At 51.6% G+C, this 230686-nt stretch carries 221 protein-coding genes, 1 tRNA gene, 1 pseudogene and 1 riboswitch (2 of these 224 only partly in view); of the genes and pseudogenes, 100 read left to right on the top strand and 123 right to left on the bottom strand.

The window, feature by feature from the left end; translation table 11 throughout:
* Nucleotides 1-2625: the 3' portion of a pyruvate, phosphate dikinase gene (gene ppdK / locus Ga0123462_RS04405; RefSeq protein WP_100265186.1), read on the top strand. It extends 135 nt beyond the left edge of the window; only the last 2625 of its 2760 coding nucleotides appear in the window; its start codon lies beyond the left edge, outside the window; its stop codon occupies nt 2623-2625.
* A 70-nt stretch (nt 2626-2695) separates the two neighbouring features.
* On the opposite strand, the gene Ga0123462_RS04400 is transcribed toward ppdK, so the two are convergent.
* A complete protein-coding gene (locus Ga0123462_RS04400; RefSeq protein WP_100265185.1) occupies nt 2696-3133 on the bottom strand; it encodes a host attachment protein in 438 nt (145 codons plus the stop codon).
* 175 nt (nt 3134-3308) lie between these two features.
* On the opposite strand from Ga0123462_RS04400, the gene Ga0123462_RS04395 reads away from it, so the two are divergent.
* Entirely contained in the window at nt 3309-4523 is a 1215-nt protein-coding gene (locus Ga0123462_RS04395; protein WP_157821268.1) for an APC family permease, read from the top strand.
* Nucleotides 4524-4580: 57 nt separating this feature from the next.
* Here the strand turns inward: Ga0123462_RS04395 and Ga0123462_RS04390 are convergent, their stop codons facing one another.
* Nucleotides 4581-5993: a ribulose-bisphosphate carboxylase gene (locus Ga0123462_RS04390; RefSeq protein ID WP_100265183.1), complete on the bottom strand. Its 1413-nt coding sequence runs from the start codon at nt 5991-5993 to the stop codon at nt 4581-4583.
* A 169-nt stretch (nt 5994-6162) separates the two neighbouring features.
* Here Ga0123462_RS04390 and Ga0123462_RS04385 point away from each other — a divergent pair, with 169 nt between their 5' ends.
* Nucleotides 6163-7077, top strand: a complete 915-nt coding sequence (locus Ga0123462_RS04385; RefSeq protein ID WP_100265182.1) for a LysR family transcriptional regulator — start codon at nt 6163-6165, stop codon at nt 7075-7077.
* A gap of 22 nt (nt 7078-7099) precedes the next feature.
* Nucleotides 7100-7534 carry a hypothetical protein gene (locus tag Ga0123462_RS04380; RefSeq protein ID WP_100265181.1) on the top strand — a complete coding sequence of 145 codons (435 nt, stop codon included), beginning with the start codon at nt 7100-7102 and terminating at the stop codon, nt 7532-7534.
* Here Ga0123462_RS04380 and Ga0123462_RS04375 read toward each other — a convergent pair.
* A complete protein-coding gene (locus tag Ga0123462_RS04375; protein WP_232726622.1) occupies nt 7529-9283 on the bottom strand; it encodes a Na/Pi cotransporter family protein in 1755 nt (584 codons plus the stop codon). The genes Ga0123462_RS04380 and Ga0123462_RS04375 overlap by 6 nt on opposite strands.
* A gap of 110 nt (nt 9284-9393) precedes the next feature.
* Entirely contained in the window at nt 9394-9870 is a 477-nt protein-coding gene (rraA, locus tag Ga0123462_RS04370) for a ribonuclease E activity regulator RraA (protein ID WP_100265180.1), read from the bottom strand.
* A 219-nt stretch (nt 9871-10089) separates the two neighbouring features.
* Between rraA and Ga0123462_RS04365 the strand changes: the two genes are divergently transcribed.
* Genes Ga0123462_RS04365 through Ga0123462_RS04350 form a run of 4 tightly spaced genes read left to right on the top strand, consistent with a single transcriptional unit; the run spans nt 10090 to nt 13766 of the window.
* Nucleotides 10090-10317 carry an OadG family protein gene (locus Ga0123462_RS04365; RefSeq protein ID WP_100265179.1) on the top strand — a complete coding sequence of 76 codons (228 nt, stop codon included), beginning with the start codon at nt 10090-10092 and terminating at the stop codon, nt 10315-10317.
* 30 nt (nt 10318-10347) lie between these two features.
* Nucleotides 10348-12138: a sodium-extruding oxaloacetate decarboxylase subunit alpha gene (oadA, locus tag Ga0123462_RS04360; RefSeq protein ID WP_100265178.1), complete on the top strand. Its 1791-nt coding sequence runs from the start codon at nt 10348-10350 to the stop codon at nt 12136-12138.
* Between the two features lie 32 nt (nt 12139-12170).
* A complete protein-coding gene (locus tag Ga0123462_RS04355; protein ID WP_100265177.1) occupies nt 12171-13310 on the top strand; it encodes a sodium ion-translocating decarboxylase subunit beta in 1140 nt (379 codons plus the stop codon).
* A gap of 18 nt (nt 13311-13328) precedes the next feature.
* Nucleotides 13329-13766 carry an FKBP-type peptidyl-prolyl cis-trans isomerase gene (locus tag Ga0123462_RS04350; protein WP_100265176.1) on the top strand — a complete coding sequence of 146 codons (438 nt, stop codon included), beginning with the start codon at nt 13329-13331 and terminating at the stop codon, nt 13764-13766.
* Here the strand turns inward: Ga0123462_RS04350 and Ga0123462_RS04345 are convergent.
* From Ga0123462_RS04345 to Ga0123462_RS04295, 11 genes are all read right to left on the bottom strand, one after another.
* The gene (locus Ga0123462_RS04345) at nt 13763-15202 is read right to left on the bottom strand and encodes a DNA recombination protein RmuC (RefSeq protein ID WP_232726621.1); all 1440 of its coding nucleotides are present in this window, start codon (nt 15200-15202) and stop codon (nt 13763-13765) included. The genes Ga0123462_RS04350 and Ga0123462_RS04345 overlap by 4 nt on opposite strands.
* 3 nt (nt 15203-15205) lie before the next feature.
* Nucleotides 15206-17821 carry an alanine--tRNA ligase gene (gene alaS / locus Ga0123462_RS04340; protein ID WP_100265175.1) on the bottom strand — a complete coding sequence of 872 codons (2616 nt, stop codon included), beginning with the start codon at nt 17819-17821 and terminating at the stop codon, nt 15206-15208.
* A gap of 41 nt (nt 17822-17862) precedes the next feature.
* Nucleotides 17863-18303 carry a regulatory protein RecX gene (locus tag Ga0123462_RS04335; RefSeq protein ID WP_418287835.1) on the bottom strand — a complete coding sequence of 147 codons (441 nt, stop codon included), beginning with the start codon at nt 18301-18303 and terminating at the stop codon, nt 17863-17865.
* A gap of 7 nt (nt 18304-18310) precedes the next feature.
* Nucleotides 18311-19318 carry a recombinase RecA gene (gene recA, locus Ga0123462_RS04330; RefSeq protein WP_100265173.1) on the bottom strand — a complete coding sequence of 336 codons (1008 nt, stop codon included), beginning with the start codon at nt 19316-19318 and terminating at the stop codon, nt 18311-18313.
* Nucleotides 19311-19916 (bottom strand): RNA 2',3'-cyclic phosphodiesterase, encoded by a 606-nt coding sequence (gene thpR / locus Ga0123462_RS04325; RefSeq protein WP_100265172.1) that lies wholly within the window; start codon nt 19914-19916, stop codon nt 19311-19313. The genes recA and thpR overlap by 8 nt, the downstream gene beginning before the upstream one ends.
* A gap of 90 nt (nt 19917-20006) precedes the next feature.
* Nucleotides 20007-21497 (bottom strand): alanine/glycine:cation symporter family protein, encoded by a 1491-nt coding sequence (locus Ga0123462_RS04320; protein WP_418287834.1) that lies wholly within the window; start codon nt 21495-21497, stop codon nt 20007-20009.
* Between the two features lie 103 nt (nt 21498-21600).
* Nucleotides 21601-23460 carry an ATP-dependent DNA helicase gene (locus tag Ga0123462_RS04315; protein WP_100265170.1) on the bottom strand — a complete coding sequence of 620 codons (1860 nt, stop codon included), beginning with the start codon at nt 23458-23460 and terminating at the stop codon, nt 21601-21603.
* A complete protein-coding gene (locus Ga0123462_RS04310) occupies nt 23453-24418 on the bottom strand; it encodes an ABC transporter ATP-binding protein (protein WP_100265169.1) in 966 nt (321 codons plus the stop codon). The genes Ga0123462_RS04315 and Ga0123462_RS04310 overlap by 8 nt, the downstream gene beginning before the upstream one ends.
* A complete protein-coding gene (locus Ga0123462_RS04305; protein ID WP_100265168.1) occupies nt 24415-25383 on the bottom strand; it encodes an ABC transporter ATP-binding protein in 969 nt (322 codons plus the stop codon). Before Ga0123462_RS04305 ends, Ga0123462_RS04310 begins: the two co-directional genes overlap by 4 nt.
* A gap of 14 nt (nt 25384-25397) precedes the next feature.
* Complete coding sequence (locus Ga0123462_RS04300; RefSeq protein WP_100265167.1) at nt 25398-26777, bottom strand: class II fumarate hydratase; 1380 nt, start codon at nt 26775-26777, stop codon at nt 25398-25400.
* Nucleotides 26778-26779: 2 nt separating this feature from the next.
* The gene (locus Ga0123462_RS04295; RefSeq protein WP_232726615.1) at nt 26780-28396 is read right to left on the bottom strand and encodes a PP2C family protein-serine/threonine phosphatase; all 1617 of its coding nucleotides are present in this window, start codon (nt 28394-28396) and stop codon (nt 26780-26782) included.
* Nucleotides 28397-28640: 244 nt separating this feature from the next.
* Here Ga0123462_RS04295 and fusA point away from each other — a divergent pair, with 244 nt between their 5' ends.
* The gene (gene fusA / locus Ga0123462_RS04290) at nt 28641-30647 is read left to right on the top strand and encodes an elongation factor G (protein ID WP_100265166.1); all 2007 of its coding nucleotides are present in this window, start codon (nt 28641-28643) and stop codon (nt 30645-30647) included.
* Nucleotides 30648-30718: 71 nt separating this feature from the next.
* Here fusA and Ga0123462_RS04285 read toward each other — a convergent pair whose 3' ends face one another.
* From Ga0123462_RS04285 to Ga0123462_RS04240, 10 genes are all read right to left on the bottom strand, one after another.
* Entirely contained in the window at nt 30719-31102 is a 384-nt protein-coding gene (locus Ga0123462_RS04285; protein ID WP_100265165.1) for a DUF2127 domain-containing protein, read from the bottom strand.
* 329 nt (nt 31103-31431) lie between these two features.
* Entirely contained in the window at nt 31432-32583 is a 1152-nt protein-coding gene (locus Ga0123462_RS04280) for a Kae1-like domain-containing protein (protein ID WP_100265164.1), read from the bottom strand.
* 3 nt (nt 32584-32586) lie between these two features.
* The gene (gene hypE, locus Ga0123462_RS04275) at nt 32587-33612 is read right to left on the bottom strand and encodes a hydrogenase expression/formation protein HypE (RefSeq protein ID WP_100265163.1); all 1026 of its coding nucleotides are present in this window, start codon (nt 33610-33612) and stop codon (nt 32587-32589) included.
* Nucleotides 33609-34730, bottom strand: coding sequence for a hydrogenase formation protein HypD (gene hypD, locus Ga0123462_RS04270; RefSeq protein WP_100265162.1), 1122 nt, complete (start codon nt 34728-34730; stop codon nt 33609-33611). The genes hypE and hypD overlap by 4 nt, the downstream gene beginning before the upstream one ends.
* Nucleotides 34727-34954 carry a HypC/HybG/HupF family hydrogenase formation chaperone gene (locus Ga0123462_RS04265; RefSeq protein ID WP_100265161.1) on the bottom strand — a complete coding sequence of 76 codons (228 nt, stop codon included), beginning with the start codon at nt 34952-34954 and terminating at the stop codon, nt 34727-34729. The genes hypD and Ga0123462_RS04265 overlap by 4 nt, the downstream gene beginning before the upstream one ends.
* On the bottom strand, nt 34954-35751 hold the full coding sequence (gene hypB / locus Ga0123462_RS04260; RefSeq protein WP_100265160.1) for a hydrogenase nickel incorporation protein HypB: 798 nt from the start codon (nt 35749-35751) through the stop codon (nt 34954-34956). The genes Ga0123462_RS04265 and hypB overlap by 1 nt, the downstream gene beginning before the upstream one ends.
* A complete protein-coding gene (hypA, locus tag Ga0123462_RS04255; RefSeq protein ID WP_100265159.1) occupies nt 35751-36092 on the bottom strand; it encodes a hydrogenase maturation nickel metallochaperone HypA in 342 nt (113 codons plus the stop codon). The genes hypB and hypA overlap by 1 nt, the downstream gene beginning before the upstream one ends.
* A 661-nt stretch (nt 36093-36753) precedes the next feature.
* Nucleotides 36754-37716, bottom strand: a complete 963-nt coding sequence (locus tag Ga0123462_RS04250) for a phospholipase D family protein (RefSeq protein ID WP_100265158.1) — start codon at nt 37714-37716, stop codon at nt 36754-36756.
* A 16-nt stretch (nt 37717-37732) separates the two neighbouring features.
* Nucleotides 37733-39493, bottom strand: a complete 1761-nt coding sequence (locus tag Ga0123462_RS04245) for an ATP-binding protein (protein WP_100265157.1) — start codon at nt 39491-39493, stop codon at nt 37733-37735.
* Between the two features lie 17 nt (nt 39494-39510).
* Nucleotides 39511-41151, bottom strand: coding sequence for a DEAD/DEAH box helicase (locus tag Ga0123462_RS04240; RefSeq protein ID WP_100265156.1), 1641 nt, complete (start codon nt 41149-41151; stop codon nt 39511-39513).
* A gap of 174 nt (nt 41152-41325) precedes the next feature.
* Between Ga0123462_RS04240 and Ga0123462_RS04235 the strand changes: the two genes are divergently transcribed.
* Nucleotides 41326-41754: a hypothetical protein gene (locus Ga0123462_RS04235; protein WP_100265155.1), complete on the top strand. Its 429-nt coding sequence runs from the start codon at nt 41326-41328 to the stop codon at nt 41752-41754.
* Nucleotides 41755-41778: 24 nt separating this feature from the next.
* Here the strand turns inward: Ga0123462_RS04235 and Ga0123462_RS11345 are convergent, their stop codons facing one another.
* From Ga0123462_RS11345 to Ga0123462_RS04205, 7 genes are read right to left on the bottom strand one after another with little or no spacing between them, the layout of a single operon-like run.
* Complete coding sequence (locus Ga0123462_RS11345; RefSeq protein WP_157821267.1) at nt 41779-42627, bottom strand: type III PLP-dependent enzyme domain-containing protein; 849 nt, start codon at nt 42625-42627, stop codon at nt 41779-41781.
* A 2-nt stretch (nt 42628-42629) separates the two neighbouring features.
* Nucleotides 42630-43766, bottom strand: coding sequence for a cysteine desulfurase family protein (locus tag Ga0123462_RS04230; RefSeq protein ID WP_100265154.1), 1137 nt, complete (start codon nt 43764-43766; stop codon nt 42630-42632).
* A gap of 21 nt (nt 43767-43787) precedes the next feature.
* Complete coding sequence (locus Ga0123462_RS04225) at nt 43788-46106, bottom strand: DUF262 domain-containing protein (protein WP_100265153.1); 2319 nt, start codon at nt 46104-46106, stop codon at nt 43788-43790.
* Between the two features lie 16 nt (nt 46107-46122).
* The gene (locus tag Ga0123462_RS04220; protein WP_100265152.1) at nt 46123-46902 is read right to left on the bottom strand and encodes a phosphoadenosine phosphosulfate reductase family protein; all 780 of its coding nucleotides are present in this window, start codon (nt 46900-46902) and stop codon (nt 46123-46125) included.
* Nucleotides 46895-50395 (bottom strand): hypothetical protein, encoded by a 3501-nt coding sequence (locus tag Ga0123462_RS04215; RefSeq protein WP_100265151.1) that lies wholly within the window; start codon nt 50393-50395, stop codon nt 46895-46897. The genes Ga0123462_RS04220 and Ga0123462_RS04215 overlap by 8 nt, the downstream gene beginning before the upstream one ends.
* The gene (locus Ga0123462_RS04210; RefSeq protein WP_157821266.1) at nt 50392-51336 is read right to left on the bottom strand and encodes a DUF4007 family protein; all 945 of its coding nucleotides are present in this window, start codon (nt 51334-51336) and stop codon (nt 50392-50394) included. Before Ga0123462_RS04210 ends, Ga0123462_RS04215 begins: the two co-directional genes overlap by 4 nt.
* Before the next feature lie 4 nt (nt 51337-51340).
* Nucleotides 51341-51532: a hypothetical protein gene (locus Ga0123462_RS04205; protein WP_100265149.1), complete on the bottom strand. Its 192-nt coding sequence runs from the start codon at nt 51530-51532 to the stop codon at nt 51341-51343.
* 156 nt (nt 51533-51688) lie between these two features.
* Here Ga0123462_RS04205 and Ga0123462_RS04200 point away from each other — a divergent pair, with 156 nt between their 5' ends.
* Nucleotides 51689-53158, top strand: a complete 1470-nt coding sequence (locus tag Ga0123462_RS04200; protein WP_100265148.1) for a DUF2779 domain-containing protein — start codon at nt 51689-51691, stop codon at nt 53156-53158.
* 264 nt (nt 53159-53422) lie between these two features.
* On the opposite strand, the pseudogene Ga0123462_RS04195 reads toward Ga0123462_RS04200, so the two are convergent.
* The 6 genes and pseudogenes from Ga0123462_RS04195 to Ga0123462_RS11635 all read right to left on the bottom strand — a co-directional run.
* Nucleotides 53423-53884: pseudogene (locus Ga0123462_RS04195) on the bottom strand (5' nucleotidase, NT5C type); the annotation flags it as partial.
* Between the two features lie 34 nt (nt 53885-53918).
* A riboswitch (SAM-I-IV-variant riboswitch) is annotated at nt 53919-54023 on the bottom strand.
* Nucleotides 54024-54102: 79 nt separating this feature from the next.
* Nucleotides 54103-54864: a TerB family tellurite resistance protein gene (locus tag Ga0123462_RS04190; protein ID WP_100265146.1), complete on the bottom strand. Its 762-nt coding sequence runs from the start codon at nt 54862-54864 to the stop codon at nt 54103-54105.
* A gap of 91 nt (nt 54865-54955) precedes the next feature.
* The gene (locus tag Ga0123462_RS11340) at nt 54956-55855 is read right to left on the bottom strand and encodes a hypothetical protein (RefSeq protein ID WP_157821264.1); all 900 of its coding nucleotides are present in this window, start codon (nt 55853-55855) and stop codon (nt 54956-54958) included.
* A 35-nt stretch (nt 55856-55890) separates the two neighbouring features.
* Nucleotides 55891-56385: a hypothetical protein gene (locus Ga0123462_RS04175; protein WP_100265143.1), complete on the bottom strand. Its 495-nt coding sequence runs from the start codon at nt 56383-56385 to the stop codon at nt 55891-55893.
* A 221-nt stretch (nt 56386-56606) separates the two neighbouring features.
* The gene (locus Ga0123462_RS04170; RefSeq protein WP_100265142.1) at nt 56607-57521 is read right to left on the bottom strand and encodes a phage integrase N-terminal domain-containing protein; all 915 of its coding nucleotides are present in this window, start codon (nt 57519-57521) and stop codon (nt 56607-56609) included.
* A gap of 514 nt (nt 57522-58035) precedes the next feature.
* Nucleotides 58036-58242, bottom strand: coding sequence for a helix-turn-helix transcriptional regulator (locus tag Ga0123462_RS11635; protein WP_100265141.1), 207 nt, complete (start codon nt 58240-58242; stop codon nt 58036-58038).
* A 302-nt stretch (nt 58243-58544) separates the two neighbouring features.
* Here Ga0123462_RS11635 and Ga0123462_RS04160 point away from each other — a divergent pair, with 302 nt between their 5' ends.
* The 4 genes from Ga0123462_RS04160 (at nt 58545) to Ga0123462_RS04145 (ending at nt 62650) form a co-directional block, all read left to right on the top strand.
* A complete protein-coding gene (locus Ga0123462_RS04160) occupies nt 58545-59024 on the top strand; it encodes a hypothetical protein (RefSeq protein WP_100265140.1) in 480 nt (159 codons plus the stop codon).
* A gap of 262 nt (nt 59025-59286) precedes the next feature.
* Nucleotides 59287-60084 (top strand): hypothetical protein, encoded by a 798-nt coding sequence (locus Ga0123462_RS04155; RefSeq protein WP_100265139.1) that lies wholly within the window; start codon nt 59287-59289, stop codon nt 60082-60084.
* A complete protein-coding gene (locus Ga0123462_RS04150) occupies nt 60081-61550 on the top strand; it encodes a hypothetical protein (RefSeq protein WP_100265138.1) in 1470 nt (489 codons plus the stop codon). The genes Ga0123462_RS04155 and Ga0123462_RS04150 overlap by 4 nt, the downstream gene beginning before the upstream one ends.
* A 212-nt stretch (nt 61551-61762) precedes the next feature.
* Nucleotides 61763-62650, top strand: a complete 888-nt coding sequence (locus Ga0123462_RS04145) for a hypothetical protein (RefSeq protein ID WP_100265137.1) — start codon at nt 61763-61765, stop codon at nt 62648-62650.
* A gap of 149 nt (nt 62651-62799) precedes the next feature.
* Here Ga0123462_RS04145 and Ga0123462_RS04140 read toward each other — a convergent pair whose 3' ends face one another.
* Together Ga0123462_RS04140 and Ga0123462_RS04135 are read right to left on the bottom strand one after the other, a co-directional pair.
* Complete coding sequence (locus Ga0123462_RS04140) at nt 62800-63015, bottom strand: hypothetical protein (protein ID WP_100265136.1); 216 nt, start codon at nt 63013-63015, stop codon at nt 62800-62802.
* Nucleotides 63016-63489: 474 nt separating this feature from the next.
* On the bottom strand, nt 63490-64524 hold the full coding sequence (locus Ga0123462_RS04135) for an IS110 family RNA-guided transposase (RefSeq protein ID WP_100265135.1): 1035 nt from the start codon (nt 64522-64524) through the stop codon (nt 63490-63492).
* A 144-nt stretch (nt 64525-64668) separates the two neighbouring features.
* Here Ga0123462_RS04135 and Ga0123462_RS04130 point away from each other — a divergent pair, with 144 nt between their 5' ends.
* The 5 genes from Ga0123462_RS04130 (at nt 64669) to Ga0123462_RS04110 (ending at nt 68976) form a co-directional block, all read left to right on the top strand.
* Nucleotides 64669-66099: an IS1182 family transposase gene (locus Ga0123462_RS04130; RefSeq protein WP_100265134.1), complete on the top strand. Its 1431-nt coding sequence runs from the start codon at nt 64669-64671 to the stop codon at nt 66097-66099.
* 246 nt (nt 66100-66345) lie between these two features.
* Entirely contained in the window at nt 66346-66744 is a 399-nt protein-coding gene (locus Ga0123462_RS04125; protein WP_100265133.1) for a response regulator, read from the top strand.
* 96 nt (nt 66745-66840) lie between these two features.
* Complete coding sequence (locus Ga0123462_RS04120) at nt 66841-67314, top strand: hypothetical protein (protein ID WP_157821263.1); 474 nt, start codon at nt 66841-66843, stop codon at nt 67312-67314.
* Between the two features lie 61 nt (nt 67315-67375).
* The gene (locus Ga0123462_RS04115; protein ID WP_100265131.1) at nt 67376-68653 is read left to right on the top strand and encodes a hypothetical protein; all 1278 of its coding nucleotides are present in this window, start codon (nt 67376-67378) and stop codon (nt 68651-68653) included.
* A gap of 140 nt (nt 68654-68793) precedes the next feature.
* Nucleotides 68794-68976: a hypothetical protein gene (locus tag Ga0123462_RS04110; protein WP_100265130.1), complete on the top strand. Its 183-nt coding sequence runs from the start codon at nt 68794-68796 to the stop codon at nt 68974-68976.
* 355 nt (nt 68977-69331) lie between these two features.
* On the opposite strand, the gene Ga0123462_RS04105 is transcribed toward Ga0123462_RS04110, so the two are convergent.
* The 3 genes from Ga0123462_RS04105 to Ga0123462_RS04095 form a co-directional block, all read right to left on the bottom strand.
* Nucleotides 69332-70513 carry a tyrosine-type recombinase/integrase gene (locus tag Ga0123462_RS04105; protein ID WP_100265129.1) on the bottom strand — a complete coding sequence of 394 codons (1182 nt, stop codon included), beginning with the start codon at nt 70511-70513 and terminating at the stop codon, nt 69332-69334.
* A 193-nt stretch (nt 70514-70706) separates the two neighbouring features.
* A tRNA-Met gene (locus Ga0123462_RS04100) sits at nt 70707-70783 on the bottom strand.
* Nucleotides 70784-70893: 110 nt separating this feature from the next.
* Nucleotides 70894-71085: a hypothetical protein gene (locus tag Ga0123462_RS04095; RefSeq protein WP_100265128.1), complete on the bottom strand. Its 192-nt coding sequence runs from the start codon at nt 71083-71085 to the stop codon at nt 70894-70896.
* Between the two features lie 197 nt (nt 71086-71282).
* On the opposite strand from Ga0123462_RS04095, the gene trpS reads away from it, so the two are divergent.
* From trpS to Ga0123462_RS04055, 8 genes are all read left to right on the top strand, one after another.
* Complete coding sequence (gene trpS / locus Ga0123462_RS04090; RefSeq protein ID WP_100265127.1) at nt 71283-72314, top strand: tryptophan--tRNA ligase; 1032 nt, start codon at nt 71283-71285, stop codon at nt 72312-72314.
* On the top strand, nt 72311-73075 hold the full coding sequence (locus Ga0123462_RS04085; protein ID WP_100265126.1) for a segregation and condensation protein A: 765 nt from the start codon (nt 72311-72313) through the stop codon (nt 73073-73075). Before trpS ends, Ga0123462_RS04085 begins: the two co-directional genes overlap by 4 nt.
* Nucleotides 73072-73719, top strand: a complete 648-nt coding sequence (gene scpB / locus Ga0123462_RS04080; protein ID WP_232726612.1) for an SMC-Scp complex subunit ScpB — start codon at nt 73072-73074, stop codon at nt 73717-73719. The genes Ga0123462_RS04085 and scpB overlap by 4 nt, the downstream gene beginning before the upstream one ends.
* Nucleotides 73649-74476, top strand: a complete 828-nt coding sequence (locus Ga0123462_RS04075) for a pseudouridine synthase (protein WP_232726610.1) — start codon at nt 73649-73651, stop codon at nt 74474-74476. The genes scpB and Ga0123462_RS04075 overlap by 71 nt, the downstream gene beginning before the upstream one ends.
* Nucleotides 74473-75153: an endonuclease III domain-containing protein gene (locus Ga0123462_RS04070; protein ID WP_100265124.1), complete on the top strand. Its 681-nt coding sequence runs from the start codon at nt 74473-74475 to the stop codon at nt 75151-75153. Before Ga0123462_RS04075 ends, Ga0123462_RS04070 begins: the two co-directional genes overlap by 4 nt.
* 47 nt (nt 75154-75200) lie before the next feature.
* Nucleotides 75201-77042, top strand: a complete 1842-nt coding sequence (uvrC, locus tag Ga0123462_RS04065) for an excinuclease ABC subunit UvrC (RefSeq protein WP_100265123.1) — start codon at nt 75201-75203, stop codon at nt 77040-77042.
* A gap of 71 nt (nt 77043-77113) precedes the next feature.
* The gene (locus Ga0123462_RS04060; RefSeq protein ID WP_100265122.1) at nt 77114-78616 is read left to right on the top strand and encodes a phosphomannomutase; all 1503 of its coding nucleotides are present in this window, start codon (nt 77114-77116) and stop codon (nt 78614-78616) included.
* Nucleotides 78617-78663: 47 nt separating this feature from the next.
* Nucleotides 78664-80172, top strand: coding sequence for a B12-binding domain-containing radical SAM protein (locus tag Ga0123462_RS04055; protein ID WP_100266481.1), 1509 nt, complete (start codon nt 78664-78666; stop codon nt 80170-80172).
* Nucleotides 80173-80178: 6 nt separating this feature from the next.
* On the opposite strand, the gene Ga0123462_RS04050 is transcribed toward Ga0123462_RS04055, so the two are convergent.
* Nucleotides 80179-80472: a cation transporting ATPase C-terminal domain-containing protein gene (locus Ga0123462_RS04050; RefSeq protein ID WP_100265121.1), complete on the bottom strand. Its 294-nt coding sequence runs from the start codon at nt 80470-80472 to the stop codon at nt 80179-80181.
* A gap of 270 nt (nt 80473-80742) precedes the next feature.
* On the opposite strand from Ga0123462_RS04050, the gene Ga0123462_RS04045 reads away from it, so the two are divergent.
* Nucleotides 80743-81351 (top strand): LuxR C-terminal-related transcriptional regulator, encoded by a 609-nt coding sequence (locus tag Ga0123462_RS04045; protein ID WP_100265120.1) that lies wholly within the window; start codon nt 80743-80745, stop codon nt 81349-81351.
* 76 nt (nt 81352-81427) lie between these two features.
* Here Ga0123462_RS04045 and Ga0123462_RS04040 read toward each other — a convergent pair whose 3' ends face one another.
* Nucleotides 81428-82441 carry a dihydroorotate dehydrogenase-like protein gene (locus Ga0123462_RS04040; RefSeq protein ID WP_198507393.1) on the bottom strand — a complete coding sequence of 338 codons (1014 nt, stop codon included), beginning with the start codon at nt 82439-82441 and terminating at the stop codon, nt 81428-81430.
* Nucleotides 82438-86025 carry a pyruvate:ferredoxin (flavodoxin) oxidoreductase gene (gene nifJ, locus Ga0123462_RS04035; protein WP_100265119.1) on the bottom strand — a complete coding sequence of 1196 codons (3588 nt, stop codon included), beginning with the start codon at nt 86023-86025 and terminating at the stop codon, nt 82438-82440. The genes Ga0123462_RS04040 and nifJ overlap by 4 nt, the downstream gene beginning before the upstream one ends.
* Nucleotides 86026-86201: 176 nt before the next feature.
* Between nifJ and msrB the strand changes: the two genes are divergently transcribed.
* Genes msrB through Ga0123462_RS04015 form a run of 4 tightly spaced genes read left to right on the top strand, consistent with a single transcriptional unit; the run spans nt 86202 to nt 87847 of the window.
* Entirely contained in the window at nt 86202-86648 is a 447-nt protein-coding gene (gene msrB, locus Ga0123462_RS04030) for a peptide-methionine (R)-S-oxide reductase MsrB (RefSeq protein WP_100266479.1), read from the top strand.
* Nucleotides 86645-87154 carry a peptide-methionine (S)-S-oxide reductase MsrA gene (gene msrA / locus Ga0123462_RS04025; RefSeq protein ID WP_100265118.1) on the top strand — a complete coding sequence of 170 codons (510 nt, stop codon included), beginning with the start codon at nt 86645-86647 and terminating at the stop codon, nt 87152-87154. The genes msrB and msrA overlap by 4 nt, the downstream gene beginning before the upstream one ends.
* A gap of 51 nt (nt 87155-87205) precedes the next feature.
* Nucleotides 87206-87487, top strand: coding sequence for a type II toxin-antitoxin system RelE/ParE family toxin (locus tag Ga0123462_RS04020; protein WP_100265117.1), 282 nt, complete (start codon nt 87206-87208; stop codon nt 87485-87487).
* Between the two features lie 9 nt (nt 87488-87496).
* The gene (locus Ga0123462_RS04015) at nt 87497-87847 is read left to right on the top strand and encodes a HigA family addiction module antitoxin (protein WP_100265116.1); all 351 of its coding nucleotides are present in this window, start codon (nt 87497-87499) and stop codon (nt 87845-87847) included.
* 274 nt (nt 87848-88121) lie between these two features.
* Here the strand turns inward: Ga0123462_RS04015 and Ga0123462_RS04010 are convergent, their stop codons facing one another.
* Entirely contained in the window at nt 88122-90080 is a 1959-nt protein-coding gene (locus tag Ga0123462_RS04010) for an ATP-dependent helicase (RefSeq protein WP_100265115.1), read from the bottom strand.
* 89 nt (nt 90081-90169) lie between these two features.
* Between Ga0123462_RS04010 and Ga0123462_RS04005 the strand changes: the two genes are divergently transcribed.
* Entirely contained in the window at nt 90170-91531 is a 1362-nt protein-coding gene (locus Ga0123462_RS04005) for a phosphomannomutase/phosphoglucomutase (protein ID WP_100265114.1), read from the top strand.
* A 7-nt stretch (nt 91532-91538) separates the two neighbouring features.
* Here Ga0123462_RS04005 and mnmA read toward each other — a convergent pair whose 3' ends face one another.
* The 8 genes from mnmA to Ga0123462_RS03965 all read right to left on the bottom strand — a co-directional run bounded on the left by mnmA (nt 91539) and on the right by Ga0123462_RS03965 (nt 100480).
* Complete coding sequence (gene mnmA / locus Ga0123462_RS04000) at nt 91539-92687, bottom strand: tRNA 2-thiouridine(34) synthase MnmA (RefSeq protein ID WP_100265113.1); 1149 nt, start codon at nt 92685-92687, stop codon at nt 91539-91541.
* Nucleotides 92688-92722: 35 nt separating this feature from the next.
* Entirely contained in the window at nt 92723-93571 is an 849-nt protein-coding gene (locus Ga0123462_RS03995; protein WP_100265112.1) for a DUF4743 domain-containing protein, read from the bottom strand.
* Between the two features lie 15 nt (nt 93572-93586).
* Complete coding sequence (locus Ga0123462_RS03990; protein ID WP_100265111.1) at nt 93587-94471, bottom strand: ribose-phosphate diphosphokinase; 885 nt, start codon at nt 94469-94471, stop codon at nt 93587-93589.
* Nucleotides 94468-96015 (bottom strand): thymidine phosphorylase family protein, encoded by a 1548-nt coding sequence (locus tag Ga0123462_RS03985; protein ID WP_100265110.1) that lies wholly within the window; start codon nt 96013-96015, stop codon nt 94468-94470. Before Ga0123462_RS03985 ends, Ga0123462_RS03990 begins: the two co-directional genes overlap by 4 nt.
* Before the next feature lie 85 nt (nt 96016-96100).
* Complete coding sequence (locus tag Ga0123462_RS03980; protein ID WP_100265109.1) at nt 96101-96508, bottom strand: VOC family protein; 408 nt, start codon at nt 96506-96508, stop codon at nt 96101-96103.
* A gap of 1 nt (nt 96509) precedes the next feature.
* Nucleotides 96510-98003 (bottom strand): ABC transporter substrate-binding protein, encoded by a 1494-nt coding sequence (locus tag Ga0123462_RS03975; protein WP_232726606.1) that lies wholly within the window; start codon nt 98001-98003, stop codon nt 96510-96512.
* 72 nt (nt 98004-98075) lie between these two features.
* Nucleotides 98076-99338, bottom strand: coding sequence for a class I SAM-dependent RNA methyltransferase (locus tag Ga0123462_RS03970; RefSeq protein ID WP_232726604.1), 1263 nt, complete (start codon nt 99336-99338; stop codon nt 98076-98078).
* Nucleotides 99335-100480, bottom strand: coding sequence for a class I SAM-dependent methyltransferase (locus Ga0123462_RS03965; protein WP_100265108.1), 1146 nt, complete (start codon nt 100478-100480; stop codon nt 99335-99337). The genes Ga0123462_RS03970 and Ga0123462_RS03965 overlap by 4 nt, the downstream gene beginning before the upstream one ends.
* A gap of 63 nt (nt 100481-100543) precedes the next feature.
* On the opposite strand from Ga0123462_RS03965, the gene trxA reads away from it, so the two are divergent.
* On the top strand, nt 100544-100876 hold the full coding sequence (gene trxA / locus Ga0123462_RS03960; RefSeq protein ID WP_100265107.1) for a thioredoxin TrxA: 333 nt from the start codon (nt 100544-100546) through the stop codon (nt 100874-100876).
* A 111-nt stretch (nt 100877-100987) separates the two neighbouring features.
* Here the strand turns inward: trxA and Ga0123462_RS11465 are convergent, their stop codons facing one another.
* On the bottom strand, nt 100988-101146 hold the full coding sequence (locus Ga0123462_RS11465) for a hypothetical protein (RefSeq protein WP_198507392.1): 159 nt from the start codon (nt 101144-101146) through the stop codon (nt 100988-100990).
* 186 nt (nt 101147-101332) lie between these two features.
* Between Ga0123462_RS11465 and Ga0123462_RS03955 the strand changes: the two genes are divergently transcribed.
* Both Ga0123462_RS03955 and Ga0123462_RS03950 read left to right on the top strand, forming a co-directional pair.
* Entirely contained in the window at nt 101333-101620 is a 288-nt protein-coding gene (locus tag Ga0123462_RS03955) for a Flp family type IVb pilin (protein ID WP_100265106.1), read from the top strand.
* Between the two features lie 60 nt (nt 101621-101680).
* Nucleotides 101681-102148: a tRNA (cytidine(34)-2'-O)-methyltransferase gene (locus Ga0123462_RS03950; RefSeq protein WP_100265105.1), complete on the top strand. Its 468-nt coding sequence runs from the start codon at nt 101681-101683 to the stop codon at nt 102146-102148.
* 314 nt (nt 102149-102462) lie between these two features.
* Here the strand turns inward: Ga0123462_RS03950 and Ga0123462_RS03945 are convergent, their stop codons facing one another.
* The 3 genes from Ga0123462_RS03945 to aat are packed head-to-tail and all read right to left on the bottom strand — an operon-like array spanning nt 102463 to nt 104847.
* Entirely contained in the window at nt 102463-103260 is a 798-nt protein-coding gene (locus Ga0123462_RS03945; RefSeq protein WP_100265104.1) for a carbon-nitrogen hydrolase family protein, read from the bottom strand.
* Nucleotides 103261-103277: 17 nt separating this feature from the next.
* Nucleotides 103278-104165 (bottom strand): DUF4438 domain-containing protein, encoded by an 888-nt coding sequence (locus tag Ga0123462_RS03940; RefSeq protein WP_100265103.1) that lies wholly within the window; start codon nt 104163-104165, stop codon nt 103278-103280.
* 55 nt (nt 104166-104220) lie between these two features.
* Entirely contained in the window at nt 104221-104847 is a 627-nt protein-coding gene (gene aat / locus Ga0123462_RS03935; RefSeq protein ID WP_100265102.1) for a leucyl/phenylalanyl-tRNA--protein transferase, read from the bottom strand.
* Between the two features lie 152 nt (nt 104848-104999).
* Here aat and Ga0123462_RS03930 point away from each other — a divergent pair, with 152 nt between their 5' ends.
* Genes Ga0123462_RS03930 through queD form a run of 7 tightly spaced genes read left to right on the top strand, consistent with a single transcriptional unit; the run spans nt 105000 to nt 110623 of the window.
* Nucleotides 105000-105692, top strand: a complete 693-nt coding sequence (locus tag Ga0123462_RS03930) for a hypothetical protein (RefSeq protein ID WP_100265101.1) — start codon at nt 105000-105002, stop codon at nt 105690-105692.
* A 45-nt stretch (nt 105693-105737) separates the two neighbouring features.
* On the top strand, nt 105738-106862 hold the full coding sequence (gene tgt / locus Ga0123462_RS03925) for a tRNA guanosine(34) transglycosylase Tgt (protein WP_100265100.1): 1125 nt from the start codon (nt 105738-105740) through the stop codon (nt 106860-106862).
* A 34-nt stretch (nt 106863-106896) separates the two neighbouring features.
* The gene (yajC, locus tag Ga0123462_RS03920) at nt 106897-107274 is read left to right on the top strand and encodes a preprotein translocase subunit YajC (protein WP_100265099.1); all 378 of its coding nucleotides are present in this window, start codon (nt 106897-106899) and stop codon (nt 107272-107274) included.
* Nucleotides 107275-107285: 11 nt separating this feature from the next.
* On the top strand, nt 107286-108866 hold the full coding sequence (gene secD / locus Ga0123462_RS03915) for a protein translocase subunit SecD (protein WP_100265098.1): 1581 nt from the start codon (nt 107286-107288) through the stop codon (nt 108864-108866).
* A 10-nt stretch (nt 108867-108876) separates the two neighbouring features.
* Nucleotides 108877-109821 carry a protein translocase subunit SecF gene (secF, locus tag Ga0123462_RS03910; RefSeq protein WP_100265097.1) on the top strand — a complete coding sequence of 315 codons (945 nt, stop codon included), beginning with the start codon at nt 108877-108879 and terminating at the stop codon, nt 109819-109821.
* A gap of 37 nt (nt 109822-109858) precedes the next feature.
* Entirely contained in the window at nt 109859-110248 is a 390-nt protein-coding gene (locus tag Ga0123462_RS03905) for an Mth938-like domain-containing protein (RefSeq protein WP_100265096.1), read from the top strand.
* A 6-nt stretch (nt 110249-110254) separates the two neighbouring features.
* On the top strand, nt 110255-110623 hold the full coding sequence (gene queD / locus Ga0123462_RS03900) for a 6-carboxytetrahydropterin synthase QueD (RefSeq protein ID WP_100265095.1): 369 nt from the start codon (nt 110255-110257) through the stop codon (nt 110621-110623).
* A 55-nt stretch (nt 110624-110678) separates the two neighbouring features.
* Here queD and Ga0123462_RS03895 read toward each other — a convergent pair whose 3' ends face one another.
* Both Ga0123462_RS03895 and murI read right to left on the bottom strand, forming a co-directional pair.
* Entirely contained in the window at nt 110679-110876 is a 198-nt protein-coding gene (locus Ga0123462_RS03895; RefSeq protein WP_100265094.1) for a Rho termination factor N-terminal domain-containing protein, read from the bottom strand.
* Between the two features lie 129 nt (nt 110877-111005).
* Nucleotides 111006-111788 (bottom strand): glutamate racemase, encoded by a 783-nt coding sequence (gene murI, locus Ga0123462_RS03890; RefSeq protein ID WP_100265093.1) that lies wholly within the window; start codon nt 111786-111788, stop codon nt 111006-111008.
* A gap of 135 nt (nt 111789-111923) precedes the next feature.
* On the opposite strand from murI, the gene Ga0123462_RS03885 reads away from it, so the two are divergent.
* Entirely contained in the window at nt 111924-112487 is a 564-nt protein-coding gene (locus tag Ga0123462_RS03885) for a sigma-70 family RNA polymerase sigma factor (RefSeq protein WP_100265092.1), read from the top strand.
* Nucleotides 112484-112735 (top strand): zf-HC2 domain-containing protein, encoded by a 252-nt coding sequence (locus Ga0123462_RS11585; RefSeq protein WP_100265091.1) that lies wholly within the window; start codon nt 112484-112486, stop codon nt 112733-112735. The genes Ga0123462_RS03885 and Ga0123462_RS11585 overlap by 4 nt, the downstream gene beginning before the upstream one ends.
* 46 nt (nt 112736-112781) lie before the next feature.
* On the opposite strand, the gene Ga0123462_RS03875 is transcribed toward Ga0123462_RS11585, so the two are convergent.
* The 3 genes from Ga0123462_RS03875 to pgi all read right to left on the bottom strand — a co-directional run bounded on the left by Ga0123462_RS03875 (nt 112782) and on the right by pgi (nt 116834).
* Nucleotides 112782-113843, bottom strand: a complete 1062-nt coding sequence (locus Ga0123462_RS03875) for a TolB family protein (RefSeq protein ID WP_198507391.1) — start codon at nt 113841-113843, stop codon at nt 112782-112784.
* Between the two features lie 23 nt (nt 113844-113866).
* The gene (locus tag Ga0123462_RS03870) at nt 113867-114955 is read right to left on the bottom strand and encodes a TolB family protein (protein WP_100265089.1); all 1089 of its coding nucleotides are present in this window, start codon (nt 114953-114955) and stop codon (nt 113867-113869) included.
* A gap of 232 nt (nt 114956-115187) precedes the next feature.
* On the bottom strand, nt 115188-116834 hold the full coding sequence (pgi, locus tag Ga0123462_RS03865; protein WP_100265088.1) for a glucose-6-phosphate isomerase: 1647 nt from the start codon (nt 116832-116834) through the stop codon (nt 115188-115190).
* A 170-nt stretch (nt 116835-117004) separates the two neighbouring features.
* Here pgi and glgA point away from each other — a divergent pair, with 170 nt between their 5' ends.
* From glgA to Ga0123462_RS03850, 3 genes are read left to right on the top strand one after another with little or no spacing between them, the layout of a single operon-like run.
* Complete coding sequence (gene glgA, locus Ga0123462_RS03860; protein WP_100265087.1) at nt 117005-118462, top strand: glycogen synthase GlgA; 1458 nt, start codon at nt 117005-117007, stop codon at nt 118460-118462.
* Nucleotides 118459-119382, top strand: coding sequence for an ROK family protein (locus tag Ga0123462_RS03855; RefSeq protein ID WP_100265086.1), 924 nt, complete (start codon nt 118459-118461; stop codon nt 119380-119382). Before glgA ends, Ga0123462_RS03855 begins: the two co-directional genes overlap by 4 nt.
* A gap of 7 nt (nt 119383-119389) precedes the next feature.
* Nucleotides 119390-120007 carry a YigZ family protein gene (locus Ga0123462_RS03850; RefSeq protein ID WP_100265085.1) on the top strand — a complete coding sequence of 206 codons (618 nt, stop codon included), beginning with the start codon at nt 119390-119392 and terminating at the stop codon, nt 120005-120007.
* Nucleotides 120008-120059: 52 nt separating this feature from the next.
* Here the strand turns inward: Ga0123462_RS03850 and Ga0123462_RS03845 are convergent, their stop codons facing one another.
* The 4 genes from Ga0123462_RS03845 to Ga0123462_RS03830 form a co-directional block, all read right to left on the bottom strand.
* On the bottom strand, nt 120060-122552 hold the full coding sequence (locus Ga0123462_RS03845; protein ID WP_100265084.1) for a glycogen/starch/alpha-glucan phosphorylase: 2493 nt from the start codon (nt 122550-122552) through the stop codon (nt 120060-120062).
* A 167-nt stretch (nt 122553-122719) separates the two neighbouring features.
* Nucleotides 122720-123529, bottom strand: coding sequence for a formylglycine-generating enzyme family protein (locus Ga0123462_RS03840; protein ID WP_100265083.1), 810 nt, complete (start codon nt 123527-123529; stop codon nt 122720-122722).
* A 10-nt stretch (nt 123530-123539) separates the two neighbouring features.
* Nucleotides 123540-124136, bottom strand: coding sequence for a cytochrome b/b6 domain-containing protein (locus Ga0123462_RS03835; RefSeq protein ID WP_100265082.1), 597 nt, complete (start codon nt 124134-124136; stop codon nt 123540-123542).
* Between the two features lie 142 nt (nt 124137-124278).
* Nucleotides 124279-124917 (bottom strand): DUF6629 family protein, encoded by a 639-nt coding sequence (locus Ga0123462_RS03830; RefSeq protein WP_100265081.1) that lies wholly within the window; start codon nt 124915-124917, stop codon nt 124279-124281.
* A gap of 52 nt (nt 124918-124969) precedes the next feature.
* On the opposite strand from Ga0123462_RS03830, the gene Ga0123462_RS03825 reads away from it, so the two are divergent.
* Nucleotides 124970-125488, top strand: coding sequence for a methyltransferase family protein (locus Ga0123462_RS03825; RefSeq protein ID WP_232726601.1), 519 nt, complete (start codon nt 124970-124972; stop codon nt 125486-125488).
* A gap of 345 nt (nt 125489-125833) precedes the next feature.
* Nucleotides 125834-127429 carry an HD family phosphohydrolase gene (locus tag Ga0123462_RS03820; protein WP_198507390.1) on the top strand — a complete coding sequence of 532 codons (1596 nt, stop codon included), beginning with the start codon at nt 125834-125836 and terminating at the stop codon, nt 127427-127429.
* Between the two features lie 51 nt (nt 127430-127480).
* Here the strand turns inward: Ga0123462_RS03820 and Ga0123462_RS03815 are convergent, their stop codons facing one another.
* Nucleotides 127481-128665 carry a 6-phosphofructokinase gene (locus tag Ga0123462_RS03815; protein WP_100265079.1) on the bottom strand — a complete coding sequence of 395 codons (1185 nt, stop codon included), beginning with the start codon at nt 128663-128665 and terminating at the stop codon, nt 127481-127483.
* 112 nt (nt 128666-128777) lie between these two features.
* Between Ga0123462_RS03815 and Ga0123462_RS03810 the strand changes: the two genes are divergently transcribed.
* From Ga0123462_RS03810 to Ga0123462_RS03775, 8 genes are all read left to right on the top strand, one after another.
* Nucleotides 128778-129569 carry an inositol monophosphatase family protein gene (locus Ga0123462_RS03810; protein WP_232726599.1) on the top strand — a complete coding sequence of 264 codons (792 nt, stop codon included), beginning with the start codon at nt 128778-128780 and terminating at the stop codon, nt 129567-129569.
* Nucleotides 129570-129695: 126 nt separating this feature from the next.
* Nucleotides 129696-130649 (top strand): class II fructose-bisphosphatase, encoded by a 954-nt coding sequence (glpX, locus tag Ga0123462_RS03805; protein WP_100265078.1) that lies wholly within the window; start codon nt 129696-129698, stop codon nt 130647-130649.
* A 143-nt stretch (nt 130650-130792) separates the two neighbouring features.
* Nucleotides 130793-132781: a transketolase gene (tkt, locus tag Ga0123462_RS03800; protein WP_100265077.1), complete on the top strand. Its 1989-nt coding sequence runs from the start codon at nt 130793-130795 to the stop codon at nt 132779-132781.
* A 29-nt stretch (nt 132782-132810) separates the two neighbouring features.
* Nucleotides 132811-133815: a type I glyceraldehyde-3-phosphate dehydrogenase gene (gene gap, locus Ga0123462_RS03795; RefSeq protein ID WP_100265076.1), complete on the top strand. Its 1005-nt coding sequence runs from the start codon at nt 132811-132813 to the stop codon at nt 133813-133815.
* Nucleotides 133816-133988: 173 nt separating this feature from the next.
* Complete coding sequence (locus Ga0123462_RS03790; protein WP_100265075.1) at nt 133989-135167, top strand: phosphoglycerate kinase; 1179 nt, start codon at nt 133989-133991, stop codon at nt 135165-135167.
* On the top strand, nt 135168-136622 hold the full coding sequence (gene pyk / locus Ga0123462_RS03785) for a pyruvate kinase (protein WP_100265074.1): 1455 nt from the start codon (nt 135168-135170) through the stop codon (nt 136620-136622).
* 98 nt (nt 136623-136720) lie between these two features.
* The gene (fba, locus tag Ga0123462_RS03780) at nt 136721-137758 is read left to right on the top strand and encodes a class II fructose-bisphosphate aldolase (protein ID WP_100265073.1); all 1038 of its coding nucleotides are present in this window, start codon (nt 136721-136723) and stop codon (nt 137756-137758) included.
* A gap of 214 nt (nt 137759-137972) precedes the next feature.
* Nucleotides 137973-138881, top strand: a complete 909-nt coding sequence (locus Ga0123462_RS03775; RefSeq protein ID WP_100265072.1) for a PDC sensor domain-containing protein — start codon at nt 137973-137975, stop codon at nt 138879-138881.
* 100 nt (nt 138882-138981) lie between these two features.
* On the opposite strand, the gene Ga0123462_RS03770 is transcribed toward Ga0123462_RS03775, so the two are convergent.
* The 5 genes from Ga0123462_RS03770 to Ga0123462_RS03750 form a co-directional block, all read right to left on the bottom strand.
* Nucleotides 138982-139434, bottom strand: coding sequence for a cyclic nucleotide-binding domain-containing protein (locus Ga0123462_RS03770; protein ID WP_100265071.1), 453 nt, complete (start codon nt 139432-139434; stop codon nt 138982-138984).
* A 138-nt stretch (nt 139435-139572) separates the two neighbouring features.
* Complete coding sequence (locus Ga0123462_RS03765; protein ID WP_100265070.1) at nt 139573-141504, bottom strand: M48 family metallopeptidase; 1932 nt, start codon at nt 141502-141504, stop codon at nt 139573-139575.
* A gap of 151 nt (nt 141505-141655) precedes the next feature.
* On the bottom strand, nt 141656-142249 hold the full coding sequence (locus tag Ga0123462_RS03760) for a LemA family protein (protein ID WP_100265069.1): 594 nt from the start codon (nt 142247-142249) through the stop codon (nt 141656-141658).
* The gene (locus Ga0123462_RS03755; RefSeq protein ID WP_100265068.1) at nt 142246-143508 is read right to left on the bottom strand and encodes an MFS transporter; all 1263 of its coding nucleotides are present in this window, start codon (nt 143506-143508) and stop codon (nt 142246-142248) included. Before Ga0123462_RS03755 ends, Ga0123462_RS03760 begins: the two co-directional genes overlap by 4 nt.
* Before the next feature lie 54 nt (nt 143509-143562).
* Complete coding sequence (locus Ga0123462_RS03750; protein WP_157821262.1) at nt 143563-144708, bottom strand: polysaccharide deacetylase family protein; 1146 nt, start codon at nt 144706-144708, stop codon at nt 143563-143565.
* On the opposite strand from Ga0123462_RS03750, the gene dtd reads away from it, so the two are divergent.
* The 4 genes from dtd (at nt 144707) to Ga0123462_RS11330 (ending at nt 147162) form a co-directional block, all read left to right on the top strand.
* Nucleotides 144707-145144, top strand: coding sequence for a D-aminoacyl-tRNA deacylase (dtd, locus tag Ga0123462_RS03745; protein ID WP_100265066.1), 438 nt, complete (start codon nt 144707-144709; stop codon nt 145142-145144). The genes Ga0123462_RS03750 and dtd overlap by 2 nt on opposite strands.
* Nucleotides 145145-145257: 113 nt before the next feature.
* Nucleotides 145258-146715, top strand: coding sequence for an SLC13 family permease (locus Ga0123462_RS03740; protein WP_100265065.1), 1458 nt, complete (start codon nt 145258-145260; stop codon nt 146713-146715).
* A 34-nt stretch (nt 146716-146749) separates the two neighbouring features.
* Entirely contained in the window at nt 146750-146824 is a 75-nt protein-coding gene (locus tag Ga0123462_RS11630; RefSeq protein WP_157821350.1) for an Hsp20/alpha crystallin family protein, read from the top strand.
* Nucleotides 146825-147012: 188 nt separating this feature from the next.
* Nucleotides 147013-147162: a hypothetical protein gene (locus tag Ga0123462_RS11330; protein ID WP_157821261.1), complete on the top strand. Its 150-nt coding sequence runs from the start codon at nt 147013-147015 to the stop codon at nt 147160-147162.
* A gap of 142 nt (nt 147163-147304) precedes the next feature.
* Here the strand turns inward: Ga0123462_RS11330 and Ga0123462_RS03735 are convergent, their stop codons facing one another.
* Nucleotides 147305-148186, bottom strand: coding sequence for an MBL fold metallo-hydrolase (locus Ga0123462_RS03735; RefSeq protein WP_100265064.1), 882 nt, complete (start codon nt 148184-148186; stop codon nt 147305-147307).
* A complete protein-coding gene (locus Ga0123462_RS03730; RefSeq protein ID WP_100265063.1) occupies nt 148183-149040 on the bottom strand; it encodes an HDOD domain-containing protein in 858 nt (285 codons plus the stop codon). Before Ga0123462_RS03730 ends, Ga0123462_RS03735 begins: the two co-directional genes overlap by 4 nt.
* 223 nt (nt 149041-149263) lie before the next feature.
* Between Ga0123462_RS03730 and hemL the strand changes: the two genes are divergently transcribed.
* From hemL to Ga0123462_RS03700, 6 genes are all read left to right on the top strand, one after another.
* Nucleotides 149264-150559: a glutamate-1-semialdehyde 2,1-aminomutase gene (gene hemL / locus Ga0123462_RS03725; protein WP_418287833.1), complete on the top strand. Its 1296-nt coding sequence runs from the start codon at nt 149264-149266 to the stop codon at nt 150557-150559.
* A complete protein-coding gene (hisI, locus tag Ga0123462_RS03720) occupies nt 150556-150912 on the top strand; it encodes a phosphoribosyl-AMP cyclohydrolase (protein WP_100265061.1) in 357 nt (118 codons plus the stop codon). The genes hemL and hisI overlap by 4 nt, the downstream gene beginning before the upstream one ends.
* Nucleotides 150909-151223 (top strand): phosphoribosyl-ATP diphosphatase, encoded by a 315-nt coding sequence (locus Ga0123462_RS03715; RefSeq protein WP_100265060.1) that lies wholly within the window; start codon nt 150909-150911, stop codon nt 151221-151223. The genes hisI and Ga0123462_RS03715 overlap by 4 nt, the downstream gene beginning before the upstream one ends.
* Before the next feature lie 17 nt (nt 151224-151240).
* Nucleotides 151241-152110: a glycerol kinase gene (locus Ga0123462_RS03710; protein WP_100265059.1), complete on the top strand. Its 870-nt coding sequence runs from the start codon at nt 151241-151243 to the stop codon at nt 152108-152110.
* A gap of 90 nt (nt 152111-152200) precedes the next feature.
* Nucleotides 152201-152545: a 5-carboxymethyl-2-hydroxymuconate Delta-isomerase gene (locus Ga0123462_RS03705; protein WP_100265058.1), complete on the top strand. Its 345-nt coding sequence runs from the start codon at nt 152201-152203 to the stop codon at nt 152543-152545.
* A 36-nt stretch (nt 152546-152581) separates the two neighbouring features.
* The gene (locus Ga0123462_RS03700) at nt 152582-154186 is read left to right on the top strand and encodes a cation:proton antiporter family protein (RefSeq protein ID WP_100265057.1); all 1605 of its coding nucleotides are present in this window, start codon (nt 152582-152584) and stop codon (nt 154184-154186) included.
* A 10-nt stretch (nt 154187-154196) separates the two neighbouring features.
* Here Ga0123462_RS03700 and Ga0123462_RS03695 read toward each other — a convergent pair whose 3' ends face one another.
* From Ga0123462_RS03695 to Ga0123462_RS11325, 6 genes are all read right to left on the bottom strand, one after another.
* Nucleotides 154197-154547 carry a RidA family protein gene (locus Ga0123462_RS03695; RefSeq protein WP_100265056.1) on the bottom strand — a complete coding sequence of 117 codons (351 nt, stop codon included), beginning with the start codon at nt 154545-154547 and terminating at the stop codon, nt 154197-154199.
* Between the two features lie 173 nt (nt 154548-154720).
* The gene (locus tag Ga0123462_RS03690) at nt 154721-155833 is read right to left on the bottom strand and encodes an NAD(P)/FAD-dependent oxidoreductase (protein WP_100265055.1); all 1113 of its coding nucleotides are present in this window, start codon (nt 155831-155833) and stop codon (nt 154721-154723) included.
* Complete coding sequence (locus Ga0123462_RS03685; protein ID WP_100265054.1) at nt 155830-157224, bottom strand: FAD/NAD(P)-dependent oxidoreductase; 1395 nt, start codon at nt 157222-157224, stop codon at nt 155830-155832. The genes Ga0123462_RS03690 and Ga0123462_RS03685 overlap by 4 nt, the downstream gene beginning before the upstream one ends.
* Nucleotides 157224-157529 (bottom strand): (2Fe-2S)-binding protein, encoded by a 306-nt coding sequence (locus Ga0123462_RS03680; RefSeq protein WP_100265053.1) that lies wholly within the window; start codon nt 157527-157529, stop codon nt 157224-157226. The genes Ga0123462_RS03685 and Ga0123462_RS03680 overlap by 1 nt, the downstream gene beginning before the upstream one ends.
* A gap of 15 nt (nt 157530-157544) precedes the next feature.
* Nucleotides 157545-158603 (bottom strand): ornithine cyclodeaminase family protein, encoded by a 1059-nt coding sequence (locus Ga0123462_RS03675; RefSeq protein ID WP_100265052.1) that lies wholly within the window; start codon nt 158601-158603, stop codon nt 157545-157547.
* Between the two features lie 221 nt (nt 158604-158824).
* The gene (locus Ga0123462_RS11325) at nt 158825-158998 is read right to left on the bottom strand and encodes a hypothetical protein (protein ID WP_157821260.1); all 174 of its coding nucleotides are present in this window, start codon (nt 158996-158998) and stop codon (nt 158825-158827) included.
* A 77-nt stretch (nt 158999-159075) separates the two neighbouring features.
* On the opposite strand from Ga0123462_RS11325, the gene Ga0123462_RS03670 reads away from it, so the two are divergent.
* The 11 genes from Ga0123462_RS03670 to Ga0123462_RS03620 all read left to right on the top strand — a co-directional run bounded on the left by Ga0123462_RS03670 (nt 159076) and on the right by Ga0123462_RS03620 (nt 170057).
* Complete coding sequence (locus tag Ga0123462_RS03670) at nt 159076-159945, top strand: GNAT family N-acetyltransferase (RefSeq protein ID WP_100266474.1); 870 nt, start codon at nt 159076-159078, stop codon at nt 159943-159945.
* Nucleotides 159945-160844: an allantoinase PuuE gene (gene puuE, locus Ga0123462_RS03665; RefSeq protein WP_100265051.1), complete on the top strand. Its 900-nt coding sequence runs from the start codon at nt 159945-159947 to the stop codon at nt 160842-160844. The genes Ga0123462_RS03670 and puuE overlap by 1 nt, the downstream gene beginning before the upstream one ends.
* A gap of 44 nt (nt 160845-160888) precedes the next feature.
* Nucleotides 160889-161173, top strand: a complete 285-nt coding sequence (locus Ga0123462_RS03660) for a DUF3817 domain-containing protein (RefSeq protein WP_100265050.1) — start codon at nt 160889-160891, stop codon at nt 161171-161173.
* A gap of 187 nt (nt 161174-161360) precedes the next feature.
* The gene (locus Ga0123462_RS03655) at nt 161361-162017 is read left to right on the top strand and encodes a class I SAM-dependent methyltransferase (RefSeq protein WP_100265049.1); all 657 of its coding nucleotides are present in this window, start codon (nt 161361-161363) and stop codon (nt 162015-162017) included.
* A 100-nt stretch (nt 162018-162117) separates the two neighbouring features.
* Complete coding sequence (locus Ga0123462_RS03650; RefSeq protein ID WP_100265048.1) at nt 162118-162684, top strand: PhnA domain-containing protein; 567 nt, start codon at nt 162118-162120, stop codon at nt 162682-162684.
* Between the two features lie 80 nt (nt 162685-162764).
* Nucleotides 162765-163100 (top strand): histidine triad nucleotide-binding protein, encoded by a 336-nt coding sequence (locus Ga0123462_RS03645; RefSeq protein WP_100265047.1) that lies wholly within the window; start codon nt 162765-162767, stop codon nt 163098-163100.
* Nucleotides 163101-163131: 31 nt separating this feature from the next.
* A complete protein-coding gene (locus Ga0123462_RS03640; RefSeq protein WP_100265046.1) occupies nt 163132-163635 on the top strand; it encodes a DciA family protein in 504 nt (167 codons plus the stop codon).
* Nucleotides 163632-164537, top strand: coding sequence for a Tim44 domain-containing protein (locus Ga0123462_RS03635; RefSeq protein WP_100265045.1), 906 nt, complete (start codon nt 163632-163634; stop codon nt 164535-164537). Before Ga0123462_RS03640 ends, Ga0123462_RS03635 begins: the two co-directional genes overlap by 4 nt.
* Before the next feature lie 214 nt (nt 164538-164751).
* Nucleotides 164752-166464, top strand: a complete 1713-nt coding sequence (locus Ga0123462_RS03630) for a FecR family protein (protein ID WP_100265044.1) — start codon at nt 164752-164754, stop codon at nt 166462-166464.
* 69 nt (nt 166465-166533) lie between these two features.
* A complete protein-coding gene (locus Ga0123462_RS03625; RefSeq protein WP_157821258.1) occupies nt 166534-167880 on the top strand; it encodes a surface lipoprotein assembly modifier in 1347 nt (448 codons plus the stop codon).
* A gap of 110 nt (nt 167881-167990) precedes the next feature.
* The gene (locus tag Ga0123462_RS03620; protein ID WP_100265042.1) at nt 167991-170057 is read left to right on the top strand and encodes a CHASE2 domain-containing protein; all 2067 of its coding nucleotides are present in this window, start codon (nt 167991-167993) and stop codon (nt 170055-170057) included.
* 33 nt (nt 170058-170090) lie between these two features.
* Here Ga0123462_RS03620 and Ga0123462_RS03615 read toward each other — a convergent pair whose 3' ends face one another.
* Together Ga0123462_RS03615 and Ga0123462_RS03610 are read right to left on the bottom strand one after the other, a co-directional pair.
* Nucleotides 170091-170525 (bottom strand): hypothetical protein, encoded by a 435-nt coding sequence (locus tag Ga0123462_RS03615; protein ID WP_100265041.1) that lies wholly within the window; start codon nt 170523-170525, stop codon nt 170091-170093.
* A gap of 93 nt (nt 170526-170618) precedes the next feature.
* On the bottom strand, nt 170619-171569 hold the full coding sequence (locus Ga0123462_RS03610) for an RluA family pseudouridine synthase (RefSeq protein ID WP_100265040.1): 951 nt from the start codon (nt 171567-171569) through the stop codon (nt 170619-170621).
* Between the two features lie 432 nt (nt 171570-172001).
* Between Ga0123462_RS03610 and Ga0123462_RS03605 the strand changes: the two genes are divergently transcribed.
* Genes Ga0123462_RS03605 through Ga0123462_RS03585 form a run of 5 tightly spaced genes read left to right on the top strand, consistent with a single transcriptional unit; the run spans nt 172002 to nt 177181 of the window.
* A complete protein-coding gene (locus Ga0123462_RS03605) occupies nt 172002-174278 on the top strand; it encodes an Rne/Rng family ribonuclease (RefSeq protein WP_232726596.1) in 2277 nt (758 codons plus the stop codon).
* Complete coding sequence (locus Ga0123462_RS03600) at nt 174275-175249, top strand: RluA family pseudouridine synthase (protein WP_100265038.1); 975 nt, start codon at nt 174275-174277, stop codon at nt 175247-175249. Before Ga0123462_RS03605 ends, Ga0123462_RS03600 begins: the two co-directional genes overlap by 4 nt.
* Complete coding sequence (gene pgeF, locus Ga0123462_RS03595) at nt 175242-176006, top strand: peptidoglycan editing factor PgeF (RefSeq protein ID WP_100265037.1); 765 nt, start codon at nt 175242-175244, stop codon at nt 176004-176006. The genes Ga0123462_RS03600 and pgeF overlap by 8 nt, the downstream gene beginning before the upstream one ends.
* An 11-nt stretch (nt 176007-176017) precedes the next feature.
* Nucleotides 176018-176752: an outer membrane protein assembly factor BamD gene (locus tag Ga0123462_RS03590; protein WP_100265036.1), complete on the top strand. Its 735-nt coding sequence runs from the start codon at nt 176018-176020 to the stop codon at nt 176750-176752.
* Between the two features lie 51 nt (nt 176753-176803).
* Nucleotides 176804-177181 carry a hypothetical protein gene (locus Ga0123462_RS03585; RefSeq protein WP_100265035.1) on the top strand — a complete coding sequence of 126 codons (378 nt, stop codon included), beginning with the start codon at nt 176804-176806 and terminating at the stop codon, nt 177179-177181.
* On the opposite strand, the gene Ga0123462_RS03580 is transcribed toward Ga0123462_RS03585, so the two are convergent.
* From Ga0123462_RS03580 to Ga0123462_RS03565, 4 genes are all read right to left on the bottom strand, one after another.
* Nucleotides 177178-179634 carry an acyl-CoA dehydrogenase gene (locus Ga0123462_RS03580; protein ID WP_100265034.1) on the bottom strand — a complete coding sequence of 819 codons (2457 nt, stop codon included), beginning with the start codon at nt 179632-179634 and terminating at the stop codon, nt 177178-177180. The two genes, Ga0123462_RS03585 and Ga0123462_RS03580, sit on opposite strands and share 4 nt — an antisense overlap.
* Before the next feature lie 121 nt (nt 179635-179755).
* The gene (locus tag Ga0123462_RS03575; RefSeq protein WP_100265033.1) at nt 179756-181006 is read right to left on the bottom strand and encodes an OmpP1/FadL family transporter; all 1251 of its coding nucleotides are present in this window, start codon (nt 181004-181006) and stop codon (nt 179756-179758) included.
* A gap of 85 nt (nt 181007-181091) precedes the next feature.
* Nucleotides 181092-182516, bottom strand: coding sequence for a dihydrolipoyl dehydrogenase family protein (locus tag Ga0123462_RS03570; protein WP_100265032.1), 1425 nt, complete (start codon nt 182514-182516; stop codon nt 181092-181094).
* Nucleotides 182513-183217, bottom strand: coding sequence for a TVP38/TMEM64 family protein (locus Ga0123462_RS03565; RefSeq protein ID WP_100265031.1), 705 nt, complete (start codon nt 183215-183217; stop codon nt 182513-182515). The genes Ga0123462_RS03570 and Ga0123462_RS03565 overlap by 4 nt, the downstream gene beginning before the upstream one ends.
* Nucleotides 183218-183360: 143 nt before the next feature.
* Between Ga0123462_RS03565 and Ga0123462_RS03560 the strand changes: the two genes are divergently transcribed.
* Both Ga0123462_RS03560 and yjgA read left to right on the top strand, forming a co-directional pair.
* A complete protein-coding gene (locus Ga0123462_RS03560; protein ID WP_100265030.1) occupies nt 183361-184953 on the top strand; it encodes a peptide chain release factor 3 in 1593 nt (530 codons plus the stop codon).
* A 330-nt stretch (nt 184954-185283) separates the two neighbouring features.
* Entirely contained in the window at nt 185284-185793 is a 510-nt protein-coding gene (yjgA, locus tag Ga0123462_RS03555) for a ribosome biogenesis factor YjgA (RefSeq protein WP_100265029.1), read from the top strand.
* A 106-nt stretch (nt 185794-185899) separates the two neighbouring features.
* On the opposite strand, the gene Ga0123462_RS03550 is transcribed toward yjgA, so the two are convergent.
* Nucleotides 185900-186550 carry an N-acetylmuramoyl-L-alanine amidase gene (locus Ga0123462_RS03550; protein ID WP_157821257.1) on the bottom strand — a complete coding sequence of 217 codons (651 nt, stop codon included), beginning with the start codon at nt 186548-186550 and terminating at the stop codon, nt 185900-185902.
* Nucleotides 186551-186783: 233 nt separating this feature from the next.
* Between Ga0123462_RS03550 and Ga0123462_RS03545 the strand changes: the two genes are divergently transcribed.
* Nucleotides 186784-187167, top strand: coding sequence for a c-type cytochrome (locus tag Ga0123462_RS03545; protein ID WP_100265027.1), 384 nt, complete (start codon nt 186784-186786; stop codon nt 187165-187167).
* Between the two features lie 3 nt (nt 187168-187170).
* On the opposite strand, the gene Ga0123462_RS03540 is transcribed toward Ga0123462_RS03545, so the two are convergent.
* Nucleotides 187171-187578: a hypothetical protein gene (locus Ga0123462_RS03540; protein ID WP_100265026.1), complete on the bottom strand. Its 408-nt coding sequence runs from the start codon at nt 187576-187578 to the stop codon at nt 187171-187173.
* A gap of 100 nt (nt 187579-187678) precedes the next feature.
* Between Ga0123462_RS03540 and Ga0123462_RS03535 the strand changes: the two genes are divergently transcribed.
* A complete protein-coding gene (locus Ga0123462_RS03535; protein WP_100265025.1) occupies nt 187679-188284 on the top strand; it encodes an SCO family protein in 606 nt (201 codons plus the stop codon).
* A 406-nt stretch (nt 188285-188690) separates the two neighbouring features.
* Here Ga0123462_RS03535 and Ga0123462_RS03530 read toward each other — a convergent pair whose 3' ends face one another.
* The 3 genes from Ga0123462_RS03530 to Ga0123462_RS03520 are packed head-to-tail and all read right to left on the bottom strand — an operon-like array spanning nt 188691 to nt 192467.
* Nucleotides 188691-190049 carry an MFS transporter gene (locus Ga0123462_RS03530; protein WP_100265024.1) on the bottom strand — a complete coding sequence of 453 codons (1359 nt, stop codon included), beginning with the start codon at nt 190047-190049 and terminating at the stop codon, nt 188691-188693.
* A gap of 10 nt (nt 190050-190059) precedes the next feature.
* Complete coding sequence (locus tag Ga0123462_RS03525; RefSeq protein ID WP_198507388.1) at nt 190060-191100, bottom strand: COX15/CtaA family protein; 1041 nt, start codon at nt 191098-191100, stop codon at nt 190060-190062.
* On the bottom strand, nt 191097-192467 hold the full coding sequence (locus Ga0123462_RS03520; RefSeq protein WP_100265023.1) for a cbb3-type cytochrome c oxidase subunit I: 1371 nt from the start codon (nt 192465-192467) through the stop codon (nt 191097-191099). The genes Ga0123462_RS03525 and Ga0123462_RS03520 overlap by 4 nt, the downstream gene beginning before the upstream one ends.
* A 156-nt stretch (nt 192468-192623) precedes the next feature.
* On the opposite strand from Ga0123462_RS03520, the gene Ga0123462_RS03515 reads away from it, so the two are divergent.
* On the top strand, nt 192624-193211 hold the full coding sequence (locus tag Ga0123462_RS03515) for a cytochrome b/b6 domain-containing protein (protein WP_157821256.1): 588 nt from the start codon (nt 192624-192626) through the stop codon (nt 193209-193211).
* Between the two features lie 17 nt (nt 193212-193228).
* On the opposite strand, the gene Ga0123462_RS03510 is transcribed toward Ga0123462_RS03515, so the two are convergent.
* The 3 genes from Ga0123462_RS03510 to Ga0123462_RS03500 form a co-directional block, all read right to left on the bottom strand.
* On the bottom strand, nt 193229-194278 hold the full coding sequence (locus Ga0123462_RS03510) for a PAS domain S-box protein (protein WP_100265021.1): 1050 nt from the start codon (nt 194276-194278) through the stop codon (nt 193229-193231).
* Between the two features lie 13 nt (nt 194279-194291).
* Complete coding sequence (locus Ga0123462_RS03505) at nt 194292-195191, bottom strand: cyclic nucleotide-binding domain-containing protein (RefSeq protein ID WP_100265020.1); 900 nt, start codon at nt 195189-195191, stop codon at nt 194292-194294.
* Nucleotides 195192-195252: 61 nt separating this feature from the next.
* On the bottom strand, nt 195253-195813 hold the full coding sequence (locus tag Ga0123462_RS03500) for a cupredoxin domain-containing protein (RefSeq protein WP_100265019.1): 561 nt from the start codon (nt 195811-195813) through the stop codon (nt 195253-195255).
* A 162-nt stretch (nt 195814-195975) separates the two neighbouring features.
* Here Ga0123462_RS03500 and Ga0123462_RS03495 point away from each other — a divergent pair, with 162 nt between their 5' ends.
* Nucleotides 195976-196539 carry a GyrI-like domain-containing protein gene (locus Ga0123462_RS03495; protein WP_100265018.1) on the top strand — a complete coding sequence of 188 codons (564 nt, stop codon included), beginning with the start codon at nt 195976-195978 and terminating at the stop codon, nt 196537-196539.
* Between the two features lie 158 nt (nt 196540-196697).
* Here Ga0123462_RS03495 and Ga0123462_RS11580 read toward each other — a convergent pair whose 3' ends face one another.
* The 12 genes from Ga0123462_RS11580 to Ga0123462_RS03440 all read right to left on the bottom strand — a co-directional run bounded on the left by Ga0123462_RS11580 (nt 196698) and on the right by Ga0123462_RS03440 (nt 207085).
* On the bottom strand, nt 196698-196820 hold the full coding sequence (locus tag Ga0123462_RS11580; protein WP_257790531.1) for a hypothetical protein: 123 nt from the start codon (nt 196818-196820) through the stop codon (nt 196698-196700).
* 39 nt (nt 196821-196859) lie between these two features.
* Nucleotides 196860-197417 carry a tetratricopeptide repeat protein gene (locus tag Ga0123462_RS03490; protein WP_100265017.1) on the bottom strand — a complete coding sequence of 186 codons (558 nt, stop codon included), beginning with the start codon at nt 197415-197417 and terminating at the stop codon, nt 196860-196862.
* 42 nt (nt 197418-197459) lie between these two features.
* The gene (locus Ga0123462_RS03485; protein WP_157821255.1) at nt 197460-197987 is read right to left on the bottom strand and encodes an SCO family protein; all 528 of its coding nucleotides are present in this window, start codon (nt 197985-197987) and stop codon (nt 197460-197462) included.
* Between the two features lie 101 nt (nt 197988-198088).
* Nucleotides 198089-198979: a heme o synthase gene (cyoE, locus tag Ga0123462_RS03480; RefSeq protein ID WP_100265015.1), complete on the bottom strand. Its 891-nt coding sequence runs from the start codon at nt 198977-198979 to the stop codon at nt 198089-198091.
* A gap of 120 nt (nt 198980-199099) precedes the next feature.
* On the bottom strand, nt 199100-200782 hold the full coding sequence (locus tag Ga0123462_RS03475; RefSeq protein ID WP_100265014.1) for a cytochrome c oxidase subunit I: 1683 nt from the start codon (nt 200780-200782) through the stop codon (nt 199100-199102).
* A 25-nt stretch (nt 200783-200807) separates the two neighbouring features.
* Complete coding sequence (locus Ga0123462_RS03470) at nt 200808-201590, bottom strand: cytochrome c oxidase subunit II (RefSeq protein WP_100265013.1); 783 nt, start codon at nt 201588-201590, stop codon at nt 200808-200810.
* Nucleotides 201580-202419, bottom strand: a complete 840-nt coding sequence (locus tag Ga0123462_RS03465; protein WP_198507387.1) for an SCO family protein — start codon at nt 202417-202419, stop codon at nt 201580-201582. Before Ga0123462_RS03465 ends, Ga0123462_RS03470 begins: the two co-directional genes overlap by 11 nt.
* Nucleotides 202420-202486: 67 nt before the next feature.
* On the bottom strand, nt 202487-203245 hold the full coding sequence (locus Ga0123462_RS03460) for a cytochrome c oxidase subunit 3 (RefSeq protein WP_100265011.1): 759 nt from the start codon (nt 203243-203245) through the stop codon (nt 202487-202489).
* Nucleotides 203246-203597: 352 nt separating this feature from the next.
* Complete coding sequence (locus Ga0123462_RS03455; protein WP_100265010.1) at nt 203598-203960, bottom strand: response regulator; 363 nt, start codon at nt 203958-203960, stop codon at nt 203598-203600.
* A 61-nt stretch (nt 203961-204021) separates the two neighbouring features.
* Entirely contained in the window at nt 204022-204543 is a 522-nt protein-coding gene (locus Ga0123462_RS03450) for an N-acetyltransferase (protein WP_100265009.1), read from the bottom strand.
* On the bottom strand, nt 204540-206210 hold the full coding sequence (gene recN, locus Ga0123462_RS03445) for a DNA repair protein RecN (RefSeq protein WP_100265008.1): 1671 nt from the start codon (nt 206208-206210) through the stop codon (nt 204540-204542). The genes Ga0123462_RS03450 and recN overlap by 4 nt, the downstream gene beginning before the upstream one ends.
* Nucleotides 206210-207085 carry an NAD(+)/NADH kinase gene (locus Ga0123462_RS03440; protein ID WP_100265007.1) on the bottom strand — a complete coding sequence of 292 codons (876 nt, stop codon included), beginning with the start codon at nt 207083-207085 and terminating at the stop codon, nt 206210-206212. The genes recN and Ga0123462_RS03440 overlap by 1 nt, the downstream gene beginning before the upstream one ends.
* Nucleotides 207086-207117: 32 nt before the next feature.
* Between Ga0123462_RS03440 and Ga0123462_RS11320 the strand changes: the two genes are divergently transcribed.
* From Ga0123462_RS11320 to Ga0123462_RS03410, 6 genes are all read left to right on the top strand, one after another.
* A complete protein-coding gene (locus Ga0123462_RS11320) occupies nt 207118-207795 on the top strand; it encodes a hypothetical protein (protein WP_157821253.1) in 678 nt (225 codons plus the stop codon).
* A 230-nt stretch (nt 207796-208025) separates the two neighbouring features.
* Nucleotides 208026-209774 (top strand): putative bifunctional diguanylate cyclase/phosphodiesterase, encoded by a 1749-nt coding sequence (locus Ga0123462_RS03430; protein ID WP_335645284.1) that lies wholly within the window; start codon nt 208026-208028, stop codon nt 209772-209774.
* Nucleotides 209775-210026: 252 nt separating this feature from the next.
* The gene (locus tag Ga0123462_RS03425; RefSeq protein WP_232726593.1) at nt 210027-211406 is read left to right on the top strand and encodes a YihY family inner membrane protein; all 1380 of its coding nucleotides are present in this window, start codon (nt 210027-210029) and stop codon (nt 211404-211406) included.
* On the top strand, nt 211399-212526 hold the full coding sequence (locus tag Ga0123462_RS03420) for a M24 family metallopeptidase (RefSeq protein ID WP_100265004.1): 1128 nt from the start codon (nt 211399-211401) through the stop codon (nt 212524-212526). Before Ga0123462_RS03425 ends, Ga0123462_RS03420 begins: the two co-directional genes overlap by 8 nt.
* A gap of 30 nt (nt 212527-212556) precedes the next feature.
* Entirely contained in the window at nt 212557-213144 is a 588-nt protein-coding gene (locus Ga0123462_RS03415; protein ID WP_100265003.1) for a membrane-associated protein, read from the top strand.
* Nucleotides 213145-213256: 112 nt separating this feature from the next.
* Nucleotides 213257-214210 (top strand): AlbA family DNA-binding domain-containing protein, encoded by a 954-nt coding sequence (locus Ga0123462_RS03410; protein ID WP_100265002.1) that lies wholly within the window; start codon nt 213257-213259, stop codon nt 214208-214210.
* A gap of 65 nt (nt 214211-214275) precedes the next feature.
* On the opposite strand, the gene Ga0123462_RS03405 is transcribed toward Ga0123462_RS03410, so the two are convergent.
* Genes Ga0123462_RS03405 through dnaX form a run of 9 tightly spaced genes read right to left on the bottom strand, consistent with a single transcriptional unit; the run spans nt 214276 to nt 222297 of the window.
* The gene (locus tag Ga0123462_RS03405; protein ID WP_100265001.1) at nt 214276-215190 is read right to left on the bottom strand and encodes a lysylphosphatidylglycerol synthase transmembrane domain-containing protein; all 915 of its coding nucleotides are present in this window, start codon (nt 215188-215190) and stop codon (nt 214276-214278) included.
* A gap of 33 nt (nt 215191-215223) precedes the next feature.
* Nucleotides 215224-216168, bottom strand: coding sequence for a glycosyltransferase family 2 protein (locus Ga0123462_RS03400; RefSeq protein ID WP_100265000.1), 945 nt, complete (start codon nt 216166-216168; stop codon nt 215224-215226).
* A complete protein-coding gene (locus Ga0123462_RS03395; RefSeq protein WP_100264999.1) occupies nt 216153-217826 on the bottom strand; it encodes an ArnT family glycosyltransferase in 1674 nt (557 codons plus the stop codon). The genes Ga0123462_RS03400 and Ga0123462_RS03395 overlap by 16 nt, the downstream gene beginning before the upstream one ends.
* Before the next feature lie 6 nt (nt 217827-217832).
* Nucleotides 217833-218138 (bottom strand): YggT family protein, encoded by a 306-nt coding sequence (locus tag Ga0123462_RS03390; protein ID WP_100264998.1) that lies wholly within the window; start codon nt 218136-218138, stop codon nt 217833-217835.
* Nucleotides 218138-218941: a pyrroline-5-carboxylate reductase gene (gene proC / locus Ga0123462_RS03385; RefSeq protein WP_100266471.1), complete on the bottom strand. Its 804-nt coding sequence runs from the start codon at nt 218939-218941 to the stop codon at nt 218138-218140. The genes Ga0123462_RS03390 and proC overlap by 1 nt, the downstream gene beginning before the upstream one ends.
* 25 nt (nt 218942-218966) lie before the next feature.
* Nucleotides 218967-219596 carry a YggS family pyridoxal phosphate-dependent enzyme gene (locus tag Ga0123462_RS03380; protein WP_232726592.1) on the bottom strand — a complete coding sequence of 210 codons (630 nt, stop codon included), beginning with the start codon at nt 219594-219596 and terminating at the stop codon, nt 218967-218969.
* A gap of 7 nt (nt 219597-219603) precedes the next feature.
* Nucleotides 219604-220206: a recombination mediator RecR gene (gene recR / locus Ga0123462_RS03375; protein ID WP_198507386.1), complete on the bottom strand. Its 603-nt coding sequence runs from the start codon at nt 220204-220206 to the stop codon at nt 219604-219606.
* A gap of 39 nt (nt 220207-220245) precedes the next feature.
* Nucleotides 220246-220560, bottom strand: a complete 315-nt coding sequence (locus Ga0123462_RS03370; RefSeq protein ID WP_100264996.1) for a YbaB/EbfC family nucleoid-associated protein — start codon at nt 220558-220560, stop codon at nt 220246-220248.
* Between the two features lie 48 nt (nt 220561-220608).
* A complete protein-coding gene (gene dnaX / locus Ga0123462_RS03365) occupies nt 220609-222297 on the bottom strand; it encodes a DNA polymerase III subunit gamma/tau (RefSeq protein ID WP_100264995.1) in 1689 nt (562 codons plus the stop codon).
* A 155-nt stretch (nt 222298-222452) separates the two neighbouring features.
* Between dnaX and Ga0123462_RS03360 the strand changes: the two genes are divergently transcribed.
* On the top strand, nt 222453-222962 hold the full coding sequence (locus Ga0123462_RS03360; protein WP_100264994.1) for an FKBP-type peptidyl-prolyl cis-trans isomerase: 510 nt from the start codon (nt 222453-222455) through the stop codon (nt 222960-222962).
* Between the two features lie 68 nt (nt 222963-223030).
* Here Ga0123462_RS03360 and dksA read toward each other — a convergent pair whose 3' ends face one another.
* Entirely contained in the window at nt 223031-223402 is a 372-nt protein-coding gene (gene dksA / locus Ga0123462_RS03355; protein ID WP_100264993.1) for an RNA polymerase-binding protein DksA, read from the bottom strand.
* Nucleotides 223403-223608: 206 nt separating this feature from the next.
* Here dksA and Ga0123462_RS03350 point away from each other — a divergent pair, with 206 nt between their 5' ends.
* Entirely contained in the window at nt 223609-224673 is a 1065-nt protein-coding gene (locus Ga0123462_RS03350; protein ID WP_157821252.1) for an NAD(P)/FAD-dependent oxidoreductase, read from the top strand.
* Nucleotides 224666-225238, top strand: a complete 573-nt coding sequence (gene mnmM / locus Ga0123462_RS03345; RefSeq protein WP_157821251.1) for a tRNA 5-(aminomethyl)-2-thiouridylate-methyltransferase MnmM — start codon at nt 224666-224668, stop codon at nt 225236-225238. The genes Ga0123462_RS03350 and mnmM overlap by 8 nt, the downstream gene beginning before the upstream one ends.
* A gap of 19 nt (nt 225239-225257) precedes the next feature.
* On the opposite strand, the gene Ga0123462_RS03340 is transcribed toward mnmM, so the two are convergent.
* From Ga0123462_RS03340 to Ga0123462_RS03320, 5 genes are all read right to left on the bottom strand, one after another.
* Nucleotides 225258-225464 carry a lipopolysaccharide assembly protein LapA domain-containing protein gene (locus tag Ga0123462_RS03340; protein WP_100264990.1) on the bottom strand — a complete coding sequence of 69 codons (207 nt, stop codon included), beginning with the start codon at nt 225462-225464 and terminating at the stop codon, nt 225258-225260.
* Nucleotides 225465-225554: 90 nt separating this feature from the next.
* The gene (gene lipB / locus Ga0123462_RS03335; RefSeq protein ID WP_232726590.1) at nt 225555-226199 is read right to left on the bottom strand and encodes a lipoyl(octanoyl) transferase LipB; all 645 of its coding nucleotides are present in this window, start codon (nt 226197-226199) and stop codon (nt 225555-225557) included.
* Nucleotides 226200-226256: 57 nt separating this feature from the next.
* Complete coding sequence (locus Ga0123462_RS03330) at nt 226257-228050, bottom strand: AMP-dependent synthetase/ligase (protein ID WP_100264988.1); 1794 nt, start codon at nt 228048-228050, stop codon at nt 226257-226259.
* Entirely contained in the window at nt 228037-230142 is a 2106-nt protein-coding gene (locus Ga0123462_RS03325) for a 3-hydroxyacyl-CoA dehydrogenase NAD-binding domain-containing protein (protein ID WP_100264987.1), read from the bottom strand. The genes Ga0123462_RS03330 and Ga0123462_RS03325 overlap by 14 nt, the downstream gene beginning before the upstream one ends.
* A protein-coding gene (locus tag Ga0123462_RS03320; protein WP_100264986.1) for a thiolase family protein crosses the window boundary here: on the bottom strand, nt 230130-230686 show its 3' end. The gene runs 772 nt beyond the window's last position; 557 of the gene's 1329 nt are visible here — the last part of the coding sequence; its start codon lies beyond the right edge, outside the window — the gene reads right to left on this strand; the stop codon is at nt 230130-230132. Before Ga0123462_RS03320 ends, Ga0123462_RS03325 begins: the two co-directional genes overlap by 13 nt.

Here is a 230686-nt window from a genome sequence, read left to right as displayed (position 1 = left end):
ATTACAACCAAGGCATGTCTTACCTATCTGGATCAGAACAATACGCTACCGGATGGTCTGATACAGGAAGTAAAGGATCAGATGAGCGCGCTTGAAAAAGCGACAGGAAAAGGATTTGGTGACGCCCATAACCCGCTGCTTGTCTCTGTACGTTCCGGCTCTGCCATGTCGATGCCAGGAATGATGGACACCATTCTCAATCTAGGCATGAACAGAGAGACACTTCAGGGTGAAATCGAACAGACCGGAGACGAGCGCTTTGCTTACGATGCCTACCGACGCTTTATCCAACTCTTCGGGAAGATTGCCCTTGGCATTGATGATATGCACTTCGATGAACCGTTCGAAGCGATCAAGAAGCGCGAGGGTGTCAAAGAGGATGTCGGACTCTCTGCCGAAAACCTGAAAGAAATCGCCGCCTTGTTCCTTGATGTTGTCCATGCTCAAACTGGGCGTGCGTTCCCTGAAGATCCTTATGAGCAGCTGGAACTCGCTATCAAAGCGGTGTTCGGATCCTGGTCCGGCAAACGTGCAGTTGACTACCGTCGTGAATTTCACATCACACCTGACATGGCCAATGGTACTGCCGTGAATGTCTGCACCATGGTATTCGGCAACCGCGGCAACGACTGTGCTACAGGTGTAGCATTCACTCGCAACCCTGGCACTGGAGAAAACGTCTTCTACGGCGAGTATCTGGTCAATGCGCAGGGTGAAGATGTGGTAGCCGGTATCCGCACTCCAAAACCAATCGCTCAGATGGAAACAGAGATGCCGGAAATGTATCGACAGCTTGAAGAGCTACGCAGCAAACTGGAAACACATTACTCTGAAATCCAGGACTTCGAGTTCACCATCGAAAAGGGTATTCTTTACTGTCTGCAGACCCGCAATGGCAAGATGAATACGCAGGCGATGGTTCGTACTTCCGTAGAACTTGTTGAAGAGGGATTGATCAATAAAGAGCAGGCCCTTCTGCGCATTGCCCCAGAATCACTGGAGCAGATGCTTTTCCCTCGCCTTGACCCGAACATCAAGGTCAAACCTCTGGCAACAGGCCTTCCGGCAAGCCCGGGCGCAGCCTGCGGCCATGTTGTGTTCGATGCTGACCGAGCTGTGGCTCAGAAAAAAACCAGCGGAAAACCTTTGATCCTGCTGCGTGAAGAAACCAAGCCTGAAGATATCCACGGATTCTTCGTCTCCGAGGCGATCCTTACCTCTCGCGGCGGCAAGACCAGTCATGCAGCGGTTGTGGCTCGTGGCATGGGCAAACCCTGTGTTGCCGGTGCTGAAGGCATTGAAGTGGATGTAATGGCACGACGTGCCCATATCGGCGACGTTGTCATTAAAGAAGGTGACATGATCACCATCGACGGCACTAGCGGCAACGTCTATCTGGGCGAAGTTGCTACTGTTGAGGCGGAGTTCTCGGAAGAACTGAAAACCCTGCTTTCATGGGCAGATGAGCGCGCCCATCTGAAAGTCATGGCCAATGCTGACATTCCTGAAGATGCAGAGCGCGCCCTCAAATACGGCGCCATGGGAATAGGCCTGTGCCGTACCGAGCGCATGTTCAATGCTGCAGAACGGCTGCCAATCGTGCTTGAGATGATTGTCTCAGACACGCTAGAACAGCGTCAGGATGCCCTCGACAGATTGCTTCCTATCCAGCGTCAGGACTTTATCGAGCTATTTAAGACCATGTCGCCACGTCCGGTCACAGTTCGACTGCTTGATCCGCCTATCCATGAGTTCCTGCCTTCTGAGAACCAGTTGATTGATGATCTGATTCAGCTGCGTCATCTGAAGGATACCATGCGGGGATCCGAGGTTCTGACTGCGACCCTTAGCCTTCTATCCACCAAGAACGGTGCCCTCCAGCCGATCCAGCAGTTGGCTGACTCATCCCTGGTCGATGAGGCGATCGAGAAGAAGGAGGCGATTCTAAAGAAAGTTCGTGCTCTCTTTGAAGTCAACCCGATGCTTGGCCATCGCGGAGTTCGTCTCGGCATTACTTTCCCTGAAATCTATGCCATGCAGATTCGTGCTGTTCTTGAGGCAGCATGTGCATGCCAGAAAAAGGGAATTGAAGTCCACCCTGAGATCATGATCCCGCAGGTGTGTACCTCTGAAGAACTGAGAAATATCAAGGTACATGTTGAAGCCATTCGCCAGCAGGTGGAAGAAAGTGAAGGCATTGCTCCGATCTTCAAGTTCGGATCGATGATGGAGGTTGTCCGTGCATGCATGCGTGCTGAACAACTTGCCGAAGAAGCTGAGTTCTTCAGCTTTGGCACCAATGACCTGACTCAGGCCACCTTCTCGTTCTCCCGCGAGGATGCAGAAAACAAATTCCTGCCGATGTACAACGAAGCAGGGATTCTGCAGGACAATCCATTCGAAGTACTTGATGCGAATGGCGTCGGAAAACTGATGGAACTGGCTGTAAAATGGGGCCGTGGCGTTAAGCCAGGCATGAAGATCGGTATCTGCGGTGAACATGGAGGTCATCCAGCCTCCATCCGCTTCTGCCACAGCATTGGACTGACCTACGTTTCATGTTCAGGTCCTCGCGTGCCGATTGCACGACTTGCAGCGGCTCAGGCAGCTTTGCTCGACTCCTGATTTAGCTGAGAGGAAACCCAGAAGGGGCAGCGGTTTCGCTGCCCCTTTTTATGGCCTGCGCAAACTGTGCCTATAAGTGTTCCGGCAAATGTTCCCGAATATTCTTTACATTGTGTGCAACAAGATTCTTGTCAACACTTCCCTTCACAAGGCGCTCCAGAGGAGCTGGAAGCTGCTCCCTCAGCAGCCCGAGAAACGCCGGGGGAGCTACCAGATAGAGTTTTTCAAAACTGCCTGAGTTGCGTCCTGTTTCAAGGTAATCAACAACCTGCTTGGCAAACTTGATAGCTTCATGTTTCTTAGGGTCAACTGAAGAACCCATGGAATGCCTGCCTTCACCAATGCTGTCGAAAGCCTTTCCCGGCAAATCAGTTGTCAGTTCCTGCTCGTGCAACCTTCCTTCCGGATGCTCCAGCAACCCGACTTCTGAAAGCGCCATTCCAGGCTTTTCAGCCATCATGACTCTTGCTCTGGAACTATCGGCAACGACCACCCAAGTTTTAGCCATATCAGCCTCCTGAACCACCCTCCTGTTTCTTAACCCTATATCCTTTTATAGTCTAAAAACCCTTATTTTACAAGCTATCCCACCTGAATTCTTGAACAGAAATTCGCTATCACACCCTCTATTGAACTATAATAGTTATGCAACTCGCTCGGTTTTCAAAGGTATGTTAAAGCGCATGAATGAAGCGATTAAATTGAAACGTATTGTTTCCCTTCCGATGGTTACCCTATATGGGCTCGGCACTATTATCGGGGCTGGCATATTTGTTCTTATTGGAAAAGTCACAGGAATTACCGGTATCTATGCGCCTGTTGCATTTCTTACTGCTTCAATAGTTGCAGGCTTCACAGCTCTCTCCTATGCGGAACTCTCATCCCGCTTTCCCAGAAGCGCCGGTGAGGCCATCTATCTGGAGGAGATATTTCATCACCGCTGGCTCTCCAATGGCACCGGCATTGCAGTGATCATAATCGGCGTTATTTCAGCAGCAACAATCACCAACGGCGCAGTTGGCTACATTCAGGTTTTTGTCGACCTTCCTGAATGGCTGATCATTCTCCTGCTGGTCACTACACTTACGCTGCTCGCAAGCTGGGGAATTCTCGAATCGGTCGCAGCCGCAGGATTTACAACCGCCATAACTATTATCGGCTTGCTTGTGGTTGTGGGGCTCAATGCCAGAAACCTGACTTCACTGCCAGAACGTCTGCCTGAGCTAATCCCTCAGAGTCCTGAAATATGGAGCATGATCATATTCGGTGCCTTTGTCGCTTTTTACGCCTTTATCGGCTTTGAGGATATGATCAACATAGCAGAAGAGGTTAAGCAACCGCAGCGCAACATGCCCCGGGCAATCATCCTTGCCCTTGTCATCACTACAATTCTCTACCTTCTGGTATCGCTTACTGCTGTGCTTTCACTTCCAGCTCAGGTACTGGCAGAGAGCAAAGCGCCACTGACTGCACTGATTGGAGATGATCGGCAAGCTGTAAAAACAACGATCACCCTAGTCAGTATCCTTGCTATTGCCGATGGCATACTGATCCAGATTATTAAAACGGCGCGCATACTCTACGGCATGAGTTCCCAGAAACTGATTCCACCACTCTTTGCTAGTATTCATCCCACGACAAGAACACCTTTAATCGCAACTTGCACTGTCGCAGCCGCAATCCTTCTGTTCGCTCTCATTTTCCCGCTACTGACACTGGCCCAGTTTACCAGTCTGATAACACTGATCGTATTCGCCGTAATAAATTTTTCCCTCTGGTGCCTGAAACTCCGGGAAGAGACAGTGAAAAATGAAACCATCAATCTTTCAGCGTGGTTACCACTGATTGGATTTCTACTCTGCCTGAGTTTCGTTCTAGCCCAGCTGTTACAGTTATAAAAAAAGGCCCCCACTTGCGTGGGGGCCTTTTTATTTTGTTGACTCGAAAGTCTGGACTTACTTGTGTGAGCCCAGTTTTTCGCGCCAGTCCGGGAAGATCTTGTCCGCATCTTTCGGGAAAGAGTCGAATGCGCGTGCGAACTCGTTATGAGTCTTAGCGTACTCGATCGGATCCTGACCGCTCTTCCAGCACTCGTATGCCTGGCTCAGGGAGGTAGCACCAGCAGCCGGGCTGTCGATGTGACCGAATGAACCACCACCACAGGTATTGATCACGTTGCCGTGGCCCAGGTTCTCGAAGAAGCCTGGCAGACGCAGTGCGTTCATGCCGCCGGAGATGATCGGCGTAGTAGCCTTCATGCCGTACCACTTCTGATAGAAGTAATTGCCCTGGCACTCATCGCGCTCAAGCATGTATGCCAGAACAGTCTCGTTACCGTGACCTTCCATCTTGCCGTAACCCATGGTGCCGGTGTGGATACCTGAAGCGCCCATCAGACGTGCAAACTTCATGTGGCACAGTGGGTCCATGCCCATTGGCGACTTGTAAGAAGTGAAGGCGCCGTGGCCGGCACGATGATAGTGCAGGAAGGTGTCAGGGAATTCACGACGGCAAGTGGTTACGCCATGAACACCAGTTACAACACCGTCAACCAGGAATGCAACATGCTTCTCATTACCATACTTACCGAAGGTTTCGAGGATGTAATCACCACGAGCGATCAACTCTTTGTAGCAGTCAGCTGTAACGTTAGCAGAGAAGATCTTGACTTCGCCAGTCTCCTGCTGAACACGGTCCATAGTCTCAGCAACGAGAGGCAGAACGGTCTTCATTGGGCAGAAAGTCTGGTTGCCCTGAGGCTCATCGTTCTTGATGAAGTCGCCACCGAGCCAGAATTCATAGCATGCACGCGCAAACGGTTCAGGACGCAGGCCCAGCTTAGGCTTGATGATGGTACCGGCAATATAGCCGCCATCCACTTCAGGACGGCCCAGCAGTTTCCACAAATCGGAAATGTTAGTCGCAGGGCCATCGAACTTCTTGATCATGCATTCTGGAACCATGAAGTCGAGCATACGCAGACCAGCGTGGTCGCCCATACCCTGGTTGTTACCCAGAATCAGTGAGTACATCTGAGAGATCATGTACTGACCATCAGTAATGTTGATGTCGAACAGCTCTACAGGGTAAGCGATCTTCATCAAACCGCCGCCGGTAACGCGATCATCACCGAATGCAGTTTCGTCTACTTCATATACCAGTGCGTCAACACCACGGGTGAAGTCGTCAGTCGTGGAAACTTCAACGTTGGTACCGGTTGAAGACTCAGCCGCAACGTGTGCCGCCACTTCCAGGAAGCCATAACCAGGTGCTGGTTTTAATTTATATGCAACAAGCAGATGCTTGCCGCCTGCGATCAGGTCTGCTTCATTCAGACTCAGATTGGCGTAACGATTCGATTGATCCATTAGTGAATCCCTCCAAATTTATTTTGAACAGAAAGCTTGCGCCCCCTCTCCTTCGCGGTTGAGCATCATAAACCTCTTCGGCGATAATGGGAAGTCTAAACCTGGCTTTCATAATGTAAAATCAAAGGTTATGATACGAGCCATAAATATTACTTATAGGTGTGAGTTTATGAACATAACCCTGAAGCAACTGAAAATACTTGAAGCAGTCGTTGAACAGAATAGTTATACCGAGGCGGCCAAAGCCCTGTTCATGACGCAGCCTGCGGTTTCGATGCAGATAAAACAGATGGAGGAGCAGATCGGATTACCTCTGTTTGAAAGGGAAGGTAAGCAGATCCGCCTGGCAGAGGCAGGCAGCGAACTGCTCCACTACGCTCGCAACATCCGCCAGCAGCTTGAGGAAGCTGCATTGATGCTGGATGAACTGAAAGGGCTCAAACGAGGAAAACTGCATCTAACCATGGCATCAACAGCCAACTACTTTGCACCCCAGCTTATCGCTGCCTTCCACCATCAGTACCCGGGTGCTCAGGTGACACTTGATGTGACCAACCGGGCCGGCCTTCTCAATGCACTGGACAATAACAGCACCGACATGGCAATTATGGGAAGGCCCCCCGGCGGCCACAGGCTTGTCGGTATCCCATTTACAGACAATCCGCTTGTAGTCATTGCCGCACCCACTCACCCGCTTGCCAAACGAAAACATATCCCGCTGAAGGAGCTGGCAGATGAACCGTTTATTGTACGTGAAAGAGACTCAGGCACACGCATGGCTGCGGAAAAGTTTTTCGCGGCACATGATCTGCAGCTGACTACCGGCATGGAGATGAATCGTTCGGAGGCAATCAAACAGGCGGTGATGGCTGAACTGGGACTGGGAATCGTATCCCTGCACACCATTGAAATGGAGTTGGCCCTGAAACGACTTGTTATCCTCAACGTGGAGGATTTCCCCATCATGCGCCACTGGCATATTGTATACCGAAAAGGAAAACGTTTTGCCGCCATCCCCAAGGCATTTAAAAACTATGTGTTAGATCATGCCGAGAAATTGATTAACATTGCACCGATCAAATGAAAGTCTGTCATAAAGGATAAACATGAAGAGCACTGTCATAGCCACCATCGAATTCAGCTTTAAGGGTGAGACAGTTACCCCATCAACCAGAGTCGATCTCGATCCGGTCATGAGAAACCACAACCATCTGGAAGTAATCTACGACAAGATTGCCGCATCTATCGGGCTTGACTCCTACTCCTACCAATATGATGTCCTGACCATGGAGGAAATTGTATTCAGTGACCCTGAAGGGCCCGTTTCAGCATTCGTTCACAACGGCAAGCTGGACATCGATGGTTTCAGAGATGTATGGCTTGAAGAGAACATCACGGACGCCGTGCGGCCTATTGCAAAGAAGTATCTGAAAATAGATAACCTGAATGAACATATCGAACTGAAACATGCATTGATCGAGAGTTACCGTGCTGGACAGCTCAATCCGGAATCCAAGGTGGAAGATGATCGCTTTCTATGAGTTGGACTTATTTGTCTCCTCATATTCACTTTCACTACCCGCCAGATCACCATCCTCTTTCTCTTTGGCCACTTCTGGCGCTTCTTCTTGCAGTGAAAGTTCCTTCTCATCCGTATTGGGCTTCTCTGCAGTAAGTTGATGGGAAAACACCTGCAGGCTTGATTGTCCTTTCACACAGTTGGTTACCAGCCGCTCGATGCTTTTCATTAGCTCTATCAGCGCCACCATATGTCTGGCAGAGAGCTTACCGGTTGTCCCGGCCCTGAGAAGCTGGGATTTGATGGCATTGTAATTTTTTGTCAGAGAATCGATCGCCCCGGATTCCCTTTCAAGCACCTCATCGCTCCCGGGCTTCTGCAGCTTCACATCTTCAAGGATGGCAACCGCCTGACGCCGCATATCACTCAGTGACAGCTCCAGAGCCTCATCAATCCCAATAACTTCCTTACTCTGCAGCTTATCAATCTCCTCAGCCATCTCAGCCACATCGATAAAGTAGCGGGTTGAAGCCAGCGCCATGGGCAGAGCATTGGCCACACTCTCTGGCAGGTTGCTCTTTCTCAGTTTGGCACTGAAATCACCTACCGCATCGTTAAGCCTGTAGAGGATATCAAGATCAACTTTCAGCCTTGGACTAACACTCGCCTCGGTACTGATGGCATCTTCCGCCATACGTATAGAAATCGACTGGATGCGCTCTATCTCCATCACCAAAGCCTTGTGAGCAAGCTCCGGTGTACCGATTACTGTATCATCAAGATATTTCGGCAGTGCCTCATTCTCTTCAGCAGCAACAAACCAGGTCTTGAGATACCGCACAAGTCGATCTGTAAAGGGCCACAACAAGGCGATACCGAGCACATTAAATACGGTATGGAACAGGGCCAGAAATGTAGCAGGCCCGCCCTCCATGCCACTGATATGCTGGAATGTCTCAATGGCAAACAACAGTAGAGGTAGCAAAATAATTGCTGCCACACCTGTGACGACATTAAACACAACGTGAGCAGCAGCCATTCTGCGGGCATTAGGTGTTGCTCCGATAGCAGCAAGCACTGCTGTAGAGGTGGTTCCGATATTAGCACCTATTACCATACAGGCGGCTGAAGGAAGAGCAATAATTCCGCCAGCTGCTGCTGTCAGGGTCATTGCTATTGCAGCACTTGAGGATTGCATGAGAACCGTCATCACAAACCCTACCCCTGAAAATACTACTAGGCTTATCCAGCCCCCCTCCTCGATTGCATCCAGAGAAAAGGATCCTTGAAGGCCTTCAAAACCGGTCTTCATCATGTCGATACCGAGGAAAAAGAGGCCGAAACCGGCAATCACCTTGCCGACAGCAGGATAGCGCCCATGTTTAATCAGTAGTGCCATCAGCATGCCGATCCCTATTGCAGGCAGGGCAAAAGCCTTCAGGTTGATATTAAACCCGACAATGGCAACCAGCCAACCGGTCATTGTTGTGCCAAGGTTACTCCCATAAACCACACGAATTGCACCTTTAAGCTTCATCAATCCTGCGTTGACAAAACCAATGGTGGCTACGGTAACAGCACCCGAAGCTTGAACCAGCGAAGTAATCAGAGCTCCTGAGAGGACACCGCGCAAAGGGGTTTTGGTCGAGCTTTTAAGTATCCGCTGCAGAGACTTTCCGGCAGAGAGCTTCAGGCCTTCGGTCATCAACTCCATGCCGAGAAGGAAAAGTCCGACACCACCAGCCAATCCTGTAATCACCTGCCAGCCCAATAGAGACTCCCAATATAACAGAAACGAAACTTCTACCCTTAGTTTAGCACCGGAAGATTAAATATTCACTGCTAAAGCCAAAACACAGGCTCTCCGCCTTGACGAGAAGATTAAGCGATCTTTTCCTTGGAAAGTACGATTCCATCCTCATCAGCATAGAGATATTCACCCGGCTTAAACACCACATCAGCAAAGCGTAGCGGAATATCCATCACACCCTGATCGCGCTTTACGGTCTTTCGGGGAATCGTTCCCAGCGCTTTTACGCCGATATTCACCTTAGCCACATCAGCCGAATCCCTGATGCAGCCATTGATAACCACGCCCTCCCAGCCATTGGATGCACCGAGCGCTGCCATCACATCACCCATCATCGCACAGCGCATCGAGGCAGCGCCATCTACAACCAGAACCTTGCCAGCACCGTTAGTTTCAAACGATGCTTTCAGGTAAGTGTTATCTTCAAGCGCCTTCAGCGTTACAATCTGTCCGGAAAAGCACACTTTGCCGCCAAAGTCTCTGAACAGCGGTGCAGCAACCTGCAACCCCTCAAGGTATTTATCGTACAGATCTGTGGTTTTAAACATACTCCCCCCTTATACTGCTGATTACTGAACCTTAATTATTTCCATGTTTATTGCACAGACTATTAGTATTAGGATGCGCTTGGCAGGCAGGGTCTCTAACACCCCTCGCATTCCAGCCTACCCATATCAAAAGTGGAGTTTTGGCCTCTCTTCACATAGAGTCGCCTGTTTTTATTTTAAGAGATGTTTTGCCCTGAAAAGTGAGGAGTATTGTTTGCAATGAACGAACTATTGGCAGAAGGCTTACAGTTGATGGGAGTAGGAATGGGTGTTGTATTCCTGTTCCTCGGACTTCTCGTTGCCGTTATCTCTCTTGTTTCCCGTGTTATTCAATCTCTTGAAACCAAAGCAGCCGGTTCTGCCGGTTCAGTCACAGGAAATGATGAAGATCTGATCGAAGTGGTTACGGAAGCCGTAAAACGCTATCGCGCAGACCATCACGGATAGGCATAAAAGGGCAATAGGAGAAGCTTTCAGATGAATCAACCGCTGGGAATTACAGAACTGGTCCTGCGTGACGGCCATCAGTCGCTGCTGGCAACACGCATGCGCATAGAAGATATGCTGCCGATTGCCGAAAAGCTGGACAAGGTTGGCTTCTGGTCACTGGAAATGTGGGGGGGCGCCACTTTCGATGCCTGCATCCGCTTTCTTGGAGAGGATCCCTGGGATCGCCTTCGACTGCTCTCTGAAGCCATGCCCAACACACGCAAACAGATGCTGCTACGGGGCCAGAACATCCTCGGTTACCGACACTATGCTGATGATGTAGTAACCGCATTTATCGAACGCGCTGCCAAAAATGGCATGGACGTGTTCCGTATCTTTGATGCCATGAATGACATGCGTAATCTGGAAACTGCCGTCAAAGCCACCCTGAACGTGGGCAAACATGCACAGGGAACGATCTCCTATACCGTCAGTCCGGTTCACACGCTCGACATGTGGGTAGACATGGGTAAAGAGCTCGAGGATATGGGCTGCCACTCCATCTGCATTAAGGACATGGCCGGGCTTCTTAAACCTTACGTAGCCAAAGAACTGGTCACACGTCTCAAGCAGTCGGTCTCCATTCCGATTGCTATGCAGTGTCACGCCACCACCGGCATGAGTACTGCAGCAATTGTTAAAGCTGCCGAGTCCGGGCTTGATATTGCAGACACAAGTATCTCATCGATGAGCCATACCTATGGTCACTCTGCTACGGAATCCGTAGTCGCAATTCTTGAAGATGAGAAACGCGCCACAGGACTCGACCTTAAGCTGCTGGAAGAGATTGCCGCATACTTCAGAGATGTACGCAAAAAATACGAGAAGTTCGAAGGCTCACTGCGCGGCATCGACTCCCGCATTCTGGTCGCCCAGGTGCCGGGAGGAATGCTCACCAACCTAGAGAGCCAGTTGCAGCAGCAGAATGCATCTGACCGCTTTGATGAAGTGCTTAAAGAGATTCCGAAAGTACGTGAAGATTTGGGCTATTTGCCACTGGTCACACCTACCTCGCAGATTGTCGGCACGCAGGCGGTATTCAATGTACTGACCGGTGCGCGCTATCAGACCATTACCAAGGAGACTGCCGGCGTACTGAAAGGCGAATATGGCAAGACGCCAGCTGAGGTAAACAAAGAGTTGCAGATCAAGGTGCTCGACGGCGGCAAACCGATCACCTGCCGCCCTGCGGATCTGATTGAAGATGAGATGGATCAGCTGACTGTTGAGCTGTGCGGCATTGCCAATGAGAAAGATTTCGAACTCTCCGACAAGCTGATTGAAGATGTACTGATCTACGCCCTCTTCCCGCAGGTCGGACTGAAGTTCCTGCGCAACCGAGATAATCCTGATGCCTTTGAACCGGCACCTTGGCTGGAAAAAGATGAGCCCAAGGCGGCCGCGAAGCCAGCAGTATCCGAACGCTATTATATTACTGTCAACGATAAGGAGTACGATGTAGTGGTATCACCTGAGGGTGTAGTAACCTCTCTGGAACCTGCTACAGCTTCTGCTGCCCCGGCTGCGCATCTTGCCCCGGCCGCCACACCGGCGGTTAACACGCCAGCCGTTTCAGTCGGCGCCCCTATGGCAGGCAATATTTATAAGATCAATGTCACACCGAATCAGCATGTCAAAGATGGCGATGTCATCCTGATCATGGAAGCAATGAAGATGGAAACTGAAGTTCGCTCAACACATAGCGGCACGATTGTCAGTGTTGAAGTCAGAGAAGGTGACAGTGTGGATGTGGGCCAGGCTCTGGTCACCATTGCCTGATACGTTCCCGAAAAGCGAGATAAGAAACCACTATGCAGAATGAACTGATAGACAAACTCTGGATCACCACAGGTATTGCCAATTTTGAATGGGGACAGGTGCTGATGATCGGCGTCGGCCTGCTGCTGCTCTATCTGGCCATCGTAAAGAAGTTCGAGCCGCTGCTTCTCGTTCCAATCGGCTTTGGCGCCATCCTGAGCAATATTCCAGTCGCCGAAATTTCCGGTCCCGAAGGCATGTTAGGGCTGATCTACCACGTCGGCATTGAAACCGGCATCTTCCCGCTGCTGATCTTTATGGGCGTTGGTGCACTCACCGATTTCGGTGCCCTGATCGCCATGCCGAGAACCCTGATGCTAGGTGCCGCTGCTCAGTTCGGAATATTTACTACACTGCTTGGCGCACTGGCACTGAATATAATTCCGGGCTTTGAGTTCAGCCTCGCAGATGCTGCCGCTATCGGCATTATCGGCGGCGCAGACGGCCCCACAGCCATCTTCCTGGCCTCACGCCTGGCTCCTGACCTGCTGGGCGCCATTGCGGTTGCCGCCTACTCCTACATGGCGCTGGTGCCGCTTATTCAGCCACCGATCATGAAACTGCTGACCACTGAAAAAGAGCGCAAGATCAAAATGCAGCAGCTTCGTCCTGTAAGCCGTGCTGAAAAGATTGTCTTTCCGCTCACCGTCCTGTTGCTCTGCGTTATATTCCTGCCGACTGCAGCGCCCCTGATAGGCATGCTCACCTTCGGAAACCTGCTACGCGAATGCGGCGTCGTAGAGCGTCTCTCCAACGCGTCGCAGAATGAGATCATCAATACGGTAACCATTTTCCTCGGTCTTGCTGTCGGCTCCAAACTTTCTGCCGAGAAGTTCCTCAATGTTGAAACGTTAGGCATCCTAGTGCTTGGTATGCTGGCGTTTGCAGTCGGAACGGCTGCAGGCGTCCTGATGGGTAAACTGATGTGTCGCCTGAGCGACGGAAAAATCAATCCACTGATCGGCGCCGCAGGTGTTTCGGCCGTACCGATGGCTGCACGTGTCGTGAATAAAGTCGGGCTTGAGTCAGACCACCACAACTTTCTGCTCATGCACGCCATGGGCCCGAATGTGGCAGGTGTAATCGGTTCTGCTGTTGCAGCTGGTATTCTGCTCGCCATTGTCGGCGCTTAAACCGCCCCCGACAGATTCATGCAGATCTCAGCAAACAGCCCGGTCACCATTCACTATACGCTGACACTTCCGAACGGCGACATCGTCGAATCTTCTTGTGGCGGTGATCCGCTCTCCTATATCCACGGAACCGATGCGCTTGTTGCAGGCCTTGAGAGAGCGCTGGAAGGCAAGTCGGCAGGCGATCGCATTGCAATTAGCGTGAATCCAGAAGATGGGTATGGCGAACGCAGGGATGACCTGATCCAGACTATTCCACGCAATATTTTCCAGTTTGATGGTAAAATCGAGAACGGTATGCGTTTTCAGGCTGATACTGGAAGCGGCATTGAACTGGTAACTGTCATAAGCGTGGATGAAGAGAATATCACGGTAGATGGCAACCACCCTATGGCCGGTGAAACCCTTAACTTCGTTGTTGATATCGTAGAGGTCGGGAAACCTTCAGAAAGCTAATCCGCTTCACGGACTCCGTCTGAATCATCAGATAGTGCAGCGGATTCAACCAGATGGTGCGGCAACTCTTTCTTGGTTTTACCAGCCAGTTTACCCAGAACATCTATCTGGCTGATCACATTGCCCGGTCCGGTACTGATGCGGTTCAACGAAATATCATATGCTTTCTGCGCCTGCCCCAATCGAACCCCGATCTCCTCAAATGATTCAACGAAACTGGCCATTTTATCATGCAGTTTTCCGGCCCTGTCGATCAGCTTTAGAACATCGTCACTCTGCCTCTCATAGCGCCACAACTGTTCGATTAATTTCAGGGTAGCATAGAGTGTCGAAGGTGTTACCACGGCCACCCCTTTTTCAAACGCCGTTTCAAAGATACCCTGATCCTCTTCGATCGCCATCATGTAGGCAGCCTCGATCGGCATAAACATCAACACATAATCGGGAGAGTTCACGCCTGGTAAGTGCGCGTAATGTTTATCGGCAAGTCCACGTACATGATTGCGAAGACTGTTAGCGTGCGCTTTGATGAACTTTTTCCGCGCATCACCTTCAGTAGCTGCAACGGCACGCTCATAATCGGTCAGGGAGACCTTGGAGTCGATAATGATATGTTTATCGCCAGGCATACGTACGATCACGTCCGGTCTCAGACGTTTTCCGCCCCCGATATCGGTTGAATCCTCGCGCAGATACTCGTGATCTTTACGCAACCCCGAGGTCTCGAGAATCCGTTCCAGAATCATCTCGCCCCAGTTTCCCTGTGCCTTGCTGTCCCCCTTCAATGCATGCGTCAACGACAATGCATCCTCGCTCATCTGGCGATTAAGTTTTTCAAGCTGGGAGAGGTGCTCACGAAGGCCGGCACGATCCTTGGAATCATTCAGATGCACTTCATCGACACGTTTGCGGAAGTCACCCAGTTGCTCTCGCATCGGCTTAAGCACCTCATCGAGGCTGGCACGGTTTTGTTCAGAGAAGCTTTTCCCCTTTTCCTCGAAGATCTCATTGGCTAGCAGCTTGAATTCACCTGCAAGCTTCTGCTTAGCATCCTCAAGCAGCGCCAGCTTCTCCTGCGCCCCCTGTCGTTCTTTATCAAGCGTGGTTTCAAGCTCAGAGATCAGCGAAAGATGCTTCAGCTTATCATTGTTAGATTGTGAAACTTCATGTTCCCTTTCTGCCAACTGGCCCTGACAATCGGTCAATTTCCGGCTTACCTGCTCAATTCGTTCGGAGAGTGTTGCCACCTCGATTTTTCGCTCGGTGAGCTCGACTTCCAACTCATGAAATGCGGCTTTCAATTCACGGTTTTCGGAATCCAGCGTTTCAATCTTTTCGCTCTGATTGCGAAAAGTGACCAGCCAGATGATCAGCAGAACTGCTGCAAGCGCCATCATGATGATGGCTGCAGGTTGGGTCAGCTGGGCTACATCCACCACTCAGCCTTGTATCAGAGAAGCGACAGACTCCAGTGCCTGTTTCAGCTTGTCAGGCTCAGTTCCGCCTGCCATCGCCATGTCGGGCTTACCACCGCCCTTGCCACCACATATCGTAGCAACTTCACGGACAATATTTCCGGCATGGAACTGGCCGACGAGGTCAGCAGTAACGCCAGCGACCAACTGCACTTTGGGGCCGTTTTTCATACCGAATACGAGTACGCCCGATTTCAGCTTGCCCTTGGCCTTATCCATGAAGTCGCGCATGTCCTTCACACCAGAAACTTCAGCAGCGAGCAGTTTGACGCCATTCACTTCGACTGCGGTTTTCACCAGATCATCAAGCAGCCCCGTGGCCTGTTTGGCGCGCAGGCTATTCAGTTCTTTTTCCGCCTCTTTCAACTTCGCCTGCAGTGCTGTGACTGCATCATTCGCCTCGAATGGCCTCACCTTCAAAGCACCGGCTGTTTCATTGAGTGTATCGATATCAGTGACAAAGCTCTGGTAGGCAGAAGGGCCAGTAACCGCCTCGATGCGACGCACACCAGCTGCAATACCTGTTTCAGACACTATGCGGAAAGGGCCGATATCCCCGGTTCGTTTGACATGCGTGCCGCCACACAACTCGGTCGAGAAACCGGCAGAGACCACACGCACCTCATCACCGTACTTCTCGCCAAATAGTGCCATAGCACCGGATGCAATGGCCTCATCCTGCGTCATCAGGTTGGTCTCAACCGGATCATTGGCCCATATCGCCGCGTTTACCTTCGCCTCAATATCTTTCAGTTCCTCTCTGGCAATCGGCTGAAAATGGCTGAAATCGAAACGCAGACGTTCAGGGTTCACCAGTGAGCCAGCCTGTTTGACATGCTCGCCCAGAACATCCCGTAACACAGCGTGCATGAGATGTGTGGCCGTGTGATTACGACGAATGGCATCACGGCGTTCACCCCCCACCGATAACTGCGCAATGCCCTGAGCCTTGATGCTACCGCGGCGCACCTTGCCGACATGCACGAAAAGATCGGAGAGCAGCTTCTTGGTATCGGAAACAACAAACTCACCATCACCGGTGGTAATCAGGCCGGTATCACCAACCTGACCACCCGACTCGCCATAGAATGGGGTCTGGTTGGTAACCAGCCACGCCTCGTCTCCTTCATTAAGCCCAGCGGTCGCTTCACCATCTTTGATCAAGCCGGTAATAACGCCCTCAGCCGCCAGCGTCGTATAACCCAGAAACTCGGTTGGACCATGCTTTTCGCGCAGCTCAAACAGTGCCTTCGGCAGGCTCGCTTCACCAGAACCACCCCATGCGGCGCGTGCACGCTGGCGCTGCTCTTCCATGCAGCTCTCGAATCCATCCATATCCAGCCCGACATTGCTGCCTTTGAGAATATCTGCGGTCAGATCGGTCGGAAAACCATAAGTATCGTAGAGGGTAAACAGGGTACTGCCGGGAATTACACCGCCCTCACCCGCTTCGTTCACGGCCTGCTCGACAAGCTTAAGCCCCTTATCAAGCGTCTTGATAAAGCGCTCTTCCTCGATTCGGATCACCTGCTCGATATTGGCCTGCCCTTCACGCAACTCTGCAAAATGGTTACCCATCTCCTTCACCAGGGTATCCACCAGTTTGTAGATGAATGCCTCCTGCTTGCCCAGCAAGCGACCATGGCGACAGGCACGGCGCAGAATACGGCGCAGTACGAAACCTCGTCCCTCATTACTAGGTAATACGCCATCAGCCATCAGAAACGCAACGGAACGCAGGTGATCGGCCAGCACGCGCAGGGAGACATCCTGCTCGGCACTGTCACCAAACTGAATACCGGTTTCCCGGCATGCTGCAGCTATCAGGTTTTTAAACAGGTCGATATCGTAATTGTTATGTACACCCTGCATCACCGCAGCAATACGCTCCAGTCCCATGCCGGTATCAACGGAAGGCTTCGGAAGCGGTGTCAGATTACCATCCTCGTCGCGATCGTACTGCATAAACACGAGGTTCCATATTTCGATAAAGCGGTCGCCATCCTCTTCTGGAGTTCCCGGAGGGCCTCCCCAAACATCCTCGCCGTGATCGAAAAAGATCTCCGAGCAGGGACCGCACGGTCCGGTATCACCCATCGACCAGAAATTATCCTTGGCGCCGATGCGGGCGATTTTATCTGTCGGGATACCGATCTCTTTGGTCCAGATATCGTACGCCTCGTCATCCTCTTCAAACACGGTGACAAACAGGCGGTTGGCATCAAGCTTCAGATCATTTGTAAGGAACTCCCAAGCATATCGGATCGCCTCATGCTTGAAGTAATCGCCAAATGAGAAGTTGCCGAGCATCTCGAAAAAGGTGTGGTGTCGGGCGGTATGCCCCACATTCTCCAGATCGTTATGTTTACCACCTGCGCGCACACACTTCTGACTTGATACTGCAGTTACGTAGGGGCGCTGTTCGTTGCCGAGGAAAACATGTTTGAACTGCACCATGCCAGCATTGGTAAACATCAGCGTCGGATCGCCATGCGGTACCAGCGAGCTTGAAGCCACCACCTCATGGCCGTGACCTGCAAAGTAATCGAGAAATTTCTGTCGAATCTCGGATGTTTTCACCGGGAATCCTCCACCTTCATCAAATGATAACCCTTCATGAGTTACCGCTGTTTTAATACGCGCAGAATCGTAGCACTGTTGTAACCCTTATTCCGCAAAAAACGGGCCTGACGCTGCCACACCCGTTCATCTTCAAACCTCAGTCCGCCTGGATCGCGATGCTCAAGCAGGGTTCTGCATGCCTCCTGGGCATCGAAATCCTCGTTCATATCCGCCAGCACCGCTTCCAGTACAGTGTGATCCACACCCTTCTGCTTCGCCTTCTGCGCCGCCAGCCATGGTGCCTCGCCCCTGTTTAAACGCGAACGCAGATAGCTCTCGGCATAGCGCTTTTCACTCAGGTAGCCCTCCTGTTTGAGCTGCTCAAGTACAAATGCAACCAGCTCCTGCTCAAAGCCGCGCTGCGAAAGCCTGCTGCGCATCTCTGCCGTACAGTACTCCCTGCGTGCCAATAGCCTTGCAGCGTAACTGAAGGCTGCCAGTTCCTCTTTATTCAGCGACTACTGCCTCTTTGCTCAGGCCCAGCTCAACCCGGACACCGGCTTCAATCTCATTGAGAATCTCAGGATTCTCCTTGAGGAAGTTGATGGCATTGTCCCGTCCCTGGCCGATGCGGTCATTACCTTTGGCGTACCAGGCTCCGCTCTTGTTCACCAATCCGTACTTCACACCCATATCAAGCACTTCGCCTGCATGCGAGACACCCTCTCCATACATGATCGAGAATTCAGCCTGACGGAATGGCGGAGCCACCTTGTTCTTGACCACCTTCACGCGGGTATCGTTACCAAGCACCTCATCACCTTTCTTGATCGCGCCGGTACGTCGCACATCAAGACGAACCGAGGTGTAAAACTTCAGGGCATTACCGCCAGTGGTAGTTTCGGGATTGCCGAACATCACACCGATCTTCATACGGATCTGGTTAATGAAGATAATCGTGGTTTTGGTGCGCGAGATGGAGCCGGTCAGCTTGCGCAGCGCCTGGCTCATCAGGCGGGCATGCAGACCCATATGAGAGTCTCCCATATCACCTTCCAGCTCGGACTTCGGCGTTAGCGCCGCAACCGAATCGACAACGATGATATCCACGCCGCCAGAACGGGTCAGCATATCCACCACCTCAAGCGCCTGCTCACCGGAATCCGGCTGCGATACCAGCAGGTTATCAACATCGACACCGAGCTTTTCGGCATATGACGGATCAAGCGCATGCTCGGCATCTACAAATGCGGCCTGCCCTCCGAGTTTCTGTGCTTCAGCCACCGCATGCAGTGCCATAGTTGTCTTACCGGAGGATTCCGGACCGTAAATTTCGATCACGCGACCGCGCGGATAACCACCCACGCCAAGTGCTGCGTCCAGAGCCAGTGAGCCGCTCGGGATCACATCCACAACCACCTTTGCCTGGTCGCCGAGACGCATGACCGTTCCCTTGCCGAACTGGCGTTCGATCTGGCTAAGTGCGGTTTCCAGAGCTTTGGATTTCTCAGACATATTTTCCCCTCGTTCGATTGCTCGAACCGTTCAATTCAAATGTTTCCAGCCGCCTGTATTGCGGCCCTTCCGGCCTTAAAATGGACTGGTAAAGGTTTATCCTCTGCACTCCCCAGTCAAGCACGGGCACATCTGCCATCATCTGCAACTGTTCCATATCCGGTAAAGCAGCATGGCCCCTGACTCTGGCTACGGTGATGTGGCCCCGAAACGGCGCCTCCGTGGCGGTGCGTTTGCGAACGGTAGCATGCCCGGCCCGCCTGCAACAACGGGCAAGATGTTTCAGACCATCACCATCGCCTGCTTCATCAACCCCAACCCAGAAAACGCGTGGTTTTGATGCCCTTGGGAAAAAACCGAAATTACCTGTTTTTAATGTCAAAGCCTTAGCATTTCGGGAGCATTCAGCCAGCTCTTCTGCAAGATCGTCGACATCACCGCCGGAAACCTCGCCGTAGAAAGCGAGTGTTAAATGCCACAGGTGCGGCGCCACCGGGCGCCAGTGATCAGGATCAAGGTATCCCCGCTCCGATTCCCACCAGAGCGTTAACTGATCTGTAATATTTGATGGCAACTCAATGCCGGCAAACAGTCGCATGCTGCGATCATATGATGGCCGCAGATAAAATCTCCTGTTTATTTACCTAAACTGCCTGATGACTCAAAAAACATGGAACATCAGAACGGATTAATGTCTGCCAACCTCTTTGTCGAGTTCTCCGTTGCGCAGGCGTATCATGTAATCCTTCAAGGCATCGGCCACCTTGCCCTGCAGCAGGTAGAGGGCGAGGAAGTTCGGGAAGGCCATGGCGAGCAACAGCAGGTCAGAGAAGTCGAGAATATTGCCGGCACTGACCAGCGAGGCCAGCACGATAAACATCAGGAAGATCAAACGATACACCATTGAAAACTGCTCGCCGAACACATAGGTCCAGCAACGTTCGCCATAATATGACCATGAGATCATCGTCGAGTAGGCAAAGAGCACCACCGAGATGGAGAGGATCACAGGAAACCATGAGATCACTGAACCGAACGCCACGGCGGTAAGTGCAGCCCCTTTGCTCGCTTCAACCAGTGCGGCATGTTCTGGCGCGTTGTAAACGCCGGTCAGTATGATCACCAGCGCGGTCATGGTGCAGATTACCACCGTATCAATAAACGGTTCATAGAGTGCAACAAAACCCTGGCGAACCGGGTATTTCACTGAAGCAGCCGAGTGAGCAATAGCAGCCGATCCGATACCCGCCTCACTCGAAAATGCAGCGCGTTTAAAGCCCTGCACAATCACACCGATCATGCCGCCGGCAACGGCAGTCGGGGAAAATGCCTCGGTAACAATCAGGCTGATCGCTGCGGGAACATCGGTTAAGTGGCTAAGAATAATCCAGAGGCATGCGGTGAGGTAGATAAAGACCATGGTCGGGACCAGTGCCTCGGCTGCATGAGCGATCCGCTTGATGCCCCCGATAATCACGATACCCACTGCGGTCGCCATGAACACACCGAACACCCACGGATAATCCTTGAAGAAGGAGAGTTCATTCTGCACAGCACCCATCGCTTGCGACACCTGGAACGCATTTCCGCCGCCGAACGATGCGCCGACACACAGGATCGCAAAAAGAACCGCCAGCTTGCGGCCCATACCCGCCATCCCCTTCTCTGCAAAGCCCTTGGAAAGATACTCCATCGCACCACCCATGACATGGCCGTCAGGGCGAAACTCGCGATACATCTGTGCCAGTGTCACCTCGGTGAATTTAGAGGTCATGCCGAAAAAGCCGGCAATAATCATCCAGAGGGTGGCCCCCGGACCACCAATACTGACAGCTATGGCGACACCTGCGATATTGCCAAGACCCACGGTTGCAGAAAGCGCCGTGGTCAGAGCCTGAAACGGGGAGACTTCACCCTGATCATCGGATGAACGGTATTTGCCACGCAGAATCTGCATGGCATGGCCCATCATGCGCAGGTTGATAAACCCGAACCGGAACGTGAGGTAGACCGCACCGACAATCAGCCAGGCTACGATAAATGGCATCGACCCCTCACCGGGCATGACGTCAAAGAAGAGCACCGATGCAAGATAACCGTTGAGGGTGCCGAAAAAGGCATCCACACCAGCCGATTCAGCCTCGGCATGCGCCACACCCGCAGGCAGCAGCAGCGACATAAACAGTATGATTTTCAGATAAAACTGTCCCATGACTCCCCCAGAACCAGAAACTCTGCCGAAACAGCATGGTAATGAAAACCCGGCAGCCACCCGGCCAGACCTATTCAGCCGCCTCGAAGAACCAGCGCACTTCGGAGAGATCGTCCCTGATCGGTGCAGGAGGCAGGTTTCTCGCCACCTCTCTGCCATACCCCTTCACGTAGAGGCGGGAGTCGAGCAGTGCCATCACGCCACGATCATGAACCGAGCGGATCAGCCTTCCTGCTCCCTGCCTGAGGGTGGCAATAGCCTCAGGCAACTGGATATCGCGAAACCCGCTTCCACCCAGCTCTTCGCACCGCTTAATGCGCGCCTTAAGCAGTGGATCATTGGGCGGGGCAAATGGCATTTTATCAATTATCACCAGACTCAATGCTTCGCCCGGAACATCCACCCCCTCCCAGAAGCTGCGCGTGCCGCATAGCACGGAGTGGGTATCGGAGCGAAAGGTCTCAAGGATCGCATCGCGGCTACCCGACTCCCCTTGAATCAGAACATTCCACGGTAGCCTTCTGGCAAGCTCAGGACCAATCTGGGTCAGTGCCTGCCATGAAGTAAAGAGTACAAAAGCACGCCCGTGTGATGCACGGATCAGTGTCTCCATCTCATCGGTCATTGCACTGATTCCCTGTTCGGAACGGGGATCGGGAAGCGTTCTCGGCAGATAGATCATCGCCTGCCTGCCATAATCGAACGGAGATGGATGAAAGCTCTCAACCGCATCCTCAAAACCAAGCCTCTGTTTGCTGTAGTCAAAACTTCCGGATACGCGCAGCGTGGCTGACAGCAGAACAAATGCAGCAGGCCGGTCCCATAAGTGCTGCTTCAGTACCGGTCCGGTTTCGACAGGTGCCACGACATAGCGCCTGTTATCCGGCTCGCCATCGCTCCAGCCGACATAGCCCTCTCCGGGTTCACGTACCATGGCGATATCGGCGGCGATCTGCTCGGCCCGGTCAGCCACTCTGGCCAACTCCTCGCTGCGTTCACGGCGGGCATCAACTCGCTTCAGCATATCTCCCCAGTGGTTTTCAACCTCCTCCATCGCCCCTTTCTGCCACGCATCAAGCAGTTCCCGGCCAATTTCCACCAGCTCCTTTTTCAGAACCGGCTCATCTCCCATCTCATCAAGCAGTGACTGAACATCATTGAGCCACGTAATAAGCGTGAGGCGGGTCAACTGCACCCCGAAATGCTGACAGGCAAGTTCAGGCAGCGCATGCGCCTCATCGAGCACATAGGCATCAAAGCCAGGCAGGATTTCACCGTACTCTCCGGATTTCAGCGCCGCATCCGCCAGCAACAGGCTGTGGTTGGTTACCACAATGTCGGCTGACTGCGCCTTTTGACGTGCTTTCATCAGCGGGCAGTTTTCAAAATCTCCGCAACGGGAACCCAGACACTGGTCCGCCGTGGCCGTCACCATCGCACCGATCCCCTTGGCAAAGACGTCGAAATCCAGTCCCGAAAGATCACCATCTCGACTGCTATCGGACCACTTCTGCACCTTGAGCAGAGATTTCTGCTGCCAGATCTCAGGCTGCGCGGAGGTCAGGGATCGCTTCAATCGCTGTGGGCAGAGGTAGTTGCTGCGCCCCTTTAACAGCGCCACCCTGCGGCTGGCGCCAAGCGCTTTCTGGACGGCGGGCAGGTCTCGGTGAACCAGCTGATCCTGCAGAGACCGCGTATGGGTAGAGATCAGGACTTTATCCGAAGATCGAAGCGCAGGGATCAGGTAGGCCAGGGTTTTACCGGTTCCCGTTTCCGCTTCAGCCAGCAGCAGGCCGCGCTTCTCGAACGCTTCGGCAATCTCATCGGCCAGAAGTATCTGCTCATCGCGCCGTGCATAACCGGGCAGCCCGCTGACAAGTACCGACTCATCCTCAAAATCGCGCCGGACCAGGCCGGCCAGCTTATTCATGGTGAGAACTATTCAGGGGATAGAGACAGGCAAAACCATCACTGTTCAGCCTGCAGTTGAATGTTGAGCAAGCCTCCTGCGCATAGAGACAGCGATGCCTGAACGGGCAACCGTTCAGTGCCACCCCTTCGTCGCTTGCGGCCACAACCTCACCACCACTCCTCTCATCGGGATGGGCAATCGGACGCGCCTTAAGCAGCGCTTCGGTATAGGGGTGCCTGCACGCCTCAAACACATCAGCAACACCCCCCTCCTCCACCACATGGCCGGCAAACATCACCGCCACCCGATCGGCGATATGGCGCACCACCGAGAGATCATGGGAGATAAAGAGATAGGCAAGACCGCGATCCTTCTGGATATCGTTTAGCAGATTAAGAATCTGCGCCTGCACCGACACATCGAGTGCTGATACCGGCTCATCAAGCACCAGCACCTTCGGCTCAACAATCAGTGCCCTGGCTATGCCGATTCGCTGGCGCTGTCCTCCCGAAAACTGGTGCGGATAGCGATCCATACCGCTCTCATCGAGGCCGCACTGGCTGAGCACATCCGCAACCCGCTCACGCCGCTGGCTGCGATTTAACTCCGGCTGATGCACCCGCAATCCCTCGGCAACACTCTCCCAAATCCGCATGCGCGGATTAAGGCTGGCAAATGGATCCTGAAAAACCATCTGGATATGGCGTCGAAGCCCTCTTATCGCCCTGCCGGAGAGGTGCGTCACCTCGTTCTCACCCCAGAATATCTGTCCTGAATCAGCAGGCAACAGCTGCATCGCCATCCGCGCCGCAGTCGATTTACCACTACCTGACTCGCCCACAATCGCAAGTGTCTCTCCCGCCTTCAGATCGAATGAGAGATCAACCACCGCTTTCTTGGCATCACCTGTGGCACGGAACATGCCACCGGAAGCAAATGTCTTACTGAGCCCGGAAACCCTCAGTACGCAACTCATGCCGGATTCTCCACATGAATGCAGCGCGCCACGTGGCTGTTGCCGCTCCATGCATCAGCGTTGACGGGTGTGGCTTTGCACGCCGCATCGGCTAGCGCACAGCGAGGAGCAAAATGACACCCCACCGGCCACCGGCCCGGTTGCGGCACCTGCCCGGGAATAACAGCCAGCGCACCACCCGAGCCTGAAACCTCCGGCCTGCACCCCATCAGTGCTCTCGTATAGGGGTGAGCCGGACGGTCAAATATCTCCTTCACCGGCCCAGCCTCGACAATCTGACCGGCATACATGACGGCGACATCGTCACACATCTCAGCCACCAGGCCGAAATCATGGGTTACCAGCAGCAGCCCAAGGCCGCGCTTCTTCTGCAGATTGAGCAGTAGCGCGATAATACGCTTTTGCACTGACACATCGAGCGCAGTAGTCGGTTCATCGGCAATGATGTAGTCGGGATCGGCGGCCATCGCCATGGCGATCAACACGCGCTGGCGCATACCGCCGGAGAGGGCATCGGGATACTGCTTGAGAATGGTTTCAGCATCCTGCATTCCGACATCCCGAAGCAGATCGACTGCCCTTTGCCGCGCCTGATCTTTACTCATATCCAGATGCAGACGAATCACCTCTGTTATCTGGCTTTCGATCGAAAAAACAGGGTTGAGAGCAGTCATCGGCTCCTGAAATACCATCGCGATGCGACCACCGCGTATACGCCTGAGCCGTTCATCGCTCATGGAGAACAGGCTCTCGCCATTGATCAGAATATCACCGCTGCTCTTGTTCACACCCTGATATTCGCCAAGCCTGAGAATGGCCTGCGCAGTCAGCGACTTGCCACAACCGGACTCGCCGACCAGACCCAGTACGCGCCCCGCCTCAAGCTGCAGCGACACTCCCGATACAGCATCCACCCGTTTGCCCTGAACGGATACGGAGAGGGAGAGGTTACGGATATCAAGCATGGTGCTTTGGGGCTTCAGGCCTGCGGTGCCAGCATGGAAGCTGGATCGAGCAGTCTGTCCAGCTCATCCTCGGGCAGCACCCCCTCTTCCAGACATATCTGGCGAACCGTTTTACCCTCACTGACTGCCTGTTTGGCAATCTGTGAGGCTCGATCATATCCGATCACGGGAGCCAGCGAGGTGACCATGCTCATGCTCCACTCGATCTGGTCGGCACAACGATCACGATTGGCAACCAGCCCAGAGATACACTTGTCGGCAAACATCCGTGATGCACTTGCCATCAGGCGCTCGGATTCGAGCAGGTTATGCGCCATCACAGGCAGCATCACATTCAGATCCAGTAGTCCGGAAGCACCACCAAAAGCGATTGCTGCGTCATTGCCAATCACCTGCGCAGAGACCTGAGCCAGCGACTCGGCAATCACCGGATTCACCTTGCCCGGCATGATTGAAGAGCCCGGCTGTACGGCGGGCACAGTGATCTCGCCGATGCCACAACGCGGCCCCGCATTAAGCAGTCGCACATCGTTGGCAATTTTCACCAGCGATACCGCAACCGTTCTCAGCTGACCAGAGAGCTCGACAGCAGCGTCCTGGGCTGCCTGAGCCTCGAAGTGATTGCGTGATTCACTGAATGTTATGCCGTAACTGTTTGAGAGCTCAGCGGCAATCATGCGACCGAAATCGGGGTGGGTATTGAGGCCGGTGCCAACCGCGGTTCCACCCTGAGCCAGCTCTGTGATTCTCGGAAGTGTCGATTCCAGTCGCCTGATGCCGAGATCGATCTGTCGCGCCCAGCCGGAGATCTCCTGTCCAAGGGTGATCGGCGTGGCATCCATAAGGTGCGTGCGGCCGATCTTCACTGCATCCATCGTCTCACCCGCTTTCGCCTCGATGGCCTGCAACAGATGTCGCAGAGCGGGCAGCAATTCATACACAAGCAGGTCGGTGGCCGCCAGATGAATGGCGGTCGGAATCACGTCATTGGAGGATTGCCCCATGTTGACATGATCATTGGGGTGAACAGAAACCTTCTCGTCAATCTGATTACAACGGCAGGCTATAACCTCATTGGCATTCATGTTGGTCGAGGTACCCGACCCGGTCTGAAAAATATCGACAACGAATTCGCTGTCCCACTTGCCCTCAGACACCTCTTTGGCTGCCTGCACAATCAGTTCAGCCTGATCCGCCCCCAGCTTTCCCAGTGAACAGTTGACTGTCGCCGCCGCCTGTTTGATGCGTCCCAGCGCACGGATAAACTCACGTGAAAAACGTAGTTCTGATACCGGAAAGTTCTCAACTGCACGGGCGGTTGATGCGCCGTACATCGCATCCGCAGGCACCTGCATCTCCCCCATCGAATCCTTTTCAGTTCTCATGTTCGACATGTTTACTCCCGTCTTACGCACAACAGCGTCAAATCATCATCCTGCTCGTCGCGGCCATACCTGTTCAGCTCATCCAGTAGCAGAGCTGGATAGCGATCGATCGGATCGCCTCGATGCGCTTCCAGCCACTTCCGCAACCGCTTCTCACCAAACCGCTCGTTGCCGAAACGGCCGGATGTTTCGGTCACCCCGTCTGTATAGGCGAGCAGGGTGTCACCGGGATTGAGTTCAGTGCGAACCACCTCGTATTTCATCCCCTTCATCAATCCGAGCGGGGGCCCGGATGCCTCAAGCGGTCTGATTTCATCTCCACTGGCAAGCAGTGGCGGTACGTGTCCGGCATTCATCCACACCAGCGAGTGGGTTTCAGGCTGCAGCTTACCCATAAACAGGGTCACAAACCGGCCGGCAGAGAGCGATTCACAGAGTGCGTCATTGAGGTAATTACCCGCCACTTCGATCGGCCAGTCAACCGTAGCCAGACCCCGCAACATGGCCTGCAGATTGGCCATCGTCAATGCAGCCGGATAACCCTTGCCGGAGACATCGGCAACCATCAGCCAGATGCGCCCGTCCTCAAGCTCAATATAATCGAAATAGTCACCACCCACCGAGAAGCAGGTCTGCTGAAACCCCTCCAGCTTATACCGGGGAATCACCGGTGCCTGCTTGGGCAATAATCCCTGCTGGATCTCGGCAGCAATAGCCAGCGAATCCTTCAGATCCTCCCGCTCCTGCAATCCGTGCATGGCGGTATTCAGGCCTCTCGCCAACTCCCCGAACTCATCATCAAGCAGTACCGGCACCCGGCCCGTAAAATGACCCTCGGCAAGATGGTGCAGACCGGCCTGCAGCGACAGCGTAACATGTTTGAGGGTATGACTGAGAAACCAGACCAGAATACTGCCTGCAGAGATACTCATCGAGAGCAGCACCATCGCCTGTGCGAGGATAAAATGCTCCTCAGCCACCTCACCGGCCTGTGAGAGGAATACAAACAGGCCCAGAATCATCGTAGGCAGGAATCCCGTCACCATAAACACCAGCCACGGCCGGTACTGCGATGAGATCAGGTAACGCTCCATTTTCATGGTTCCGAGTTCTGAGACAAAGAGCCCCTGCAGCGCCAGCTTCGCCCTTAATCTTGTCGTGAAAACAATGGAGCTGGAGACTGCCAGTGCCGGTGCCAGCACAGCCGCTCCGAAGCTGAAGTTCAGAGTCAAAGCAACAAACATGCGCCAGGTAAACAGATAGTCACCCATCAGTGCCACCGAACTGATCACGACGATCAGATAGAGGGCGTATAGCCAGCCGGCTATGGAGTAGGCTTTGAGTGTTCGCCACGGAAAATTGGCCACGACTGATTCGATGACACGGCGATGTTTTTCGGGATGCTCGCGGGAGACCAGGTAGGTCATGATCGGGCGGAAGGCCCACCAGGCCGCACCTGCAAAGAGCAAGACAAACACGACCATATCAAGCAGCGAAACCGAGACCGAAATACCCAGGTTAGCGGCATTGCCGTTGGCCCACATCACGATCTGCCCCACCATAAAGACGGTCGGCAGCGGCCACAGGTAGAGCAGGTATTTATGGAACTGTCTGTTCAATATCCCCATCCCGTGACCCTATCCCGTTTTATCGGCGAGTTCACCTTTCGTTTTCACGCTTTGCCATCTCGAATCAGAGCAAATCAGAAACCTGGTAGCGATGAAAATGGATAGACGAATGTTCGCTGTTTTTGTATGCTTTAGAGAAATCGAAACCAGCCACTTTCGGGTCAAAACCACTCAGATGGATTACCTCACAATTCGTGCAGGATTCGGTTATTCATTTTGTTAATTCATCAGGCAGGAGGGTGTCTTGAGTAAGCTCAACAGCTCACAAATCAGAAACATTGCAATGCTCGACCATGAAGGAGCGGGTGAAACCACGCTTCTTGAGTCGATGCTTCATGTTGCAGGAACCACAAACCGCATGGGCCATATCGATACCCATAATACCATCAGTGATTTCGACCCCGATGAGAAGCAGTATGAGAAGTCACTCTACTGCTCCACTATATCATTCAATTACAATGATCTTCATTTTAACTGTCTCGATGTACCCGGTTCTCCCGATTCCATCGCAGATGTTATGACTGCCCTGCATGCAGCTGAGTGTGCACTGATTTGTGTCGATGCAACTGACGGCGTCAAGGTTAATACCCGTAAAGTGTGGCGTCTGGCCGGCAAACGTGGCCTGCCTCGCATTATCGCCATGACAAAGCTTGATGCGGATAATACCAACTTCTCTGAAGCTCTTGCCGCACTCAAGGCGGATTTCGGCGATCGCTGCATTCCGCTCTATATGCCTAACGGCTCATCCGCCTCCTTTACCGAGGTTCACTCCGTACTGCACAACAGGGATGCCAGCATAGAGACGGCCGCTGTCTATGAAGAGATCGTTGAGGCGATTGTCGAAACCGATGACGCTCTGATGGAGCGCTATCTTGAAGGCGATACGATTAGCGAAAAAGAGTTTGTAGCAGCCCTTAAAGGCGCTGTGATCGACGGCAGCCTCTATCCGGTCATCCCAACAGCCGGAGAGAAGGAAGTAGGCACTGCGCAACTCCTGGAGCTGTTAAGCGAACTGGCCCCGGCACCGCATGAGATCGAACATATCGTCTACCAGAACGATGAACCGGTTTCGATTAACGATGTCAAAGGCTTCTCAGCTTACGTTTACCACACAGAGTCGGACGAGTTTGTCGGCCGCATCTCCTATCTTCGCGTTCTCTCCGGCTCCCTCGCCGCCCATGGCAGTTTTATCAACCGCCGTTCCGGCAAGGAGGAGAAAGCGGGCCACATCTTCCGTGTGGTCGGAAAGGAACAACAGGACATCAAAACCGCAGTCGCCGGCGATCTGGTCGCCATCCCGCGCGTTGCAGACATGCATGCCAACGACATTATCACCGATGCAAACACCGTCATCACAATGGATGATTTAAAACTCCCTACCCCGATGGTTTCTCTGGCTGTGCGTCCGAAAACCAACAAAGATGACCAGAAACTCGGAACCGCCCTGCACGAGTTCGAGAATGATGACCGTACTTTCCACGTCCATTCCGATCCGCAGACACACGACCTGATCATCAGCGGCATGTCTGATCTGCATTTGCGTCTGATCCTTGGCAAGCTCAAGCGCCGCTATAAGGTCAACGTGAGCACCTCAACGCCGCGGGTTGCCTATATGGAAACCATTACCAGCAGCGTCAAAGATGTCGAATATACCCACAAGAAGCAGTCAGGCGGCGCCGGCCAGTTCGGTCGCGTGGTGATCAATGTCGAACCCCTGCCTCGCGGTGCAGGTTACGAGTTTGTCGACAAGATTCATGGCGGCGTCATTGATGCCGTATTCCGCACCTCAGTCGACAAAGGCGTTCAAGCCGCAATGGAAGAAGGTGTAATGGCCGGCTATCCTGTTACCGATGTACGGGTCACGCTGGTCGATGGAAAAACCCACACGGTTGATTCCAAGGATATCGCCTTCCAGATCGCCGGGCAGAAGGCATTCAACAAAGCATTCAAGGAGTGCAAGCCAGTGCTTCTTGAGCCGATCGTAACGATGGAGATATCGGTGCCACAGGATCACATTGGCGACATCATGGGCGATCTTAATTCACGGCGCGCCCAGATTCTCGCGACCGATATGAAGGGTAACTCGACGATCATACAGGCGCGTGCCCCGATGGCTGAAATTCAGTCCTATCAGGCACAGTTGAAAGCGATGACCGGTGGCGAGGGAAGTTACACGATCGAATTCGATCATTACGATGTAGTTCCTGCTGCTATCCAGAAACGCATTCTGGAAGAGTCCGCAAGCAGTTGAATGGAAACTTGTCCCGGCCGGTAGCGATACCGGTCGGGTTTTCCATGCGCTAATGGAATAAATGCCCTGAATTAGTGGAAAAGTTTTCGGGTTTCTTTCCCGAACAGATAAAACAGAAAAAATACCGCAATACCAATCCCCACCAGTTGCAACGTTATATTGGCAGGCGAGTCATCCAGACTAATTGCCACTACACTCAGCTGAATGGAGACAACGTAAATTGCGATTGCCAGATAGTACCCCCATCTCTTCAACCGCCACAAACCGTACGACCCGAGCAGCGTAGAAACTCCAATGGCTACTACAATCAGATTAATCAAGGCCAAATCCAGTGCAAACAGGTCAAAAATAATCGATGGCACGCCATAAACGAGGCAGAGCAGGCCACCAAAACCAGTGTATACTGCCAGGATGACCAGACATCTCGGTTTCCCATCAATTCCCAAATCAAACATGCGTACTCCTGTATGACTTTTATAGACAATAACTGGGGAACTGCAACCTACACCAAAATAATACTTGACTTATTTACTAGGTTTCTATATGGTGTACCTACCAATATGACTCAAAAGGTCTTCAGGAGGTCTGATATGAGCAATAGCAACGAAACACATGACGGCGTAGAAGGACTTGGATTGGCAACCATGTGCGGCGGTACAGCACTGGCATTCTGGGCAGCAGTGGTACTGCTGTAAGAAAAACAAGTATCGGTTCAAATTGACAAAGCCCCGGCATGCCGGGGCTTTTTACTACCCCATCTGAGCATCTCGATTGAGACCCACTCCTATCGGGCAGCGGCTATGATGGCCTGACCCAGTGAAAGACCGCCATCGTGTACCGGAACCTGACGGTGCTGCAGCACCTCAAAGCCACAGGATTCAAGCGATCGTGGAAGATATGTGGAAAGCAAACGATTCTGAAACACACCCCCTGAAAGTGCGATACGGTTAAAATCATGATTCTCATTTATTGCCTGGGCCACTTTAGTCAGGGCATCAATAAGCGTGTGATGAAAACGTGATGCAATAGCCTCCGGTTCAACACCGCTCCTGATATCAGCCAGCAGCTCCAGCCACATCGGCTGCCAGTTGATATGCATACAATCGTCACGATCAATGCGGTATGCATAGGGCTCACACACTTGTTCAAAGCAGGTTGCAGCAAGCCTCTCAAGGTTGATGGCCGCCTCTGCCTCAAACGCCACCCCTTCTCGGTTTATGCCGAGACCTCCTGCCACGGCATCAAACAGGCGTCCGCAGGAGGAGGCAGGCGGCGCATTCATCCCCTTATTCACCATGGTTTGAAACGTCTCGACAGGTTTACTTTTCAGAAACTGAACAATATCGACATCTGCAAATTGAGTATGCACCTGCTCCCAGATGGGCAGGAGATGCGCCAGGGTATTCCGCCAGGGTACTACAGCTGCTGCTGCCCCACCGATCATGGCAACAGGTTGAAAGCAGGCCAGCCTCTGAAAGCGGCGATAATCCGCCAGCAATATTTCACCGCCCCAGATGGTTCCATCATCGCCGAAACCCAGTCCATCCAACGCAAAACCGAGCAGCGGTTTCGTATCAACCGGCAGCGCATTGTCAGCCATTACTGCTGCGATATGGGCATAGTGGTGCTGCACAGAGTGAAGTGTTAATCCGTACTTAACCGCCAGCCGCTCCCCCCATTGCGAGGAGAGGTAGTCAGGATGTTTATCGATAACCAGATGTGCAGGTGGCGTTGTCTCAAACAGTTCATCAATCTGGTCGATAAAATTCCGGTACACAAACTCCTGTTCAAGATCACCCATCGTCTCGGTGATCCAGGCCCTGCCGGCGTCGATCAGGCAAATGCTGCTTTTTAACTCGCCCCCCAGCGCTAAAATTGCGGGCGCCTTGTCAAATCCCGGTGGCAGATCGATCTGGATGGGAAACTGCTCAGGCATTGTTCAGCAGATACGCGGCAACTGCTCACCGGCCAGCCAGTCAACGACACGCAGACCTCCGAACACCGTTTTCATGGTGACAAGCTGCCGTTCGTCCTCCACAACTTTACCGATGATCGCTGCATCCCTGCCCAATGGATGTGCCTGCATAACTGAGAGCACCTTTTCAGCCACGCCGGCAGGACAGATGCATATCAGTTTGCCTTCATTGGCAATATAGAGCGGATCAAGCCCCAGCAGTTCGCAGGCCCCCCTGACCTCGGCGCGAACCGGAATGGCACCCTCCTCGATCTGCATGCCGACCCCGGATTGGCGTACCAGCTCATTAAGCGTGGTGGCCAGGCCTCCGCGGGTAGGATCTCTCAGGCAATGAATCTCGGGAGCCACGTTCACCATCTCTGCCACCAGTTCATGCAGTGCCGCCGAATCGGATCTGATAGCGGTAGCAAACTCCAACCCCTCCCGGCTGGAGAGAATTGCAGTGCCATGATCACCGATATGACCACTGATCAGAATCATATCGCCCGCTTCCGCCCGGTCGCCGGAAATATGGACGCCTTCCGGAACCACGCCGATACCAGTCGTAGTGATGAACACACCATCGCCTTTTCCACGCTCGACCACCTTGGTGTCGCCGGCTATGACAGGTACATCGGCCTCTCTGCTGGCCCTGGCCATACTGGCCACAATGCGATCCAGACCTGCCAGCGGAAACCCCTCTTCCAGAACAAAACCGGCGGAAAGATAGAGCGGCCTGGCGCCACTCATGGCAACGTCATTAATCGTGCCATGAACCGATAGCGAACCGATATCACCGCCGGGGAAAAACAGCGGCGATACCACATGTGCATCAGTACTCATCACCATGCGTCCTGCACCGACATCAAAGAGGCTGGCATCATCGCCCTGCCTCAACCATGCATTATCCAGATGGCGGATAAACAGCGATTCGATCAGCTGTGCCGATGCCCTGCCGCCGCTTCCATGCGCCATTTCAACCACGCCGCGCTCAATATCAAGCCTGCTCATATTTCGGACTTCCCGCCAAGACGATATCTTCCATAACTGTACTGGGCTGCACACGCCCCTTCGGATGAAACCATACAGGCCCCTTTCGGCTGTTCAGGGGTACAAATCGAGCCAAACAACTTGCAGTCAACGGGATCGCTTACCCCCCTTAACACAGCCGGACAGATGCAGCCCCTGATATCCGCCACATCAATCGCCTGCATGCCAAAGCGCTTCTCGGCATCAAATGCATGAAACGCTGCCTTTATCTGAACCGCACTGTCAGGCAGCCCGCCCAGGCCGCGCCACTCAAACATGGCTCGGGGCTCAAAAATAGCCTGCATCAGAGCCTGTGCTTTCCTGTTGCCTGTCTGACTGACGGCTCTGCTGTACTGGTTCTCAACCTCGAATCGCCCCTCATTGATCTGGCGAACCAACATCAGCGTCGACTGGATCACATCCAGCGGTTCAAAGCCGGCAATTACCAGCGGCACCTGATAGTCGTTGCAGCACCCGGCATAGGCCTGGCTGCCGATAATGGTGCTGACATGTGAAGGGCCGAGAATGCCATGAATATGGGCCTCGCCGCTGGAGAGCAGGTGCCTCATGGCCGGTGGCGTCAGCACATGATTGCAGTAAACAGAGAAATTGCTTAGCCCCTCCTTCTCTGCAATCTGAATAGCCGCAGCCGTCGGCGGCGTAGTCGTTTCAAAACCGATGGCAAAAAAGACCACCTGCCGTTCAGGATTGGCACGAGCAATTGCCAGCGCATCCGTGCTTGAATAGATCATGCGGATATCCGAACCGCGCGCCCTGGCCCTGTTCAGGCTGTCGCCTCTGCCTGCCGGAACACGCATCAAATCGGCGTATGTACAGAGAATGATATCCTCAGCCTCGGCCAGTTCGATCGCCGCCTCAATGCGCCCGGCCGGCAATACGCAGACCGGGCAGCCGGGGCCGTGCACATATTTAAGGTTCTCCGGCATCAGATCATGAATACCGAAACGGAAGATGGCATGGGTATGGCCGCCACAGAACTCCATCAACCGGTACTCCCGCTCCGGGTTCACCTCTGTGCGGATCAGTTCAGCAAGCCTGCGCGCCTTATCGCCGTCGCGAAACTCATCGACGTATTTCATGGCTCCACACCCTTGAGTTCATCGAACATGGTCAGGGTCTTTTCCGCCTCTTCAGGGTCGATACGCTCAAGCGCGTAACCGACATGAATAAGTACATAATCTCCGACTGCCACATCATCGAGCAGCAGCGTAGAGACCTCTTTGGAGATGCCATCAAGATTCACAACGGCCGTGGAGGCAGCGCGATCCAGTGATTCAACCCTGGCCGGAACAGCAAGGCACATTAGCTGCTTTGTTCCTGGCTGTATCCACCGGTTCGTGCGATTTCGCAATTTGCCTTGATCCAGTTCAGCCAGCCATCCATACCTTCACCCGTGGTGGCGGAGAGCTTGAGGATTTTTATGCCGGGATTAATGCGGCGGGCAAAATCGCAACAGGCATCCAGATCAAAATCGACATACGGCAGAAGATCGGTTTTGTTGATGATCATCAGGTTTGCAGCGTGGAACATGTCAGGATACTTCAACGGCTTATCGCTGCCCTCAGTGACTGACAGAATCACAACCTTGGCGGCTTCTCCGAGATCAAAAGCGGCAGGGCATACCAGATTGCCTACATTTTCGATAAACAGGGCACTTCCGCTGGCAGGTTTCAGATCGTCGATGGCGTGACCGATCATGTGTGCATCCAGATGACACCCCTTGCCTGTGTTAATCTGAACCGCCTTGCTGCCCGCCTCGCGAATACGCGCAGCATCCAGATCTGTCTGCTGATCACCCTCAATCACGGAAACAGGAACTTCATTCTTAATGGCCGCGATGGTTTTACTGAGAAGAGTCGTTTTTCCTGCCCCGGGGCTTGAGACAAGGTTCAGGCATAACACGCCGTTATGATTGAAATAGCGGCGGTTGGCATCTGCATAGCGGTTGTTTTTGCTGAGGATATCCTGTTCGATGCTGACAAGCCGGGACTGCTCCATCCCGGCCACATGTGCACCGGCCTCTCCATGGCCATAGTGGTGACCATGGCTGTGCTCATGTTTATGCTCATTCGGTTCTCCACAACCGCACACCGTACACATCAGACTACCTCCACATATTTAATTCGCATTTCGTCCCCCTGCCTTATCTCCAGAGGGTAGGATTCGCAATTCGGACAGGCATCATACCTGTGATCGATCCGGACTTCCGAGGCACATCGACTGCACCAGCCAAGCCCCGGAACCTCGTCGATTTCAAGCTTGGCACCCTGGGCCACAGTGCCAGCAGCCACCGCATCAAAGGCGAAGCGCATCGCTTCTGCTTCCACACAGGAGAGCAAGCCTATCTCAAGCCGGATGCTTTGGATGCAACTGAAGGATTCCACCTCCGCCTTCTCCTGCAACAGCTCCACGATACCCTGGCAAAGCGACACTTCATGCATCGCAGTGACCCGTTAAATTGTCCATGCATAAAAGGCTAACAACACTGACTATCGATTCCAACACTGCAGCCAGATAATAATGTCAGAACATGACCTGAAGATGAACAAAGCCCCCTGCTTTCGCAGAGGTCTTTGGATTTGGTGGCGTTTCAAGGACTCCCATTACTCTGCAATTTTATTCGTATTGCTTGGTTTTACACTCTCGCATGTCAAAACATACCGACGAAAGTACTGGTATATTTATGGCCCGCCTCTCCTCGGCAGAAATACTAACTACACTCTGGCACTATTTAAGGGGGAGCAGATCACATCACCATAATTCGAATGTGACCTCGAAGACTGGATCCTAATACCTTTTCTATCATACTGTTTATAAATGGCATTCATTATTCGGAACATCTTTGTGCCAACATAAATACCAACAGATTTAATTCTACCACCTAAATTTTCTTCAATATGCATGGCCTTGCTGCACCTTCATACCTTACAATGATTAGTAATCAGAAGGCCTAGGTGGACTGCCCGCATTTCAGTAGACGTTTGTTATCTTACAAAAAACCTTTCTCATAGCCAACTAATGATTCAGCAAGCAGCAATTGCCCTATGGTCGTAACAATTGCATGACCATAGTCATGAATTAGTACTTCCTTTTAGCTGTTTTCTATTCAGAAAGAACCCTAAGCCTTTGCGAATGCCGCCCCGGAATATCTACTGCCAAACCAGGAACCTTTAAAAATTCAACCCATGATAGCAAGTTAGAAACTAAGCATTTTATATCTTTCCTATACGGTAATGGATCATCCAGGAGCGCATCGTGCAGCCTTACAGTTAACTCCCCATAATGTAATTGACCACCATTCTTCTTTAATTGGCATATTAGCCAATGATATGCTCGACTAGATATGAATGCTGGCAACAGGCTGCTTGCTTCAATGTGATGGTACAACACGGGCAATCCTAACAGTTTAGTATCATGCTCAATCTCACGAGCAAAATCCGGAGAAATCTCCATTACTAAACTCTCTGATGAGGGAGAAGACCATAATAAATCCGCAACCCATAGCTTTTGTGGAGGTTGAAGAAACTTCTCTTTCAACTCATTTGGCCATTCCCCATCTGATGCCTTTGTTTTTTCATCTGGAGGCAATTCATCAAGATATTTTCTTATTTCTAAATACAATTCAGGAGTAATGTATACGCTTTCATCCTGCACTGTTTTTATCACATCCAAGTCCCTTTGGGAGGCCAAAAAAGAGACTCCAAATTCTCTGTTTCCTCCGGGTGCAAGAGCAAGACCCTTATTTGTAACATTTGCACTACCGAGATAAATTTGGTGATCATCTACCAGTGCTACTTTGGCATGCAGGTCCGGCTGCACATAAAAGTCCCAACCAAGAGACCTAGCATATTCATAAGAATCTAGATCAGATGCTCCAGATATTAAATCCTGGAGTTTCCAACGAACTATAAATTGAACCGCAACACTTGGGTGACTTATGTGATGATTTATCCACTCACAGCCACCTTTTGTAACAAATGCTGAAACAACAACAATAGACTGTTTTGCATTAGTAATCGCTGCAGCTAGAGAGTTCCGATAAGCCTCTGTTCCGAGCAGGTTCATATAGGTTTATATGAACTCATGCTTCATCCTTTAATTTCAACAAAAATGTCTTCAGGTGGCGCCCCCATATATCCCTAATTTCGTCCAACTCATCATTTCGACTATATAATTCATCTTCCATTCTCGCATAGGCCATTAAAACAAGATCAAGTGCCTCGATATATTTATCATCATCGGCATCCATAATTGGTTCATACAAATCACTAAAGAATGGGTGTTTCCTATTGATCACCAGCACACATGTTCCACCGATAATTTCGATGCTAAAGAACTGGGAGCCGGGCCAAGCGCTAAAGTCTTTCTCTATAATTAAGTCAACCTTCTCTTTCGCGACTGCAGCAGCCTCATCAGTAAGAAGAGATGAGTCAGATTCAAGTAGGCGATCTCTCCACTCAACAACCTTCTCATCTCCTGATTTTTTCTGACCAATTTCTGCAGACCGTGTAGGCGTCTTTAATCCCTCAAGTTCCTGGTTTGCAATTCGGGTACTTTTGTCTGATGCCGCCCTTTCTTTTGCGCTGTCTCCCCGCTTACCTGCACCTCGCCCCTTAATTATATTCCACATCTCTTTATGGTTCTGGTAGAAATATTTACTTAGCTGCATTCTAAGAAGCAACTTAAGATCATCTTTTAACATGTCTTCCCAGTCATCAGCGTGCTCTTTTTTGAACTCTTTTTCGTCTATATAATGAACCCCTCTCACGGCCTGTTTGTTATTCGTCACTCCAAACAGCTCATCCAATTTTGGCTCAAAGCGAATCTCACACCCCCACCATCTCTCTCGTTCATCCTGACTGTTAAAGTAGCCGAAGGTACCAAAATCGATCTCTCTGGCTGCCCTCATAAAAGATATCCCTGTGTTCCGTCTATAATGTTGCCCTAACAGTGATCCGCCGCCTAGGGTCTGGGTTTCTGGCAAAGCAATAGAAAACCTAATCTCAACATTCGCTGTATCACCATCTTCATTATATCTTACAGGGAAAGAAACTATATTCCCATGCAGCATGTTAGTTTTTTTGGTTTCAAATTCAGGGATATTATTTGGGGTCATCAGATACAAGGGGTCATTCGCCTGCAGGGGAGTGATTTTCTTCTCCATATTCCCAAGAAGCATTTCTTTGCTTGCCTCTACAAGCCTTATCTTCACTTTCTTTCCATAAGAATTATCATCATCCAAGAAATGCCTATAAATTCTGCATAAATCTTTACTCAAGGTTGTAAAGAGAGTTCGTGACCTCGCCATATCAAGCCGATCACACTTTGACCACACAATTAGCGTTCCTGACTCCTGAACACCCCCCTCAATAGTCTGCTTCCACTCTTGGGGCAACTCTTTCCTCGTTACTGGATTCACCTCATCAAGATCACCATTACTAACCTCATCAACATCGAGGTAGGTGTGATAGCACTCATTGTTTTGCCACGAATAGACATCAATTCTCTTGGCCTGACTTACTGAGGCATTCGGCAAACCAATACCAAAACGACCAATACCACTCCTAGATGATAAACGAGTACCATTGCCAAATTGCAAACATATCTCCAAAACAGAAGGAGGCATCCCACCACCGTCATCATATACAGCTAACTCATTGATTCTGTATGTAGTTCTAGCCCCCTGAAAGACAGCTTCCTCAAAAGTAATAATCTGGATGTCTTTAGCTTTGGCCTCAATCGAGTTGTCAATTAACTCAGCCACGGCCGATGCTGTATTTTTATAGCCAGCATCTCTGAAAGTTTGAATCGCTGTTTTTGCTGGTATCAGTGCATTTGCCATTATCTGTACTCCCTCATTTATTCACCCCATGCTTCATCAAAATATGAAAAAGCCATGCTTTCATTTGGAAACCCGATCAGGTTGTCTTTAAGGTCAACCAATTTACAGTCAAGATTCCCCCCCATTCGTTTACCTCTAATTCCACGTCCTATCATCTGGGAATAAAGAACAAGTGACCCTGTTGGTCTAGCTATAAGTACCGCATTAGTATTTGGTGCATCAAAGCCAGTTGTTAAAACACCATAATTAACCAGCACTCGAACAGCACCATGTTTATAGTCATTAATATGTTTATTCCTATCATATGAGCTAGTTGAACCATCAACACACCTAGCTTCAATACCACGCAACATCAGAAGTTCAGCTACCAAATGAGCATGTTCAACGGACAGTGCGAACACGATAGAATCTCTCCCCTCCATTACTAATGCCGCAATCTCAGCAACAATCAAAGCATTACGCTCAGCATCATCTGCCAATCTATTAAGCACGCTTTGAGGGAGATCAAGAAGGTTTGCAACATAGTTCTTTTCTTGTTCAGTGAGGTCTACAGTCACTTGCGTTGCTACAGCCCTGCGGATTATTTTTGCCAAATACTGTTCTTCTTGGAGGTAACCAATCGGATCTTCTACATCACATCCATTTTGATCTGTAATGGTGATTTTATTTCCATGAAAGAATTCAACTAACTCTTTCGTTTCATCTTCTTCAAAGCCTCGCCCCGGAGTAGCGGTTAACCCCAAAATTTTAGTAGAATCAAGATTTGATATGAATTCAATACTTGCTAGATATGTAGGGGCAATAGCTTTGTGAGCCTCATCAATAACAACCATTCTACACTTTGATTTTAATTGCCCGGCTTGGATGAATGTCTGATCTTTCCTGCTTAGACGCATTGCATGAATTCGTTGAAGACTCGCAACGACAAAACCTGAGCCATTTGAGAAATCAGGTGAAGGGTGCTTACCCCAGAGGCGGATTACATCAATGCTTTCATCGCCTCTTACACTCCAAATCTTTTTAAAGGTTTCCACAGCTTGCTCGCATAGCTCTTCTGAATGAGCAAGCCATACAACATATCCAGATCGATCTGAAAAGGCCCTCAAGCAATCTACGAGGCCTTCTATGCATGTTCTTGTTTTGCCTGCGCCCGTGGGCATATGGAGCATCAAACGATCTGCACCGCCAAGCAGGGTTCTTACATACCTATCTTTAACCCTTCTTTGATATGGAAAAAGGATAGTATCAGGTTGTATGTTTTCTACAGAGGGTGGTATCTCTTCTTTTGGTGGAAAACATTCATCACCTAAATCAAACAGATTCAATAGCCTTTTAGTTGACGACCTACTTCGCCCCCAGCTTTGTGAGTCCAGATTTTTACGCTCATTTTGGCTCAAAACCCTTCCATCAAGGAAGTTTCCATCATAAATGTAACCTTGATATTCAGGCTCGAGGGCAAGAAATATTGCGTTTCTTATTTCTTTTTGGGCTAACACTTGTGAGCCGTAGCGAAGTACTAGTAAGTCTACTAGTTTACTCTCAGTGACACTGGCATTCAGAACGTCATAGATCATTTCCAATCTTTGGTGCCCTACTAGGTTTGCTAACCTAGCTGTACCAAGCTTTCTCAATGTTGGCTTAAGCTCTAGATTCTTCACATATCCCCCCGCCCAGTCCCATTATAGACTGCTTTTGAGAACTTGCACTGTCCCCTCTCCACGAATGCCACCAGCTCATCTCCTTACTAAACAAAAAGTGTGCGGCCTTTAATATAAGTAGTATATTTAAGTACATTATAGAGATGTCGGAAAAGTAGTAACCAAGGGGCCGATATGAGAAAACACAATATTATAGCTGGGCAAGGCCTACAACTCGCCAACAGAACTGAAGCGATAATGGTACTCGAAAAATGTTTAGACGCTGAGATAACAGACAAAGACACTGTGATCATGCCTGGCCTTGGAAAGCGTCATGTATCATGTTACACCAGCACCGTAGGGGCGATGGTACTTGACTCTGATGGCGACATAAAAAGCGGCATTTATATTTGTGGAACAAACGTATTGATGGTCCAGTTGAGAGAGTCTGATGGAGCGCTAAATGTTTTTGACATTGACCCGGAGAAACTACGTCCATACTTAGATGGAAAAAATGAGTGCCGCATTGGGCTAGCTGGACTTAAGTGGCCATTGATTCAAAAAGTTGCTGATCATAAGTGGCTGATCACATCTGATTTAGAAACTGTCAAACAGTGGAAATAAAGCGCTCTTCTGACTTGAAATGCTTCACCCCCCCATCGACAGACTAGGGACCACATAGGATGATGCATTCACAACCGAGACCTCTCGGAGATCACTAAGCTCATTTCTTGGATCAGGATATGAACATTCGGCCACCTGAAAGCATACTCCTTCAGCATGTTCTATGGTCTTCAAATAGACAGGAATAATTTCCATATCTGATGGGACATTTGGTGCAAGAGCTAAAATTGGATACACAAGCTTATGTTTAGCTAAGGACCGATGTCTCCCTCTATTCTTGGCTTCAAGAACAAAAAGGCACTGTTTACCACCTCTTTCCCCAACAAAGACTGCATCAAACTGAACCTGACCACTTGTGTGCCTTATTGGTGGTATTTGCTTACCTACTTTGACATTAAAGGTATATGTGGATGCCCCAGTCGCTGGCGCGCTAATTGAAATAAAATTAAGGCCTAGAGCCTTGGCCAACAATCCTGACGAACAACCAAAATTCACAAGCGATGTTTCTGATTGTGCACCTATCAACTGGAAAGGATAAAGCTCAGAATACTTCATTGGAGGCAAAAATGTTTGAGGCGTTAGACCCTCAAATATAACTGAATCGACAAGAAAAAAGTCTCGCACATCCCGCGATTTTACTAGGCCAAACTGCGTCCCACTGCTTGATGAGCGTCCAAGCCTAAGCACCATCGTATTTGTATCTTTTAGTTCAGGTCGTAGCGCTTCCAAAGAATCAATAGAAATAACTGTTGGAGCATTTATTCTACTGAATCCATTTTCTGAACTATATGTCTGAAAATCTTTTGGCCCCCAAAACTCAAGGTCCTCTTCGTCCATCTGAGAAAGCGCAGGGTTGAAGGAGAAGTCAGGCAATCTTATGACCTTAAGTTTGCCACAATATCGCAAATTGCATGAACAGCTAAATCAATATCTTCGTTAGAAGTATATCTCCCCATACTAATTCGGATTGCACCATATACTCGGTCTTCTGAAAGCCCCATGGAACGTAGAACATATGATGGTTCAATTGCTCCAGAGTTACATGCGGATCCATTTGAGATGGCAATCTTGTTTCTTAGTCGATGGAGCAATAGCTCTGCATCTATTCCGTCAAAGCTAACGTTAAGAATGTTTGGAACCGAGCGCTCTATAGATCCGTTTTCATACATGCCCTGAATTCCGCTAAGGCCAGCAAGTAGTTGCTCTTTTAGTTTACTCATCATTTCATGATCTTCAGCCATTCTTTCTTGCGCTAAAGATAAGGCTTTACCCATACCGACAATTTGGTGGGTAGGCATAGTTCCAGAGCGCAATCCGCCCTCTTGCCCTCCACCGTGCATCTGAGGCTGAAGATTGCGCTCCAAGCCCTTCCTGACGAATAAACAACCTATGCCTTTGGGGCCATATATTTTATGCGCAGAAATAGACATAAGGTCGATAGGGATTTTTGATAAATCAATCGAAAGCTTGCCAATACTTTGAGCTGCATCAACATGTAACAAACAACCTTTCTTCTTCACTATAGATGCTATTTTCTCAACATCTTGAATAACACCAGTTTCATTATTTACATGAATGATAGAAACGAGCGAGGTGTCTTCTCTGATACTGTTTTCTAGCTCATCAAGGTCAATTAAGCCGGAAGAATCTGGCTTAAGCCTTGTTACCTCAGCCCCCATCTTCTCTAAATAAGAACACGTATCTAAAATTGACTTGTGCTCAATTTCAGTAGTAATGATGTGCTTGCCAGCTATAGGGCCAAAAAAAACACCTTTAAGAGTAAGATTATTTGATTCTGTAGCGCCTGATGTGAATACAATTTCTTTTGGAGAAGCACCAATTAAGCTTGCAACTTGTTCTCTTGCATTCTCAATAGCAATTGATGCTTTCTCTCCAAATGAATGTGGAGATGATGGGTTCCCATATGTACCATCAACAGAAAGGCACTCGCGCATCTTTTCAAGCACATTAGAGCCCACAGGGGTGGTTGCAGCATAATCCAAATAAATCATTCTAAGATATAGATTACCTAACTAAAGCCATGCAACCAAATCGTCAAAAACCAACTCACATGTGCGATTGGTTCGCAAGTCCACGAAGTCTTTATTCCATGGTAATCCTTTAGAACCCCTATAAGCGATTGGAGCAAGGTTCGCAATATATCCGCTTGCTGCCGCTACAGTCGCTATAGATGGAGGTATCGTTGTTACCCCTAATGCTTTTGCCATATCACTAATTACAAACGTAGTAACAGGGTTAAAGCGAGTTAGAGTAGCGTAATACAAAACTTTCTCCTGCCATTCAGGATAGGTCGATGAATTTGCTGATGGCGACCACAATGTAAGGTTCCCAATTTTATCTACCACAGAATTATCTCCAGGGTACAACAAAGGATCAGGGCCACCATATTTATTTGATGCAGGCTTTTCTCGGTTGCCTATGTGTTCCATAATGCCATACCTTTCCGAGAACCAGCTCTCACAGTTTAAGTAAGTGGCACTCCTCACGGAGCCTTTTTCTACAAGCCCCTCGAATCCGGGAGCCATATCTGGGGCCTTGTCGTGAGAAGCCACAAAAAGAGAGAACCTGCAAACTGCTTTCTTTGTATATCCAAGGCGTGTTATTGCTTTGGATTTCCACAAATTCTTAGCATTTCCTAAATTAGATACATCAAAAACACCATTATCTTCTAGTGCCTTCTTGAAATGCTCTTTTACAAAATTGGCATTTTGGTTTCCAGCTCCAGTTTTCCAAGAAATATTCGCGCCTGACTGATCAAAAAGTCGACGATATACATCATCTGGGAACCCAGAAAGAGCGGCACTCCATAATGTAAAAAAGCTGGCACAGGCCTTACTTACTTCGATAAAGTTTTGAATCTCAAACTGATGGTTTGGCGTCCCTATAGCTCTCAATAGTTTGCTATAGAAAAGACTCAACAAGTAATGAGCCATTGCATGCTTGGCATCTTTCAAGTAATAAATACACAAGGCTGAAAAGTCTGCATCATCATTATTCAAACCCAATGTTGTGAGGTGATTAGAAATAGTAAACGAGACCGAATTACGGCTTGGCCTATTCGGAAGAAAAATATTTTCCCAATATAAAGTGAGATCACTCATCCAATGGATTAAGTTTTCTTGTTCCTGAGTATTACTCTCTGTGTATGCTCTAGTAAGCCAATCCCGCTGGTCACTAAATCTCTTTCCTAATTCATATGAATCATGAACTAATGCCATGCGAATTAAGACTTCATCGGTCATTTTTTCTTTTGAGGCAGCACTTTTTTGTTGGTCAAAGAAACGGTCAGAAATATCAAAATACTCCTTAGTTTTTGACGTCCCAAAAGCTGCTCCTACTGTATTTACAACTAATGGTTTAAATACCTCAATTGCTGTTAATGGTGTTCCCGTTGCATTCAGCGCTTGAAACATATCAAAAGCCAAGGATTCTCCAGGACATTCAATTACAGTTAAAAAGGTTCTATGAGACATAAAATAAATTAAAGCCAACAGCTTCATAGCTCCACAAGTCAACTGATAGCAATCAGCATCTGCATGTTGTAATACATCCAGGTCAATGTTCCCATCTATAAATCCTGGAAGATTTTTGGAGTTTTGTTCCAAAAGAATTTTTGGGGTTGGAAGGTTGGATGATTGCTCGGTTTTGATAATCCACTCATTGATTACCTTTACATTGCCTTTCAATTTCACATTAGAAATTGGGCTAATTATATCACCATGCTCTATATAATGAGCAAGAAACTGCCCTATATCAGATCGGTAATAATCTTTAGATGCTCCATGTAATGTCCATTGGTCAGTCTTTGGTGATGTATGTGTATTATGAGCTCTGATAACTATTGGCTTCTTTGATGGGTTAACGCGAGCTTTTCGAATATCAATGCTATAGAATTGCTCAAGATCATAGCTTTTATTTTCAATGGTAGTTAACAAATCATCAATGCCTGGAAGAGTTTCCCAACCATTTTTTTGAATTTCTTTAGAAATATCTTTAAGCCGCTTATGAATGATAATCGACAATACTGTAAGCGTAGATATCCGTTGCTGCCCATCAATTATGTTATTGATTTTTGTAATTAGCCCGTTGCTATCGTAATGAACGTGGACTAATGGATTTGGCTCTTCCAGGGTGATTATTGTACCAATAAAGCGCAAGTATCTTTTTTGGGAACAGATTTTTTTTACACCATCATAGAAGTCATCCATCAGCTTCTCTACATTATCTGAGTCCCAGCTATATTGTCGTTGATAAAATGGGATATAATACGCAACGCCTGAGATATTAAAGAAATCATACAAAGACAAACTATCACTTTTAAAAAAACTCATTCCCTCTCCCCTCTCTCTATAAAGTACAAATCAAACACGCATCATCGTCTTCATCCTCATCTGCAAGGGCTTCCTGCCACGAAACCTTTTTCTCTCTTTCATTCATCACCATATCTATATCAGACGCTCTTGCCACCAGCTCTTCAAGACTTTCTTTTTGATTCCAAGTAAAACGTTTACCACTTTCTTCATCAAACTTTTCAAAAGCCATAGCTTTCTCAAAAAGTTCAGGATGTGTGTTAAGAAGGCCTATCCATTCTTTCTTTCGCTGAAAGAAGCAAAAGTAGCAGCCAGAGCGGCTACGCCACTTATAGTACTCTGGAACACCGACACCCGATTCTTCTAGAATCCGAAAGATATCCTCTTTAATTAACCCATCTTCCTTGAATGGGAACACGGCCTTAATGTTTGGCTTGGTACTTACGTAACCCTCACGGTTCTCATCGGCTCGGATTCCCACATAGCTGACGACTTGGTCATCACCAATCCATTTTTCAAATGGCTTTAATTTCAACTCCCGCGTACACCAGCGTGCGCGTGGTGATGGTAAAAAATTGCCATAAAGCTTAAGAAAGTGTTCAAAATCTCGTTCTGGGCTAAGGCGATCAATGCGCTTTCCAAGGTAAGCTTCTAACCGCTCAATGAAATCCAATGTTTCATCAAGCTCAGCTCCGGTATCAGTAAAAAAGTATTCCATATCCGGAACTTTATCCCTGAGGTAAATCGCCAGGGCTGCGCTATCTTTTCCACCTGATATACCTAGAACGTGGCGCTCTTTTTTTTGCGGACTATTCATTGTTCAATGACTTCCCTTTTAATGTCGTTGCAGGTGCAGGCAGCTTTTCTCTTCCACTGTTTAAAGCTGAGTTTAGTAAATCTGTCAATAATGCTAGTCTCAAAGGCTCATCCAGCTGATCCAGAGCCTTTTCAAGTTGGCTAGCCACCCCTTGATAGGCAAGGCGCTTTTTCTCATCTGTGTGGATAATCCTGTCCTTTGATGCTTCTCCCTGCCTCATAATCCGAATTAAAGTTGAGTCAAAATTAACATCCGTATGTGACTGGTTCTTTTCATGTGAGGAACGAAGCATTTCCAGGTCATGTAAGCGCTCTGAAAAATCAGCCAGTCTAAAATCAGCCAGCTGAAGGTCATCGTCATTCCACTTCTCAGCAGGTTTTCTTCCAAGGAAGGCAGCTAAGCTCTCAAGCCACTGTTGATCATCCTTAAAGCCCTCGTCACAAAGGCGAAGCACAAATGCCTTTACCCCTTCTGCATCAACTGTGTAGCGCTCAAGACCAACAAAGCGCCCATGCAAATTATTCCGGAAATCGCATAGATCAACTGCTTTGCTATCGGGGAAAGCTCCCCCCAGCTTTTCTTGGAGTAGGTTAAGCAGGTTTGGGTATGCATCCTTCAGCTCTTTTAAAACTCGAATAAATGCCTCAGAAAACTCTTTCACTTCATTTCCATTAGAAGCTTCAGCATCAAACTTTGGAAATCCACAAGCTATTGGAACATCTTCAAATAAAAGGGATGCTGGTGATTTCGCAGAAAAGAATACGCGCCGAACTGCTTGAGCTTCTTTTGAAATAAGCTTGGTTCGTTTGGCATGATCTGGAAGACCATTCATAAACTTAGCCAAAGGTCTTACTAGTCCGATAAGGTCTAGCTTTTTATATGTTGTTCCTGTGACCATCTCCATGTATTTCTCATACACTGAGACCCGCATTCCAGAAATCCTAAAACGCTGAACCGAGAATGTGTTTGGATTCTTAATTAAACGCTCAATAACCTCATGCGATATTACAGGGCAAAAGTGACCATCCTCATAGAGTGCAAGTTCATGTTGATTGGCAAAATATGAGGCGATAAACAATACGGGAATGACTCCGGCCTTGATGCCGAGAGGTGGGAGCTGAAGCTCCTCAAAAAGGTCTGCAATAGGCAATGCCTGTGCCTCACTTCTTTCGAAGAAGTCTAAAATAGAATCCCAAGTCGGTTTAAGCTTGCAAGGATCATTCTGTGCGGGCGCACCAAAAGCCCATGAACCTCCATGCTTTGAATGCAGCCCTGTTGCTTCCAAAACAGACTTATAGATCGCCTTTTCTGCAGGATATTTTTCAATACCAAGCTCTGGCAAGCTTGCATGCTCAAGCATTGCAACTATGAGTTTGTTTCTCCCTGAGATTGCACTTGAAGATGGTTTTGTTCGATTTAGCAGCTCATTCTTAATAATAGGAGCCTTGCTATAGACCTCCTCCAAGATATTTGAGAGCTCAAACTGCAGCGCCCTTCTACTAGTTACTTGAAGCGTCTTATTCGCATACAACCATTGATGCTGTCCTGGATTAACAACGACAGACTCTAGCAGCTGCTTCTCTAGTGCTTTGGCTGCACTTAATCGATCCTTCAATTCACGTTGAGCAACGGGATCTCCGCTTAACTTTGAATTGTTCCTAATGATTCGTTCAAGAGCCAACACCTCTTGAACCGCTTGTTTAACTTCGCTGCCTAATGAGCAAACCGCAGCAACAGTCATTCCTCCGCATAAAGATGCTGCTTTCTTCACAAGCAACTCTTTCTCGATTGGTGACCCAGCAAGTAAAAACAGAATCCTTGGTTCGTCTGCCTTCTTCTCAAGACGTTTGATCGATTTAACATCTGCAAACAGCGGCGCGAAATAGCGTAATGAGCCTGTTTTAATCGTATAGCGCCTCGCAACGATTGGAGAAAAACTCCCCCTTTCATTGAGCTCATCGACTAGTTCCAGGCCTTTTCCATTCTCAATCTCATTCTGGAGCTCAAGCTCCAAATCAAAGTCACTGCCCTGCCAGATACGATATTCACCACTATATTTTCTATAAGAGATTACTGACTTCTCTTGGAGGTCAGTAAGAAGCGTTTTTAGCTTTCTTTTTCCAAATGGAGTACAGCACTCCAACAGCTCGATTGATGACTTTAAGCCACCTTTTGCACCAATAATATTCATTAGCCCAATAGATTTTATAAGGTGCAACTCATCTTCTGAAGAATCACCAAGACGCTCAACAGCAGTAACCACCTCAGCCCAGCGTCTATGAGTAAAGTGATCAGATACTGCTACAGGCTGATTAAGGATAAAGTACTCATAGATCTCCCATGGGTACACCCAAGGGATGTTTTTTTCACTTGAATCAAACCGAGTGATAGAATCACTTAATCCATGGCTTTCACGGCTGCCTAAATAGCTGAACAGTGTCCGTTCATTTTGAGCCACCCTCTGGCAAAGAAGTGGCAACAATAGCAGTGATACAGGATGGAGTGGATAGCAGCCGGAAAACAGCTCGACTGCAGCATCAGCATCTAATACTCCAGGCAGAGCACTCGCTTCTTCAAGAGCTTTAGAAATAGGCAACAGTTCTTGGTGAATTTTCTTTTTAGTCTTGGCATCAAAGTCTTGAATAAATGCTGCTCGCGTTACACGCAGAGTTTGTTCAACGGATTCAAGAAACGGCACACTCTCAAATCGGCCTTGGACCTTCTGCCACTCATGCTTAAGCGTTTCACCTAACCCCTTAGCATATAACTCAATAGACTGGTGAAGTAAGACAAAGAAATGAATTGGAACACTGCCTTTATCACAAGCCTGCTCGGCAACAGCCTGCAGAAGATAAATATCATTCGTTCCAAAATTTCTTGCCTCGGCCTCAAGAAACTTACCCAGCTCATCAATAACCAAGAGAATGCCACTTCCACCTGATTTTGAAACGGCAGTTCTCAGTGATTTTAATATCTCGACCACTTCATAAGTAGAGTGGTTTTGATCGGCAATAGCCTGCTCGATCTGTTTAACTACTAAAGGTGTTCTTCCTCGCTTAGCGGACCAATATGACTTAGCACCTAGATAGATTGCATGAAGAAGCCTTTTGGCTAATGGCTCAGGGCTACCTGTCAGTAGCACCCTGCAATGTCCTTTGCTTCCCTTTAACTTTCCTTCAATCTGATCGGCCAAATCGGCATCAGCATTTTTTAACGTTTCAATAGCTAACCGTGCAGAACTACTTTCAGGGTCTTCTAAGAGGTGGGATACAAAAACCGCAAACGATGACTTCCCCGATCCATATGGACCAGTTAAAGCCCAGGACCTAGGAACCGTTCCTGTATTTAATGTCTTAGAAAAATCACTAAGGATTTTTAAAGCACGTGAAGTAGGGATGTATGCTCGAACTACATCTTCGCTTGATGCATCTCGTTCTAAATGAATGGAGCGGGTATAATGAGCATTAATCGAAATCGAGTCAGACCAATTCATGCGGCAATCTCCATTTCATAAGCTTTATAATGCATATTAAGAAACTCTATCGGCAACATCTCTTCCAACTGGTAAAGTAAATAAATGCCGGCACTCTCCCTTAATTCAAACACACCGGGCACCCAAGTTATCAGCTCTTCGATTTTTGACACCAAACATTCTTCTGTAATTCTGAAAGTTGAGCCAAGCCCAGGCATTGATTCAGTCCCATGAACAATGGCTTCAATAGCGACACTAGACTGATCACTTGCTTCGAATAGCTCCCCAATAGCATAGCCAATCACACCTAAAGGGATATCCCAGCGCCCATCAGGCTTAGACACATAACGATTTGAAAGTTCACTTTTATTCATCAGCCCTAGTGTGGAAAGTGGTGAGTCTAAGGCATCTTCAACAGGCGTTCGTTTATCACCCTGAGATGGAACGTATAACCTCGTAAGTATGTTGCAATCGTGCTTAAGGGATGAATCAGCAACTTTCTTACCCTCTAAGCGCTCTCCAACAAACTCTTTCATTCCCCCAAACATCTCATCTGAAGAAAATTCAGATTTGTGGAAGTGATTAAAAAACCAATATACCGCTGTCGCATGCTGACTGTTTGATGCCAACAGCCAATGAAGCAGCCAAATCGTCGCCTCATCTTCAAGGTAAGGATCCCAGCCAGTTTCAGAAAAAATTAAATGTCCTATTTCTGAAGCCTCTATATGTGAACCTTTTATCTCAGCAATTTTTGTTGCTAACATCCAATATCGAATGGACGACACCATGTTTTTACCAACGCCAAGGTGAACGGTGGCATCCTCATCCAAAAAAATATCTGGATTGATTGTCAGCCCTTGAAAACCCTTTGTGAGCCAACCAAAACGAAGTGCAAATGTTTCATGGCGCCCAAATGAAAATGATTTGGAGTTAAATTGAATGGAGTGTTGTTGAGTAGACATGATATTACTCACCATCCTGATTGAGGCCTTCTGAAAAAGCCAATGGCAACTGGGGACCATCATCCAAAGCCTTTGTGACATTTTGCATAAACCACTCTTTCATGGTCATACCTTGCAAACTCAACATGGCATATAGGTCAGATTTTAACTGCGGATCCATCTCGATCACTACCCGTCCACTTGTACCCTTTGGCATTTTACACCCCTCCAGAATCCATGTTATGTAACATAGTTTCTAGAAGACGAATGTCAAAGATATCTTGCATAAAAATGCGCCCTCTCCCTAAAAGAGGCATTCACAATTCAGCATATATAGCCTATATTATTTCTATACCTGAAGTTTGGGAGAGTGATGGTGAAAGGGCATTTATCCAAATCTAATTTCATGGCAGGACTTCAATGCCCTAAAAAACTTTATTTGGCGATCCACCGGACAGATTCGTTGGGAGAAAGCGCCCCTCAAATGCAATTCATTAATGGTAATGAAGTAGGTTCTCTCTCTCGGACCTTCATGGATGGCACACTTATTTCTATGGATAACGGGCCACTTCAAGCAATCGAGGATACGAAAAAGGCTATTGCTGATACGAATGTGAATGTGATTTATGAAGCGAGCTTTAAGTATGGAGAAGTCTTTATTCGCGCTGACATTCTTGAGCGTGGTAATCAGGGCTGGTTTCTAACTGAAGTAAAATCATCAACAGAATGCAAAGACCAACACATCCCTGATGTAGCGATTCAAACATGGGTCATTAAGATGTGTGGAGTTGAGTTAGAAGGTGAATATCTCCAGTTCATCAATAATGAGTTTATGTATCAGGGAGACGGCAATTTTATGGGGCTGTTTGCGTGGCAGGATATAACTGCATCAGTTTCAGGTATTATTGAAGATATGGCAGGAAAGAAGGATCTATTCATCAGGATGCTTGATGGTGATCTGCCCCAGATTAAGATGGGCTCGCAATGCAAGAAGCCATATAAATGCGATTATATTGATTACTGTAAGCAGAGTGGTCCGAAATATCCGGTTTCGATTCTCCCCAATGGGTGGAGAGCAGCTCAAAAGCTTCAGGACCAGGGAATAGACGATGTAAGAGATATTCCAAATGGCTTTCTTACCAGCGAGAAACAGAAACGTGTCCGGGAAGTCACTATTAGCGGCAAACCCCACCTTGATCCTGAGGCAACCTCAATTCTCAAAAAGCTTGGATGGCCAAGGTATTATCTGGATTTTGAAACTATTGGATTTGCCGTGCCGCACTGGAAGAAGACTCGGCCTTATATGCAAGTTCCATTTCAATGGTCATGTCATATTTATCATAAGAATGATCACAGCGATCATAAAGAGTTTCTGGATATCACTGGGAATGATCCAAGAAGGGAATTCGCTGAAAGCCTCATAGCTTGTTGCGGGGATGAGGGGCCGATTATCGTTTATAACGAATCCTTTGAAAAATCACGCATTCGTGAATTGGCAGAGGCTTTCCCTGACTTAAGCGATGAATTGCTAGCTTTGAATGCACGTGTCTTTGATTTACTTAAGATTATGCAAAAGCATTACTACCATCCATCAATGATGGGCTCATGGTCGATCAAGAGCGTGCTGCCGGCGCTTGTTCCTGAGCTCACCTATAGCACTTTAGTTGGAAGCGTCCATGATGGTAGCGAGGCACAGGTTGCTTACTACGATGCAATTTCATCAGATGCTGATTTACGAGTTAGGCAGAAGATATCGAGTTCACTTCTTGAGTATTGTAAACTTGATACGTTGGCGATGGTGAAAATTGCAGATGCATTGCATAATTACCAAAGCGGACATTGATGCTGAAGCGTTTCTCAAAGGAAGCAGAAATATTCCCAAAACCGCAGAGTGGACTACTGTTTTAAGGGTAGTCCACAACACGCTCTGAGTATTTGCTACTCATGATTCACTTTCCTCTATATTTGAAGAATCGGAGTCACCATTCTTAGATGCCGAAGCTTTCGGAAGGCCCGTCGAGCACATTCCACCAATAATGTAGCCACGCGTATAAATCGGGTGATCCGGCGGAGCCTGCAAGATACCTATGTATCCTTCTTTTTTGGTTAGGTAATGTAGAACGCTATACCAGTTAGTGAACTTTTCTGTGCCGAAGTGAATGTGCTCACCTGTAAAGCGATCTGCACCATTGGCAGTTCGATCATCAATAAGGTAGTCGCCCTCGCTTAGATTCTTGTGGTGGGAAAGGATCAGTCGCTTATAGGCTGGGTCGCCTAGATACTTCTTTACCCATTCGAGCTTATCGCTCCACGCCGATGGATTCTCCCACGGGGCTGTCGACAATATATAGGCGTCGAATTTCCTCGCTAATAGCCGGAAGGCTTCTAAAGCACCCTCTTTTGGCTTCATAGTCGAGAAGATACCTGGAACCTCGTCATACCTTCCTTCGTATTCCTTGAGCTGTTCCTCGTTCAGTTGGTTAATACCCGACTGAAAGTCCACCAACACGTTGTCCATGTCGATAAACAAAACTTTCTTTTTTGCATCCGAACCATTTTGTTTTGTCATAAAAAAGCCTCCGTTAGTTATCACCAAGGAGGCTTGTACCCTGTTTAGTTGCCGGTACGACCACATCCCCTTTCGGGAAACCACCTTTGTCTGGGAAGACAGGTTGGCGAGAGCATCAGCTCTTCTCTTGATGTACTACAATTATAGCTTAAAACTTGTTTTCGTCAAAGCTCGTTTGCACCGACACACGGAAAACCAAGGTGCCTGCGTTTGAACACTTAGCTCCGGCTAGCCATGATTGTTTCATATGCCTGATTGATTTGATGCATTTGTTCGTGTGCAAACTTCATAAATGCATCAGGCAAATTTTTCGACATCAGTTTATCAGGGTGATACTCATTACACCGATTGCGCCATGCTTTCTTCACAGCAGCATCAGTATCATCTGGCTTGCACCCTATGAGCTCATAAGCTTGGCTTAATTCAATGCTTACACCTTCAAACTCTTCTCGAAGCACGTCATAGGAAGAGCTTGGTAGACCAAGGTAAGGCGGTATGTTTTTTAGAATTTCTATTTCATCTGGATGCGTTGTCTTGTCTGCATATGCGACTGTAAACAGGAATCGATAGACCAGCTCTAGCAACTCTCGACTTGCAGTTAATTGTTTAAGCTTCTTTGCATAGTCATAGATGGTGTTATCATCTTTTAACGCACTATTAAAAGCCTGCTTAGCCACCTTCTTTGTATCTAAATCCATCTGGAGTTCATGAGTGGCTAGGTTGTTGATATGCTCAGCTTCCTTCGCACTTATACTTCCATCGGCTTTCGCCATCTTAGCCAGCATCGAGAACACGATCTGATAGAAAACAAGGTTAGAACTACTGCCACCTGAATTGGCATCAAATGGGCTTCCATTTTCTTTGGCCGCACTGTTAATGCCATTGGAGATCACAGCGCCTAAAAAACCACCAAATATGGCACCAATCCAACCTCCAATAAAAAGGCCTATTATTGCCCCAAAAAACAACCATCGCGACATTTCCACTCCAGTCCATACACCAAAATATGATGTATACCCTCTAAATTTCGACTCTTCCTTGCTCGTCCGAAGAACTCACAGAACCTGTAACTTACTGCTGCTCTTGAACCTCGATCGTGACCCTCATAGTTTTTATCCGGTTCAATGCCATTTCAGGGTCCAGCTTTCCTTGCTCGATTAAGTTAACCATCCGGTCTGCCTGGTCCTGTTTGAGCAGCCCATTTCCAATAGCTATCGGTAAGACTGCCTGCAGCTCATCAAGGACACCTTGCTGAGCATTATTTCTTTTCTGCTCTTCCAGGCGCTTTGTAAGTCGATTAATTATCTCCTTACGAACTTGGTCCTGCTCACTGCCTGACTGGATCAGTTTTGCAATGCCGTATCCAGCAGCTCCCATTACTGCGGCACTTCCTATGACCCAGCCAATGGGCGTCGTCACAACCAAGGTGCCACCCACCCAGCCTGCAAGTGTTGTTGACCCAAGGAGGGTAGTTGCTCCTGCAGCTGCGGCGAAAGTTCCTGCAACTGCAGCGCCAGCGGCAGCACCACCTGCTGCGGCCAGAGCTTCTCCAGCAACGCCAACTTTGTCCTTTTTCTTCAACTCATCGATTGTATTTTCAACATCCTTGGTTTCATCTCCATCCAAGCTTGTTGAATTATCGTTTGGCGAAGGGCCAAAAAGCCTCTCAATCTCCTGTTTTGGCATCGCAACTATGATTTTCGCCTTATCGAAAACCGCATTGTAGCGGTCGGACTCCTTAACCTGATTGGACCATTCAACTAGGGAGTCGCCAACTGTTTTACTTGATGCAGATATTGCATCCCTTGCTTGAGATGCCACTGGCTTCGCTTTTTCAAAAGCCTCTTTCCCTTTGTCCTTCATGAACTCCAATGAGTGCGAAGCCTTATCTTTTAGATTTGGCAGTTCGCTTTGGACCTTATCACTAGCGTTGTCGTATAGTTTCCTTGCCTTGCTAAAAAAGTCACTCATCCGAACTCCACATCAGGGCAATCGCGCTGGTTTTATTATGCGGCAACCCAGTACCCCTGAACTGCATTGAAAATTTCCTTCATTAACTCGAAGAACTTCTCTGCAAGAGCCACAGCTGCATCAAATGGATTCCCAGAATAATCACCCTTATCCCTAGCTGCACCTACCGCAGCACCATATGTAATTCCGAGCAAGGCTGCGGTTGGAGCGAGTAATGGCCCAAATATTGGGATTGCTGCAATTAATACAGTAACGGCAGCCCCAATTGCTATTCCTATTGATAATTTAGGGTTTGCTTTAAAAAAGTTAAATATGGCACGGACAATAATTTTACCAATTGCGACCACTTCACCAGCTATTAACTTTGTCTTCTCCCATAACTGTTTAAGCCTTGTTAATAGCTCTGGAGGTATTCCACTTTTAATACCCTCGATAACGATATCATCGAATTCAGCATGGGCCTCCTCTGCATTTAATAGAGTCACTTCAAAAAGTGCCTGTTCTGGTTCATACTTTACAACATCGCTCATAACTCCCCCCGGAAGTGTTTAGTTTTATATGGCCCATGATTTTTGTAAAGGCCCGTTCTATCCATCCAATACTTTCCATTTAGCAAACCGGAGAGGTCTCTGTCCCCTTAAATATCCGCCAAACCATCCGCCTCTCCTGGGCGGAAATACTAACTACATTTTGGCACTATTTAACGGGAGCAGGTCACATTTCAATGCCCCCTCCTAGTAATGGCAGCCCTTTACTCGTCTTTGGCCTCCTCCCGTTTCTTAGCCGCCTCAGCAGCCAAGATACCACCTAGATATGCACCAGTGACCTCCTTGCGAGCGTGCCCCAACTCGGCACTTACTTGCAACCGAGCCTCTGTGTCCCGTTTCTTCTCATCATCAGTCAAGTCCCGCGGCGATTTCCCGCCGTTTACGGGAGCCCTCAAGTCAGAGAGTTCTTCGTAACGACCTTGCGCATAGGCATGCCTTAATGAATGGGTATTGCCTAAGTCTACCGCTGCTGTCTCCTTCTCAAACTTCCTCATATGCTTCACATAAGTGTCTTCACTGGGAATCATGGAACCGCTGCCAGCCACGGCCCTCGCCATATCAAGTATTTCGCGCTGCGAATCCGCCGTGATTGGAATCTCTCGGGCCCTACCCCCTTTACACCAACTGCTGCGCAATACAATTATATCGCCGCGATCAGCCCAGGCGGGTTTAATTTTCATTGCCTCTTCTCTTCGCAATCCAAATGCCTGTTGCAACATAACGCTGATCTGAATTCGCAGGTCACGTATAGAGGCAACCGTTTCCGGCTCTGGATAAATTGCTTTGGACTCTCTGGCTGTAAGTTCCCGATGAGGGACTCCATAGAAGTCATTATCTTTACGCATAACGCCTTCTTTCCCGATCTTCTCCAGCCACCATCTCAAAGCAGCCATACGGTTTTTGATTGTCCCAGGCTTTTTACCTTCATAGAGCCACTGGTCAACCAAGGCATGGACATGCTTTGGTTTCAAGCTGCGGATTCGCAACTCCCGATAGCCTAGTGCAATCAATTGATTAGCAATCAATGACAATATCCTTGCCCGATTTGCCTGTGTTGAGTCAGCGCCGTCACGATTGCGAAGTCCCAATTTCCTAAGATCATAGTTTAGATCCTTCATTTTTAATTCCTCTTTAGATTTATTATAATGGTAACTAATTGGTTAGTGTTTCTGCCTCGCTCATCGTCGATAAGCGTCCTATGTTTACTAGCCTCTTGGACTAGCAAAGTAGTGAATTGGCTCGGGCCATTAACCCCGTTTCGCCCAATGGCGCCACTGTCATTTGTGATTGACAGTGTGGTTGCTTATTTACCTCCTTTTATGACATCGAAATGTCCATACGCACGGGAACTTGAAAGTTCTTAGGCCGCGCTGCCCTTTCTTTTTTCCTCCTTTTTGTCATTGAAATGACGGCATATAAATGCCTTGCACGTGAACTCGAAAGTTCTGGTGACTGTGCGGGCCAATCTGCTGTGGTTTGGGGTCATCACTCGGTCGTCACTTTTTAAGCAGGATGCAAGTGATTGGTATTAAAGGTGTTTTGGCTTCTGTCACTACTCGGGCGACTTAGAAGGCGCAAAAAGCATCACTTCCAATTCATGCGCTCTATGACCAAGGCCCCAACCAAAATCTCTTAATTTTCATTGCCTAGTTGTTCGATCAACTCTTTGATGTCAGATGACCTCCACGCCGATGAGCGGGAACTGATTTTTACAGGTTTTGGATACCGCCCATCCTGAATGCCTCGGTACCAAGAGGACCTAGCAATTGGCAATAGGGCGAGAACGGAATCAATTCTTAGCAGTCTCAGGCCTTCTATATCGTTGACGTCTACTTTCATCATTTACCTCCATGTACTTGCTTGTGATGGAGGAATTGTCCCTGCTGCCCGTAAAATCAAAAAGACTGAAAAACGACTTTTAAAAATCATAAAATCAATTTTTAAAGAATTTAAACCACGAATCATAAGACACCATTTGTCGCTGATGCTATTACTGCAGTGAATAGCTGCTAACCTAGTCGTTGGCGATTGACGCCAACCATTCGCTTGCAGACATTTACATTATCTATCAAGCTAGAGGTAATTACTTCTACAGACATTTGCATTAATCATTATTTTATGGGCTATCGAGGGAGTCTCCAGTGTTGAAAACAACTGACGATATTACATTAGCGGTTACAAGTACTGTAAATAGAATTCTCAATCCAACTGGTTATTTGCTCAACCAACTCATAGACCTCACAGCAAAAAATGTAGCTAAAAGCGAAGAAAATTCTGACATGCAAGTTCCGTCTCTAAGAGAAGAGGTTGAAAGACAAGAACTCCAAATGCGCATTGCTGAGGCCCAAGCTCGAGTTGCGCAGGAATTAGCGATCGCAACACGAATTGAAACTGCTGAAGAAGTTGAAATGGAAGAGTTTTATGAATATTGCGGCGAAGGGAATATCGGAGCCAAGACGGATGGTGAAACTTTCTCAGTTGGGGCTGGTGGCTCAGGCAAACGGGTAAGCAAGCGTGTATATCGATTTCGTGGAAATTCCTCAATAGCACTTGATGAAACAACTAGCAGTGATTCAGATAGTGCGACTACAGATACACAAAAAAAGCGAGGCAGCAGGTAACTGAATTTCTTATGTTTCCCACTAGTAATCGATAAAGTGCTACTACATTCAAAGCAGGCTAAATAGCTAGTAATATAAGCCCTCTTTAAATAAAAGATTTACCTTTTATCAATTTCAATCCAATGGACTACCCCTAAATCCGTAGACGCCTGCTATCTTCCAACTTAGGACATTCGAATGAGTTCAATTATGGACAAAGTGAGGCTCGGAGTGTCTAGTAAACAGGTTGCGATTCAGTTTCTAGTTTGCAGGGAGATTCCTTTTGACGACCCTAACCGTTCAATCATGGTTGATTTCAATAGTTCTGCTTTTTATTCAAGCCCCTGACGCAAATGCATATATGGTTGCAGGGGTTAAAGCAGCTTTAAAAATTCACTCGATCACTAAGAACACAAGAGCATTGCCAGATGATGAGATAATAAAGCTTTCCCACCTTTCTGATGAAACTAAGGGGACAAAAAAAGTAGGCGAGCTTCTGGGGAGAAAAAAATTACCACCAGAGGTCCTTGAAGACACTTATCTTAGGCTCGCAATTCACCAAGGCCGACTGGGCCGAATTGAGGCTGAAGGTATGTATTCACGCTTGGGAAATGTACCTGGATTTCGCAGCACTCTTAGTAAAGTAATTGGAAACAACCCAAATAAATCCTCTGGCCATTTGAATGAATTACGGATTGCTGACACAGCCGCCTCTATAAGAGGTTTCAAAGTATTAGGAATCGGCGAACGATTCTCTGACGGAAAAAAAATGGCACCAACAGATATTGATATCATCCTCGGAAAAGGCCAAACCAAGTATATTATTGAGGCAAAGGACTACCATTCTTCCACTGCAGTCAAGATGGATCATTTTCGATCAGATCTTGATTCGCTGGTTCAATATAAAAAAGAACACTCAAGTGAATACATCATTCCAATCTTCTCTCTAACCAACAAACCAAATGATCTAAATGTTCTGAAATTGTTAATACGCGAAGCAAATCGAAGAGATGTTCACCTCATTATTGGTACTCCTGGCGAACAAGTGCAACAAATTAAGATACTAGGAGAAATTCTTTGAAACCATACATTTTTGGAATTGTTGTTCTTACCTACTTGCTTATCCCAGAAGTCGGGCATGCATCTAGTGATGGTGCGACATTTGAGTCACTCTATAAAACATCATCACACATCGGCTGGATTGCTGCCGCCACATTAGCTGCTATTGCCGGAGCAGTTATTTTCTTTACTGGAGGCACAGCTAGCCCCGTCGTTATCGGAATAGGATCTTGGGTTGGAGGCATGATGGGGTTCTCTGGTATCGCAGCAACAAATGCTGGCTTGGCGTTACTGGGCGGAGGGTCCATGGCGTCGGGGGGGCTTGGCATGCTGGGGGGCACAGCCCTGATAGTGGCTTCTCTAACTTTTAGTACCGACATAGTAATGGATTACACTGTCGGAAGAGCAATAAACGCATATGAATACAGCAATCTAATAGAGAGAAGCAAGGGTATGACTACTCTTCCGCCGCCCAAGAATAAATCTGGTTCAGAGACTTATAAAAATGCTTTGCTGGTTTTGGACAATCTCGACAACAAAAAAGCCATTCAAGATAATGAGAATCAAGCTATTTTGAAGGTGGCGATTCAGCAACTTAAGGACACTGCTCCCTCAACAGACCCTGACGAACAGATCAAGGAAGAAACATTATTAGCACTGCTGCTGTTCACGACCAATGACTACAAAGTGGCAAAAGATAAAGCTTGGTTAGCAATTCAAAGCGCGCGCAAGGCTGAGCTAAAGAGAACGCTCCCTGCATTCATATATGCAACCAGTTCTTTGTATGATGAACAGATTAATGTAGAAGATATTACCAATAATTACTTTGGATATTCAGTGCTGGCAGAACCAGAAAATCCAATAATACCAATGCTTTTTTCAATTTATCTCGATCGCTTAATGCTTAGAGTCGACAATGACTCTAGTGATGCGCCACACGACGAAGAATTGGCCAGAGTTTTCTCTATCATGCTTAACCCAAATATTGAGAGCTTCCAGCTATCAAACTACACAATCATTCTCGTAAAGTATTTTACACGAATTAAAATTGAGCAGCAGAAAATATCTGGGCTCACCAATACCGTTGACGCAGCAATTAAGGGCAGCACCAAAACACTTTTAAGTGTTCAGAATTCGCTCATGATCTATGACAAATTACTCGATAACACTCTGGATGTTATCGAGCATTTAATAACAAGTGATACCTATTACTCTCTTGAAGATAAGCAAAAAATCAGTGAGCTAAACACGTTGTTTGTCGGCTACGCTAGAGACCGCGCTCGCCTTGGGGGCCTTGTAGACCAACTGAAATCTTATCAGCTGAATTTAAATTCAAATCTCACAGCATCACATCATGCACAATCTGGAGAGAACAAGAGTAATAGCGTAATCATGTATTCATTACTTTTCATATTTGGACTTATCGTACTATTGCTCGTCAAAAGGGCCAATAAAAGGAAGGCGTCTTCAGGAGTTCCTATTGAGTAGCATTTTGAAACGACTGGACTACCCCTGAACTTATAGACACAGATAAGTTCCAAATCGAATGCCCGAAGTTGGCCGACTGCTGCCGATCACGACAGGCGACTCACGGCCATAAGCAGTCACCTGACTAATGACCAAAGCGGGCAAATATAGGTGCCCAAATTTATCTAGAAAATCAGTGGTGGTTCAGATTGAATGTTTCTCACGGGGGTAATATGTTTAACTCAACTTCTAAGAAATTTCTTTCCCACGTGGATTCACTTAATCTGGAAAGTCTCACTACTCAATATTCGTTTGTGGAGGATGACCAATTCAAGAAGCTTCTAATGGTGAGTCCGCGCTCTGCAGCCAATGTCTATTGGCACGAGATTTTCGCTAGGGCGCATTCTGGTGCAGTAGTTTCTATTCTTCGGAGTCGGCGCTGGGCTTACGGAATGACTACAGCAGCAAATGATGGTAACGCACTACTCTTTGCAGCTGCTTTCCGTGGACTTGTAGAATCTGCTGCTGATAGCTCGACAACCTTTATATCCATTCCGTTAACTTTAGCAGAGCAAGCTTCATATATTGCACCTGCATTGGCTGGAAAATCTGCGGAAATTGCAATAAATAGAGAATTGGAAGATTTACTTATCCATTTTTTATTCGCAAGACGACTTGATAAAGGCGAAAAGGAAAATCTGCCTAATTCCCATCAAGCTTTGCAAATTAGACAATACATTGAGATATTAGAAAAAGGTGGTGTTAGCTCAGTGGTTGAATGCTACAAAGAGCTTTGCGACTTCACCCATCCAGGAGCCAGCTCTGTGGGCACGTTCATTATTCAGGATCAAGGTTCGGATTTCTCTCTGATGAATAGGGAGAAAGATCTACTCCTCCATTGGGAATCTAAATACGCTTCTACATTTACTGAATTATTGATGTTTGCATTCAATCCTGCCCTGTTAACACTGCGAGTAATCAATGACTTCCCTGTTAGTGAATTTCATGTACCAAAATTAAACGCATGGGCTTTTTCTGACGTTGGGGCTTGGCAAAAAATAAGCGCTGCTTTGCGTCAGAATCATTCTAACAAGGACAAAAGACTGAAAGTGATTAAGTAATTATCAAGTGTGATAAGGAAACATATGGGAATACACTTGAATCATACAAGGCCGAGTCGACTTTGAATCACCGATGGAGAGATTTAATGCCTGTGTTGCATCGACCCTTTGAGTCCAAGGCGAAAGCAGATCATCCGAAGATAACTTCTCTAAATAAACTGCTCGGGGGACCTTTTTTTCAGGCTATCTATATATTCATCGAATCCAACCACATTATCTCTGCCATAGTGCTTTATCGTTTCCTTATCTTGGCTTAAGAACACGGCAATCTTGTTATGATCGCAGCTTCTGATACAGATCTCTGATGTGTAGGCATTCCCGTTTAAATATCCAGTATCTGTGCCGGGGATTATTACAAAAATCATCTATTCTCCTTGCATGGTGTATTAGACCAGCTTTACTGGTCTGTCTTCTCATCTAATTATAAGGGATAGATGGTTAAGCAAATCCGGTTTTTGAAAAAAGAATTTGGTGATTTTGTCTGTAAGTAGACATTGTTTTAGTTCAATCTGAGTACTTGTTCGAACGACAACTAACTTAACAGCATGGCGACTATAAGAATGGCCGGTGATGGCATTTGTTCTAATGTCCGCTCCTTTAATCGGGCCATTCAGTCAAGCACCTAAAATATGCCGAGTTCGCCTCGGTTTTGTCTATCGTGGTGGGTCAGGCTCCTTTCCGCAGTCGAGCTGATAGATCTAGCCCGCTGCACGCATAAGTCAGACAGAGTGGAGAGCCAGGCTTTTGGTCGCGCTTGGTTGGCGCAGCAGACATTTACGGCTTCATCCAGACATTCGTCCACACGAGGGACGTTTCTGTTATAGAGCTACGAAGTCAGTTCATGTTGTCACCTCCGTAGAGCCATAACGGAAATCGGTCTCATCAATCCATATCCTGTGCAGGATGACAGCAAGCTTTCGTGCCACGGCAATCACAGCTCGCCTGTGCCCTTTAGTTTTAGAGAGGCGCAAACCCCAAGCCTTCAGATATGTCCATTTATCAGAGCGAATTACCAGCGAGTGCGCCGCCACATAAAGGGCAGAGCGAACATCGGCATCGCCAGCTCTGGAGATATGCCCCGGATTATCCAGCTCACCGGATTGAAAACGCCTCGGTGTTAAGCCGAAGTGTGCAGCAACAGTGCGTGACCGCTTGAATCGTGATGGATCATCCACGCCAGCCTTGTAGGTCAATGCTGTGATTGCTCCAACGCCTGGCACTGTCATCAATCGCTGGCAGATCTCATCCTTCCGTGCCAAGGCAAGAACTTGTCCATCCAGTTTGAGATAGGTTTTATAGAGTATTGACCGTGCATCAAGTAGTGGGATGAGGGAATTGGTCATCAGGCCATGCTCTTCGACTATCGGGCGTACAACATCATCAAAAGCACCATGCTTAACCGAACAGGGAAGCTTGATGCCAAGCAGCCTGATCAGTCCGCGAATCTCGTTCTCCAGATCCACACACTTCTTCAAAACCGCTTTCCTGCCTGACAGCAAGGCACGGATCAGGTGACTCTCCATGCTTTTAACATGGACGCGGCTGTACCAGCCACTACGCAGGATTTGCGCGATACCCCGCGCATCATTCTTATCTGTCTTGTTACGCATGGCTGAAAGCGCTGCGCTGACTTGCCTTGCTTCCATGCAGATAACTTCAAACCCTACGGCCTGTAATCCATAGCTGAGATATTGAGTTAATGTTCCTGCTTCAAAGCCAATAGATTTGATCTCAGGGCTGAACCGCTTCAGACAGGAAACAATCTCATCAACCTCTGAAACCACCTTATCTTCGAAGCAAACCACTCCGTTATCATCAATAATACAGATGGAAACCGAACGTAGAGATACATCCAATGCAGTGTAATAAGCCATGATAAACCTCCTTGCTGCTCGCTATGCGAGCTACTAGGAGCTTAGACGATAATCGCCAGCCCGATTACCGATGCTTTTGGCCCAGACTGTGTAAAAACGTGAACCCTGATAGAGTGTAATCATCCGGAATCAGGGGGCGTTTTGATGAAGCGTTTCATTGAGGGTCAAAGCCGAACGCAGGGAACATTGCTTCCCGAAATAATCGATGAATATGTTGAAGAGTCCAATCCAGTCCGCATCGTGGATGTCTTTGTTGATGAGCTGGATCTGGAACAGCTCGGATTCACGGGCGTGAATCCGGCAGACACAGGGAGACCTGCCTATCACCCGGCGGTACTTCTGAAGCTTTATATCTATGGATATCTCAACCGCATCCAATCAAGCCGTCGTCTGGAACGAGAAGCCCAGCGCAATGTTGAACTGATGTGGCTACTTGGCCGTCTGACTCCGGATTTTAAAACCATCGCCAACTTCCGTAAGGACAATGGAAAAGGTATTCGTGGCGTCTGTCGGCAGTTCGTTGTGCTATGCCGGGAACTGGGCCTGTTTGCCGACTCGCTTGCCGCAATCGACGGCAGCAAGTTCAAAGCAGTAAACAACCGGGATCGGAACTTCACCAGTGCCAAACTCAAACGGCGCATGCAGGAGATTGAGGCCAGTATCGAGCGCTACCTGACAGCAATGGATAGCGCCGACCGTCAGGAGCCAGGTGTCGCCAAAGTCCGGAATGAACGATTGCAGGATAAGGTCTCGGCCCTGAAGAAACGGATGAAGGAACTGAAGTCCGTAGAGGAACAAATCAAGGATTCACCGGATCATCAGATATCGCTAACCGACCCTGATTCCCGCTCCATGAAAACCCGAGGCCAGGGCATCGTTGGTTACAATGTGCAAACAGCAGTGGATACCAAGCACCATCTGATCGTTACCCATGAAGTTTTCAATACAGGTACGGACAGGGATCAGCTTAGCAACATGGCCGTACGGGCGCGGGATGCCATGGGTGTCGAACAGCTGGAGGTCGTTGCAGATCGTGGCTACTACAAAAGCGAAGAGATCCTCGCCTGCGAAGAAACTGGTATCACGCCCTTGGTTCCAAAGGCTGTTACCTCCAGAGCAAATCGGGAGGGTCGTTTTGACAGAGCAGACTTCATCTACGATGAAGAGAAAAACGAATACGCTTGTCCTGCGGGAGATCGACTGATCTGGCGCTTTGCCAGAGTTGAGAGTGGCAAGTTGCTGAACCGGTACTGGAGTTCCAACTGTCAACAGTGCCAACTGAAGGGCCAATGCACTCCCGGCGAGCAGCGGCGAATCAGCCGATGGGAGCACGAAGAGGTACTGGAAGCCATGCAGGTGCGGGTGGATCAATCGCCGGATTGCATGCGCATCCGGCGAGAAACAGTCGAACATCCATTCGGCACCCTCAAATCATGGATGGGCCATTCCCATTTCCTGACTCGCGGGCTGGATCGGGTCAGAACGGAGATGAGCCTTCACGTTCTAGCTTACAATATGAAACGCATGATCAATATCATGGGCGTTCAAGGGTTGATGGCAGCAATCAAAGCCTGAATCAGGCTTTTCCCCATCGCATCGGATCAGGGTAAAACCCGAACACTTTGCCAGTTTTCCTGAATCAAAGGGCAGAACTCAAATGACGACGGAAACATAAATTCTGTTTTTACACAGTCTGGGCCGACTGCTGCCGATCACGACAGGCGACTCACGGCCAACTCCGGTCATTCAGAAATAGCGCGTTGCAATTTATCAACGCAAATCATCCGCATGTGATATACTTAGATATGCGAGGTGTATCATATGGCGCTTTTTCATCATGTCGAAGACTCAAAGCCACTATGCGAATTATTTTCGGAAATAATGAGGTTGTTCGGACATGAAATCATTTCGTTTAGCAACGGGCTTAAATATTTAGAATACATCGAAGATGAGGAAGCTGCTTGCCCTGTAGCTGTATTTACTGACATAGATATGCCTGTAATGGATGGGTATGAGATGATAGAAAAAGTCATCGGAAGGTATCCCAATCGTTTAATTGTGGTTCTCTCTGCTCATGCAGACAGAGAAAATGTGAATGAAATACATGTATTTCATCATGTGGATAAACCATTCCAACCTGCATCCTTGGAGAAATTAGCTAAGGTATTAATTGCTAAAAAGCTCTCTCTTGGAGCAAATGCTGATTTGCTGAATGTCTGAAAGTGGCCGACTATCGCCTGTGGCGACCGGCAAGATTCAGCCAGAAGCGGCATTCAAGTCTGTGTGTGGGGTAGATTGGTAGACAAGCATTTTGTAATGCATCAGCTATACTGGCAAAGCAGTAAAGATTTGATCCCAAGTAGAGGAAAATGTATGCCATCTAAAGAGTTCTTGTGTATTCAGGCTGCCAACAAGTTCCGGGTGAAGCATGCACGCGGGAAATTTGAAAAGCTGTGGGTGATCGTTTGTCAGTATAAACAGGGTGTGACTGCACTGCCTCTTCCAGAAGCTAAAACAGTTCTAAATTTATGGCACCTGCATGGCATAGAGCGAAGAAAGTATGGTCAATGCAATCCTGTCGAACTGTTAAACCAATGGCTGGATATTCTTTACGGTGAAGGCACAGCCGATAAATTGGATATTGAAGGTCGCTGCTCTCAAATTGGGCAGAGACATGCTCGGGTAAACATCCCCTATTACACTGAAGAAAATGCACCTCACTTTTATTTTCGGAATCCATTTGATTGTATTTTAGAACAGCTCTCCGCTGAATTGTCTGGGTATGAATAAATCTCTATGTGGTACTGATCCATACTATTCGCTTCTAGAAGAAAGGTTGTCGGCTCTACCCATGAACAAAGCATCTTCAAGGCAGTGGGAAGCTACTATCCGTAACCTGACAAAATCCGGTATTCGTGAAGAAGAAATCCACTGGTCAGGCGTACTGGATTGGTTGGCATTGCAATCCCAGTCGCAGACAAAAGCAGAGGTGCTTGAGCATATTTGCTTCGACCACCTAAAGATTCGATTGGTTGAAGAAGTAAGGAAGCTCTCACCACACCTGGATTTCATTGAATGCAACTGGCCGGTTGACAGAAAAAAGAACAGATGGGCAAACTGTGTCGTCAGTGCTGATGTCTGTTATTATGAAAGGATTTTTCAATACGCTGTTATAAGGGTAAAGCGTGATGGGCTTTTTGGTGACTACGCATATTGGATGCTGCTTGGACCGAATGGGAAGCCCATTCTACCCAAAGAAGTGAAACATATACTGGCCAGTGATGGATGGCCGAATCCAGAACCGGCTATGGATCTAGCCAATCAGGATGTGCGTGAACGATATGGTCATTTGGAATGGTTCACCACAGCTCGAACTTGGCGATATGAAGCTTGGTACGGGGGGTGTAATTATTGTGAATGGCTGCTGACCATCCCAAGCTTTCCTGAGACCTACTACTCCAAGCATTTCAGCACACGCAACATCATCGCCCATGTTCGTAGTGACGAACGGGATGATGTGTTTGGCCGGCGCATTTTGTTTCTTCAGGAGATCCAAAGTGACTGGCACCAAAACGGGCGACTGTACGGCTACAGAAATGTAAATGAAGATAGCGATATTCCCTATGGGCCATTTTCTGACTCATGGCATGAACTGGCAATCAAGACGATGCTCTACATGGCAGCCAAATCCAACGTGGATGGCATAGCGTGGACTACAGGTGAGCAGCAAATGGAACGCTGGAAGCATTATTATCCAAATGACACGCCGAAGCTGGATGGAATGGCTATGTTCTATGATAAAATACTTCCGAAGCTTTTCCGGCAATTAACCAAAGGCCTCAATGCTGAATTAACCGAGACATCTTTTGAAATAAAAGAACAAAAATACTATGCCAGTACAGTAGGTGGTGGCTGGGTTCTTATGGATGAAACATCAGATGAGCCGGTTTCAGACCTATTTCAAAGTCGCAAGGTGGTAGAAGACCTAGCCAGTCGAAAAAACGCTACAGTGTACGTGAAAGCCCCTCTACTTCTATTGAATGAGACCATGAGGGAGCAACTATCTAGGTATGGCGTCCCATTGTTTGGGCGTTTCCCAGAGAAGAATGAATCGCCACCAAACTTTTAGGCCGTTTTGAGTCTCCGGTTTTGGCCGTGAGTTTTTCATAACCACTCATTTGATATATGCTTACTGTTTTAGAGGTAGTCCATTTGTACGGTCTGTGACGAGGGGCTATTATCTCGAAATTCACCGACGCGGAGGTTGCCATGAATCGTAGTGAGTTTCTGATCGACCAGAGAAAATGCGCCGAATCTGATGACCTGACAAACATAAAGCTGTTTGTTCTAGGTGAAAGTCAGATGGCTGCATTTGAAGCTGTGGTGAATGCCCCTGAGCCTGCCAACGACAAACTTGTTGCCCTTATGAATAAGAAAAGTGTGTTTGAGTGAGCGCTTAGATTAGCGTGATTGGTAAAGCATAATAGAAGAGAACATCAGGATGCCGCGATTTCTGCGACCGAAGCTGCTCCCAAGCATTAGATCACATGCCTTGCCTTTTCTTTGAGCATCCGGAAAAATACTGAATACACTTGATAATATATTGGCAGATTGAGAATGGATGGTATTTTTGATGGTGCTTTTTAAAACCGAATTAGATATATTATTACAACCAAGTCTAAAAATGAACTATTCGACTCCCGTTCCCACCCTGGATAGCTACAATAAAGAAGTACTGGCCGTTGCTTTCCCTATCAGTTGAGAATTAAAGCTCTTAGAGCGCCGGTCCAATCCAAGCCTCACCAGTTTAGGCCTCTCGTAACGAGTCCAGGTAATCGGCCCACTCCTGCATCATCGTTATTCGTTCAGACAAGTGTTGTGCATAGTTGTATGATTTCTTAACAGCATTCCCTTCAATATGTGCTAATTGTCGTTCAACAGCATCGGTGAGATAGCCCTTCTCATGCAGTATAGTGGATGCCATCGCCCTCAAGCCATGGCTACAAATCTCCTCCTGTGCATACCCCATGTTGCGCAATGCATTGTTTAAAGTGTTTTCGCTGATTGGCCGTTGGTTACTCCTCATGTTCGGAAACACATACTTACCTTGACCTGTAAATTTCTTAATCTCATTGAGTAATTCTAGAACCTGAGTTGAAAGAGGAACGATATGCTTTATGCCCATCTTCATTTTTTCATCAGGAATACACCACTTCTTTCCTTCATAATCTATTTCTGCCCATTCCATATGCCGAAGCTCTCCAGGACGAACAAAAACATAAGGAGCTGTATTCAATGCGATCCGAACGATCATTGAACCTTGGTATGTCCTCATGGATTTCAGCAGGTGACCAATTCGATCCGGGTTCGTAATAGTGGCCATGCTTTTTGGGTTTTTCGCAGGGATAGCCCCTTTCAACAATGAAGTTGGATCACTCGTGCATAGCCCCTTTGATGCACCAAAGCGAAATACTTGACCGCAGGCATTCCTTATACGATGAGCAGTATCTATGTAGCCCAAATCAACAATATCCTCCAACATATTGAGGATAATGTTAGGTTTTTCTTGAAGCACCTTTATGGGAAAGTGGCCGATGTTGGGGAATATATATTGCTCCAGCCTTCCCTTGAGTTTTTCTGAGTAACTTGGGTTCAGCTTTTTAGAGTGCACCAAAAACCACTCTCTTGCGACTTGCTCAAAGCTCTCTACATCAGAGTACTTTTTACGTTTCTTCATTTCCGAAGGGTCATTGCCGTCGTTGACCTGTAAACGCGCAACATCTCGCAAAGAGCGTACTTCTTTTAAGCTCACTTCTGGGTATACACCTAAAGACAGTGTTTTTCGTTTCCCGTAAATTCGATAATCGAGCCGCCAATACTTCCCACTTTTATTTACAAGAAGATACAATCCTGCCGAGTCAGAAAACTTTTTTTGCGTTTTTCCTTCCGGAACAGTCGCTTTCTTACACTGAATATCGGTTAGAGCCATAAGCCACCTCGTGTACATAACGGTACAAAGGTGACGGTATCAGAATTCATTCATTAAAAATACCGACATATCTACCGTCAGAAATCCTTGGATTCCATTAGATAGTATAGGACACCTATGGACAAGAAGGCAATAAAAAACCCCGTAAACACAAGGCTTACGGGGTTTCTTTGGACGTCCTTGGACGTTAATATGGTGGCGCTTCAGGGACTCGAACCCCGGACACGCGGATTATGATTCCGCTGCTCTAACCGACTGAGCTAAAGCGCCGTTGAATGAGGCGCGAAGTATAGGAAGCCAATTCGCTTTGGCAAGCGGTCAGCCGCTATCTTTTTATCCGGCGATCTGCATCGCCCCGGCTCCAACAGTACGATTCTGATCTATAACGTCTTCGTGCCGCGGGTGGCCTTGAACAGATCCCCGGTCACGATCTTTTTCTGCAACCAGTAAGCCCACTGCTCCGCTGCTTTTTTGGTACCGAAGCAGCCACACTGATGCGAATGGTTACTGAACCAGACATGCGCCTGATAGTGGCAATCCTTGTTTTCTTGCTGATCTTTGATGAATACCATGACCTCTGCCTCCGGCTACCTGTAAGTATATTATTATTTAATAATATGTCAAGCGTCAGATTGTCGCACCTTACCCGATCATTAACCGCACCGGTGCTAGGAAAAGAGTCTGATAACACTCAATGTTACAAACGGCTCTTCGCTTTGCTATCGTTCGGGGAGGTGCCATGATCCGGCGCCAAATAGAGGGGATGAGATTGAGTACTTCAGAAAATCCACAAAACAAACCGAAACGCATTCTTTCCGGCATGCGCCCGACGGGCAAACTGCATCTCGGGCACTACAAGGGCGTACTGGAAAACTGGCTGAAACTGCAGCAGGAGAACCAGTGCTTCTTCTTCGCTGCCGACTGGCATGCGCTTACCACCGACTACGCCAACCCATCCATCGTCAAGGATACGATCTGGGATATGCTGATCGACTGGCTGGCTGTGGGCGTGGACCCGGAAAAGGCGGTGGTATTTATTCAGTCCGAGGTTCCCGAGCATGCCGAGCTGCATCTGCTCTTCTCGTTTATGACACCACTTTCATGGCTGGAGCGCGTGCCCACATACAAGGATCAGATCGAACAGCTGCGCGAGAAGGATCTCGGCACCTACGGCTTTCTCGGATATCCGCTGCTTCAGGCTGCGGATATTCTGATCTATCGCGCCGACGGTGTGCCGGTCGGTGAAGATCAGGTTCCGCATGTTGAACTGACCCGCGAAGTGGCCCGCCGCTTTAATTACCTTTATCGCCAGGGCATCCCTCCCCTCTTCCCCGAGCCTGAATCGCTACTGATGCCAGCCGCCAAACTGCCGGGGCTGGACGGCCGCAAAATGAGCAAATCATACGGCAATACCATTGAGCTTGGTGAAGCGTGGAATGTGACCGAAAAGAAAGTCAAAACCATGCCGACCGACCCTGCCCGCGTGCGCCGTGACGATCCCGGCAACCCTGAGAACTGCCCGGTATGGGATTTTCACAAGGTATATAGCACCGAAGATGAACGTGAGTGGGTCAAGGATGGCTGCACCACAGCCGGCATCGGCTGTATCGACTGCAAGATGTGCATGTTGAAGCATCTGGAAGAAGAGTTGCAGCCGATCCGTGATCGTCGTGCAGATATTGCATCGCGCCCCGATGATCTGAAGGACATCGTGCGGGCAGGCAATGAGCGAGCCAGGCACGAAGCGAGCCGCACCATGGATAAGGTACGTAAAACGCTGAAGATGGGCTACCGCGTATGACCGAAGCGGTGCAGGCGCCTCTGATTCAGCATGAAGAAGCTGATCAACGTGCTCTGCCGCCGGTTCAACTGGACAAATTCGAAGGACCACTCGATGTCCTGCTGCACCTGATCCGCAGTCAGGAGCTCGATGTCTTCGATATTCCGCTGGCGCTGATCACCCAGCAGTACCTCGATATCCTGGAAGCTCAGGAACAGCTCGATCTGGAAATTGCCGGCGACTATCTGGTAATGGCCAGCACCCTGATGCAGCTGAAATCGCGCATGCTGCTGCCCCGTCCTGAAATCGACGATGAGGGTAACGCCATCGATCCGCGTGCAGAACTTGCCGCACAGCTGATCGCTTACGAGCAGTACCGCATGCTGGCCGAGGAGCTCGATGAGAGACCCCGCCTTGGGCGCGATGTGTTTGTTCGCTCGATCTTCCCCGAATCCGATGCGGTGGAGCGGCCGCTTCCCGAAGGGGACCTTGATGCACTGCTTCTCGCTTTTCGCGCCGTGCTTAAACGCGTCGGCGGCGAGGTTCGCCACCAGATTTTCTCGGAGACCATGAGCGTTCGCGAGCGCATGGGAACGGTGCTGGAGCGACTCAGTAAAGGCGGTATGCAGCTCGATGAGCTACTGGCCGGAGAACCGGGCCGTGAAGCACTTGTAACCACCGTACTGGCCATTCTCGAATTATGGCGCCAGCAGACGATCACCGTGATTCAGAGCGAGAACTACGGCTCAATCACCCTGCTTCCGAAGGAGGAGATGCAATGAACAGTTCTATACTGCAATTAACTTCACAGATCGAAGCAGTGCTGTTGGCCAGTGATGAACCGGTTTCCATTGCCAGACTGCGCAGTCTGCTTGGTGATGATGTGCAATCATCCGATATCCGCGAAGCGATCAGTACGCTTGAAGCCGATTATCACGGACGCGGCATCCGCCCCGAGATGGTGGCTGGCGGCTGGCAGTTCCGCACGGCGCCCGAACATGCAGAGCTGATCCATGCCATGTGGGAAATCAAACCGCAGCGGCTGTCGCGCTCTTCCCTGGAGACACTGGCCATTATTGCCTACCGGCAGCCTACCACCCGCGCCGAAATCGAGGCATTGAGAGGCGTAAAGGTTTCAAGTCAGATGATCGCCACCCTGCAGGAGCGTGGCTGGGTCAAGGTGCTTGGACGCAAGGAGGTTCCCGGTCGCCCGCACCTCTACGGCACAGGCAGACAGTTCCTCATCGACTTCGGACTGGAATCACTGAAGGATCTGCCGGAATCGGCACAGTTGATGGATGAGGATGAGATCCAGCAGATGGTGATGGAAAATATAGAACAACACACGGATGAACATGAACCAGAAGAGTCAGAAGAGAGCGCCGAAACGGAAGAGCCCGAGCAGATCGAAGCCGCAGGCGGTTAAGGGCACACAGAGCGAAGGCACAGAAGAGGGCGAACGCATCAACCGTTTCCTCGCCCGTTGCGGCCTCTGCTCAAGACGGGAAGCGGACCGCTGGGTTGAAGCCGGTCGCGTATCGGTCAACAACCAGGTCAGCAAGGAGCCGGGGCTTAAAGTCAAACCGCGGGATATTGTCTGCGTGGATGGTAAACCGGTTGCGCAGCAGACCACTTTTACCTATATCCTATACAACAAACCGATGGGTCAACTCTGCACCCGCCGCGATGACAAGGGGCGTCCGCTGATCTACGACACGCTCGATGTAGCTCCCAATGTACAATCGGTTGGTCGCCTCGACATGGATACCGAAGGACTGCTGCTGCTCACCGATGACGGAGACCTGACGCGTGCACTGACCCGCCCCGGCGCCAAAGTGCCGCGTGAATACCGAGTACGCGTGGGTGGCCAGGTGACACTTGAAACGCTTGAGAAGCTGAGACGCGGTGGTTTTGACATCGGTGAAGGTGACAAGAGCGACAGCTGGGAAGTTACCGTGGACTCTGAAACAAGAGGTCATACATGGCTGACAGTGATTATCTACAGAGGTCGCTGGCGTGAGGTGAGACGCACCCTCGAAACAGTCGGCCATCCGGTACGTCGGCTTATGCGCATCCGCTTCGGCCCCGTTCGACTCGAAGAGGGAATGCCGCGAGGCAGTTACCGTCCGCTCAATCGCAGCGAGGTTAAAAAGCTGCTCGACTGGAGCAGGAGAGCTGCGTGAGCCGCACTTCTCCGATGCAGGTCTACGATACGCTGTTCACGGCCTACGGGCCTCAGCACTGGTGGCCGGCGGAGAAACCGTTCGAAGTGATGGTCGGAGCGATATTGACCCAGAACACCAACTGGAGAAATGTTGAAAAGGCGATTGCCAACCTGAAGGCGGAAAAGATGCTCGATTACGCCTCCATTGCCAGCAGCAACCGTGAGAAACTTGCCGAATTAATCCGGCCATCAGGATTCTTCAACCAGAAATCGGAACGGCTGCAGCAGTTTTCGATCTTCTATATGCAGCACGGCAAAACAGGCGGCCTGAAAAAATGGCCCAAAAGCAGCCTGCGCAAAAAACTGCTTGGCGTTCCCGGTATCGGACCTGAAACAGCCGACTCGATTCTGCTCTATGCACTGGATAAACCGGTATTTGTCGTAGATGCCTATACCCGCCGCATTTTCACACGCCTTGGCCTGCTGCCTGAAAAGATCGATTACGATGGCATCCAGGTTTTTTTCGAGAATCGGCTGACCCCCGCCCTCTCTCTCTACCAGGAGTATCACGCGCTGATCGTCGAACACGCCAAACGCCACTGCCAGACAAAACCGCTCTGCGAGGACTGTCCGCTCGGAAATCACTGCCCCACCGCCAAACAGGCACACCCGGATGAGGCGATTCTGACTGCATAAAGGTATCCGCTACTGGCGGCAACGAATTCAAGAGATAGGCTGACGCCATGTGGTTTGAAGCCCCCATTCCCCTTGCAGAGCTGCCGCGTGAGCCGGGTGTGTACCGCATGCTCGATAGTGAGAGAAAGGTTCTCTATGTCGGCAAGGCGCGCAATCTGAGGAAGCGTGTCTCCAGTTACTTCCGGAAACAACCTGAATCCCCGCGCACCCAGGCCATGGTGCAGCAGATTCGCGACATCGCGTTTACAGTTACCGCCTCCGAGGCCGAGGCTCTGGTGCTTGAACACAATCTGATCAAGCAGCTCAAACCGCGCTACAACGTGCTGATGAAAGATTCGAAGTCCTACCCCTATATTCTCTTAAACCGTGAGCCCTATCCGCGCCTGCACCTCTACCGCGGCAGGCGAAACCAGCCTGGCGAGTACTTCGGCCCCTTCCCCAATGCCGGCGCCGTGCATCAGACACTGCATACCATGCAATCGATCTTCCGCATTCGTGACTGTGAAAACGGCGTATTCAACAACCGTTCGCGCCCCTGCATGCAGCACCAGATCGGCCGCTGCTCCGCCCCCTGCTGCGAGCTGGTCAACAAACGGGAGTACGGCAGCCAGGTGGCTGAAGTTCGCCGTTTTCTTAAAGGTGAAGACCAGGCGCTGCTGAAATCGTGGGAATCAGAGATGCAGCAGGCATCCGATCAAATGGATTTTGAGAAGGCCGCCGTTTTGCGCGATCGAATCCGGGCCCTTCGCACTATTCTCGCCGGATCTGAGAACAGCGCCCTGCCCGATCATGCCGACGCCATTGGACTGATACGCCACACCTCAGGCGTGTTTGCCAGCATCGGAGTGCGCAGGGCAGGCCGCGATCTCGGCACGCACAATGTGCGCATCGCTCAGGCCGTCGATGCAGAGAACAGCGAGATTCTCCAATCGCTTCTGATCGAGCGCTACAGGGATGATCTTCCGCCTCGCGAGATTCTGTTGCAGGCCACTGAAAATGAGTGCGCGGAGCTGCAACGACTGGTACGGCTGTTGCATCCGAAAAACAGAGCGACTGTGCTTCACCCGCAGCGCGGAGCCCGAAAGAAATGGCTGGAGCAGGTATTGCGCTCCGGCAACCAGATGCTCTCAAGCAGGCGTGGTGATAACCAGCAGGCTGCTTTTGAGGCGCTCGCAGAACTTCTTAATCTGGATGCCATACCTGATCGTATCGCTGCCGTAGATAATGCACATCTCGGCGGCAAACAGATGGTTGCAGCCGTCACCTTTGCCGGCTGGCAGGGGGCTGAAAAGGAGCACTACCGCCGCTACAAACTCGATGGCATCTCAGCAGCATCCGATGTTAGCGCAGGTGACGATTACGGTGCCATGGAGGCTGTGTTATCCCGGTTTTTTCGCGCCATCAGCGAAGATGCAATTCCCACACCTGACCTGATGCTGATTGATGGCGGCCGCGGCCAGTTGGGCATTGCACTGGAGTGCGCGGCCAATGCAGGACTCTTTGAGCTGAAACTGCTCGCCGTTGCCAAAGGCGATAGCCGTAAGCTTGGAGAGGAGACGCTCTGGCCCGGCTGGCTGAAAAACGGAGAGCCCGGCATTGGGGATTCGCTCAAGCCGGGACGCCACTCAGCCGCCCTGCTGCTCATCGCCCGCGTCCGCGATGAAGCGCACCGCTTTGCCGGCGCCTATATGCGCAAACGCAAGAAAAAGAGCATGTTCAGTTCCGTTCTGGATAACATCCCCGGTATCGGAGCCTCCAAGCGGGCTTCGCTGCTCAAACATTTCGGCGGCATCGAGGGGGTGAAAAAAGCGGGGCGAGCACAGCTGGCTCAGGCGCCGGGTATATCCGAAACGCTTGCAGAACGAATTTTTGTCTCACTGCATCAATAGGCCTCTGTTAAAACAGATCTGATCTCCTATACTCACGTTGCGAGATCGGAAGAGGATTAAGGGGAGATACCATGAACAGTGCCACCAATGAAACCATTGTAATTTCCAAGCTGATGGAGACGAGCGGCGTCAAATTCGGCACCAGCGGTGCCCGCGGGCTTGCTGATGATATGACCGACCGCGTCTGCTACGCCTACAGCCTCGCTTTTCTCGACTACCTTCTCGAAACGGCTGATATCAAGGCTGGTGACCGGGTTGCCATTGCTGGCGATTATCGACCCAGCACCCCGCGCATCATGGCGGCTGTCGCCAAGGCTGTGAGTGATGCGGGGTGCGAACCGCTCAACTGCGGTTATATCCCCACCCCCGCCGTGGCCTGTTACGCCATGGCTTCTAATCTTGCCAGTATCATGGTGACCGGAAGCCATATCCCGGATGACCGCAATGGTATCAAGTTCTACAAGCCCGAGGGTGAAATTCTCAAGGGGGATGAGGAGGCGATGTGTGCCCGAAAGGTTACAATTCGTACCGCTGATTTCGATACAGATGGCAATGCCCTGATCGCTCCTCTTCCTGCCATTCAACCCGATGCATACCGCGCCTATGTGAAACGTTATCTCGACTTTTTCCCGGCCGGTTGCCTTCAAGGACTGAAGATCGGCATCTATGAACACTCCAGTGTCGACCGCGATATCCTCAGTGAAGTGGTCGGCGGATTAGGTGCTGAAGTGGTTCATCTTGGCCGCTCCGATAAGTTCATCCCGGTCGATACCGAAGCGATACGCCCTGAAGATGTGTCACTGGCCCTTAAATGGTCCAGAGAGCATAAGCTCGACTGTATCGTATCCACCGATGGCGACGGCGACCGCCCATTGGTCTCGGATGAACATGGCGAATGGTTAAGAGGGGATGTGGCCGGCATTCTCACTGCCCGTTATCTCGCTGCCACGCATGTGGTAACGCCGGTATCGAGCAACAGTGCGGTGGAGAAGTGCGGCTGGTTCGACCAGGTCGATCGTACCCGGATCGGCTCCCCATTTGTGATTGCCGCAATGGATGAGGCGGTAGCGGGAGGCAGTGAAAATGTAATCGGTTACGAGGCCAATGGAGGCTTCCTGACCGCAAGTGATATTGATCTGAATGGAAAAAACCTGACAGCACTGCCGACCCGCGATGCGGTGATCGTTCCGCTGGCCATCCTGATGCTTGCCAAGGCATCCAACCTCTCTATCTCCGGGCTACTGAAACAGCTTCCGCAGCGTTTTACCAGCAGTGACCGGCTGAAGAACTTCCCGACCGAACTGAGCAGGGAGAAACTCCGCCCCTTAAGCGGCAGTGATCAGCAGCAGAACATGCGCGAGGCTCAGGCACTGCTTGGTGCCGAGTTCGGAGAGGTGATTTCCATCGACAATACCGACGGCGTACGCATCACCTTCGCCAGCGGCGAAGTCGTACACCTGCGCCCATCCGGTAACGCACCTGAACTGCGCTGTTATAACGAAGCGGACTCTGATGAACGGGCGGTCGAGATGAACAAAACCTGTCTGGCGATTCTGGAGAGCTGGCGGCACTGATTTAGTATTTAGTTCGCCAGAGACAAGCGGCACGTTACTCTTTGCCGGTGCCCGATATCATCCTGACCACACTCAACGCGCGCTATACCCATAGCGCCATCGGCCTGCGCTATATCTACGCCAATATGGCGGAGCTGCAGGGGCGTGCAGCAATCCGGGAGTTTGTCATCAATGACAATGTTCAGGATATAGCGGAACGGCTGCTCGCTGAACGCCCTGCCATTATCGGTATCGGTGTCTATATCTGGAATGCGCTACAGTGCGGCGAACTGCTGGCAACCATCAAAAAGGTAGCGCCGCAAACCATTGTCATCCTCGGCGGCCCCGAGGTGAGTTATACACCATATCGCATCAACTTTGATGCCGCCGACTACTTCATTCAGGGCGAAGGAGATGTTGCCTTCCATGACCTGTGCACAACCATTCTGGCAGGCAATGCGCCGGTTGAGCGATTCATTAAAGCAGCGCCCGTAAATCTCGACGAGATCGAGCTCCCCTACCGGTATTACACCGATGAAGACGTCGCCAACCGTTACATATATGTCGAGGCAAGCCGCGGCTGCCCGTTTCTCTGCGAGTTCTGCCTCTCATCGATTGATAAAAAGGTGCGCCCGATACTCCTTGATAGGCTTCTGGAGGAGTTCGAACTGCTCTGGAGTCGCGGCGTACGCAGCTTCAAGTTCATCGACCGCACCTTTAACCTCAATGTAGCCACGGCCAACCGGCTGCTCGACTTCTTTCTGGCCAAAGAGCCACCCTACTTTGTCCATTTCGAGGTGATCCCGGACCACTTTCCGGAGAGCGTGCGCGAACGCATCTCCAGATTCCCTGCGGCATCGCTACAGCTTGAGATCGGCATCCAGACGCTTAATCCTGAAGTGGCAAAAAATATCCGGCGCAATCTCAAAGTTGAGAAGATTGAAGAGAATATCCGCTTTCTGGAAACTGCGACCAGCGCCCATATGCATCTCGACCTGATCGTGGGCCTGCCCGGTGAATCACTGCAAAGCTTCGGCCACAATCTGGACCGGCTCTGTGACATGACCAGCTCTGAGATTCAGATCGGAATCCTAAAAAAACTCTCGGGCACCACCATTTCCCGCCATGATAAGAGCTTCGGCATGGTCTATTCCGACAAGCCCCCCTACGACGTCCTGAAAAACAGCCTGCTCAGCTTTGAGGATATCCAGCGCATGAAACGATTCGCCCGTTTCTGGGACCTCTACTACAACAGCGGCAACTTCAAGCAGAGCCTGCCCCTGCTCTGGCAGGATGGCAGTGTGTTCGAGGCGTTCTATGACTTTTCACTGTGGATCTATGGTGAAACCGACTCGACCTGGAAAATATCGCTTGATCGCCTTGCCCAGCTTCTCTTCCGCTACCTCATCGATACAAAAGCAGAACATCCCGAACGACTGGCAGCAATGTTGATTGACGACATCATGAAGATTGAAGGGCGCAATATGCCGAACTTCCTCAAGCCCTACCGCCACTCTGCTCCGAAAACGAAACAGCTCCTCTCCGCCCACAACAAGCGGCAACTTCGCCATATTTAAGCAGCATCAACTGCTTCGGTAGATCAGACCCCGACGAACTAACCACTTCTCGATCTCCACAACCACAAGCAGCAGAGAAGAGAGTATCAGGCAGACAGCCAGCTTGAACACGGGCAGCGGCTGCGAATGGAAAAGCGTGTTCAGGGCCGGCAGATATATCACGGCAATCTGGAACAGCGTAAGCAGAACGGCTCCCAGCATCGGCAGCGCGCCATCAAAGCCGTTGAACACAAAATAGCGCAGCACAATATCTCGCGTTCGGGTGATGCGAAGAAGGAATTGTACCTGTTCCAGCAACATGGATGATTATCCGGTATCAGCTTCACTCTGCACTTCCACCTCATCGATGCTGTGCAGGCGGGCTTTCAGTCAGGGTTGATTGCCAGTTGGCCTGCTTCCAGAACAACCCTGCTTCTATGCCGTTGCTTCATACGGAAACTCAGGGGCCAAACATCTGGTTATGAGGACTTTCTCTCATTACAGTATAGAGTTGTATGCACCATTTAATCTGCCCGGACTAGACTGGAGTCTAGGTTTGCAAGGTGGTTATATTGACTATGATGAGAGCGTATGAAAATACTTATTGCAGATGATCACTGTCTCCATCGAGAACTGGTACGCACCTTTCTCGCGCCTGTCTATCCGGAGGCGTTGATTTATGAGGCTTCAGATTACTTTTCTGTAAAAGAGATATGTAAAAACAACCAGCCAACAATTGTTCTGCTGGATCTCTCAATGCCCAATATGAATGGCCTGCTGAGTGTAAACAAACTGGTAAGCCGGTTTCCGGATTCAAAGTTTATTGTCTGTTCTGCATCCGAGCACCCGATACTGATTCAAACCGTTATGGGTTTTGGTGCCGCAGGCTTTATACCAAAAACCCTCTCATGCCGGGAGCTCATCACCGGAATCAGATACGCCCTGGAGGGGGATGAATATTTACCCCCTTCATTGAATGCCGATGCCAATATCACACTGACTCAAAGGCAGTCTGAAATTCTGGGCTATATCTGTTCCGGTTATAGTAATAAAGAGATTGCTGCCCGGCTTGACCTTTCGCTGCACACAGTGAAGTTTCATGCCGGATTGGTGTTTGAAAAGCTGAAGGTTCAGAACAGGCAGCAATTAATATCACTGATAGGCTTACATAAACATCCGAATCAGGATGCCATGCTATAATTATCCGGATCCGTTTACTGCATGGCCAGGACTCTCTTTCCCATGCTGAGCAACACCCTGACGCTCCATCTCATTTTTATCGCCAGACGCCTTTTGGAGACTCGAAACTGCCAAGTGCCTTGATGTAGTTCGCACGCTCAAAGGCTGTAGGGTCCTTGGCATTGAGGTAACTGACGCTGCCCCTGAGCTGGGAGACAGATTCATACTCCTTCTCCTCCATCCACTGCTCAACGCCCCGCAACACCTCCCCGAGATGCTCGGGGCCATGCTGCAACAGTGCTGAGCACATGTGTGTCACATCGGCACCGGCAAGCAGCAGCTTGATCGCATCCTCCGCCGTATGGATGCCGCTGGTAGCAGCAAGGGTGAGGTTTGTACGGCCATGTAGCATCGCGATCCAGCGCATGGATAGGCGTGATTCTACTGAAGATGAGAGTTTCAGGCTTGGAACGACATCCAGCGATTCGAGATCGATATCAGGCAGGTAATAGCGGTTGAAAAGCGAGACACCATCCGCCCCTGCAGCTTCAAGTTTCTTCACAAAATTACCCACCGAACTGAACTGCGGTGAAAGCTTCATAATCACAGGAATACGGATATGCATCTTCAGCTCTATCAATGTTTCGATATAGCGTGCTTCGACGATATCTGCCGGCTGTCTCAGGTCGTCAGGCAGGTAGTAGATGTTCAGCTCAAGCGCATCCGCACCAGCCTGCTGTAGCTGACAAGCGTGGTGGACCCAGCCGATCGGCGTGGTGCCGTTGAGGCTGGCAACCACCGGAATATCGAGCGCCGATTTTAGCCCCCCAAGCTGCTCGAGGTAGCTCTCCAGGTGGGTCTTGTAACTCTCCTCAGCCGGCAGGTAACTGGCCGCCTCAAAGTGGCCGATATCCTGAAAATGCTGCAGGTGATCGAGCCGCTCCTCATCTTCGGTCACCTCCTCCTCAAAGAGCGAGTTCATCACGATGGCAGATGCCCCTGCATCCTCAAGGCGTCTGGCCATGTCGATATCTTTTGCAAACGGCGAGGCCGATGGCACCAGCGGATTCTTCAGCGTCATGCCAAGGTATTCTGTTGAGAGATCGATCATGATTCGTCCTCCTCTTTGGCATAGGAGAGATTGGCCAACTGCTCATAATGGTGGAAACGCTCCATCACCCCCTCCTGTGCCCGCTGCATAAGTTTCTCGGCCGCATCGGGATGGGTACGCCAGAGCATTGAAAAACGCGCCTCGGTCTGCGCAAATTCCCTATACGGAATACTCGGCTTCTTCGAATCGAGCTGCAGCGGATTCTTACCCTCTTCCACGCGCCGCGGATCATAGCGAAGCAGGTTCATGTGACCGCTGTTTACCGCCAGTTCCTGCTGCCTGATATTGTGGGACAGGTCGACGCCGTGGGCGATGCAGGGGCTGTAGGCAATGATCAGTGACGGACCATCGTAACTCTCCGCCTCGATAAAGGTCTTCAGTGTCTGCAGATCCTTGGCGCCGAAAGCAACATGTCCGACATAAACATGCTCATAGGCCATGGCGATCATTGAGAGATCCTTCTTCGGCACAGGTTTTCCGCCGGCAGCGAATTTGGCTACCGCTCCGATCGGTGTCGCCTTGGACATCTGGCCACCGGTATTGGAGTAGACCTCGGTATCGAGCACCAGGATGTTCACATTGCGGCCACTGGCCATTACATGATCAAGACCTCCGAAACCGATATCGTAGGCCCAGCCGTCACCACCGATAATCCAGACACTCTTCCTGACCAGATAATCGGCCACCGATTCAAGATTGCGTGCAGTCTCACCCTCTATCGCAGCAATCCTGTCCTTCACCTTTTGCACACGACGACGCTGCTCGTGAATACCCGGCTCGTCCGACTGATCAGCCGTCAGAATCGCGTCAACAAGCTCAGCATCAAGATTGAGCTCGGGTGATTTGATCAGCTGCAGCGCGTAATCCCTGTGGGCATCAATGGCGAGCCGGAATCCGAGCCCGAATTCCGCATTATCCTCAAAGAGTGAATTGGACCATGCCGGCCCCCTCCCCTCTGCATTGGTGGTATAGGGGGTAGTAGGCAGATTGCCTCCATAGATCGAAGAGCATCCGGTGGCATTGGCGATCACCATGCGATCGCCGAAAAGCTGGGTGGCCAGTTTGATGTAGGGGGTTTCGCCACAGCCGACACAGGCGCCGGAAAACTCGAACAGCGGCTGCGCAAGCATCGCCCCCTTCATGCCATTCCAGCGAATTTGCTCGCGGTCATATTCGGGCAGTTTCATGAAAAAGTCCCAGTTCTTCCGTTCCTGCTCGCGGATTGGCGGCTGTGGTGCCATGTTCAGCGCCTTGTGGCTGACATTACTCTTGTCTCGTGCCGGACATATCTCCACGCATAAGCCGCAACCGGTGCAGTCCTCGGGGGCCACCTGATAGCTGATCTGCATACCATCATCGAATTCGCGTCCTTTGACCGGCACATGCTTGAATGTTTGCGGCGCATCTTCGGCTAAAGCTGCAGGGAACACCTTGGAGCGGATCGCCGCATGCGGACAGACAAACGGGCATTTGCCGCAGTGGATGCATAGATCCGCATCCCAGACAGGGATCTCCAGCGCCAGATTCCGCTTCTCGTAAGCTGCAGTGCCGAGCGGCCAGGTACCATCACACGGCATCATGCTCACGGGAACCGCATCACCACGTCCGGCGATAATCTGACCGGTAATTTCCCTCACAAACACAGGGGCATCTGCAGCCACAGGCGGATGCATGGTCGTGTTACTGGAAACTTCACTAGGAACAGCAACCGAGTGGAGATGGGCAAGAGCGGCATCAATAGCGGCGAAGTTGCGCTCGATGATCTTCGCTCCCTTGCGGCCATAGGTTTTCTCCACCGCCTCCTTGATTTTTGCAATCGCCTCCTCTTTCTCCAGCACGCCGGAGATGGCAAAGAAGCAGGTCTGCATCACCGTATTGATGCGCCGTCCCATACCCGATTCTTTAGCCACTTTATAAGCATCTATGACATAAAACTTCAGCTTCTTCTCAATTATCTGCTGCTGCATGGTTGCTGTGAGATCAACCCATGCCGTTTCCGCACTGTGCGGCGTATTGAGCAGAAAGACAGCCCCCTCAGCCGCATGCGCCAGCATGTCATAACGCTCGAGAAATACCGGCTGGTGGCAGGCGATGAAATGTGCCTCGTTATTACCGATCAGGTAGGTGGAACGGATCGGTTCCGGACCAAATCTGAGGTGGGAGATGGTGACTGCCCCCGCCTTCTTGGAATCGTAAACGAAATAACCCTGGGCGTAGAGGTCGGTCTCTTCACCGATAATCTTGATCGAGTTCTTATTAGCCGAAACAGTGCCATCCGAACCAAGACCATAGAACATGCAGCAGGTGACGCCCGCTCCTGCATCGATTCTGAAATTCTCATCCCATGCAAGTGAGCTGTGGCTAAGATCGTCATGGATGCCGATGGTATAATGGTTTTTCGGAGCCTCTTTTCCAAGCTCGTCGAACACAGCCTTGACCATACCCGGCGTAAACTCCTTGGATGAGAGGCCGAAACGGCCTCCGGTGATGCGCGGCATGGCGGCAAAGCGGTCGCCGCCACTACCGACATATTCAGCCAGAGCGGTCATCATATCCTTGTAGAGGGGCTCGCCATCAGCACCCGGCTCCTTGGTCCGATCAAGCACTGAAATACGTCTCACAGTGGCAGGAATCGCATCTATCAGATGCTTTGGTGAGAATGGCCGGTAGAGCCGCACCTTGAGCACACCCACCTTCTCACCGCGCGCTGTAAGATGGCTGACAGTCTCCTCGGCCGTCTCGGCACCCGACCCCATCAGCACAATGATCGACTCTGCATCCGCAGCACCGTGATATTCAAAGAGCCGATAGTGCCGGCCGGTCAGTTCGGCAAACTGGTCGAAGCACCCCTGCACGATTTCAGGCATCGCCTCGTAAAATGGGTTTACGGACTCCCTGCCCTGGAAATAGACATCGGGATTCTGACTGGTACCACGGATCACCGGTGCATCGGGGGTAAGTGCGCGTTTTCGATGCGCACGGATAAGTCTCTCGGGCAGCATGGCATTTAATACATCATCTGCCGGCACATCCACCTCATTCACCTCGTGGGAGGTGCGGAAACCGTCGAAGAAGTGCACCACCGGAATGCGTCCCTTCAGCGTTGCCGATTGGGCAATAAGGGCGAAATCCATCACCTCCTGCACCGAGTTGGAGCTAAGCATCGCAAAACCTGTCTGGCGCACACTCATCACATCGGAGTGGTCGCCGAAAATGGAGAGCGCCTGTGCTGCAATCGAGCGAGCCGCCACATGGAATACCGCACTCGTAAGTTCGCCTGCGATCTTGTACATGTTGGGTATCATCAGCAGTAATCCCTGCGATGATGTGAAGGTAGTGGTCAATGCTCCCGTCTGCAGTGCGCCGTGCACGGTGCCGGAGGCACCCCCCTCGCTCTGCATCTCGATGACCTCAGGGATCGCGCCCCAGAGGTTCTTGCGCCCCTGATTGGTCCATGCATCACTCATCTCTCCCATCGGTGAGGATGGCGTGATCGGGTAGATGGCGATCACCTCGTTGGTGCGGTGAGCCATATAGGCTGCCGCCTCATTGCCCTCGATGGTCAGTTTATGCCGCTCCGCCATAGCCGCCTCCTACTTTGGCACTTATTGCAAGTGTAGCCGAAAACGACGAAGTTGTATGTACAGCCTTTGCCTGCTGTAAGCGATTGCCCTCTTTCGCGACCAACAGGATGACGGATAAGCGGAAAACACGCCCCGTTTCTGGACAATCATGATCAGCAGAGAGGATGATTCGAGATATGGAATATGAGAAAAGCGAAGAGGCCATCGCCCGCCTGACACCCGAACAGTACCGGGTGACCCAGCAGAGCGGTACCGAATTTCCCGGCACCGGTGAATACCTGCACAACAAGGAGCCGGGCATCTATGTCGATATCGTCTCCGGCGAGCCGCTCTTTGCCTCTTCCGAGAAATTCGAGTCCGGCTGCGGCTGGCCCAGCTTCACCAGGCCGATCGTGCCGGCCAACATCAATGAACTGCATGACAGCAGCCACGGCATGGTGCGCACCGAGGTGCGCAGCACGCATGGCGACAGCCATCTCGGCCACGTGTTTCCGGACGGCCCGGTCGAGCGCGGCGGCCTGCGCTACTGCATCAATTCGGCCTCGCTGCGCTTTATCCATCGCGATGAGATGGAGGCTGAGGGGTATGGCGACTATCTCGACCGGGTGGAGGAATCTGCATGAAACAGGAACGCGCATTACTTGCGGGCGGCTGCTTCTGGGGCATGCAGGAGCTGATCCGCAGGCTTCCCGGTGTCATTTCGACCCGCGTCGGCTACACCGGCGGCGATGTGAAATTCGCCACCTACCGTAATCATGGCAGCCATGCCGAGGGAATCGAAATCATCTTCGATCCGAATGTAATCAGCTATCGCAGGCTGCTGGAGTTCTTCTTCCAGATTCACGACCCGACCACCCCGAATCGTCAGGGTAACGATCGCGGCGCATCCTACCGCTCGGCCATCTACTATACGGATGAGGCTCAGAAGCAGGCTGCGCTGGAGACTATTGCCGATGTCGAAGCAAGCGGCCTCTGGCCCGGCAAGGTGGTCACCGAAGTTGCGCCTGCCGGCGACTTCTGGGAGGCCGAACCTGAGCATCAGGACTACCTTCGGCGATTCCCGGGTGGCTACACCTGCCACTATCCCCGCCCGAACTGGGTGCTGCAGCATCAATCAAACCATAAGTAGATCATAATCATCGACATTGACGCATTACGTAACACGTAATAGCCTGTCGATGTGATCAAGACATTCCGGGACAAGGCAACGGCCGCCATCTTTGCCGGAAAGCGGGTAAAAAGCCTGCCGCCGGAAATCCAGCAACGCGCCAGAGAGAAGCTGATGCTGTTGCACCATGCCGCTGTTCTTGAGGATTTGCGCATCCCTCCGGCCAACAGGCTGGAAGCACTGTCGGGAAACAGGCAGGGAGAGCACAGCATTCGTATCAACCGGCAGTGGCGCATCTGCTTTGTCTGGAATGATAGCGATGTCAGCGAAGTTGAGATCACCGATTATCACTGAAGAGGTGAAATGATGAGCATCAACATGGATGAACTGAACAACATCGATTATAGCGATGTGGCAACCGGCGAGAATCTGAACCCGGTCTCGCCCGGCGATATCCTGCTGCACGATTTCATGGAACCGCTATCGCTCTCCTCCAATGCCCTTGCCCGGGCGATGAAAGTGCCGACCAACCGAATCACCGGCATTCTCAACGGCACCCGCAACATTACTGCCGATACCGCCCTGCGGTTGCAGGCTGCCTTCGGCGTTTCCGCCTCATTCTGGATGGGGCTTCAGAGCCGCTACAACCTTGAAATCGCCGAAGCCGAACTGGCCGAAACCATCGCCGCCGAAGTGCATCGGTTCGCAGCATAATTTCGTAGAAATCATTTCTTTATGGATCCATTGACTTAATAAGTATATCTCAGGATATAGATGAGGCGAAGCGACCATGGTCAAATTCTTCAATACCCATGAAAGTAGTAGTCGGATTTTCACTGTTTCTTGCTATTGGTTCAGTAACTTCTTTATCAGACAATATTTTCAAAGGAGCCTTAGGGGTCAGGTCTTGTTTCACAGATTATTGGTTGGTGGCCTGGTAGGCACAACCGGAAATCAATCATAGAATCCGAAGTCGCTTAATACTTAGCTATTTCCCTGATTGAAGGCGTTCGAGATTTCTGCGCATGGCGGCCATGAAATCATCCGCCTCCTCTTTTGCATCTTCCGTCTCGAGATCGCGGTCCACCCAGCGCAACACCGACTGCTCGGGCTCTTTCAGGAACGGCGAAGGGGCACTTTTCTCCTTCTGCCCGAAGCGGTGGCGCACACGGCAGTAGCTTAAGGTCAGGTGATAGCGTGCCCGAGTCATCGCCACATACATCAGGCGGCGCTCCTCCTCCATGCGGTTCTCTTCCAGCGCGCTTGCATGCGGGAAGATGCCATCCTCCATACCGATAACATAAACATGGTCGAACTCCAGGCCCTTCGAGGCGTGCACTGTCATCAGACGAACCTGGCCGGTCGGATCATCATCCTTTTTGTCCGCCAAGAGGAAGATATCCTGCAGATAGCTGGAAAGATCGCCGCCCTGATCAGCATGCAATATCCACCAGCGTCGCAACTCCATGAGATTGCCCATACGCATTTCAGCTTGCGCCTCATCGGCCGCCTCGGCACGGATCGCTGCCTCAAGGTGGGTGAGATCGAGCGCTGCATCGAAAGCCTCATCCGCTTCACCATGTTTAAACTGGAACTCGAGCGCCACGATCAGGTCGCCGAACTCCTTTAAGCTGTGCGCGCGCTTGTGCTCCAGATCATCGTGCAGACAGGCTTCAAGCAGTGAGCAGCCATGCGCCATTGCAAACTGACCAAGCTCACCCAGTGCCACATCTCCGATGCCTCGACGCGGCCGGGAGATGGCGCGCATAAAGGCGAGATCATCATTGAAATTGGCGACCAGGCGCAGGTAGGCGAGCAGATCCTGGATCTCGGCGCGGTCGAAGAATGAAAGGCCCCCGGTAATATGGTAGGGAATCTTCTCTCTGCGCATCGCCATCTCGATTTCCCGCGCCTGATAGGAGGCGCGGTAAAGTACGCAGAAGTGGTCCCAGTGGGCATCGTCAGTGGTCAGCCGTCTGGCCTTGATATCGGAGGCCACCCGGCTTGCCTCCTCCTCGGGATTGGGGGACTCCCAGACGCGGATCGGTTTTCCTTTGCCGAGATTGGAACGCAGTGTTTTACCCAGGCGCTCGGAATTCTTGGCGATCAGTGAATTGGAAGCCTCGAGTATCGAACCGGTGGAACGGTAGTTCTCCTCAAGCCTGATCACAGTCAATGCAGGGTAGTCACGCTCAAGCAGGAAGAGGTTCTTCACCTCAGCACCACGCCAGCCGTAGATTGACTGGTCATCATCCCCAACCACGGTCAAATTACCATTCTCAGGCACCAGCAACCGCACCCACTCATACTGGATGCGTGATGAATCCTGATACTCGTCGACAAGGAAATGGCGGGCGCGCGCCTGCCAGAGAGCGCGCACATCATCATGTTCGGAGAGCAGCTTAATAGGCAACACCATCAGGTCGTCAAAATCGACCGCGTTCATGCGCTCAAGCAACTGATCATAACGCTCACGGACGGCTGAGAGCTGGTTATCGTGTATGTCGAGCAGGCCATTTTTCAATGCGGAGATACGGGAGATCAATCGATCGACCTGATCGGCATCGGCAGGGAGTTTCATATCGGAGAGTACTGATTTCAAAGCCGACTTCTGCTCGCCTCCGGCGAATACGGACACATTGGCACGCCGATTCAACAGCTTTGCATGTTCGCGCACAATTGCCAGACCCAGCGCATGGAAGGTACAGATGCGCAGTAATTTCGCCTTATCTCCGAGACGATCGAAAAGACGTTCGCGCATCTCTTTCGCCGCCTTGTTGGTAAAGGTCACGGCGGTAATCGCATCTTCAGGCACGTGGCGCTCGACCAAGGCTGCGATTCGCTCGGTAATCACACGCGTTTTCCCGGAGCCCGCGCCGGCAAGCACCAGCAGTGGGCCGCCGCGATAATGGACGGCACGATACTGTTCGTCGTTAAGGTTGGACATGGGGGCGGAGCATAGGGGCGCTCACCCACTTCGCAAGTGCAAGATCGGGACTTAGGTATTAGTCTAACTGGCCTCAGGAGGAGTGGGTTTTGAATAACGGTTTTCCGCACCATATTTTCCGTGAATACGATATCCGTGGCATTGCCGGAAGCGATGTCGATGAAACCTTCGCCTACAGCCTCGGCATGGCTTTCGCCGCCATGCTGCCTGAAGATGAGTCACGCCCTGTCATTGTAGGGCGTGATGTGCGCCTCTCCGGCCCCGCGCTGCAGGCCTCCCTGATCCGGGGACTGACTGATGCGGGAGTTGACGTGCTCGATGTCGGAATCGTGCCTACTCCGCTCGCCTACTACGCGGTATTTCAACTCGATGCTGCAGGCAGCGTACAGGTCACAGCCAGCCACAACCCTTCCGACTATAACGGCTTTAAGATGATGATCGGAAAATCGAGCCTGCATGGCGATGATATCCAGCACCTTAAACAGCTGATGCTGGAGCGGCATCCAGCCGCTTCTGTACAGGGAAGCTGTAAAGCGCATGCCATTGTCGAAAGCTATATCGAATTTGTTGCTGCCGACTGTCCGCTCGCTTACCCGCTTAAAGTGGTGATTGATGCCGGCAATGGTCCGTCAGGCGTGATTGCCGCCCCACTCTACAGGCGACTAGGGTGTGAGGTGATCGAGCTCTACTGTGAACCGGATGGTTCATTCCCTAACCACCATCCCGATCCAACCATTGCAGCCAACCTGAAAGATCTTGCCGACACGGTAGTTCGGGAAAAAGCCGATCTCGGTATCGCATTCGATGGTGATGGTGACCGTATCGGCATCGTCGATGCTCATGGCGATATCGTCTGGTCCGATATGCTGCTGTTGCTGCTCTCACGCCACCTGCTTAAATCACACCCCGGAGCGGTGATCATCTCGGAGGTAAAGAGTTCGCAGCATATGTACGACGGCATCGTTGAGGCGGGCGGTAACCCTGTGATGTGGCGAACAGGACATTCGCCGATCAAGGCGAAGATGAAGGAGACCGGTGCGCTGCTGGCTGGCGAAATGAGCGGCCACATCTTTTTTGCCGACCGTTTTTTTGGCTTTGATGATGCTGCTTATGCCGGTGCGCGGGTGATGCAGATGCTCACCGAAAGCAGGGCCGGTTTCCCTGAACTGCTGACCGGCATACCTGAATCGGTTTCCACGCCCGAGATTCGTGTGCCATGCAGTGATGCAACGAAATTTGCGCTGGTGGAAGAGGCAATCGCCCATTTTACAGGTGAGGATTACGACATCGTTAATATCGATGGCATGCGCATCCAGTTCGATGACGGTTGGGGACTTTTGCGCGCCTCCAATACCCAGCCGGCACTGGTGATGCGCTTTGAAGCCCCGAATGACAGGCGGTTGCAGGAGATGCGCTCACTTATCGAGGATTGGCTGAACAAACCGGACTGACAGTCGGCTACAGCACCCTGCTGACGATGCCACCACCCAACAATTCATCGCCGCTATAGAATGCCGCCACCTGACCGGGCGCGGTCGGTTTCTGCGACTCTTTGAAACGCACATGCAACATTGACCCGGTCTCGCTCAATGCACAGGCGGCGGGCTGCATCTGGTAGCGAACCTTGGCGGTAATTTCATCAGCCGGTTCCGGACGCCGAATCCAGCTTATCTCATCCACCTCCACCTCGCGAATCACAGCCTCTTCGGGATGTGCCACCACCACGCGCGCTGCTTTGCCGTCAAGCCCCACCACATGCCATGGCCCGTCTGGCAAGCCCAGCCCTTTGCGCTGGCCAAGTGTATAGTGAGCGATACCTTGATGGCGGCCCAGAACATTGCCCTGACGATCGACAATTTCACCGGCAATGAAACCGCTTGAGGCCCCTTCACGTTTCAGGAAGGCGATGCGATCCCCAGCCGGAATAAAGCAGATATCCTGACTCTCATGTTTTTCGGCAGTCGGTAAATGATAGTGGCGGGCAAGTTTGCGTGTATCGTCCTTCTCCATTCCACCGACCGGGAAGAGGATGCGCGATGCCTGCTCACGGTTGGTTGTGGCAAGGAAATAGCTCTGATCCTTACGATTGTCGTTACCCTTGTAGAGGTGAATGCCGTTTTCATCGTCGCGGCGCTGTACGTAGTGACCGGTTGCAACGTACTCTGCCTCAAGCTGATCGGCCGCTTTCAGCAACGCCCCGAATTTCACAAAGCGGTTACAACGTTCACAGGGGTTGGGGGTACGCCCGCTTTCGTAGTCAGCGACAAAGGGATCGATCACATCACGGCGGAACTCTTCGCGCATATCCATGGCGTAAAATGGAATGCCTACGCTATCGGCCACACGGCGGGCATCATAGGAGTCCTCCAGCGAGCAGCAGGAGCCGTGTCGATCCACCTCCTCGCGCGAATAGTCCCATACATTGAGAAATACCCCGACAACGTCCAGCCCTGCCTCTTTGAGCAGTGCAGCCATCACTGAGGAATCCACGCCACCGCTCATGGCCGCGATCACCCGCACACCTTTCAGGTGCGCAAGACTCTCCACAACTTCAGCAATAATCGCTTCGGCAGTTCGTTCGTTGCGGGGTTCGTTGCGGGGTTCCATGCCCGAAACCTAGCAGCAGAAGCCCGTTTGTCGCTTTAGTTGTTGCCGCTTAATCCGTTTTGCAAAAGTTTACGCTCATCTTCCGATGCAATCAGATTATGACGCAGCAGAAAATCGATAATGACGAGATTACAGTTGGGCTTGAACTCCTCGCTGTTTCGTACGATATCGGCCACCTGTTCAATCGGCATCAGTTCGAATGAAGCCACCTCGCCATCATTACACTCCGGCCTGAAGCTTCCCGGCAACTCAAGGTCGTAGCAGAAGAGGGTATCATCCCTCAATCCGCGCTTCACCTCGCAGCAGTAGCTGATCTCGGCAACCGGCCTGGCCGATGCCGCCAGTTCAGCTGGAATATTCGCCTCCTCCATGCACTCCTTGGTGAGGTTGTCGGCGAGCGAAATGCCATGCGGAAGGCCACCGGCCACCAGATGATCCAGTCGATCGGGAAATGCCCTGCGGTCAGATGCTCTTCGAGCGATCCACATGGCAATGCCATCACCGGTTTCGACATAACCGTTCAGGTGCTGGCCGAAAGCGCGGATACCGAACATGGATACCACGGCGCGATCAATCTGGAATGCCGCAGATTGATCAAAACCGCTGAGCACGGGAAACATCTCCCCCATCAGATGGCGAACCACACCGGACTCGGTCAACCGATGCAGCACTTCGGCGACTGCTTCTGAACGCTCATCAAAACTTTTCAGAGCAGAACTCAGGACTACACATTCTGTCCGAACATCAAAGCACTCCTTGAACCCGTCCAACTCTTGTGCAAAGCGGTGGCGGATCCTCCCCATGCGTTTGCCATCTACGATCAAGGGTAGAAAGTTTTCCGGATTCCAGCGGTTCAATGCCCGAATATGATCGATATATGCCATGAATCCGGAACTTTATCAGAGATTGCGGATAGCGTCGGCCATCAGCGGTGCCAGCCCAATGGCATTGGTCGGATGCGCGATAGTGTCCGTACTCCAGAGATGATCTATGCCGGCTGCACGGATGCGCTCCTCGGCATCGCCGACAAAAAGTGCATGCGTCACGATCAGCGATAACGAAGCGGGATTGCCGGATTTCACGCTCTCAACAGCTGCTAACATGGTACGTCCGGTGCTGGCCATGTCATCGACTATCACCACATCGCGGCCCGTCACGGAGAGATCATCCGGCAGGCAGATGCGTACATTGCGATCCCCCATTCGCTCCTTGCGGCCGACAGTAAAATCGAACCCCCACCCCTCAGCAATAGATGACACCCACTGCAGCGACTCCTCATCCGGCCCAATCAACAGCGGTCGCTCAAAATGATCGGCAACAAATTCGGCAATGGGACGTGTTGCAGTCAGACTGACCGCCTGCGTCGAAGTCACTGCCTGATCAAGCCGCTCTATCCTGTGAAGATGTGGATCAACGGTCACCACAGCATCGAATGAATCGCCAAGCAGTGAACCGATTGTTTTCTGACTCACCGCTTCACCAGGATGAAAGGCCATATCCTGGCGCATATAGCATAAATAAGGAGCTACCAGCGAAACCTTTTCAGCTCCACCCGCTCGCGCCGCATCGGCAGCAAGCAACAGCTCGACCAGTTTTTCATTGGGATGATCCAGACTCAGACAGATTACCACATGCTGCGGTAACTCAGCAGGCAGTCGCACCCTGCTCTCTCCATCAGGAAAGCGGTGTACCTCGATCCCGTCACTTGGCCAGGCCAGTAAATCGGCCAGTTGACCGGTCACTCTCCGGCTTTCGGCAAAACCGAGCAGTAGAATATCACTCATAGCGGTGGGAAATAGTTCGGCGCAGCCGGCTTATCGCCGATTCTGAAGCCGATATCCTTCCTTGTCTGCTCCTGTGCGAAGTCGAAATCGGATGGAAACTCCGCATGGATTCGGTAAAGCGATTCACCTTCTTCAACCCGGTCACCAAGTTTTTTGAGCAGGTCCACACCGGCCCCTTTGTCCATTGGGGCGCCTGCCAAGCGAGCGATCCGAGCCATCTGCAGGTTGTCTATCTCGGTAACAAACCCGGACTCGGGGGCCGTCACCTCCATAATTAACTCACCCAGCTTGGGCGGGTCTTTGTTTTCTCCCTGCGCTGCAATGATCGCCTGCATTTTGGCCATGGCGCGTCCAGTTTCGAGAATATCTCGCGCAATGGCATACCCATGTCCACCCCGAACATCCGGATCAAATTCCAGGATTCGACCGGCAAGCCTGAGTGCCTTTTCACGCAGATCAGACGGCGCTTCAGGATCGTTCTCCAGAACCTTGATCACATCGCGTGCCTCCAGTGCAGGACCGATGCCACGTCCGATCGGCTGTTCGCCGTTGGTGATCACCACCTCAAGGTGCAATCCCAGACGATCTCCGACATATTCGAACAGCTTGCGAAGGCGAAGGGCATCATTCATGCGGTGTACTTTTGCGGTAGGACCTACCGGAATATCGATCAACAGGTGTGTAGCACCTGCAGCGACCTTCTTGGAAAGAATCGAAGAGACCATCTGACCGGGAGAGTCGAGCGAAAGCGGCCGTTCCACCGAGATCAGGATATCATCGGCAGGGGCAAGCCTTGCCCTGCCACCCCAGGCAAGACAACCGCGTTCATGGCGAACAATTTCGCGCAAGTTGTTCAGATCCAGATCAACACGGGCCAGTGTCTCCATCGTATCGGCCGTGCCGGAGGGTGAGGTAATAGCACGGCTCGATGTCTTGGGAATCAACATGCCGTGGGCAGCAATTATTGGCACCACCAGCATTGTTGTCCGGTTACCCGGAATGCCGCCGATACAGTGCTTATCCACCACCAACGGCTCGCCCCAATCGAGCTTTTCACCGGTTTTCACCATGGCCTCGGTCAGATAGAGCAGCTCTTCACGTTCCATGCCACTCTCACTGCATGCCACCAGAAAGGCAGACATCTCCATGCGTGAATAACGGTTGGCAACAACATCGCGAATAATGGAGAGGAAATCACTTTCATTCAGCCGTTCACCTGCGATCTTGCGATGCACGGCATCGAGTGATTCAGGTGGTACTGCCTGTGCGATGCAAACCATATCCCCTTCATAGAGCCCAAGCTGAATAAATGCCTGCTCACTCAGTCCCAGTTCATCAATCGCCATGATCTTCTCATCATTGACCACATTGAGAACTGCCAGTACCTGCTGGTGGTCGCTGACGCTGTTGATTTCGACTTTAGCAAGCGCCTGAAAACCTTCGGTGTGGTAAACAGGGCAGTCACGGTGCAGATAGGCGACATTTTCCTTGAAAGTGTCAATGCCGATGCGGCGAAGCTTGAGATGAATACCTGGCCTGATCATAAAACTCCTTCCACAGAAGCTGTAAACGCCAACGCTCCCCTACCACATTTATAGCTTCATTGCGCTCAAATGTCGATGCGGAAAACTACAATTTCCGGTTATCCTCAACGACTTCAACCATGAGGCCGGAAGGGTCCTTGACGAAAAAATAACGGATCCCGGTCCTGCCCTCTACAATCTCAATGTGCTCAACCAACCCCAGCTTCATCAGATGAGCTGCAGCGATATCGATATCTTCACTTTTGAGACCAAAATGTTTCATGCCGATTCGGGGCAGATCAGTGGAAAGCTCATGTGAGGTGTGAGGCGCATCAACAGGAGTCCTGAAGCGGAATAGTTCGAGAAGCACCTCCCCCTGTTTCAGATGCACAATAGAGAGCTCCCCGTCATCCGACTGCCAGCGGAACACGGGCTCAAAGCCGAAGATTTCGTAAAACGCAATTGACGGCCCTAATTCCCGGACGCTGAGTGCGACATGGTGAAAGCTGAACATATTACCTGTTCTCCTGAATGAATTTAATATCCATCAGGGCTCGCAGGTTGCCATCCGGCATCGGCTTAAAGCCATGAACCCGCGGCCCGGAAACGGCAATAACCGGCTCATACCAGAGTGGTATATAGACCATATCCTCCAGCATCTGCTTCTGAACTTTGGCATAGAGCGCCTTACGCTCTTTCTGCGCTTCAACCACGGCCGCCTGATCCAGCCACCGGTCAACATCATCATTGCGATAGCGGCCACGATTTGCCCCCTTGGGCGGCCACATCTGGCTGTGCAGGATCGAGCGGTAGATATCAGGATCGGTGATGCCTACCCAGGAGAGTGAAAACAGCTGGAAGTCCCCACGCTTGATGCGGGCATAGAAGCCACCCCACTCAAGCGACTCGATAGATACATTGATACCTACTTTCTGCCACATGGCAGCAATGGCTGTGGCCAGACGCAGGCGTGTCGGATCGGTACTTGTACGATAATTAAGCGAAAATCGAACCCCGTCCTGATTACGTGGAAATCCCGCCTCGTCGAGTAGTTGCTCAGCGCGTACGGGATCAAACGGAATCGGGGGTAAAGAGGCTGAAGCCCAGTGCTCCCTGCTTAACACGCTGTTGGCAAGATCAGGAAGGCCGGAGAAGAGAGCGTTTTTCAGTTTGTCCCGATCCAATGCCAGCGCCAGGGCGCGTCTGACTCGCACATCACCGAGCAGACCGTCCTGCAGATTTATTCCGATATATGAAAAAGTAGTGGAGGGCCGTGTCAGCATGGTCAGCTGTCGCTGCTCGCCAATATAGGGAAGCAGGTGCGGCGGCAGATCATTCTGAACGAAGTCGAGTTCCCCGCGTGTCAGCTTCAGTACACGTGTCACCGGATCTTTTACACAACTGAAACGGATCGCGGTAACGCTGCCGCCTTCACCCCTTCGTTGCAGTGTTATACCGCTTTCACCCCACGCGGTAAGCCGGTACGCGCCGCATCCAATCGTGTGACGGGCATTATGCGGACCCGAGGCGATCGTCGCTGGAAGAATACCGAGGTTAAGTCGCGTCAGAAGCGAGGCATCCGCTCTGGAGAGATAAATAGTGAGGTTGTAGTCATCCTCAACTTCGATACGCTCAATAGCTGAATACTCTGCCATGCGCGGGCTCGCCAAGGCCGGATCGATCACAGCCTGTAGTGTGGCCGCTACATCCCTCGCCTTCACCTCGCTGCCATCGCTGAAGGTTTCACCCTGCCTTAGCCTGAATTTCCACAACAGAGGAGTAGGATGAACCCAGCTTTCTGCCAAATCCCCCTCGACATTGAAAGATTCATCAAGCTTTACAAGGCCGCGATGCAGGAAGTCCTGTATCCGAACCGAAGCTGCATCAGTGGCAAAACGGGAATCAACTGTAATCGGCGTCTGCGCAAGGCCGACATGGAGAGTATTGCGATTAGAGTCTACGGGTTGGCAGCCGACGACAAGCAGAGCCAACACAATCAGTCTGATCACACCTCCCATCATCACCGCCCAGAGTGGTTCATGATTTCGCAGGACAAGATGAACAGGCACTCACCATTACATCTACCCTCTTACCCAAAGGCTCATGGCTTCCACATGGCCAGCCCCGGGAAACAGATCGAGCGCCCGCAATGCAGACATACGGTACCCCTGCTCCTGCAGCAGCAGACCATCGCGCGCGCCTGCAGCGACATCACACGAAATCATAATAATCTTCTCCGGCATTAGTTGCGAGATGCGGCTACAGATTCTCTTGGCGCCACGCCTTGGGGGATCGAGAATCAACAGATCAGCACCAATGTATGGCTCAAGAGAAAACTCCTCAAACAGGTTGGCGACTTCAAAACTGGCATTAACAGAAAGGTTTTTTGCATTCGCGGCCGCTGCCCGCACACTTGCCTCATTCAACTCCGCACCAACAACAGTTGCACCGGTAGCCACGGCCAGTGGAAGAGATAGATTGCCGATACCGCAAAATAGGTCGGCAACCCTGTCAACCGATCCGGCCCATGCAATAATCTGGGCAATCAACTCTCTGTTTCCCTCCATCTGCCCCTGTACAAAGCTATCGGGGCCAACTGCGAGGGAGATATCGCGATCGCCTGCCGGCAGCAGATCATGAAACTGGACAACAGGCTTCTTCAGAGGACGGGTAATGCCTGCTTTATCGCGCCACCACCACTGTAGAGGAGTGTTATCAATACCGGCCACCTCTATCGCTGTCGGCCTGGAAGCAGCTTCGAGTATGACATGAATTCCATCATCGAGTTGCAGCGCCTGAACTGCATGCAGCTCATCCGTTATCAATGACTGCTCGATCAGGCTACGCAGCAGATTCAATTCATCTGATACGACCATACATTTGCTTTGGCGAACCGGTTCATGGCTTGTCGGCCTGTAAAACCCGAGAAACCTGCCATCACTGTCAGAGCCAACGAACCAGCGGACACGTCTGCGGCACCAATCCTTATGGAACAGGGACGGTATCCAGTTACATTTATCATCCATCAACTGTGAAAAAGCATCCTTTACCCAGCCGGACTTCAGCAAAGCCTGATTCTCGCCAGAAAGATACTGCAACGCACAGCCACCACAGATAGAAGCCACACCACATGGCGGCTCAATACGGTCGGATGACGGTTTCACTACTGCATCGATCTCGCCTCGGAACACGCCTCTCCGTTTACCGGCCACACGCAGTTTCAAGTGATCTCCCGGCACTGCATTGACCACCAGCAGTGTACTCCCCTCTATCCGAACGACAGCTTCTCCTCCCGGCAATAATGGGCCTGCAACCCCCTCGCAGGTCACTCCTTCGACAATCATAGCCTGAGAAGATCGAGGTGATGGAACTGTTTCAGGTAGTCGGGCCGATCCGCCTGGAATCCCTTGCTCTGTACCAGAACCTTGAACACTTCGCCCATGCCGTACGGCATTAAAACCCGTTTCGCATGTGCCATCAGATGCATACTGGTCGCATCATTCTGACATGCCAGCGACTGCACAAAAGCCTGCACCGATGGTGACTGCGCCAGCCAGCCACCCTGCGACATCCAGAGCAACGGTGAAAAACCAACCGTTTTACCTGCCAGAGCCAGAGCGGTGAAATCAACATGGGCAGTAACATCACGACTACCGGGATCACTCAATACGTCCTCACTGGCCTGTTGGCCGATATGGGCCAGAAGCGAGCCTTCACGCCTTCCCTGTCGATAGTACTCCTGCTGTGAGTAACCGTAGTCGTTGGTAAAGACAAAGCCGCTGATCACTATACCTGATAGCTGTTTCTGCCAGCCTTCAAGACTCGGATTCCACTCGCTGACATACCCATCCTGCCACGCATTGATCAATTCTGGAGAAATATCCGGTCCATCGACAAGTGGGCTGTCGCCATCCTTCCATGCAAATCCATTTTCGGAACATGTAACGCCACGCTCATAAAAGTGGCCATCCCGCCAGCGGAAACAGCGTACAGGAAATGCATCGGGAAGCTCATTACTGAAGACAATAATATTTTCGCGGGGCTCTACTTCATCAAGAGTAGAGCTGATATCAACAACCAAATTTCGTTCGGCAAAAAGCTCAGCCTGCCGGTTCCTCAGCTGGGCACTACGTTCCACCGATATTATCGACGAGGGGGAAAGCATCGAAAACTGGGAAATAATGTCTAGAACAGAAGCGAGCAGCTTACCTGAACCGGAGCCCTGTTCCAGCAAAGTCCATTCGGCAGGCTGACCAAGCTCATTCCATGCCCAGAAGATCAGATCGGCAAAACCCAGAGAGAGCCAGGGGCCCAGTTCTGGAGCCGTGACAAAATCCCCTTTTTCACCAAATACGGTTTTCGACTCGTAGTACCCCAGCCCGGGTTCGTAAAGTGCTGCCTGCATAAAACGGTCGAAAGTGAGGAAATTCCCTGCCTCACCGATACGCTCCCGAATGATCTGTTCCAGTTGTTCATGTTCGGACATGGTTGACGCTCTTACCCCCCAGGACTAACGTTTCGTGCATTCCAAAATCAAAGAGGAAAGCAAATGTCTTCAGATTTAATTATTCATGTCAGCGACGATAGCTTTGATGCCGATGTACTTAAAGCAGGCGGCCCGGTCGTCGTAGACTTCTGGGCTCCATGGTGCGGCCCGTGCAAACAGATTGCCCCGATTCTGGACGAAGTTGCGTCCGAGAAGCAAGGTCAGGTGACCATCGCCAAGATCAACATCGATGATAATCCTAACACACCAGGCAAATACGGAGTTCGCGGCATCCCTACCCTGATGCTGTTCCGCGACGGTAATGTTCAGGGAACCAAGGTTGGCGCTGTCAACAAGGCCAAACTGACCGAGTTCATCGACGAACATCTGGACTGATTTCTTCAGTTTTATTCTTTCTATAAAAGGCAGGGGTCATACCCTGCCTTTTTTGATTATATATCCGGGCTAACGCCCTCCTTGCATAACAATTGATCAAAGAGAAAGCGGTTAGTCATCAGTTGTCACAACATCGACCTGCGGTTCAGTCGACGGATCATTATCCGTTTCGCTCCGCTTCTCCAGCCTGCGCAACCGCTTATCTTCAGCCTTCTTCTGCTTGGCGATCTCTTTCTGACGCTTCTCATACTTAAAGTTCGTTCTGGCCATCGTGGCACCTCCTGAAAGTCACTCCATGTGTAAATACAGCACCATTGAACAACCACTGCTGATACCATTGAAATAGCTTAAGCGAATCATGCCTGTCTATGACGCTGGCGTCCCGAATCTTGTGATAACCGCTGCCGTGCACTAAAATAGATATACATGTGCGCTCCTTCGCAAGGAGGCTGAAGGATGAATGGTTCAGATGAGGTACAAGAGGCCATGCCCCGGGCTTCTTTGAAAGTATCACATTTTCATCATGAAGATGGAGTGTCCATGGTTGAGTATGTCGTCATGATTGCACTCATCTCTGTCACCGCCATTGTAGCCATCAACCTTCTCGGCGGCACACTAAGCAACAGTTTCACATCCGCTCAGGACGCCATTCAACAGGCCAGAGGGACGAACGACAGTAATAGCAACGGAAAAGATGGCGATGGCGGCGGAAGAGACAGAGGCGACGGCAAAGACAGGGATTAGCAAACTGACACAACCTAGTTATTGCACCCTGGCCTCACATGCTTAAGCCTCTGCCGTCAGATGAGCCCTCCTATTCATATCGTACTAGTCGAGCCTGAGATTCCACCGAATACCGGTAATATTGCACGACTGTGTGCTTGCACGGGATGTGCACTGCACCTGGTGCATCCGCTCGGATTCGAAATCAGTGATAAACACCTGAAACGGGCGGGGCTGGACTACTGGGACCACCTTGACATTCACCACCATGAAAACTGGCAGATGGCACGCAAGGTGATCGGAACAGATCGCAACTGGTACGGACTATCCACCAAGGGGAGCACAGCCCACTGGGATATAAAATATGCAGCTGGTGACGTGCTTGTGTTTGGCCCTGAGTCGAGAGGATTAAGTGAAGCCATTCGCAATGAGATCAGGCCTATCAAAATACCGATGCGGAACGATGCGCCTGTTCGTTCCCTGAACCTCTCTTCAGCCTGTTCTATCGCACTGTTTGAAGCCCTGAGACAGCTCAAGCCGGTACTATAGTTGAGGTTTATCCACCGCGACTGTAAGTGGATTAAGAACTTTTTAGAATTAGCCCCTCAAGCTAAAAGAAGCTTTTAAATAGCTCTTCAACATACTGTTTTATAAAGCATTTCTTTTCTGCATAATAATTAGGCACATCGTTGGCAGTCCAGCCAAAAGCGTATCAAGCACTGTGCTTCGTAATGTTATCCACCAAGTTATCCACAGCTTCTGTGGATAGGAAATGTAATCCCTTATATTGCAAGGGCTAGAGGCTGACAGGCTCGTAAATGCGGCAAGCCGGCAGCCAATTCAAGTCCGATCAGCGATACGCTCTACAGCCTTCTGTGCTGGAGAACAGGCATGGATTTACGCACGCGATGAACCTCTTCCAGTGAAAGGTCAGCTGTAATCACCCCCTCCCCTTCGGAAAGTGAAACCATGATCTGACCCCAGGGATCAATGATCATACTGTGCCCCCATGTCTGCCTGCCATCAGCATGCAAACCAGTCTGTGCAGAAGCAATCACATAACACTGGTTCTCGATTGCCCTAGCCCGAAGCAACGGTTCCCAGTGAGCGGAGCCAGTCACCGCAGTGAAGGCTGCAACATTACAGAGAATATGACAGTCCGCACTGGCATGCAGGCGATAGAGCTCTGGAAAGCGAAGATCGTAACAGATACTCAGCCCGATACGCCATTTGTCGAAGTCGACTACAACGCTCCTGCTCCCGGGCTCAATCAATGCAGATTCGCGGTAAGCCTCACCTTGATAATCCATATCGAAAAGATGGATCTTGTCGTAAACCGCCAGCAGCCTGCCATCCTGATCAAATGCGGGAGAACTGTTCCGAAGCCGACCTTTTTCACCCTTAAGAAGAAGGGTTCCACCAATAATCGCCATACCATGCTTCTTAGCCTGAGCAGAAAGATGTTTTATAATTGGAGAGTTATCCTGCTCTTCCGCAGCATTTCTCTTATCATCTTCACTGCCTCCCATGAAGGCGAAATTCTCAGGCAGAACAGCAAGCTCAGCCCTTAATTGCGCAGCTTCAGCCAGCAGATGGTCGACTCGATTCAGGTTCTGATCAACATCACGTCCTGAGTTCAGCTGGATAGAGGCAACCCGCATCAGATCAGCAGGGCCCGTTATTCAACAGCATAACGACCGATACCCTTAATGGCACCCAGGTTGGCATTTTCATTCAGAACGGGTATCAGCTTTTCATCACACGCGCTCATCAACGTCATCATACCCGGACCGTGGCCACCCAAAGGGGAATCAGAGTGAATAATCACGCCAATGGTAACTGCACCCTTACGGTAAGTGCGGCCATAACGGTTATCGTGATCGAGTACAGCCACGAAATCGCCGAAACGCAATTTATCCATAGCATACTCTCGAACTGTCGCCTCATCGTGACAGATAATATCGTAGTCGCCTGTTGTGACTGAAAGTGCTCCTATTCCGGAGCCCATCGCATGGCCTGGCACAATCACATTCACCGGCACTTCAATCCTGCCATCCTCTCGCTCAATCAGCCCCCAACTCTCAAGCACGTCGGGATCGAGGCTGTAGATATAGACATCCGGGTGATCGATAAGCTTCAACCCCTGCCCATATCCTTTGATCAGAAATTTATCGTCGCAGGTCAGTTTATCGAGTACAGCATCGGGAAAATCGAGCATCAAATGCTCAACGCCGCCATGATGGCCGAGCACGGTTCCTTTCTCTCCCTTGGCAGCGCCGGAGATGACCGTTGCCTCATTGCCGCAACAGGCAAGAAACTGATAGCCGGCCTCTGCCTTACTGTTTTTGTGGCTCATGGTTGTGGATACACCCGGCTCGATATGTTCGCCGGCCCAGCCGAATACTGAATCACCAATTTTCACGTTATAAGTGATGCCTCCGGTTGATGGCCAGGCAAAAATTTCGCCTGCCGCCCCTACTTCAAACGGCGCCCATTGATGCGCAGGAGCAACACTCCCCTGCACGGCGGTTTTAACTAACTGGTTACGATTGCTTTTCAGACTCATAAAATTTCCTTTGCTAGCAAATATATCCCATTTCTGACGAAACACTCATTCACAATCAATCGCGACTGGGATCAATCAAACTCAAGAACTGAGACCGTGAAATCTCACGAGCGCCGAGGCTTTGTAAATGGCCGGTGTGAAACTGGCAATCAATGAGCCTCCACCCCTCTTGTATCGCGCGCTCACAGAGTGCGGCCAATGCCACCTTGGAGGCATCTGTTTTACGGCTGAACATCGACTCGGCAAAGAAGATTCGGTTGTAAAGCACACCGTAAAGGCCTCCGATCAACTCACCCTCCTCCAACACTTCCACAGAATGCGCATATCCCCAATCAAACATATCGCAGTAAGCCTGGATCATCTCGGGAATAATCCATGTGCCGCTCTCGCCTTTACGGGGAATCTCTGCACACAATCTGATCACATCACTGAATGCCCTGTCGAATGAAACGGTGTATGACCCTTGACGCATTCGGCGAGCCAATCGTCTCGAGCAGTGAAATTCAGAAGGAAAAAGAACCATGCGAGGATCCGGCGACCACCATAGAATCGGTTGACCTTCGCCATACCAGGGGAAAATCCCCTTTGAGTATGCCGCCATCAGTGTTTCAGGGTTGAGGTTGCCACCTACGGCCAGCAACCCCTCTTCATTGGCCTGTGAAGGATCAGGGAACTCAATCATGCAATAAAGTTGGCAGCAGTGCAGCGCCATGTCCACACAGGATAATCCCCCCAATATACTTACGGATAAAAACTTGACGCATTAGAACATGCTAATATAATAAGGCGATATTTGTCGTAATTCTATTATACGTATGATTCAAAGGGGTTGATATGAGCGATCAAACCGTTGCCGCAATGAAAATTTTTGAGCATGAAGACGGTGCCGTTCGAGCACGAGTTAACCGCTTCCGAACCATCCAGAACATCATCTGGTTCGCCAGTTTTGCTGTTGCTGCCATTTTTTTCATATGGCTGGGAAAAGCACACCATCAGGAAGGCATAGCCCTGGCTGAACTTGCCGACACGGCACTACCAATCCTGATGTGGGGAACCATCGCCATTACAACCGCTTACGTGGTTTTCATCCTAATATATTTCGGTATGGCACGTGCGATATACCACTCCCACAGTGTAATTCATCCGCGCCTGAATGAGCAGATACCTGAACATGAACATCGTAAATTTAGCTGGCACAGCTATTTCAGGAAAAATCACACACGTGAAGCTCGTCGCATCGATGCCGTACTCGTTATCACCATGAAGGCCACAAAACTCGCCAGCATGTTTGCCCTGATCCTCTTTTGCCAGTTCGCCTGGATGCACCTTATGGATGCAAGTGGCAGGGAGCTGACAGACGAACATTATGCCTTTCTGGGGCTGATCGACTTGACACTGTTCTCCTGCGTCATCCTCTATATAGTCGTTCTGCTAGCTATCCGTGTCGGAGCTTTGGGCAAGAGAGGTAAAGAGCACAAGCGTGCCAAAGACCTTCATCCGCCAGAGGACCCAAACAGAGCCAGATAAATAGCTGCTTGCTGGGAAACAGACACAACGTCAGTCTGCGCTGCCATGTCAGCGCTCTCCTTTAAAATCCTTGCCAGAGATGCAAACAGCTATGCCCGTGCAGGCCGCATAGAGTTGCCGCATGGCGTTGTTGAAACGCCGGTATTCATGCCGGTCGGAACCCAGGCAACCGTAAAAAGCCTGACGCCAGCCGATCTCACAGACGATATCAAGGCCAGTATTATCCTGGGTAATACCTATCACTTGATGTTGCGGCCTGGTGCCGACCTGGTTGAGCGTCTGGGTGGCCTGCACAAATTCATGGCATGGGAACGGCCGATCCTTACCGACTCCGGTGGTTTTCAGGTCTGGTCGCTGGGAGAGTTGCGCAAGATCGAAGAGCACGGCGTAAGGTTCCGCTCTCATATCGACGGGCGGGAAGTGTTTCTAGGGCCGAAAGAGAGCATGGATATCCAGCGCAAACTGGGTAGTGATATCGTAATGGCCTTTGACGAGTGTACCCCGTACCCTGCCACATGGAACGAAGCTAACGATTCGATGCAGCTATCCATGCGCTGGGCAGCTGAATGCCGCGAACACCTGCCCGTAAATGATTCTCAAGCGCTTTTCGGCATCGTACAGGGGGGTATGTACCCAGAACTTCGACTGGAGAGCCTTAAGGCGATTTCCGCAATCGATTTCGAGGGCATAGCCATCGGCGGCCTCTCTGTCGGCGAGCCCAAGAAGGAGATGATGGCGATGATGGATGCCCTCGCCCCACACCTCCCTGAGCATAAACCCCATTATGTGATGGGCGTAGGTACGCCTGATGACCTGATCGAGGGCATCGACCGTGGCATCGACATGTTCGACTGCGTGATGCCAACCAGAAACGCACGCAACGGCACAATTTTCACAGATGACGGCAAGATCAACATCAAAAACCTGAAACATGCCGAAGACGAACGTCCGATCATGGAAGAGTGTAACTGCTATACCTGCAAACACTTTTCCCGTGCTTACCTGCGTCATCTTTACATGTCGAAAGAGATTTTAAGTTCAAGGTTGAATACTTTGCACAATCTTCACTACTATTGCCATCTCATGTCTCGGGCCAGAAACGCGCTGATTGAGGGGAATTGGCCCGAATTCCGTGACAACTTTTTACAACGCTACCGCGGTGAAGCATAATCACCGCCCATTGAATTCAGGAGATTTACCTATCATGAAAACAGCTTTCACTTTCTCTTTCGCATCTGCTGCCGCTGCGATGAGCATCATTACTCCGGCATACGCCGAAGCGGCTCCCTCAGACGGCGGTTTTGCCTCTCTGATTCCACTTCTGCTGATTATGGTGATCTTTTACTTCCTGCTCATCCGTCCGCAGCAGAAGAAACTCAAGGATCACCGCAGCATGGTTGACTCGCTGAGCAAGGGCGACAAGGTGATGACCGGTGGTGGCGTCTACGGCAAGATCACAGCCGTAAAAGATGATGTCCTGAAAGTTGAAATCGCAGACGGCGTTGTGATTTCAGTCAAACGCGACACTGTTGCAGGCCTAGCCGAAACCGCACCTGTAAAAGAAAAAACTGATAAAGAGTAAGGATATTATCCATGCATAGCTTTCCGCGCTGGAAATACTGGCTGATTCTGGCCGTACTGGCGGTATCCCTGATGGGATCACTGCCCAATCTCACCACACCTCCATCCTGGTGGCCGTCCGCACTGAGCAACCCGATGAGCCTTGGCCTTGATCTGAAAGGCGGCATCCATCTGGTACTGGATGTAGATGTGGATAAAGCCGTATCCCACAGTGTTGAAGAGGATATCGACACAGCCAGACAGGCGCTTCGAAAGGAGCGCATCCGTTACAGCAGCCTTACCACCGAAGCCAGCAGCATGACCGTTGTGGTTAAAGAGGCTACGGAAGTGGATGCAGCCAGAAAGATTCTGGCAGAAAACTTCTCCACTTATGATATCACCAACCCGGCAGACAACACCTTTGTCCTAAACCTGAAACAGGCTTCCGCAAAGGAGATTCGGAACTTTGCAGTAGATCAGGCGATCGAAGTGATCCGCGGCCGAATTGATGCACTGGGCACCACAGAGCCGGTTATCATCAAGCAGGGCGAGCACCGCATTCTGGTCCAGATCCCTGGTTACGAGGACACTACCCATGCCAAGCAGCTGATCGGCCGTACTGCCCAGCTTGAATTCAAGCTGGTTGATGAGAAGGGTGATCTTGACAAGGCACTCTCCGGCCAGATTCCTCCTGGCGATATCATCATGTATGGCCCGGAGCAGACCAGAAACGGCAAAAGCTTTCGCCAGCCCTATCTGCTGAAAAGACATACAGAGCTGTCAGGCAACGAGATCGCCGATGCACGCGTTTCGATCGACTCCCGCTTTAATGAGTACGCGGTAACGCTGAAATTCAACAGCAAGGGTGCGCGCAAGTTCGATAAACTGACTGCCGCGCATGTGGGTGAACGCTTTGCCATTATCCTCGAAGGTGTAGTCAACTCAGCCCCGGTTATTCGGGAGCGCATTGCAGGCGGATCGGCCCAGATTACCGGCAGCTTCTCTCCCGAGGAAGCGCATGATCTTGCTATTGTTCTGCGTGCAGGTGCCCTGCCCGCTCCTGTGAAAGTGGTTGAAGAACGTTCGATCGGCCCGAGCCTCGGTCAGGACTCCATCGATCAGGGCATGAACTCAGTCATTATCGGCTCCATCCTTGTACTGATTTTCATGGCCGTTTACTACCGCATGTTCGGTATGGTCGCCAATGTGGCACTGGCCTTTAACATGCTGCTTATTCTGGCTGCCATGAGCATTATCGGCGGCACCCTGACCCTGCCGGGCATTGCCGGTATCGTGCTGACCATTGGTATGGCAGTAGATGCCAACGTGCTGATCTTTGAGCGTATCCGTGAGGAGTTGCGACTAGGAAAAACCCCGCTGGCTGCCATTGACGGTGGTTATGACAAGGCGCTATCCACCATCGTTGATGCAAATATCACTACTCTGATCGCTGCCATTGTGCTGTTCCAGTTCGGTTCAGGTCCTGTAAAAGGATTCGCGGTGACCCTGTCAGTAGGTATTATCGCATCAATGTTCACTGCTATCATGGTTACCCGTAGCATCATCGCGCTCTCAACAGCAAAGCGTAAACGCATAGAAAAACTGAGCATCTGAGGCTACTGATATGCAACTGATTCGTTCCGACCTCCACATCGACTTTATCGGCAAACGCAAAATTGCCCTGATCATATCGGCCATTATGATGCTCACTTCACTGGGAGCGCTGGCCGTTAAAGGACTGAATTTCGGCATCGATTTCACTGGCGGAACACTTGTTGAGGTAAGGTTCGACAAGGCTCCGGCTATTGCAGATGTGCGTGATGCGATTTCTCCAAAGGGTTACGGCAATGCCGTGATTCAGGAGTTTGGCTCCCCTGAAGAGATCCTTATTCGCGTTCAGAACAAGGAAGAGGAGAACTCTTCTGTCATCAGCACAGGCATCCTCGATGGGCTTGGTGAAAAGTTTGGTGCTGATGCCATTGAGATGCGGCGTATTGAATTCGTTGGCCCTCAGGTGGGTGAAGAGTTGACCCGTGCGGGCATTATGGCCGTACTGATCTCCATGCTGGCCATTCTGATCTATGTCACCTTCCGTTTCGAGTTCCGTTTTGCGCTCGGCGCTGATGCAGCCCTGCTGCACGACATTACCATTGTACTGGGACTGTTTGCTCTTACCGGTAAGGAGTTCTCCCTGCCGGTAATTGCAGCCCTGCTTACCGTTATCGGTTATTCCCTCAATGATACGATCGTTGTATTTGACCGCATCCGCGAAAACTTTGCGGCCAACAGGAAACGTAAAAATCAGGAGGATGAATACAAGGTTGTTAATGACTCGGTTAACCAGACACTGTCGCGTACCATCATGACTTCATTCACCACTCTGCTGGTGGTACTCGCACTCTTTTTCCTTGGTGGCGAAGTGATTCATGACTTTGCATTTGCTCTTATTGCAGGCATTTTGGTCGGAACCTACTCATCCATCTATGTTGCAAGTCCAGTCATGCTCTCCCTTTCTGCGCGTTTCAAGTCCAACGAATCCGAGATCAAAGAGATGGAAGCCAGGCCCTGATCGATAGCGCTGTAAAGAGATATAGGGAATCGGACCGATGAAGGGTGATATCTCTCCTCAGCTTCCTGGAGGAACGCTGCTGTTCACCGGTTATGATGATAACCAGATCAGTATTAACCAGAGACCCTATCAGAGTGGCCTCTATATCCATGGCAATGAAATTTCAGCGCCCTGGGGTCCCGATTGCTTTAGTGAGCTGTCAACCGATCACCTTGCCCCCCTTCTGCAGCCTGCCCCTGAGGTATTGATTCTCGGAACAGGACGCCAGACCATCTTTCCCTCAGCCGAGCTGCTCGATTTTGTCGCCAGTTTTCATGTCGGATTTGAGTGCATGGACAGCCGATCTGCAGCCCGAACCTACAATATTCTAGTTGCAGAGGGTCGCACGGTATCAGCTGCACTGCTTCTGCCCAACGCCCGGAGATAGGCAATCATGTTTGAACTTTCAATCCAGACCCACTTTTCAGCTGCACACAGCCTGCGCGGTTATCCGGGGGACTGTGCTCGCCTGCATGGACACAACTGGCACGTAAAACTCTTTGTTGAATGTAAAGAGCTTGATGAGATTGGTCTGGGGATTGATTACAAAATCATGAAAACCGAACTGAAAGCGGCCCTTGATCCATGGGATCATTACAACCTGAATGATGTCCCTCCATTTGACACCATCAACCCTTCCAGCGAAAACGTAGCCCGTGAACTTTATAATGAGATGAGTGCCAGACTTGATAACGACCGTATTCGAGTTTCTCGTATTGAGATTTCAGAAACCTGTACCGCTAAGGTTACCTACCGCCCATAAATAAAATGTGGGCCACAATGGACCCACATTTTACATCAATTCTGATTTCTCCTGTTCAGGACTGGCAATCACCGCCAAACTGACAGTTGAACTCCCAGCAATCTGAAATCTTGCCGAAGCAGGGAGAGTTTCCCTCTGCAACCTGAATGGCGTGAATCAGTTCCGGCTTGCGATATTTGCTTACGCCCTTCAAACCGATCCCGCTCGCCTTCTCAAGCAGCTCTTTTTTTGTCACAGTATTCTTTGCAGCCATGGTTGTTACATCCTATATACTAAATTGGCGCGAACAATAGCGGCATACATACGCATGACAAGCAAGAAAGTTCTTTTTTTACAAATGTTTGAGATTATTTTCCGGATCAACCCCGGGAGCATAAAACAGTTAAATGTCAAGGTAGCCCACATCGACTTTCTCTCCCCACAAGCGCGAGATTAACGCAGCGGTCGCTTTGCCGCTGCTCCAGAAAGCTATCCGGCCAGATTCTCCCACATCAGCAAGGGCCTCCCTAAGCTGCAACTGACGTTTCAGTTCACGGGCTATGGCATCGCCGGTATCAATAACTTTTACTCCCTCGCCTGTAATCTGCTTGATCAGTGGAATGATAAACGGGTAATGGGTGCAGCCCAGCACCAGTGTATCGACACCCTGTTCAATGAGTGGTTTAAGATATCTGGAAAGCATCTGTCGGGTTTCATCTCCTGTCAGATCTCCCGACTCGATTCGCTCGACCAGACCAGGGCAGGGCTGCACAAGCAGGCGGGCATCGGCAGCGAAGCGCGATTTCAGTGTATTGAACCTGTCACTACTCACGGTGCCGTTTGTTGCCAGGATACCTACCGTTCTGGTGCGACTATGGCTCACCGCAGGCTTCACCGGTGGCTCCATACCTATTACCGGGATATCACACCTCTCTCTAAGTGCCTGGACTGCAACGGCAGTCGCAGTATTGCACGCCACCACGATCGCCTTTGCCCCTTGGCCTGAAAAGAAGCCGGCGATTTTCAGGCATCGTTCAGTAACCACCTCGGATGACTTGCAGCCATATGGCATATAGGCCGAATCGGCAACGTAAATCAAATCTTCAGAAGGGAGCATCTGATGGATATGTGAAAGAACGCTAAGCCCTCCAACACCCGAATCAAATACGCCAACTGCTCGTTTCATTTTGAGCCACCCTTATAGATCAGTTCATTTTCCTGACAAAGCTATCGGAAAATCCGACCAAGCGAAGTGTTTAATAATCGGCTTGAAAACCAGAATGCAGGTTGCTGACCACTTCACTTCTGGCAGAGTAAAGCGATGAATCCTGATCCTCATGCGTGGGTAACTGAGCACGGCGATTACCTCTATCGCTACGCGATCTCCAGGCTTCAAAATGAAGATGTGGCTGCAGACCTGGTACAGGACACGCTTCTTGCAGCGTGGAAAGGCCACGCCAGCTTTACTGGTCAATCGACGGTCCGGACATGGTTAACAGGTATTCTCAAACATAAAATCATTGATTATATCCGCAAAGAGGTTCGCGACCGCAACCTGAACCAGCGTGTTGAGAATGATCCGACTTCGTCATGGTTTAACGACAATGGCAGCTGGAGTCAGGCTCCAGGCGCCTGGAGTGAAAACCCGGAAGCTCTCTGTCAAAATGGCCAGTTCACTGCTGTTCTTGATTTATGCGTAAGCAAACTGCCCGAACATCAGGCGCTGATTTTCCGCCTGCGTGATATCAGTGGAGATGATACTGAAACCATTTGTAAGAGCTGTAATATTTCAGCGACCAATTTGCATGTTATTCTTCACCGCGCACGCCTTGCTCTACGCAAATGTCTTGAACTGAACTGGTTTGGAGAGAGGTTTAGTAAATGAAACACGCGTGCAGGCAAGCCAGCCGTCTGGCATCGGATAGTATTGATCGCAAGCTCTCCATTTTAGAGAGACTGAAGTTTCATCTGCACCTGGCCATCTGCAAAAACTGCAGAAATTGCGATAACAGTTTCAGACTGGTTCACCAAACCACCAAACTGATGCGTAAAACCCGGTATGGAGACGCAAGGCTTAGTGACAGTCAGCGTCAACAGCTCCATAAAGCTATAGATGAGCAATTAGCCCCATAAAAAAAGCCCCGAAGAATCGGGGATTTTTTTTATAAACGCTTAAACCTTAGTCGACCATCGCAGGTAGCGCTGCGCTCCAGATATGAAACCCTGACGTGCTGCCTGAAACACCATGACCAACCAGAGCTTGCTTATCCACTTTACGGTCCGAATGAAAATAGACCCTGCCGTTTGAGCCGATCGCCGGGGCGCCGTCATGCGCCGGATTAAAGGTCAGTCTGGTCAGATGCCGACCATCGCGTCGAATCATCCAGATATCCCAGTTTTCCTTATTCGACATATCGCCATCGGAGTCGGAACGGTTCGATGTGAAAGCAACCCACTTTCCATCCGGGCTCCAGGTCGGCTGCACATCAATACTACGCGAGTTGGTCAACTGAATCAGGTTGGATCCATCCACATTCACCATAAACAGATGCCAGCTTTTCCCCGCCTGCATGGAGAAAACAATACTTTTACCGTTTGGAGAAAGTGAAGGGTTTACACCTGCGGTAAGCGTGCTCACCACACCCTCTTCACTGATATGCAACAGACGTGTTTCATGACCGGAAATCTTCCAGTTGTTGAAATCCACCCTGCTTATATTGCCAGAATTGACCGAGCCTCTGCCGTAAGCAGGCAACAGCCCCACAGCAATCAAACCACCGCCCTCCAGTACAATCGGATCAACGAACTGGCCGGAGAGGCGATAGAGGCGTCGTACAGGCCCTTCTCCGTTTGCTGCAACCTGCCAGACACCAAGATCTCCACCACGGTCGGAGAGAAAGGTAACATGCTGAGGGCCATGCCAGCCTGCCGAGTTGAAAGCGCGGGTGTCGCTGGTAACAACATTGATCGGATCACCGTTCTCCAGCAGCCGGCGGGAAATCATCTGGCTGTTCCGCTTTCCTGAAACAACCAGCATGTACTTTCCGTCAGGGGATGCTTTTGGATACATCTCGTTCTCGCCAGACTCGTGAGTCTCCAGCCTGACTGACACCGAGGGCGCACTTGCCACTGACTGCTCCTGATTCTCGGTAACCTCCTGCAACCAGTCCAGAAGGTCATCGCCAAACGCAGTCGAAGAGGCAGCCATTACCGCAAAAGCCATCATAACAAGCTTGCTCACGGAGTTAGCTACTCTTGAAAGCATTATTTGATATCCAGCTTCCAGATATTCCAGGTTGAACCCTTGCCATTGTCTCTATCCAGACTGCGATTGGAATGAAACAAAATGCTGTTGTCATCAAACCAGGCAGGGCCACCATCTGTCGCAACTGATGAATTGGTCAGGCGGGTGATGCGGTTTGTAGAAATATCGAGCACATAAATCGAAGTGAGAAGTACATCTCCGCCCGAATCACGGTTGGAAACAAAAGCGAGTTTTCTGCCATCCGGGCTCCAGGTCGGCTCAAAATCGCCATACTGGGAGCTGGTCAGCTGCATCAGGTCGCTACCATCAATGTCCTGCATCCAGATATCATAATTGCCATCGGTTTCCCTAACAAATGCAACTTTTTTTCCATCCGGAGAAATTGCCCCGTCAAAGGCATTGGGAATCATGACCAACTGAGAGTTGTTTCTTTGGAACGTATACAAGACCGGAGGATCAAACTTGTTGTTATTTCCTGTTTTTGTGGCCATATATGCAGATTTTTTGCGGAAGCTATCAGAGTCATAAGTTCGCCACTGCTGCCCAATCAACTCATAGTGGCCAAATTTGATAAATTCGGCGAACATCTGATTATATCTCAATTTCTGGTACGTCGAATCAAAACACCAGACTCTACCGTCAGGTGAGGCGTTCAGATGGTAAGGGGTGAGGCCGCCACTGTAGGTGGCCTGAGAAACAATCGCTACCTGCCCATCCCCTCGACCTTGCCACATCCATGCAGAAATCGGCCCTACGCGATTGCTCACATAACCAACCGAACCATCTTTCACTGCAACGCCATAACGCATATCATCTACCAGGGCGAGCTTCTTCAGCTTGTATTGACTGGTGCTTGGAGATGATTTGGAAGTACGATGAATAGAAAAACCTTCTCTCTTCACCTGACCGAAAACCAGAAACTCGCCTGCCACTGAAGGGTAAACTGTATCAACACTCTTTTCGGCAATATAGGGAGTAACAGGATAGAGAGGTTCAGATGCAGCATTCATGCTGCGACTAATTGCTAGCGAGGGCTGAATCAGCGTAGCTGCAATAATAACGCCTGACAGTAGATACCTGAGTTTCATGCTATGATCTCCTGGATAATCGATATTATGCTTCGTGACGACTTCTCTGCAACAACCAGGCCCCCACCTTAAGCCTGCCGAATTATGCGATTGCCACCTTTTCATCAGTTGTGACTTTTGTCACATGTTAACACCTTTTAATGTGGCATTAACCAGATTAGAGGTCATGCCAGCATCCCTGTGTTCATTGAACACTTCACTCAGTAAAATACTACTCCATGCAAGAGTAATTCTACTCCTTTCGATGCTCTTTGAAATAGTTGATCAGGCCGTTGGTGGAGGAGTCATGGTTCTTTGTCTCCTCAAAATCATCCAGCTCCGGGAGAATCTTGCGTGCCAGTTCCTTGCCCAGTTCAACACCCCACTGGTCGTAGGCATTCAGTCCCCAGATAACGCTCTGAACAAAAATCTTTTGCTCGTACATGGCAATCAGTTCACCCAGCGTTTTCGGGGTCAGTTTCTGAAACAGGATCGAATTGGTCGGTTTGTTGCCTGGGAACACCTTATGGGGCACAAGAGCTTCCAGCGCATCTCCGCTCAAACCCTCATCCGCAAGCTCCCTGCGAACCTCCTCTTCCGTTTTACCCACCATCAGGGCTTCGGTCTGAGCAAAAAAATTGGATAACAGCATCGGATGATGACGCCCTACGGGGTTCTTGGTCTCAACCGGAGCCATAAAGTCACAAGGAATCAGTTTGGTGCCCTGGTGGATCAGCTGATAGAAAGCGTGCTGACCATTGGTGCCCGGCTCGCCCCAGATGATTGGACCGGTCGAATAATCGACCGGCTTGCCATCGCGGGTCACACGCTTGCCGTTACTCTCCATATCACCCTGTTGGAAATAGGCAGGAAAGCGATGCATATACTGATCATACGGCAGCATTGCATACGAATCAGCATCGAAAAAATTATTATACCAGACACCCAGCATGGCCATAATAACCGGGATATTCTCTTCCAGCGGCGCAGTTCGGAAATGATTATCCATCTCATGTGCACCTTCGAGCAGCTCCTCGAAATGATCCATGCCAAGATAGAGTGCAATGGATAAACCTACCGCACTCCAAAGCGAATAGCGGCCACCTACCCAGTCCCAGAATTCGAACATATTGGCTGTATCGATGCCAAATGCGGAGACCGCCTTGGCGTTTGTTGAAACGGCAACAAAGTGTTTAGCCACTGCTGTTTTACTGCCTCCACGGGTGAGGAACCAGTCTCGCGCAGTACGAGCATTGGTAATCGTCTCCTGGGTGGTAAAAGTCTTTGATACAATGACAAACAGCGTTGTCTCCCTTGAGAGGTGCCTGAGAGTCTCTACCATATGGGTTCCATCCACATTGGAGACAAAGTGCATATGAAGCTTATCGCGCCCGAATGGCGTTAACGCCTCAGTCACCATCACTGGCCCAAGGTCAGAGCCGCCAATGCCGATATTGACGATATCCGTGATAGGTTTGCCTGTACTTCCCAGCCATTCGCCGGAACGGACTGATTCAGTGAATTCACGCATCTGCTTCAACACGCGATTCACATCCGGCATCACATCATGGCCATCAACCATCACAGGGGTATTGGAGCGGTTACGCAATGCGGTATGCAATACAGCTCGGTTTTCAGTATTATTGATCTTCTCGCCATTAAACATGCGCTGTGTCCAGCCAGATACATCGCGTTCACGGGCCAGATCCATCAGCATCGCCATGGTCTCTTCTGTGACGATATTCTTGGAGTAATCAACAAGTATATCGTTAAAATGGGTGGAGAATTTATCAAAGCGCTTCGGATCGTCGGCAAAGAGATCTCTCATATGCACTTTTTTCATCTCTTCGGCGTGCACCGCCAGCTTTTTCCATGCAGCAGTTTGCGTCAGCTCAGACACTCCCCCTCCCCTATGCTACCGATCAACGGATGGTCAGCAGCACATTATCCAGCTTTTGCACAGGCTAAACCTTGTCTGATCAGGATTCAAATGATCCTCCCTTGCGCAACTGTTTGTTGCAGGACGCCTGCATGGTAGGATGGCCGGTGTAGCACAGAGGGAGAGGAGAGATGGCCAAGCTGAATATTGTATTTACCGCATCGGAAGCGTCCCCGCTTGCCAAAACCGGAGGTCTCGCTGATGTAGCCGGCTCACTACCGCATGCACTTCAGCACATTGGCCATAAAGTAACGGTGATTATGCCGTTCTATCGCCAACACCTAGTGAAGAACGGCATCAGAACGAAGCCGATGGATACCACCATCGAAATGTGGGCAGACGGCGTGCTGCGGTTCTGCCCGCTACATGAAGCGAAAGTTGGCGGACTGCGCTATATCCTCATCGAACAGGATGACCTCTACGACCGTGAAGGGCTTTATGGCCCTGCCGGCGGCGCCTATGAGGACAACCTGCTGCGCTTTCTGCTATTTGACCGCGTGGCACTTGAAGCAGCTGCAGGCCTTGGCAAAAAAGTGGATATCATTCACTGCCATGACTGGCAGACAGGCATGATTCCTGTACTTCTGAAAACCCAGTATCAGCACCATGCCACCATTGCACATGCCAAGACAGTATACACCATTCACAACCTCGCCTATCAGGGCAACTTTTCACCAGACTGGATACACCGGTTGGGTATCCCCAGCCACCACTACCATGCTGATGATTTCGAGTTCCATAACCAGATCAACTGTATGAAAGCGGGCATTGCTTCAGCGGATGCGGTCACCACAGTCAGTCCATCCTATGCCGAGGAGATCATGACATCTGAGTACGGCTGCCAGCTTGAGGGTTTTCTTCTCAACCATGCCGAAAAACTCTCAGGCATAGTCAATGGATTAGACATCATCGATCTCGACCCTGCCAACGATGATGCGATTCCAGCCAGTTATGCGGCAGGAAGAACTGCCGGCAAGAAAGTTTGCAAAGCCAAACTGCAGAAAGCGTGCGGGCTTGATGTCTCCGAAGATACACCGCTGATGGTGCTGATCTCAAGGCTAGCAGAGCAAAAAGGCATTGACCTGATGATCGCCAACCTTCAGGGCTGGATTGACCGCGGCTATCAGATCGTTGTTCTGGGCTCTGGAGACAGCCACAGCGAGCAGGCCCTGCAACATATCGCCGACAACAACCGCAGCCAGTTTCACTTCTACCGTGGTTTTAATGAGAAGCTGGCCAGACAAATATATGCCGGCGGAGATATCTTTCTGATGCCATCTCGTTTTGAGCCCTGCGGATTGGGACAGCTGATGGCAATGCGCTATGGCACGGTTCCCGTTGTTCGTGCCACCGGCGGCCTCAAGGATACCGTCACCGATTATAACAGAAGCCGGGGCGATGCCACCGGCATCCATTTTTCCGATGCCACACCAGAGGCTTTCGATAAAGCTGTCGAACAGGCTATCGCCCTGTTCAGGAATAAAACCATATGGGCGCGCATCCGCAGCAACGCTTTGAAAAGGGATTCATCCTGGGAGGCCTCAGCAGCCAAATATGCTGAACTCTACGGGAAATTACTTGCCACATGACCAGAGTGCTGGCTGCTGATATTGGTGGCACCAATCTTCGCTTGGCCGTGGTCAGCGAGAATGGCACCATCCTTGAAGAGGGCCGGTTTGAAGCCAGACTCAGCAGCCATGGGCAGACATCGCAAAAGGAAGCCCAAACCTGTGTGATTCAGACCCTCAGCAAAGCGATCATCCCATTCATGGAACAACATCCGACCCCCGCCATTGGAATCGGTTTTCCCGGATTCTTCCACGGCAATTCAGGTGTTCTGGCGGCATCTCCGAATCTTCCTCTACTGGAAGATTTTGCACTCGCCGAGCGTCTCTCAGAACAGCTTGGTATGCATGTGGCTGTCCAGAACGATGCTCTCTGCGCAGCTATCGGTGAACAGCGTTTTGGTGCCGGGAAGGGCAAAACAAACCTCCTGCACATCACGCTCGGAACAGGCGTGGGCGGCGGTCTTATTCTAAATGATAGCCCTTATACCGGAGAGCATGGAATGGCGATGGAGTTCGGTCATCTTCGCGTGGTCACCAAGCATGGACGGGAATGTGGTTGCGGCAACAGCGGCTGCCTTGAGGCATACGCTTCTGCCACTGCAGTAGCCGACAGGTTTTATCTTGCCAGCGGCATAAAAGCAGATGCGCGTCAGGTTTTCAAACTGGCCTGCGATGGCAACAAAGAAGCCGTTTCAATTCTCGCAGAAGCTGGCTCGTATCTGGGGCAGGCGATTGCCGAGTCAGTTAAACTACTCGATCTTGAAAGCGTCACGATAAGCGGCGGTCTAAGCCATGCGTGGGAATTCATTCATCCCTCGCTGATGAATACATTGAATGAAAACCTGATTCCACCGCTTCGCGGCAAGGTGAAGGTTCTACCCTCCAGCCTCAATGACAATGCGGGCCTGCTCGGAGCAGCCGTAATCGCCTCCATCAACTGAGGCCTTCGTGGCTTCATCGTACAACATTCCGGCCGAACATATCTCTGTAATTCAGGAGATCAAACGCAGCCGTTTTGTTACCGATGCTGCTCATGCCGCATCGAAAGAGGCGGCCCTTGCCTTTATTGAATCCGTTAGAGACCGCGAACCTGAAGCACGCCATCACTGCTGGGCCTATATAGCTGGTCATCCAGAGACATCAATCGAGCGAGGCATGTCGGATGCCGGAGAACCACAAGGAACCGCAGGAAAACCGATGATGAATGTACTTCAACATAAAGGTATCGGAGAAATCGTGGTGGTGGTCAGCCGTTACTTTGGCGGCATCAAACTGGGTGCAGGCGGCCTGGTTCGCGCCTACTCAAGTTCAGTACAACAGGCGATCGACGCCCTGCCGCTAACACGGCATATCGACATCACATCAGCCACGCTTCATACCCCCTTTGCACTGGAGAGTAGCATGCGGCGTTTGCTGGATAAGATGAGTATCGAGATCAAGGATGTCGTCTATCAAAACGATGCGACATTCCGTATAGAGATAGAGTCCGGAACGGAGGATGAACTTGCAGATGCCATTACTTACGCCAGTCACGGAACAGCCTTCTTGAGCTTATTACAGAAATAAAAAAACGCGGAGCATCGGCTCCGCGTTTCAATTCACTCATACTCCGGCTGTATCATACACACTTTGGGGGAACGGGCGTCAGCTTCCAGATATCCCGGTTATAATCCTCCATCGTACGATCGGTGGAGAATTTGCCACTGTATGCAGTATTCAGAATACTCATTTTCTGCCAACGCTGCTGATCCTTGAATGCGTCGGCGACCTGCTGCTGTGCATCGACATAGGAGCGGAAATCTGCCGCCACCAGCCAGGGGTCGTTGGGGCTGCGAATAGCGCCGATTATCGATGCAAACAATCCCGGTTCAAACTGACTGAAGTGACCGCACTCGAGCAACTCCATAACATGCGAGAAATCGCTGTCAGCTTTGATAATTGCATTTGGATCGTAACTGCCACGAACAGCCTCCACCTCTTCAGCCGTGAGACCGAACAGGAAGAAGTTCTCATCGCCCACCTCTTCCCGAATCTCGATATTGGCGCCATCGAGCGTACCGATGGTAAGCGCTCCGTTCATCATGAACTTCATATTGCCAGTTCCGGAGGCCTCCTTGCCTGCCGTGGATATCTGCTCGGAAAGATCCGCTGCAGGAGCAATCAACTCCATTGCAGAAACGCGGTAGTTCGGGAAGAAAATGACCTTCAGCTTGTCGCCAACATCGGGGTCGTTGTTGACCACTTCGGCCACATTGTTGGTAAGCTTGATAATCTGCTTGGCCATATAGTAGCCCGGAGCAGCTTTACCACCGATCAGAACATTGCGCGGCGTCCAGTTCTCAGTGTCGCCACGCTTAATGCGGTCATAGAGATGAATCACATGCAGGATATTGAGCAGCTGGCGCTTGTATTCATGGATTCGTTTCACCTGAATATCGAACATCGCATCCGGATTAAAACGTACGCCGCACTCAGCCTCGACAACGTCAGCAAGGCGCTCCTTGTTCTCGCGCTTGCAGGCAGCCCACTGTTCACGGAATCCGGCATCATCGGCATAGGGAGCCAGCTTGCGAAGCTCGGAGAGGTTGGTTACCCAGGACTCACCAATGGTGTCAGAAATCAGTTTCGACATTGGCTTGTTGCACCATGCCATCCAGCGGCGCTGCGTCACGCCATTGGTCTTATTATTAAACTTCTCAGGCCACATGGCATAAAATTCGGAGAAGAGCCCCTTGACCAGCAGATCTGAATGAAGCTGCGCCACACCGTTAACCGAGAAGCTGCCAACCAGTGCCAGGTAGGCCATACGTACCTGCTTAACCGGTCCCTCCTCGATAATTGACATGCGTTTCATACGCTCAAGATCACCCGGCCAGCGGTTGGCCACCTCAGAGAGGAAACGGGCATTGATCTCGAAGATAATCTCGAGAAGACGCGGCAGAAGGCGATCGAAGAGGTAAACCGGCCAGCGCTCAAGTGCTTCCGGCAGCAGCGTATGGTTGGTGTATGCCATTGTATTCTTGGTGATATTCCATGCCTCGTCCCACTGCAGGCGATAGTCGTCCATCAGGATACGCATCAGTTCGGCAACTGATACCGTAGGGTGGGTGTCGTTAAGCTGGAAACAGTTTTGCTCGGCAAATGCAGAGAAGTCAGAACCATGCACCTCAGTCCACTGCCTGAGTACATCCTTGATACTGGCTGATGCCAGGAAATACTGCTGGCGCAGGCGCAACTCTTTACCGTTCTCACTGGCATCATTCGGATAGAGCACCATTGAGATATGCTCCGCCTCATTCTTGGCGGCCACCGATTCGGGGTAACTGCCAGCATTGAACTCGCCGAGGTTGAATTCGTCGGTTGCCGCTGATTTCCAGAGACGCAACGTATTGACGGTGCCATTTTTATACCCAGGGATCGGCGTATCAAATGGTACGGCCAGCACATCCTGCGTATCAACCCATCGGCTGTGTCGCACGCCGTTCTTGTCCAGGAAGGACTCGGTATGGCCGCCAAACTGAACAGCCTGAGTATGCTCAGGACGCTCGATCTCCCAGATGTTGCCGTTCCTCAGCCAGTGGTCCGGCTCTTCCACCTGATTGCCATCGACAATCTGCTGGCGGAACATGCCGTATTCGTAGCGGATACCGTAACCGACCACGGGTAGTTGAAGTGTGGCACAACTGTCTACAAAACAGGCAGCAAGACGTCCCAGACCACCATTACCAAGCCCTGCATCTGACTCCTCTTCAATAATCTCTTCCAGATCCAAACCAAGCTTATGAAGTGCTTCTGTAGCCTGTTCATCAAGTCCGAGATTCAGCACGGCATTGCCAAGGGTGCGACCCATAAGAAATTCGAGTGAGAGGTAGTAGGCACGCTTCTTATCCAGCTCTTCATGTGCCTCTTTGGTATTGATCCAGCACTCCATCAGGCGATCCCTGATCGTGGTGGCAAATGCTTTGTATTTATAGTGAATGGAGTTGTTCGGCTTATGTTGCCCAAAGGTGCGCAAGTAGTGGCGCTGAATACCATTGACAAGATCGTCACTGGTTTTTCCAACCGGCGGCACATCTCTGATATCGCGAATTGGTTTAATCTCTTCTGTCATCTGAATACACCCTTGAAAGCAGCACCCGGTTGCGGCTTGTAATAGTTGCTTTACGGGCGCGCACCCTGTCCAAACACCCCTTTCAAGTCAATCTGGAGTCATTGCAGAGAAAAGAAAAAGGCTGCTAATAGCAGCCTTTTTCACATGTATTATATGTTGTTCTCTACTTACTGTTCACGCAGCAAGCGGAAGCCTATATACGGCAGGCGATAGCGCGGATGGAACACACGGCGGTCACCCGAACGCAGATCCTTCGGAAAACGGTACCAGGCACCACCACGAACAGAGCGATCTTCATTGGACTTGGTATCACTGTACTTCAACTCAGAGCCATCCCACTCCTGCTTATAGTATGAACCGGTCCACTCCCAGACATTGCCGTGCATGTCGTAGAGGCCCCACGGGTTCGGCTTCTTCTGTCCAACGGGGTAGGTTTTCAAATCGGCATTGGTGCTGTTCCATGCATAATCGGAGAAGTCGTCAGGATTGTCACCCCAGGAAAAGGCCGTCGTCGTTCCCGCACGGGCTGCATATTCCCACTCTGCCTCGGTCGGCAGACGATACTTGTAACCTTTATCCCTGCTCTGCTTGGTCAGCCAGTCAGCATACATCTGGGCATCCTGCCATTTAACATGGATGGCAGGACGATTGCCGCGCCCCCAGTGTTCATCCCTGGCCTTGGAGTTACCTGTCTTCTTAGAGAAATGGTCGTACTGATCAAAAGTGACTTCATACTTTCCGAGCCAGAAGCCCTTCTTGATCTCCACCTCGTGCTGAACTTCATCGGGATAGCGGCCGATCTCGCCTTCCGGAGTACCCATGACGAATTTACCGGGGGCGATATAGACGAACTCGTGACCGAACTCATCGGTCATGGTGTCACCAAGCTTCGGATCATCAGCTGCAGCGTTCACAGGTGCTGCCAAAAGGGCTAACGTAAATATCAGGCCAATAAGGCCGCTCTTGTGAAAATTCATCTTGCTCTCCCTACTTCCACCTGATTTTAATGCGCTCGAAGATATCAAGAACCCGCTTATGGCCGAGGATCAGGTGATATACCACCATAGATACGTGACAAGCGATAAAGACATAGATTACGACACCGAAAAACTCATGAAGTTCGAACATAAACATCATGTCATCGGTCATGGTGCCGTCAGAACGCACACCATTCATCACATATGCCCCCGTAGATCCCAGTGCAATCAACGTAAGAAAGCCCAGTCCATGCATGGCTCCAGCCAGTGCGGTGCGATTTTCTGGTGGGGCCAGCTTGCCGGTGAAGATACCGGGCAGCTCCTCTTTGGCAGATTTGAAAAATTCAGCACGGTATTTTTTCGAGAACCATGGCACCAGACGTCCCCAGGCATCCTTCTGCGCGAAACGGGTCATGGCATAGATGAAACTAATCAGATATGCAGTCCAGCCAACCAGCATGATATGCAGTGAGAACAGCACATTCTCAAAGATCACCATCTTGCCCGGTTCAGGAACGCGCATTATCAGCGCACTGCCGAGCTGGAACGCGACGGTTGCGATAAAGAGATAGTGAAAAACTCGCGTCGCCTTATCGATTCTATCCATGTAAGCCTCCAAAACCAGTAATTGGCCACGAACTATAAAATAAGTTTATTATATTATCAATATCTAATATTGAACAGCTGTTCGAAAGAAAAAAACATCCCCGCCCAGAGAGCCGGCAACCCTGCCCCTTTTGTCGCTCAATTCAAGTGACTGGCATACCCCTTCTCCCCCTGAAGAAAATAAGGATTATCACACTGAGTATTGCCGCGAAGAAGCACCAGACAGAAAAGAAAGCGACCGTATAAAAAGCATAGGAGATGATAAACATCAGTATGGCCAATGCGCCAAAAAACCGGATGATCCTGTGGCTTGAGAAGAGCGAAACAAGACAGGTGGCAGTGATATAGAGAAACATCATTGGCCACTCGTACAGGCGCGGCGAGATATAGATAACATGTTGATCTGCCACTGCATTCAAAGGCATCAGAATGATTAGCAACAACAGGTGAACACTGACAGAAACCCCTATGAAACGGAAAACCCACATCGCCCTGCAGCGCCATGGATCTGTTTCAAGCAGCCCAACTGCAAACGGCACATATATCGGCCACAGTACATGCGAGAACATTGTGAACATATAAGTCATCGCCGTTCTAAGGTCGGGAATGTTGTAGTGAAATGAACTCCAGAGCACCCCCTCTACAAGCTGCTGGACACCAAACAGCAGAGGAATCATCGCAAATGCCAATTCACGTTTCTCTTTTACCAGCTTAAGCGTCACTGCGCCCACGGCGATCAACGATCCCCCGACGATGAAGCTGGCTGTGGCCGAAAAACACATACCACCTGCTACCCTTCAGGCCTACCTGGGGCAATGAATATATCCGCAAACCATGACCCGCCATGAAGACAAGCTGTTGATTTTATCGGTTTATAGTCATGATAGTGCCATGGAGAGACTCAAACTAAAGGTTCCCCCACTCCCAATTGCCATTATATGCGGCTTGATGATCTGGGGGCTTAGCGTCTTTATTGGTACGCACAGCATGGGAATTGAGATCCGGCGAATTATCGCCATAGTCTTGCTGATCGCAGCAGCCACTGTTGATCTCGCTGCACTAATCACTCTTCTCAGGAATAAAACAACCGTTGACCCCCGCTATCCGGAAAAAAGCTCAAGCGTGGTAACTACCGGCATCTACCGCTTTAGCAGAAACCCGATGTATCTTGGCCTGGCTCTACTGCTAACATCATTAAGCCTCTGGCTGGGTGTCCGCTTCGGCCTGTTCGTAGTCATGGGATTCATACTCTATATGAACCGCTTTCAAATCGAACCTGAAGAGCAGGCTTTGGAAAAACAGTTTGGCGAAAGGTACATCAACTACAAATCAACCGTCCGCCGTTGGCTCTAAGGGCCCCTGAATAAACAGACAGGAAATCAGGCTAGTGACTCTTATCACAGCACTTAAACATTATGCAGACACTATGTGGGCGATTTATGATTTTCGCATAAGCTTTGGATTTCTGATGCAGCACGATATTCAGGATATGCACCAACCCCTGAGAAGACGTATCATGGGAGGAAAAGAGGATTTCTGAAACTGACAAAAAATCCTTCTGGCTTGAATGCCTACTCTACTGGTACAGTTAGACTTGTGATGACAGGAGAAGGAAGGATTCCACACATAAACAGTGCATCGGAAGAGGGCTCAGGGGAACAGAAGCAGAACTCTGACCTGCTTTCGAGGATAGAAAAATTGAATGCGATTGGTATTGCTCTCTCTTCTGAGAACGATATGCCTCGCCTTCTGGAAATGATCCTGGTCGGAGCCAAGCTCATTACGCGCGCTGATGGCGGAACACTCTATACAGTCAACGATGACAATAAGCTGAATTTTGAAATCGTCCGCACCACATCGCTCGGCATTGCCATGGGCGGCACCAGCAATCGTCCTGTTCAATTCAAAGCGATCTCACTTTATCATCGTGATGGAAGACCCAACAACGAGCGAGTGGTTGCATACTCCGCCCTGAACAAGGCAACGGTTAACCTTCCAGATGTTTACGATGCAAACAACAGCATTGAATTCGATTTCACTGGCCCCCGTCTGTTTGATGAACGCATGAATTATCGTACCCGATCCATGCTCTCTGTGCCGATGATTAATCATGAAGGGAAAACAGTAGGCGTCATCCAGCTGATCAATAAGCAGAACAAGGCTACTGGAGAAGTGTTAGCGTTCGACAGGAACGATACGCATCTGGTTAAATCTCTGGCCAGTCAGGCGGCCATTGCCCTGACCAACAAACGACTAATCGATGATCTCAAAGAGCTGTTTGACTCCTTTATTAAAACCATCGCAACCGGCATTGACGAAAAGTCGCCCTACACAGGAGGGCACTGTAAACGCGTTCCACTACTGACCCTTTCCCTTGCCGAAGCAGCCAGCCGTGACACCGAACACTTAAAGGAGTTCAAGCTGACTGAGCAGAAGCGATATGCGCTTGAGGTGGCATCATGGCTGCATGACTGCGGCAAACTGATAACGCCGGTTCATGTCGTCGACAAGGCAACCAAACTGGAGACAATCCACGACCGCATCCACCTGATCGACACACGCTTTGAAGTACTTAAACGAGATGCTGAAATCGCCATGCTGAGAAACCTTATGAAGGTTGAGTCAGACAGCCCCGAAGCAGAAGCGATTGAACGACGCTACCACGATGAGATCGCCACCCTCAACAGCGAGCGCGATTTTATCCGCCACTGTAACAAAGGGTCAGAATTCATGGCGCCAGAACTTCAGGAGCGCGTTAAATCCATTTCAGCCCGCACCTGGTGCAACTGCGAAGGGCATACCACCCCATTCTTCTCTGAAGAAGAACTGAAAAACCTTCTGATCACCTACGGCACACTCAATAAAGAGGAACGGCAGATTATTAACGACCATATCGTGGTCACTATCAAGATGCTCAAGTCGATGAAATTCCCTGAAAACATGAAAGAGGTGCCGGAATATGCCGGCGGTCACCACGAACGCATGGATGGCACGGGTTACCCTCTTGGCCTGACACGAGAGCAAATGAGCGTACCGGCCAGAGTAATGGCAATTGCTGATGTTTTCGAGGCACTCACGGCTGAGGACCGCCCCTATAAGGAGGGCAAGAAGCTCTCCGAAGCGCTCGCCATCCTTGGCAAGATGAAGCAGGAGCACCACATTGATCCCGTTCTATTCGATATCTTTATCCATGAGAAGGTTTATCTCCCCTATGCCCACAAGTTTATGAATCCGAAACTGATTGATATTGAGGAGCCTTTCGAGATCCCCGGTTACCCTTTCAAAATGCAATAAAAAGGGCTGCCAACAGGCAGCCCTTTTTTGTTTTCATCAGCTTCAGAGAACTCAGAACAGCTTACCCATCTTTGGAAGCTCTCCGACCAACGGACCTACGTAATCAAGCCATGCCTGTGTAACGTCGTTGCCTGCCGCACTGATATACTCATCTTTCATCTCGGTCGCTTCACGTGCCACAGTTGAGAGCGGGGTGATAAAGCATTCACTTGCATAAGGCACATCTGAAACCCTGCGGATAGCGACAGAGCCAGGTTCAGCAGTCGCAACCGCATGGTTTACGGCGTACTCACCCACCATGCGCGCCTCCTTCGCATCCACTTCGGATACAATGGTCGGGAAACTGCGCTGCAGATAACCGAAGGTATCAGCACGAACACGCACCGATTCGCCCGCATAGGCCTCTTTCACCTTACCAGAGAGAAAATCACCCAACGCGCCGGTACCAGAGAGCTGGATATTACCGTGTGAATCTCGTTCACCAGTCGTTGCCACAGGGTTACCATCGGCATCCCCGATACCCTCTGAAACTGCAACAAGACAACGGCCGTATTTGGACATGGCGGCTTTCACATCAGACTGGAATGAGGCGACATCGAAAACACGTTCCGGCAGATAGATCAGATGAGGGCCATCCCCTTCACCCTGACGCGCCAGCGCCGATGCTGCAGTCAGGAAACCCGCATGGCGACCCATGACCACATTAATCTTCACGCCGGCAAGGGCTGCGTTATCGCGGTCATCGCCCATGAATGCCAGCGCAACGAATCTGGCCGCAGACGCATAACCGGGACAGTGATCAGTCACCTTCAGATCGTTATCAATCGTTTTTGGGATATGGATGGTGCAAAAATCATAGTTCGCCTCTTTGGCCATCTCGGCGATGATATGAGCGGTCTCAGCTGAGTCATTACCGCCAATATAAAAGAAGTAGCGCACATCGTTTTTCCTGAACACCTCGAACACACGTTCACATTCGGCTTTTCCCGGCTTCAGGCGAACGGAACCAAGGCCTGCAGCAGGCGTGGCAGCAAGCGTTTCAAGGTCATCAACACTCTGAGTTGTCAGGTCGATAAAGTCTTCCTTCATGATACCGGCAATGCCGTGGTGAGCCCCAAGAATACCGGTAATATCGGATTGATTCCTTGCCGCCAGCACAGCACCCACCAGTGACTGGTTGATCACCGCGGTCGGACCACCGGACTGTCCGATCACCATTTTACCTTTCAAAGCCATGATTAGCCCTCCTATGATTGGCACGGCATAATAGCGGCTTCCGGGATGCATCGCACCCCCAATTTTTCCTGACCGGGATGCATCCGAAATAGTAAGCAGAGGATAGAAGCGCATGAGACTGGAGCAGATGCTAAATCAGATATCCGCAATACTGATCAGGGCTGGTGAAACGATTATCATGCCTGCTTATGAATCGTCGGTTCAGGCCGTCAGCAAAACAGACGGTTCAATCGTTACCGAGACCGATATTGCCTGCCAGATATTCATAGAAAAAGAGCTTGCAGCACTGGATAGCAGCATTGGATTCCTTGGTGAAGAGATGAGCCGACAGGAACAACTTAGCTGCCTGAACAAGGAGGCTGCTTTCTGGTGTCTCGATCCACTCGATGGCACCACCAATTTTGCCGCCACCTTCCCTGGTTTTGCGATTTCACTGGCCCTGATCGTGGATGGCCATGTGGTTCTGGCATGCACCCATGATCCTATACGAGCCGAGACCTTCACGGCATCAGTCGGCAATGGCGCTTTACTCAACGGCAAATCGATCCGCTGCTCCGAGGAAGAGAACCTCGCCAATAGTGTCGGCTATATAGATTTTAAGCGGCTCGATCATGAAATCGCCAGAAGACTGGCCACGGAAAGATCATACCGCAGTCAGCGTAATGTCGGCAGCTGTGCTCTGGAGTGGGCATGGCTCGCTGCAGGCCGTGGACAGTTTATTATTCATGGCGGAGAAAAGCTCTGGGATTTCGCTGCGGGAAGCCTGCTTGTCTCAGAGGCCGGAGGCTGTGTCGGTGATTTTCACGGGGCGCCACTATTTCCGGTATCACACCTTTCTTCCCCTATTCTCGCCACATGTAACGCTCAACTTCAGAGAGAGCTAAAACAACAACTAACATCATGAACCATACGAATAATAAAGCACTTTTTGACTCAATCTTATCAGGGTCGATTTTTGCTGTGAAATCAGCTAGGGTGCGCCTGCTAAAAAAATCATTTGATTCTTAAATCATGGCAGGAGGGGGCCCGCATGAGCACTGTTTGCGATCTTAAAATTGACTTGGTGGAAGTATGCGAGGCGGCTGCTCGAGCATGCGCGCCATTCGTCGGTTCCGGCCAGAAAGATGAGGGTGATGGCCTTGCAGTAGATGCAATGCGTGAACGCATAAACCAGGTCAACATGAAAGGTGTTGTTGTCATTGGCGAAGGTGCGAAGGATGAGGCACCTGCCCTGTATGACGACGAACCAGTAGGTACCGGCATCGGAGTCGGTGTCGACATCGCTGTTGACCCGATTGAAGGAACCAACCTTTTTGCCAAGGATATGCCTGGCTCCATCGTAACACTGGCTGCTGCTCCGGCAGGCAGCATGTACCGCCCTGGTTCTTGTTTCTACATGGACAAGCAGGTTTATCCCAAAGCCGCACGCGGCAAGATTGATCCTGAAGCACCTGTTGCCGACCGCCTCGGCGCACTGGCGAAGGCACTTGGTAAGGATATCCGTGAGATTCGCGTATTTATTCTGGATAAGCCACGTCACCAGGATCTGATTCGTGATGTATATGCCTGCGGTGCAAAAGTTCGCCTGGCAACTGACGGTGATGTGAACGGCGCGATCCAGGCCGTATTGAATATGGGCTCCGACGCTCTGTTTGGCATCGGCGGAACACCTGAAGGAATCGTAACTGCCTGCGCTGCACGCGCAATGGGAGCGGAAATGTTTGGTCGCATGGCGCCTCAGAAGGATTTTGAGATTAAGCTTTGCGAGGAAGAGGGAATTGACACCAAAAGGATTATCACCCGTGATGAGCTGGTCACATCTGACGATGTAATGTTCATTGCAACCGGCCTGACTTCCGGTGCCTATGTGCACCACGTCAAGGTTGGAACTGATGCCGATGGCCGTTACATGACTACCGACACGGTCGTCCTTTCCGGCTCAGTCGGCAATATCCGCCGGGTTCAAACAACACTTCACGTCTGATTTCTAAAAGTAATTTAGAAACCGGGCCATTCTCATAAGCCTGGCTTATGAGGGGATAACAAGTACTGATTGGGCATGAAGAGTTAACTCTGTAACTGTTCAGCCTGCATTATTATAAACCTAGATAAGGGGAACTTAAGCATATGAGTAATAGCAGCCGTAGACACTTGGCCAATGCCGTTCGCGCACTCGCAATGGATGGCGTACAGAAAGCAAATTCCGGGCACCCGGGTGCACCAATGGGCATGGCGGATATCGCCGAAGTCCTGTGGAATGACTACATGAAACACAACCCGACCAACCCGAAATGGGCTGATCGCGATCGATTCATCCTTTCCAATGGTCACGGCTCTATGCTGATCTACTCCCTGCTCCACCTGACCGGCTACGATCTGGGTATGGATGATCTGAAACAGTTTCGTCAGCTGCACTCACGCACTCCGGGTCACCCGGAATACGGATATGCTCCGGGCGTTGAAACCACAACCGGGCCACTGGGCCAGGGTATCACCAACGGTGTAGGTATGGCACTTGCCGAAAAGACACTGGCAGCACAGTTCAACAAGCCTGGCCACACCATCGTTGATCACAACACTTACGTATTCCTCGGCGATGGCTGCCTGATGGAAGGCATCTCCCACGAAGCCTGCTCACTGGCCGGCACACTGGGCCTGGGCAAATTGATCGCTTTCTGGGATGACAACGGCATCTCTATTGATGGCCATGTTGAAGGCTGGTTCTCTGATGATACCCCGGGCCGCTTTGAAGCATACGGCTGGCAGGTTATCCGCGGTGTAGATGGCCATGACGCTGAAGAGATCAAGCAGGCGATTGAAACCGCCAAGGCTGAAACCGGCAAACCAACCATGATCTGCTGCAAGACCGTCATCGGTTTCGGTTCCCCGAACATGGCTGGCACGCATGACTGCCACGGCGCAGCTCTCGGTCACGATGAGATCGCTCTGGTTCGCAAGGAGCTGGGCTGGGAGTACGAGCCTTTCGAAATCCCTGATGATGTATACGCCGGCTGGGACAACAAAGATGCAGGCGCTGCTGCAGAAGCTGATTGGGATGCCCGCTTCGCTGCATACGCTGCTGAATACCCTGCAGAAGCAGCTGAATTCACTCGCCGCATCAACAATGAGCTCTCTGCCGATTGGGACGCAGGCGCTGATGCATTCATTGCTGAAGTGGCTGCAAAAGGTGAAACCATCGCATCTCGCAAGGCTTCACAGAACGCCATCGAAGGCCTGGCCAAGATCACACCTGAATTCCTGGGCGGCTCCGCCGACCTGGCCGGCTCCAACCTGACCCTCTGGTCCGGTGCCAAGCCAGTCGTTAAAGATCCTGCTGGCAACTACGTAAACTACGGTGTACGTGAGTTCGGCATGGCTGCAATGATCAATGGTGTCGCACTGCACGGTGGTTTTGTTCCTTACGGTGCAACCTTCCTTATGTTCTCAGAGTACGCACGTAACGCACTGCGCATGGCAGCCCTCATGAAGGTACGTCACATTGAAGTATTCACCCATGACTCCATCGGCCTTGGTGAAGACGGACCGACCCACCAGCCGGTTGAGCAGACTGCAACCCTGCGCATGATTCCGAACATGGATGTATGGCGTCCATGCGATGCAGTTGAATCTGCTGTATCATGGAAGGTTGCGATCAAGAACCAGACCGGCCCGACCTCACTGATATTCTCACGTCAGAACCTGCCGCACCAGAACCGCTCTTCCGAGCAGATCAAACTGATTGAGCGCGGTGGTTATATCCTGAAAGATAGTGATGGCACACCAGATGTGATCATCATTGCAACCGGTTCTGAAGTTTCACTGGCGATGGAAGCTGCCGCCGCATCTGACAAGAACGTTCGCGTGGTTTCCATGCCATCGACCAACGCCTTCGACAAACAGGATGCCGCGTACAAAGAGTCAGTACTGCCATCATCCGTGACTGCACGTGTTGCGGTTGAAGCAGGTGTTACTGGCTTCTGGGCCAAGTATGTTGGCCTGAACGGCAAGGTAGTCGGTATCGACACCTTCGGTGAATCGGCTCCTGCCGGTGAACTGTTCAAGATGTTCGGCATTACCACTGAAGCAGTTATCGCAGCAGTGAATGAAGTAGCTTAAGTTAAACAATACGGAGAGGAGAAGATAATATGACAATTAAAATTGGTATTAATGGCTTCGGCCGCATTGGCCGCATGGCATTCCGCGCTGTAGCCAAAGAGTTCACCGACATGGAGATTGTGGGCATTAACGACCTGCTCGATCCAGACTACCTTGCATATATGCTGAAATATGATTCAGTTCACGGCAATTTCGACGGTGATGTATCTGTAGTTGACGGCAACCTCGTTGTTGACGGCAAAACCATCCGCATTACTGCTGAGCGTAACCCTGCAGACCTGAAATGGGATGAGATTGGCGCTGACGTTATTCTTGAGTGCACCGGCTTCTTCCTGACCGAAGAGTCCTGCCAGGCACACATTGATGCAGGTGCCAAGAAGGTTGTTCAGTCCGCACCTTCCAAAGATGCAACCCCGATGTTCGTATATGGTGTAAACCATGAAGAGTACGCTGGTCAGGCAATCATCTCTGCAGCCTCCTGCACCACCAACTGCCTGGCTCCGCTTGCTAAAGTGATCAACGACAAGTTCGGCATCAAGCGTGGCCTGATGACCACCGTTCATGCTGCAACTGCAACCCAGAAGACTGTTGACGGCCCTTCCATGAAAGACTGGCGCGGTGGCCGCGGCATCCTCGAGAACATCATCCCGTCCTCCACCGGTGCTGCCAAGGCGGTTGGTGTTGTACTGCCTGACCTTAACGGCAAGCTGACCGGCATGGCGTTCCGTGTTCCTACATCTGACGTATCCGTTGTTGACCTCACCTGCGAGCTCAACTCCGATGCTTCATATGCAGAGATCTGTGCAGCTGTAAAAGAGGCCTCCGAGACACCTGGAATCGGCGACACCCTCGGCTACACCGACGAGAAAGTGGTTTCCACCGACTTCCGCGGTTGCGGGTTCTCATCGATCTTCGATGCGGGCGCCGGTATCGCACTTGACGGCACTTTCGTGAAGCTGGTTGCTTGGTACGACAACGAGTATGGCTATACCGCCAACATGATGCGCTTTGTCCGCCACGTAGCGAACAACTAAGATCAACCTTACGTGGGAGCTTCGGCTCCCACGTTTGTCATTGCCTGTTTGCCATCTGATGGTGGAAGCAAGCAGGCAGCGACAAACGTTCACACGTTGTTGTTCAATCTAATGTCACAGCCTTGTCATCACTTTTGGCAAGTGTGTGATCTATTTATCTGAAGGAGTAGAGAATGTCTGTAATTAAAATGACCGACCTTGATCTTGCCGGCAAACGCGTCCTGATCCGCGAAGACCTTAATGTCCCGATCAAAGATGGAAAAGTAACTTCCGATGCCCGTATCCGCGCTTCCATGCCAACCATCACCCACGCTGCCAATGCCGGCGCCAAAGTGATGCTGATGTCGCATGTTGGCCGTCCTGTTGAAGGCGAGTTCAGTGAAGAAAATTCTCTGCAGCCTGTTGCCGACCATCTCGCAGGACTTCTTGGTAAGCCTGTCCGCCTGATCCGTGACTACCTCGACGGTGGCTTCGATGTTGCCGATGGCGAAGTCGTACTGCTTGAAAACGTGCGCTTCAATGTCGGTGAAGGCAAAAACAATGAAGAGCTCTCCAAGAAGTATGCAGCCCTTTGCGACATCTACGTGATGGACGCCTTCGGCACCGCACACCGCGCTCAGGCTTCTACCCACGGTGCCGGTGTTTATGCCCCTGTTGCCTGTGCAGGACCACTGCTGGCTGGAGAACTGGAAGCACTTGGTAAAGCACTGGACAACCCAGCACGCCCAATGGTTGCCATCGTGGGCGGCTCCAAAGTCTCCACCAAGCTGACCGTACTTGAGTCCCTCTCTACAAAGGTTGACCAGCTCGTTGTGGGTGGCGGAATCGCCAACACATTCATTGCGGCTGCCGGCCTGCCTGTTGGCAAGTCGCTCTATGAGCCTGATCTTATTGACACATGCAAGCGTTTGACTGCAGCTGCTGAAGCCAATGGCGGTAGCATTCCTGTACCGACAGACATCGTTTGTGCGAAAGAGTTTTCTCCTACTGCTGAAGCAACCCTTAAAGCAGCAAACGAGTGCCTTGATGATGACATGATCTTCGATATCGGACCTGACTCCGCTGAAGCGCTTGCCGAAATCATCCGTAATGCCGGCACCATTGTTTGGAACGGCCCTGTAGGCGTATTCGAGTTCGACCAGTTCGGCGAAGGCACCAAGACAATCTCTTTGGCGATTGCTGAATCCAAAGGCTTCTCAATTGCAGGTGGCGGCGACACATTGGCGGCAGTAGACAAGTACGACATTGCAGACAAAGTCTCCTACATCTCCACCGGTGGCGGTGCATTCCTTGAGTTCCTCGAAGGCAAGGCACTTCCTGCCGTTACCATGCTAGAGGAGCGTGCAGCCTAAGTGACTGAATTCCGTAGAACTAAAATTGTAGCAACACTCGGTCCGGCCTCCGAATCTCCGGAGGTACTGGACCAGCTGGTTAAAGCCGGCGTTAATGTCGTGCGCCTTAACTTTTCGCACGGCACTGCTGATGATCACAGGAACCGTGCAGAAATGGTGCGGACCGCGGCCAAGAACAATGGCGTATGTGTCGGCATCCTTGCTGATATGCAGGGTCCCAAGATCCGAATTGGCAAGTACAAGAACGGCAAAACCACTCTGACTGTTGGCCAGAAGTACATTATCGATGGTGCACTGGATCTCAATGAGGGTGATGACGAACGCGTAGGCATTACCTATAAGGAGTTGGTTGGTGATGTTGAACCGGGTGCTCGCCTGCTGTTGAACGACGGCCTTATTGTCATGGATGTCGATGAAGTGGTTGGCCAGGAGATCCGCTGTACTGTCGTTGTAGGCGGTGTCCTCTCCAACAACAAGGGCATTAATCGTGCCGGTGGCGGACTTTCTGCTGCTGCACTGACCGATAAGGATAAGGAAGATATCAAAACAGCCTGTGCTATCGGCGTGGACTATATCGCTATCTCCTTCCCTCGTGACGGTGCTGATATGGCTTATGCGCGGTCACTGGTTCGTGCAGAGGGATGCAATGCCGGTCTCGTAGCCAAGGTTGAGCGTGCTGAAGCTGTGGAAAACCTTGAAAGCATTCTGGAAGAGTCGGATGCGGTCATGGTTGCACGTGGCGATCTCGGAGTTGAAATTGGTGATGCATCCGTACCTCCGGTACAGAAGCGCATTATGCGTGAAGCGCCAAAACACAACACACCGGTGATCGTAGCGACCCAGATGATGGAATCGATGTGTGAAAACCCGATCCCAACTCGTGCAGAAGTGAACGATGTGGCCAATGCGGTACTGGATGGCACCGATGCAATCATGCTCTCCGGCGAAACTGCTGCTGGTAAATATCCGGTGGAAGCGGTTAAAGCGATGCATCGCACCTGTATCGAAACAGAGAAGCAGAAAGTACTCCCCTCCTCCTCGACTCGCGATCCGCGCTTTCCACCGCACTCCGTGGACGAATGCATTGCCCGTCAGGCGATGGAGACATCCCACATGCTTCCTATCACTGCAATCGCTTCATTTACCCAGAGTGGCAATACTGTGCTTTACATGTCACGCCACCTGACCCGGGTTCCGATCTATGCGCTCACACCGCTTGGCAGTACTGCTGGTCGCGTTACCCTGTTCAGAAACGTGATTCCGAAACCGGTCAGTTCCGATTACGGAGAGAAGGACGCGCCACAGGCAACCCGCGATATCATGGCCATGATGCTGCATGATGAACTGGTTGAGAATGATGATCTTGTCATTGTCACGCTCGGAACTCCGATGGGCAAAGCCGGCGGCACCAACACGATGAAGATCGTTCGCGTTGGCGAGGTCTTCAACAACTGAAGTTGATTGATTAAACGACTCTTAAGAGTCAGCATATAGGTTAATCTTGTAATTGATTCATTGGGCCAAATGCCCGCTTAAAACATAAGGAGGAAGAAATGGCACTCATTTCAATGCGACAACTGCTGGATCACGCAGCCGAAAATGGCTACGGCATGCCGGCATTCAATGTAAACAACCTGGAGCAGGTACAGGCCATCATGGAAGCGGCCGACGAGACCAACTCTCCGGTCATCATGCAGGGTTCTGCAGGCGCACGTAACTACGCCGGCGAACCATTCCTGCGCCACCTGATCATGGCGGCCATCGAGCAGTATCCGCATATTCCGGTATGTATGCATCAGGACCATGGCTCCGAGCCCGCAGTATGCCTGCGCTCTATCCAGTCCGGCTTCTCATCCGTGATGATGGACGGCTCACTGATGGCTGACTGCAAAACCCCATCTTCATATGAGTACAACGTCAACGTCACCAAGACCGTCGTCGACATGGCGCATGCTGGCGGCGTGTCTGTTGAAGGCGAGCTGGGCTGCCTGGGCTCTCTGGAGACCGGCATGATGGGCGAGGAAGACGGCCACGGTGCAGAAGGCGTTCTGGATCACTCCTCCCTGCTGACTGACCCGGAAGAAGCGGCGGACTTCGTTGAGAAGACCGGCGTTGATGCACTGGCTATCGCCATCGGCACCTCTCACGGCGCTTACAAATTCACCAAGCCGCCAACAGGCGACATCCTCTCCATTGATACCGTGAAGAAGATTCATGCCCGCATTCCTAACACTCACCTTGTGATGCACGGTTCGTCTTCCGTACCACAGGACTGGCTGGCTGTGATCAACGAGTTCGGCGGTGAAATGGGCGTAACTTATGGTGTGCCTGTTGAAGAGATCGTGGAAGGCATCAAGCATGGTGTTCGTAAGGTTAATATCGATACCGACCTGCGTATGGCCTCTACCGGTTCGATTCGTCGTCATCTGGCAGAGAATCCTTCGAACTTCGATCCACGCAAGTTCTACAAGGTTGCCAAGGATGCAATGAAGCAGATCTGTGTTGACCGTTACGTTGCTTTCGGTGCTGCCGGCCATGCCGACAAGATCACTCCGAAGTCTCTGGAACAGATGATCGGCTACTACAAGTAAGAAGATTTATCTTCGCGAAAAAAGGCGGGCCTTATGGCTCGCCTTTTTTGTTTTCAGGCTCTTTTATAAGAGAAATCGACATGCCATGTTGAAACAGCTCCAGATGAAACCCCCTGACCTGTTCATCTGCAGTAAAAAGTGCAGAAGATATAGTATTGTGATCGCTTTTCATCTATTGTCATAAAACAGACACATTGGAAGGAGGTCTCAATTCATGGATGAAGCCACCCCATTCAACACCTCTGAGCAGCTGGTGGATGAGCCGGTTGGTATTAAACAACCAGAAGCTCGTTTAAGGCTTCTCGTTGTAATCATGGCCTGCGTGGCCATGGTAGTAGCCTCTTTAACGATTTTCATTCTCTACTCAACAGCGCTCCAGGAAGAGCGCGCAAGACTTGTTGATACCGCGCAGAGTCAGGCTCGCCTGATAGAGGCGGTGGCAAAATTTGACAGGCTGTACGCCTCATCGAGCGCATTTAAAACTGCTTATGAAGCAACACTGAGCCAGATCAGGGATGCCCATGCACAATTTCAGGGCTTCGGTGAAACCGGTGAGTTTACGCTCGCAACGCAGGAGGGCGACCAGATCGTATTCCTGCTGAACCATCGCCATTTTGACCTTAACCGCCCTAAGCCCGTCCCTATCAGCGCAAGAGACGCGGAGCCGATGCGCAGAGCCCTGAGAGGAGAATCGGGTACCATCATCGGACCCGATTATCGTGGTGAAACGGTAATGGCAGCTTACGAACCGGTATCGCTCCTAAACCTTGGCATTGTGGCCAAGATTGACATGGCGGAGATTCGAAAGCCATTTATTGAGGCCGCAACATGGGCCGTTCTTGCCACCCTGCTGCTTGTTGCCATCGGCGCCTGGTTTTTTCAACGAATAACTGAACCTGTTATTCACAATCTGGAAGTGCGCAACCATGAACTGCAAAATGCCATAGCTACGATTAAAACAATAAGCGGCATCGTTCCACTTTGTGCATGGTGTAGCAAAAAAATCAAGGATGAGAGTGGTGAGTGGGTTAAGCTTACCACCTACTTTGATGGACATACTGATGCCAAGCTATCACATGGCATGTGCCCTGAGTGCGCAAAAAAGATCAAAGATAATATTTAACTTCAGATCCAGGCACTCTATCCGACCTGTCATAGGCGGTGATGCTTAAAACTTACGACAAACCTTCTTGGCCGGGTGGAAACAGAAGGGCTACTGCGACTCAGGAGGCATCAGCGAGCAAACCTGATGCCTTGCGCAATTGCAGACTCAACATCTCTGAAACACCCTTCAGGAATGAGATGCCTACAGCTGGATACTGTTCAAGAATATTGTCAAATTTCTCACGGGAAATAATAAGCAGGGTACATGGGGTTTTAGCGATGACTGTGGCCGAACGCGGGTAGGTATCAAGAAGTGCCATTTCACCGATACTTCTGCCACGGGTTAGCGTAGACACCGTTACTGGTTTTCCGCTATCGGCCCTTTTAATCACCTCAAGCTTACCGGAGACCACAAAACACATGTAGTCACTTTTCTCGCCTTCTGAAAAGAGCTGCTCTTTCTCCTCAAGCTTGAGAATATTCATATGTGCCGCAATCACATTAAGCTGTGAACCGGCTGTTTTATCGAACATCGGAATGGCCTGCATCAAATCCACAATTTCATGAATCATTTCGTATCCTTCCCATATGGCTATATATTCACTAATTCTCCCAAGTAAGGAGTGGGATAATCAATCACCACTGTAGTGAGATACAGATTACAAAACATTGATTCATATCACGTTCTACAACTCCGACCAGGCGGCCTCTCACGGCAAGCCTGACAGATGAAATTGCGGCATCGGGCAACCCAGAGCATCGCAGATCGCACGTAACAACTCGAACTCACTGACCCTCACCTCGCCATCGGCCAGCACGGCTGCCACACAGGCCTGTACCAGCCGACGTTTGATATCCGGAGTTGCCCTTTCCGCCTTGCTCAAAGCACGGTCAAGCAGAGAGAGGTTGGACAGCTCCAGAGAGGGATGAATATCGGTCTGCCAGGCCAACAGATGCGACATGGCATGTGTAAACACCTCTTCCGGCTTTTCGTGCTGCCCCTGCCGGATCAGCATGGAAACAATCTGGCCGGCCTCCCCGGCAATTTCAGAAGCCACATCGAAATGAACGGATACCGGTTCCACTTTGGCAAAGGCGGGGTGCAGATGGCGCACCAGCATCCTGTGCAGCATATATTCAAATACGGAGAGCTGTTTGTCCGCCTTGATCAGCAGGGCCGTACACCTCCTGAACTGGCGATACTGCGGATGCGAAAGCGATTTCAGCGCCGGAAGCAGCAGCTCCAGCAGTGGAATCCTCAGCTCCGGATCAAGGCCGGAGATCAGTGGATGCAGATCAAGAAGCTCGCGCATCACGCCGGCATCGGCCTCCCCTTCTAGCGATTTCAACTGGTTGCTGCGAACCAGCTTCTCGCGGTCGAGCAGCAGGCCGTAAACGATTGCCCGGGCGGTGAACGGGTCGTGCGCGAACCTGCGCAGCCGTTCGGGGATGCGCTCAAGCAGCCCCATTCCCTGCATAAGCGACACCGCATCGGGCTGGCCGATGGCACTCACCACCTGTTTGACCGAGATAACATCACTCTTCGGCACTTCACTGCCACTGAATGCGGCAACCGCCTCCTGCATGATCGCGCTGCTTCGTGCAGTTGCATCGACCGCCTTGAATTCGCCGGAAAAAGAAGGGTCGAGCCTTTTGATACGCTCTGCAAGCGGCGGATGTGTGGCCCACCAATCTTTACCCTCCCATGATTTTACCGCATTGCCGAAAAAGAAGTGGCTGGCCTGCTGAGTGGCAGCATGGTTGATGCGGGATCCTCCCTTGAAACCGCCGATCACCTTCAAGGCACCCGCAATACCGGCCGGATTACGGGTGAACTGTACCGCAGCGGCATCGGCAAGAAACTCACGCTGGCGGGAAACCGCCCGCTTGATCATGTCGGCGAAGACCGCGCCGATCGTGCCGACGAGAAAGATCAGGAATCCGACCACAATGATAGCCGGATGACTGCCGCGATCGCGCCCGTAATGGCGTGTCGAGTGTTTTGCCGTCATCAGCATGATGCCGGCATCGGAGATCAGGGTAATGCCGAATAGAAGCCCCATCAGACTCATCTTCAGGCGTGTATCGCCATTGAGGATATGGCTGAACTCATGCGCGATCACTCCCTGCAACTCATCGCGGCTGAGCAATTCGACAGCGCCCGAGGTCACCGCAATCACGGCATCGGAGCGACCAAACCCTGCAGCAAAGGCGTTAATGCCGGGCTGCGGCAACAGGTAAACGGGAGGAACAGGAAGGCCTGCTGCAATGGCCATCTCCTCCACCACATTGGAGAGGCGCCTGAGAAGCGGATCGTCGGTCGCAGAGGGTACCCGGCTTGCTCCCAGCATCTCTGCTACTGCCGCTCCGCCCCCCTGTCTTAGCTGATGAGTTCGATAGAGGCTGCCTGCTGCCACCACCAGAACTGTGATCCCGACTACCCAGATGAAACGTCCGATATCCCAGAAGTCGCGAATAAGCCAGCCATTCTGCTGGGTGAGGAACATCTGGCTGAGAAAGAGCCCAGCTGTGACGGCCAGATATACAGCAAATACGATCAGCGTAACTGCAGAGACAAACAGCACAACCAGCCGCGCGGAGTTGCGGCGGGCTTGTTCCTGCTGGCCAAAGAAATCCTTCACAGGATGGAATACTCCGGAGCGGTGGTTCGCCTAAGGCATACAGCCAGCATTAGTCGTTGTTCATTTGGCATCCCCAAACTTCACTCCTCCTGCCCTGACTGCCCACTTCAGGCAAGCAACGAGATTCATCCAACTGATATACCTGCAGTGGTTATGAAAAGCTTACCTTCGGAGCCTGTTTCTCTTCTTTGGCTTCGATAAGCCAGAGAGCGGCCTCTCCGAACCCGAAGAAGGGAGCAAATATCACATCGGGGAAGGTTTCACGCTGGGTATTATAAACCATCACCTCGTCGTTATAGGCCTGTCGCGCAAAGGAGACCTTGTTCTCCGTGCTGGTCAATTCCTCGGAGAGCTGCGCCATGGTCTGATCGGCTTTCAGATCAGGATAGTTCTCCATGACCGCATTGAGATGCAGCAGTGCGCCACCAACAGCCGCCTCTGCACCCATCAATGATTTCATGGCCGCTGCATCGCCAGGATTACGCTCCGCCCCTTTCATCGCAGCCAGCGCCTGATTCCTTGCCTCGATCACCTCTTTCAGCGTCTCATGCTCATGCTTCAGATAGGCCTTGGCCGTCTCTACCAGATTGGGGATCAGGTCGTAGCGCCGTTTAAGCTGCACATCAATCTGAGCAAATGCGTTCTTGAAACGGTTTTTCAGCTTCACCAGCCGGTTATAAACCAACACAATATAGAGAATGAGGAATACGATGACCCCAAGAACCACCAGTACAACTGTTGTCATGATTTCACCTCCTGACGATGTTCATCTACATAGTAGAGTACGATAGCACCTGCCGCAAACAGGGCAACGATCACAAGAATTGAGAAGCGCGCACTCCCTGACACCACGCTGGCAACACCCATCAACAGGGGCCCAAACACCGTGGCAAATTTGCCCAGCATATTGAAGAAACCAAAGAACTCAGTCGCCTGTTTCCTCGGAATGATACGTGCATACATCGAGCGTGATAACGCCTGAATCCCGCCCATCACCAGGCCGATGGCGGCAGCCAGCCAGTAGAAGTCATTGGCATTCTGCATCGTCGAGCTCCAGATACAGGCAATAGCATAGACGGCGATGCTGGCAATAATCACCCGCTTGGCACCAAACCTCTCACCCAGCCAGCCAGCAGCAATGGCTGATGGAAAGGCGATAAACTGGGTCAGCAGAAGTGCAGCAATCAGCACATCGGCTTCAAACCCGAGGGAGAGGCCGTAATCGACGGCCATGTGGGCCACCGTATTAACGCCATCGATATAGAGAAAATAGGCGATCAGGAAGAGCCATACCTGTTTCAGCGAGCGCAGATGATGGATGGTATCACTGAGCTGATGAAAACCGGCTCTGGCCGATGCCACCAGCCCCATGCGGCCGCTGCCACCTGCTTCATGCACGAAAAACGCCACGGGCAACGTAAACAGGGCCCACCAGAGCGCCACTGAGAGAAACGACCAGCGTACCGCCTCGGCCTTGTCAGCAAGAAAAAACCACTCCGGATGCAGTGTCATCAGCACATTGACGGCAAACAGGATGCCGCCACCGATATATCCGAGTCCGTAACCGAGAGCGGAAACCCGATCCAGTTCATGATGCTCGGCAACATCTACAATCAGGGCATCGTAAAAGACATTGGCGCCGGAGAAGGCGATAGCACCGAAAAGATAGACCAGTACTGCCATCAGCCACTGGCCCTCGGCAACCAGAAAAAGGGCAGCCGTCATCACCACGGCAAGCGAGGTAAAGGAGAGCATCATCTGTTTTTTCAAACCGCCCTGGTCAGCCATGGCACCGAGCACAGGCGCCAGCAATGCAATGACAAGTCCAGCAACAGCATTGGCCACGCCAAGCCAGAAGGTGGACTCGTTGGCGGTCAGATCATGCGCCCAGTACTGTTTGAAAAAGATGGGGAAAAAGCCGGCCATCACCGTCGTGGTATAAGCCGAGTTGGCCCAGTCGTATAACGCCCACGAATAGATCGCCTTGCGATTGCTTTTACCCATCAGTGAAATTTAAGTGTTACACTTGAGTTTGGCGAGGCAATTCAGTGCGGAACACTACTCCTTCGGCCAACTGCCGTCCTTTTTCGGGATAATCCAGAGATGGCTGTACCAGTAATAGCTGCGAGGGTTGTCGAGCGCCTGTGCCGTACAGCTGTACTTGCTGCGCCCACCTGCAAGGTCTGCAGCACTCATGATCTCAAACTCCCGCATCTGTCTGTTGACCCACTTGATATTCAGCGGTTCACCGGATGAGCGGTAGCAGCGAATCGAATCAGCGTCAAAACCGCCCTCACCTATCCGTGCCCGCAGCAGTGGCCTGCGCTGGTCAGCTGCGAGCACATTGTCCGCGCCGCGAAGTATCGTAACCGGCAAGGGCCTCGCATTAACGCGCTCAGAGAAGCACTGGCTGCCGGCATATTTCCCCATGATCGGGAAACGCGGCACCGCAGTGCTGTCATACGTGGCGGATAGCGCACCGGACTGCTGCGCCAGACCGACATACCCGAGTTCGCCTACAAGCCTCTTCAGCGAGAGCGAGAACTCACCATAGGGATAGGCAAGAATCTTCTCCGCAGGGCCGGTTTCATCCTCGATACGCCGTTGCGCCGAAATGATGTCGGCAGTTACCCGTTTCTCCCATTCCCCTGACGCTTCACCTTCACGCCTGCGGATGAGGTGATCATGGCTACCCGTATGATTGAGTATCTCCCCACCCATTGACCTGACCTTCCTGAGCTCATCCCAGTTCATGTAAGCGCCGTAACCACGGTCAATGGCCGTGGGGTTCACGAATACGGCAAATGGCCAGCCCCGCTTCTTAAGCAGAGGAACTGCATTTTTAAAGACTGAGCGATATCCGTCATCGAAGGTGATGGCGACACTCTTCTCAGGAAGAGCACTGCCGCCGGCAAGCTTATGGAGCAACTCATTAAGGGGTAGCACATGAAAGCCGTTACGCTCAAGGTATTCAAGGTGTCCGGCAAACTCGGCCGGGTTAACACTGGTTACTGCGGGTGTATCATCTGCAACATGGTGGTAGAGCAGGATGACTGCATGCTCAGCTGCATAAGCCGGATTCAACCAGAGCATACAACTGAAGAGCAGGCTCAGTATCGTTCTGGCTCTGAACAGCTTGGCTACTGACGCCCCGCAGAATGCAGAGGCAATGGAGGGCGCCAGGGGACATTTGGGGGAACTCATGCGTGCAATCATACAACGGGTCAGCAGTGCAATGCTTGTGACCGATAACACCAAAGCGAAAAAAATCGGCAGAGGTGTTGTCGCACTTGTTGGTGTGGAAAAAACGGATAACCAGACTTCGGTCCGGCGCATGGCGGAACGGCTCACCGGTTACCGGATTTTCCCCGACACGGATGGGCGTATGAATCTGAGCCTCCATGATATTGGCGGCGACATTCTGCTCGTCCCCAACTTCACCGTTGCCGCCGATACCAAAAAGGGTACCCGGGCCGGATTCTCTACTGCAGCAGAGCCTTCTGAAGGCGAACGGCTGTTTCTGGAACTGGCGGAACTCTTATCCGGTCGCTTCCCCTCCCTGCAAACCGGCCACTTCGGTGCCGATATGCAGATAACACTCACCAATGATGGTCCGGTTACATTTATTCTGGATAGCTGATCCTGAGAGAAGCGCGCCGAATCGGCGGTGGACGCAAAACCCTCCACCTTCTATGCTCTTCTCATGTATGAAACGGTGCTTGCCAGAAACAGTAACCTGAACATGGAAATGCGTTGAGTATCAACACTAAAATCATCGCCCTTTTCACCGGCCCTGCAGTCGCAACAGCCTGCCTTCTGTTGGTCGATATCACAGACCACCCAGCTGCCGCTGCCATGCTGGCTGTCGCACTCTGGATGGCAATCTGGTGGATATCCGAATGTGTTCCGCTGGGACTGACCGCACTGATCCCGCTGATCGCCTTCCCCCTGCTCGGTATAGCAACGGGTAAGGAGATCGCCCCACGCTACATCAACAGTATCATCTTTCTCTTTATCGGCGGCTTCCTGATTGCCCAGGCGATGGAGAACTGCGGCCTGCATAAACGCATCGCCCTGAATATGCTCAGCCGCCTGCATGCCAGTCCTCTGCAACTGGCCATGGGTTTTGCCGGGGCAACGGCATTTCTTTCGATGTGGATATCCAATACCGCCACAGCCATGCTGATGGTAACCATCGCCTTGCCGCTGCTGAAACGGTTGATGGAGGAGCACGATGCCGAGGAGGTCGGACCCATGGCTGCCACCTTCCTGCTGATTATCGCTTACTCCGCCAATATCGGCGGCATGGGCACACCTGTCGGCTCACCCCCCAATCTGGTTTTTCTCGAGAATATGCGCATCAGTCTTCCCAATGCCGTCCCCTCCTTCCTCGAGTGGATGATGGTCGGTATTCCGATGATGATTGCAGGGCTTGTGGTCCTGTTTATCGTGCTTGGACCGCAACTCGCCAAGCTGCCATGGAAAGGATCGGATGGGAGTCAGTTAAAAAAGGCGCTGACGGCACTGGGCCCCAGCCGTCGGGAAGAGAAACTGGTCGCCTGGGTGTTGACCACTACCGCACTGCTCTGGATGACCCGTTCAGGTATACAGAGCGAAGGGCTTGATATCCCCGGCTGGGCCTCCCTCCTCCCCTACAAAGGTGTGGATGACGGTACCGTTGCCATCTTCATGGCTTCGCTGCTTTTTCTCTTTCGCAGCGAAGACAATCAGCCGATTCTCGGCCGTGAAGCCTTCTCCAAGCTACCCTGGGATATTGTATTGCTCTTCGGCGGCGGCTTTGCTCTCGCCTTTGGCATGCAGCAATCCGGTCTCTCTTTCTGGATTGGTGAACAGCTGGAGTTCCTCAAAAGCGTACCCCTTCCACTGATGATGCTGGCTGTTGCAGTGGTTATCATCTTCCTGACCGAGATCACCAGTAACACCGCAACCACGCAGGTGATGCTGCCGATTCTTGCTGCGGCCAGTCTTGCCAACGGCCTTGATGCAATGTCGGTAATGCTTGTGGCCACTATTGGCGCTTCCTGCGCCTTCATGTTGCCGGTGGCCACCCCGCCAAATGCCATTATCTTCGGATCAGGGCTGGTACCGATGCATGCCATGGTCAGGGCAGGCATCCGCCTGAATCTGATCATGATTGTCGTTGTGACGACTGTAGTCTATTTCCTGCGACCGCTGCTTCCCGCTATCTAAATAATATATTTACCCCTTAAACTTTCAGGCTTCGATGAACAACGGCGTGCTGGAGGTACGCCTGCCAAAACGAGAGAGTGCCAAAGCACGCTCGATCTCCATTGACTGACCATAGAGAACCCCGCTGAAAACGACCGGGCTGCTATGCAGACCGGTTCGTTGTTTTCATCCAATCATTTCGATCATCCTAATCAAATATTATTGATTTACTCACCGATTCAATCCCCTCAAGAATTCGCTTGCGGTTGTAATAGCCGCCTAGATATTCAGTGACGTCATGTCAGGAGAGAAGCATATATGGGTCATCAAGCGTTTGATTACTCAATCTGGGAAAAGAGCGAAGCTCCAAATTTCGACAAACTAAAACACAGCCAGCGCTTTGCGCTGAAGCAGAAGAAGAAACGTAATCAGGACGAATGGGATGAGTGGGAAGAGTGGGACGATTAATCGTGTCGAATTGCTCGCAGCATAAGATTCCATCGTGACATGGAGATGGTGACCTCCTCTCCGCCTTCAATGTCATAAAGCAAGAGGCCCTCTGCTACAGGCAGAGGGCCTCTCTATTTTGGCTATGCCCGGATAAATGCCTCTACCATTCGAGGGATAACCCCTCTCTCGCCAGCGCGATCTCCGGCACATCAGCAGTATAGTTCTCCATGGCTTCCTGAAAAGCCGCTTCCAGTGCGTCATCACTGCGCGTTGGTTCGTGGTGGGTCAGGATCAGTTGTTTTGCCTCTGCTTTCTCTGCCAGCTTCATACAGCTCTGGAAGGTACCGTGCCCCCACCCTTTCTTGGCCGGGTACTCCGCCTCGGTGTAAGATGAGTCGGCAATCAGCAGATCCACACCGTGAATCTGTTCAAGAACCTGGGCCTCTTTCTGATCCAGAAGAGATTGATACATCTCGAACTCATCATCTTCCGGATCATAGATGTTGTAAGGGCTTTCGAAATCACCAGTGAAGAACAGAGACTTTCCGCGGCAATCGATCCTGTAGCCGAAGTTGACCACCGGATGGTTCAGAAGTACCGGGGTGATAGACACCTCACCGATGGTGGCCTTCTCACTCTCTCTCAGCGATACATAATCAATTTTTGCATTGAGTTCACATTCGCGGATCGGAAAAAACCGGTACTGAAGCTGGACCCTGAGTATCTCTTCAATGCTGTTCTGGGTGATCGGATCATAAGCCCCATAAATGGTTGCACGATTGTTCGGTACAAACAGCGGAATAAAAAATGGCAGGCCCTGGATATGATCCCAGTGAGGATGGGTATTGAAAATGTGGGCGTGCAGCGGGAACTCGCTAAACAAGGTCTGCGACAGCGGAAATATGCCGGTTCCGGCATCGAGAATAATCAGCTGGCCATCATCGGTTCTGACTTCGATACAGGTCGTATTGCCACCATACCGAACCGTCTTGGGCCCCGGAGACGGGATTGAACCGCGCACGCCCCAGAAGGTGACCTTCATCCGCGCACCATGCTGAGAAGCCTGTTCACTTCATCTGGCAGCCCCTGCATCTGCGCCACCACATCTTCAAGGTTACATCCCAGACGGCTGCTCATCACGTCGGAAAAGCCACCAATGTAGGGGTCGCCGTTATCACCAAGGTGCATCGCCTTCACCACGGTGTTTGCTGCCGCCACGGTCAATACCAGATCGGATGACTCCTTATTGCACTCAAGCTGTGTTCTGATGCAATTCACCAATTGCTCAGGCAGTTGCCACTTCTCGGCAAGCAACGCCCCTACTTCCGCACTTGAAACACCCAGATGCTCCATTTCAACTTGCGCCAGGGGTAGGTTCATCGCTTTCGCTTCAAGTATAAGTTTACCGTAGGTAGCAGGTTCAAACTGGATAAATACCGCTTTGCCAAAATCATGCAGCAGGCCGCCGACAAAGTGATCCGAAGCATCACGGATGTTAAGTTGGTTTTTGGCAAGCCACTGGGCGACTGACGCAGTAGCGAGTGAATGCACCAGGAAATCCGACATTTTGAGTTCAGGGATGCTCTGTCTCGGCAGAGACTCAATCGTGGCAATACTGACAGCCAGATTCTTGATCGTATTCAAACCAAGATAGACCAGAGCATGCTGAACCGATGAAACATTGCGGGCGAGAGCAAAAAATGCCGAATTCACCATCTTGAGAATTTTCATGGTCATCACCGGATCGCGTTCAACCACCTTCACCAGCTCCTTGGGGGAGCAGTTGATATCGCTGGTTATCTCTATAATCCTGCACACGCTTTCAGGAAATGCAGGCATAGAGTCCACCATTTCTGTTAAACGCTGTTTCAGATCTTCACTACTGTTCGTGGTCATCCTGTCCTCAAAGCAAGAATAGTATCGCAAGGGCTGTGATCATAACACCTTCAGGAGTCTCTACCAGCCGCGCATAAGTTAAGCCTCGCCTGCCAAGAGCGTGAGGCTTGAATTGCGAAGCAACAACTGCAATTCGATATAGCAAAAACACCCCTAACATTGACATAACTAAGCCCGCTTTCTAACGTCTCGGCACATTTATAACCAAGGATTTCTCATGTCTATCATCACCCGGTCGCAAAAAGATTTTGAGCAGGCGCGCAAACTGTTGCCTGGCGGCGTCAACTCGCCGGTGCGCGCATTTAAATCGGTTGGCGGCACGCCACGGTTTTTTGCCCGCGCAGAGGGTGCATATGTCTGGGATGTTGATGGCAACCAGTACATCGATTATGTCGGTTCATGGGGACCGATGATTCTTGGTCACACCCATCCGGATGTAGTCAAAGGCGTCCAGGAGACCGCAGCCCTCGGCATGAGCTTCGGCGCGCCGTGTGAACTGGAGATCGATCTGGCACAGCTGGTCATCGACATGGTCCCCTCGATCGAGGTGGTCCGCTTCGTCAACTCCGGTTCGGAGGCAACCATGAGTGCCCTGCGGCTGGCGCGCGGATACACCGGTCGTGACAAGTTCATCAAGTTCGACGGCGGTTATCACGGCCATGCCGACGGCTTCCTTGTCAAAGCCGGTTCAGGCGCTGCCACTTTCGGCGAACCTGACTCTGCCGGTGTACCTGCCGATTACGCCAAGCTGACACTCACCGCCCCGTTCAACGATATCGATGCGGTGAAAAACCTCTTCGCCGAGAACAAGGGCGAGATCGCCTGCATTATTGTCGAGCCCGTACCTGGCAATACCGGCGTAATGCTGCTCAACGATAACGGCTTCCTGCAGCAGCTGCGCGATATCTGCGATGCCGAGGGGGCTCTGCTTATTTTTGATGAGGTGATGTGCGGTTTCCGTGTCGGCGCCGGCGGAGCTCAGGAGCGTTTCGGCATCATGCCAGATCTCACCTGCCTCGGTAAAATTATCGGCGGCGGTCTGCCGGTCGGCGCCTACGGCGGTCGCGAAGAGATTATGCGTAAGATTTCACCGGATGGACCGGTCTATCAGGCGGGCACCCTCTCCGGCAATCCACTGGCGATGCGTGCAGGTCTTGAAACCCTTTCACGCCTGCGTGCGCCGGGCTTCTACGAAGAGCTGGAGCGCAAGACCACGCGTCTGGTTGAGGGGCTGCTTGAGGGATGCAAAGCTGCAGGCGTCTCTGCAGTTGCCAATCAGGTCGGAGCCATGTTCACCGTCTTCTTTACCGAACTGGATGCGGTCACATGCTGCTCGGATGTAAGCAACCACTGTGACCTCGCCTTCTTCGGCAAGTTCTTCAATGCCATGCTTGATGAGGGAGTTTACCTTGCCCCATCGCAATACGAGGCAGCATTCATGTCCGCTGCCCACACCGATGAGGATGTGGAAAACACCATCGCCGCAGCAGGCCGTGCTCTCGCGAAGCTGACCGCATGAGCCTACTCGACGCCATCAAATTTAATGATGCGGGGCTTGTTCCCGCCATTGCACAGGATGCAGCTACAGGGCGTGTGCTGATGATGGCGTGGATGAACGCGGAGGCGGTCAATCAGACGATTGAGACCGGCTTCGCCCACTACTACTCCCGTTCGCGCCAGAAGCAGTGGATGAAGGGTGAGTCCTCCGGTCATGTGCAGAAGGTGATCGACATGTTCCTCGACTGCGATGGCGACACGATGCTGCTCATCATCGAGCAGACCGGCCCCGCCTGCCACACCAACCGCAAGTCCTGCTTCTATAAGAAGGCTGAGGATGGAGAGTGGGCGATCAACGAGGAGCCCCTGAAATGAGTAACGATATCCTGAAAGAACTGGCAGCCATTCTTGAGGCACGCAAATCCGAATCGCCCGACGCCTCCTATGTGGCATCGCTCTACGCCAAACCGGACAAGATGCTGGAGAAGATCGGTGAAGAGGCGGTGGAGACGATCATCGCCGCTAAAAATGATGATCGCGATAACATCATCTACGAAACCGCCGACCTCTGGTTTCACAGCATGGTGATGCTGGCCCAGAAAGGCTTAAGTCCGGACGATGTTCTCAATGAACTGGCCCGCCGCTTCGGCGTCTCCGGCCACGACGAAAAGGCATCAAGAAAATAGACCGAAAGGGGTTTCTAATGTCAGAAATCAAGCTTCGTTCAACATCTGCGCTGGCAAAACAGATCGGGATTCCTTCGAAAGAGTTATTTAGTAAGTTTCTTAAAGATGGTCTTCTTGAGAAAAGCGATGACCAATGGATTCTTACCTCATTAGGGGAAAAAATTGGCGGACAATATGTAGATAGTAAGAAGTATGGACGTTATATCGCATGGCCCTCTTCCATGGCTTCAGCCCCAACGATAGAAATTCAGAAAGATACCCGATTAACTGCCAAAGCTCTGGGCACCATGTATGGCCTTACAGCCAACAAAATAAACTCCATCTTCTCCGAACTCGGCTGGATCACCAAATATCTGAAAGGTTGGAAAATTACCGAACAGGGTATTAAACAGGGTGGCATTCAGGATGAAGACCTCAAATCCGGCATTCCATTTGTTCGCTGGCCAGAAACCATCATCTCTAAGAAACCTTTTCTCGACTCTATTCAGGAAGTAAAAGGTGAATCAGAAATGTCACCTGCCAAGAAGGTTGAATTTCGAGAGAAGTTTGAAGCCAAACAGCGTGCAACCGATGGCCACTTTGTCAGGTCAAAAGCTGAAATGTTGATAGACAACTGGTTATATATGGCAGAAATCGTTCACGCCTACGAAAGAAAGCTACCAGTAGAAGAGAATGTTTATTGCGACTTCTATATCCCGACTGGAAAGGTCTATATTGAGTATTGGGGTTATGAAAATGACTCAAAGTACTTAAATCGAAAAAAAGAGAAAATTGAGATATACAAGAAATACGGGTTCAACCTTATCGAACTTCAGGATCAGGATGTCCAAAACCTTGATGACGTTCTACCTCGAATGCTCCTGAAATTTGGGGTTAAAGCATACTGACTTATCAATCACTAACACTTTCTGAAAATAGAAAATGCTAGAGAAAACGTGACAGGATACTTTTTTACAAACTGAATTGAGGAAAAATCAATGCCGCATATAACTGTTGAATACCCGGAAGGAGTTGTTGATGACAAGTCAGTGGATCTCGTTCTGCAAACGATGCATCAATCCATTGCAGCGAGTGGCCTGTTTAAAGCCGATCAGGTTAAAACACGCGCCTATTCTTTCAGGCATTTCACCAACGCAGGCGGAAGCGATCCCTATATCCATATTCAGGCACGCATAAAATCGGGCCGGGATGCAGATAACAAAAAACAGCTCTCCGAGGTGATTCTTGCAGGGCTTGAACCTCTGACTCTTCCGGTCGCAGTCGCAACCGTCGAAATCATCGATATGGATCGCGACTCCTATGGTAAGCATGTTCCAACATAACGTTTACAGCTGAAACTAAAGAGTCCACGATAGAGTATGGAATCGCAAATCCTCCTCTCCATTCATTACAGTGACCCGCTCTGGATAGCGACCGCTTTCCTGTGCGGCCTGGTGATCAGCAGGATAGGGCTGCCACCGATGGTTGGCTTTCTGGCAGCAGGATTTCTGCTCAATGCCCTGGGAGCCGAAGGTGGTGAATTCCTTAAAGTCATGGCCGACCTCGGCATCACACTGCTTCTCTTCTCTATCGGCCTGAAGCTCAAGATAAAGTCATTAATAAGACCCGAGATATGGGGGGTGGCTACACTACACATGGGCCTGATCACGATTCTGGTCGCCACCATCATCGTACTGCTCTCCTATACCGCCCTGCCGCTTATTTCCGGTGTTGATATGGCTACGGCCCTGCTTATCGGCTTCGCCGTCTCTTTCTCCAGCACCGTGTTTGCGGTGAAGATTCTTGATGAAACGGGTGCAACGAATGCCAGGCACGGGCAAATCGCTATTGGCCTGTTGGTGGTGCAGGACATTGCAGCCGTCGTGTTTATTGCCGCCTCAATGGGCAAGTTGCCTACGATATGGGCGCTGGCATTGATTGGGCTGATTCCCCTGCGCTTCCTGATCTTCAGAATCCTCGACAGAGTCGGCCATGGTGAACTGCTTATTCTGTTTGGTATTGCTATGGCACTGGTCGGCGCGGATATCTTTGAACTGGTCGGTATCAAGGCGGATGTCGGGGCACTGGTATTCGGAATGCTGCTTGCCAACCACGCCAAGGCCAATGAGCTTTCGAAAGCCCTGCTTGGTCTCAAGGAGCTGTTCCTGGTGGGCTTCTTCCTCAGCGTAGGCATGACTGCACTTCCGGGCTGGAGCGAAGTGCTCATTGCATTGCTGTTCATCCTGATCCTGCCACTGAAAACTGCGATCTATTTCGGACTCTTTAACCTGTTCCGCCTCAGATCCGGCACCGCATTGCGCGCTTCATTCAACCTTGCGAACTACAGCGAGTTCGGCCTGATTGTCGGTGCTATAGCTGCCTCTGCAGGATGGTTGCCAAAAGAGTGGCTGGCTGTCTTTGCTGTTGTCATGTCGATCTCATTTATCGTTTCAGCTCCGCTGGTGAATGTCCGGGACAGCCTCTACCAGAGATGGTGCCCCTGGCTTAAACGGTTCGAACGCTCAGAGCGCCTTCCCGGTGAAGAGAACCTGGCATTACGTGGCATTAAGGTGGTGGTGTTCGGCATGGGGCGCATGGGTACGGCTGCCTACAACGTATTAGAGCCGGACTACGCTGCCACTCTGGTCGGCGTGGAGATTGAGCAGGATAAGGCGATAAAACACGCTGCAGAGGGGAAAAATGTTGTCAGCGGCGATGCGACCAACCCCGATTTCTGGACACGTGCTCCTGAGCTGCTCGACGAACTTGAATGGGTATTACTGACCCTGCCGTCACAAAAAGCCAATATGAGTGCTGCAATGCGACTTAAAGAGATGGGATACCAGGGTCGCATCGCTGCCACGACAAAGTTCAGGGATGAGGAAGATGCTCTGAAAGCTGTGGGTGTCGACCTTACTTTCAACATCTACACGGAGGCAGGCCTGGGCTTTGCTAAAGAGCTGGAGGCTTTGATGGGTAAATAGCCAGAGCCCGTCAAACAATTTCAGCAGCGATGACTGAGATTTCCACCAGCAGCGCTTCGCGTGCCATGTTGGCGGTAACACAGGCGCGGGCTGGGGCATCTCCCTCCGGCACCCAGTTGTCCCACACCTCGTTCATCTCGGCGAAGTACTTCATATCCTTGATATAGATCGTTGCAGAGAGGATATGCCTCCTGTCGCTGCCCGCCTTTATCAGCAGCTCATCGACCTTATCGAGCATCGTCTGGGTCTGCTCCCTGATCCCCTGCTCGGCATCCTTGCAGACCTGACCGCAGAGATAGATCGTGCCGTTGTGTTTAACGACCCTGCTCATGCGCTGTTTTGTTTCCAAGCGTTCAATCATTGTTCTTCACCTTAGCTTTATTGATCCGTAAAAAGTCCATCCTGATCTTTTTACTCTACGGAAAGCGAAAAGCGCGGTTTTCACTTTCCTTACAAATCAGATACATCTCTTGAAGTATCTGATTTGCTCACCCATCCATGGGTTCGATGATGTCTTTTTCAAAGCCATCAATTTTATTCAGTTTTCTGAAAGCGCCGGATATCGAACGGCTCGATCGGCAGATCGGTTTTGCCGTCGAGGATCAGCTCGCTCATGATGCGCCCCACGACAGGCGAGAGCTGGAATCCGTGTGCAGAGAAACCGAAGGCGTGAAAGATACCTGCCGCCTTGGCACTTTTGCCGATCACCGGAATACCGTCGGCCATAAACCCTTCGATGCCCGCCCATGTACGCACAATGCGAACCTGCGCCATATGGGGGAAGAAGCGGGTCACGGTCTGGGCGCTGGTTTTCAGCGTGGCGAAATCAATGACACTCTTCTCCTGCTCAAAATCGAGCTTCGCCAGATGGGCACCGCCGATGATCACCGTACCGTTCTGCATCTGCTTGAAGGAGAGCTGATAACCCTCTGCCCCTACCGTCAGATCGAGGAAATGGGGCAGCCGCTCTGTCACCATCAACGTCGGTGCCTGCGGTTTTAACGGCACGGGCTCGCCAAGCATGGATGCAAAACGGTTGGCCCATGCACCGGCACAGTTCGCCACATTTGCAGCAGTGAACGATCCCTGACTGGTTTCGACCCTCCAGCCATCGCCCCCCTCTTCGATGCCGAGCACCTCGACGCCGCTGCGGATCTCTGCTCCGAGTGCGATCGCCTTATGACGAAAGGCGGTGGCAGCATGGAAAGGACGGGCCGAGCCGTCATCGGGATTGTAGAGCGCGCCGACACACCCCTCCACCAGCCGCGGCACAAGCCTGTAGAGCGTCTCTTGATCGATGATCTGCTCATGCTCGTAGCCCTGCGCCCTGAGCATATCCACGCGCGCCTGCAGCTTCTTAAGCTGCACATCAGACTCGGCAACCCTGACCTGCCCTCTGAGCACCACATCGCAGTCGCCATCGACAAGCTCGCGGATGTTTTTCCACATCCTGGCCGCCTCAACCGTCAGCGGAATCTCGGCCATGTGGCGATTGAGCTGGCGCAGGCCGCCGGCATTCACACCGGAGGCGTGGCGACCGGGACTCTCTTTTTCGAGCACGATCGATTTGACGCCACGACGCCCCAGATGCAGTGCGGTCGATAGCCCCTGCAGGCCGCCGCCGATAATGATGACATCCGCTTTCATTGAGATGCATCCCCCACATCCAGTCCGGCAAGCTGCTCGATCGTCAGCGGGCGAATCGGCGGACGGATGCGATAACCGCCGGAGATCATCTTCTCATCACCCAGTTCACGGGCGACAAGCTGGCTGACGGCATTGTCACACTGGCGCCCCTGACATGGCCCCATGCCGCAGCGGGTCAGAAACTTCACCTGATTGGCATCCCTGTGGCCTGCATGCATGGCCCTGCGCACCTCACCTGCCCTCACCTCTTCACAGCGGCAGACCAGGGTTTCATCAGGGGGGCCACTCAACAGCTCGGCCGGAGGGTGGAAACGCGCCTCCAGAAAGGGGCGCACACGCAGGTCATCGTGCATCCAGCGCTGATCTTTACCGGCCGCCTCATTCCTCTGCTTTGTGTCGATATAACCGAGGGCGCGCGCAGCCTCAAAACCGGCAATGCGACCGGCATGTCGCGCAGCAACCGCACCACCGATACCGGATCCGTCACCGACAATAGCAATGCCCTCGATCGAACTGTTATCCCACTCGTCGGTCACAGGTCGCCAGCAGAGCTGGCTGTGATCCCAGTAGTGTTCGCATCCGGCACAGCGGCTGAGATGACTGTCCGGAATCACACCGAAGTGGCTTAGCAGCAGTTCGGTCTCAATGCGTTTGCGGCCTCTGCGATGGGTAAACTCAACCGCCTCCAGCACATCGCCGCCAACCGCATGAAATTCACTCACCCCACCATAGAACTTCACCCCGGCCATCTTCAGCTGCATCTGGTAACGCAGCCCTTTCAGGATGTAGTGATGCGCCATCAGTGCGCCCGGCAGATGGGGAAGAGAGCGCCAGATATTGCCATACGGCGACAGATCCAGAATCCCGCGAATGGGTACACCGGCATGAAGATACTGCCAGCCAAGCAGTAGCAGCAGAGGCCCGACACCGGCCAGTACCACCCCGTCTTTCGGTACCACACCGGAAGATTTAAGCAGTATCTGTCCCGCCCCTGCCGTCATCACACCCGGCAGTGTCCAGCCCGGGAACGGAACCGGCCGCTCCATCGCACCGCTTGCGATGATGATGCGATCAGCTCGCATCAACGAGGCCTGGCCGTCACGCAGGATACCTATCTCCCTCCGGCTGTTGAGACTCCAGAGCGAGGTGCCGGGAAGATAGGTTGCACTGCTGGCATTAAAGCGATCCACCAGTTTGCGCCCATAGATATAATCGGGACCGAGCAGCCTGGCACGCTCTTCAGGAATCGTCTCCACCGCGCGGTAGATCTGCCCGCCGGGCGTGCCCTGTTCATCAAGGAGCAGGCACTGAACACCCGTTTCTGCAGCAGCGGTTGCAGCAGCAAGCCCTGCGGGACCGCCTCCGATGACAATCAGTTCATGATGCTCCATTAGCGGTAGTCCTGACCTGTGCCATGCTGACGGCGAATCTGCATCCCCTTCTCTACGGGAATGCGGCAGGATTGGCGATTGGGCACACCATTGATCTCCACCAGGCACTCAAAGCAGACCCCCATCATGCAGTAAGGGGCACGGGGTGCGCCCGAAATGGGGGTGGTGCGAAAATCACGCAGCCCTGCGGCAAGAAGAGCAGCAGCCACCGACTCACCTTCTCGGGCACGCACGCTTCGACCATCGACCTGAATCTCGATGCAGCGAGCGTCTGACTCATCCAGACGACGGAATGGTGAGGACATCGTTACACGCCCTGACTACAGACGTACCTTGCTGGCAATATCGGCATGTTCAAAGATCATCTCGTGCTGCAGCTCCAGCGATAGCCCAACGCCCGCCTCTTTTGCGCGCCTGAACATGGTCAGGGCGATGGCGACATCGAGGAAGGAGAGGCCCACGGCATCGAAATAGATGCGCTCATCATCCGACTCGCGCCCCGGCTTGTCGCCCGATACCAGCTCATGCAGATCGGCATGAATATCGCTATCTTTGAGCAACCCCTCTTTATACATCCGGCTCAATGTCTGCGTCCGGTGTTTCACCGTCTCCCAATCATCGCAGACAATCTTGTCTGCGTGAGAAACCACGCCATACTCATCCTCCCAGCCCCCCACATGACTGTAGAAGGCTCCGGGTTTAACCCAATCTTCTTTCAAAAGTGGCGCCTGAGCACCAGTCGCCGTGACCAGAATATCGGCTCCCTCCATCGCCAGGCGGGAATCACCGTTTGCAGCGATAAACTCCATATCCGGTACGATTGGCGACATCTGATCGATAAAGAGCTGCTCTTCAGCAGCTGTCAACGCTGAAACACGGCACAACTTAAGCGAGGGGCGAACCACCTTCATCGCCAGTAGGTGCATTCTTGCCTGCTCTCCGGCTCCGATAAAGCCGATCGTCTCGGCATCCTTTCTGGCAAGGTACTTGGCAGCAACCGCGCCGACCGCGCCGACCCGCATGTTCGAGGCAAGGGTTCCATCCATCACAGCAACGGGGAAACCGCGCTCAATCTCTGAGAGCACAAAAATCGCCGAGAGATTCTGCACATCGTACTTGCGCGGATTTTCGGGGAATACCGATACCCACTTCACACCGCAGATCTTCTCATCGAGCATCGTCGCCGGCAGACAGTTGATGCGATTCTGGGTCTGCTCATCGAAAATCTGTACAATCTTTTCCGGGAACATGATCGAACCCTTCTCAAAATCGAGCAGGGTCTTCTCCACCACCTCGATTATCAGGCGCATATCAAAGCAGCCTGCATTGAGCAGCTCTTCCTGAGAGTAATAGTTAAAGTCTACTTCGTGATGACTCATTATGTCCTTCTTTTAGTGAAATCTGTTAGGTCAAAATCCAAGGGATACCTTGATAGGTTTTTCTGCAAAAGATTCTACCAAAAACAGGCTACGGATTCAAAGGCGAAGAGAATGTTCATGGCCTCAACCACCCCCGACAGAGGTCGCCTAAATGCCAGTATGATTTTACCGGAGCTTGTTAACAAAAACCCATCGTGCAGGGTTGCTTTCCACGCACTGCATCAGACCCATTCACAGGATAAGCCATGATCCCTTTCCGACGCTTCGAGGAAGCCACTGAACAGGGTGTCGCCATACACCTCTATTAGCGCGGCATCGACCATTCGATCCGCGTGGACAAAAAGGGTGTGCAGCATACGATATGGATCGGCAGAGCCTGAACAAAGCTCGCTCATTCCCTTTTCTCCACTGCTCTTCTATAGTCATCACAAACGGAGATTGTTTTTAACTCCTGTACATGGGAGGTACCGCCATGTCGAATGATCTTGTTATTCGCAATATGACGCGAAGCGAGGTGGATGAACTGGTCTGCTGGGCTGCACTTGAGGGGTGGAATCCCGGCCTGCACGATGCAGATGCATTCTGGGCTACTGATCCCGATGCCTATATCGCTGCGGAGCTGGATGGCGAGATGATCGGCGGCGGCGCCATCACTTCCTATCACGACGAATTCGGTTTCATGGGTTTCTTCATTGTCCGGCCCGAATTTCGCGGTCACGGATTCGGCAACCAGCTCTGGCATGCGCGCCGCAATCGCCTGCTTGGGCGCCTCAAAGCCGGCGCATCTATCGGCATGGACGGTGTGTTTAACATGCAGGATTACTATGCCAAGGGCGGCTTTGTCTTCTCCCACCGCGACATCCGTTTTCGCACCGACATACCGCATGGCACCACCGCAGCAGATGCCGATGCCAACATCGAACGGCTGGCGAACATTCCCTTTGCTGACCTGCTCACATACGACCGCAGCTGTTTTCCAGCCCCACGCCCCGAGTTTTTGCGTGCATGGGTCTCATTGCCCGAATCTCTGGCGCTGGCCTATCGCTGCGATGATCGACTTCAAGGTTATGGCGTCATCCGTCGCTGCGGCGAAGGTTGCAAAATTGGCCCGCTGTTTGCCGATAATGCCCAAATCGCCGAAGCGCTCTATCAGCACCTCTCTGCTTTTTCTGCAGGAGCCCCTCTGTTTCTCGATGTGCCAGAAAACAATCCGGCTGCAATCGCAATGGCTGAAAAGCATGCCATGGATGAGGTATTTGGCTGCGCTCGCATGTATCTGGGTGGAGCACCCGATCTGGCGCATGAAAAAATCTTCGGCGTTTCCACCTTCGAGCTGGGCTGATGCAGCAGCGAGATCTGATTGGCTACGGCTCCAGCCCCCCGCATCCACGCTGGCCGGATGAGGCGCGCATCGCCGTTCAGTTTGTGCTCAATATCGAGGAAGGTGCGGAATCAAACATCCTCAATGGTGATAACGAATCCGAGGTTTATCTGCATGAGCTGCCCGGCAGGCCTGCGCGTATTGGTGAGCGGGATTTCAGCGTCGAGAGTATGTATGAATATGGAGCACGTGCCGGAGTCTGGCGCATTTTCCGGCTGTTTGCAGAGCGCAAACTTCCGCTGACCGCCTTTGTCGTCGGCCAGGCGCTGGAGCTCAATCCGGATATCGGTAAAGCGCTGGTCGATGGCGGTCATGAGATCGCCGGCCACGGTTACCGCTGGATCAGCTATGATGGCATGCACGAAGATGAGGAGAGAGAACATATCCGACGCACATTCGGGATCATCGAACGTATCTGCGGCAGGTCGCCTGTCGGCTGGTATACGGGCAGAACCAGTCAGAATACGCGCAGGCTGCTACGCGAACATGGCGGACTGCTTTATCTCTCCGACGCCTATAACGACGATCTTCCCTACTGGCTTACCGATACGCCAGCTCAGCTGGTGATCCCCTATTCACTGGTCACCAACGATATGCGCTTTCTGCAGCCCAACGGTTTTTCCTCAGGCGAGGATTTCTTCAGACTGTTGAAGGACAGCTTTGATCTGCTCTGGCGGGAGGGTGAAACAGCACCGAAAATGATGAGCATCGGACTGCACCCGAGAATCAGCGGTCATCCTGCCAGAGCCATGGCATTGGCGCGCTTTCAAGACTATCTGCTGCAGCACGATGATGTCTGGATCTGCCGGCGCGAGGATATTGCTAGACACTGGTTAAGCGAACACCCATCCGAACTCTAAAGCGGCCGTTAGACAATCGATCCGCATATATTAAAGTTCGCTTTATGTTGAAAACATTCAGAATCGTGAGTTTTGTAGAAGGGGTGTCGCTCATTGCCCTCTTTTTTATCGCTATGCCGGCCAAATATGGTTACGACATCGACCTGGTAGCCATTGCCGGTCCTGTTCACGGCGTGCTCTGGCTCGCCTTCCTGCCGATGCTTGAGATCGTAAGCCGGCAGCAGGAGTGGCCAAAATCCTTCTGGAACTATGCCTTTATCAGCTCCGTATTGCCTTTCGGATGTTTCTTTCTGGAAAAAAAGCTGCGCAACAACGCCCCTGCTTCCTGAAAACTTACAGCCATCACCTTCCTCGCCTCCTGCCGGGAGTGACGCGGTTACAACCCAACAATCCCAATGCAAACGGCCTGCCATTGGGCAAATTTAACCTGAACCGCTAGGGTTCACGATTCTGCGTAGTGAACCGGTTGAGTTACACATGCTGCGTATGTCGAAACTATCGACTGAGCAGGTATTTATGTCTTCGCTACGTGTACGTTACCAAACCATCGAATTCGGCGATGTCGATATTCACCTACGCACCCTGCGCGATAATCAGGAGTTCTCCGACGATCACGGTGAGGCAGAAGCGTTGGGCATCTCCTCGGCCACATGGCCTCTGTTCGGTATTGTCTGGCCATCGGGCGAAGTGCTCGCCCGCCTCATGGCTGACTTCGACATCAATGGCAAACGCATTCTCGAAGTGGGCTGCGGTATCGCACTCTCCAGCCATGTCCTGAATCAAAGAGATGCCGACATCACAGCTACCGATTACCACCCTGAGGCCGGCTCCTTTCTGCAGGAAAACACGGAACTGAACAGAGCCAGCGATATCCCGTATGTGCGCACCGGCTGGGCTGATGAAAAAACTGACCTTGGGGAGTTTGACCTGATTATCGGCAGTGATCTTTTATATGAACAGGAACATGCCGAACTGTTATCAGAATTCATCAACCAGCATGCCAGAGCACACTGTGAAGTCATTATAGTCGATCCCGGCCGAGGCAAACATGCACGCTTCAGCAGACTGATGGTGAAGCATGGATTTTCCCACAGCCAGAGCAGGCCAATCAATACCGATGAGTATCTCGAAAGACCTCTGCCGCGCGGACAGGTTCTTCGTTATAAACGGTAACCTTCCAGTTAACCTGCATCACAGGTCAGAAATTGACTTCACTATTTGTGGCCTCATGCTTCGCAGCCATCAAAGATACACCTCGGTCAAGGGGATAAACATGAGTGTTGAAAAAGAACTGCTGGCACGCAGCGAATCAAAATGCGAGCTGTGCGGTGCTGAGGATAGCCTGGGCATTTACGAAGTTGCCCCCTCAAATGGATCGGCCGAGCAGAGTGTGCTGATCTGCGAAACCTGCCGTGGACAGATTGAGAATCCTGACACAGTCGATGCGAACCACTGGCGCTGCCTGAACGATGCCATGTGGAGTCAGGTGCCAGCCGTGCAGGTGATGGCGTGGCGCATGCTGACCCGCCTGCGTTCCGAAGGCTGGCCGCAGGATCTTCTCGACATGATGTATCTGGAAGATGAGGTGCGCAGCTGGGCTGAATCTGGCAGTGCGAGTGATGAAGAGAAGATTATTCACCGCGACAGTAACGGTGCAGTGCTGGAGGCGGGTGACACAGTAACCCTGACCAAGGATCTTGATGTAAAGGGCTCCAGCATCACAGCCAAGCGTGGTACGGCAGTGCGTAATATCCGCCTTGTACAGGATAACGCCGAGCAGATTGAAGGGCGAGTCGATGGCCAGCTTATTGTTATCCTCACAAAGTTCGTAAAGAAATAGGCTGATTCCGGCTGCTTTGATTATCCACCCGCCCTTGCTACATTTCAGAGCGTTCAGATGATTCAACAAGGAAGTGTATGATGAGTGACTGCCTGTTTTGCAAAATCGCTGCCGGCGAGATCCCCTGCAGCATGGTCTATGAGGATGAGGACTTCCTCGCTTTTCACGATATTCATCCGAAGGCACCGACCCATGTGCTGGTGATCCCCAAATTTCACCTGGCTTCTCTTGCCGATGCTACAGAGCAGGATACTGCCCTGCTCGGACTGATGATGGATCGTGTTCGCCACATCGCCGCTGCAGAACTGAAGCTGGATGCAGGTTACCGCGTCATTCTTAATGTTCGCGAAGGTGGCGGGCAGGAGATTGATCATATCCATGCCCATATCCTGGGCGGCAAAAAGCTTCCTTTTTGAGGAGACTGCCGTTGATCAGGGGACTAAATAGTTGAGCTTTCGCGGCAAACGACCCCGCTCCAGACTGAAGGGCATTCACGGTGGCATCGCCGATATTCTCGGTGAGGATTCGCTGAATAAGCTGATGGGCATGGCGCGACTTCGCCGAGCATGGCCCGATATCGTCGGTCCGATGATGGCAACACGAACCGAGCCGATCCAGATTGAGCATATTACAGATGATGGATACTGCCTCTGGGTTGCCGTCGATCACCCGATCATGGGGCAGCAGATCCGCTTTCTGCGCGATGATATCCGCAAAGCCTGCTACAAACTCGCGCAGATCAGCAACCTTCACAAAATCAGCACCCGCATGCAGCCGGGAGCAGGTATTAAACCGAAAGCACCGAAACCGAAGGCGCGCCATCTGAGCTTCGCCGAGAAACGGAGGGTTGCACGCGACGTCGCAGCCATTAAGGATCGCGACTTGCGCAAGGCCGCCTATCAGGCACATATTGCTCAGATTGCATACGGCAACGAAGAGGAGAACAGATGAGAAAATTGATGACACTGGGTTTGATCGCCATCTTCGGCATCATGATTTCTGGCGTGGACATCGCAGAAGCCAAGCGCCTTGGTATGGGTTCAAGTTTTGGAAAGCAGCGCATGAGCCAGCCGAAATCAAACAGTTTTTCACAGCAGAAGGCTGCACCGACAAAACAGCCTGCAGCGGCAAACCAGCGCGGCGCAGCACGAACCGGTTTCATGGGAATGCTTGGCGGCCTGGCGCTTGGCGGCATTCTTGGCGCGATGTTCTTCGGCGGCGCATTCGAGGGCGCCAACCTGTTCGATATCGTGGTCATAGGCGGCATTATCTTTCTGGTACTCTATTTCCTGCGCCGGCGAGCCCGGCCGCGACGGCAGCCCTCCTATGCGAGCGGATCGGCATACAGTGAACCGGAAATCAGAAACTATCCCGAATCCAAAAGTGAACCCGAGGTTGAGCCGGTTCAGGAAGCATTTGATTTTCATGAGGAGGAGCGCGAACCGGTCGGTTCTGCACTCCGCCCTGAACTCGATGAGAAGCACTTCGTCACTGCCGCCAAGGAGATTTACGTACGCATGCAGAAGGCATGGGACTCCGGCGATATCGAGGATATTCGCAAGTTCTGTACCCCTGAGATTGCCGAGCGCATCGGTCGGGATATGAGCCCGAACAGCGAGAACCGAACCGAGGTGGCGACACTCAATGCGGAGATTGCGGACAGCTGGATCGAGTCCGATCTCGAGTGGGTGGCCGTCAACTACAACGGCCTGCTCCGCGAGCAGACCATGGATCATACTGGCGCTACCGTAGAAGATCAGACCGCCGAAGTGAACGAAGTGTGGATATTCCAGCATGCTCCGAACTCGGAAGACCCAACCTGGTATCTGGCAGGCATTCAGCAGGCGCACTGAAGCAGCTTCTCCATTTCACACAAAAGGCCGGCAGATAACTGCCGGCCTTTTTGTTTGCACCGATAGAATTTTCGATATTTTCTGCTAAAATAGTACTACTTGCAGGCTGTTCTGCATCAGTAGTACAGTTGCACTGGATAGAGGAAAGGGAATCACGTCATTCAATTTTAATAAGCGCCTCGTTGGCTATACGGTTTGATTTGAGGAGGAAAGAGTGTTCAAGTTCTATCGCCATCAATCCATGATTCAGATAACTCTGGCATTTGCCATTTCAATACTTGCCATGCCCGCTTCAGCTTATTCAGAAGCCGTTGGTGAAATTTCAGCAACACTTAACGAGGTTCAACATCTCAGGACGGGAGCATCCGAACCGGTCAAGGCAGAGGTAGGCAGTGGTGTTGAACTCAACGATCTTGTAACCACGCTCGAGCGCTCCAGGGCACAGGTTACTTTTATCGACGAAACCGTGCTCAGGATCGCATCCTCCTCCCAGATTGAGATCACCAACTTCATGTTTGATGAGAGCAAGTTAAAAAACGGCTCTCTGAAAGTACTGCGTGGCACCTTGCGCTCAATTGTCCACCATACCGATGCCGGAGAAACCCAATTTGAAGTGAGGACCCCGACGGCAGTAGCAGCGGTTCGAGGCACCGACTTTTTTACTGTCGTGATGGGAAACATCACACGATTTGTATGCAATCAGGGTCAGGTAGAGATCAGGAATATCGATCCTGGCGTAGCCGGCGCGCAGATGTGTGCTGTCGGACAAACCGTGGATGTCAGCCAGGGGCAGCCCCCGACTCCGCCAAGCCCTACCGATCCAAAGCTTCTTGATCAGCTAATTGAGGCGACAGAGATCACTATGCCAACAGCGGGGGATTCAACTCCGCCCCAGGGACCTGGTGCCGAAGTATTAGCGGAAACGACTGCTATTGGTGAAACAGCTGCCGCCGTAGGTATTCTCGCCATTGGAGGCGTTACTGTTGGCATGAGCACCTCAAGCGGAGGGACTCCTGCCAATGCACTTCCGGGCGCAGGCCCCACGGTTACTGCAGAAAGCTCGATTTACGTTCAGCAGCAATGGTACACCATGTTGCCTGCAGGTGGACTAGCTTCCCCCAACGGGCTGGCAACAGGCCCCGATGCCAACCATCAGATCACAGTAACACGTGATGCAGGCAACAACATCACCAGTGTCACAATCAACGGTACGTTCAGCATTCCTGCTGGCGCGCCTGCAGGATCATATAATGGCCCCTTCACTTACACCTTCAATCAGGCGGTTCCACTTGAACCAAACAGGCTTACCCTTGGAGCAGCTGGAACCCCTGCAACCACTGCCCCGCTTGCCAACTCGGACATAGTCTTTAACCAGGTAGGTCCCTATGTTGCTATTACTGGATATCAATATGTGGACCTGTTCCACTGGGGCGTGCAACTCGACAATACGGCTAACAACTGGCTTGCAGGCTATGGCGCCATGGGAACCCTGACGCCAGTTAACGCCCTCCCTGCAGGTGCCGCCACCTATAACGGGGTCGCGCAGGGCTGGATTCACTCTACACCAGCAGCTATTGATCATGACTTCGTGTTCAATGCCAACCTGCAGGTTACTGTCAATTTCGGCGCCAATCAGGTGACGCAGTTCAACTCCACAGGAACCACGACAAGAGCCCAAATTGCACCAGGCGCATATGATATTGCCCTGCCTGCCAACAACTTAAACTTCTCGCTAACTGGTGGCGCTCCCGGCACCATTACCGGCAACACCTTTACCGCGGGAATTACCAGTCAAGACACGACTTATACCGGACAGGTTAAGGGTGCTTTCTTCGGGCCTGCTGCACAAAATATCGGAGGTGCGTTTACCGCAACACAAGCAACTGCCCCCAATGGGCGCTTGCAGGGCCTGTTTGTTGGGCAATAGATTACATTCCTAATCTACATCCATGCGGCCTCGATAAGGGGCCGTATGTTTGGTAAAGGGAAGGAGAATATGGCTGTTAGAATTCTGCTGATACTTGCCATCATCATCCCCTTTGCAGCCATGGCTGAACAATCAGATAGTCTCAGTCAGCAGCAGGGAACGATAGTCACCTCTTCTGCCCAATCAACGGCTACGCCTGAAGAGCTTGCACAGGTAGCAACACAACTGCTGGTTGAAGGAAGAGTCGATCTTGCATCGATTGTCGTGAACGAACTATTAAAGCTTCCGCATCCACCGATGCAGGCACTGTTTATCGCCGCCAAGCTTGCCGAACTGCGTGGTGACTGGAACAGCGCCATCAAGTTCTACCGCGCCATGCTGGAGCGTGATCCTGCAGTTTTGCGCGTGCGGCTGGATCTTGCACGAGCGCTGTTCATGGTCGGCGACACCGAGGCATCACAGCACCACTTCCAACGTGTGCTCGGTGAACCTGGCCTGCCAGAAGGGGTGCGCAAAAATGTGCTGCTCTTTATCAACCAGATCGAACGCCTCACCTTCAGCCAGATCCTCTCATTCGAGATATTGGGCGACAGTAATGTTAACCAGGCTACGGCAAGTGAAGCTGTCATCATCGGCGGTCGCCGCTTTGTCTTAAGCCCCACAGCAAGGCAGCAGAGCGGCAAAGGTATCGGTGTAAACTGGCAGGGGCAGTACCGCTTTGGTGAGTCGCGGCAATTCAGCCTGCGCGGAGTCCTGGAACACCAGAACCACCCTTCTGCCAACCAGTATAACCTCACCTACCTGATGGGGCTTGCCGGCTGGACCATGCAGTGGAGCCCGGGCCACTCAACCTCCTTTGAGGCAGGCTGGCACGGTGCATTCTATGGCGGTCGCAACCTGTTCGACGGGGCTGCATTCCGCATCTCTGACCTCTATCGCACAATCAGTGGCTGGACCCTGAACCCCGCCATCGAGAGCAAACAGCTGCGTTACCCCAATTACCCGCTCCGCGATGGCTGGCAGCACTGGCTGACACTGGATATCTCCAGGGCGACTGCGAGTGGTGTCATGTGGAATACAGGAGCAAGCATCGGCCAGAACAAGGCACGCGATAAAATTTATAATTTCATCTCATCCGGAGCAAAAGCGGGGGTCTCCGCGGAACTCCCTTTGAAACTGAATGCCTCGTTGATGCTTGATTACCTGGAAACCCGTTATTCGTTGGCTGATCCCTTCTTTGGTAAAAAAAGGCAGGAAAAGAAGCAATCGATAGAGCTTGCCATTACCCCTCTGGCGTTAAGCGTGGGTGGCTTTGCACCGAGGGTCGTGCTTGGTCATGTGGATAATCGGTGTAACATTGATCTGTATCGGTATCAGAGAACATATGGCAAGGTAGCATTTGTACGCGATTTTTGATCTCTGTATTACCAGCGGGGTGCCTCCTGCCCTGAGGAATGAAGTTATGGCCGGAAATTACAGCAATGCATATTCTGCCCTGCCCCTTATCCTCATTGGGGTTGAGATAGATGCGGCCGGTTAAGCAAAAAGCCCCCTACTTTGTGCTTGCCGCACTCATGGTGGCGGCTGCCGTATATGTAACAGTCACACCGCCCATTTTTGTCGATTATCTGGAAGCGAAAACATTTGATATCCGCACGCTTCTGCGCGGTGAGCGATCCGCTGAGGCAGATATCGCGATCGTTGCCATCGATGACAAAACGCTGGACAGCCTTGGCCTCAATATCTGGACGCGCGGCAACATGGCTACCCTGGTCGAAAAACTATCGACCATGGAGCCCGCTGTTATCGGCATTGATTACCTCTATCAACTACCTGAAACGAGTAAAGGGCTGGAGTCGGTCCGTAACCTCAGCAGCGCATATCAGATGCTTCCGGACGCAAATAAGGAATACCTGAAGCAACTGCAGCTACTGGAGCAGGCCAATGATGTTGATGCCGCACTGGTAAAAGCCGTCGGTAATGCCGGCAATGTGGTTCTGGCATTTGCCCCGCATGTATTCGAGGCGATGGAAAACAGGGAACATGTAGCTGCCCTCCCGGAATTCATGCCATGGTACGCCTTTATGCTTTCCAAGCCTGGTCCGGCCTACAAGCCGGTTGTGGCCCAAACAGCCCTGACGCCGTTTGAGAGGCTGGCAGAAGTCTCTGCATCAATCGGGCATGTCTATTCCCTGTATGATCCGGACGGCGCCATTCGCTGGGAAGCACTTTATATCAAGATGGGAGAGGATATCTATCCCTCGTTTGGTTTTGAAATTGTGCGCATTTATAAAGGGTTGCGGCAACAGGATGTGAAGGTAGTCACCGGCGACCGTATTATTCTCGGAGATAAAATCGATTTGCCGACCGATGTTTCCGGTCGTATTTTGATCAACTATCTCGGAGAGCGCGGGAACTTCCCCACCTATCCCGCCATCGATATTCTGAAAGGGCAAATCCCTGTTTCCAGTTTGAAAGGAAAGATTGTCCTGATCGGCGCTGCAGCACTAGGCACCGGTGACATCCATGTCACGCCCTTTACCGAACTTACCGGTGTTGAAAAGCAGGCCACCGTGATTGAGAACATTCTCAGCCTCAACTACATGGTCAAAGAGGAGTGGACGACGCTGCTCGATGTGGTCGCAATCGTATTCTTCGCCTTTGTGATGGCTTTGACAGTGCCCTACTTCGGCGCATTCGCAAGCGGCCTCTTCTTCGGAGTGCTGCTGCTCATATACCTTGGCCTCACACAGTACGCATTTGTGGCTCATAATATCTGGGTTCATGTTGTCGTTCCGGCACTTACCCTGAGCATCCTGTATACCACGTTAACCACCTACCGCTTTTTCACCGAGGAGAACAGGGCAAGGCAGATCCGCTCAATCTTTTCGCGTTATACCACCGAGAAGGTCGTCGATGAGATGATTGAACATCCGGAGATGGCAAAGCTGGGTGGCGTGCGCAGGAATGTAACTGTCCTGTTTTCCGATGTGCGCGGATTCACCACCTTCTCCGAGAACCATACCCCGGAGGAGGTGGTGTCGGTACTCAACGAGCTGCTATCTGAAATGACCGATGTGATCATGCACTGGAATGGCACGCTCGATAAGTTTGTCGGCGACGAGATCATGGCTTTCTGGGGCGCTCCCGGGGAGCAGAAAAACCATGCAGAGCTGGCTACCCACTGCGCTCTGCATATGCTGCACCGACTCTATGAATTGCATGAGAAATGGGAGGCTGAAGGCAGAGAAAAACTGGACATTGGTATCGGTTTGAACAGCGGTGAAGTGGTGGTCGGCAATATCGGCTCCGAGTCGAAGAAGATGGATTACACGATTATTGGTGACGCAGTAAACCTGGGCGCACGCGTTGAAGCCCTGACCCGCAACTACAATGCACACCTGATGGTTACGGAATTCACCCTGGCAGAAATCAGCCATCTTCTGCCTGACAAAAACGGAACAGGCATAAAAGATGGCTTTGGACATGTCGAGGCAAGACGTCTGGATGAGGTAAAGGTAAAGGGCAAACAGAACGCCGTGGTTGTCTATGAACTGGTAGATATGGAGATCGACTCGCGCCCCGGCACCTGAGATGTCGCATCATATTTGCGCGAAGAACTGCTGCTAATAACCTTTGCCATGCCCACCTTGGGAGCGATCCCGAATAATCAGGTACACCATCACCAGTCCGACAAATCCGACTACTGCAATCAACCCGGTAATCAACAGCCACAGGACTCTTACCGCCTCTGCACTGAGAAACCATCCCACCAGAAACAGGATAACACCGACAGTGTAGGGTACGATCAACAACCAGCCGCCACGATCGATAGAGATGTTCACCACTTCACTATTCTCACAACGATCCAAACAACCGTGCAACATCTCGCCCATTTTTGAAACGCAGCTGCCAATCCGGTGACTGGCCCGCCTTCCGTACGTTACATTCGGGTCTTTCGTTTTTGTAAAGCCCTCGCCATACGGCGAGCCGGGCCCATCAAAATCATTTGCTTTCGCGGATGGGATTTTATTCGAATTCGGGTGGTCGGAAGCGTTCATAACAGACCTCCTCTACTGCTATTATTATAGCAGATGCAAATCGCGGTTGCCGAATCTGCAGAGACCTATTTCATCCGATTTTGAACTTTGAAGCTATTTCTCAAGCAGCGGAGACCAACTCTTGGGCCAGGGCGCCTGAAGTTCGAACTGCCTGCCTGTAACCGGATGATTCAAACGTAAGCGCCATGCATGCAGCATCAGCCCTTTGCCACCCAGTGATTTATAGGCGGCAAGCTGCTCCCTTTCACCGTATTTACCGTCACCGAGAATCGAATGCCCTTCATTCTGCATCTGCACGCGCAATTGATGGGTGCGCCCGCTATGAGGGGTGAGCGCAACCATCGAATAGTCGAAACCATTTTTCTTGTACTGCATGATGACCTGATAGTCTGTGATGGACTCTTTGCCCTCTTCCGAATCGACCACCATACGCTCACCGCCGCGCACAACGCCCTTGGTTAGTTTCGATGTCATACGCCCGGCATGGGCAAAGGGGTGGCCAGCCACAAGGGCGAAATAGGTTTTCTGCATATCGCGTTCACGAAAGGACTCGGTAAGCCTTCTCAATGCCTCCAGATTCTTGGCCAACAGCAGTACTCCGGAGGTATCGCGATCAAGTCGGTGGGCAAGCCTGAGATCAGCCAGCCCGCGCTGCTCCTTGAGCGCTTCTATCAGCCCGGCATCGTGACCGGAACCGCCGTGCACGACGACCCCTGCGGGCTTGTTGACTGCCAGCAGCCACTCATCCTCGAAAAGCACGGACAGTGCCTCTGCCTTCCTGAGAAGAGAGAGTGGGACCACAGCATGATCCTGCTGCTCCGGTTCACGCAGGCTGGCAGGTAGAAAGATCTGGTCGCCACATGAAAGGCGTGTTTCAGGTTTTGCACGCTTCCTGTTGACGCGCACATTGCCTTTGCGGATCAGTCGAAGAATCAATGAGCGATGTGAAATACCAAGCTGGCGAATCAGCACCCGATCCAGGCGGCTTCCTTCTTCATTTTGGTCTACAGTTAAGATACCGTTTTCGTGCATTTTTCTTGCCAAACCGCCTTTGGTCTATAGAGTCGCATCGCTATGCAGTGAGCTCCGTGTTTTCCTGCATCACACGACAACCACCGGCACACAGGCAATGGTAGTGATTTGTACCCGGGAATCCCAGCCTCCGACGAAGTAGACGGCAGGGAATTTATAACCCGTATTGCCTGAGATGCGAAGATGTCATGTGATCGTTTGCCAACGTTGAGCCTGCATAAGTAACTAGAAAGTGTTTGAAAGACTTATTGCTTGCCGCCCCGACAAAACGAGGGTGTGAGCGAAAAAAGACGTGACTGAATAGTCCGCAACTCTGCAGCTGTAAGGGGTTAATCCATCCCGAAAACAGCGGGCTGTTCCGCCGTTTGGCAGGGCTGTTCGTGCGGACCTGTTGCTGCCAATCTGTAACCAGAGAAGTCTCTCAAACGCCAAAAGGAAGATGGCGTGACTACACCAAAGAAACTCATGCTCATCAATGCAAACCACGACGAAGAGAGTCGCGTAGCCATTGTTGAGGACGGATATCTGCATGAACTGGATATCGAGTCAGCAAGCAAAGCACTGACCAAAAGCAACATTTATAAGGGCAAGATCACCAAGGTTGAGGCCAGCCTGCAGGCTGCTTTTGTCGAATACGGATCCAATCGTCAGGGTTTCCTCTCATTGAGCGAAATTCACCCCGACTACTGGAAAGAGGGTGTCGATAAATCAGCCAATCCTCGAAACCTCTCGATTCAGGACATTCTGCAACCGAAGCAGGAGATCCTTGTTCAAGTGGTAAAAGAGGAGCGCGGCAACAAGGGTGCAGCGCTGACCACCCAGATTTCGCTGGCCGGCCGCTATCTGGTCCTCAGCCCAAACACCACACGTGGCGGCATCTCACGCAAACTCTCCGATGATGAGCGACGCTCCATGAAGGAGATCCTCTCCCAGCTGGAAGTGCCCGAAAACATGGGGTTGATTATCCGCACTGCTGGAAAGGATCAGAACCTTGAAGCACTGCAGCGCGATTACAACTACCTGCGCCGTCTCTGGGATGAGATTCGCATCAAGAGCGAGACCACCCCGTCCCCTGCCCTGATCTACCTTGAGGGCGATCTGGCAACCCGTGCCATCCGCGACCACTTTTCCGATGATGTACAGGAGATATGGGTTGATAACCATGAGGTCTACACCCAGACCAAGGCGTTTGTTCACGCCGTACTGCCCGGCAAAGAGAAACTGGTTAAACTCTATCGCGGCAGAAAACCACTGTTCCGCCATTATGGTGTTGAATCACAGTGTGAAGAGATCCATGAGCGTGAAATCCGTCTGCCTTCTGGCGGTTCCATTGTTCTGGATCCGACCGAAGCACTGACTGCAATTGACATCAACTCATCGCGTGCCACCAAAGGCAAGCATATCGATGATACCGCCCTGGCCATCAATCTGGAGGCGGCAGAAGAGATTGCCCGTCAATTACGCATCCGCGACATCGGCGGCCTGATCGTGATCGACTTTATCGATATGGCCAGCCGCAAGCATGGCCAACAGGTTGAAGAGACGCTGCGCAAGGCGTGCAAAGGTGATAAGGCGCGTATTCAGTTCGCCCGCATTTCCCGCTTTGGTCTGCTCGAAATGAGTCGTCAGCGCCTGCATCCCTCCGTTCGGGAATCGACCACCGAACCTTGTCCGCGCTGCCAGGGCCGCGGCTCGATCCGCACCGTCGAATCGATGGCCTTGCAAATGCTCACCCGTATGGAGGACTGGGCTGAAGAGGGTAAAAAACCGACCCTTATCGTTCAGGTGCCATCGGACACCGGCGAATACCTGATGAACAACAAGCGGGCAAATATCGCACGTATTGAAGAGGTGAATGAGGTTCAGATTACCCTGCAGATCAGGCCGGATCTCGATATCCCGCACTACCGTATCGAACGCCAGTGGACTGAAAACAACCAGCAGCGGGTTGAAGTGCTTGAAGACACCAGCAAAAAGATCAAGCCACCACGTTCCGGTCGCAAACTCAAGCCGGTAAAACCTGTGGTAGGCATCCCAACACCTCCTCCACCTGAACCTGAAGTGAAGAAAGATGGGCCGCTAAAGACCTTGCTCAACATACTCACCGGGGCCAATCGCAAGGAGAGGTTGCAGAGAGAGGCTGAAGAGGAGGAGCGTCGCAAGGAAGAGGAAGAGCAGCGCCAGAAACGACGTCGCAGTCGTGGCGGCAGGAATCGTCGCCGTGGTTCAAGTGAGAGAAACGGTGACGAGGTCGCTGCCTCCGACAGTGAACAGAAGCAGAGCAGCGAAGCGCAGAAACCAAAACGCAAACGCACCCGCAAGCCCAGACCTGAGAGAACGGAGCCAACTGATATTGTCGCCAGTGAAAATGATGAATCAGCCGGTGAAGCCAAACCTCGCAGGCGCAGGCGCAGGCGTAGACGCCCAGCCAGTAAAGATGGCGACTCATCTCAGTCTCAGGACCAGAGCCTGACTGAAGGCCAGGGCGCCAGCTCCGGCGAAACTCCTGAAACAGGTGGTGAGAACAGTCAGGAGAGCAGGGAAAAACGCTCCAGGCCAAGAAGGCGGAAACCTGCTGCAAGCAGTCAGGATACACCTGCCAGCGCTGAGAAACAGGAATCCGCCAGCTCAGCATCTGAGGTGGCAACCAACCCTGAAAAACAGAATCCAGCAGCCAGGCAGGAGAGCAAACCCGACGCGGTGGCTGCCCCGAGCGAGTGAGCATAGCTGACCCTTTACATCCCCTGCTCGTCTGCGTAACCAGCGATCAGGATGGTAAACGTGCGGATGCGATTCTGGCCTCAGGAAGTGGCCTGAGCCGGAATCATATCCAGCAACTTCTCAAGGATGGCTTCATCCGGGATGGTAATGGCTGCCTGTTTACTCAACCCTCAAGGCGCGTCCGTGAGGGTGAGCAGTTCACTATCGACCTGCCCCCAACAAAGCCGCTTGAACTGAGCGCGGAGGATATCCCCCTCGACATTCTCTTTGAGGATGAGCATCTGCTGGTGATTAACAAGCCGGCAGGCATGGTCGTGCATCCGTCGCATGGTCATGATCAGGGAACACTCGTGCATGCTCTGTTGCACCACTGCCCCAACCTTCCCGGCATTAATGGTGTAGAGCGGCCGGGAATCGTGCACAGGCTAGATAAAGACACCTCTGGAAGCCTTCTGATTGCCAAAACCGAGATCAGCCACCGCCGGTTGACTGAAATGTTTGCCGCACATGATCTCGACAGGCAGTACGTTGCCTGGTGTCGCGGCAACCCCAGCTGGCGCGTGAAAAGAATTGAACTGCCAGTCGGCAGACATCCGCAACAACGTCAGAAGATGGCTGTGGTAACCGGAGGTCGCGAGGCGATTACTGATGCAACCGTCGAACACATTTTCGGCCCGTTCAGCCAGCTCAGGCTGCAACTGCATACCGGACGCACCCACCAGATTCGCGTCCACCTCTCGCATGAAAAACTTCCGATTCTTGGCGATCCGGTTTATGGCCGCAGTTATAATCCTGGTTCTAACATTCCCGAACCGACGAGAGGTCTGATCTGCTCCCTGACCAGACAGGCGCTGCATGCAGAGGTTCTTGCATTCAAGCACCCGATCACTGACGAGGCCCTGCATTTTACCGCACCACTGCCGGATGACCTGCGACGGCTCTCTCTGGCTTTGAAACAGAACTATGGCTGATTCCCCTCTCCTTCGCTCAGAGCTGCTTGAACGACATGGCCTTATCGGCCTGTTTACCCGGCGGACCGGAGGAGTAAGTCCCGCTCCGTTTGACAGTTTTAATTTCGGCAAGGACATCGGCGACGCCGATCATAACATCGATCAGAATCTGGATATCCTTCTGAAAACAGCCGGACTCACTGCGCTTCCGCATCAGGCCAGACAGGTGCATGGCACAGACATTTGCAACTGTTCCGGCACAGGTTATCTGCATGATGCTTGTGCTGATATTTTGATTGCATCCCGGCCTGGCACTGCACTCGGCGTGCGGACTGCAGACTGTCTGCCGCTCCTACTGGCTGATTCCGAAGCCGGTATCATTGCTGCAGTTCATGCAGGCTGGCGCGGTACTGCAGCAGCGGTTGCCGCACGGGCAGTTGATGCGATGAAACAACTCGGTGCCAGACCTGAGAGGATGATTGCTACGCTGGGACCATGCATCGGAAATTGCTGCTTTGTCATCGGCGAAGAGGCCGCTGAACAACTTGCAGATTGCTGTGAGGATGCAGCAACCTGTATTCGACACAGCTCCGAAATCAGGGCCGATATCAGGGAGCTGAACCGACTGCAACTAAAGCAGAGTGGCCTGAACCCTGAGAACATTGAGAGCTTTGATGAGTGTACCGTATGCCATCCTGAGCGCTATTACTCCTATCGCAGAAATGGACGAAACAGTGGCAGACATCTGGCCGTTGTCGCACTGCCCTCAAGACCGTAAACTCCGCAACTATGAATATCCGCCTTCTCCGCCATCTGTCCGTTATCCCTCTGCTGGCCCTGTTCTCGGGATGTGCTTCCGATGACATTGAGTACACCGAAGCTGAAAAACAGTATGAAGCTGCGAAAAAGAGAGTTGAAAAAGGCGAGTATAATATGGCCGCGTTCGAACTTGAGAAGTTCAGCGCCAACTTCCCGTACAGTACCTATGCCGCCAAAGGAGAACTGCTGCGCATCTTTGCCGCCTATAAAGGCAGTGAGTTCATCCTGTCTGAAATGTTGAGCGAGAGCTTCGTAGAACGTCACCCCAAGCATCCACATGTCGACTACGCATTATATATGCTGGCCATGAGTCACTATAAACAGCGGGGCTCGGAATCAAAGGATCCGACACACAATAAGCTTGCCATCGAAGCCTTCAAAAGACTGATCAGTGAGCACCCGAGAAGCAAATATGCCAAAGACGGGCAGGCCCGACTGCAGAAGTTGTACGACACCATTGCATCGCACGAACTGATCGTAGGTAAATACTATTTTGATCGCGAGCGCTATGTCGCAGCTGCCAACCGTTTCCAGACGGTGATCAAGGAGTATCAGACAACTTCGGCAATCGAAGAATCGCTCTATTATCTTGCAGCTTCATATGCCGAAATGGGCCTCTTTAAAGATGCACGCCAGATGGCCCTCTTACTCAGACACAACTATCCGAACAGCGAATGGAGCAGCAGGGTCAAAGAGTATCTCTAAGCCTGGAACGTTACATTGCTGAATTCCCACAATATAACTGCTGCTCTAGTGATGGCATTGCTGCTGCTCTGCTCTTGTGACAATGAAAGGCAGGCAATTCACCAGACACTTGATGCCCGTGAAGCGGCAATCAGAAGCCAGGATATTAACAGCTATAAAAGCCTGCTTCATCCAGACTACGGAGACAAGAACCAGAGCGCAGCTGAGGCCACAGCCAGAATGAAGAGGTTATTCACTCAATTCGATGCGATGGAGATGGGCTCCAGTGATCGTACCATCTACATGATCGATGATGAGCATGCCCTCTGCGAACAGAGTTACAGGCTGAAGGTCAAAGCTGACAACATGTGGCGTGAGACCACTCAGCGCGAACGTATTGAACTGACCAGAACGGTTCAGGGCTGGAAAATCAGTGGAGGCCTTTACTAGATCGGAGCCAGTTCCTTTTCATTGGCATGCTTACCTCCCCACATGTCAATCGGGAAATCATCGACCATGATGGCATTTCTTACAGCAGCTTTTGCGGCCATGAGCAAGTCCCCCTCCTCTCTGTTTATAGTCTGATCCTTAACAAGCATCGCGATCCAGTCGCTATAGGAGTGATCCGGGGTATAAATAATACCTGCTTTATGAAGTCGTTTCTCAATCGGTTCAACCTGAATGGTCAACGCCATTGCATGGTGCAGACGACCGGTCATATCCTCTTCATCTGCTGGGCTATAGATGCCAGCAACAAGGCGCTCACGGGACCCTGAGGGTTCGATCAGAAGCTTCGCCACCTGATGGGTGAGGTGATCATTCGGAGGATTGCGATGCATGCCCAGCGGAAAAGCCCAGGCACGCATCTTCCATGCCGCCAGTCTGATCGGGAAATTGCGAATCACGCCGGCCAGTGCCTGCTCCACCTGATAAAGTGAAAACTGACACGACCAGTGAACCAGCGGCAGATCCCCCTGCTGGCGCCCCTCATCTTCGAAACGTTTAAGTACCGCAGATGCGAGGTAGAGATAGGCCATGGCATCGGCAAAACGCCCGGATATGGACTCCTTCCGTTTCAGAGTTCCACCCAACGTCAAAAGAGCCAGATCGGCCATTGCTGACATCGCAGCGCTATACCGGGCAATCTGCCGATAGTAGGTCGCAGTCACACCTGACACAGGTGAAGATGCCGCGTAGCCACCTGTCAGGCCGTAGAGAGCCGCTCTGGCCGCATTGGAGATGGTATACCTGATGTGGGACATCAGCGCCTCATCGAACCGGAGAAGCGCCTCATCCCCATCTTCAACCGAGGCAGCCTCAATCTCTTTCTGCAGCCATGGATGGCATCGCATCGCACCCTGACCGAACACCATCATATTGCGTGTCAGGATATTTGCCCCCTCCACGGTAATGGCGACAGGTATCGACTGGTAGGTTCGTCCCAGATAATTGGATGGACCGAGACATATGCCGCGGCCACCATGTACATCCATCGCATCGTTGATGACCTGGCGCATGCTTTCGGTCAGATAGCGTTTGGCGATAGCTGTCAGTACAGCAGGCTTCTCACCCTGATCAAGGGCAGAGGTGGTCAACCTTACCGTAGCATCCATCATATAGGTCATACCGCCGATCCGGCCCAGCGCCTCCTCCACCCCCTCAAAGCGGCCGATCGATGTCCTGAACTGCTTGCGCAGGCGGGCATAGGAACCGGCAGTATCACACGCCATTTTACCCGCCGCTGCACTCAGCGAAGGCAGGGAAATGCCGCGCCCGATGGAGAGTCGCTCCACCAGCATGCGCCACCCTTTTCCTATCATCTTCTCTCCGCCAATCACCCACTCAAGCGGAATAAATACATCTCTGCCGTAATTCGGACCATTAAGAAAAGCGATATTCAACGGGTCATGCCGGGCGCCAATCTCCACACCTGGAAAGTTGGCCGGCACCAATGCACAGGTAATGCCGAGGTCCTCCTTTTCGCCCAGCAGGTGCTCTGGATCGTAAGCGTGGAATGCCAGACCAAGCACCGTGGCAATCGGCCCCAAAGTAATATAACGCTTCTCCCAGTTAAGCCTAAGCCCAAGCGTCTCCCGCCCTTCAAATTCAACCTTGCAGACAATGCCCGTGTCAGGGATCGAGCCGGCATCAGAGCCGGCATCCGGACCTGTCAACGCAAAACAGGGGATTTCCTCACCGCTGGCAAGACGCGGCAGATAATAATCTTTCTGCTCATCGCTACCGTAGGCCAGCAGGAGCTCAGCCGGGCCAAGCGAGTTGGGCACCATGACCGTCACTGCTGCCGCACCACTTCGGCTGGCGATTTTCTGGATTACACAGCCATGCGCATAGGCGGAAAATTCCAGTCCACCGTAGCTTTTCGGAATAATCATTCCAAAGAAGCCGTTGCTGCGGATAAAATCCCAGACATGGGCAGGAAGATCGCGCAACTCGTGATTGATCTGCCAATCATCAAGCATCCCACACAGTTCGTTCACGGGGCCGTCAAGGAAGGCTTGTTCCTCTTCACTGAGTTCAGGTTTCGGTGTGCTAAGCAGGATGTTCCAGTCCGGATTACCCTGGAAAAGCTCCGCATCCCACCAGACCGTACCCGCCTCCACCGCATCACGTTCAGTCTGTGACATAGGTGGCAGTACGTTGCGGATATAATCGAGCAGCGGCCTGCTCACCCGCATTCTGCGAGTATCGTCAAAGCAGAGGATGAGATATATGGCTGCGATCAAAAGAAGAAGCAGAACACCAACCACATAATTCATGCCGGCGCTCATCAGCAAAACATCAGAAACGGCCAGCAGGGCTAGCCATAGCTGGAGGGAGAGTCTGGTATGCACCAGCAGAAGTAGTGATCCGAAAAGCAGGGCCAAAAGCAGAATCCAGAACATGCTCACCTCCAAAGGCTTAACGAACCATGTGAACCTTTGTCACTAGTATAGACATGAAACTTACACATCCCCAACAAAAAGGGGGCCTATGGCCCCCTTCAAAGCAGGTGATGACAGCCAATTAGAAACGGTGATTAATTGATGCCATAAGAATATGTGCATTACCTTTATAGGTTCCGTTCTTCAAAGCATTCGTTCCACCGGTTGACTGTGTCTGGTTTCTCTTGTTGATATGAACATAGGCATATGCGAGATCAAGTGTTGTTTCAGGAGTGAAGTCGTAGCCATGCCCGATTGATACAATATGACGGTCATTTCCCGGAATTGATGGTGAGAAATCAACATCTTTGATCGGAGTAGGAGAGAAGATATAGCCAAACCGTGCGCGCATGTTCGGCAGATATTTCCACTCAGCACCTGCCCTGAGGTCGATAGTTGCTTTCCAGTTTTCAGGAAGAGTATTCACATTGGTACCACCAGTCAGAACAGTCGACAGAAGGGAAGGGGTATACTGGATACGAATCTCCTTGAAGGTCTTCCAGTTCACCCAATCAGCATCAAAACTCAATGTCCACTGCTCGTTAGGCATAAATGCAAACCCAACATTAAGCTGGTCAGGAAGGGTAAGTGATGTATTGCCTGTGGTTGTGGCACCAACCAGAGCGGGAAGAACTCCGGCCAACGCAGGCCCACCAGTAATCAACCCATTTTTAATGTCGACCTTAATCCTGCTTCGATATGTAACACCAAAATTGAAACTATCTCCTTTATAGAGAATGGAAGCGTTGCCGCCCCAGCCATCGCCATCTCCACTAAGAAGCTGTGCGGTATTATTGAGATCAACTTTGTTAACATAGGCATAGTCGACACCTGCTGCAAAAGAGAGGTGACCTGAAACCTCGAAAATAACGCTCGGGTTGATCATCACCATGTTAATTCGGGAAAATGTATTCTTGCTTGCAAACAACCCTGTTGTGGGCCAATCGGTCTCCAATCCAAAAGGGGAATTGATGCTGAGAGAAGCCCCCAGGCTTGACTCCTCATCCCAGTAGGTGAAATAGGCATGTGGAATAAAGAAGGTCCCATCCTTTGCCTTCACCGATGTAGCAGGTGCAGGAATCAGGTTGGAACTGTTGCTGGTAAAATCGTTGCTGGTAAGGATCACGGCACTGCCAAGCATCAGCTGCCTGCCTTCGGTAAAGGCCACCCCGGCCGGATTGTGCCAGGCCGCCGAAGCGTCATCGGCCACCGCAGTAAAGGCGCTTGCCATACCGGTGGCACGAGTGGCCATCTCACCGACCATATATCCACCCGCCTGTGCGGTCGAAATGCCGGCAAACAGCATCGAAACCAATAGAATATTTCGTTTCATGAACACTCCCTCCTCCAAGAATTGGCGTAACGCATAGAGCATAAACACTATTTTCGGCTCATGCAAACCGGATTTGGGGGGAGCGTCAAAATTTCAACAATAACCTGACCAGCCTCCTTGTCGCCGAAGAAAAAAGCCTGTCGGTGAAAAAACTGCCGGCAATCCGTTTGTTTGCCTCCGCAAGCGTAGGGTAAGGCGCGATCATCGAAGCCATTGCACCGATCTTCAGTTTCTGAGTAATGGCCAATACCCACGGCTGGATCAACTCCCCTGCATGCAAGCCAACGATACTGGCGCCAAGGATCACCCCTTTTGCTGTAGTCACCACCTTGATCAACCCTTCGGTCCGCCTCTCAGACTGTGCACGGTCATTCTCCGTAAAGCTCCAACGCAGTATGCGAACCTCCCTACCTGCCTGAATCGCATCTGCCTCACTCATTCCGACATGCGCCAGCTCCGGGTCGCTGTAGGTAACCCATGGAACCGATGAGTAATTTACCCTGGCAGGAAGCTTGAACAGCATATTTCGGATCACGATACCGGCCTGATATGCGGCCATGTGGGTGAACTGATAAGGGCCTGCAACATCGCCGATGGCAAATATCCGTCTGTTGCTTGTTCGCAGGCGAGTATCCACTTCAACGCCGTGAGGGCTGTATGAAACAGCTGCCGCGTCCAGATTCAGGCCTTTCACATTAGCCCTGCGCCCCGTAGCAATCAGCAGGTGCGAACCAGATACGCACTGCGCTCCGGCATCCGTTTCACAAAGTGCCGCAATCCCACCGTCGTCCTGTTTTTCCAGCCTCAGGTTTCTGCACCCTTCATGAAACTCGACCCCCTCGTCTGTCAGCTTCCGGATCACCACCTTCGACAGTTCGGGATCATCCTTCATTAACAGTCGCGCCATCTCCATCACGGTCACCCTGGCACCCAGGCGCCGATACGCCTGTGCCATCTCAATGCCGATCGGCCCTCCTCCTATCACGATCAGGTGTCTGACCGGATCGCGATTGGCAAAGATATTCTCATTGGTGAAATAGGACACCTTATCCAGCCCTTCTATAGGCGGCACGAATGGTGAAGAACCTGTCGCCAGCACGAAGTATTTGGCCCGGACCTCATAATCGCCGGCCAGAACAGTCCGTTCATTGATAAAGCTGGCTGCAGCTCGAACCACGGTCACGCCAAGCCCCTCAAAGCGTTCCTGCGAATCGTTCGGAGCAATCGACTTTATCACTTCATGCACGTGACCGTGAACTGCACTCCAGTCCACCTCAGGTTCGACAGTCTGGATGCCAAACCGGCCTGCATCACGCATATTTTGGGCTGCATGGGCTGCAGCAAGCAGCGCCTTGGATGGCACACAACCCGAATTCAGGCAGTCACCCCCCATCTCCCCCTTCTCAATGAGCGCCACCTTTGCCCCCATCTGAGATGCCCCTGCAGCCACACTTAAACCACCGGAACCGGCTCCAATGATGCAGATATCCACACTGATCTTATTGCTCACTTAATCTCTCCATTTGCCGGTTTGCGAATATGTTTATAAATCACTGGAATCATGCTTAACAGGGCCAGACCGAAAAGAGCAGCGACAACCTCAAGCGTCATCACGCCCTGAATCGAGACCTCACCCCCCTGATCCAGCACACTCCCCAAGCCCGATCCGGCCAAAGCAAAGACAAAGGTTGCCGGCATAATTCCCAGGAAGGTGGCAACAACATAGATTCTCAGAGGCACACCAAGGAATGCCGGCACCAGATTGACAAGGAAAAAGGGGAAGATCGGCACCAGACGCAGTACGAACATATAGCTCCAGGCATTTTCAGCGAAACCTGCCTGCATCTTTTTTACACCATTTCCCGCTCTGGCCAGCAGATAGTCACCGAGCGAAGTTTTGGCAATCAGAAACAGGGCTACTGCCCCTATGGTTGCTCCAACAACCGTATATACTCCTCCGGCAAAGGCACCGAACAGAAAACCGCCCGCTACCGTCATCGCTGTCCCCGCAGGCAAGGAGAAGGCAACGATAGCGACATAGACAGCCATATAGGCAATTGGTGCAGCAAGATCATGTTCAGCAACCCAATCCAGAAGCTGCGATCTGTGTTCGCGTAGAGCCTCTATGCTTATGAAGCGATCCATATCAAAAAACATGAACAGAACCGCGACTGCAGCAATCAGCCCCAGAGGTAGCAGGCGTTTCACCATATCAGGAGATCCTCAACTTCATATTCAATCGCATGCCACCTTAGTCGGGCAAAGGCGCCAGCGATTACAGATTAATGAAAACAGATATTCCACAAGCACCCTCCGCTTCTGTACACTGCGCGACCTTTGCAGGAGATGTCTACATGAGTTTGCAGTCTGAAATCGAGAAACGTCGCACATTCGGGATCATTTCACATCCCGATGCCGGTAAAACCACGCTGACCGAAAAGCTGTTAATGTTCGGTGGCGCGATTCAGATGGCCGGTGCTGTGAAAGCACGCAAAGCAAGCAGGCACGCCACCTCCGACTGGATGAAAATCGAGCAGGAGCGCGGTATCTCTGTCGCCTCATCGGTGATGAAATTCAACTACAAAATCGACAAGCGTGAATTCGAAGTCAACCTGCTCGACACTCCGGGTCATCAGGACTTCTCTGAAGATACCTACCGCGTACTTACCGCAGTCGATTCAGCCATGATGGTAATTGATTCAGCCAAAGGTGTGGAGCCTCAAACTGAGAAGCTGATGGAGGTGTGCCGTATGCGTAACACCCCTATCGTTACCTTTATCAACAAACTCGACCGCGAAGGCATGGAACCACTCGATATCCTTGCCGACATTGAGGAGAAGCTGCAGATCGAGTGCACGCCGATGACCTGGCCGATCGGCATGGGAAAATCGTTTAAGGGCGTATACAACCTCTATAAGAAGGAGCTTAACCTATTTGCAGCAGGCGCTGAAACACGCGATTTCAAAACGGTCCATATCGAAGATCTCAGCGATCCGAAACTCGACGAACTGCTCGGCCATCAGGCCCAGGAACTGCGCGAGAATATTGAACTGCTAGAAGGTGCCGCAGATCCATTCGATCTCGAGCACTTCCTGGCTGGAAGTCAGTCGCCAGTGTTTTTCGGCTCAGCGGTTAACAACTTCGGCGTTAAAGAGTTGCTGGATGCCTTCTGCGAACTTGCCCCCCATCCGGGTCCGCGCGAAGCGATGGAGCGCACTGTAAATCCGGATGAGGAACAGTTCTCCGGTTTCTGTTTCAAGATTCAGGCCAATATGGATCCCGCCCACCGCGACCGTATCGCCTTTTTCCGCATCTGTTCAGGCAAGTTCAAGAAGGGTATGGCTGTACGCCATCACCGCATTGCTAAAGATGTGAAGATTCCTAATGCCGTAATATTTATGTCACAGGATCGCGCTCATGTTGAGGAGGCTTATGCCGGCGACATTATCGGCATTCATAACCACGGCACGATCAAGATTGGCGACACATTCACCACAAAGGAACCTCTGAAGTTCACCGGTATTCCGAACTTTGCGCCTGAGCTGTTCCGTCGTGTTCGCCTGATTGATCCGATGAAACGTAAACAGCTGCACAAAGGACTCGTTCAGCTTTCCGAAGAGGGCGCAGTACAGGTGTTCAAGACCAATCTTGGTGGCGACTATATCCTCGGCGCAGTTGGCGTACTGCAGTTCGATGTAACCGTGGCAAGACTGAAGGCGGAGTACAAGGTGGATGCCGACTATGTCGCCACAGACTTCCAGGTTGCGCGCTGGATCACCTCAGACAATGAGAAGAAGCTGGCCGAGTTCATCCGCCTGTTCGACTCGGCACTCGCCGAGGATGCGGATGGTTGTCTGGCCTATCTCGCACCAAGTGCATGGAAACTCAGCTACACCGAAGAGCAGTGGCCGGATATCACCTTCCATAAAACCAGAGAACATATCTGATTCGGGGCGTCCATGTCCCTCACCCGACGGGCGAACTCAAGCTCGTCCAAATCTACTCTCCTGTAGATTTGTGATTCGAGGCCTTCATGTCCCTCACCCGACGGGCGAGCTCAAGCTCGTCCAAATCTACTCTCCTGTAGATTTGTGATTCGGGGCTCCATGTCCCTCCCTCATCCTTCGGGCGGCCTGATGGCTGCCCAAATGACTATTGTGTCCTTTACAACAGATACAGCATCGGAAGGGTTTAAGAGTTCCATCTACAGTTTATGTAAGCAGATCTGTGAAAGAGCGCTCTGTATTTCGCTGAACGGCTCGCTACACTAGCGACCCATGTACGATACCTATGATGAGGAACACGAAAACGTCGCTCGGTTGAACAAGACCCAGCAGAAGCGTGAAATCGCCGAGTTGCACGATCTGGCCAAAAGCCTCTCCAGGCTGGATGCCGTTGCACTTGAAAAGATGGATCTTCCGAAAGAGCTCTTTCAGGCGCTGATTGATGTTCAGAGCATGAAACATGGCGCCGAAAAGCGTCAGTTCAAGTTCATCGTCAAACTGCTTCGCCAGATCGAAACCGAATCATTCATGGAAACCATTGCGGAACTAGATGCGAAGAAGAGTGAGCAGGACAAAAATTTCCACCGTACCGAACGCTGGCGCGATCGCCTGATTTCTGAGGGGCATGATGCCCTTACCGAGTTCATGGGTCTCTACCCGCTGGCCGATTCCGGCCAGATCAGGCAGCTGGTGCGCAATGCCAACAAGGAGGCTCTGGAGAACAAGCCGCACAAATCCTCGCGTGCCCTCTTCCGCCTGCTCCGGGATATTATCTGTCAGTAGGAATTAGACAGCTGCCAGATAGCGGTCGCTTACCCATCCATTATTTTCATCAAGTGCAACAAACGACCAGGTGCCGCCCTGCTCGTCTACATCCTGACCAAGCACTTTAACTATCGCCCCCCCCTCTGAGAGGCCCCCACTCCATCTTTTCAAACCCGATGCCGGCTCCGCCACGTACATTCAGGCTCGTGGCAACGACTCTCTTTTCAACCCTTTCGACTCCGTTATCCCCGCGGCCAAGTGCGAAGGTTCGAAGGTGATCGAGCGGAAATAGCGGGTTTGTATCCCGCTTCCTTCCCGGACTGACAAACCAGTGAGGTTCGATAAAGTTCATATCGTATTTGGTCGCTAGCGCGCTGCAGATATCGGTAACAGAGTTGATTTGCGCCTCTGTATAGTCCATCCAATAGCCATCGCCATGATAGCGTGAAGAAGCTGCACGGATATCACCATCAGCTTCCGTATAGACTTTCTTGAACCAGGAGCGATAACCTCCCTCGGTTTTTTCTAGCTTTCCTGGATTAACAATTTCAATGCCGATGGAAAAGCCGTTACAGCCACTGCGCCCGTCCAGAATGGAACTGCCTGCATGCCACGCTTTGATATTGAATGGCACCATCTGGGTAACCGAGCCATCACGTTCCACCACTAGATGCGCAGAAGCACTTGCCTCTTTTTTTAGAAACCAGCTGACACAGTTGCCTTTATCCAGCCTTCCGGCTGTATCATGTAAAATGATCCCTTCCGGCTTGATCACTGAACTTCTGTTTGGTGACAACTGGAAATCAATAGGTGCGTTTTATTCATACAGACGATGTGATTTGATTGAATGGTTCATGCTCCCTCCTTCGCTGCTATCTATTTTTATAGACGCTTTTCAGGGGTACGCAAACAGGGATTCCAGACGGCCATTAGCCACTCGACAGGAAGATGAATAATACATGCCGGATATGGTAGCATGCGTCCACTTCCGAACAGGTGAGGTTGACCATGAAACGCTCTACTATCCCGGCACTGCTAATTCTATCTGCTGCAACAATGGCAGGATGTGGGGAGGATTCCGGTGGCGTCATCGGCTCCACCGCCAAAAACATTGAACTGGAGTCGATGCCGGGAGCCGCCATTGCGCGAACCGAGTGCGGCAACTGTCACTTCTTCGATAAAACCGTGCGCAAGGTCGGCCCGTCGCTGAAAGGCATCTTTGGCCAAGCCCCTAGAACCAAGGGAATTCCGGTCGAAGTGTGGAATGAGGTTTCACTCGATGCCTGGATCGAAAGCCCGACAGGCGTCCACCCTGAAACCCGTATGAAGATCCCCGGCATCAAGGATGCGGAGAAACGTGCACTGATCGTCGAATATCTGAAACATATCTAGGCCTCAGGTAATAGCTGCAGAGAGACCTTCGACCATGATAAAGAGCATCATCCTGAATTTCACATAAAGCACAGTTATCAGTGTTGCACTGATTGCCGTAATGCCGAGCGGTCGCATCTTGGAGTCCCTCATCACCAGTCGAGGCATCAGTATCGCACCGCCCATCACACCTGCTCCGATAGACTGCAGTACGATCAGAAACACCTTGATAACGGGCAGCGACGGGACCTTATCGAGCCCCCCGAAGATCACCAGCGTCAGAGCAATAAAACCCGCCCACGGCAGGTAGATCAAAAGGTATTCGATAAAGCTGAAGTATACATCTTTACGACGGCCCAGAAGGATGATGGTAATGGCGAGTACGTTGGCCGGCACCAGATAAAAGAGGAATGAGACTAGATAGTCATTCATCACCCCTCCTCTGTCATTCTGTATTGGCTGCTACAGTGATGCTATGCTTCGATCCTAGCAAAGGCTACTTCGCATACCGTTTCATGGAGAAACCCACAATATGAGCAGCAATTCCAGCAAGTTTCCAATTATTGTCCTGATTCTGGCCCTCTGCATGATCGGCTTCGGGCTCTATAACCTGAATAAAATTCCGACACCCAAGTATCCGGAATTTGATGAGAAACTTACTGACTTTACGTTGCACGGTGCAGACAGATCGGTTTCATTTTCAGATCTTGCCGGCAAAGCAAGTGTCGTCTTCTTTGGATACACACACTGCCCTGATGTCTGCCCCAACACGCTGGTCAACTTTGGCAATGCACTGAGAATGCTTAATGAGGATGAAAAGGAGAAAGTACGCGCTGTCTTTATCGCCATTGACTTTGGACGAGACACTCCTGAAAGAGTCCATAAGTATGCCACCTATTTTCATCCGGATATCATCGGCCTGACCGGCAGTGAAGAAGAGCTGAAGGTTGCAACCAAAGCCTTCATGGTGCCTTTTGAGAAGGACGAGGTGAATGCCAAGGGCAACTATCTCATGAACCATGGCACCTATGTTTATGTTATGCGTCCTGACGGCAAGCTTGGCGAGCTTATCAGCCACCAGAGCTCCTCTGAAGAGATTGTGGAAGCGCTGCGAAAGTGGATACGCTGGGCTGAATAAACATAGATGCGACTGACAGCCTGCACCGGTTTATAGGGATGTCTGCTGCACCCCTGTTCCCCTAAAAGCAGATCTCACATATATCAAGCCAGTGCTGTTCTGCAAATGAAAGAAATATGTCCTATAATAACGGTAACCGGATTATATAAGTGGAATGACTTCGAAATATGATTTGAGGTAAACCAAATGGGCTTTATGGAAGACTTCAGTTATGAAAGGGGAATAATAATTGTCCTTTTGCTGGTAATAGTTTTATTGTTGATATACTCGTCGTGGACGGCAAATGACCTGCAAACAGCAATACTTGAGTTGGAGAATCGGGTCGGAATCCTGGAAAAACTAAGGTTGAAGTAGTAAGAACAACGACATCCACATTAGCCGGAACAGGGCGTTATTCTGCTGCCCGTCAGGAGAGCGCTTCAGTTAATGAAGTTGCCAGCTTCGAATCAAACTTCTTTTTATCCACTTTCAGATAGGCAACGCCATCCTCTACTATCACGCTGGCTTCGTGCACCCCGGGCAGCTGCATCAGTTTGGCGGCCAACTGCTCTGCAGCACGCTGATCAGACACCTCGACATGCAGCATGAATGAAGAGAGATAGGCTGGAACCTTCATGCCCAGCGCAAGCAGCAACCATCCCAGCGCAACGATCGCGCAGGCGAAAAAAACGGCCTGTATGCCGAATGCCCCCGACAGCCAGCCGCCCCCTGCCCCGCCAATAAAGGCACCGAGGAACTGAGAAGTTGAATAAACCCCCATCGCGGTGCCCTTGCTTTCCACCGGGGCCAGACGTGAGATCAGTGACGGCAGGCTCGCCTCAAGCACATTAAAAGCGACGAAAAAGAAAAACAGGCCGATTCCGACGGCGACCAGAGAGCGCTGGTCAGTACCCAGGAGAATTTCGGACAGAGCCATCAACAGGACCGAACCGATAAACACCTGTTTCATCTTCTGTTTTTTCTCGGCAAGCATGACCAGTGGGGCCATACCTAGCACAGAGAGCATCAGTACCGGCAGATAGAACCATGCATGTTCATCTGCAGGCAAACCCAGCTTATCCCTGAGGACAAAAGGTAGTGCAGTGAACATAGCCATCATAATGCCGTGCTGTACCAAAATACCGACATCGAGCCTGAACAGCTGCGCATCGAAAAATACCTGTTTCAGTTGCGCAGGTACTGTCTCTACCTCGCGGTGGAAATTGAGGTGTTTGGGATCAGGAACCAGCAGGAAGAGTATGGCAATGCCTGCTGCGGCCAGAACAGCTGTCAGCCAGAAAATACCATCCACACCCATGCTCGCGTTAAGTATTGGTCCCACCATAAGCGCCAGCGTGAATGACATACCGATGGCAACGCCCATGATCGCCATCGCCTTGGTGCGCTCCTGCTCTTCAGTGAGATCGGCCATCAGTGCCATCATTGCAGCAGCTATGGCACCTGAGCCCTGAATAGCACGACCGATAATTACACCCCATATCGTATCGGACATCGCGGCAATCAAGCTGCCGAGGGCAAAAAGAAGCAGGCCTATAGTGATGATCGGCTTGCGACCAAAACGGTCGGATAGCATACCAAACGGGATCTGGAAGATCGCCATGGTCAACCCGTAAACACCTAGTGCTACGCCGACAAGCATCGGGGTGACCCCCTCAAGCCCCTCAGCATAAAGCGAAAATACCGGCAGGATCATGAACAGTCCCAGCATGCGCAGGCCGTAAATTCCCGCCAGCGAAAATACGCTGCGACGTTCGAGCTGATTCATGGGTTAAAGTCTACTTTTCAGTTGACTGAAGCATCCGCAGGGTAAACAGCGAGAAGGCGAAAAGAAGCATCGCGCCTCCCTGATGAGCGACACCAAGGTGTAGCTGGACAACCGAGAGCAGCGTCGCAAGGCCAAGCGAGAACTGTATCATCACCATGCCGAACATCAGGTGAATACCGATCTTGGCGGGACCATGCAGTTCAAAACGCTTGGCGTAGAACCAGAGCCCGATCACCAGCAACAATACTGTTTCAGCCAGTAGCCGGTGATTGAACTGAACCGCAGCAATATTCTCAAACCAGTTCAGATAGAAAGGCTGCAGCATACCATAGCCTTCGGGAACAAAGTGACCATCCATCAACGGGAAGGTGTTATAGGCAAATCCAGCCTTCAGACCCGCTACAAAGCCACCAGCAGCCACGGTCAGGGCAATCAGGGCAGTCACACCTGCAACGGCCATGAAGAGCGGCTTAACGCTGTAGAGTGATGGTTCACGGCGTGGAAAAAGAAGTCCTGCAGCCACCCAGAGGATATAGGCAAAAATCACGAATGCGGCCATCAGGTGAGCGGTCAGTCGATACTGGCTTACATAGGCCTGATCGAAACCACTGCTCACCATATACCAGCCCAGCAAACCCTGCAGTCCGCCGAGAGCAAACATGGTGATCAGCTGGGTACGCAGAGATTTGCGAATCTTTCCTGCAAAAAGGAAATAGAGAAACGGCAGCAGGAAGAATATACCGATCAGGCGTCCCCACACACGATGGATATACTCAAGCATAAAGATGCCTTTGTATCCTTCCAGATCCATATCCGGATTGAGCTCATAAAACTCAGGAATCTGCTTGTAGTGTTTAAATGACTCCAGCCATGCGGCCTCAGAAAGTGGCGGGATCCAGCCCATAAGAGGGTCCCATGTCATCATGGAAAGGCCTGAATGGGTCAGCCTGGTTGCGCCGCCAATCACCAGCATGATGAAAATCGCCGCACATACAAAAAGCAGCCAGTAGGCGATCTGCCTGTCATTTCTGATCTGATCGATATCGCTCATGACCGGGCTTCCTCACGCATCATTTTACGCCCTTTCAGCATCACCGGCAGAACCACGATGGCGAACAGAACACCCGAAAGAACTGCTATCACGCCACCAACGCCAACAAGGTCCTGCGGCGTAAGCACCGCCTGTACCCCGATATCCTGCGTGGTGCCAACCACCTTGCGCTTCATGCCGTGGCCACCGCCCCAGGCAAGGCCCACGATGTGAAGGATCTGGCCAATCGCATAAGCGTAAACCTGAATGCGCGCCCATTTCAGGTTAACGTTTGCAAAGCCGAATTTCGGCAGCCAGTAGTAGGTCATTGCCATAAACGCCATGGTCACGGATACAATCGAACCATGGTAGTGCGCTGTAATCAGCGTGCTGCTTTCACCAATAAACAGACCGAGCATGCCACCCATAGCAAAGAGAACAATCGAGAAGAGCAGTGCCATATAGAGATGGCGAGAACCCTTTTCTGCAGCCGGTTGGGTGAGCAGTGCCCATACCACAGGCAGGCCGATCAGCAGTGGCGCCACACCATTGCCATCACGCATCAGCCAGACATACCAGCTCATAAATTCCGGACCACCAATATCGTAGCTCAGGAATGGCCACGGCATCATCAATACCGGTGCCACACCGATGGCAAATGCTGCCATCAGGTAGATCGGCTTTGCTTTTATCTCAAGACCACAGGCCTGGGCAATCCAGAGCCAGGAAACGCAGAGTAGCGCGGTGTGGGCAAACTGCAGAATATGTCCGCCTGCCCAGTAGAGACTTTCGTAGTAGGAGCGGCCTTGGGAAACAGGCGCATCTGTAAAGCTCCAGATCAGTGCGATCATTGCAATCAGCGCAGCAATTGCTGCTGTCAGAGTGCCGAAACGGATGGCACCCTCGCCGCTCACTTGACGTGACTTGCTGCATTCGAGCGCCCACATGCTGCGCAGTACCAGCAGCAGAACACCACCACCAAAGACAATCAGCCCCTTGATGAATATCTTGTTTTCCAGCATCGGAATGTAGTTGTTGGTCAGTGGATTGGCATCACCGGTCAGAGGTGAAACACCGATAATAATGCCACCGCCCACAACCAGAAGCAGTGAGAGCCAGCCGGTCATCACCTGACGACTACTGGTATTCAGCGTCCAGAAAACACCGGCAATGGCGATCAGCCACCAGAGCACCGTAAAGTCCACATGCAGCACAAGGGCTGTGTAGAAGAAATCTTTCCACGGCATCTCATAGGTGGTCCTGGCCAGTGCCAGAAGCAGCGGATAGATGCCGGAAGCGAGCAGAAAGCCGACGGCCACATAGAGCCAGCCAACAGCCAGCTGAGTCTGATGAGATTCGGATATCGGCAGGGAGTATTTTGTCGTCATGATAAATCCTGTTCTGCGTTAATAGATGCATCAATTTTGGGCGCGCATCCTAACACCCGCCGCCATCAAGCGCAGCAGATTTATCTGGCAATATACTAGAAGAGCCGGGCTATTTATTACTTTCCAAATGGCTCGATTATGTGGATATTGGCGATTATGAAATATGAAAAGAGTACCCGAATCCTCCACATCCTGCTCATGCTCACAGTTCTCGCACAGCTGCTAAGTGAGCAGTTCATGCAGGTTCCCAAACCCGGAAAGGCGATTGATCAGCTGGCCGGGTTTATCTTTTCGATTCATCAGTTCGGAGGTTTTGTTGTACTGATTGTTGCCATTGCCTACCTGATGACTGTGCTGGACCGAGATGAAAGCAGGCTTCGCCTTTTTCCATGGCTCGATCCTGCGAAGCGCAAGTCGCTCATTACTGAGATAAAATGCGATATTCCCGGCTGGTTTAAAGGGGTCCTCCCTCCTCCTGAACAGGCGCACCTGATTGCAGGTACAGTACACGGTCTTGGGCTGATGCTGGCAACAGGACTGGGATTGACCGGCTCGATCATCTATCTCGGCATGAAACATGACGGTGGTATGCCCCCCGCAGTTCATACCATTAAGGAACTCCATGAACTGCTTGGAACTACACTTTGGTTCTTTGTTGTTGGCCACCTGTTGATGGCACTGCTACACCAGATCAAAGGACACAGGGTATTGCAGAAAATGTTTACAGCCAACGATGAACAGTAGCTTCAGTCAGATGGGGCTCAGAGGTTCTGGCGCAGCAGGAAAAAGGTCGGAGAGAGGGTGCGATCAAGAATTGGTGAACTCATGATGAAGCTACCGTAACTACCCCCCTGTCGATTCAGTGTACGAACCTCCCCCTGCCACTGCTGCCGCTCACTGCTGTTTTTGATGACATCATCGACCCAGCTGGCGTGATCATCAACAGCAATCGTTGAAAGGTGTTTGCCGATCACATCTGTTGCGCCAAAACCGCTCTGCTCAAAATAGGCCGGATTACCATATTCGATAATACCACCGCTGCTGATAATCAGAACAGGCTCGGGCAACTGCTCTGTTGCCTGAGAAGTAAGATAGATATCGGCCAGACTATCTTCCATCTGGCGATTGAGTTGACGCCATTTGAAGAAGATATAGGCGATCAGTGCTGAAAATACGACGATCAGAAGCAGGAACAGGCGGCGCTGAAGATCAAGCCGTTCCTTGATCAGGGCGTGTACCCGACCATCACAAACCTTTGCAGAATCGATTGCGTCGACAAAGAGCTCCTGATCATGCTCCGAGTAGGCAAACTCCTGGTATGCATCACCCAGCAGCTCAGGCATAAGGTGTGCATCAAGAATCTCTATCGTATTCTCCAGATCAACAATTTTGAGCGCGAGTTCATCATCGCTGATCTTTGTTACTTCGATATTACTCAATGTGACAGACCCCATCATCGCGGTCCCTTCACTTAGTTCCGCGAGATGGTTCTTCAGCGTCTGCATGGATGCGACGAAGTCATCGACTCCGGCAATCACCCGATTGTGGAGTGTTTCCAGTTCCTCCTGGTCGTCTCTGACCGAGCGGAGTTCATTAAGATCTTTCTCCATCTTAAACAGCAGCTGATGGGCATGTTCGAGGTCCACCCTCACCTCCATCACCACATCGAGAAGCGGCGCCTCCTGAACCATCTGCTTATTCCATGAAAAGAATGAGAATCCGACAACAGAAAGAGCCAGAACAGAGGGAACCATCAGCATGGCCCCTGCATGTTTACTCAAACTGGCCCAACTGCTGAAAATCGACTTCATCTGCTCTCCCTGCTCAAGCCGCTTTGCCGTCGTCTTTATTCAGCGCAGCTTCATTATCAAACAGTGCATTCACTTTTGCCTCTTCATCATCATCGAAAAGCTGATGGGAATCGGCAACCGCTTCGGCCTCTTCGGCAGGCAGAGCCATATCAACAACGCTCATGCCAAGCTCTCTCAGCTCAACGGCAAACTGAGGATTCTCGGAGACAACTGCCCAGAGTGCATCAACCGGAATGGCAAAGGCGAGCGCATCAGTTTTGGCCACCACATCGGCCACCGGAAGACTCAAGCCGACAGCAGAGACTTCGCCGAAAATATCACCGGAACGAAGGGTGGCGACATTTTCCCCGTTTCGAATGACAGTGGCCTCGCCCTTGGCAAGCAGGAACAGATAATAGTTGAACTCACCTTTTCGAATCAGTGCCGCGCCCGGTTCGACCTCCATCACGGTAGACTGCTCGGCAAGGCTCTGGCGCGTTTCAACTGAGAGTGAATGGAAAAGTGAATGGCCAACAATCAAACGGTGCAGATCATCCATCGATGATTCAGCACGCACGATACGCATCCACTTGGCATCGCTGCAGCGTGTAATCGACTTATGGTGTGTAGCACCTTCCATCAACAGGAAGACGGCAATCGCGAGATAATAGGAGCCCACAAACATTCCAAACAGTGCCGAAAAAACAAAAATACTCAGCCACCGCAGGATATTGGAATCGGCCTCCTGCTTGAGATAGGTGAAAAACATGCCGATGGCAGGAACAAACACCAGTGCAGCAAAGGATAGCTCAATATTAAAGCCCAGCTTGTAGGCACCCAGTGCGGTAAAGATCCCCCCGGCCGCCAGCTTCAGAATAAACAGCCGATCATGTCTGGAGACGCCATCGATATGTTCTTTGGACAGAAGATCCATTAATGCACCACTATATTGGTTATCCCGAACTCAGCTTCAATCCGGCTTGAACTGCAATTTTTCATTGCGGCGACGCTACACCCTGTTCGGGAGCTGCAACTGTGGTATCGGTCACAATGATGGAACCCACCATGCTGGCATGGCCTGCGCCACAGAATTCACCGCAAATGATATCAAAGCGACCCGCCCTGATCGGGGCGAATTCAAGGGTTTTAAACTCACCCACCTTGATCCGGTTCATAAGCTTCAATTCACGTACGACAATGGCATGTTTCATATCCAGTGTTGCAAGGTGCAACCGGTAGGTTTGCCCCTTCTCGAGTTCCAGCGTGAAGTTGCCCCAGTCGTAGTTTTTAGCCAGCAGATAGATATCAGAACCTGCCGGCGGATGCACAACCGGAGTTTCACCTTCAACGCGAACGGTGTATGTCTCAACCATCTGTTTTACCTTGTCCTGGAAACCGACAAGATCTTCACGGGTAATCTTCTCCTTGGTAACCGTCATATCAGGATTCTTCGCTTTGATATTCATAACCACAGGTACACCCACAGCAACGCAGAAGACAATCGTTACCAGCAGAAGTTTGTAGTTCAGCCCTTTATTGGGTTTCTCTTGACTCATAATTGATAAATTCCTTTCACGTTGTCTGCTATGACAGCAAGGCAGTAGATAATTGATCGAAACGTAACAAAGTTGACCGTACTTTACCGATCAGGCAATACAAAATAACATGCGCAACCCTACAGTGACTTACCCATACTCAACAACAGGATGTGATTTCAGATGGCAGCAGACAACCAAGAGAGACCAGTTACCTCAAAAATGCTCATCCTTATTCTAATTGGCCTTGCACTTACCCTGGGTGGTGGTGCAGTGGTCATGCTCTATCTCGGCGCCTTCAAGGACCCAGAAGTTTACAGGAGTGTCACCAAAGAGTATCACCTGGCTTATATCAACCATAAAGGTTCATATGCCAAGATCGACCCGATTCTGGAAGAGGTGGCCAAGCATCTGAAAGAGTCCAATGTCGAGCCGTTGACCGCTGCAGCGCTTTATATGGACAGCGTATCTGAGGTTGCAGAGGAGAATCGTCAGAGCAAGATCGGATACCTGATCAGGCCTAGTGACTACATCCCCGCCCCACTCGAGCAGATGACCATTCAATCGCGTGAGGTGGTGGTTGCGAGATTTGAGGGAGGAACGCTGCTCGGTTCCCATAAGGCTTATACCGGTATGCGAGACTGGGCGCGCGCCAACGGTTATCAGCTCTCACTTCCAGCCTTTGAAATCTATCATCCGGATGGCAACGTGGAGTATCAGCTGCCTATCCACAAGAAGCAGTACTGATTTAAACAGGTAGTTCGCCCATCAAATGGGCGATTTAATCGAACAAACCGTAATTCAGTGAAGAAAACCGGCAGGTCAGAGCCGGTTATCTCAGACTTATCACAGACAGATCGCCGGGGAAGCCTCAGGAATTCACCTGAGGGTATAGCTTGAACCTGTTATCCCGGAATATGGGAAATCAGGTAGTAGAGGAACCAACCGAAGACAATTGCTGTCAGCAAAAGACCTGTCAGCACCTTCTTCTTCTCTCTGGCCTTCTCTTCATTATTCTGGTCGTTCATCTTCTAATCTCCTGTAATACATTTCTTCCTGAAACATGGTCAGTGAAGCGATACGCGTTTCACCTTCAAATCCTGAGGGATTTTACTCATCAACTCTTTGGAAAGCACCTTAGCATCACCCATCTCTTCGGGTGTCAGGCGGGGCGCAACTGCCCTCAGCCGCTTCTCGGCATAACGATCACCAAGCGTGGTTCCAACCCAGAACCATGCCATCGCTTTGACATGGTCGATACTTGTACCCTCACCGTGTACATACATCTCTGCAAGGTGATATACAGCCTTGGGGTGCCCACCCATGGAGGCCTTCTCAAGCCACATAAATGCTTTATTCATATCCTTTTCCACGCCATCACCGCGAGCATAGATTAAGCCAAGAAAATACTGCGCAGGGCGATTCCCCTGCTCAGCCGCCTCAAGAAAAAGCTCTGCTGCCTTGGTATTTTCTCCCTTACTGGCCAGCAAAAGGGCCTGATCGGCAATCGATTCTGCAGGGTCGCTCACACCAGTCACCAGAGGAGCAGCCGGATTAGTCGTAGTCTCTGAACCGCATGAAATCAGGCCTATACAGACAAGCAGAATTGCAACTTTGTTTAGCATGTTTTCTCCGTTAACTGGTACAGCGGGATGTTAAGTGGCCTGTTAACCGGCCGAACCGGAATTAAGCCAGTTACGCAGGGCAATAGCAATATCATCAGGTTCGGTATGATGGCTCATGATATCGAGAATTTTTCCCTCGCTGTTGATCATAAACAGCATACTGGTATGGATCATCTCATAACCGTCCGGATCCTGAGCATCCTGCTTAAAAAATTCCGCATCGTAGGCGCCTGCCGCCCTCTTGATCTCTTCAGGCGTACCGGTAAGACCTGTAATATTGGGGTGAAAGAATGCCACATATTTTGCCAGATGTTCGGCACTGTCACGCTCAGGATCAACCGTCACAAACAGCACCTGAACCTGACTGGCCTGCTCTTTCAGCATGCGTAAAGCCATCGCAACATTGTTCATGGTTGCAGGACAGATATCCGGACAGTGGGTATAACCGAAAAACAGCAGGACTGTTTTACCTCTGAAATCGTGCAGGGAGACAGGCCCGTCAACCGATTGAAGAGTAAAGTCCTTGGCGTTTTGCGGTTCACTTGTACATGAGGAAAGCAGCAGGGTCACCGCAATAAGCAAAGCTGTTAGGTATTTATAAAGTAATGATATACGCACGCGCTGCATACTATCACAGCGAAATTAAAGTGGGACAGGTTTTGCAGGTTGAATCAGATGGAGTCGATCACCATGGTTCCAAACAGCAGAATAAGATATACGATCGAGTAGGCAAATACGCGCATATCACAATCACGTTCTGAACGGTAAAAACGAACCGCCATAAACAGGAAGATTGCACTCAGAATCACGGATGCCGCCAGATAGATGCTGCCTGCAATATCGAAGTACCACGGTGTCATGGCTACAGGGATCAGTGCAATGGTATAAAGCAGGATACGCAGCTTAGTGGCATAAACACCGCAAGCAACAGGAATCACGGGAACCTTGGCACGTGCATAATCTCCACGATACTTCAGCGCCAAGCTCAGTGCATGCGGTTGCTGCCAGACTACCATGATAGCGAACAGTATCCACGCAGCAGCACCGAGTTCGTTGGTCACGGCCGCATAACCAACCATCGGGGGCACGGCGCCGGCAATGCCGCCAAACTGGTTGGCCCAGGGTGTTCTGCGCTTCATCCACATGGTGTAAACGCCCACATAGCCAACCACACCAACACCGGTAACAACCGCTGTCAGCGGATTAACGGCCCAGGCCATCAGTGCAAGTGAACCGACAGTAAGAATCAAAGAGACATAAAGAACACGATTTGCAGATACAGCGCCTGCAGCCAGGGCTCGGTTGCTCGTGCGCTTCATCAGCTGATCGATATCCCGATCGTAATGGTTGTTGAGCATACAGGAACCTGCAGTCGCAAGCCCCAGCGTCAGGAATGTCCAGCCGATCAGATGCCAGTGCGGCATCACACCATGATTGCCGAAATAGATTCCGGTCAGCGCAGCAACAAGGGTCAATCCTACAATACCGGGCTTGGATAGAGAGACGTAGTCCGCGATTGCGGAACGCACCCTAACCTGCTGTTCAGCTATTGAGTGACTCATTGGAATAGAAACCCTCTCTCCCTTGATTAAACCTGATAAACATGCCGTTTTGGACAGGCTTACCGCGTTTAAGCAAATGAAAAGGTGGCCTCCCGAGGGAGGCCACCAGTCATTTCCTACTTAGTGATGACCACCAGTATGGCCGGGATGCGGCTCAAATACTGGAGCTGGGTTATCAATGTAGTTATATGGATGCCAACCTTCTGGCACGCTAACCGGAGTCGGGAAGTTACCCTGACCTGGAATGATTGCAGTTGCAGTGAATTCCAGGCTCTGAGAACCCCAAGGGTTCGCAGAGGTAGCTTTCTCACCGGCGATTGCGCCGTGCAGCCATACAACAATCATCAGCAGTGCGCTGACGAAGGTGATGTACAGACCGATAGTTGACCAGTGGTGAGCTGAAGTGATGGTCGCGTTATCAGCGAACATCTGGTAGTCCATGTAACGACGTGGCATACCTTCGATACCAGCGAAGTAGAGTGGACCCATTACCAAGTTCATGCCGATGAAGAAACCAGCAGCAGTCAGCTTGGTCATCATCTCGTTGCACATACGACCGGTCAGTTTAGGGAACCAGTAGAATACACCGGCGAAGATCGCCATACCGCCGGATACCGCCATTACGTAATGGAAGTGAGACATAATTACGTAAGAGTCGGAGATACCGTAGTCAACTGCAGACAGTGCGTTCGGAATACCGGTCAGTGCGCCGATGATCAGCATGAAGAATGCTGCAACCGCCCACCACATTGGACCGGTGTAACGGATAGCACCGCGGTACATGGTACCGGTCAGTGACAGCATCAGCAGGCCGAATGGCAGCGAGATCAGCAGGGTAGTGAATGTCTGCAGCAGACGCAGCCAGTCAGGAAGACCTGCAACGTATGCGTGATGTACCCAAACGTCAGAAGATACAGGAATGAACGCGATTACCGACCATACAGTAGCCTTGTAGTTGAATACGTCGTTGCGGGCAGATGTTGCGAAGATCTCGAACAGGATACCCATGAACGGCAGCAGGATCACGTATACAGCTGGATGTGAGTAGAACCAGAAGAGGTTCTGGTACAGCAGCACGTCACCACCAACTTCAGGATTGTAGAAACCGAAGCCGAGGTATTTGTCCAGAGACAGCAGCAGTACAGATGCAGCCAGCACAGGTACGAAGATCAGCTGAATCACGTTTGCAGTGAATACGCACCATACAGTCAGAGGCATCTGGAACCAGCCCATGCCCTTGCAGCGCATGAACGCAACAGTACAGGCCAGGTTAACAGCACCGAATACGGAAGACATACCCAGGATGATTACTACTGACGAGTAAAGTGCAGTGTTACCTACAGCGTCGGTCAGGGAGTATGGCGGGTAGCCGGTCCACATACCGTTGTAGGAGTCAGGAATAACAAGGTTCATCAGAGCCAGCAGGATACCAGACCACAGCAGCCAAACAGACATTGCGTTTACACGAGGGAACGCCATGTCCTTGCCGCCAACCATGATAGGCACAGCCCAGTTAGCTACGAAGCCCAGCAGGGCAGGAATCTGGAAGCCCAGAATCATTACGGCACCGTGCATGGTCAGCCACAGGTTGTAGATATCACCGTTGTCTGTGATATCCGGACCTACGGAGCCCAGCTCGATACGCATTGCGGATGCTGCAAGACCTGCAACGATGAACGATGCAATTGCACCGATCAGGTACCATACGCCGATGACCTTATGGTCAAGGGTAAATACCCACTCTTTTACTGTTTTTGGCTGACCCGGCTTACCATCCGGCTCATGTCCCATAAAACCACTCATAAGTTTTCCTCCTCTATTATTTTAATTAAATCTTGTCTGCAGCGGTTGCAGCGGAAGCAACGCCTGTAACAGCAGGGACGGATGCAGTCTGCTCAGCTACGTACGCATCGTAGTCTTCAGCAGAAAGAACGTTGATCTTGCCGTACATACCTGAGTGCATGGTACCGCAGTACTCACGACAGGTAACAACAGACTCGCCCAACTGATCCGGCATGAACCACTGCCAGGTGATACGACCAGGCATCAGATCTTCTGTTACACGGTAGCGATTCATGTAGTGCGAGTGCAGTACGTCATCAGAAACCATGCGCAGAACAACAGGGCTACCCTGCTTCACAACCAGTTCGTTATCAGAGTCGATACCGTTGACGTCAACGTAGTTCCAGTTCCACATAGAACCGGTGAGTTTCACTTCAGTTGCATCGGCAGGAACGTTACGGAAGTGGTTGTGCAGATCAAAACCCTTCACGTACAGGAACAGGTCATCGCCCAGGAACAGCATGCAGGGAATAACAACCCAGCCGATTTTTGCCTGACCGGAAAGGTGAGGCAGTTTGCCGCGCTCACCATGACCGTGACGACGGTACATGATCATGAACGCGAATGTGACGATTGCAAAGACGACACCGAGAACGGTGATATCCAGCATGGTTTCGTGCCAGACTGCATCATAGTGCTCATGCGGGGTCCAGCCGTTGTAGTCAGCACGATGCGCCGGTGCAGCCTGGAACGCATGCGCGAGTGACGGAATCAGAGGCAGTGCGAGCATTGCCCCCATCACTTTATGCATAAGTGATTTAAATTTCATGTTTTACCCTCCTAAATTTCATATACGAAAAACTTCCAGCAATCAGTAACAGTCCGAAAATCAGGCCGCCAGCAGCGACGAAAAGTGGAATGTTGATTGTGTATTTACCATCTTTGTAGTTATAGCTGTAACATGCACCAACAACGAAATCGATCACGTTGGCAGCTGCAATTTTCTCACCCATCGCCTTGGTGATGGCCAGCTCCATATCCGTCGGGGTAATCGTACCGCCATACAGGTAACGCGTTACCCGCCCTTTCGGGGACAGCATGATATAGACGTTCGGATGCAGGAACAGGGCATCACGTGGAGACCAGAAAAACTTGAAACCCATGGAACCCGTGAGCTTCTCGATATTCTCTTTCTCCCGCATGGTGGTCATCTTCCAGCCGGATGGCAGTTGCCCACCCGAAAAACCTGACTTCTCCATGAAGTCCACAAGTGTTGCAGGCGTATCATTCTGGTCGAAAGAGACTGTCAGCACATTATAGTCCTGACCAATCTTCCAGCGCTCCACACCTTTCAGGGTCTCGGCAAGGTTTTTATTGATTACCGAGCAGGCACCGTCGCAGGTGTAGTAGCTGAACGCCAGCACCAGCGGCTTGCCAATCATTGAGCCCAGCTTGAAGTCTGCTCCGCTTTCATCCTGCAGGACGAAGTCGTAATCAACCTTCTCACCCAAGAACTTGATTTCATCGATCTTGAGAATGCTTGGATCAACCAATGATTCCTTGGTGACATTACCGTATGCGGCATTGGCACCGTTTGCGTACCCCAACATGGCTACAGCGGAAACCGCCATGGTCAGCGCCAGCTTGCGCAGGCTCAACCATGACGATTTCGCTGAGTATGAGGAGGTAAGGTTCAATTTAGTTACAGTCTCTGACTACGCCTGCTTACCAGTAGTAAACCTGGAGCAGCACCCAAACGCCCAGTACGTTCACAAAGTGAACATACATGCTCATGGCGCGGGTGTATGAGAAGCTCAGACGGCCTTTAAATGCAGACGGAACACAGGTCAGCATAACCAGGATACCCATTACCAAGTGAGCAAAGTGGATACCGGTGAAGCCGTACAGTGATGTTGCGAATGCGTTAATACCAATGGTGAAGCCCTGTGCTGACAGGTCAGACCAACCGGAAATTGTCATGTACATGAACACAACCCAGATCGCGACTGAGATCAGTGTGAATGTAGCAAATCCGGAAGCATCGCCGTTTAGCTCTTTCTTACGTGCAATACCGACTGTGAAGCTTGATACGATCAGGATGAGCGTAGCGATAGTCGCTTCGTTCGCACCGATGTTTGCAGGAGTACCTTCAGGTGGCCATACAGGTGCACCCAGACGGGCAACCCAGTAGCCGGCCAGTACGCCGCCGATGGTCATGATTTCAGTACCGATAAACATGAACATGGCCGATGGAGACCAGTTCTCGTCGTCAATCACGCCGATGGTTTCAGCTGCCCAGCCAAGACCACCCATAATAGTCATGCCGGCACCAACTGCCAGAACAACCAGAGCTGCTGTTTGCATTTCATAAACAAACTGCAGCATGAACGCCAATGGTAGGAACAGACCTGCACCGAAGCCTACGAGCAACGGATTAGGACTGGTATGCCAATGGGCCGTATAATGTTTTATTTCTTCACTCATTTATACCCTCCTCGTGTTGTTAAGCCAAAGCTTAAGTTACTATTTAACATACTTCTCGTAACATAAGTGGCCGGCATTCTGCATATCTGAAATGGGCATATCAAGCACAATTTTAAATAAAATTTAATGTTCGTTCATGTTGACTTCACGCAATAAAACAGCCCCGCGAAGGGCTTTGTTTCACCAGGCATGAATAAAGACGAGGGAATCCGGACAGTTACAAACAGGGCCGGTCAGATAATGCTTCGCAAAGGAAGCTCTCCGACACGCCATTCAGTGAGCCACAAAGGCTTTTGCATGAAGATTCCATCACAAAACGCACTGCAGGTTCGCAACAAGGCGGTACAATCCCTTAACAGCAGGCGCCGACACTCCTCATTTTCCGGGCAATCGCCTCACTGTCATAGGGCTTGATAATGTATTCGTCAGCGCCCTCAGCCAGCATCTTCAGCATGCTCGGCATATCTTCCTCTTTGCCAACAACCACCACCTTGGGAGGCTTCGGTCTCGACTTCATTTCGGAGAGAAGGTTATATCCGTTCACCGCTGATTTTCTGGACCTCAACAACACCACGCCAATTTCCGGCCTTCGAGCGAGGATCTCAATCGCATCTTTCGCACCCAGAGCCTCTACGGGCACACATCCAAAATGCGCCACGATACGGGCCAGAGAAACTCTGGAGTGTTCGAGGTCATCAACGATCAATACTTCCATAAACTATATCACCTTCATCCTTGGGGAAAAACGAACCCCTCCCGCAGCATGGCGCAACAGATCATGCATCGTCAATCTCGATTATAGGCATCACTGCCACCGGACGAATAGGGGTATCGGCAAGCATCTTCTCAACAGCGATCTCATCACAGTCGGCGAAGCGGGCGCAGTGCACGCAGACTGTCCACACCTTGTGCGGCAGGCTCTCCTTGGAGACAATACGATAGCCGAGCTTCAAAAAGAAACCGGTGACATAGGTCAGCGCAAACAGCTTGGCAACGCCCAGCCCTTTCGCCCACTTTTCACACCCCTCCACCAGCAGCCGACCAACACCGTGCTTCTGATATGCAGGATCGACAACAAGGGAGCGCACCTCGGCAAGTTTTTCGCCATAAATGTGCACGCATACCACCCCGGCCAGCCTGTCGTCGTATTCTGCTACGAGAAACTCCTGCAGATGCTGGAAAATATTATCCTTATCCCGCTCCAGGATAATGTTCTTTTCTGCAAAGGGCTTGAGCAGCGAAAGGATCGCGTCCACATCCCCCGCTGCCGCACTCCGAATCCGAACCGTGTGGCTCATTGTGACCTCACCATACTGCCTCGACCCAGCATGGTTTCCGCATGCCGGCGCGAATCGTTGTCCACACCGCCAAGCATGCGCGCGATCTCCTGCATACGCTGATCATCAAGCACAGGATTGAGCGAGGTTAAGGTCCGACCATCCCGCTCACGCTTGCTGATTACGACCTGCTGATCTGCACAGGATGCCACCTGTGGCAGGTGTGAAATCACCAATACCTGGCGATCATTCCCCATCAGCGCGAGCAGTTCGCCAACACACCATGCCGTCTCTCCGCCGATACCCGTATCCACCTCATCAAAAACCGCAATATGGGGCATCCGGGCAAGTGCCCCACACCCTTTCAGGGCCAGAACCAGCCTTGACAGCTCACCGCCAGAAGCAACCGAGCCCAGTTCACGCCACGGCTCACCCGGATTGGACATCACCTGCATCGATACACTATCCCATCCGGCCGCACTCCATGATGACTTACTCCCATCCGGACGAACATCAAAACGGATCTCCATGCTTGCAAGGGAGAGACGATCCATAAACGGCCTCAGGGCTTCAGCGAGCTCTTTACCACAAGCCACCCTGGCCGCAGTCAGTGTCTCGGCTGCTTGACTGAATCGTCCTTCAGCCTCACTCAGCGCTTTAGCCAGCGACGCCTCATCCCAGCCCGCCGTATCCAGCGCCGAAAGCCGCTCTTCCCACTCACGCATAAGCTGAAGCAGCCCGCCTTCATCGGTACCATGCCTGCGCATCGCCTCATGCAGCTGCATAAGCCGCTCTTCATGCTGCCGCAGCAGCTGCGGATCGAAGGACTCATCAAGTACGGCATGCAGCTCAGGCTCCAGCTCCCCCATCAAAACATCGATCTGCTCGATCATTTCGCCGGCTCGCTTCAGGCCATCATGATAGGAGGATGCTGTTTCAACAGCATGCCCCGCCCGTGCGACCAGCTGGCGCGCACTGGGCTCGGCCTCATCAAGAAGCATCAGCGCCTCGGCAGCAGCCTGTTGAATCTGGGCATGATGGCGCCCAGCTTCGACCTCTGCCTGCAGCTGTTCGCCAAGCCCCTCTTCAACCTCCAGTGCCTGCAAACGGGCAAACTCATCGCGCATCCACGCAGCCTTCTGTTCCGTCTCGCCGCGTTCGGACTGCAGAGTCTCCATGCGTCTCACTATTTGCCGCCACTGCTTAAATGCCTCTTCAACTTCATGCCGGACCGCATCATTAACCCGCTCATCAAGCAGGGAACACTGAAACCCCGGCTTCATCAGCATCTGGTGTTCATGCTGGCCGTGCAGATCCAGGCAGATCTGCCCGAGCTTCTGCAGCGTCTTCAAAGGAACAGGTGTTGCGTTGATGTAGGCGCGCGAACGGCCATCCCGGCCAATCACCCGTTTCAGAATAAGTTCATCCTCAAGCTCGATATCCTGATCAGAGAGCAACGCATTGATTCTATCATCCTCGCCATCCCAGACAGCGACCACCTCAGCCCGCTCTGCACCATGGCGCACCCAGTCGGAACTGGCGCGCGCGCCGAAGGCCGCCCCCAGAGCATCCACCAGCATCGACTTTCCGGCACCTGTCTCACCGGTAAACACGGTCATCCCCGGCTCCAGTTCAAGCTGGGCCTTATCAATCAGTGCGAATTGTTTGACGGTGAGCGATGTGAGCATCAGCCGGTTTCAACCTGCCCTGCCCATTTCAGCTTGGTTCTCAGCACCTCGTAGTAGTGGCGATCCGGAAGGTATACAAGAGAGACCGTTCCTCTCTTTTTCACCACCACGCGGTCACCCTGTTCGAGAGGAATCAATTCAATACCGTCGAGATTGAGGGCGGCAGATTCAGTTGAGGACTCCACAAGATGCAGCTCAATCTGATCATCGGCGGGCACCACTACGGGCCGATTGGAGAGCGTATGCGGGCATACAGGGACCACAGTGATCGCATCGATGGCCGGATGCACAATAGGGCCTCCGGCAGAGAGCGCATAAGCGGTGGAACCGGCAGGTGTTGCCAGAATCAGCCCGTCGCCGCGCATGCGGAAAACAAAGCGATCATGCACATACATCTCGAATCCGATCATGCGCGGATGCCCCCGGCGCTCCAGCACGACATCGTTCATGGCGCTGGCACTGGCGAGCATCTCATCACCCCGCCACACCTCTGCACAGAGGCTAAAATGGCGAATCGTCTTCAGGTTGCCGCCCAGAATCTTTTCCACCACATCAAACATGTGGCCAACCGGCGTATCGGTGAGGAAGCCGAGTCGACCGAGATTGATGCCGAGAATCGGTGTATCCGAACCGATAAAGTCGCGCGCAGCGTGCAGCAGTGTGCCATCGCCGCCGAGCACGATCATGAGTTGCACCTTGTCTGGCATCTCGGAAACGGGAAGTCGATCGCAACCGGTTGAGCAGCCGGCACAAACCTGCAGTTCATGATCCACATAGACTGAGCAGTCGCGTTCAATCAACCACTTATGCAGCTCACAGAGGAGTGCGCAGGCACGCGGATCATTGGGTTTGACACTGATGCCGATTCGATTCACCTGGCAGCTCCTCGCCAGCCCTCTGGCTGAAGGTGGCACTGGAAACACTGCCCGCCCTGAATATGTCCTTTCGGTTGCGGGCGCACGCCCTCATTGCCGTGGCAACCCATGCACTCTGCCATGGTAGAGGCGCCCTGATGCACCTCATCGTTAGGAACCGGATTGGTTTTTCGTTCCCCGCTCCCCAGCACCAGCACCAGCACTACAGCAGCCACGACACCAAGAAACAACATGTCCCTTTTGCCGGGTTTCCAGGTACTTTTTTGCTGATTGGCCATTCCATCTCCCTGCTGCTACAAATATTTCATGGTTTGCCGAGCATGCAACACAAGAGCAATACTTATCCATCTGCAATAGCAGTTCCACCTGCAATTTCAAAGCAGCCGAATTTTCCGTTCCAGGACCAGGCAATCGCCGCAAAAATGAAAGGGGCATCAACCCGCGCCTTCAACTTTTTATTTACCACTACAACTGCTAGGCTTTCGCTTACATTGCATACCGATGCAAACAACGAAGTTTTAAGTAGAGGATATCACATGAACGTTGATCAACACCTGAAAGTTGCACAGTGGCATATTGAACAGGCTCGCCTGCACGCAACATCCCAGCACACCTGCGGCTGCCCTGTGAACGAGCACTACCAGAGAATCATTGATGAAATTGAGGCCGGTAAAGTCGAAGAAGAGCTGGTCTGCTCAACCGAAAAGTAACCAACCTTTATCTCAATTCATTAAAAGCCGCCTTCCGGGCGGCTTTTTTTATCCGCAAAACAGTTCCGAACCAGCTTATCCTGGTCATTGAAACGATGATCCGTACAGGGAACAGCAAGCGCTTCCCCACTCACCTTGATATTCGACTGACATGGTTTACACTTAATTAAAGATTCCCGGACCCTGACCGTTAAATGACACGTGGCTCCACAGCCCCAGCGGCCAGCTGAATCTGGCCTGTCCAATGGCAAAGAAGCAATATCATTTTCCGGGGATCAAGGTGCCTCCATGAATGTCAGTTCGAGTCGAAAAGAGAGACTGCGGTCAGAATGAGTATTGAACACAAGCCTGTTTCCGGTGCTGTCATGATTACTGATAAAGAGCATCGAATCATACGCATCAATGCAGCTTTCAGCGCCTTAACAGGCTACTCCAAGGAAAACCTGCTCGGACAACCATCAAGCCTGCTCTATCCTGAACCACAACAAGCAGAAGTATTTGAGCACCCCGAACTGGAGAGTCCGGAGAATGAAGGTATCTGGACATCGCATATAAACCTCAGAAAAAAAGATAACTCCACGCTCAATACCGTTCGAACCACCGTTTCCGCTTCAGATGAACAGGGCAATATCACGCACTACATTCATATTATCGAAGCCCGGGATACAGAAGAGAGATCAAGCTCCTACGATCAGAATACGCAACTGCCTAACCGCCATCTGTTTAAAGGGATACTGGCCCAGGAGCAGGAAAACGCCAAACGGCAAAACTTTCAGCTCGGCGTACTCCTGATCGACATTGACAATTTCAAGGTGGTCAACGACTCCCTGGGTTATAGCAAAGGCGACGCCTTGCTGCGTTTGATTGCTGAGCGACTGGAAGGCCAGCTGCGGGGCAATGACGTCATTGCAAGCCTTGGCAGCAACCAGTTTGCCATACTGCTTGCCAAGCTGGCCCATCCGGAAGATGCAAGTTTGGTTACCAGGAAATTAATGCGCACCCTGGAGACACCCTTTGATATCGACGGGCAGGAGGTGTTTGTCACCATCAGCACCGGGATCGTTATCTTCCCCGGCGATGGCGAGGACAGCGAATCTCTTCTTCAGCATGCGGAAGAGTCGATGTATAAAGTGAAATCTGAAGGGCGAAACAGCTATCAGTTCTTCAAGCCATCCATCCAGAGATCCGCCATCAATCGATTAAGCCTTGAAAGCGCCATGCGAAAGGCGATTGAGCGCGATGAGTTTGTGCTTCACTACCAGCCCCAGGTTCACACCCATACTGGCGAAGTTCTGGGCATGGAGGCCCTGATTCGCTGGCACCATCCTGAGAAAGGCATGATGCCTCCGTTCCATTTCATTCCGGTTGCCGAAGAGACCGGTTTGATTGCCCCCATCGGTGAATGGGTCGTGCATGAGGCCTGCCGTCAGACCAAAGCATGGCAGAATAGCGGAGAGGCGGGACTGACAGGATTGAAAGTTGCAGTCAATCTCTCGGCGCGCCAATTCTCCGACCGGGAACTGATTGCCAAGATTCGCAGGGCACTGGACTCGGTCGGACTGAACGCAAACGCTCTAGAGATGGAAATCACCGAAAGCATCATCATGAACGACATTAACAGCACGATTAAGCAGCTGGAGCTACTTTCGGAGATGGGGCTTGATCTGGCGATTGATGATTTTGGCACCGGCTATTCATCCCTCAGCTACCTGAAGCGCTTCCCGATCAACAAATTGAAAATCGACAAATCATTTATCGATAATGTAACCAACAGCAATGATGATGCAAAAATCGTCGCAGCGATTATCGGGCTGTCGCACAACCTGAATCTTAATGTCATCTGTGAAGGGGTTGAGGATTCCGACCAGCACAACTGGCTGAAAACGCACAACTGCAACCAAATCCAGGGCTACTACTTCAGCAAACCACTGCCTGCTGACGAATTCGAGAGTTATATTCGCAACAAAAACAGGTCTTAAACAAGCCCCAACCCCTCCGGCAAAAAACCGCCTTCATTGAACTCCATCTGAATATATCGGGATCGATGCAGTTCCGATCCGCTACACCAGCCGCCGTGGCGTAACCATGTGCGGCGCACTCCCCTGCTGAGTCCGGCTTTTCTTCATCGCAAAGGAGATCATTGCATCGCCGAATCAACCATGTTTTCTCTTTTATTCTCTTTGTAATCCACTAAGATAGTGAACATAGCGCGATATTTTCAGGAGGATGGCATGGCCGGTTCAAAAAAACCGAAACTTTCACAGCAGCTTTCCAAAGCCCTGGAAATGGATGTTGCAGATATTGCCAGCCTTCCCGCCCTCTATCGCCACGCCACCCACCTTCTGCGTTTTGCCTACCGGGTCATTATGCGCTTTATCGACGATCGCTGTATCCAGCGTGCCTCAGCCCTCGCCTATGCGTCACTGCTGGCAATCGTGCCGATGGTTGCACTCGGAATTTCTGTATTCACAAGCTTCCAGGCATTTGATGCGATGGCTGGCAGCATCAGCAACTCACTGCTGGAGTACCTGCTGCCCACCAGCCAGCAGGTCGTACAGGACTATCTGGGCACCGTCGCCGATAAAACCACCGCCATCTCCGTATTCGGTGTGCTCGGACTTCTCTTCACTGCCACCGCCCTGCTCAACACGATTGAGGAGGCATTCAATGATATCTGGCGTATTACCCGCGCCCGTGCATGGCTCTCCAAGTTTGTCACCTTCTGGGCAACGCTCACGCTTGCCCCGATCCTGATCGGCGCCTCCATCACCATCACCTCATACTTCACGGCCCTGCCGGTCATCAAAGAGGTGGCTGAAGGCGCCTCCTATATCCGGGAAGCACCGTTTCTTGTGCCATGGCTGATGTCCTCGCTGGCCATGGCGACCATGTACAGCGTATTGCCAAACACCTCGGTGCCCTTCCGCTATGCTGCCGTCGGCGGCCTGGTGGCAGGCGCACTGTTCGAATGGACCAAATTCGGCTTCGCATTCTATGTTACCGAAGTAGTCGACTACGAACGCCTTTACGGGGCCCTGTCCACATTGCCGGTCTTCCTAATCTGGATCTATCTGGTCTGGGTGGTCGTATTGATCGGCTCCGAGGTTGCCTTCTGTCTGCAGCACCCCGAGCAGTCGCACCGGCAGCAGAGCAGCTTCCAGCAGCCGGGTATCCGTCAATTCTTCTCGCACCTTATCCTGCTGCGGGCTGCCCAGGCAGTTCGTGCAGGAAGCACGTTAAAGATGGGGCACCTGATTGAAGAGACTGATCTGCCGAACAATATTCTGCAGGAGTGGCTGGACACGCTCTGCACCATCAAGTTGCTTCGCTACACCGAGTCAGGCGATGAAGCGCCGGGCTGGGTGCCGGGATTTGATGCCGAGCAGATGAGCCTGTACGAGATTTTTCTCCGCCTGAACGAGGTGCCGATGGAGGTCCCTGAGGAGTGGCAGGAGACCTCGCTGGGCCGTCAGCTTGCAGGACTCTATTTCCGTTTGGGCCGTGAACGTTCCGGCCTGCTAAAGGGCATGAACATCAAGGATATCATGGAGCGGGAACAGGAGAAGGATGATGCCCTGGAAGAGGTTCTGAACGAGTCGATGAATGACTGAAGCCCGACTTATCATTGCTGATTCTGAACATGATGCGGACATGCTCTATGTCGCGGGCATCTTTGTTCCCGATGCCTTTATCGCAGTCGAGATGAACAGCGAGTGGCATGGCCTTTTCTCCCCGCTCGAGGTAGATCGTGCCCGCAAAGATTCCAATTTCGACCATATACATCTTGATGCCCTCTTCAGACTGTCTGCAGAGAATGCCGGCCGCAGCGGCCTTGCCGCTGTAGCTGCCGCCTTTCTCGAGGAGCGCAAGTTAAAGAAAATTGAAGTGCCTCCGCATTTCCCGTTCGGTTATGCCGAACAGCTGAAATCATGGGGGTTTGAGGTCAGGGCCAGCGAAGGCGCTTTCTTTCCGGAACGTGCAGTCAAAACCGAACTGGAGATCAGACATCTTGCATATGCGGAGAAGCTGACCAGGCAATCCATGATGCAGGCTGAAAACTATCTGGCGGCCTGCTCTGTTGGCAGTGACGGCATCCTGCGCGATAGCCAGTCAGGCAAAAAGGTGAAAGCTGCCGATGTTCGTCGCGCCATCGAAACCTTCCTGATCGGCAACGGCGCCATGCCTGCCCACACGATTGTCGCCTGCGGAAAAGAGGGAGCCGATCCGCATAACGTCGGCAGCGGCTTTATCCGGGCGCATCAGCCGATCATCATCGATATTTTCCCGCGCGTATTATCAACTGGTTACTGGGGAGACATGACGCGCACCTATGTCAAAGGCAAGGCAACCCCGGAGGTCAGGAAGCTCTATAACACCGTGCGTGAAGGGCAGGATATCGGCCTGTCGATGGTACAGGCAGGTATTGATGGCTCTGCAGTTCATCAGGCGATTACGACCCACTTCGACAGGCAGGGCTACCCCACAAAAATGATCCGCGGCAGGCAGACCGGCTTCTTCCACGGCACCGGCCACGGTGTTGGCCTGCAGATCCATGAAGCGCCGCGCATCTCGGTGAAAAGCGACATTCTCAAGGCAGGCCAGGTGGTTACTGTCGAGCCCGGCCTCTACTACCCGGGCCTCGGCGGTGTACGCATCGAGGATATGGTGGTGGTGCGCGGTGGCGGCTGCGACAACCTTACCAACCACAAGCGCAGGCTTGAGATCGACTAGTAGCAGACTCTTCATGCGCACGGGAATACGTTGACCGAACTTCTGCCGCTCTGGCTGAAGGTCGCCTATTCGCTCTTTGTGGCGGTCACCCTCGTGATCTACTGGTTCAAATATGGCCCAAGCAATTATCTCTGGTTCTCCGATATTGCCCTGGTCCTCGCCGTGCCGGCGCTCTGGCTCGAGAGCTCGCTGTTGGCCAGTATGATGCTGCTGGCCGTACTGCTGCCGGAGATACTCTGGAATGTCGGCTTCTTCTCAGGAGTGCTTACCGGCAGGCCGATTGGCGGGCTGGCCAACTACATGTTCGATCAACGGCTTCCGCGCTACCTGCGCGCCCTCTCACTCTTCCATATCTTCCTTCCGCTGCTTTTGCTCTGGATGGTCTTCGCTCTCGGCTATGATGGGCGGGCACTGCTCTGGCAGACACTGCTGGCGTGGATCGTGCTGCCGGCCAGTTATCTGGCCAGCAATCCGAAGGAGAATGTGAATTGGGTATACGGGCTTGGCGACAGGCCGCAGCAGCGCCTGCCTCCCCTCCTCTATCTCGCCCTGCTCATGGCCGGCTTTCCGCTGCTGATCTACCTGCCGACCCACTGGCTGATGCTTCTGATCTCCTGATATCGGCCATTATTATGAAACGATTCGAGTGGCAGCTTCGGTGCGGCCAAAACCGGACATGCAGTAACTTGAGATTTAGGGTACATTCCTTTGCCATAGGGGGGATGCAAACATGCCTCATAAGGAACTTTACGAAAGAATAAACCTTGAACTGATTCAGGAGTGGATCAGCGAACAAAAAGAAGAAACGGTTCATCTGGATTTTAAGTGCGTTGAACAATCCAGTATGGGTAGGGCTGACAGGAAGAACCTAGCTAAAGCGCTGTCTGGATTTGCCAATTCTGAAGGTGGAATTGTTGTTTGGGGGGTTGACGCCAGAGCAAATGAAGATGGCATTGATTGCGCCCAAGGCATTGTTGATATTGATAATGTTGCCAGATTTGTTTCCAAACTGAATGAGTTCACCAGCGAAGTGAGTCCCTCCATTAACGGGGTTCTTCACAAAAGGGTTCCCACAGATGGTGAGCGCGGACTCGCTGTCACAATCGTCCCTGAAAGCGATTCCGGCCCCCATATGGCCAAAGCTTCGTTGGATCAGTATTTCAAACGTTCCGGAGATAAGTTCCTAAAGATGGAACACTTTGAAGTTGCCGATATGTTTGGGAAAAGGAAGCAGGCAAAGTTGAGACTCCTTGTCCTCCCTGGTCTCCGTGATGAACACTCCAGCAAACTATTCCTATTAAGACTCATTAATATTGGCCGAGGATCAGCAATAGCTCCATCTTTGCGCATTATGTCAGACCCGCCCTGCATTTCTCGATCAACCTACGGCATTGATGGAAACTGCAATCGAGGTCTGGTTTCGGTGATCACCGCCCTAGCTGGCAACCTTGTCTATGGCGGAAATACAAATGATGTGATTCATCCGGGATCACATCTCGATGTTGATCACATCAGAATTGGCGCAGCACTTATTGAAGAAATTGAACAGGGTAATAGGGATATAACTCTTCATGCCTACTTAAGCGCCGTGGACTCACCATCAACCCACGATCAATTTCAGGTAAGTGCCATTATAGGGGGAACCTGTGATGCAGAAAGTTCAAGCATATTCATACCGCGATAAGAGCGGCCTTACCTTATTTGCTGAACTTCGAATGACCGTAGTTGGCCGGAAACAGCCATAGGAAATCAGTTCGTTTCTTTCTGAAGAACCTTCGTACCACCGAGCTTCCAGAGCACAATACCGCCCGGAATCGCTGCGATCAGAAGCACCAGCACCCAGAGAGCGGCCATCGCACCGGCTGCCTCGGATGCGCCGCCAAACCAGACGGCTAGGCCGACATAGCCCGCCTCACGAATTCCGAAACCGTTAAATGATATAGGCAGTGCCGATGCCAGCGCGATCAGGCAGACGATAAAGCCGTAGGCATACCAGGAGAGTTCCAAGCCTACAGCAGCGCCAAGGAACACATGCGCCTGCACGACGAGCAACTGGAAGAGAAGCGACACCGGCAGGCTTTTCCACCATGCGGCTGAAAATTCAGGTGTGGCAATCTGAAGCTCCTTCCAGCCGGAGAGCTTTCCCTGCCATGCTGAGGCCGCAAGCTTCGGCCACCAAAATCCGGTGCTGAGCATCAGCAGGAATCCGAGCATCAGGCCACCGTTCCAGAGCCAGACCCAGTGCGCCGGGATATCGAGGAAGAGCATGCAGAAGGAGATCACCATGGCCAGCCCCACCACGCCGTTCAGACGCTCGAGAATCACACTGGCTGCAGCCGGCCAGCCGGCCTTCGCCCGCCCTTTGGCCAGGAGATAACCGCGCGCCACATCGCCGCCGATAATCGATGGCAGGAAAAGGCTTAGAAACATGCCGAGAAAATAGAGCTGGATCTTGCGCCCGACCTGCACGGTCAGGCCGAGCCCCCGTGCCAGCCAGGCCCAGCGGATGGCAGAGAAAATCTGGCCGATGATCAGGCATAACGTGGCAGCCACGACCAGCGACCAGTCGGCCGTTTTCAGTAGCTCGACAATAGCAGCGAGATCGAGTGCCCATATGAGATAGCCAAGCAGCAGCGCAGAAAGAAGGAGTTTAATCCAGAGCATGATTCGTTACTGCCTGAAGCGATCGAACAACTTCTATTCGTCCTCTTTTCTTACGCTGTAATGGCGTCGGCCGGTGGCTTCGTAATAGGTGCGTGCCTGCATCTCAAGCATCAGCCCGATACCGAAAAGCAGAATACCGGTAACGATCAGCAGGGAGCCCAGCTGGAGCATGGGGCGAGCGGAAAGCTCTGCTCCGAAAATCAGCTTATCCATGGTCAGCCACAGATCGATAAAAATACCGGCAGCGAGCGAGATCAGCCCTGCCGGCCCGAAAAGCTGCAGAGGGCGATCGGTGAAACGCTGGAAAAAGAGCACCAGCAGCAGATCGACAAGTACGCGAACCGTGCGTCCGATACCGTATTTGCTCTCACCGAACTGGCGTGGCCTGTGCGTCACCACCTCCTCACCGATTTTTGCACCATACATCGAGGCAAGAGCCGGAAGGAAACGGTGCTGCTCGCCATAGATACGCAGGTTCTTCGCGACATCGGCGCGCATCAGCTTCATCGGACAGCCGTAATCGTGCATGCGAACATTCGTGGAGCTGCGGATCAGCGCATTGGCAATTTTGGAGGGGAAGTTTCGTGACAGGCTGGCATCCTGGCGATCCTTGCGCCAGCCGTTGACCATATCGAGATCATCTTCCTGCAAACGTTTCAGAAGCTTGGGGATATCGGCCGGATCGGTCTGCAGGTCGCCATCCATGTATACGACATACTGGCCACAGGCCTGATCGAAACCGGCACTCATTGCTGCGGTCTGACCGAAATTACGACGCAGCTGCACCAGTATCACACGCGGATCTGCTGCACGCGCCTTTTTCACCGCTGCGACGGTTCCGTCATCCGATCCGTCATCGACAAGAATCAGTTCGTAATCGACACCGGCAAGCTTCTCTGCCACCTCGTTCACCAGCAGCGGAACATTCTCCTCTTCGCGGTACACCGGTACGACAATCGAGATCAATGTTTCGGCCATGGTATCTCCTCCCCTTCCTCTACTGGCTGCAAGCTTACCAGAAGCAGCCATCGCCGCGCATACATACCGTAAACGCGATCATGCACGATTAGATAGGGGACAATCTCCTTTGGCAACAGCTCCAGTGCCTCCTGCGCGATCACCAGCCCTCTCCCCTCTTCCAGCCACGTTGCAACCTCCTGCACACTGGTCAGCATCGGCAGGCGCCCGCCATGATAGTAGAGCAACGAAGGCTGGAAGTAGTGGAACGTCGCAAGATTCTGGCTGTTAAACCCTTCCGCATCCGCCTTCGCAGCCAGGCTGCTGCTGATCTTGTGGTGATCGATACCGGGAATCGACCAGCCGGTCAGCAGCAGAATGGAGAACAGCATCGCAAATGCCAGAGGCGCCCACAACTCCCCTTTTCTTTTGAGCAGCCACCAGCCTGAAACGAGTGCCACAGGCAGCATGGCCAAAGTATAAAACCCCTCTCCGGGCCACATCTTCTCAACCGCGATACCGCCGCCGATCACCAGGGCCAGCGAGAGCACCAATGCGCCCCAGGCAAGCCACAGGCGCGCCCTGTTGCGCAGCCTGTCCGGGGCTTCCGCCCAGCCGAAGGCCATCAGGAATGCTGCTGCGGGGAATAGCGGCAGCACATAGTTCGGCAACTGCGTGCTGGCGATGCTGAAGAAGAGGATATAGACGCCGATCCAGCAGAGCATGAAGAGGCGCAAAGGATCCCTGCGCAGTGCCTCAAGTCGCCATGCCCCGAACGCAAGCATCGCAGCAAGCAGGCCGCTCCAGGGGAACCAGCCGGCCAGAACGGTCAGGATATAGAGCCCGGGGAAACCCCTGTGCCCCTGCAGCGGATCGGTAAATCGCTCGATATTGTGCCGGAAGATGAAACCTTCAAGCCAGACGCCATCGGTAAGCACCCCCACCGCAATGTACCACGGTGCGGCTACCAGCAGCGCGATCGAAGCCCCCCTGAATGGCTGAAACAGATGCCAGTTTTTCCAATCCTTCATCAGTGTCAGAAAAGAGGCCATGATCAGCAGCGGCATCAATCCTGCAATCGGCCCTTTGGCCAGCACGCCAAGACCAATAGCAACATAGGCGGCGATCAGCAGCCGTGGCATAGCCTCCGGCGCCTTCTCTCTGCCTTCCAGCCATACAACCAGCAGTGCCGGCAGCGTGAAGCCGAGCGAGAGCATCAAGAGCGGATCGGGAACGGCTGCACGCGCAATCACGGCGATATGCAGTGCCGTAGCGAATAGCCCTGCCGCCATCAGCGGAATGATCTCATGTTCAATCTTTCTGACATGGAAGCCGGCAGCCGTGATCAGCCTGTGACTCATAAACCAGATCACAGCCACAAGCCCTGTCATGGCCATTGCTGATGGCAGTCGCGCCGTCCACTCGTTGACGCCGAACAGCGCATGAAGCGGAATCATCAGCCAGTAGATCAGGATGGGTTTATCAAAGCGGTAGTCACCATTGAACATCGGCACCCACCAGTTACCCTCCAGCCACATTTCACGGCCGCACACCGCATTGTTCGGCTCATCGACATCCCAGAGGGTATGACCTCCGAGGAAAGCAAAAAAATTGACTGCACAGATAATCAACAGCCAGAAAAGCGGCTGTTTCAGAATGGACTCGTGTTTGTGAACCAAGGCGGATTAACCGCCCTGAATCATCTGAAAGGCCATGCGCTGAAGCGTAGCAACGAGAAAGTTATCCAGAAACATGATAGCCAGCAGCACGATTAACGGCGAAAGATCGATGCCGCCGATATAGGGGACCCTTTTACGCACAGGGAATAGCAGCGGTTCGGAGAACTGGTTGATCAGCCGAACAATCGGGTTGTAGGGATCGGGAGATACCCACGAAAGGACCGCACGGGCAATCACCACAAACATTGCTGTCATCAGCAACACATGAATCACGCCGGCCAGCGCCTGCAGAAAATAACCGAGAATATACATCAGCCCGCCAACTCCTCTGATCTCTTACTTGCTGCCAGAACCGCCTTGCGTACCGCATCGGGAAGCCCCATCTCATACATCACATCGAGTGCCGCCTGGGTGGTACCGCCCGGACTGGTAACCTGATGTCTGAGCTCTGCAGCAGAGCGGTCGCTCTCGGTCAGCATTTTGCCTGCACCAAGAGCTGTCTGAGCCGCGAGTTTTGCAGCCAGTTCAGGTGAAAGACCAAGTTTTTCGCCTGTTGCCTGCATCACCTCTGTCAGCAGAAAGAAGTAGGCCGGACCACTGCCTGAAAGGGCAGTCACGGCATGCAACTGGCTCTCCTTCTCCACCCGAAGCGATTCACCGCATGCATCAAGCAGATATTCCGTACGCTGCTTGTGCAGCTCGTCTGCATCACTGAACAGCACCGACATCCCCGCCCCCACCAGCGCCGGAGTGTTGGGCATCACGCGTACAATGTTGGCAGCTGCACCCAGCCATGCACGCATGGATGCGGTGGTAACGCCTGCCGCGATACTGATCACGCTGGTATCGCCTTTCAGATGCAGGCCGAGTCCTGTAACCGCGGCTTTCATCTGTTGCGGTTTCATCGCCAGAACCAGCAGATCAGCCGCACTTGCTGCTACGCTATTCTCAGCGACTGCTTTTATCTGATAGCTGTTTGAAAGAAAGTCGCGGCGCGCTGCCTGCGGCTCAGCCACAATAATGCGCTCAGCGGCATGTCCTGCCCGACGCAGGCCTGCGATCAACGCTTCGGCCATATTGCCGCCACCGATAAATGCGATATTTAAATCCTGCATGGTCATCCTTTAGTTCCTGAACACTTTATCTGGAACCGAACAGCATCGATCCCAGTCGCACAATGGTTGCGCCCTCTTCCACAGCAATCCGGTAATCATTGCTCATCCCCATACACAATTCGCCAAAGCTTCCACCGAAGAGATTATCCCGCAAGCTTCGCAACTGACGGAATGCATCGCGCACTCCCTCACCCTGCGGCCCCATCCCCATAAGACCGGCAAGCTTCAGCCCCTCAATCTGAGAGAGGTCATGTGCAAACGCAGCCACTTTATCGGGTGCCACACCACGCTGGTTCGGGTTTCCGGCAATATTGACCTGAATCAGAACGGGGAGCACCCTCCCCTCGACACTGCGCGCCACTGCCTCGGCGGTCGCAATATCGTCACAACTGTGCCACATGGCAGCATGGCGCCCGATATATTTTGCTTTATTCTTCTGCAGCGGCCCGATCATATGCCAGTTGCACTGCGGCCACTTCTCTGCGCGATCCCTGAGCGACTGCGGCCGCGATTCACCAAATTCGGTTTCGCCGGCATCGATCAGAACCTGCACCATCTCATCAGGGGTATATTTACTGACTGCCAGCAGCTTTACCTGATCCAGTTCGGATTTAAGCGCCTGCCAGCGGGAAACCATCTCCTGATGCGGATCCATGCAACCCCTAGATGGAACCATTGTCCCATGAAATGCGCTGATCCAGCGCCCTGCTCAGGGTGTGTTCATCGAGATATTCCAGTTCGCCCCCCTCAGGAACACCGCGCGCAATACGCGAAATGCGAACACCGGCATCACGGTAACGGCGTGCGATATAGTGGGCCGTTGCTTCGCCATCCACCGTGGCACTGGTAGCCAGAATCAACTCTTTGATGCCGGCTTCCACACGCCTGTCCAGTGCGGCAAGGTTCAGCTCTTCAGGGCCTACGCCATCAACCGGGCTTAAGCGACCGTGCAGTACATGATAATGGCCTCGGTAGTTGTGCCCCCTCTCCATCATCAGCACATCCACCGGCTGCTCGACAATGCAGACTGTGTCTCCCTCGCGAGCCGGATCATCACACTGCTGACATAGCCCTTTTTCAGCAAAGCAGCCGCAGATATCGCAGAATCCGACCTGCTCATGCAGCAGCTTCAGCGCGTCAGCCAACGCAACCGTTTCTGACGCAGGGCGCGACAACAGGTTCAAGCCCAGACGCATGGCAGTCTTCGGCCCCACGCCAGGTAGTGTCGACAGCATCTCGACCACCCGCCCGAGCGGTGCAGGCATTCCCGGAAAATGGATCAACGAATGAGCAACCTGAAGAAATTAAAGCGAGAAGCCCGGAGGCAGCGGCATACCCGCCATCAACCCCTGCTGCTTCTGCTTGGCAAGCTCTTCTACCTTCTGTGATGCATTGTTGATTGCGGCTGCCGTCAAGTCTTCGACCAGCTCCTTGTCCTGCTCATCCCATAGCGACGGGTCGATCGTGATACGGCGTACAGTTCGATCGCCGCCCATCAATACCTTAACCATGCCGCCACCGGCCTCACCACCGATCTCCATCGCAGCCAGCTCCTCCTGCATCTTCTGCATGTTTTCCTGCATCTTTTTGGCCTGCTGCATCATTTTTGCGATATTCATTTTACAATAGCTCCATACATCAAATATAACTTGAAACGTAAAGGGTGTTCAGGGCGTTTCATCTGGCTGAACGCCTGCCGGAAGTACCCTGACCAGCTGCGCATCCATCTCGCGCATCAGCGCCTGAACATGCGGATCATCCTGAGCTGCCTTGCGCAACCGAGCTATTTCATTCCTGGCCTGGCGATCGCGCTCCTGCGAAAGTGATTCGCCCTGATGATCCTTCTGTGACTCCCAGAATACCTCGCGACCCAACCACTCGGCAAATGCCAGACGGTCTGCAGTGGCAATGGCACGCTCCTGATGCTTATCCAGCGCCAGCCTTACCTTTTTTCCAAACTCGACACAGATCACATGCTCCAGCATCGCCGATACGCCCGGTTTCACCTTGCCAAATGCTTCGACTACCTGCTGCCAGTCACCGAAATCCCTGCCCGGAGGCTGATTCTCTATCGGCAGGTCGGGTTCTGCAGCCGCAGCAACTTCATCGGATTGCAACTCATCTGACTGATCCTGGAGCTGGACATCCTCAGGCTCGGGAACCGCTTCAAACATCATGGTAGCCCTCTGCCTGGCTGGTGCAGGGCTCCTGTTCTTCCCGGGCTCCTCTATTGCAGGCAATGGCTCTACCGTCACCCTATCAATCGGGGAGATGGTGTTCAGGCCACACAGGCGCATCAACACCATTTCAGAACCCATGCGTTCATCCACGATGGCCAGATCACGAATGCCACTGAGCAGCACCTGATAACGCAGATCCAGCGCCTTCAGACTCAGAAGATCAGCATGGGCTTCAAGCCAGTCACGCGAATCGCCATCTACCTCTTCGCCAACCAGGCAGGCATCGACCTTCAGGCAGGAGAGCTGATGCCACAAGCGACTCAGCTCCAATAACAGGGCCCGGGGAGCGTGACCCCGCCCTACTGCCGCACGCAACACCTCAATCGAAGCTGCCGCATCGCCTGCAAACAGTGCTTGCGAAAGCCTGCGCACCAGTTCGGAACCGACCAGTCCAAGTGCTGACTGCACATCGGTAATGGAGAGCTTGTCACTGCTGTAGGCAAGCACACGTTCAGCCAGTGACAAAGCGTCGCGAACACTGCCATCGGCCGCCGCTGCAATCGCAGCAACTGCATCGCTATCGGCTGTGATGTTCTCCGATGCAAAAACATGCTCCAGGTAAGCAGCGATCTCGCCCTGTCCCAGCCTGCGCAGGTCAAAACGCTGACAGCGCGAGCGCACGGTTATCGGCAGCTTGTCCGATTCCGTAGTTGCCAGAATAAACAGAACTCGCGCCGGAGGCTCCTCCAGCGTTTTCAGCAACGCGTTAAAGGCGCTTTTGGAGAGCATGTGCGCTTCATCGATAATGTAGATCTTAAACTTCAGTGTGCTGGGCGGATAACGTACGCCATCGAGAATTTCCCGCACATCATCAACGCCGGTATGGCTCGCAGCATCCATCTCCTGAACATCAAGGTTGGAGCCGTTTGCAATGCCCTGACATGCCGTACAGCTTCCGCAAGGCTCACCTTCGACAGGAGCCTCACAATTCACTGCCATCGCCATCAGGCGGGCAATTGTGGTTTTACCAACCCCGCGGATACCGCAAAGCAGGTAGGCATGGGCAAGGTTGCCACTGGCAAGGGCATTCTTCAGAGTGCGCACCACCACATCCTGACCGACAAGATCGGAGAACTTCTGTGGTCGCCATCGGCGCGCCAGTACCAAGTAAGACATGAGGGCACTCTACGGTTTGGTTACTTCGGTGCAATGGCTGCAACAGCAGTTGTTGTCGTGGAGAAGGTGATCAATTAATCACCATTAAAATAAGCCTATTGACGCTATGGGTTTATTACTTTAGTATTTGCTAATATTATTAACAGGGGCAAGCCATGAAACTGAACACATCGCACCGATCCAAAATCTTTATCCTTGCAGTCGGCGCTCTGATTGCACTTGCAGGTTGCAGTAATTCAGCTCCGGCTCCAGAGGTGGATACAGGCATTGCTGCAGAAAATTTGGAGAAAGGCAAAGCGTTCCTTGAGGCCAATGCCAGCAAGGAGGGCGTTGTCACGATTGATGGCGGTGTTCAGTACAAGGTGATTACCAGCAACCCTGAGGGTCGCACTCCGAAACTGACAGACGATGTAAATATCCACCTGCGCATGTCACACATCGACGGCACAGTCATTAACGACTCGTTTGGAAGTGACGAACCGGTTAAAGTATATGTCAAACATGCCATCGCTGGCTGGAGAAAAACGCTGACCAAGATGACTGTAGGCAGCAGATGGATTGTCTATATTCCACCGCACATGGCTTTTAGCACACGGGGCAATGATGGCGTTGGCCCTAATGAAACCCTGATCTGCGAAATCGAATTACTGGATATTGTCTGGTAAGAGTCATTGACCTGAACATAAAAAAAGCCCGCTAAATAGCGGGCTTTTTTTATGTTCAGGAATAGTTATTAATCGAGACGGGTGCGCTCTTCCTGCTCCTGGGCAGTTTTGCACTCGATGCAGAGGGTGGTTACAGGACGGGCATGCAGCCTTTTAACGCTGATATCGCCACCACACGATTCGCATTCACCGAACTCGCCATCATGAATGCGCGTGATTGCCTGATCGATCTTCTTGATCAGCCGACGCTCGCGATCCTTGATGCGCAGATCAAAATTGCGGTCGGTCTCCATGCTGGCCTGATCGGTGGGATCAGGAAAAGAGGTCTGCTCCTGCTCGGTCATGGCCTGCACATTTACGCTCTGACCGACCTCAAGCTCAGCCTTCCACTCAGTCAGTTGCTTCTCAAATTCAGCCAATTGTTTCTTGGTCAGTGCCATTCTAACTCCTCCAACAAAAAGAAAACTCCAGACAGGGTTCTCAAAAAGGGCGCGAAAGATAGCTATTCTGGTGAATGGTGTAAATAAAACCTGCCCTGAAGAGATTATAGCAACAAACTGCTGCCATGACGACCTTAAAATGAGCCATGCATCCGCACAGCACTTCGCTTCTGACAATCTCAGCTATTCACCCTATGATTCGTTCCATGTTCTCCGAAAACAGCGTGTTTGACACCCTGATCATTGGCAACGGACTTGCGGGCTCCATGCTGGCCTGGCAACTGATTCAACACGGACAAAAGATCATGGTGGTTGGTGACGAATCCTTACCATCTGCCTCCCGTGTGGCTGCAGGCCTGTTTAATCCTGTTACCGGGAAACGCCTTGTGCTGCAGCCCTATGCTGAAACTGTCATTCCAGCTGCAGTCACTCTTTATCGAAGTCTGGAGAGAAGGTTCGGGCAGTGCTTCTTTCATGAAAAGCCAATGCTGCGCATCATCAAAGGGCGGCATGAGAAGGAGACATTCGAGAAACGGACTGTTGAATCTGACTATATACCCTATCTTGGAACCATCCTGCCGACGCCTGCACTCGTGAATGCCCCGAACGGGCTGTTTGAGCAGAGAAAGACCGGTTACCTCGACACCAACAGTCTGCTTGACTGCCTTAGAGATTATTTTATCGCACAGGGTTTTTACCACCCCTTCTCTTTCGATCATGCAGATCTAAACGTGACCTCTGAAGGCATTGAATGGCGCGGCTTTAAAGCCGCGCGAATCATCTTCTGTGAAGGGTTTATGGCCAAGGAGAACCCATGGTTCAACTGGCTACCGTTCCAGCCCGCCAAGGGTGAGATTCTCAGCCTCAAAACGGATGTGAAGCTGCCGGAGAAGATCATCAATGGCGGCAAATGGATACTGCCGCTGCAAAACGGCCACTTCAAAACCGGCGCCACCTATGATCACAATCTTTCGACGCTTGAACCAACTGATGCAGGCAAGGCTGAACTGATAGCCGGTATGCAGAAGCTGCTTACCTCCCCAATCGAATACTCACTGCTCGACCACCGGGCTGGCGTGCGACCCAACACGCTTGATAAGCACCCCTTCATCGGGCTACATCCGGTTCGTCCGGAAATCGGCATCTTCAACGGCTTCGGCTCCAAGGGGTCGATGCTGATCCCCTTCTACAGCGCGGCATTTGCAGACTGCCTGAGCAAAGGATTGCCGCTACCGCCCGAGGCTGACATCTCGAGAATTGCATATGGTTAGGGTTTCTCTGACCGAACAGGTGCACAGAGCCGTTGTTCGGCATATTCATTCAGATACCGTCGCCATTGATGCCACGGCCGGAAACGGCTTTGACACCCTCTTTCTCGCAGAGAATGTCGGGGAGTCAGGGCATGTCTATGCCTTTGATGTCCAGCAACAGGCTATCGACAGCACAAAACTTCGACTGGCAGCGGCTGGGCTTCTCAAGCAGGTGACACTGATCTGCGCCGGCCACGAAACCATGCTTGAACGAATTCCCGAAGCTGATCACGGCAAGGTTGATATCATTGTTTTCAATCTTGGATACCTTCCAAGGGCAGATAAATCTGTGATTACGCGGGAGTCGACAACGATCACGGCACTTAACAGTGCGTTGCAACTGCTCTCAAAAAATGGCTACATCTCGATCCTCGCCTATCCCGGCCATGCTGGAGGAAGGGAGGAGACCGAAGCTGCCAAGGCCTGGGCAAACAGGCTCTCGAGAAATTCATATCAGGTTTGCATTCACCAACCCGGGAATAGCGGAACATCTCCGGAATGGATTGAAATCAGTTCGATCCCGTAAAAACCAGAGTACTGCAGAGTTATCCGTTCTCCTTTTTATGCTGGAAGTGCGCATGCAGGAACCAGCCGATGGCCATCCCTATGGCAAGCAGGAGAATCATAAACAGTGACCTCGACATCTGGAGCGACCAGAAAAGAAACTTAATCTCGACAACCGTGACATTCTGAATGATGAAGAGTACTGCCAGAGCTGCAAGGGTGAGCGGAAGAACCAACTTGTTATTCATTGAAACACCCCCTGATCAAATTTGTTAAGCTCGTCCGCTTATCTTAATTAGCATCCTATGTATAATGTTAGCAGAGATGCTGTCATGATGCTATTTAGGACACCCGCCACTTACATGGTTGGCATGCAGCAGCGCCTGAAATATGGCCTGCCAGCGCTCGGCCATTTCGGACAGTAGTGGTGATTCAGTGAAATCAGTGACATTGGCTATACCCAGCTGAAGACCGCAGGGGTTGATGGCGGCAAACCATTTGCGATCTACATCCACATTAAGCGCCATGCCGTGAAAGGCCACGCCGCGGCTTACCCGCACACCAAGAGCAGCGATCTTTCCATCCCGTGCCCATACACCTGGGAACCCGCATTTTCGCCATGCTTCAATACCGTGCTCTGCCAGCAATCGTATGCAGGACTCCTCAAGAAGGTGCACGTACTGCTTGATGCCGATCTCCCGGCTCCGGAGATTGATAATCGGATAGAACATGATCTGGCCTGGGCCGTGAAAGGTCATCTCGCCACCCCGATCAGAGTGCACGACGGGTGCTGCAAGGGTGCTGCCCACTCTGTTATCAACACCACGGCGACCTGTCGTGTAAACCGCCTCATGCTCACAAGCAAAGATGATCTCTTTATCAAGGCCACCCGCAACCGCACCGGCATGCGCAGAGAGCTTACGCCATACAGGCTCATAAGGCTGTCGCCCCAGCCATTGATATAGTAACTTTTCTCTGATCACGCTGCGAATACTACAAGCGCCATCTGAGCTGTATATGCATGGATAGCAAAACTGCTGTCAGCGCTCTTTGGGGTAGAGGCCCTCGATCATATCGGCATAGAGTTCAGTAATCCTGCGCCGCTTCAGCTTCAGCGTCGGCGTCAACAGGCCATCGTTCTGCGTCCACTCCTTCTCTACAAAGGCAAAACGCTTCACCTGCATGAAGCTGGAAAGATCATGCTCCTTGTTGTGCATCTCCTCCAGCATCCAGCCATGTACTCGCGCATCCTGTTGCCAGTTATCAGGCAGCGGTGCGTTCATCGCACTCTGCCAGAGCCTCTTAAACCCTTCGATCTCGGGCACAACCAGCGCCACAACATCGGGCCGGTTATCGGCCACCACCATGGCCTGAAGGATGGCAGGTGACTGAACCAGATGTTGTTCGATCACTGCAGGTGGCACATTTTCGCCATTGGAGAGAACCATGATCTCTTTCTTGCGATCAACAATTTTTATATAGCCGTCAGCATCAACCTCCACAATATCACCGGTATGCAGCCAACCGTCGCGATCCAATACTTCAGCAGTAGCCTCCGGTTTGCGCCAGTAGCCCTGCATCACCATCGGCCCCTTGACCAGAAGTTCACCATCAGCAGCGACTCTGAATTCAACACTCGGAAGTGCAGGCCCGACCGTTTCCGGTTTGATTGCGCCATATCGGTTGCAGGAAAGTACCGGTGAGGTTTCGGTCAACCCGTAACCCGGCAACACCGGGATATCGGCAGCCAATAAAAAACGGGCGATGTCGGGGTGCAGCGCCGCCCCCCCCGAGATAAAGCCGCGAATACGGCCGCCCATTTTTTCACGTAGCTTGGCATTCACAATCTTATCCAGAATATTCCAGAGCAGTGCCTTGATGCTGCCCAACTCCCCGCCCTTCTGTTTCAACTCAAAGCGTTCCATGCCGAGCTTCTGGGCCAGCGCAAACAGTTTCCGTTTGATCGGCGGGCCTTCGGCGAGCTTGGTCTGCACACCGGCATATATCTTTTCGTATAGGCGCGGTACGGAGATCATGATGGTCGGTTTCACATCCGGCATATCGCGCAGCAGGGTTGTTACGGCCTCGGCGTAGGCAATCTCGGAGCCACAGGCTGTAGGCAGGAAATGGCCTACAGTTCGTTCAAACGAGTGCGATGTGGGCAAAAATGAGAGAAAAAGATCATCTTCGAACACAGCCACCCCACCGAGAGCAGCGGCCACATCGGTGAGCAGGTTGTCATGCGTCAGCATTACCCCTTTGGGGTGACCGGTAGTGCCCGATGTGTAGATCAGGGTTGCCAGCGCTGAACGCTCAGGTGCCGGGGAGGTTAACGCTCCATCCCATCTTTTATCCCTGCCGATAGCAGCGACAGAGTTCTCTGCGCCATGGAATGCCAGCAGCGGCAGATTCACACCCTGCAACTTCTCCAGCTGCTCACCCTCTTCGACAAAGATTGCCGAAACATCCGCATCGTTGATCACATATTGAACAGCCTCAGGCGGATCGGTGAAATAGGCAGGTACAGTCACCGCCCCCATTCTCAGGATAGCAAAATCTGCAATAAACCATTCAGGGCAGTTGTGGCCAAGAAGCGCTACGCGGTCACCCGCTTTGACCCCCTTCGACTCCAGCCATGCGCCGACGCGAAGAACTGCCTGCTGCACCTCTGCGCGGCTTAACCGGGTCCAGCTGCCATTGGGGTTACGAAAGCGCAGAAGCGGCCTGTTCAGCCATGCGTCGGGAGATTCAAAGAGCAGGTCGGATAGAGAGGTAGCCTTCTCAGCCTGTTCAAGACCCCGGCATCTCGGAACCGTGCAATCACCGAAAACCATCGAGCACCTCCAGATTCGCAGGTACCACGTAGCCGTACTGCGCTACCTTCACCTTCAGCTCTTCCCTGTCACGGCCAGAAAAATAGCGCAGAAGGCCACCCCTGAATGGCGGGAAGCCTACGCCGTAAATAAAAGCCGCCTCAAGATGTATCGGACTTTCCACCACCTGTTCAGAGAGGCAGCCAAGCGCTTCAATCAACATCGGAATCAGGCAAGCGTCGGTCAGCTCGCTGTTTTTCATCGGCGAACCGTTAATCGTGATGTCGGCATCACCCTCGTGCTCGCTGGCCTTGATGGCCGGCAGGTAGGAAGATATCTGTGGATTAAGCCCCTTCTGCCTGCCATTTTCGTAAAGAAAGAACCCTTTGCCGGACTTCTCTCCCAGCAATCCATCATCCACCATACGCTTAAACCAGGCAGGCATGGAAAAACGTCCGGTCTGCTCGGCTGCGAGAGCCTCGCCCAAGTGGCTGCCAACATGGTGGCAGATATCAAGTCCCACACGATCAGCAAGCTCAATTGCTCCCATCGGCATACCGAAATTTTTCAGCGCCCCATCCACATGTTCCGGTTTCTGCCCCGACTCGACCAGTTTCAGTGCAGCCACCATAAACGGCATCAGGCAGCGATTGACAAGAAAGCCCGGTCGGTCTGCCACAATGATCGGATACTTGCCCCACGAGGCTGCCAGAGCACAGGTTTTATCAATGGTTTCAGTCGTGGTTTTCTCACCTGCAATCACCTCAACCAGCGGCATCTTCGGCGCCGGATTGAAAAAGTGGAGGCCGGCAATTCGTCCGGCATTGGCACGCCGCTGCTGCATATCAGAGATCGATAGCGAAGATGTATTGGAGAGCAGAAGCGCACGCTTAGGCACATGCTTGCCCACCTCTCCCCAGAGCTTGTGTTTGACCTTGATATCCTCAAGCACCGCCTCGATCACCACATCGGCATCGCTTAGGCCGCTGTTATCAAGAACCGGACGGATACGGGAGAGACGTTTCCGGTCAATGCTGCCGCGACGGGTGGCCAGCCTGCCGATCCCTTTCATGCCACGTGAAAGCGGCTCTTCCGCCACTTCGTGAAGATCAACAGCTACGGTTTTTGAAGCCACCCATGCGATGCCACCACCCATCACGCCGGCGCCATAAACTGCAGCCTTTCTGAAGCCGGATACCGCATCACGACCACGCACTGCGGACTCCTGTTTCCTCAGGGCCTCACCAAGATGGAATACCCGGATAAGGTTTTTGCAGGTCGGGGTTACGGCAAGTCTGCCGAGCGATTCAGCCTCTCGCGCCAGCGCCAGGCCGTCGGAGATGCCGATAATCTCCTTCAGCAGAGAGATGGCAGCCGGAACCGCCGGATAGGCCGACTCCACATCAAGATGTTTGAGTCGGGCATATGCACGCTTCTCGACCTGCCGGAAAAAGAGCTGGCGGGCTGGCCATAGTTTCAGCCACCATGGAGTAAACCTGCGATTTTTCACCTTGCCTTTGGTGGCCAGATAGCGGATGGCATCATCCTGCTGCTCGGGCTGGCAGCTCAGTGCCGCAAGTCCGATTCGTCGCGCCCTTTTTGCATCGACTGCAGAACCTGTGAGAATCATCTCCACACCCTTCAGCCACCCAACACGCTTGGGCAGACGCACACAGCCACCGAAACCGGGGTGAATACCGATCCTGATCTCCGGAAGCGCCAGCTGTGTCTTTTTCCCCTCAACCGCTACGATATGATCGCAGGCGAGTGCCACCTCCAGGCCGCCGCCCATGCAGGCGCCGTTCACCATGGCAATGGAGACAGAAGGTAACACCTCGATTCGACGACAGAGTGACTGTCCGCGTTCGGCAAGACGCATCGCCTCGGATTGATCGCTGACAGCCGCGATAAGATCAAGATCGGCTCCGGCGATAAAACAGCCAGGCATATTGCTCTCCAGCACCAACACCTTCGGAGGCGTTTTCTCAAGAGACGCAAGATGCGCCTCAAGCTGAGTGATGCAGGCCTCATCGAGCACATTCACCGACTTGTCCGAACGCGCAAAACTAAGGCGTGCCTCGTTTCCTTCCCGGATCAGGGTTACGACTTCCATGGCTCACTCCTGACAAGAACTGCTCCGCCCTGCCCGCCGCCAATGCATAACGTGGCCACCCCCAGCCCGCCATCAGCATCCTTCTTCAGCTGCCTGAGCAGCGTCAGCACCAGGCGTGCTCCGCTCATGCCAACCGGGTGACCTACAGCCACGGCACCGCCATTCACATTGAGCCTGTCCATCTCTGGAGCACCCATCGCCTTGCTCATACCCAGTTTTTCACGACAAAAACTGTCGGATCCCATCGCCTTCAAACAGGCGAGTACCTGAGCTGCAAAGGCCTCGTTGATCTCCATGCGTGTCAGGTCGCTGATTGAAAGGTTGTAACGGGATAGCAGTTTATGCGTGGCATAAACCGGTCCCAAACCCATCCGTTCAGGGTCGCAACCGGTATAGTCCCAGTCGTGCAGGTAGCCCAAAATCGGCCAACCCTCAGCCTCTGCCTTCGTGCGGCTGGCAAGAATCAGCATGGCCGCCCCATCGGTAATCTGTGAACTGTTGCCCGCAGTCACGGTGCCGAGCGGCTTGTCGAATACAGGTTTGA

Origin of the sequence: Mariprofundus ferrinatatus (assembly GCF_002795825.1) — a bacterium.
Taxonomy (GTDB): domain Bacteria; phylum Pseudomonadota; class Zetaproteobacteria; order Mariprofundales; family Mariprofundaceae; genus Mariprofundus; species Mariprofundus ferrinatatus.
This window is presented reverse-complemented; position numbering and strand designations above follow the sequence as displayed.

Excerpts from the sequence above, each read along its gene's own strand:
- Ga0123462_RS04400 (WP_100265185.1), bottom strand. The coding sequence starts at position 3,133 with ATGGCTAAAACTTGGGTGGTCGTTGCCGATAGTTCCAGAGCAAGAGTC.
- Ga0123462_RS04395 (WP_157821268.1), top strand. The coding sequence starts at position 3,309 with ATGAATGAAGCGATTAAATTGAAACGTATTGTTTCCCTTCCGATGGTT.
- Ga0123462_RS04390 (WP_100265183.1), bottom strand. The coding sequence starts at position 5,993 with ATGGATCAATCGAATCGTTACGCCAATCTGAGTCTGAATGAAGCAGAC.
- Ga0123462_RS04385 (WP_100265182.1), top strand. The coding sequence starts at position 6,163 with ATGAACATAACCCTGAAGCAACTGAAAATACTTGAAGCAGTCGTTGAA.
- Ga0123462_RS04380 (WP_100265181.1), top strand. The coding sequence starts at position 7,100 with ATGAAGAGCACTGTCATAGCCACCATCGAATTCAGCTTTAAGGGTGAG.
- rraA (WP_100265180.1), bottom strand. The coding sequence starts at position 9,870 with ATGTTTAAAACCACAGATCTGTACGATAAATACCTTGAGGGGTTGCAG.
- Ga0123462_RS04365 (WP_100265179.1), top strand. The coding sequence starts at position 10,090 with ATGAACGAACTATTGGCAGAAGGCTTACAGTTGATGGGAGTAGGAATG.
- oadA (WP_100265178.1), top strand. The coding sequence starts at position 10,348 with ATGAATCAACCGCTGGGAATTACAGAACTGGTCCTGCGTGACGGCCAT.
- Ga0123462_RS04355 (WP_100265177.1), top strand. The coding sequence starts at position 12,171 with ATGCAGAATGAACTGATAGACAAACTCTGGATCACCACAGGTATTGCC.
- Ga0123462_RS04350 (WP_100265176.1), top strand. The coding sequence starts at position 13,329 with ATGCAGATCTCAGCAAACAGCCCGGTCACCATTCACTATACGCTGACA.
- recA (WP_100265173.1), bottom strand. The coding sequence starts at position 19,318 with ATGTCTGAGAAATCCAAAGCTCTGGAAACCGCACTTAGCCAGATCGAA.
- thpR (WP_100265172.1), bottom strand. The coding sequence starts at position 19,916 with ATGCGACTGTTTGCCGGCATTGAGTTGCCATCAAATATTACAGATCAG.
- Ga0123462_RS04320 (WP_418287834.1), bottom strand. The coding sequence starts at position 21,497 with ATGTCGCTGCTGCTGCCTGCGGGTGTGGCGCATGCCGAGGCTGAATCG.
- Ga0123462_RS04315 (WP_100265170.1), bottom strand. The coding sequence starts at position 23,460 with ATGAATAAGCTGGCCGGCCTGGTCCGGCGCGATTTTGAGGATGAGTCG.
- Ga0123462_RS04310 (WP_100265169.1), bottom strand. The coding sequence starts at position 24,418 with ATGAGTTGCGTACTGAGGGTTTCCGGGCTCAGTAAGACATTTGCTTCC.
- Ga0123462_RS04305 (WP_100265168.1), bottom strand. The coding sequence starts at position 25,383 with ATGCTTGATATCCGTAACCTCTCCCTCTCCGTATCCGTTCAGGGCAAA.
- Ga0123462_RS04300 (WP_100265167.1), bottom strand. The coding sequence starts at position 26,777 with ATGTCGAACATGAGAACTGAAAAGGATTCGATGGGGGAGATGCAGGTG.
- Ga0123462_RS04295 (WP_232726615.1), bottom strand. The coding sequence starts at position 28,396 with ATGGGGATATTGAACAGACAGTTCCATAAATACCTGCTCTACCTGTGG.
- Ga0123462_RS04285 (WP_100265165.1), bottom strand. The coding sequence starts at position 31,102 with ATGTTTGATTTGGGAATTGATGGGAAACCGAGATGTCTGGTCATCCTG.
- Ga0123462_RS04280 (WP_100265164.1), bottom strand. The coding sequence starts at position 32,583 with ATGCCTGAGCAGTTTCCCATCCAGATCGATCTGCCACCGGGATTTGAC.
- hypE (WP_100265163.1), bottom strand. The coding sequence starts at position 33,612 with ATGAGCAGGCTTGATATTGAGCGCGGCGTGGTTGAAATGGCGCATGGA.
- hypD (WP_100265162.1), bottom strand. The coding sequence starts at position 34,730 with ATGAAATACGTCGATGAGTTTCGCGACGGCGATAAGGCGCGCAGGCTT.
- Ga0123462_RS04265 (WP_100265161.1), bottom strand. The coding sequence starts at position 34,954 with ATGTGCCTTGCTGTTCCGGCCAGGGTTGAATCACTGGATCGCGCTGCC.
- hypB (WP_100265160.1), bottom strand. The coding sequence starts at position 35,751 with ATGTGTACGGTGTGCGGTTGTGGAGAACCGAATGAGCATAAACATGAG.
- hypA (WP_100265159.1), bottom strand. The coding sequence starts at position 36,092 with ATGCATGAAGTGTCGCTTTGCCAGGGTATCGTGGAGCTGTTGCAGGAG.
- Ga0123462_RS04250 (WP_100265158.1), bottom strand. The coding sequence starts at position 37,716 with ATGAACCTGCTCGGAACAGAGGCTTATCGGAACTCTCTAGCTGCAGCG.
- Ga0123462_RS04245 (WP_100265157.1), bottom strand. The coding sequence starts at position 39,493 with ATGGCAAATGCACTGATACCAGCAAAAACAGCGATTCAAACTTTCAGA.
- Ga0123462_RS04235 (WP_100265155.1), top strand. The coding sequence starts at position 41,326 with ATGAGAAAACACAATATTATAGCTGGGCAAGGCCTACAACTCGCCAAC.
- Ga0123462_RS04230 (WP_100265154.1), bottom strand. The coding sequence starts at position 43,766 with ATGATTTATTTGGATTATGCTGCAACCACCCCTGTGGGCTCTAATGTG.
- Ga0123462_RS04225 (WP_100265153.1), bottom strand. The coding sequence starts at position 46,106 with ATGAGTTTTTTTAAAAGTGATAGTTTGTCTTTGTATGATTTCTTTAAT.
- Ga0123462_RS04220 (WP_100265152.1), bottom strand. The coding sequence starts at position 46,902 with ATGAATAGTCCGCAAAAAAAAGAGCGCCACGTTCTAGGTATATCAGGT.
- Ga0123462_RS04215 (WP_100265151.1), bottom strand. The coding sequence starts at position 50,395 with ATGAATTGGTCTGACTCGATTTCGATTAATGCTCATTATACCCGCTCC.
- Ga0123462_RS04210 (WP_157821266.1), bottom strand. The coding sequence starts at position 51,336 with ATGTCTACTCAACAACACTCCATTCAATTTAACTCCAAATCATTTTCA.
- Ga0123462_RS04205 (WP_100265149.1), bottom strand. The coding sequence starts at position 51,532 with ATGCCAAAGGGTACAAGTGGACGGGTAGTGATCGAGATGGATCCGCAG.
- Ga0123462_RS04200 (WP_100265148.1), top strand. The coding sequence starts at position 51,689 with ATGGTGAAAGGGCATTTATCCAAATCTAATTTCATGGCAGGACTTCAA.
- Ga0123462_RS04190 (WP_100265146.1), bottom strand. The coding sequence starts at position 54,864 with ATGTCGCGATGGTTGTTTTTTGGGGCAATAATAGGCCTTTTTATTGGA.
- Ga0123462_RS11340 (WP_157821264.1), bottom strand. The coding sequence starts at position 55,855 with ATGAGTGACTTTTTTAGCAAGGCAAGGAAACTATACGACAACGCTAGT.
- Ga0123462_RS04175 (WP_100265143.1), bottom strand. The coding sequence starts at position 56,385 with ATGAGCGATGTTGTAAAGTATGAACCAGAACAGGCACTTTTTGAAGTG.
- Ga0123462_RS04170 (WP_100265142.1), bottom strand. The coding sequence starts at position 57,521 with ATGAAGGATCTAAACTATGATCTTAGGAAATTGGGACTTCGCAATCGT.
- Ga0123462_RS11635 (WP_100265141.1), bottom strand. The coding sequence starts at position 58,242 with ATGAAAGTAGACGTCAACGATATAGAAGGCCTGAGACTGCTAAGAATT.
- Ga0123462_RS04145 (WP_100265137.1), top strand. The coding sequence starts at position 61,763 with ATGTTTAACTCAACTTCTAAGAAATTTCTTTCCCACGTGGATTCACTT.
- Ga0123462_RS04140 (WP_100265136.1), bottom strand. The coding sequence starts at position 63,015 with ATGATTTTTGTAATAATCCCCGGCACAGATACTGGATATTTAAACGGG.
- Ga0123462_RS04135 (WP_100265135.1), bottom strand. The coding sequence starts at position 64,524 with ATGGCTTATTACACTGCATTGGATGTATCTCTACGTTCGGTTTCCATC.
- Ga0123462_RS04130 (WP_100265134.1), top strand. The coding sequence starts at position 64,669 with ATGAAGCGTTTCATTGAGGGTCAAAGCCGAACGCAGGGAACATTGCTT.
- Ga0123462_RS04125 (WP_100265133.1), top strand. The coding sequence starts at position 66,346 with ATGGCGCTTTTTCATCATGTCGAAGACTCAAAGCCACTATGCGAATTA.
- Ga0123462_RS04120 (WP_157821263.1), top strand. The coding sequence starts at position 66,841 with ATGCATCAGCTATACTGGCAAAGCAGTAAAGATTTGATCCCAAGTAGA.
- Ga0123462_RS04115 (WP_100265131.1), top strand. The coding sequence starts at position 67,376 with ATGAACAAAGCATCTTCAAGGCAGTGGGAAGCTACTATCCGTAACCTG.
- Ga0123462_RS04110 (WP_100265130.1), top strand. The coding sequence starts at position 68,794 with ATGAATCGTAGTGAGTTTCTGATCGACCAGAGAAAATGCGCCGAATCT.
- Ga0123462_RS04105 (WP_100265129.1), bottom strand. The coding sequence starts at position 70,513 with ATGGCTCTAACCGATATTCAGTGTAAGAAAGCGACTGTTCCGGAAGGA.
- Ga0123462_RS04095 (WP_100265128.1), bottom strand. The coding sequence starts at position 71,085 with ATGGTATTCATCAAAGATCAGCAAGAAAACAAGGATTGCCACTATCAG.
- Ga0123462_RS04085 (WP_100265126.1), top strand. The coding sequence starts at position 72,311 with ATGACCGAAGCGGTGCAGGCGCCTCTGATTCAGCATGAAGAAGCTGAT.
- scpB (WP_232726612.1), top strand. The coding sequence starts at position 73,072 with ATGAACAGTTCTATACTGCAATTAACTTCACAGATCGAAGCAGTGCTG.
- Ga0123462_RS04075 (WP_232726610.1), top strand. The coding sequence starts at position 73,649 with ATGAACCAGAAGAGTCAGAAGAGAGCGCCGAAACGGAAGAGCCCGAGC.
- uvrC (WP_100265123.1), top strand. The coding sequence starts at position 75,201 with ATGTGGTTTGAAGCCCCCATTCCCCTTGCAGAGCTGCCGCGTGAGCCG.
- Ga0123462_RS04060 (WP_100265122.1), top strand. The coding sequence starts at position 77,114 with ATGAACAGTGCCACCAATGAAACCATTGTAATTTCCAAGCTGATGGAG.
- Ga0123462_RS04050 (WP_100265121.1), bottom strand. The coding sequence starts at position 80,472 with ATGTTGCTGGAACAGGTACAATTCCTTCTTCGCATCACCCGAACGCGA.
- Ga0123462_RS04045 (WP_100265120.1), top strand. The coding sequence starts at position 80,743 with ATGAAAATACTTATTGCAGATGATCACTGTCTCCATCGAGAACTGGTA.
- Ga0123462_RS04040 (WP_198507393.1), bottom strand. The coding sequence starts at position 82,441 with ATGATCGATCTCTCAACAGAATACCTTGGCATGACGCTGAAGAATCCG.
- nifJ (WP_100265119.1), bottom strand. The coding sequence starts at position 86,025 with ATGGCGGAGCGGCATAAACTGACCATCGAGGGCAATGAGGCGGCAGCC.
- msrB (WP_100266479.1), top strand. The coding sequence starts at position 86,202 with ATGGAATATGAGAAAAGCGAAGAGGCCATCGCCCGCCTGACACCCGAA.
- msrA (WP_100265118.1), top strand. The coding sequence starts at position 86,645 with ATGAAACAGGAACGCGCATTACTTGCGGGCGGCTGCTTCTGGGGCATG.
- Ga0123462_RS04015 (WP_100265116.1), top strand. The coding sequence starts at position 87,497 with ATGATGAGCATCAACATGGATGAACTGAACAACATCGATTATAGCGAT.
- Ga0123462_RS04010 (WP_100265115.1), bottom strand. The coding sequence starts at position 90,080 with ATGTCCAACCTTAACGACGAACAGTATCGTGCCGTCCATTATCGCGGC.
- mnmA (WP_100265113.1), bottom strand. The coding sequence starts at position 92,687 with ATGGAACCCCGCAACGAACCCCGCAACGAACGAACTGCCGAAGCGATT.
- Ga0123462_RS03995 (WP_100265112.1), bottom strand. The coding sequence starts at position 93,571 with ATGGCATATATCGATCATATTCGGGCATTGAACCGCTGGAATCCGGAA.
- Ga0123462_RS03990 (WP_100265111.1), bottom strand. The coding sequence starts at position 94,471 with ATGAGTGATATTCTACTGCTCGGTTTTGCCGAAAGCCGGAGAGTGACC.
- Ga0123462_RS03985 (WP_100265110.1), bottom strand. The coding sequence starts at position 96,015 with ATGATCAGGCCAGGTATTCATCTCAAGCTTCGCCGCATCGGCATTGAC.
- Ga0123462_RS03980 (WP_100265109.1), bottom strand. The coding sequence starts at position 96,508 with ATGTTCAGCTTTCACCATGTCGCACTCAGCGTCCGGGAATTAGGGCCG.
- Ga0123462_RS03970 (WP_232726604.1), bottom strand. The coding sequence starts at position 99,338 with ATGATTGTCGAAGGAGTGACCTGCGAGGGGGTTGCAGGCCCATTATTG.
- Ga0123462_RS03965 (WP_100265108.1), bottom strand. The coding sequence starts at position 100,480 with ATGTCCGAACATGAACAACTGGAACAGATCATTCGGGAGCGTATCGGT.
- trxA (WP_100265107.1), top strand. The coding sequence starts at position 100,544 with ATGTCTTCAGATTTAATTATTCATGTCAGCGACGATAGCTTTGATGCC.
- Ga0123462_RS11465 (WP_198507392.1), bottom strand. The coding sequence starts at position 101,146 with ATGGCCAGAACGAACTTTAAGTATGAGAAGCGTCAGAAAGAGATCGCC.
- Ga0123462_RS03955 (WP_100265106.1), top strand. The coding sequence starts at position 101,333 with ATGAATGGTTCAGATGAGGTACAAGAGGCCATGCCCCGGGCTTCTTTG.
- Ga0123462_RS03950 (WP_100265105.1), top strand. The coding sequence starts at position 101,681 with ATGAGCCCTCCTATTCATATCGTACTAGTCGAGCCTGAGATTCCACCG.
- Ga0123462_RS03945 (WP_100265104.1), bottom strand. The coding sequence starts at position 103,260 with ATGCGGGTTGCCTCTATCCAGCTGAACTCAGGACGTGATGTTGATCAG.
- Ga0123462_RS03940 (WP_100265103.1), bottom strand. The coding sequence starts at position 104,165 with ATGAGTCTGAAAAGCAATCGTAACCAGTTAGTTAAAACCGCCGTGCAG.
- aat (WP_100265102.1), bottom strand. The coding sequence starts at position 104,847 with ATGATTGAGTTCCCTGATCCTTCACAGGCCAATGAAGAGGGGTTGCTG.
- Ga0123462_RS03930 (WP_100265101.1), top strand. The coding sequence starts at position 105,000 with ATGAGCGATCAAACCGTTGCCGCAATGAAAATTTTTGAGCATGAAGAC.
- tgt (WP_100265100.1), top strand. The coding sequence starts at position 105,738 with ATGTCAGCGCTCTCCTTTAAAATCCTTGCCAGAGATGCAAACAGCTAT.
- yajC (WP_100265099.1), top strand. The coding sequence starts at position 106,897 with ATGAAAACAGCTTTCACTTTCTCTTTCGCATCTGCTGCCGCTGCGATG.
- secD (WP_100265098.1), top strand. The coding sequence starts at position 107,286 with ATGCATAGCTTTCCGCGCTGGAAATACTGGCTGATTCTGGCCGTACTG.
- secF (WP_100265097.1), top strand. The coding sequence starts at position 108,877 with ATGCAACTGATTCGTTCCGACCTCCACATCGACTTTATCGGCAAACGC.
- Ga0123462_RS03905 (WP_100265096.1), top strand. The coding sequence starts at position 109,859 with ATGAAGGGTGATATCTCTCCTCAGCTTCCTGGAGGAACGCTGCTGTTC.
- queD (WP_100265095.1), top strand. The coding sequence starts at position 110,255 with ATGTTTGAACTTTCAATCCAGACCCACTTTTCAGCTGCACACAGCCTG.
- Ga0123462_RS03895 (WP_100265094.1), bottom strand. The coding sequence starts at position 110,876 with ATGGCTGCAAAGAATACTGTGACAAAAAAAGAGCTGCTTGAGAAGGCG.
- murI (WP_100265093.1), bottom strand. The coding sequence starts at position 111,788 with ATGAAACGAGCAGTTGGCGTATTTGATTCGGGTGTTGGAGGGCTTAGC.
- Ga0123462_RS03885 (WP_100265092.1), top strand. The coding sequence starts at position 111,924 with ATGAATCCTGATCCTCATGCGTGGGTAACTGAGCACGGCGATTACCTC.
- Ga0123462_RS11585 (WP_100265091.1), top strand. The coding sequence starts at position 112,484 with ATGAAACACGCGTGCAGGCAAGCCAGCCGTCTGGCATCGGATAGTATT.
- Ga0123462_RS03870 (WP_100265089.1), bottom strand. The coding sequence starts at position 114,955 with ATGAAACTCAGGTATCTACTGTCAGGCGTTATTATTGCAGCTACGCTG.
- glgA (WP_100265087.1), top strand. The coding sequence starts at position 117,005 with ATGGCCAAGCTGAATATTGTATTTACCGCATCGGAAGCGTCCCCGCTT.
- Ga0123462_RS03855 (WP_100265086.1), top strand. The coding sequence starts at position 118,459 with ATGACCAGAGTGCTGGCTGCTGATATTGGTGGCACCAATCTTCGCTTG.
- Ga0123462_RS03845 (WP_100265084.1), bottom strand. The coding sequence starts at position 122,552 with ATGACAGAAGAGATTAAACCAATTCGCGATATCAGAGATGTGCCGCCG.
- Ga0123462_RS03840 (WP_100265083.1), bottom strand. The coding sequence starts at position 123,529 with ATGAATTTTCACAAGAGCGGCCTTATTGGCCTGATATTTACGTTAGCC.
- Ga0123462_RS03835 (WP_100265082.1), bottom strand. The coding sequence starts at position 124,136 with ATGGATAGAATCGATAAGGCGACGCGAGTTTTTCACTATCTCTTTATC.
- Ga0123462_RS03830 (WP_100265081.1), bottom strand. The coding sequence starts at position 124,917 with ATGTGTTTTTCGGCCACAGCCAGCTTCATCGTCGGGGGATCGTTGATC.
- Ga0123462_RS03825 (WP_232726601.1), top strand. The coding sequence starts at position 124,970 with ATGACCCGCCATGAAGACAAGCTGTTGATTTTATCGGTTTATAGTCAT.
- Ga0123462_RS03815 (WP_100265079.1), bottom strand. The coding sequence starts at position 128,665 with ATGGCTTTGAAAGGTAAAATGGTGATCGGACAGTCCGGTGGTCCGACC.
- Ga0123462_RS03810 (WP_232726599.1), top strand. The coding sequence starts at position 128,778 with ATGAGACTGGAGCAGATGCTAAATCAGATATCCGCAATACTGATCAGG.
- glpX (WP_100265078.1), top strand. The coding sequence starts at position 129,696 with ATGAGCACTGTTTGCGATCTTAAAATTGACTTGGTGGAAGTATGCGAG.
- tkt (WP_100265077.1), top strand. The coding sequence starts at position 130,793 with ATGAGTAATAGCAGCCGTAGACACTTGGCCAATGCCGTTCGCGCACTC.
- gap (WP_100265076.1), top strand. The coding sequence starts at position 132,811 with ATGACAATTAAAATTGGTATTAATGGCTTCGGCCGCATTGGCCGCATG.
- Ga0123462_RS03790 (WP_100265075.1), top strand. The coding sequence starts at position 133,989 with ATGTCTGTAATTAAAATGACCGACCTTGATCTTGCCGGCAAACGCGTC.
- fba (WP_100265073.1), top strand. The coding sequence starts at position 136,721 with ATGGCACTCATTTCAATGCGACAACTGCTGGATCACGCAGCCGAAAAT.
- Ga0123462_RS03775 (WP_100265072.1), top strand. The coding sequence starts at position 137,973 with ATGGATGAAGCCACCCCATTCAACACCTCTGAGCAGCTGGTGGATGAG.
- Ga0123462_RS03770 (WP_100265071.1), bottom strand. The coding sequence starts at position 139,434 with ATGATTCATGAAATTGTGGATTTGATGCAGGCCATTCCGATGTTCGAT.
- Ga0123462_RS03760 (WP_100265069.1), bottom strand. The coding sequence starts at position 142,249 with ATGACAACAGTTGTACTGGTGGTTCTTGGGGTCATCGTATTCCTCATT.
- Ga0123462_RS03755 (WP_100265068.1), bottom strand. The coding sequence starts at position 143,508 with ATGGGTAAAAGCAATCGCAAGGCGATCTATTCGTGGGCGTTATACGAC.
- dtd (WP_100265066.1), top strand. The coding sequence starts at position 144,707 with ATGCGTGCAATCATACAACGGGTCAGCAGTGCAATGCTTGTGACCGAT.
- Ga0123462_RS03750 (WP_157821262.1), bottom strand. The coding sequence starts at position 144,708 with ATGAGTTCCCCCAAATGTCCCCTGGCGCCCTCCATTGCCTCTGCATTC.
- Ga0123462_RS11330 (WP_157821261.1), top strand. The coding sequence starts at position 147,013 with ATGGGTCATCAAGCGTTTGATTACTCAATCTGGGAAAAGAGCGAAGCT.
- Ga0123462_RS03735 (WP_100265064.1), bottom strand. The coding sequence starts at position 148,186 with ATGAAGGTCACCTTCTGGGGCGTGCGCGGTTCAATCCCGTCTCCGGGG.
- Ga0123462_RS03730 (WP_100265063.1), bottom strand. The coding sequence starts at position 149,040 with ATGACCACGAACAGTAGTGAAGATCTGAAACAGCGTTTAACAGAAATG.
- hisI (WP_100265061.1), top strand. The coding sequence starts at position 150,556 with ATGAGCCTACTCGACGCCATCAAATTTAATGATGCGGGGCTTGTTCCC.
- Ga0123462_RS03715 (WP_100265060.1), top strand. The coding sequence starts at position 150,909 with ATGAGTAACGATATCCTGAAAGAACTGGCAGCCATTCTTGAGGCACGC.
- Ga0123462_RS03710 (WP_100265059.1), top strand. The coding sequence starts at position 151,241 with ATGTCAGAAATCAAGCTTCGTTCAACATCTGCGCTGGCAAAACAGATC.
- Ga0123462_RS03705 (WP_100265058.1), top strand. The coding sequence starts at position 152,201 with ATGCCGCATATAACTGTTGAATACCCGGAAGGAGTTGTTGATGACAAG.
- Ga0123462_RS03700 (WP_100265057.1), top strand. The coding sequence starts at position 152,582 with ATGGAATCGCAAATCCTCCTCTCCATTCATTACAGTGACCCGCTCTGG.
- Ga0123462_RS03695 (WP_100265056.1), bottom strand. The coding sequence starts at position 154,547 with ATGATTGAACGCTTGGAAACAAAACAGCGCATGAGCAGGGTCGTTAAA.
- Ga0123462_RS03690 (WP_100265055.1), bottom strand. The coding sequence starts at position 155,833 with ATGAAAGCGGATGTCATCATTATCGGCGGCGGCCTGCAGGGGCTATCG.
- Ga0123462_RS03685 (WP_100265054.1), bottom strand. The coding sequence starts at position 157,224 with ATGGAGCATCATGAACTGATTGTCATCGGAGGCGGTCCCGCAGGGCTT.
- Ga0123462_RS03680 (WP_100265053.1), bottom strand. The coding sequence starts at position 157,529 with ATGTCCTCACCATTCCGTCGTCTGGATGAGTCAGACGCTCGCTGCATC.
- Ga0123462_RS03675 (WP_100265052.1), bottom strand. The coding sequence starts at position 158,603 with ATGAGTCATCACGAAGTAGACTTTAACTATTACTCTCAGGAAGAGCTG.
- Ga0123462_RS11325 (WP_157821260.1), bottom strand. The coding sequence starts at position 158,998 with ATGAGCGAGCTTTGTTCAGGCTCTGCCGATCCATATCGTATGCTGCAC.
- Ga0123462_RS03670 (WP_100266474.1), top strand. The coding sequence starts at position 159,076 with ATGTCGAATGATCTTGTTATTCGCAATATGACGCGAAGCGAGGTGGAT.
- puuE (WP_100265051.1), top strand. The coding sequence starts at position 159,945 with ATGCAGCAGCGAGATCTGATTGGCTACGGCTCCAGCCCCCCGCATCCA.
- Ga0123462_RS03660 (WP_100265050.1), top strand. The coding sequence starts at position 160,889 with ATGTTGAAAACATTCAGAATCGTGAGTTTTGTAGAAGGGGTGTCGCTC.
- Ga0123462_RS03655 (WP_100265049.1), top strand. The coding sequence starts at position 161,361 with ATGTCTTCGCTACGTGTACGTTACCAAACCATCGAATTCGGCGATGTC.
- Ga0123462_RS03650 (WP_100265048.1), top strand. The coding sequence starts at position 162,118 with ATGAGTGTTGAAAAAGAACTGCTGGCACGCAGCGAATCAAAATGCGAG.
- Ga0123462_RS03645 (WP_100265047.1), top strand. The coding sequence starts at position 162,765 with ATGAGTGACTGCCTGTTTTGCAAAATCGCTGCCGGCGAGATCCCCTGC.
- Ga0123462_RS03635 (WP_100265045.1), top strand. The coding sequence starts at position 163,632 with ATGAGAAAATTGATGACACTGGGTTTGATCGCCATCTTCGGCATCATG.
- Ga0123462_RS03625 (WP_157821258.1), top strand. The coding sequence starts at position 166,534 with ATGGCTGTTAGAATTCTGCTGATACTTGCCATCATCATCCCCTTTGCA.
- Ga0123462_RS03620 (WP_100265042.1), top strand. The coding sequence starts at position 167,991 with ATGCGGCCGGTTAAGCAAAAAGCCCCCTACTTTGTGCTTGCCGCACTC.
- Ga0123462_RS03615 (WP_100265041.1), bottom strand. The coding sequence starts at position 170,525 with ATGAACGCTTCCGACCACCCGAATTCGAATAAAATCCCATCCGCGAAA.
- pgeF (WP_100265037.1), top strand. The coding sequence starts at position 175,242 with ATGGCTGATTCCCCTCTCCTTCGCTCAGAGCTGCTTGAACGACATGGC.
- Ga0123462_RS03590 (WP_100265036.1), top strand. The coding sequence starts at position 176,018 with ATGAATATCCGCCTTCTCCGCCATCTGTCCGTTATCCCTCTGCTGGCC.
- Ga0123462_RS03585 (WP_100265035.1), top strand. The coding sequence starts at position 176,804 with ATGGCATTGCTGCTGCTCTGCTCTTGTGACAATGAAAGGCAGGCAATT.
- Ga0123462_RS03580 (WP_100265034.1), bottom strand. The coding sequence starts at position 179,634 with ATGTTCTGGATTCTGCTTTTGGCCCTGCTTTTCGGATCACTACTTCTG.
- Ga0123462_RS03575 (WP_100265033.1), bottom strand. The coding sequence starts at position 181,006 with ATGAAACGAAATATTCTATTGGTTTCGATGCTGTTTGCCGGCATTTCG.
- Ga0123462_RS03565 (WP_100265031.1), bottom strand. The coding sequence starts at position 183,217 with ATGGTGAAACGCCTGCTACCTCTGGGGCTGATTGCTGCAGTCGCGGTT.
- Ga0123462_RS03560 (WP_100265030.1), top strand. The coding sequence starts at position 183,361 with ATGAGTTTGCAGTCTGAAATCGAGAAACGTCGCACATTCGGGATCATT.
- yjgA (WP_100265029.1), top strand. The coding sequence starts at position 185,284 with ATGTACGATACCTATGATGAGGAACACGAAAACGTCGCTCGGTTGAAC.
- Ga0123462_RS03545 (WP_100265027.1), top strand. The coding sequence starts at position 186,784 with ATGAAACGCTCTACTATCCCGGCACTGCTAATTCTATCTGCTGCAACA.
- Ga0123462_RS03540 (WP_100265026.1), bottom strand. The coding sequence starts at position 187,578 with ATGAATGACTATCTAGTCTCATTCCTCTTTTATCTGGTGCCGGCCAAC.
- Ga0123462_RS03535 (WP_100265025.1), top strand. The coding sequence starts at position 187,679 with ATGAGCAGCAATTCCAGCAAGTTTCCAATTATTGTCCTGATTCTGGCC.
- Ga0123462_RS03530 (WP_100265024.1), bottom strand. The coding sequence starts at position 190,049 with ATGAATCAGCTCGAACGTCGCAGCGTATTTTCGCTGGCGGGAATTTAC.
- Ga0123462_RS03525 (WP_198507388.1), bottom strand. The coding sequence starts at position 191,100 with ATGAGCGATATCGATCAGATCAGAAATGACAGGCAGATCGCCTACTGG.
- Ga0123462_RS03520 (WP_100265023.1), bottom strand. The coding sequence starts at position 192,467 with ATGACGACAAAATACTCCCTGCCGATATCCGAATCTCATCAGACTCAG.
- Ga0123462_RS03515 (WP_157821256.1), top strand. The coding sequence starts at position 192,624 with ATGAAATATGAAAAGAGTACCCGAATCCTCCACATCCTGCTCATGCTC.
- Ga0123462_RS03510 (WP_100265021.1), bottom strand. The coding sequence starts at position 194,278 with ATGAAGTCGATTTTCAGCAGTTGGGCCAGTTTGAGTAAACATGCAGGG.
- Ga0123462_RS03505 (WP_100265020.1), bottom strand. The coding sequence starts at position 195,191 with ATGGATCTTCTGTCCAAAGAACATATCGATGGCGTCTCCAGACATGAT.
- Ga0123462_RS03500 (WP_100265019.1), bottom strand. The coding sequence starts at position 195,813 with ATGAGTCAAGAGAAACCCAATAAAGGGCTGAACTACAAACTTCTGCTG.
- Ga0123462_RS03495 (WP_100265018.1), top strand. The coding sequence starts at position 195,976 with ATGGCAGCAGACAACCAAGAGAGACCAGTTACCTCAAAAATGCTCATC.
- Ga0123462_RS11580 (WP_257790531.1), bottom strand. The coding sequence starts at position 196,820 with ATGAACGACCAGAATAATGAAGAGAAGGCCAGAGAGAAGAAGAAGGTG.
- Ga0123462_RS03490 (WP_100265017.1), bottom strand. The coding sequence starts at position 197,417 with ATGCTAAACAAAGTTGCAATTCTGCTTGTCTGTATAGGCCTGATTTCA.
- cyoE (WP_100265015.1), bottom strand. The coding sequence starts at position 198,979 with ATGAGTCACTCAATAGCTGAACAGCAGGTTAGGGTGCGTTCCGCAATC.
- Ga0123462_RS03475 (WP_100265014.1), bottom strand. The coding sequence starts at position 200,782 with ATGAGTGGTTTTATGGGACATGAGCCGGATGGTAAGCCGGGTCAGCCA.
- Ga0123462_RS03470 (WP_100265013.1), bottom strand. The coding sequence starts at position 201,590 with ATGAAATTTAAATCACTTATGCATAAAGTGATGGGGGCAATGCTCGCA.
- Ga0123462_RS03460 (WP_100265011.1), bottom strand. The coding sequence starts at position 203,245 with ATGAGTGAAGAAATAAAACATTATACGGCCCATTGGCATACCAGTCCT.
- Ga0123462_RS03455 (WP_100265010.1), bottom strand. The coding sequence starts at position 203,960 with ATGGAAGTATTGATCGTTGATGACCTCGAACACTCCAGAGTTTCTCTG.
- Ga0123462_RS03450 (WP_100265009.1), bottom strand. The coding sequence starts at position 204,543 with ATGAGCCACACGGTTCGGATTCGGAGTGCGGCAGCGGGGGATGTGGAC.
- recN (WP_100265008.1), bottom strand. The coding sequence starts at position 206,210 with ATGCTCACATCGCTCACCGTCAAACAATTCGCACTGATTGATAAGGCC.
- Ga0123462_RS03425 (WP_232726593.1), top strand. The coding sequence starts at position 210,027 with ATGGCCGGTTCAAAAAAACCGAAACTTTCACAGCAGCTTTCCAAAGCC.
- Ga0123462_RS03420 (WP_100265004.1), top strand. The coding sequence starts at position 211,399 with ATGACTGAAGCCCGACTTATCATTGCTGATTCTGAACATGATGCGGAC.
- Ga0123462_RS03410 (WP_100265002.1), top strand. The coding sequence starts at position 213,257 with ATGCCTCATAAGGAACTTTACGAAAGAATAAACCTTGAACTGATTCAG.
- Ga0123462_RS03405 (WP_100265001.1), bottom strand. The coding sequence starts at position 215,190 with ATGCTCTGGATTAAACTCCTTCTTTCTGCGCTGCTGCTTGGCTATCTC.
- Ga0123462_RS03400 (WP_100265000.1), bottom strand. The coding sequence starts at position 216,168 with ATGGCCGAAACATTGATCTCGATTGTCGTACCGGTGTACCGCGAAGAG.
- Ga0123462_RS03390 (WP_100264998.1), bottom strand. The coding sequence starts at position 218,138 with ATGTATATTCTCGGTTATTTTCTGCAGGCGCTGGCCGGCGTGATTCAT.
- proC (WP_100266471.1), bottom strand. The coding sequence starts at position 218,941 with ATGCAGGATTTAAATATCGCATTTATCGGTGGCGGCAATATGGCCGAA.
- Ga0123462_RS03380 (WP_232726592.1), bottom strand. The coding sequence starts at position 219,596 with ATGGATCCGCATCAGGAGATGGTTTCCCGCTGGCAGGCGCTTAAATCC.
- recR (WP_198507386.1), bottom strand. The coding sequence starts at position 220,206 with ATGCCTGCACCGCTCGGGCGGGTGGTCGAGATGCTGTCGACACTACCT.
- Ga0123462_RS03370 (WP_100264996.1), bottom strand. The coding sequence starts at position 220,560 with ATGAATATCGCAAAAATGATGCAGCAGGCCAAAAAGATGCAGGAAAAC.
- dnaX (WP_100264995.1), bottom strand. The coding sequence starts at position 222,297 with ATGTCTTACTTGGTACTGGCGCGCCGATGGCGACCACAGAAGTTCTCC.
- Ga0123462_RS03360 (WP_100264994.1), top strand. The coding sequence starts at position 222,453 with ATGAAACTGAACACATCGCACCGATCCAAAATCTTTATCCTTGCAGTC.
- dksA (WP_100264993.1), bottom strand. The coding sequence starts at position 223,402 with ATGGCACTGACCAAGAAACAATTGGCTGAATTTGAGAAGCAACTGACT.
- Ga0123462_RS03350 (WP_157821252.1), top strand. The coding sequence starts at position 223,609 with ATGTTCTCCGAAAACAGCGTGTTTGACACCCTGATCATTGGCAACGGA.
- mnmM (WP_157821251.1), top strand. The coding sequence starts at position 224,666 with ATGGTTAGGGTTTCTCTGACCGAACAGGTGCACAGAGCCGTTGTTCGG.
- Ga0123462_RS03340 (WP_100264990.1), bottom strand. The coding sequence starts at position 225,464 with ATGAATAACAAGTTGGTTCTTCCGCTCACCCTTGCAGCTCTGGCAGTA.
- Ga0123462_RS03330 (WP_100264988.1), bottom strand. The coding sequence starts at position 228,050 with ATGGTTTTCGGTGATTGCACGGTTCCGAGATGCCGGGGTCTTGAACAG.
- Ga0123462_RS03325 (WP_100264987.1), bottom strand. The coding sequence starts at position 230,142 with ATGGAAGTCGTAACCCTGATCCGGGAAGGAAACGAGGCACGCCTTAGT.